The 228,529-nt window shown below is 62.3% G+C and carries 155 protein-coding genes, 32 pseudogenes and 1 CRISPR repeat array; of the genes and pseudogenes, 76 read left to right on the forward strand and 111 right to left on the reverse strand.

Annotation, left to right across the window (positions count from 1 at the left end; all coding sequences use genetic code 11):
• Positions 1 to 133: 133 nt before the first annotated feature.
• Entirely contained in the window at positions 134 to 520 is a 387-nt protein-coding gene (locus tag AC6IY7_RS19385; protein ID WP_497783050.1) for a DUF6880 family protein, read from the reverse strand.
• A 168-nt stretch (positions 521 to 688) separates the two neighbouring features.
• Between AC6IY7_RS19385 and repA the strand changes: the two genes are divergently transcribed.
• The 3 genes from repA (at position 689) to repC (ending at position 4,479) form a co-directional block, all read left to right on the forward strand.
• Complete coding sequence (gene repA, locus AC6IY7_RS19390) at positions 689 to 1,873, forward strand: plasmid partitioning protein RepA (protein ID WP_497783051.1); 1,185 nt, start codon at positions 689 to 691, stop codon at positions 1,871 to 1,873.
• Positions 1,870 to 2,889 (forward strand): plasmid partitioning protein RepB, encoded by a 1,020-nt coding sequence (gene repB / locus AC6IY7_RS19395; protein WP_497783052.1) that lies wholly within the window; start codon positions 1,870 to 1,872, stop codon positions 2,887 to 2,889. Before repA ends, repB begins: the two co-directional genes overlap by 4 nt.
• A 255-nt stretch (positions 2,890 to 3,144) precedes the next feature.
• Complete coding sequence (gene repC, locus AC6IY7_RS19400) at positions 3,145 to 4,479, forward strand: plasmid replication protein RepC (RefSeq protein WP_497783053.1); 1,335 nt, start codon at positions 3,145 to 3,147, stop codon at positions 4,477 to 4,479.
• Positions 4,480 to 4,487: 8 nt separating this feature from the next.
• Here the strand turns inward: repC and AC6IY7_RS19405 are convergent, their stop codons facing one another.
• The 3 genes from AC6IY7_RS19405 to AC6IY7_RS19415 all read right to left on the reverse strand — a co-directional run bounded on the left by AC6IY7_RS19405 (position 4,488) and on the right by AC6IY7_RS19415 (position 6,425).
• Positions 4,488 to 5,591, reverse strand: coding sequence for a site-specific integrase (locus AC6IY7_RS19405; protein ID WP_497783054.1), 1,104 nt, complete (start codon positions 5,589 to 5,591; stop codon positions 4,488 to 4,490).
• Between the two features lie 175 nt (positions 5,592 to 5,766).
• Positions 5,767 to 6,171 (reverse strand): type II toxin-antitoxin system VapC family toxin, encoded by a 405-nt coding sequence (locus AC6IY7_RS19410; RefSeq protein ID WP_497783055.1) that lies wholly within the window; start codon positions 6,169 to 6,171, stop codon positions 5,767 to 5,769.
• Positions 6,171 to 6,425, reverse strand: a complete 255-nt coding sequence (locus AC6IY7_RS19415) for a type II toxin-antitoxin system Phd/YefM family antitoxin (protein WP_497783056.1) — start codon at positions 6,423 to 6,425, stop codon at positions 6,171 to 6,173. Before AC6IY7_RS19415 ends, AC6IY7_RS19410 begins: the two co-directional genes overlap by 1 nt.
• 655 nt (positions 6,426 to 7,080) lie before the next feature.
• Between AC6IY7_RS19415 and AC6IY7_RS19420 the strand changes: the two genes are divergently transcribed.
• The 8 genes from AC6IY7_RS19420 (at position 7,081) to cas2 (ending at position 15,875) form a co-directional block, all read left to right on the forward strand.
• On the forward strand, positions 7,081 to 7,458 hold the full coding sequence (locus AC6IY7_RS19420) for an SMC-Scp complex subunit ScpB (protein WP_497783057.1): 378 nt from the start codon (positions 7,081 to 7,083) through the stop codon (positions 7,456 to 7,458).
• A 176-nt stretch (positions 7,459 to 7,634) separates the two neighbouring features.
• Positions 7,635 to 10,079: a CRISPR-associated helicase Cas3' gene (gene cas3, locus AC6IY7_RS19425; RefSeq protein WP_497783058.1), complete on the forward strand. Its 2,445-nt coding sequence runs from the start codon at positions 7,635 to 7,637 to the stop codon at positions 10,077 to 10,079.
• A gap of 371 nt (positions 10,080 to 10,450) precedes the next feature.
• A complete protein-coding gene (gene cas5c / locus AC6IY7_RS19430; protein ID WP_497783059.1) occupies positions 10,451 to 11,125 on the forward strand; it encodes a type I-C CRISPR-associated protein Cas5c in 675 nt (224 codons plus the stop codon).
• Positions 11,122 to 12,993: a type I-C CRISPR-associated protein Cas8c/Csd1 gene (gene cas8c / locus AC6IY7_RS19435; protein WP_497783060.1), complete on the forward strand. Its 1,872-nt coding sequence runs from the start codon at positions 11,122 to 11,124 to the stop codon at positions 12,991 to 12,993. Before cas5c ends, cas8c begins: the two co-directional genes overlap by 4 nt.
• Positions 12,990 to 13,880 (forward strand): type I-C CRISPR-associated protein Cas7/Csd2, encoded by an 891-nt coding sequence (gene cas7c / locus AC6IY7_RS19440; protein ID WP_497783061.1) that lies wholly within the window; start codon positions 12,990 to 12,992, stop codon positions 13,878 to 13,880. The genes cas8c and cas7c overlap by 4 nt, the downstream gene beginning before the upstream one ends.
• A 16-nt stretch (positions 13,881 to 13,896) precedes the next feature.
• Positions 13,897 to 14,523, forward strand: a complete 627-nt coding sequence (cas4, locus tag AC6IY7_RS19445) for a CRISPR-associated protein Cas4 (RefSeq protein WP_497783062.1) — start codon at positions 13,897 to 13,899, stop codon at positions 14,521 to 14,523.
• A gap of 1 nt (position 14,524) precedes the next feature.
• Positions 14,525 to 15,571, forward strand: a complete 1,047-nt coding sequence (gene cas1c / locus AC6IY7_RS19450; protein ID WP_497783063.1) for a type I-C CRISPR-associated endonuclease Cas1c — start codon at positions 14,525 to 14,527, stop codon at positions 15,569 to 15,571.
• A gap of 13 nt (positions 15,572 to 15,584) precedes the next feature.
• The gene (cas2, locus tag AC6IY7_RS19455) at positions 15,585 to 15,875 is read left to right on the forward strand and encodes a CRISPR-associated endonuclease Cas2 (RefSeq protein WP_497783064.1); all 291 of its coding nucleotides are present in this window, start codon (positions 15,585 to 15,587) and stop codon (positions 15,873 to 15,875) included.
• 17 nt (positions 15,876 to 15,892) lie between these two features.
• Here the strand turns inward: cas2 and AC6IY7_RS19460 are convergent, their stop codons facing one another.
• The 4 genes and pseudogenes from AC6IY7_RS19460 to AC6IY7_RS19475 all read right to left on the reverse strand — a co-directional run.
• Entirely contained in the window at positions 15,893 to 16,096 is a 204-nt protein-coding gene (locus tag AC6IY7_RS19460) for a hypothetical protein (RefSeq protein ID WP_497783065.1), read from the reverse strand.
• Between the two features lie 87 nt (positions 16,097 to 16,183).
• Positions 16,184 to 17,680: a CRISPR direct-repeat array (repeat unit 32 nt; unit sequence GTCGCCTCTCGCGCAGAGGCGTGGATTGGAAC).
• A 200-nt stretch (positions 17,681 to 17,880) separates the two neighbouring features.
• Positions 17,881 to 18,585: pseudogene (locus AC6IY7_RS19465) on the reverse strand (IS6 family transposase).
• A gap of 52 nt (positions 18,586 to 18,637) precedes the next feature.
• Positions 18,638 to 19,646: pseudogene (gene tnpC / locus AC6IY7_RS19470) on the reverse strand (IS66 family transposase); the annotation flags it as partial.
• A 36-nt stretch (positions 19,647 to 19,682) separates the two neighbouring features.
• Positions 19,683 to 20,069, reverse strand: a pseudogene (locus tag AC6IY7_RS19475) (IS21 family transposase); the annotation flags it as partial.
• On the opposite strand from AC6IY7_RS19475, the gene AC6IY7_RS19480 reads away from it, so the two are divergent.
• Both AC6IY7_RS19480 and AC6IY7_RS19485 read left to right on the forward strand, forming a co-directional pair.
• Positions 20,004 to 20,141, forward strand: a complete 138-nt coding sequence (locus AC6IY7_RS19480; RefSeq protein WP_497783145.1) for a hypothetical protein — start codon at positions 20,004 to 20,006, stop codon at positions 20,139 to 20,141. The pseudogene AC6IY7_RS19475 and the gene AC6IY7_RS19480 sit on opposite strands and share 66 nt — an antisense overlap.
• Positions 20,142 to 20,383: 242 nt before the next feature.
• Positions 20,384 to 20,512 (forward strand): annotated as a pseudogene (locus tag AC6IY7_RS19485) (hypothetical protein); the annotation flags it as partial.
• Between the two features lie 43 nt (positions 20,513 to 20,555).
• Here the strand turns inward: AC6IY7_RS19485 and AC6IY7_RS19490 are convergent.
• The 3 genes and pseudogenes from AC6IY7_RS19490 to tnpC (AC6IY7_RS19500) form a co-directional block, all read right to left on the reverse strand.
• Complete coding sequence (locus AC6IY7_RS19490) at positions 20,556 to 20,846, reverse strand: DUF3658 domain-containing protein (protein WP_497783066.1); 291 nt, start codon at positions 20,844 to 20,846, stop codon at positions 20,556 to 20,558.
• Positions 20,804 to 21,328: a DUF1835 domain-containing protein gene (locus AC6IY7_RS19495; protein WP_497783067.1), complete on the reverse strand. Its 525-nt coding sequence runs from the start codon at positions 21,326 to 21,328 to the stop codon at positions 20,804 to 20,806. Before AC6IY7_RS19495 ends, AC6IY7_RS19490 begins: the two co-directional genes overlap by 43 nt.
• A 96-nt stretch (positions 21,329 to 21,424) precedes the next feature.
• A pseudogene (gene tnpC / locus AC6IY7_RS19500) lies at positions 21,425 to 22,477 on the reverse strand (IS66 family transposase); the annotation flags it as partial.
• Positions 22,478 to 22,982: 505 nt separating this feature from the next.
• On the opposite strand from tnpC (AC6IY7_RS19500), the gene AC6IY7_RS19505 reads away from it, so the two are divergent.
• A complete protein-coding gene (locus tag AC6IY7_RS19505; RefSeq protein ID WP_497783068.1) occupies positions 22,983 to 23,390 on the forward strand; it encodes a hypothetical protein in 408 nt (135 codons plus the stop codon).
• Between the two features lie 237 nt (positions 23,391 to 23,627).
• Here AC6IY7_RS19505 and AC6IY7_RS19510 read toward each other — a convergent pair whose 3' ends face one another.
• From AC6IY7_RS19510 to AC6IY7_RS19520, 3 genes are all read right to left on the reverse strand, one after another.
• Positions 23,628 to 24,335 carry an IS6 family transposase gene (locus tag AC6IY7_RS19510; RefSeq protein WP_497783133.1) on the reverse strand — a complete coding sequence of 236 codons (708 nt, stop codon included), beginning with the start codon at positions 24,333 to 24,335 and terminating at the stop codon, positions 23,628 to 23,630.
• A gap of 226 nt (positions 24,336 to 24,561) precedes the next feature.
• Positions 24,562 to 24,984, reverse strand: coding sequence for a type II toxin-antitoxin system VapC family toxin (locus AC6IY7_RS19515; RefSeq protein ID WP_497783069.1), 423 nt, complete (start codon positions 24,982 to 24,984; stop codon positions 24,562 to 24,564).
• Positions 24,981 to 25,235 carry a FitA-like ribbon-helix-helix domain-containing protein gene (locus AC6IY7_RS19520; protein ID WP_497783070.1) on the reverse strand — a complete coding sequence of 85 codons (255 nt, stop codon included), beginning with the start codon at positions 25,233 to 25,235 and terminating at the stop codon, positions 24,981 to 24,983. Before AC6IY7_RS19520 ends, AC6IY7_RS19515 begins: the two co-directional genes overlap by 4 nt.
• 566 nt (positions 25,236 to 25,801) lie before the next feature.
• On the opposite strand from AC6IY7_RS19520, the gene AC6IY7_RS19525 reads away from it, so the two are divergent.
• Positions 25,802 to 25,981 carry a hypothetical protein gene (locus tag AC6IY7_RS19525; protein WP_497783146.1) on the forward strand — a complete coding sequence of 60 codons (180 nt, stop codon included), beginning with the start codon at positions 25,802 to 25,804 and terminating at the stop codon, positions 25,979 to 25,981.
• Between the two features lie 34 nt (positions 25,982 to 26,015).
• Here AC6IY7_RS19525 and AC6IY7_RS19530 read toward each other — a convergent pair whose 3' ends face one another.
• From AC6IY7_RS19530 to AC6IY7_RS19545, 4 genes are all read right to left on the reverse strand, one after another.
• A complete protein-coding gene (locus tag AC6IY7_RS19530; protein ID WP_497783071.1) occupies positions 26,016 to 27,566 on the reverse strand; it encodes a sensor histidine kinase in 1,551 nt (516 codons plus the stop codon).
• 6 nt (positions 27,567 to 27,572) lie between these two features.
• A complete protein-coding gene (locus tag AC6IY7_RS19535) occupies positions 27,573 to 28,187 on the reverse strand; it encodes a response regulator transcription factor (protein WP_497783072.1) in 615 nt (204 codons plus the stop codon).
• A gap of 144 nt (positions 28,188 to 28,331) precedes the next feature.
• Positions 28,332 to 29,591: a tetratricopeptide repeat protein gene (locus AC6IY7_RS19540; protein WP_497783073.1), complete on the reverse strand. Its 1,260-nt coding sequence runs from the start codon at positions 29,589 to 29,591 to the stop codon at positions 28,332 to 28,334.
• Between the two features lie 38 nt (positions 29,592 to 29,629).
• Complete coding sequence (locus tag AC6IY7_RS19545; protein ID WP_497783074.1) at positions 29,630 to 31,246, reverse strand: efflux transporter outer membrane subunit; 1,617 nt, start codon at positions 31,244 to 31,246, stop codon at positions 29,630 to 29,632.
• 254 nt (positions 31,247 to 31,500) lie between these two features.
• Here AC6IY7_RS19545 and AC6IY7_RS19550 point away from each other — a divergent pair, with 254 nt between their 5' ends.
• The 4 genes and pseudogenes from AC6IY7_RS19550 to AC6IY7_RS19565 all read left to right on the forward strand — a co-directional run.
• Complete coding sequence (locus AC6IY7_RS19550) at positions 31,501 to 32,685, forward strand: efflux RND transporter periplasmic adaptor subunit (protein WP_497783075.1); 1,185 nt, start codon at positions 31,501 to 31,503, stop codon at positions 32,683 to 32,685.
• A gap of 28 nt (positions 32,686 to 32,713) precedes the next feature.
• A complete protein-coding gene (locus AC6IY7_RS19555; protein WP_497783076.1) occupies positions 32,714 to 35,962 on the forward strand; it encodes an efflux RND transporter permease subunit in 3,249 nt (1,082 codons plus the stop codon).
• On the forward strand, positions 35,934 to 36,446 hold the full coding sequence (locus tag AC6IY7_RS19560; protein ID WP_497783077.1) for a hypothetical protein: 513 nt from the start codon (positions 35,934 to 35,936) through the stop codon (positions 36,444 to 36,446). Before AC6IY7_RS19555 ends, AC6IY7_RS19560 begins: the two co-directional genes overlap by 29 nt.
• A 372-nt stretch (positions 36,447 to 36,818) precedes the next feature.
• Positions 36,819 to 37,187, forward strand: a pseudogene (locus AC6IY7_RS19565) (transposase); the annotation flags it as partial.
• A 183-nt stretch (positions 37,188 to 37,370) separates the two neighbouring features.
• Here the strand turns inward: AC6IY7_RS19565 and AC6IY7_RS19570 are convergent.
• A pseudogene (locus AC6IY7_RS19570) lies at positions 37,371 to 37,544 on the reverse strand (winged helix-turn-helix domain-containing protein); the annotation flags it as partial.
• Between the two features lie 209 nt (positions 37,545 to 37,753).
• Here AC6IY7_RS19570 and AC6IY7_RS19575 point away from each other — a divergent pair.
• Positions 37,754 to 38,425 carry an IS6 family transposase gene (locus AC6IY7_RS19575; RefSeq protein ID WP_497783078.1) on the forward strand — a complete coding sequence of 224 codons (672 nt, stop codon included), beginning with the start codon at positions 37,754 to 37,756 and terminating at the stop codon, positions 38,423 to 38,425.
• Between the two features lie 130 nt (positions 38,426 to 38,555).
• Here the strand turns inward: AC6IY7_RS19575 and AC6IY7_RS19580 are convergent, their stop codons facing one another.
• The 4 genes from AC6IY7_RS19580 to amoA are packed head-to-tail and all read right to left on the reverse strand — an operon-like array spanning position 38,556 to position 41,919.
• A complete protein-coding gene (locus tag AC6IY7_RS19580) occupies positions 38,556 to 39,050 on the reverse strand; it encodes a tautomerase family protein (RefSeq protein WP_497783079.1) in 495 nt (164 codons plus the stop codon).
• A 38-nt stretch (positions 39,051 to 39,088) separates the two neighbouring features.
• Positions 39,089 to 39,865: a bacterial ammonia monooxygenase, subunit AmoC gene (gene amoC / locus AC6IY7_RS19585; protein ID WP_497783080.1), complete on the reverse strand. Its 777-nt coding sequence runs from the start codon at positions 39,863 to 39,865 to the stop codon at positions 39,089 to 39,091.
• A gap of 44 nt (positions 39,866 to 39,909) precedes the next feature.
• Complete coding sequence (gene amoB, locus AC6IY7_RS19590) at positions 39,910 to 41,154, reverse strand: bacterial ammonia monooxygenase, subunit AmoB (protein ID WP_497783081.1); 1,245 nt, start codon at positions 41,152 to 41,154, stop codon at positions 39,910 to 39,912.
• Between the two features lie 12 nt (positions 41,155 to 41,166).
• Entirely contained in the window at positions 41,167 to 41,919 is a 753-nt protein-coding gene (gene amoA, locus AC6IY7_RS19595) for a bacterial ammonia monooxygenase, subunit AmoA (protein WP_497783082.1), read from the reverse strand.
• Positions 41,920 to 42,130: 211 nt separating this feature from the next.
• On the opposite strand from amoA, the gene AC6IY7_RS19600 reads away from it, so the two are divergent.
• Positions 42,131 to 43,063: a LysR family transcriptional regulator gene (locus AC6IY7_RS19600; protein ID WP_497783083.1), complete on the forward strand. Its 933-nt coding sequence runs from the start codon at positions 42,131 to 42,133 to the stop codon at positions 43,061 to 43,063.
• A 5-nt stretch (positions 43,064 to 43,068) separates the two neighbouring features.
• On the opposite strand, the gene AC6IY7_RS19605 is transcribed toward AC6IY7_RS19600, so the two are convergent.
• The 8 genes and pseudogenes from AC6IY7_RS19605 to AC6IY7_RS19640 form a co-directional block, all read right to left on the reverse strand.
• Positions 43,069 to 44,166: an L-dopachrome tautomerase-related protein gene (locus AC6IY7_RS19605; RefSeq protein WP_497783084.1), complete on the reverse strand. Its 1,098-nt coding sequence runs from the start codon at positions 44,164 to 44,166 to the stop codon at positions 43,069 to 43,071.
• 251 nt (positions 44,167 to 44,417) lie between these two features.
• Positions 44,418 to 44,611, reverse strand: a pseudogene (locus AC6IY7_RS19610) (IS630 family transposase); the annotation flags it as partial.
• Positions 44,612 to 44,714: 103 nt separating this feature from the next.
• A pseudogene (locus AC6IY7_RS19615) lies at positions 44,715 to 45,576 on the reverse strand (alpha/beta fold hydrolase).
• 52 nt (positions 45,577 to 45,628) lie between these two features.
• Positions 45,629 to 46,228: a DUF302 domain-containing protein gene (locus AC6IY7_RS19620; protein WP_497783085.1), complete on the reverse strand. Its 600-nt coding sequence runs from the start codon at positions 46,226 to 46,228 to the stop codon at positions 45,629 to 45,631.
• Positions 46,229 to 46,261: 33 nt separating this feature from the next.
• The gene (gene fahA / locus AC6IY7_RS19625; RefSeq protein ID WP_497783086.1) at positions 46,262 to 47,584 is read right to left on the reverse strand and encodes a fumarylacetoacetase; all 1,323 of its coding nucleotides are present in this window, start codon (positions 47,582 to 47,584) and stop codon (positions 46,262 to 46,264) included.
• Positions 47,585 to 47,591: 7 nt separating this feature from the next.
• The gene (locus AC6IY7_RS19630; RefSeq protein WP_497783087.1) at positions 47,592 to 48,800 is read right to left on the reverse strand and encodes a CaiB/BaiF CoA transferase family protein; all 1,209 of its coding nucleotides are present in this window, start codon (positions 48,798 to 48,800) and stop codon (positions 47,592 to 47,594) included.
• A gap of 1 nt (position 48,801) precedes the next feature.
• On the reverse strand, positions 48,802 to 49,611 hold the full coding sequence (locus tag AC6IY7_RS19635; RefSeq protein ID WP_497783088.1) for an enoyl-CoA hydratase/isomerase family protein: 810 nt from the start codon (positions 49,609 to 49,611) through the stop codon (positions 48,802 to 48,804).
• A gap of 259 nt (positions 49,612 to 49,870) precedes the next feature.
• Positions 49,871 to 50,950 carry an AraC family transcriptional regulator gene (locus AC6IY7_RS19640; RefSeq protein ID WP_497783089.1) on the reverse strand — a complete coding sequence of 360 codons (1,080 nt, stop codon included), beginning with the start codon at positions 50,948 to 50,950 and terminating at the stop codon, positions 49,871 to 49,873.
• 282 nt (positions 50,951 to 51,232) lie between these two features.
• Here AC6IY7_RS19640 and AC6IY7_RS19645 point away from each other — a divergent pair, with 282 nt between their 5' ends.
• Together AC6IY7_RS19645 and AC6IY7_RS19650 are read left to right on the forward strand one after the other, a co-directional pair.
• Positions 51,233 to 52,639 (forward strand): NAD-dependent succinate-semialdehyde dehydrogenase, encoded by a 1,407-nt coding sequence (locus tag AC6IY7_RS19645; RefSeq protein ID WP_497783090.1) that lies wholly within the window; start codon positions 51,233 to 51,235, stop codon positions 52,637 to 52,639.
• 52 nt (positions 52,640 to 52,691) lie between these two features.
• Complete coding sequence (locus AC6IY7_RS19650; protein WP_497783091.1) at positions 52,692 to 53,174, forward strand: tautomerase family protein; 483 nt, start codon at positions 52,692 to 52,694, stop codon at positions 53,172 to 53,174.
• Between the two features lie 389 nt (positions 53,175 to 53,563).
• Here AC6IY7_RS19650 and AC6IY7_RS19655 read toward each other — a convergent pair whose 3' ends face one another.
• The 8 genes and pseudogenes from AC6IY7_RS19655 to AC6IY7_RS19690 all read right to left on the reverse strand — a co-directional run bounded on the left by AC6IY7_RS19655 (position 53,564) and on the right by AC6IY7_RS19690 (position 58,146).
• Entirely contained in the window at positions 53,564 to 54,679 is a 1,116-nt protein-coding gene (locus AC6IY7_RS19655; protein ID WP_497783092.1) for an IS4 family transposase, read from the reverse strand.
• A 105-nt stretch (positions 54,680 to 54,784) separates the two neighbouring features.
• Positions 54,785 to 55,088 (reverse strand): annotated as a pseudogene (locus AC6IY7_RS19660) (IS6 family transposase); the annotation flags it as partial.
• A 50-nt stretch (positions 55,089 to 55,138) separates the two neighbouring features.
• Positions 55,139 to 55,309 carry a hypothetical protein gene (locus tag AC6IY7_RS19665; protein ID WP_497783147.1) on the reverse strand — a complete coding sequence of 57 codons (171 nt, stop codon included), beginning with the start codon at positions 55,307 to 55,309 and terminating at the stop codon, positions 55,139 to 55,141.
• Positions 55,230 to 55,751, reverse strand: a complete 522-nt coding sequence (locus AC6IY7_RS19670; RefSeq protein WP_497783093.1) for a transposase family protein — start codon at positions 55,749 to 55,751, stop codon at positions 55,230 to 55,232. The genes AC6IY7_RS19665 and AC6IY7_RS19670 overlap by 80 nt, the downstream gene beginning before the upstream one ends.
• Positions 55,752 to 56,012: 261 nt before the next feature.
• The gene (locus tag AC6IY7_RS19675; protein WP_497783134.1) at positions 56,013 to 56,906 is read right to left on the reverse strand and encodes an efflux RND transporter periplasmic adaptor subunit; all 894 of its coding nucleotides are present in this window, start codon (positions 56,904 to 56,906) and stop codon (positions 56,013 to 56,015) included.
• Positions 56,903 to 57,163 carry a DUF1656 domain-containing protein gene (locus AC6IY7_RS19680; RefSeq protein WP_497783135.1) on the reverse strand — a complete coding sequence of 87 codons (261 nt, stop codon included), beginning with the start codon at positions 57,161 to 57,163 and terminating at the stop codon, positions 56,903 to 56,905. Before AC6IY7_RS19680 ends, AC6IY7_RS19675 begins: the two co-directional genes overlap by 4 nt.
• Positions 57,120 to 57,563: pseudogene (locus AC6IY7_RS19685) on the reverse strand (ABC transporter transmembrane domain-containing protein); the annotation flags it as partial. The pseudogene AC6IY7_RS19685 and the gene AC6IY7_RS19680, both read right to left, overlap by 44 nt.
• On the reverse strand, positions 57,532 to 58,146 hold the full coding sequence (locus AC6IY7_RS19690) for a sensor histidine kinase (protein ID WP_497783094.1): 615 nt from the start codon (positions 58,144 to 58,146) through the stop codon (positions 57,532 to 57,534). The pseudogene AC6IY7_RS19685 and the gene AC6IY7_RS19690, both read right to left, overlap by 32 nt.
• Positions 58,147 to 58,189: 43 nt before the next feature.
• Here AC6IY7_RS19690 and AC6IY7_RS19695 point away from each other — a divergent pair, with 43 nt between their 5' ends.
• The 4 genes and pseudogenes from AC6IY7_RS19695 to AC6IY7_RS19710 all read left to right on the forward strand — a co-directional run.
• Positions 58,190 to 58,813, forward strand: a complete 624-nt coding sequence (locus AC6IY7_RS19695; RefSeq protein WP_497783095.1) for an efflux RND transporter periplasmic adaptor subunit — start codon at positions 58,190 to 58,192, stop codon at positions 58,811 to 58,813.
• An 8-nt stretch (positions 58,814 to 58,821) separates the two neighbouring features.
• Positions 58,822 to 61,935, forward strand: a complete 3,114-nt coding sequence (locus tag AC6IY7_RS19700; RefSeq protein ID WP_497783136.1) for an efflux RND transporter permease subunit — start codon at positions 58,822 to 58,824, stop codon at positions 61,933 to 61,935.
• Positions 61,936 to 62,184: 249 nt separating this feature from the next.
• A complete protein-coding gene (locus AC6IY7_RS19705; protein ID WP_497783096.1) occupies positions 62,185 to 62,490 on the forward strand; it encodes a hypothetical protein in 306 nt (101 codons plus the stop codon).
• A 169-nt stretch (positions 62,491 to 62,659) separates the two neighbouring features.
• A pseudogene (locus AC6IY7_RS19710) lies at positions 62,660 to 62,836 on the forward strand (IS6 family transposase); the annotation flags it as partial.
• A gap of 83 nt (positions 62,837 to 62,919) precedes the next feature.
• Here AC6IY7_RS19710 and katG read toward each other — a convergent pair.
• Positions 62,920 to 65,100 carry a catalase/peroxidase HPI gene (katG, locus tag AC6IY7_RS19715; protein ID WP_497783137.1) on the reverse strand — a complete coding sequence of 727 codons (2,181 nt, stop codon included), beginning with the start codon at positions 65,098 to 65,100 and terminating at the stop codon, positions 62,920 to 62,922.
• 189 nt (positions 65,101 to 65,289) lie between these two features.
• On the opposite strand from katG, the gene AC6IY7_RS19720 reads away from it, so the two are divergent.
• Complete coding sequence (locus AC6IY7_RS19720) at positions 65,290 to 66,195, forward strand: hydrogen peroxide-inducible genes activator (protein WP_497783097.1); 906 nt, start codon at positions 65,290 to 65,292, stop codon at positions 66,193 to 66,195.
• 77 nt (positions 66,196 to 66,272) lie between these two features.
• Here the strand turns inward: AC6IY7_RS19720 and AC6IY7_RS19725 are convergent.
• Positions 66,273 to 66,368: pseudogene (locus AC6IY7_RS19725) on the reverse strand (IS5/IS1182 family transposase); the annotation flags it as partial.
• On the opposite strand from AC6IY7_RS19725, the pseudogene AC6IY7_RS19730 reads away from it, so the two are divergent.
• Positions 66,367 to 66,522 (forward strand): annotated as a pseudogene (locus tag AC6IY7_RS19730) (CrcB family protein); the annotation flags it as partial. The pseudogenes AC6IY7_RS19725 and AC6IY7_RS19730 sit on opposite strands and share 2 nt — an antisense overlap.
• A 360-nt stretch (positions 66,523 to 66,882) precedes the next feature.
• Here AC6IY7_RS19730 and AC6IY7_RS19735 read toward each other — a convergent pair.
• Positions 66,883 to 67,305, reverse strand: a pseudogene (locus tag AC6IY7_RS19735) (IS6 family transposase); the annotation flags it as partial.
• A gap of 643 nt (positions 67,306 to 67,948) precedes the next feature.
• Here AC6IY7_RS19735 and AC6IY7_RS19740 point away from each other — a divergent pair.
• From AC6IY7_RS19740 to AC6IY7_RS19755, 4 genes and pseudogenes are all read left to right on the forward strand, one after another.
• A pseudogene (locus AC6IY7_RS19740) lies at positions 67,949 to 68,236 on the forward strand (ProQ/FINO family protein); the annotation flags it as partial.
• A gap of 15 nt (positions 68,237 to 68,251) precedes the next feature.
• Positions 68,252 to 68,764, forward strand: coding sequence for a ProQ/FINO family protein (locus tag AC6IY7_RS19745; RefSeq protein WP_497783138.1), 513 nt, complete (start codon positions 68,252 to 68,254; stop codon positions 68,762 to 68,764).
• Between the two features lie 288 nt (positions 68,765 to 69,052).
• Positions 69,053 to 70,096, forward strand: a complete 1,044-nt coding sequence (locus AC6IY7_RS19750) for a tetratricopeptide repeat protein (protein ID WP_497783098.1) — start codon at positions 69,053 to 69,055, stop codon at positions 70,094 to 70,096.
• Positions 70,048 to 70,827, forward strand: coding sequence for a tetratricopeptide repeat protein (locus AC6IY7_RS19755; protein ID WP_497783099.1), 780 nt, complete (start codon positions 70,048 to 70,050; stop codon positions 70,825 to 70,827). The genes AC6IY7_RS19750 and AC6IY7_RS19755 overlap by 49 nt, the downstream gene beginning before the upstream one ends.
• Positions 70,828 to 70,957: 130 nt before the next feature.
• On the opposite strand, the gene AC6IY7_RS19760 is transcribed toward AC6IY7_RS19755, so the two are convergent.
• The 4 genes and pseudogenes from AC6IY7_RS19760 to AC6IY7_RS19775 form a co-directional block, all read right to left on the reverse strand.
• Positions 70,958 to 71,344 carry a hypothetical protein gene (locus AC6IY7_RS19760; protein ID WP_497783100.1) on the reverse strand — a complete coding sequence of 129 codons (387 nt, stop codon included), beginning with the start codon at positions 71,342 to 71,344 and terminating at the stop codon, positions 70,958 to 70,960.
• An 825-nt stretch (positions 71,345 to 72,169) separates the two neighbouring features.
• Positions 72,170 to 72,886, reverse strand: coding sequence for a L,D-transpeptidase (locus AC6IY7_RS19765; RefSeq protein WP_497783139.1), 717 nt, complete (start codon positions 72,884 to 72,886; stop codon positions 72,170 to 72,172).
• Positions 72,887 to 73,264: 378 nt separating this feature from the next.
• Positions 73,265 to 73,462 (reverse strand): annotated as a pseudogene (locus AC6IY7_RS19770) (TonB family protein); the annotation flags it as partial.
• 287 nt (positions 73,463 to 73,749) lie between these two features.
• Positions 73,750 to 74,655 carry a LysR family transcriptional regulator gene (locus AC6IY7_RS19775; protein ID WP_497783101.1) on the reverse strand — a complete coding sequence of 302 codons (906 nt, stop codon included), beginning with the start codon at positions 74,653 to 74,655 and terminating at the stop codon, positions 73,750 to 73,752.
• 472 nt (positions 74,656 to 75,127) lie between these two features.
• On the opposite strand from AC6IY7_RS19775, the gene AC6IY7_RS19780 reads away from it, so the two are divergent.
• From AC6IY7_RS19780 to AC6IY7_RS19800, 5 genes are all read left to right on the forward strand, one after another.
• Entirely contained in the window at positions 75,128 to 76,117 is a 990-nt protein-coding gene (locus tag AC6IY7_RS19780) for an aldo/keto reductase (protein WP_497783102.1), read from the forward strand.
• A 10-nt stretch (positions 76,118 to 76,127) separates the two neighbouring features.
• On the forward strand, positions 76,128 to 76,907 hold the full coding sequence (locus tag AC6IY7_RS19785) for a carboxymuconolactone decarboxylase family protein (RefSeq protein WP_497783103.1): 780 nt from the start codon (positions 76,128 to 76,130) through the stop codon (positions 76,905 to 76,907).
• Positions 76,900 to 77,697 (forward strand): SDR family oxidoreductase, encoded by a 798-nt coding sequence (locus AC6IY7_RS19790; RefSeq protein ID WP_497783104.1) that lies wholly within the window; start codon positions 76,900 to 76,902, stop codon positions 77,695 to 77,697. The genes AC6IY7_RS19785 and AC6IY7_RS19790 overlap by 8 nt, the downstream gene beginning before the upstream one ends.
• Positions 77,698 to 77,754: 57 nt before the next feature.
• Entirely contained in the window at positions 77,755 to 78,222 is a 468-nt protein-coding gene (locus tag AC6IY7_RS19795; RefSeq protein WP_497783105.1) for a DUF2938 family protein, read from the forward strand.
• Between the two features lie 112 nt (positions 78,223 to 78,334).
• Complete coding sequence (locus AC6IY7_RS19800) at positions 78,335 to 79,351, forward strand: zinc-dependent alcohol dehydrogenase family protein (RefSeq protein WP_497783106.1); 1,017 nt, start codon at positions 78,335 to 78,337, stop codon at positions 79,349 to 79,351.
• On the opposite strand, the gene AC6IY7_RS19805 is transcribed toward AC6IY7_RS19800, so the two are convergent.
• Complete coding sequence (locus AC6IY7_RS19805; RefSeq protein ID WP_497783107.1) at positions 79,329 to 79,499, reverse strand: glycosyltransferase; 171 nt, start codon at positions 79,497 to 79,499, stop codon at positions 79,329 to 79,331. The two genes, AC6IY7_RS19800 and AC6IY7_RS19805, sit on opposite strands and share 23 nt — an antisense overlap.
• A 389-nt stretch (positions 79,500 to 79,888) precedes the next feature.
• Here AC6IY7_RS19805 and AC6IY7_RS19810 point away from each other — a divergent pair, with 389 nt between their 5' ends.
• Entirely contained in the window at positions 79,889 to 80,254 is a 366-nt protein-coding gene (locus AC6IY7_RS19810; RefSeq protein ID WP_497783108.1) for a VOC family protein, read from the forward strand.
• A gap of 217 nt (positions 80,255 to 80,471) precedes the next feature.
• Here the strand turns inward: AC6IY7_RS19810 and AC6IY7_RS19815 are convergent, their stop codons facing one another.
• From AC6IY7_RS19815 to AC6IY7_RS19840, 6 genes are all read right to left on the reverse strand, one after another.
• On the reverse strand, positions 80,472 to 81,728 hold the full coding sequence (locus tag AC6IY7_RS19815) for an RNA polymerase sigma factor (RefSeq protein WP_497783109.1): 1,257 nt from the start codon (positions 81,726 to 81,728) through the stop codon (positions 80,472 to 80,474).
• Between the two features lie 54 nt (positions 81,729 to 81,782).
• The gene (locus AC6IY7_RS19820; protein ID WP_497783110.1) at positions 81,783 to 82,205 is read right to left on the reverse strand and encodes a YciI family protein; all 423 of its coding nucleotides are present in this window, start codon (positions 82,203 to 82,205) and stop codon (positions 81,783 to 81,785) included.
• A 770-nt stretch (positions 82,206 to 82,975) separates the two neighbouring features.
• Positions 82,976 to 83,812 carry a TauD/TfdA dioxygenase family protein gene (locus tag AC6IY7_RS19825; protein WP_497783111.1) on the reverse strand — a complete coding sequence of 279 codons (837 nt, stop codon included), beginning with the start codon at positions 83,810 to 83,812 and terminating at the stop codon, positions 82,976 to 82,978.
• Positions 83,813 to 83,890: 78 nt separating this feature from the next.
• On the reverse strand, positions 83,891 to 84,568 hold the full coding sequence (locus tag AC6IY7_RS19830) for a DUF3313 domain-containing protein (protein WP_497783112.1): 678 nt from the start codon (positions 84,566 to 84,568) through the stop codon (positions 83,891 to 83,893).
• 63 nt (positions 84,569 to 84,631) lie between these two features.
• Positions 84,632 to 84,898 carry a hypothetical protein gene (locus AC6IY7_RS19835; protein ID WP_497783113.1) on the reverse strand — a complete coding sequence of 89 codons (267 nt, stop codon included), beginning with the start codon at positions 84,896 to 84,898 and terminating at the stop codon, positions 84,632 to 84,634.
• A 33-nt stretch (positions 84,899 to 84,931) separates the two neighbouring features.
• Complete coding sequence (locus AC6IY7_RS19840) at positions 84,932 to 85,603, reverse strand: outer membrane protein (protein WP_497783114.1); 672 nt, start codon at positions 85,601 to 85,603, stop codon at positions 84,932 to 84,934.
• A gap of 170 nt (positions 85,604 to 85,773) precedes the next feature.
• Here AC6IY7_RS19840 and AC6IY7_RS19845 point away from each other — a divergent pair, with 170 nt between their 5' ends.
• The 3 genes from AC6IY7_RS19845 (at position 85,774) to AC6IY7_RS19855 (ending at position 89,651) form a co-directional block, all read left to right on the forward strand.
• A complete protein-coding gene (locus AC6IY7_RS19845; protein WP_497783115.1) occupies positions 85,774 to 86,460 on the forward strand; it encodes a TetR/AcrR family transcriptional regulator in 687 nt (228 codons plus the stop codon).
• Positions 86,461 to 86,872: 412 nt separating this feature from the next.
• Complete coding sequence (locus AC6IY7_RS19850; protein ID WP_497783116.1) at positions 86,873 to 88,666, forward strand: PQQ-dependent dehydrogenase, methanol/ethanol family; 1,794 nt, start codon at positions 86,873 to 86,875, stop codon at positions 88,664 to 88,666.
• Positions 88,667 to 89,315: 649 nt separating this feature from the next.
• Positions 89,316 to 89,651 carry a hypothetical protein gene (locus AC6IY7_RS19855; RefSeq protein ID WP_497783117.1) on the forward strand — a complete coding sequence of 112 codons (336 nt, stop codon included), beginning with the start codon at positions 89,316 to 89,318 and terminating at the stop codon, positions 89,649 to 89,651.
• 203 nt (positions 89,652 to 89,854) lie between these two features.
• On the opposite strand, the gene AC6IY7_RS19860 is transcribed toward AC6IY7_RS19855, so the two are convergent.
• The 3 genes from AC6IY7_RS19860 to AC6IY7_RS19870 form a co-directional block, all read right to left on the reverse strand.
• Entirely contained in the window at positions 89,855 to 90,742 is an 888-nt protein-coding gene (locus AC6IY7_RS19860; protein WP_497783118.1) for a DUF1259 domain-containing protein, read from the reverse strand.
• Positions 90,743 to 91,325: 583 nt separating this feature from the next.
• Positions 91,326 to 92,702: a multicopper oxidase family protein gene (locus AC6IY7_RS19865; RefSeq protein ID WP_497783119.1), complete on the reverse strand. Its 1,377-nt coding sequence runs from the start codon at positions 92,700 to 92,702 to the stop codon at positions 91,326 to 91,328.
• A 20-nt stretch (positions 92,703 to 92,722) separates the two neighbouring features.
• Positions 92,723 to 94,084 carry a TolC family protein gene (locus AC6IY7_RS19870; protein WP_497783120.1) on the reverse strand — a complete coding sequence of 454 codons (1,362 nt, stop codon included), beginning with the start codon at positions 94,082 to 94,084 and terminating at the stop codon, positions 92,723 to 92,725.
• Between the two features lie 384 nt (positions 94,085 to 94,468).
• On the opposite strand from AC6IY7_RS19870, the gene AC6IY7_RS19875 reads away from it, so the two are divergent.
• Together AC6IY7_RS19875 and AC6IY7_RS19880 are read left to right on the forward strand one after the other, a co-directional pair.
• Complete coding sequence (locus tag AC6IY7_RS19875) at positions 94,469 to 94,951, forward strand: DUF2905 domain-containing protein (RefSeq protein WP_497783121.1); 483 nt, start codon at positions 94,469 to 94,471, stop codon at positions 94,949 to 94,951.
• Between the two features lie 45 nt (positions 94,952 to 94,996).
• Positions 94,997 to 95,500: pseudogene (locus tag AC6IY7_RS19880) on the forward strand (heavy metal-binding domain-containing protein); the annotation flags it as partial.
• 13 nt (positions 95,501 to 95,513) lie between these two features.
• On the opposite strand, the pseudogene AC6IY7_RS19885 reads toward AC6IY7_RS19880, so the two are convergent.
• Positions 95,514 to 96,376, reverse strand: a pseudogene (locus AC6IY7_RS19885) (IS630 family transposase); the annotation flags it as partial.
• Positions 96,377 to 96,533: 157 nt separating this feature from the next.
• Here AC6IY7_RS19885 and AC6IY7_RS19890 point away from each other — a divergent pair.
• Entirely contained in the window at positions 96,534 to 98,177 is a 1,644-nt protein-coding gene (locus tag AC6IY7_RS19890) for a DUF4158 domain-containing protein (protein ID WP_497783122.1), read from the forward strand.
• A 313-nt stretch (positions 98,178 to 98,490) separates the two neighbouring features.
• Here AC6IY7_RS19890 and AC6IY7_RS19895 read toward each other — a convergent pair whose 3' ends face one another.
• The 3 genes from AC6IY7_RS19895 to AC6IY7_RS19905 form a co-directional block, all read right to left on the reverse strand.
• Positions 98,491 to 99,360: a substrate-binding domain-containing protein gene (locus tag AC6IY7_RS19895; protein WP_497783123.1), complete on the reverse strand. Its 870-nt coding sequence runs from the start codon at positions 99,358 to 99,360 to the stop codon at positions 98,491 to 98,493.
• 2 nt (positions 99,361 to 99,362) lie between these two features.
• Entirely contained in the window at positions 99,363 to 101,711 is a 2,349-nt protein-coding gene (locus tag AC6IY7_RS19900) for a TonB-dependent receptor (protein ID WP_497783124.1), read from the reverse strand.
• A gap of 155 nt (positions 101,712 to 101,866) precedes the next feature.
• The gene (locus tag AC6IY7_RS19905) at positions 101,867 to 102,802 is read right to left on the reverse strand and encodes a LysR family transcriptional regulator (protein ID WP_497783125.1); all 936 of its coding nucleotides are present in this window, start codon (positions 102,800 to 102,802) and stop codon (positions 101,867 to 101,869) included.
• 91 nt (positions 102,803 to 102,893) lie between these two features.
• Here AC6IY7_RS19905 and AC6IY7_RS19910 point away from each other — a divergent pair, with 91 nt between their 5' ends.
• Both AC6IY7_RS19910 and AC6IY7_RS19915 read left to right on the forward strand, forming a co-directional pair.
• Positions 102,894 to 103,583 (forward strand): FMN-dependent NADH-azoreductase, encoded by a 690-nt coding sequence (locus tag AC6IY7_RS19910; RefSeq protein ID WP_497783126.1) that lies wholly within the window; start codon positions 102,894 to 102,896, stop codon positions 103,581 to 103,583.
• Positions 103,584 to 103,635: 52 nt separating this feature from the next.
• Positions 103,636 to 104,046, forward strand: a complete 411-nt coding sequence (locus AC6IY7_RS19915; protein WP_497783127.1) for a DoxX family protein — start codon at positions 103,636 to 103,638, stop codon at positions 104,044 to 104,046.
• A 329-nt stretch (positions 104,047 to 104,375) separates the two neighbouring features.
• Here the strand turns inward: AC6IY7_RS19915 and AC6IY7_RS19920 are convergent, their stop codons facing one another.
• Genes AC6IY7_RS19920 through AC6IY7_RS19935 form a run of 4 tightly spaced genes read right to left on the reverse strand, consistent with a single transcriptional unit; the run spans position 104,376 to position 113,219 of the window.
• Entirely contained in the window at positions 104,376 to 105,755 is a 1,380-nt protein-coding gene (locus AC6IY7_RS19920) for an efflux transporter outer membrane subunit (RefSeq protein ID WP_497783128.1), read from the reverse strand.
• Positions 105,756 to 105,766: 11 nt separating this feature from the next.
• Positions 105,767 to 109,039 (reverse strand): efflux RND transporter permease subunit, encoded by a 3,273-nt coding sequence (locus AC6IY7_RS19925; RefSeq protein ID WP_497783129.1) that lies wholly within the window; start codon positions 109,037 to 109,039, stop codon positions 105,767 to 105,769.
• Positions 109,036 to 112,134: an efflux RND transporter permease subunit gene (locus tag AC6IY7_RS19930; RefSeq protein WP_497783130.1), complete on the reverse strand. Its 3,099-nt coding sequence runs from the start codon at positions 112,132 to 112,134 to the stop codon at positions 109,036 to 109,038. The genes AC6IY7_RS19925 and AC6IY7_RS19930 overlap by 4 nt, the downstream gene beginning before the upstream one ends.
• Positions 112,131 to 113,219, reverse strand: a complete 1,089-nt coding sequence (locus tag AC6IY7_RS19935) for an MdtA/MuxA family multidrug efflux RND transporter periplasmic adaptor subunit (RefSeq protein ID WP_497783131.1) — start codon at positions 113,217 to 113,219, stop codon at positions 112,131 to 112,133. Before AC6IY7_RS19935 ends, AC6IY7_RS19930 begins: the two co-directional genes overlap by 4 nt.
• A gap of 201 nt (positions 113,220 to 113,420) precedes the next feature.
• Here AC6IY7_RS19935 and AC6IY7_RS19940 point away from each other — a divergent pair, with 201 nt between their 5' ends.
• The 3 genes and pseudogenes from AC6IY7_RS19940 to AC6IY7_RS19950 all read left to right on the forward strand — a co-directional run bounded on the left by AC6IY7_RS19940 (position 113,421) and on the right by AC6IY7_RS19950 (position 116,415).
• Positions 113,421 to 114,299: a response regulator gene (locus AC6IY7_RS19940; RefSeq protein WP_497783132.1), complete on the forward strand. Its 879-nt coding sequence runs from the start codon at positions 113,421 to 113,423 to the stop codon at positions 114,297 to 114,299.
• Positions 114,296 to 115,609, forward strand: coding sequence for an ATP-binding protein (locus tag AC6IY7_RS19945; protein WP_497782994.1), 1,314 nt, complete (start codon positions 114,296 to 114,298; stop codon positions 115,607 to 115,609). The genes AC6IY7_RS19940 and AC6IY7_RS19945 overlap by 4 nt, the downstream gene beginning before the upstream one ends.
• Positions 115,610 to 115,664: 55 nt before the next feature.
• Positions 115,665 to 116,415: pseudogene (locus tag AC6IY7_RS19950) on the forward strand (IS5 family transposase).
• Between the two features lie 119 nt (positions 116,416 to 116,534).
• Here the strand turns inward: AC6IY7_RS19950 and AC6IY7_RS19955 are convergent.
• From AC6IY7_RS19955 to AC6IY7_RS19965, 3 genes are read right to left on the reverse strand one after another with little or no spacing between them, the layout of a single operon-like run.
• Complete coding sequence (locus AC6IY7_RS19955; protein ID WP_497782995.1) at positions 116,535 to 117,641, reverse strand: GHMP family kinase ATP-binding protein; 1,107 nt, start codon at positions 117,639 to 117,641, stop codon at positions 116,535 to 116,537.
• On the reverse strand, positions 117,629 to 118,894 hold the full coding sequence (locus AC6IY7_RS19960; RefSeq protein ID WP_497782996.1) for a glycosyltransferase family 4 protein: 1,266 nt from the start codon (positions 118,892 to 118,894) through the stop codon (positions 117,629 to 117,631). Before AC6IY7_RS19960 ends, AC6IY7_RS19955 begins: the two co-directional genes overlap by 13 nt.
• Entirely contained in the window at positions 118,891 to 120,168 is a 1,278-nt protein-coding gene (locus AC6IY7_RS19965; protein ID WP_497783140.1) for a glycosyltransferase, read from the reverse strand. Before AC6IY7_RS19965 ends, AC6IY7_RS19960 begins: the two co-directional genes overlap by 4 nt.
• A 328-nt stretch (positions 120,169 to 120,496) precedes the next feature.
• On the opposite strand from AC6IY7_RS19965, the gene AC6IY7_RS19970 reads away from it, so the two are divergent.
• The 3 genes from AC6IY7_RS19970 (at position 120,497) to AC6IY7_RS19980 (ending at position 123,910) form a co-directional block, all read left to right on the forward strand.
• Entirely contained in the window at positions 120,497 to 121,369 is an 873-nt protein-coding gene (locus tag AC6IY7_RS19970) for a hypothetical protein (protein ID WP_497783141.1), read from the forward strand.
• A gap of 38 nt (positions 121,370 to 121,407) precedes the next feature.
• Positions 121,408 to 122,643 (forward strand): HAD-IIIA family hydrolase, encoded by a 1,236-nt coding sequence (locus AC6IY7_RS19975; RefSeq protein ID WP_497782997.1) that lies wholly within the window; start codon positions 121,408 to 121,410, stop codon positions 122,641 to 122,643.
• A 121-nt stretch (positions 122,644 to 122,764) separates the two neighbouring features.
• Positions 122,765 to 123,910: an AGE family epimerase/isomerase gene (locus AC6IY7_RS19980; RefSeq protein WP_497782998.1), complete on the forward strand. Its 1,146-nt coding sequence runs from the start codon at positions 122,765 to 122,767 to the stop codon at positions 123,908 to 123,910.
• Between the two features lie 64 nt (positions 123,911 to 123,974).
• Here the strand turns inward: AC6IY7_RS19980 and AC6IY7_RS19985 are convergent.
• Positions 123,975 to 124,539, reverse strand: a pseudogene (locus tag AC6IY7_RS19985) (IS6 family transposase); the annotation flags it as partial.
• Positions 124,540 to 124,601: 62 nt separating this feature from the next.
• On the opposite strand from AC6IY7_RS19985, the pseudogene AC6IY7_RS19990 reads away from it, so the two are divergent.
• Together AC6IY7_RS19990 and AC6IY7_RS19995 are read left to right on the forward strand one after the other, a co-directional pair.
• A pseudogene (locus tag AC6IY7_RS19990) lies at positions 124,602 to 124,988 on the forward strand (aldo/keto reductase); the annotation flags it as partial.
• Positions 124,989 to 124,998: 10 nt separating this feature from the next.
• Positions 124,999 to 125,709, forward strand: a complete 711-nt coding sequence (locus tag AC6IY7_RS19995; protein ID WP_497782999.1) for a class I SAM-dependent methyltransferase — start codon at positions 124,999 to 125,001, stop codon at positions 125,707 to 125,709.
• A 395-nt stretch (positions 125,710 to 126,104) separates the two neighbouring features.
• On the opposite strand, the gene AC6IY7_RS20000 is transcribed toward AC6IY7_RS19995, so the two are convergent.
• From AC6IY7_RS20000 to AC6IY7_RS20025, 6 genes and pseudogenes are all read right to left on the reverse strand, one after another.
• Complete coding sequence (locus AC6IY7_RS20000; protein WP_497783000.1) at positions 126,105 to 128,543, reverse strand: TonB-dependent receptor; 2,439 nt, start codon at positions 128,541 to 128,543, stop codon at positions 126,105 to 126,107.
• Between the two features lie 512 nt (positions 128,544 to 129,055).
• Entirely contained in the window at positions 129,056 to 129,280 is a 225-nt protein-coding gene (locus tag AC6IY7_RS20005; protein WP_497783001.1) for a hypothetical protein, read from the reverse strand.
• Positions 129,281 to 129,595: 315 nt separating this feature from the next.
• Positions 129,596 to 131,737, reverse strand: coding sequence for a DUF6165 family protein (locus tag AC6IY7_RS20010; RefSeq protein WP_497783002.1), 2,142 nt, complete (start codon positions 131,735 to 131,737; stop codon positions 129,596 to 129,598).
• A gap of 174 nt (positions 131,738 to 131,911) precedes the next feature.
• Positions 131,912 to 132,085: pseudogene (locus tag AC6IY7_RS20015) on the reverse strand (IS110 family transposase); the annotation flags it as partial.
• Positions 132,086 to 132,129: 44 nt separating this feature from the next.
• A pseudogene (gene istA / locus AC6IY7_RS20020) lies at positions 132,130 to 132,834 on the reverse strand (IS21 family transposase); the annotation flags it as partial.
• Between the two features lie 269 nt (positions 132,835 to 133,103).
• Positions 133,104 to 134,132, reverse strand: coding sequence for an IS110 family RNA-guided transposase (locus AC6IY7_RS20025; RefSeq protein ID WP_497782570.1), 1,029 nt, complete (start codon positions 134,130 to 134,132; stop codon positions 133,104 to 133,106).
• Between the two features lie 288 nt (positions 134,133 to 134,420).
• On the opposite strand from AC6IY7_RS20025, the pseudogene AC6IY7_RS20030 reads away from it, so the two are divergent.
• Positions 134,421 to 135,164, forward strand: a pseudogene (locus AC6IY7_RS20030) (IS256 family transposase); the annotation flags it as partial.
• Positions 135,165 to 135,242: 78 nt separating this feature from the next.
• Positions 135,243 to 135,914: an IS6 family transposase gene (locus AC6IY7_RS20035; RefSeq protein WP_497783142.1), complete on the forward strand. Its 672-nt coding sequence runs from the start codon at positions 135,243 to 135,245 to the stop codon at positions 135,912 to 135,914.
• A 285-nt stretch (positions 135,915 to 136,199) separates the two neighbouring features.
• On the opposite strand, the gene AC6IY7_RS20040 is transcribed toward AC6IY7_RS20035, so the two are convergent.
• Positions 136,200 to 137,420, reverse strand: a complete 1,221-nt coding sequence (locus AC6IY7_RS20040; RefSeq protein WP_497783003.1) for a DUF1501 domain-containing protein — start codon at positions 137,418 to 137,420, stop codon at positions 136,200 to 136,202.
• A 2-nt stretch (positions 137,421 to 137,422) separates the two neighbouring features.
• Complete coding sequence (locus AC6IY7_RS20045) at positions 137,423 to 138,883, reverse strand: DUF1800 domain-containing protein (RefSeq protein WP_497783004.1); 1,461 nt, start codon at positions 138,881 to 138,883, stop codon at positions 137,423 to 137,425.
• Positions 138,884 to 139,142: 259 nt separating this feature from the next.
• On the opposite strand from AC6IY7_RS20045, the gene AC6IY7_RS20050 reads away from it, so the two are divergent.
• A complete protein-coding gene (locus AC6IY7_RS20050) occupies positions 139,143 to 142,442 on the forward strand; it encodes an autotransporter outer membrane beta-barrel domain-containing protein (RefSeq protein WP_497783005.1) in 3,300 nt (1,099 codons plus the stop codon).
• Between the two features lie 135 nt (positions 142,443 to 142,577).
• Positions 142,578 to 143,285, forward strand: a complete 708-nt coding sequence (locus AC6IY7_RS20055) for an IS6 family transposase (RefSeq protein WP_497783006.1) — start codon at positions 142,578 to 142,580, stop codon at positions 143,283 to 143,285.
• A 101-nt stretch (positions 143,286 to 143,386) separates the two neighbouring features.
• Here the strand turns inward: AC6IY7_RS20055 and AC6IY7_RS20060 are convergent.
• Positions 143,387 to 143,863, reverse strand: a pseudogene (locus tag AC6IY7_RS20060) (IS6 family transposase); the annotation flags it as partial.
• A gap of 100 nt (positions 143,864 to 143,963) precedes the next feature.
• Between AC6IY7_RS20060 and AC6IY7_RS20065 the strand changes: the two are divergent.
• Positions 143,964 to 144,440: pseudogene (locus AC6IY7_RS20065) on the forward strand (transposase); the annotation flags it as partial.
• On the opposite strand, the gene AC6IY7_RS20070 reads toward AC6IY7_RS20065, so the two are convergent.
• On the reverse strand, positions 144,440 to 145,300 hold the full coding sequence (locus AC6IY7_RS20070) for a DUF4153 domain-containing protein (protein WP_497783007.1): 861 nt from the start codon (positions 145,298 to 145,300) through the stop codon (positions 144,440 to 144,442). The pseudogene AC6IY7_RS20065 and the gene AC6IY7_RS20070 sit on opposite strands and share 1 nt — an antisense overlap.
• Before the next feature lie 429 nt (positions 145,301 to 145,729).
• Here AC6IY7_RS20070 and AC6IY7_RS20075 point away from each other — a divergent pair, with 429 nt between their 5' ends.
• Positions 145,730 to 145,885, forward strand: coding sequence for a hypothetical protein (locus AC6IY7_RS20075; RefSeq protein WP_497783008.1), 156 nt, complete (start codon positions 145,730 to 145,732; stop codon positions 145,883 to 145,885).
• A gap of 55 nt (positions 145,886 to 145,940) precedes the next feature.
• Here AC6IY7_RS20075 and AC6IY7_RS20080 read toward each other — a convergent pair whose 3' ends face one another.
• Both AC6IY7_RS20080 and AC6IY7_RS20085 read right to left on the reverse strand, forming a co-directional pair.
• A complete protein-coding gene (locus AC6IY7_RS20080) occupies positions 145,941 to 147,284 on the reverse strand; it encodes a sigma-54-dependent transcriptional regulator (protein ID WP_497783009.1) in 1,344 nt (447 codons plus the stop codon).
• Positions 147,281 to 149,005, reverse strand: a complete 1,725-nt coding sequence (locus tag AC6IY7_RS20085; RefSeq protein WP_497783010.1) for a sensor histidine kinase — start codon at positions 149,003 to 149,005, stop codon at positions 147,281 to 147,283. The genes AC6IY7_RS20080 and AC6IY7_RS20085 overlap by 4 nt, the downstream gene beginning before the upstream one ends.
• Positions 149,006 to 149,175: 170 nt before the next feature.
• Here AC6IY7_RS20085 and AC6IY7_RS20090 point away from each other — a divergent pair, with 170 nt between their 5' ends.
• The 5 genes from AC6IY7_RS20090 (at position 149,176) to AC6IY7_RS20110 (ending at position 153,814) form a co-directional block, all read left to right on the forward strand.
• On the forward strand, positions 149,176 to 150,426 hold the full coding sequence (locus tag AC6IY7_RS20090; protein WP_497783011.1) for an NAD(P)H-binding protein: 1,251 nt from the start codon (positions 149,176 to 149,178) through the stop codon (positions 150,424 to 150,426).
• Between the two features lie 3 nt (positions 150,427 to 150,429).
• Entirely contained in the window at positions 150,430 to 150,900 is a 471-nt protein-coding gene (locus AC6IY7_RS20095; protein WP_497783012.1) for a DUF2269 family protein, read from the forward strand.
• A 14-nt stretch (positions 150,901 to 150,914) separates the two neighbouring features.
• Complete coding sequence (locus AC6IY7_RS20100; RefSeq protein ID WP_497783013.1) at positions 150,915 to 151,871, forward strand: DCC1-like thiol-disulfide oxidoreductase family protein; 957 nt, start codon at positions 150,915 to 150,917, stop codon at positions 151,869 to 151,871.
• Between the two features lie 324 nt (positions 151,872 to 152,195).
• Complete coding sequence (gene tnpA, locus AC6IY7_RS20105; RefSeq protein WP_497783014.1) at positions 152,196 to 152,567, forward strand: IS200/IS605 family transposase; 372 nt, start codon at positions 152,196 to 152,198, stop codon at positions 152,565 to 152,567.
• 61 nt (positions 152,568 to 152,628) lie between these two features.
• A protein-coding gene (locus tag AC6IY7_RS20110) for an IS3 family transposase (protein ID WP_497783015.1) occupies positions 152,629 to 153,814 on the forward strand; the annotation gives its coding sequence in 2 pieces (ribosomal slippage) (positions 152,629 to 152,894 and positions 152,893 to 153,814; 1,188 coding nt in all).
• 88 nt (positions 153,815 to 153,902) lie between these two features.
• Here AC6IY7_RS20110 and AC6IY7_RS20115 read toward each other — a convergent pair.
• The 8 genes from AC6IY7_RS20115 to AC6IY7_RS20150 all read right to left on the reverse strand — a co-directional run bounded on the left by AC6IY7_RS20115 (position 153,903) and on the right by AC6IY7_RS20150 (position 163,567).
• Positions 153,903 to 155,465, reverse strand: coding sequence for an efflux transporter outer membrane subunit (locus AC6IY7_RS20115; RefSeq protein WP_497783016.1), 1,563 nt, complete (start codon positions 155,463 to 155,465; stop codon positions 153,903 to 153,905).
• 60 nt (positions 155,466 to 155,525) lie between these two features.
• Complete coding sequence (locus tag AC6IY7_RS20120) at positions 155,526 to 156,974, reverse strand: HlyD family type I secretion periplasmic adaptor subunit (RefSeq protein ID WP_497783017.1); 1,449 nt, start codon at positions 156,972 to 156,974, stop codon at positions 155,526 to 155,528.
• A gap of 15 nt (positions 156,975 to 156,989) precedes the next feature.
• On the reverse strand, positions 156,990 to 159,158 hold the full coding sequence (locus AC6IY7_RS20125) for a type I secretion system permease/ATPase (RefSeq protein WP_497783018.1): 2,169 nt from the start codon (positions 159,156 to 159,158) through the stop codon (positions 156,990 to 156,992).
• Between the two features lie 119 nt (positions 159,159 to 159,277).
• The gene (cysC, locus tag AC6IY7_RS20130) at positions 159,278 to 159,898 is read right to left on the reverse strand and encodes an adenylyl-sulfate kinase (RefSeq protein WP_497783019.1); all 621 of its coding nucleotides are present in this window, start codon (positions 159,896 to 159,898) and stop codon (positions 159,278 to 159,280) included.
• Positions 159,898 to 160,824: a sulfotransferase family protein gene (locus tag AC6IY7_RS20135; protein WP_497783020.1), complete on the reverse strand. Its 927-nt coding sequence runs from the start codon at positions 160,822 to 160,824 to the stop codon at positions 159,898 to 159,900. The genes cysC and AC6IY7_RS20135 overlap by 1 nt, the downstream gene beginning before the upstream one ends.
• Before the next feature lie 159 nt (positions 160,825 to 160,983).
• The gene (locus AC6IY7_RS20140) at positions 160,984 to 162,048 is read right to left on the reverse strand and encodes a radical SAM protein (RefSeq protein WP_497783021.1); all 1,065 of its coding nucleotides are present in this window, start codon (positions 162,046 to 162,048) and stop codon (positions 160,984 to 160,986) included.
• A 119-nt stretch (positions 162,049 to 162,167) separates the two neighbouring features.
• The gene (locus tag AC6IY7_RS20145; RefSeq protein WP_497783022.1) at positions 162,168 to 163,043 is read right to left on the reverse strand and encodes a hypothetical protein; all 876 of its coding nucleotides are present in this window, start codon (positions 163,041 to 163,043) and stop codon (positions 162,168 to 162,170) included.
• A gap of 14 nt (positions 163,044 to 163,057) precedes the next feature.
• Positions 163,058 to 163,567, reverse strand: coding sequence for a hypothetical protein (locus AC6IY7_RS20150; protein ID WP_497783023.1), 510 nt, complete (start codon positions 163,565 to 163,567; stop codon positions 163,058 to 163,060).
• 259 nt (positions 163,568 to 163,826) lie between these two features.
• Between AC6IY7_RS20150 and AC6IY7_RS20155 the strand changes: the two genes are divergently transcribed.
• Entirely contained in the window at positions 163,827 to 164,981 is a 1,155-nt protein-coding gene (locus AC6IY7_RS20155) for a GSCFA domain-containing protein (RefSeq protein WP_497783024.1), read from the forward strand.
• A gap of 195 nt (positions 164,982 to 165,176) precedes the next feature.
• On the opposite strand, the pseudogene AC6IY7_RS20160 reads toward AC6IY7_RS20155, so the two are convergent.
• The 9 genes and pseudogenes from AC6IY7_RS20160 to AC6IY7_RS20200 all read right to left on the reverse strand — a co-directional run.
• Positions 165,177 to 165,476, reverse strand: a pseudogene (locus tag AC6IY7_RS20160) (transposase); the annotation flags it as partial.
• 94 nt (positions 165,477 to 165,570) lie between these two features.
• Positions 165,571 to 166,134, reverse strand: a pseudogene (locus AC6IY7_RS20165) (transposase domain-containing protein); the annotation flags it as partial.
• 17 nt (positions 166,135 to 166,151) lie between these two features.
• Entirely contained in the window at positions 166,152 to 166,508 is a 357-nt protein-coding gene (tnpB, locus tag AC6IY7_RS20170; RefSeq protein ID WP_497783143.1) for an IS66 family insertion sequence element accessory protein TnpB, read from the reverse strand.
• On the reverse strand, positions 166,502 to 166,903 hold the full coding sequence (gene tnpA, locus AC6IY7_RS20175; RefSeq protein WP_497783025.1) for an IS66-like element accessory protein TnpA: 402 nt from the start codon (positions 166,901 to 166,903) through the stop codon (positions 166,502 to 166,504). Before tnpA (AC6IY7_RS20175) ends, tnpB begins: the two co-directional genes overlap by 7 nt.
• 529 nt (positions 166,904 to 167,432) lie before the next feature.
• Positions 167,433 to 168,743 (reverse strand): group II intron reverse transcriptase/maturase, encoded by a 1,311-nt coding sequence (gene ltrA, locus AC6IY7_RS20180; protein ID WP_497783144.1) that lies wholly within the window; start codon positions 168,741 to 168,743, stop codon positions 167,433 to 167,435.
• 502 nt (positions 168,744 to 169,245) lie between these two features.
• Positions 169,246 to 169,497, reverse strand: coding sequence for a hypothetical protein (locus tag AC6IY7_RS20185; RefSeq protein ID WP_497783026.1), 252 nt, complete (start codon positions 169,495 to 169,497; stop codon positions 169,246 to 169,248).
• A gap of 27 nt (positions 169,498 to 169,524) precedes the next feature.
• Complete coding sequence (locus tag AC6IY7_RS20190; protein WP_497783027.1) at positions 169,525 to 173,607, reverse strand: RHS repeat-associated core domain-containing protein; 4,083 nt, start codon at positions 173,605 to 173,607, stop codon at positions 169,525 to 169,527.
• Positions 173,608 to 174,801: 1,194 nt separating this feature from the next.
• Positions 174,802 to 175,086 (reverse strand): annotated as a pseudogene (locus tag AC6IY7_RS20195) (YrrC family ATP-dependent DNA helicase); the annotation flags it as partial.
• The gene (locus AC6IY7_RS20200; protein WP_497783028.1) at positions 175,076 to 175,462 is read right to left on the reverse strand and encodes a WGR domain-containing protein; all 387 of its coding nucleotides are present in this window, start codon (positions 175,460 to 175,462) and stop codon (positions 175,076 to 175,078) included. The pseudogene AC6IY7_RS20195 and the gene AC6IY7_RS20200, both read right to left, overlap by 11 nt.
• Between AC6IY7_RS20200 and AC6IY7_RS20205 the strand changes: the two genes are divergently transcribed.
• The 3 genes from AC6IY7_RS20205 to AC6IY7_RS20215 are packed head-to-tail and all read left to right on the forward strand — an operon-like array spanning position 175,370 to position 178,426.
• A complete protein-coding gene (locus AC6IY7_RS20205) occupies positions 175,370 to 176,632 on the forward strand; it encodes a DUF3991 domain-containing protein (RefSeq protein WP_497783029.1) in 1,263 nt (420 codons plus the stop codon). The two genes, AC6IY7_RS20200 and AC6IY7_RS20205, sit on opposite strands and share 93 nt — an antisense overlap.
• Positions 176,629 to 177,558 (forward strand): hypothetical protein, encoded by a 930-nt coding sequence (locus tag AC6IY7_RS20210; protein ID WP_497783030.1) that lies wholly within the window; start codon positions 176,629 to 176,631, stop codon positions 177,556 to 177,558. Before AC6IY7_RS20205 ends, AC6IY7_RS20210 begins: the two co-directional genes overlap by 4 nt.
• Positions 177,542 to 178,426: a UvrD-helicase domain-containing protein gene (locus AC6IY7_RS20215; RefSeq protein ID WP_497783031.1), complete on the forward strand. Its 885-nt coding sequence runs from the start codon at positions 177,542 to 177,544 to the stop codon at positions 178,424 to 178,426. Before AC6IY7_RS20210 ends, AC6IY7_RS20215 begins: the two co-directional genes overlap by 17 nt.
• Here AC6IY7_RS20215 and AC6IY7_RS20220 read toward each other — a convergent pair.
• Positions 178,351 to 179,058: an IS6 family transposase gene (locus AC6IY7_RS20220; protein ID WP_497783032.1), complete on the reverse strand. Its 708-nt coding sequence runs from the start codon at positions 179,056 to 179,058 to the stop codon at positions 178,351 to 178,353. The genes AC6IY7_RS20215 and AC6IY7_RS20220 overlap by 76 nt on opposite strands.
• 81 nt (positions 179,059 to 179,139) lie before the next feature.
• Between AC6IY7_RS20220 and AC6IY7_RS20225 the strand changes: the two are divergent.
• Together AC6IY7_RS20225 and AC6IY7_RS20230 are read left to right on the forward strand one after the other, a co-directional pair.
• Positions 179,140 to 179,262 (forward strand): annotated as a pseudogene (locus AC6IY7_RS20225) (HvfC/BufC family peptide modification chaperone); the annotation flags it as partial.
• Positions 179,263 to 179,271: 9 nt separating this feature from the next.
• Entirely contained in the window at positions 179,272 to 179,610 is a 339-nt protein-coding gene (locus AC6IY7_RS20230; protein ID WP_497783033.1) for a hypothetical protein, read from the forward strand.
• A gap of 199 nt (positions 179,611 to 179,809) precedes the next feature.
• Here the strand turns inward: AC6IY7_RS20230 and AC6IY7_RS20235 are convergent, their stop codons facing one another.
• From AC6IY7_RS20235 to AC6IY7_RS20245, 3 genes are all read right to left on the reverse strand, one after another.
• Positions 179,810 to 180,457 (reverse strand): outer membrane protein, encoded by a 648-nt coding sequence (locus tag AC6IY7_RS20235; RefSeq protein ID WP_497783034.1) that lies wholly within the window; start codon positions 180,455 to 180,457, stop codon positions 179,810 to 179,812.
• A 146-nt stretch (positions 180,458 to 180,603) separates the two neighbouring features.
• On the reverse strand, positions 180,604 to 181,380 hold the full coding sequence (locus tag AC6IY7_RS20240; protein WP_497783035.1) for an SDR family oxidoreductase: 777 nt from the start codon (positions 181,378 to 181,380) through the stop codon (positions 180,604 to 180,606).
• 81 nt (positions 181,381 to 181,461) lie between these two features.
• Positions 181,462 to 182,289: an alpha/beta fold hydrolase gene (locus AC6IY7_RS20245; RefSeq protein ID WP_497783036.1), complete on the reverse strand. Its 828-nt coding sequence runs from the start codon at positions 182,287 to 182,289 to the stop codon at positions 181,462 to 181,464.
• A 251-nt stretch (positions 182,290 to 182,540) separates the two neighbouring features.
• Between AC6IY7_RS20245 and AC6IY7_RS20250 the strand changes: the two genes are divergently transcribed.
• Entirely contained in the window at positions 182,541 to 183,125 is a 585-nt protein-coding gene (locus AC6IY7_RS20250; RefSeq protein ID WP_497783037.1) for a CGNR zinc finger domain-containing protein, read from the forward strand.
• Positions 183,126 to 183,221: 96 nt separating this feature from the next.
• Here the strand turns inward: AC6IY7_RS20250 and AC6IY7_RS20255 are convergent.
• A pseudogene (locus tag AC6IY7_RS20255) lies at positions 183,222 to 183,352 on the reverse strand (IS6 family transposase); the annotation flags it as partial.
• A 21-nt stretch (positions 183,353 to 183,373) separates the two neighbouring features.
• Between AC6IY7_RS20255 and AC6IY7_RS20260 the strand changes: the two are divergent.
• Complete coding sequence (locus AC6IY7_RS20260; protein ID WP_497783038.1) at positions 183,374 to 184,294, forward strand: DUF3991 domain-containing protein; 921 nt, start codon at positions 183,374 to 183,376, stop codon at positions 184,292 to 184,294.
• A 354-nt stretch (positions 184,295 to 184,648) separates the two neighbouring features.
• On the opposite strand, the gene AC6IY7_RS20265 is transcribed toward AC6IY7_RS20260, so the two are convergent.
• Positions 184,649 to 185,677 carry an acyl-CoA desaturase gene (locus tag AC6IY7_RS20265; RefSeq protein WP_497783039.1) on the reverse strand — a complete coding sequence of 343 codons (1,029 nt, stop codon included), beginning with the start codon at positions 185,675 to 185,677 and terminating at the stop codon, positions 184,649 to 184,651.
• A 1,209-nt stretch (positions 185,678 to 186,886) separates the two neighbouring features.
• Here AC6IY7_RS20265 and AC6IY7_RS20270 point away from each other — a divergent pair.
• Both AC6IY7_RS20270 and AC6IY7_RS20275 read left to right on the forward strand, forming a co-directional pair.
• A complete protein-coding gene (locus tag AC6IY7_RS20270) occupies positions 186,887 to 188,485 on the forward strand; it encodes a hypothetical protein (protein ID WP_497783040.1) in 1,599 nt (532 codons plus the stop codon).
• Positions 188,486 to 188,571: 86 nt separating this feature from the next.
• Positions 188,572 to 192,129 carry a hypothetical protein gene (locus AC6IY7_RS20275; RefSeq protein ID WP_497783041.1) on the forward strand — a complete coding sequence of 1,186 codons (3,558 nt, stop codon included), beginning with the start codon at positions 188,572 to 188,574 and terminating at the stop codon, positions 192,127 to 192,129.
• Here the strand turns inward: AC6IY7_RS20275 and AC6IY7_RS20280 are convergent.
• The 8 genes from AC6IY7_RS20280 to AC6IY7_RS20315 form a co-directional block, all read right to left on the reverse strand.
• Positions 192,101 to 192,940, reverse strand: a complete 840-nt coding sequence (locus AC6IY7_RS20280) for a S8 family serine peptidase (RefSeq protein ID WP_497783042.1) — start codon at positions 192,938 to 192,940, stop codon at positions 192,101 to 192,103. The two genes, AC6IY7_RS20275 and AC6IY7_RS20280, sit on opposite strands and share 29 nt — an antisense overlap.
• A 206-nt stretch (positions 192,941 to 193,146) precedes the next feature.
• Positions 193,147 to 194,490: a TolC family outer membrane protein gene (locus tag AC6IY7_RS20285; RefSeq protein ID WP_497783043.1), complete on the reverse strand. Its 1,344-nt coding sequence runs from the start codon at positions 194,488 to 194,490 to the stop codon at positions 193,147 to 193,149.
• 127 nt (positions 194,491 to 194,617) lie between these two features.
• Positions 194,618 to 195,547, reverse strand: coding sequence for an efflux RND transporter periplasmic adaptor subunit (locus AC6IY7_RS20290; RefSeq protein ID WP_497783044.1), 930 nt, complete (start codon positions 195,545 to 195,547; stop codon positions 194,618 to 194,620).
• Positions 195,468 to 197,465, reverse strand: coding sequence for a preprotein translocase subunit SecA (locus AC6IY7_RS20295; RefSeq protein WP_497783045.1), 1,998 nt, complete (start codon positions 197,463 to 197,465; stop codon positions 195,468 to 195,470). Before AC6IY7_RS20295 ends, AC6IY7_RS20290 begins: the two co-directional genes overlap by 80 nt.
• Entirely contained in the window at positions 197,458 to 199,605 is a 2,148-nt protein-coding gene (locus AC6IY7_RS20300) for a PqqD family peptide modification chaperone (RefSeq protein ID WP_497783046.1), read from the reverse strand. Before AC6IY7_RS20300 ends, AC6IY7_RS20295 begins: the two co-directional genes overlap by 8 nt.
• A gap of 9 nt (positions 199,606 to 199,614) precedes the next feature.
• Complete coding sequence (locus AC6IY7_RS20305) at positions 199,615 to 201,552, reverse strand: GAF domain-containing protein (RefSeq protein ID WP_497783047.1); 1,938 nt, start codon at positions 201,550 to 201,552, stop codon at positions 199,615 to 199,617.
• Positions 201,553 to 201,584: 32 nt separating this feature from the next.
• Entirely contained in the window at positions 201,585 to 201,905 is a 321-nt protein-coding gene (locus AC6IY7_RS20310) for a DUF3467 domain-containing protein (RefSeq protein ID WP_497783048.1), read from the reverse strand.
• A 136-nt stretch (positions 201,906 to 202,041) separates the two neighbouring features.
• Entirely contained in the window at positions 202,042 to 228,483 is a 26,442-nt protein-coding gene (locus AC6IY7_RS20315; RefSeq protein WP_497783049.1) for a LamG-like jellyroll fold domain-containing protein, read from the reverse strand.
• Positions 228,484 to 228,529: the final 46 nt, after the last annotated feature.

Below are 228,529 nucleotides of genomic sequence, written 5' to 3' on the forward strand. Positions count from 1 at the left end.
TTCTTGAGTTGCGCTTTTCTGTCCGCGAATGCTTGCGGCCGGAAGAACCGAAGAAAAGGCATACGTCGCCCGCGATCAAAAATCGTTTCCGCCACAGACATCAGCCGACCCCATAAAAATATCGGGGATCAGCTTAGCTTTGCTTTGCGTCATTCATATTGCATCTGTTTAGCGGCCCGTGGCGTTCGTTCGGACTGTCGGATTCGACAATTCGCAAGGCGTCCCTGGTCGGCCGACCGTCGAAATCGGAGCGGCGCTTTTCCGCTTCCAAATCGTCGTCGACCGCCAGTCGCAGGGCGCCGTCGAGATCGTCTTCGGCCCGTGCGCCGAGCGGCCCCCTCCTCCAGCTGTCGAATATCCGGAAGGTCGCGCAGGCGACGGGAAGGCGGCGGAAGATTTCCGCCGCGATCTTAGGAGCCTGCTTCGTCCGAGCGTCATATCGAGCGATAAAGGCGGCGACATCGCCTTGCGCGTCGGCGATCTGTTTGGCGCGTTCAGCGGCGTATCGGCGAGGGGCCATGCCCTGCGGTTGCCAACTGGCAACTTTCTCGCGAGGGCGGAATGATTAAGCCCCGTTAACCCTATTGTTGTTGCGCGAAAGAGAGAATCAGGTTCTGATTGTTACGGATCAGAGGCGCGATTTGCGATTTCTGCGTAGCTTTATTCTAAAGCGGAGAAACGGTCGACCATGGACGCCGCCAAGCCAAATATGACTTCGGTCATTGCGGGGGACGGGAGCGCATTGTCGCGGGAGCTCAACCAACTCCGCAAGACCTTGTTTCCTCCTGAATCAAAAAAGGCGCTGAGGAGCTTTTCATCCGGGGAGGCCGCGAAGCTGATCGGGGTCGCGGACGGCTATTTGCGTCAGCTGTCATTGGCGGGGAAAGGCCCGCAGCCGGAGATCGGCGTCGGGGGACGTCGTTCATACACTCTCGATCAAATCAACGAATTGCGTAAGCTTCTGGAAGAGGGCGGGAAAGGAAAGCGCTATCTGCCGCAGCGGGCCGGGGGTGAGCAATGCCAGGTCCTGTCGGTCGTGAACTTCAAAGGCGGGTCGGGCAAGACGACCACCGCCGCGCATCTCGCGCAATATTTGGCGCTCCAGGGGTATCGGGTTCTCGCTGTCGATCTCGATCCGCAGGCGTCGTTGACGGCGCTGCACGGCTATCAGCCGGAGTTCGACATCGGACCGAATGAGACGCTTTATGGCGCAATTCGCTACGATCAGGAGCGGCGATCGCTCGAACAGATCGTCAGATCGACCTACTTTTCCGGTCTGGACCTCGTGCCTGCGAATTTGGAGCTCATGGAATTCGAGCACGACACGCCCAAAGCGCTCGTCGAAGGAGAGACCGAAGCATTCTTTGGTCGAATTGCGACCGCCCTGGGGGAGGTCGATCATCGCTACGATGCGATGATCCTCGATTGCCCGCCGCAATTGGGTTTCTTGACGCTCGGGGCGCTATGCGCAGCCACCTCGATCCTCATCACGGTTCATCCGCAAATGCTCGACGTGATGTCGATGTGTCAGTTTCTGCTGATGGCGTCGGATCTGTTGTCGGTGGTTCAAGAGGCCGGGGCGGATATCGATTATGATTTCATTCGTTACGTCATCACACGATATGAACCTTCCGACGGTCCGCAGACTCAGATGGTCGCATTCATGCGGTCGCTTTTCCGCGAACGGGTTCTGACAAACGCGATGTTGAAATCGACGGCGATTTCCGACGCCGGCCTATCCAAGCAAACGCTCTACGAGGTCGGGCGCGAGAATTTCACGCGCGCCACCTATGACCGGGCGCTGGAGTCCTTGGACGCCGTCAATACCGAAATCGAAGCGCTGATGCTGCAAGCATGGAGACGCGCGCCATGAGCCGCAAGGATACACTTCGGGCGCTTTTGACAGCGAAGGAGCGGCGGTTGCCAGATGGCAACTTCGTCGACGCCGATCTGGTCGAAGCGACGAGCTCCGCCGATGCGCCCAAGCAATTGGTTCGCTCCGGCGCGGTCGGCGCCATGGGCCGGTCCCTGGGAAAACTCGCGCATGCCGCCGAGGAGGCGCGGGCGCTGATCGCCGCCGGCGATACGATCGTGGAAATCGCCCCCGGTCTGATCGAATCATCCTTCATCACCGACAGGCTCGGAGAGCCCTCCGAAGAACACGCCGCCTTGGTGGCCTCGATTCGAGACCATGGGCAGCAAGTCCCGATTTTGGTTCGTCCGCACCCGGAGAAGCCCGGCCGCTACCAAGTCGCGTATGGTCATCGGCGTCTGCGCGCGGCGATCGAGATCGGACGCCCTGTACGCGCGGTCGTTCGCGAGCTTTCCGATCCGGAGCTGGTCGTCGCGCAAGGTCAGGAGAACTCCGCCCGTCTCGAGCTCAGCTACATAGAGCGCGCGATGTTCGCTGTGAGCATCGAAGACCGCGGCTTCGAGCGCGACGTGATAATGGCTGCGCTCAGCGTAGAAAAAACGCAACTGTCGCGCCTGATATCTATTGGACGGGCTATTCCTCTCAAACTTGTTCGATTGATCGGGCCGGCTCCCAAGACCGGGCGCCCGCGCTGGTCATTCTTGGCCGAACAGCTGGCCTCACAAGATATCGATCCGATCATTTCGAGGCTCGCCGACGATCGAGCCTTCGTCTCTGCCGACAGCGACGCCCGCTTCGCGTTCTTTTTGGCGGCTCTGGCGGAAAAGCCTCGAAATAATGCCGAGAAAGAAAGTTGGAGCAATGATGAAGGTCGACAGATCGCCACCGTCCAGCGTGGGACCGGGCGTACGACTTTCATCGTGGACGAAAAAGCCGCCCCCGACTTCGGCGCGTTTCTGCTGCAGCACCTGCCGAGGCTTTACAGAGATTATCGGGAGGGCCGCGAATCCGTCTGAAGCGACGGTCGAACGGGCAAACATCCCCGAACCTATGGCCTGTTCAATTTGAGCGCGCGTCTCGATCGAAAGTCGGGAGCGCGTTAATCCGAATATTCACGAGGTGAAACCGCAAAAGAAAAGGCCCCCGAAACGTTCCCGCCCGGAAGCCTCTCCAAAGTTCGCACCTTAAGAGAATCACTTCCGCGAATCACTGTCAAGAGTCGGCGCCGTTTTGGTGAGCGGATTTCTTTTGCCTGAACGAGGCAAAGGATCATGCAGACACGTCCAACGACGCCCTTCGGGCGGCGGCCGCTGTCGCTCGCCATGGTGGCGAGCCAGACCGCGACCGAGAGTTTCGCCGCCAAACCGGGCGCATCCGAGACCGTCGTCCATAAATGGCGATTGTTTCGGGCGCTCACCGAAGCCAAAGAGCCCCTCGGCGTCACCGAGCGCGCGCTATCCGTTTTGCACGCGCTGCTGAGCTTCCATCAGGAGACAGCGCTCACTTTGCCCGAGAGCGATTTGAACTCTGCCGAAGCGGGCTCCGCCAGCGGCGGCATCGTCGTGTTTCCCTCGAACAAGGAGCTGTCGATCCGCGCCCATGGCATGGCGCCGGCTACTTTACGCCGACATATCGCTTGCCTCGTCGACGCTGGCTTGATCATCCGCCGCGATTCTCCGAACGGCAAACGCTTCGCCCGGAAAGGGCAGGGGGGAGCCATAGAGGAGGCTTTCGGCTTCGATCTCGCGCCGCTCGTGGCGCGCGCCAGCGAAATCGAGAATCTCGCCGAGGAGGTGCGGGCCGAGAACCGCGCGATCGCTCTGCTGCGCGAGAAGATCACGCTCACCCGCCGCGACATCGTCAAGATGATCGAGACTGGTGTGGAAGAGGCCGTTTCCGGCGACTGGGAGAGCTTTCACCTGCGCTACGCGGAACTCTCCGACCGCTACGCGCGCCGACTTTCCCGCCGTGATCTGGAGGCTTTGGCCGGCGAGTTGGCCGCGCTGGCGGCCGAAATTCACAAGCTGTTGCAGGCGCACATAAAAGCTCGAAATATGAGCGGCAATGAGTCTCAAGCTGAGCGTCACATACAGAATCAAACCACAAATATTTCTGATCTTGAACCTGACCTTCAAGAAGGCCGGGGCGATCCGTCCGAGCCAAATCTCGAAGCGACGAGTTCTCCGATCGAAAGGAGCGCCGAACCAACGCTGCGGAATTCTCGCAGCGTCGATCCTAAACCTCTGGTGCGCGCCTATCCGCTCGGCATGGTGCTGGAGGCCTGTCCCGACATCATCGATTACGGTAGGGGCGGCGAAATTTCCTCCTGGCGTGATCTGGCGACGGCTGCTGGAACTGTGCGTTCGGCGCTGGGCGTGTCTCCGGACGCCTGGGCTCAGGCCCTGGACGTTTTGGGCGAGCATGACGCCGCGATCGTCATCGCGGCCATCCTGCAACGCGGCGAGGAAATCAAGAGCGCCGGGGGCTATCTCCGCGTCTTGACCGAAAAGGCAAGGGCAGGGGAGTTCTCGCTGGGGCCGGTGCTGATGGCGCTGCTGCGCGGCAAGGCCGCAAAGGCGGCGCGTGCGCGAAAAGCCGTCGGGTGAGGTCGCGACTATAATCCAGCGGCTTTGGTGAGATTGACCCTGAAACGGTCCCGTTTGCGCTGATAGCGGCGGGTCATTTCGGCGCTGGCATGGCCGAGGTGGCGCTGGACATGGGCTTCCTCGATCTGGGCGGAGGAGGCGAGACCGGCGCGCAGCGAGTGGCCGGAAAAAGCGAGCTTGCGGTCGCCCTCTGGAAGATCGCCGCGAACGCCGGCGGCGAGCGCGGTTTTCTGGACGAGCCGCGCGACATGCTTGTCGGTCAGGCGCTCGGCGCCGACGCCGCCGTTCTTGCGCGCGATAGGGCGGAACAATGGGCCATGGGCGATGCGGCCGAGCCGCATCCAGGTCTCCAACATGGCGATGGGGCAGGTGGCCGGCGAGGAGCCGCGGCCGATCTCCACCTCACGCCAGCCGGTCTTGCCGTTGATGGTCAGCAGCAGGCCGCCGTCATTGGTCGCGGCGGATGGCTCCCCGTCGCCATTCGTCTCGGTTCGACCGAAGATTTCGATCCAGCCGCTTCCGTCCTCGCTCTGGCTCGGGCCGCAGTCGAGGCCGACGATCTCCGAGCGGCGCAGGCCGCCGGCGAAGCCGATCGCGAGTATGGCCTTGTCGCGCAGGCCGCGCAGGCCATTGTCGAGCCTCGCCAGCATGGCCAGGAGATCGTCGGCGAAAATCGCCTCCTTCTGCACGGGCGGCCGCCCATGGGCGCGGCGGATGCCGGCCAGCACGGTCGAGATGTGACGATCGCCCGTGTCCAACGGCTCGCCGAGCTGGCGGTAGCGCCAGCAAATTCCGGAGAGCCGGCGCTCCAGCGTCGCGACGGAAACCGGCTCCTGTCCGCGCCCAACCTCCATGCAGGCGGCCAGATACAGGCCGACGGTCTGCGGGTTCGGGGGCAGGGGATCGAACCCCTGACGGCGCAGCCAGCGGGAGTAATGGCGCCAATCGGCGTCGTAAGCGCGCTGGGTGTTCTCCGAACGGGCGTTGCGGGCGTAATCGCGCGCTTTTTCGCCGAGCGCCACGAGATGTGGATCGCGATGCGGATCGACGCTGCGCGCGTCGACGGCGGGCGGCGCGTCGCTCGCCGTGGAAAGAGCTTCGGCGTCGGTCATGCCACTGTCTCCGGCGGCGGAAAATCGTCGCGCATTGAAGTCGTCTCTGTGCCGATGATTCGGGTCGTCGACTGCGAGCATGAAGCCGGATTTCCGGTCTGTCCACGAATCGCGCGCGCCGTGTCGGCAGAGGCGCGCCGGGAGACGCTCGATGCGCGAGCGTCGGGCCGGCCGATCATGCGAGGTCCCAGGGGTCGATGACCGACGCCCCGGTGTCGTCGAAGTCGGCGACATTCCTCGTGACGACGATGAGATCGTGAACGAGCGCCGTCGCCGCGATCAGCCCGTCCACATCGCCGCGCGGCCGAATTGCGGCGATCCGGCCCCACTCGACGGCGATCTGGTCGGTGATCGGCAGGATGCGATCGGCATGGTCGTTTCGCAGCTTGCGGAGCCATTCGGCGAGATGCCCGGCGGCTTTGGGGTCGGACTTCTGCTTCAGCGCGATCCCGCGCATGATCTCGCCCAACGTCAGGACGCTCAGATGAACGCCGAGCGGATCGACGGAGCGTAGCCATGCGATCGCTTGTGGGGAGCCGCGCCGGGCCTCGGAGACGACATTGGTGTCGACCAGATACATCAGAAGGCCGGACCGCGGCTCGGCGTCTTGGCGCGCCGCGAGACCGTCTCGGCGAGCGCGTCGTCCCAGCTCGGGCCAGCGAGCAGATCGTCGACCAGGGACGGCCGGCCGGCGCGCAACAGGTCATAGTCGCGCGCCGACAGCACGACGGCCGCGCGTTCGCCGCGCAAAGTGACGGTCTGCGGGCCATCCTCACGCGCCTTCTGCACCACCTTGGAGAACTGGTTCTTGGCGTCCTGCAGCGACCATTCCATGCGTCCGCGCTCCTAGCTAGACAGCCTAGCTATATATCCAGGGAGTTCGAGAAGTCAACGCGCCTCCGGGAGTCGCCGTTGGTTCCGGGGACGATTTCGAGAAAGCAGCGCGGAGATCGTGGGACCGCCTCGACGAGCGGTCCGGGCCCTGCATCGATGAATGAACTGCAAAGCTCACCCACTGACGAACCGCGACAATCCGACGCCTGGAACGGCGGTCGGCGTTCTATCCGGCGATGGCGCGCGAACGACCGCGCGGTTTTCCGGCCCTTTTTACATCATGTCCGATAAGCGCACATTATCGGACATGTAAAATGCCGGACTGCCGCGGCGGATATCTCGTGAAATAATATGCCAAAGCGCCGTTATCGCCCAGCATTCCGCGATGCGCCGATTCGATTCCGACACCGACATCGCTGCCGATCTAGCCGCCGTCGTCGCCCAAAAGCCAGAGCGTCGAGCGAGGTTCTGCGGCTCTCCCCCGGTCCCGATGGACGCGCACAACATTTTGTCAGATCAGATGTTTTCGGCTTGGCGCCGTCGATCCGGCGCCGCGACGCGGCGCGTAGGGACGGCGGCCGGGCGATGCCGATTGGGGGGAGGCGTTCGCCGGCTCCGAGGCGCTCGGGCGCCGCGCCGATTCGCACCGCGAACCATGGCGAAACGCGCGCTGCCCGGCGCGCCGGAGTTGACGCCGACCCAAATGGCGCCGTTCGCCGCGATCACCTATCTGCAGCCGGCGACGCGCGCGGAGATTTTGCGCCTCGCCGGCGAGGAGGTGAGCCGCGACGTTGTCAGGCGGCTGAAACGGCTCAGCCTCGTCGACGGCGCCCTGCGAGCGCCCGAGCCCGGCGCGCCTTTCGCTTATGTGATGACGCGGAAATTTCTCGAGGCCTTCGGCCTCGCCAACCTGCACGAGCTCCCCGATCTCGAACGGCTCGAGGAGGAGGGACTGTTGCTGCCGGCGGTGGCCGAGGGGGACCTCGAAGTCGCGCTCGGAATTGGTGGTGATCTGGACGATCCTGATAAATAGCCTGAATGAACAATCTTCGCAATTCGGCGTATCGGCGCCAGCTTTCAGCGCGGCGAAACTTCTCCACCCCCCTCGAGGCGCTCTGTCATAAAGTCGGGACTTCGAGGCAAAGTCAGAAAAATCGTGGTCGGTAAGATTGGTGACGTTCGAGCCAAGATTTTCGCATTCTCCGAAATTTGCGACGGAACTGCTGTAGGCCTACCGGCGCTTTTATCTTGATAAAACACCAATGCTTCCGAAAAAACATCGCTAAAGTCGGGCTTGCTCGACATCGAACAAAGGAGACGATCAGGATGCCGATCTATGCCCATTCGAGCGATAGCGAGGACGAGTCGACCTGGGAGCCTCTTCGAGATCACTTGAAACAGGTCGAGAAGTTGGCGGGAGCCACGGCAGGCAAGTTCGGCGCGGAGGACTATGGCCTAAGGGCTGGCTGGCTTCACGACTTCGGTAAGATCGATCCGAGATTCCAGGCGCGATTGAGAGGGGCCAAGGCGCCCTTTGATCATGCCGGGCCGGGCGCGGCTTTGGCGCAGGAGCTTTATGGCGCTTTCGCCGGCATCCTCGCTCCCATCATCGCCGGGCACCACACCGGCTTGATGGACGGAACGCGGGACGGCGAGGCGGCCGTCGACATCACGTCGCTCGACGAGCGGCTGCAAAGCGGCATGGGCGATCTGGAACGGCAGAAAGCCCTTTGGTCTGCCGAAGGGTTGACATACCCGGCGCGGCCGGGCGCGCTGCCCGTCAGACCGCGTAAGGAGGTCTGCGACGACGATGAGAAGGCGAGCGCCGCTTTTTGCCTCGCGTTCTTCACCCGCATGACCTTCTCGGCGCTGGTCGATGCGGATTTCATCGCTACCGAGGAGTTCGTCGCGGGGTATGAACGCCGGATCGTCGCACGCGGCTTCGCCGACTTTACGCTCTCCGATTTGAAGCGAAAGCTCGACGACTTTCTTGCGGCGAAAAGCGAAAGGGCGCGTCGTGAGCAGCCCGGGCCCTTGAACGACGCCCGCGCCGCGATCCTCGCCTCGGCCCGCGCCAGCGCGCAAACCGGTCAGGGCATTTTCACTCTCGCCGTGCCGACCGGAGGCGGCAAGACGCTGGCCTCGCTCGCCTTCGCGCTCGATCATGCGATTGCGAAGGAGCTCGACCGGGTCATCGTGGTGATACCGTTCACCTCGGTGGTGGAGCAGACGGCCGGTGTCTATCGTGAAGCGCTCGGCGATCTGCAAGGCGCTGTGCTGGAGCATCACGGCGCCTTCGACGACACCAAAATCCGGCGCGAGGGCGACGCGCCGGAAATGCGCGACAAGCTGAAATTGGCGCAGGAGAATTGGGATGCGCCGATCGTGGTGACGACGGCGGCGCAATTCTTCGAGAGCCTCTTCCACAATAAGAATTCGCGCTGCCGCAAGCTGCATAATATCGCGCGATCGGTGGTCATCCTGGACGAGGCGCAGACGATGCCGCTGCCTGTGCTCAGGCCCATCGTGCTGGCGCTCGACGAGCTGGCGCGCAATTACCGAACCACCATCGTGCTGTCGACCGCCACTCAGCCGGCCTTGCTGGAACATCTCGGCGAACCCGAAAAATCCTTCGAAGGCGGTCTGCGCGACGTTCGGCCGATCATCGCCGACGAGAAACCGCTGTTTCAGATTCTGAAACGTGTGGAGATCGTATCGATCGGCAAGCAGGACGAGGCGGCGCTGGCCGAGCTGATCTTGCGACAGGATCAGGCGCTGACCATCGTCAACACACGCAAGCACGCCCGCGAATTATTCGCTCTGATCCGCCGCGAGGACGGCGCGCGGCATCTGTCCACCATGATGTGCGCCGCGCACCGCTCCGAGGCGCTCGACGCGATCCGGCGGGATTTGGCGAACCGTCGGCCGGCGCGGGTGATCTCGACCTCGCTGATCGAGGCGGGCGTCGATATTTCCTTCCCTCTCGTGCTGCGCGCCGAGGCCGGGCTCGACCAGATCGCGCAAGCGGCCGGACGCTGCAATCGCGAGGGCCGGCGAGCGGCGTCGGAGAGCCGTGTTCTGGTGTTCGAAACGGAAGAGGAGAACGGTCATCCCGAAATGCAAAAGCGGTGGTCGGCGACCAAGGAGGTCTGGCGTAAGCTGGAACGCGGCGAACTCGAAGGTTCGTTGCTCGATCCGCCGGCGATCGAGGCCTATTTCAAGGTGCTGTTCTGGCTGAAGGGAGACGCCGCGCTCGACGAATATGAAATTCTGAAGCTGCTGCGGGCCTATGCGCCGAAACAGGGAAAGGCGTTGCAATTGCCGATGGAATCCATCGCGCGGCGTTTCAAGATGATCGACGACGCCATGGCACCCTTGCTGATCGGCTGGGACGAGAAGGCGCGAAAGGAGATCGACGCGCTCCGCTATGCGGAGAGGGTCGGCGGCGTCGCGCGCAGGCTGCAACGCTATCTGGTCAATGTGCCGCCTCGGGACCGCGCCAGGCTGATCCAGCGCGGCGCGGCCGAAGTGATCCGGCCCGACCGCTTCGGCGAGCAGTTCGTCGCGCTGACGGATATGAGCCTCTACCGCGCCGACGTCGGGCTGGACGTTTCGGACCCGGCGTTCGAGGAGGCGAAGTGGTTGGTCGTTTGATCTATTATAGGCATGAACTTGACACGAAAAGATCGATGGCTCTAGAACGATCTCCGTCGACAAAGGAGATTCGGCCATGGAGCGGCTCTGGTTCTGGACGCAACTTTCTAAAGTGCTGGAGTTTCGACTTCTTTTTAGGGGCGAGGTGGAAATCTCCATAGGGAAGTTACCTGCACCGCCCCCGAACGAACCTCCTTCTCGTCGTGGATTGGAACATGCCAATAATCGATCTTGTGAGGAGAAAGAGGGACGGAACACACGTGTGTTCCGTCCCGATTTCAGCCGATCGAATAAACTGTTGATTGAAAGAAGGCGCCATTGCACGGCGCGGCCCCACGGCCGAGCATGAGCTCGATTTTGGGGAGGCTGCATTGACCGATCCGACTGGGGATTTTGGCCTGAAATTGCATGTCTGGGGCGAGCGCGCCTGTTTTACTAGGCCTGAGATGAAAGTGGAGCGCGTCTCCTATGACGTGATGACGCCCTCGGCGGCGCGCGGCATTGTCGAGGCGATCCATTGGAAGCCGGCGATCCGCTGGATCGTCGATCGCATCCATGTCCTGAAGCCCATCCGCTTCGAGAGCATTCGCCGCAACGAGGTGGGCTCCAAGATTTCGGAATCGAGCGTGCGGTCGGCGATGCGCTCGGGACACCTCGGCGATCTCGTCATGGTGGTGGACGAGGATCGCCAGCAGCGTGCCGCCACCGTGCTGCGCGACGTGGCCTATGTCATCGAGGCGCATTTCGAGCGCACGAGCAAATGGGGGCCGGAGGACAGCGACGCCAAGCACATCGACATGGCCCGCCGCCGCGCCCGCTCCGGCCAATGCTTTCAGCGGCCCTGTCTCGGCACGCGGGAGTTCGCCGCGGATTTCGCGTTGATCGAAGGCGAATTGCCGCCGGCTGTTTCCGAAAGCCGCGACCTCGGCTTCATGCTGCTCGACATCGATTTTTCCGACGGCGCCCGCCCGGTGTTCTTTCGCGCCGAGATGATCGACGGCGTCATCGAGACGCCGCGCCTGGAAGATGCGAGGGCGAAACGATGAGCATGCTCGTGGCCCTCGTTCGGCGTTACGAGCGCATGGCGGCGAAGGGCGAGGCGCCCGTGCCGGGGTATTCGAAAAAAGAAATCATGTTTGGGATTACGATCAGCCAGAGTGGCGAGGTCATCGACGTAACCCCGCGAGGGGAAGCCTTAAAAGGTAAGCTGAAGCCGCAATCAATGATTGTTCCACAACTCGATCGCACGTCAGGGGTGGCACCGGGATTTTTGTGGGACAAGACATCCTATGTTTTTGGCGCCACCACACCAGAGACCGGCTCCAAGCGTGTCATTGACGAACACGAGGCCTTCAAACAGTGTCAAATCGATATAATTGGCGACTCCGATGATCCGGGATTGAGGGCGTTCTTGAATTTTCTCGATAAGTGGTTGCCAGAACATTATCCATCACTGCCTTTTTCACAGGAAATGCTCGACAAGAATGTCGTGTTCCGCGTCGATGGGCTGGGAGCGTCTTGGCTGCACGAACGCCCAGAAGCCAAGGCTCTAGCAAGAGGTTGCTTTACTTCGCCAGATGCGCCAATTGGCTTGTGTCTGGTGACCGGGAAAGTCGAGCCTATCGCAGTCACTCATGAGCCGAAAATTCAAGGCGTGCGAAATGCCCAGTCCTCGGGCGCGCTCCTCGTTTCTTTTAATAAGACCGCCTTCACCTCCTACGGCAAGGAGCAGGGCGAGAACGCCCCCGTCTCCGAATACGCCGCCTTCGCCTACACCACCGCGCTCAACGCGCTTCTGGCCGAGCGCCGGAACCGAGTGCAGATCGGCGACGCCACGGTGGTGTTTTGGGCCGAGCCCGAAGGCGAGGAGGAGCCCTATGACGCGGAAAACGTCTTCGCCGAATTTTTTGGCGGCGGCGCCGAAACGGGCCCGCCGGAAGCCGGGCCCGCCCCGGACGCAGAGACGCAGGAGCGGGACCTCCTCCAAAAGCTGGCGACGATCGCCGAGGGCCGGGCGATCCCCGGTCTCTCCATCGATCCGGCGACGAAATTCTACGTTCTCGGCCTCTCGCCCAACGCCGCGCGCATCTCGGTGCGCTTCTGGCTGGAGACGACGATCCGGCAATTGGCGGAAAGACTGACGCGGCATTTCGAGGATCTGCGGCTGGAGCCGCCCGCGTGGCGCGCGGGGAAGGCTCCGAGCATCCGCAGCCTCATCGGGCATCTTGCGCCGATGCGGATCGACCGGGATGGACGGCTCAAGATCATTTTCGACGCTGCGCCGGATCATCTGACCGGGGAATTCGTCAGGGCGGTCCTTTCAGGCGGCGACTATCCCTATGCGGTGTTGCCAACGGTCCTGCAGCGGCTCAAGGGCGACCACGTCGTCACCGGCCTCCGGGTCGCATTGATCAAAGCAGTTCTTGTTCGCCGCGCGCGCAGACAACGAACGCAACTCGGTTCGGAGGAAGCCGGCATGACATCAGATCCACTCGCCGAAACCGTTGGGCGAAAACTCGGTCGTCTTTTCGCGCTCTACGAGCGCGCCCAAGCCGGCTGCTTCGAGGAATTGAACTCGAGCCTCGTCGATAAGTTCTATGCGTCGGCCATGGCGACGCCGCTTTATGTTTTCCCGTCCCTCGACGCCAATTTTCAGCACCATCTCTCCAAGATTCGAAAAGGAAGAGACCTGGCCAAATGGGTGAAAAACCCAGGGGCTCTTGCCGGCGGCCTGCAGAAGTCGGTCGGAGAGCTGTCGAGCGGCATCGGCTTCTATCCAAAGCAGATGACTCTGGAAGAGCAGGGACAATTCGTCATTGGATATTACCAGCAAAAATTCGGCCGCGATCCGCGAGGCGTGAACGTGCAGACCGACGCCGCGCGCGATCAACAAAGCGAAGAGGAACAGTCATGAGCGCCATCACGCACCGTTACGATTTCGTCTACCTCTTCGACGTCGTGAACGGTAATCCCAATGGCGATCCCGACGCCGGCAACAGGCCTCGCGTCGACCCCGACACCAGTCGCGGCTTGGTCACCGATGTGTGCCTGAAGCGAAAAGTTCGTAACTTTGTGGCGCTTGCAAAGGGGGATATTCCGGGCTTTGCGATCTACATGGCCGAGAAGGCGATCCTCAACAACTCCAACCTCGAGGCATGGACAAAGCAAGGCATCGAACCCGACAAGAAGGGCGATTATTCCCGGCTGCCGAAGGACGAGGAAAACGCGAGACGCATCACCCGATGGATGTGCGACAATTTTTACGACATCCGCGCTTTTGGAGCGGTGATGTCGACCGACAAGAACGCCGGCCAAGTCAGGGGGCCGATCCAGATTACTTTTGCCGAATCCCTGGACCCGGTTTCGCCGCTCGAGATTTCCATTACGCGCTCGTCCGTCACCAATGAAAGGGATGCGGATAAGGAAAGGACGATGGGGAATAAGCACATCGTCCCCTACGGCCTCTACCGCGCCCATGGCTTCATCTCCGCCCGGCTGGCCAATGACGCGAAGAAGGGCACCGGCTTTTCCGAGGACGACCTGGCCCAGTTCTGGCGCGCGCTCACGGAGATGTTCGACCACGACCGCTCGGCGGCGCGGGGCGAGATGACCGCTCGCCGGCTCGTCGTCTTCGAGCATGAGAGCGATCTCGGCAACGCCCCGGCCGCCAAGCTGTTCGAGCGCGTGAAGGTTTCCCGTGCCCCCGGCTCGGACGGTCCGCCGCGTAGCTTTTCCGATTATGTCGTGACCTTGGACGACGCGCCGCTGCCAGCCGGCGTCAAAGCGCTGGATCTCATCTGAAAAAAGGAGGGGGATCATGGACGAAGACGATCTGATCCCCCTCTCCGCGCTCCAACACATGCTTTATTGTCCGCGCCAATGCGCGCTGATTCATGTCGAACAGGCCTGGAGCGAGAACCGCTTCACTGCCGAAGGGCGCATCCTGCATGACAAGGCCGATCAACCGGGCTCGTCGCGCCGGCGTGGAGTGCGCACCGCCACCGCCATGCCGATCCGCTCGACTGCCCTCGGCGTTTCCGGCGTCGCCGATGTGGTGGAACTGCATGAGCGGGAAGGACGCATCCATCCCTTCCCGGTCGAATACAAGCGCGGATCGCCCAAGGCGCATCGGGCGGACGAGGCGCAGCTTTGCGCGCAAGGCATTGCGCTGGAGGAAATGTTCGGCGTCGAGGTTCCCGAAGGCGCGCTCTTCTATGGCGAGACACGGCGTCGCGTCGTGGTCGCCTTCGACGCAGACTTGCGCCGCTTGACCGAACAAATCGCCACCTCCGCCCGCGCTATGATCCTCGCCGCCGAGGTCCCTCACGCAACCTACGAAGCCAAGCGCTGCCGGGCCTGCTCGCTGCTGGAGATTTGCGCGCCGCGAGAGACCGCCGAAGGCGGCAAGGTGGCGCGTTGGCTCGAACGCATGATCGGGGAGTGAGATGGTCGACCGGCGCCACCTCAACACGCTCTATGTCTCCACCGAGGGCGCTTATGTACGCAAGGACGGAGAGAACGCCGTAGTCGAAGTGGACGGCGGGGAACGGCTGCGCGTGCCGCTGCACAAGCTCGGCTCCATCGCGCCGTTCGGTCGCGTGACCATCTCTACTGGCCTGATGGCGGCGGCAGTGGAGTTGGGAATTGCTATCACTCATTTCTCCGACAATGGCCGCTTTCTCGCTCGCGTCGAGGGACCGGTCTCGGGCAATGTGCTGTTGCGTCGCGATCAGTTCCGTGTCCATGAGAGCGAGGCGGCGAGCGCGAACTTTGCCGCTGTGATCGTTATCGCCAAAGCCTCCAACCAGCGTGCAGTATTGCAAAGGGCGTTGCGCGATCACGGCGACGGATTGGATCAGACCGCCAGAGACGCTCTGCATTCTTCAGTAGAACATCTGGCAGACGCGGCTCGCCGCTGTCTGAAGCCTCGCGCGCTCGACGAGGTGCGCGGCGTGGAAGGCGAGGCCGCGCGCGCCTATTTCGGGGTTTTCGATCATCTGATCCGCGTGAAGGAACCGGGTCTACGCTTTGGCGCGCGCTCACGCCGTCCGCCGCTTGATGCGGTCAATGCGCTCTTGTCGTTCCTCTATACCTTGCTGGCTCACGATTGCCGGTCGGCGCTCGAAGGCGTCGGGCTCGATCCGGCAGTGGGATTTCTGCATCGCCTGCGTCCCGGACGCCCGAGTCTCGCGCTGGATCTGATGGAGGAGTTGCGCCCCCATCTGGCCGATCGGCTGGCGCTGACGCTGATCAATCGCGGCGAAATCGGCATGAGCGATTTTCGCCTGTTCGAGAATGGCGCTGTGCTTCTCAACGATGATGCGCGTAAGCAGGTGCTTGTCGCGTTTCAGGAACGCAAGCGCGAGGAAATCGAGCACCCTTTCCTGAAGGAAAAACTGGCCATCGGCCTGCTGCCCCACATTCAGGCGCGACTGCTGGCCAAGGCGGTGCGCGGCGATCTCGACGGCTATCCGCCGATGATCTGGAAATAGGAGCCGGACGAAGATGATGGTGCTCGTCAGCTATGACGTGGAAACATTGACGGCGGCCGGCCGCAGGCGACTGAGACGAATCGCCAAGGCCTGCCGCGATGTCGGGCAACGCGTGCAGTTTTCTGTTTTCGAATGCGAGGTCGATCCGGCGCAATGGGCGACGCTGCGAGCCCGACTGATCGGCGAAATCGATCCGAACAAGGACAGCCTCCGGTTCTATTTTCTCGGCAGCAACTGGCGCCGCCGCGTGGAGCATGTGGGCGCCAAGCCGGCCGTGGACTTGGATGCACCGATGATCGTGTGAGCAGACCACGGTTTAGCTCATTCGGCGTCTTCATTTTTCACTCGATTGAAGTCGGCCATTTTCGAGATTTCCGGCGATTTCGCTTTCGATCCGCGTTCGCGTTCACCGGAAGCGACGGCATGACATTTTACGAGCGCGAACCCGGAGCGACCGGCGGGAAGCCGGCAGGTTCGCGGAGTTAAATATCCCTTGCTATCAAGAATCTGAAGCTTCCCTTTCAATGTGCGCTCCTTTTAGGGCGTTCGATCGCAACGGTTCGCGCGCAAACCTCTATTTTGTTCGTCCGATCAATGTTCTATCCTGCTGCGGTCGCCTCTCGCGCAGAGGCGTGGATTGGAACGCATCGACGTGATCTTCACCGATCGCGAGCGGCAGGTCGCCTCTCGCGCAGAGGCGTGGATTGGAACTCGCCATTGACCACCTTGCGATAGGGCAAAGCAATAGTCGCCTCTCGCGCAGAGGCGTGGATTGGAACATTCTCCGGATTGAAAGGTTGAGGAAGGCAGAAGGTCGCCTCTCGCGCAGAGGCGTGGATTGGAACTTGATCTCGACGCCGAGCTTCTCGCGCGCGTCGAGTCGCCTCTCGCGCAGAGGCGTGGATTGGAACTTCGCGGCCTCATAGGGCGAGAGGCCGAGCAATTGTCGCCTCTCGCGCAGAGGCGTGGATTGGAACATGTCAAGGACCGCGTGCTGTTCGGCTCGGTGACGTCGCCTCTCGCGCAGAGGCGTGGATTGGAACCCGTTTGAATCAGCATTCTTTGTGCCATGGCCAGGTCGCCTCTCGCGCAGAGGCGTGGATTGGAACTCGAGAATGATCACGCGCGGCCGCACCTGCCGCGTCGCCTCTCGCGCAGAGGCGTGGATTGGAACTTCCGAACACAGCGCGCCATCCCATCCAAGCGCGTGTCGCCTCTCGCGCAGAGGCGTGGATTGGAACTACACGCCGGCGCGAACAGTGGAGCTCCGCGCCCAGTCGCCTCTCGCGCAGAGGCGTGGATTGGAACTCGACGAAGATCAAGTTCGCTGTGACGGCCGATGAGTCGCCTCTCGCGCAGAGGCGTGGATTGGAACCGGTTCGAAAAGCGCGCCGAGATCGTCGCCGAACGTCGCCTCTCGCGCAGAGGCGTGGATTGGAACGATGCTTCGCAACGGCGCGCATCATGCCGCGCGCGTGTCGCCTCTCGCGCAGAGGCGTGGATTGGAACCGTTTACGGGCAATAGCCTTGTTGGCACGGCGAAGGTCGCCTCTCGCGCAGAGGCGTGGATTGGAACAGCTCCGTGCGCGAGCAGTCGTCGAGGGTGAGCAGTCGCCTCTCGCGCAGAGGCGTGGATTGGAACTCGACGAAGATCAAGTTCGCTGTGACGGCCGATGAGTCGCCTCTCGCGCAGAGGCGTGGATTGGAACCGGTTCGAAAAGCGCGTCGAGATCGTCGCCGAACGTCGCCTCTCGCGCAGAGGCGTGGATTGGAACGATGCTTCGCAACGGCGCGCATCATGCCGCGCGCGTGTCGCCTCTCGCGCAGAGGCGTGGATTGGAACTCGCGCAGCAATGCGGCGTCGGTAGTGGCGGCGGGTCGCCTCTCGCGCAGAGGCGTGGATTGGAACCGTTTACGGGCAATAGCCTTGTTGGCACGGCGAAGGTCGCCTCTCGCGCAGAGGCGTGGATTGGAACAGCTCCGTGCGCGAGCAGTCGTCGAGGGTGAGCAGTCGCCTCTCGCGCAGAGGCGTGGATTGGAACGTCGCATCGTCGTCGACTTTCCGCGGCTCGCGCTGGTCGCCTCTCGCGCAGAGGCGTGGATTGGAACTCGTCCGCCTCGATCGCCTCGAACATGGCTTGCGCGTCGCCTCTCGCGCAGAGGGCGTGGATTGGAACCTGGATGAAGTGGCCGCCGGCGCCGCGTAGGAAGGTCGCCTCTCGCGCAGAGGCGTGGATTGGAACATGATAGTTCTCCGGGCGATGTCACGTAAACTCGATTCTGGCGCGTTGACGCCACACGGGCTGATTTCAAGGGGCTGTGGTCACGGACTTCCACTCTGCCATCGCCCTGAGGCGATGCAGACGAATGGCAGTGGCGGAACGCGTAGAAGGTCTGGATGGAACGAAAAGATTGCGGACCGCCGAGAAAACGTCGACAAAATGTTGCAGCCCTCGCCATGATCGGAACCCCTGCATCACTCACTCGCGCTTTCGTAATGGGACGTGGGAGTTTTCTGCGCGATTGTTCAAACCCTTGTGCCATCGATGCTCGATCTCCGGCAAGACCTTCCGAAGTGCCACCGCATAGGAGCCGAGCTTGTCGGTGATCATGCGCCGTGGGCGGCAGCCCTGCTTGTGAAGAAGTCGTTTCAGCAGTCGCTGAGCCGCTTTGGCGTTACGACGAACCTGGACGATTTCGTCGAGGACGTATCCGTCTTGGTCGACCGCGCGCCAGAGATAGCGCTTTTCGCCGTTGATCGAGATGACGACTTCGTCGAGATGCCAAACATCACGACGTCCAGGTTTTTTGCGCTTTAACCGACCGACGTAATCGGGTCCGAATTTCTTGGCCCAACGACGGACGGTTTCGTAGGAGAGGTCGATCCCGCGTTCGAGGAGCATTTCCTCGACGAGGCGCAGGCTGAGTGGAAATCGGAAATAGAGCCAGACGGCATGGGCGATGATCTGCGGAGGAAAGCGATGGCGCTTGTAGCTCACGGGCGACTGTCTCATGGCGGGAAGATCCCCCGTGTTCACTTACCCACCCGTTAATGTGACAACGCCGTTCGTCGAGTTTGCTGGCGAGATGGCCGTCGACGATCTTCGTGAGAACGTCAGCCATGTATGCCTGCGGATCGACGCCATTGAGCTTGCATGTCTCGATGAGCGAGGCGATGATCGCCCAGTTCTCGGCCCCGCTATCGGAACTCGCGAAGAGAGCGTTTTTTCGATTGAGCGCAATGGGGCGGATCGCGCGCTCGACGATATTGGAGTCGATCTCGATACGTCCGTCGTCGACGAAGCGCGTCAAGCCGTCCCAACGCGAGAGCGCGTAGCGGATCGCTTCGGCCAGCTTGGTCTTCTGGCTGATCAGCGCGAGCTTTTCTCGCCGCCAGGGCTCGAGCGCGTCGAGGATGTGGCGAGATTTTTCCTGTCGCACATCACGACGCCGGTCTGGGCTTCGCCCGCGGATTTCGCTCTCGATCCTGTAAAGCGCGCCGATACGTTCGAGCGCCTCGCTGGCGATTGGCGCTGGGCCGGCGGCGGCGAGTTCGTAAAAGCGCCTGCGGACATGAGCCCAACGGAAGGCGAGCGCCACGCTGTTCTTCTGCGCCAGCGCCCGATAACCGGCGTAGCCGTCGACCTGCACGACGCCGGTGAAGCCGGCAAGATGCGCGAGCGGCTGCTCGGATTTGCGGTTTTGCGCATAGACGTAGACGGCGATCGGCGGGTCGGAGCCGCACCATGGCCGATCGTCTTTCGCATAAGCCCAAAGCTGACCGTTCTTGGTGCGTCGTCGATATCGACGACGATCTCGATGCGCGGCAGATGTGCTGGCAAGGCGCCGCGGTTCGTGCGGCGCTTTCTGGCCGCCCTCTCACGCTCCGGCGCAGAGCCGGCTTCCGTTTCCGCCGCCGCGCCAGCCCCTCTGCCTGCTCGACCTCTTCGAGCGCGAGCAGCATCTGGTCTTCGGGAAGTGTCTCGGCGCTCCGCCCGAAGCGGTGTCGTTGCATCTCCTTGATGATCTGAACGAGGCGCTCGTTGCGCGCGCGTTCGGCGAAGCCCTTCACCAGAACGTCGCGGAAGCCATAGGCGGTCGGAACCGAATAGTCATTCGTGCGATAGCGCACGAGCGCTAGGGAGGAGGCCTTTGTCGCTTGCTTGTGGCAGGCTTCGAAGGGCTCCGCGGGAAGTTCGCGTAAGGCAGCCGTGTCGGCGACGAGACGTTCGCCGTTCGTCTGCTCGTTGCGGCCGGCGCGCTCCTTCTGACGGGCGCGGCAGAGGTCCGCGAGCCGTGCGTTCAGCGCGTCGAGCGTCGGCGCATGCGGAACTGGCGTCAGGAAGTTGGCCCGTGAGAACTTCACTAGACCCTCGACCTTGCCCTTGTCGTTCCCCTTGCCGGGACGGCCGAAACGGTCGGAAAACAGAAAATGGCTGACGAACTCGGTGAAGGCCTGAGTGCGCCTGCGCTGGCCGTCGCCCAGGATCTTCGCCACGGCGACCTTCGTGTTGTCATACAATATCGACAGGGGCACGCCGCCGAAGAAGGCGACACCATCATCCCTTGATGGATGAAATCGCGGCCATTTTCCTCGGTCCAGCGAGCTGACCCAGTTCAGCGGCGCTGTGGAGGATGCTCTGGTGATCGTCGCGAATGGAGGCGAATAGGGTAACCGGTGTTCTGCTCCCACATTGTCCGTTGTCGGCTGATCTGTGATCGACATTACATGGATGAGCGGCGAGGAGTTTCTCCATGGAGACTATGTTGGAGGTTCTCATGAAGTGACAGAGCCGACGGAAGGCTAACCGCCAGTGGCCGGACGAGATCAAGGCGCGGATCGTGTCGGAGAGTTTGCGTCCGGGCGTGACAGTGAACGAAGTGGCGGGTAAGCGCTGGCTCATTCGCACGTTGACCCTGAAATTGGGTTTCAGCTTGTAAGGTTTGCGACTAAACGGCATCATTTGCTGATTGCCTTGATAGCTTAGCTTGGCAGGCGGACTCGGCCAATCCTCATTTGCGAGGGATCGCCATCTGCAATAAGCGCACCCTCCTTAACCAAGGCAATAACGCGCTCATGCAATGCCATGTCGCCGACCTGCAAATATGGGTCGCGGCTCAGGCCGAGAGCGTTACCGACTATAAAGGCAACCTTTTTCCATTCCGAAGTGGCTTGCGCCAGTAGCAACGCATCAAAGTAATCGATAGGTGCGGACGCGAGACCATCTGCTGTTACGCACGAAATGGTGCATTGTCGGCCATAAGCTCTTCCCATTTCCGCTGTTTCAGAATGTCTTCATCAGCGGAAATGTTCCTTTCGCGACCGAAAAGCGTTGCCAGCCCGTTGCCGGGTATGATCGAAACGGCTTGAGCTGACTGGATCACTCCGTCAGTGTCATTGCCCCATCTGACAGGCACACGAAGGCCTGTAACATCGATGACATGGTAGGGACGACCCGCCATTCGCCATGCCCACGCTAGGCGAAAGGCCATTTCGCTGGCTGAATGTTGCCCAAACCAGACGACCAACCGGTCCGCCTTGCTCGCGTTCGACCAAAAGGCGTGGAGGCTGTTCTCAATGTCCCACCCCTCCATCTGCCACCAAGCTGCTCGTGCAGATGGGTCCATGTCTACGATGGGGCCGCAACTCAGATCATCCTGAAACACCAGCAAATCGTCATCACGACCTGCAATACGAAGAGCCTCTCGCAACGATCCTGCGGCTGAATCGCCTGGAATGATATGTGTTGTCTTCATTGGAAGCTCCACGCAGACGCATGAAATTTGAGAATGAAAGCAATACCAGTAAACTCGAAGCATATGAACTGCTCGGTTCTGGCGGACTGCGGGCCTTTAGTGGATATCCGAACGCGCGACCAAGACATTCCATGGCAGCAACTCATTGACCCGGCTCTGCGTGTGGCCGTTCACGATGGCAGTCAGCGTTGCGGTCAGGTAGGCAAGCGGATCGACGCCGTTGAGCTTGCATGTCTCGATAAGCGAAGCGATGGTTACCCAGTTCTCGGCTCCTGCGTCGTGCCCGGCGAAGAGAGCATTTTTGCGGTTGAGGGCTATCGGCCTGATGGTCCGCTCGACGGTGTTATTGTCGATCTCGATGCGACCGTCCGAGAGGAAGCTGCAGAGGCCGTCCCAGTATTTTGCGATGTAGGCGAGCGCTTCGCCGAGCGGAGACTTACCAGCGACGTGGGCGCGATGATGCGTCAGCCAAGCCTTCATGTCGGCGATTAACGGCGTTGATCGTTCCAGTCGCCCGGCGAGGCGAGCTTCTGCGGAAAGGCCGCGCAGCTCCGCTTCGATCCGATAGAGTTCGCCGATCCGCCGCACACCCTCCTCGGCAATCGGCGCTGATCCGGTACGCGTGATCTCGACCAGCTTGCGCCTTGCATGTGCCCAACAATAGGCAAGCCGGATGTCCGGACCAACCCGGTCGGGTGCGATCAGCCGATTATATCCGGCATATCCATCGACCTGAAGGATGCCTGTGAACCCTCGCAATATCCGCTCGGCATGTAGTCCACCACGACCGGGAGCATAGGTGAAGGCCACGCCTGGCGGCGCACCTCCGCCCCACGGTCGGTCATCGCGGGCCAGCGCCCAGAAGTACCCGGTTTTGGTTTTGCGAGAGCGAGGATCGAGGACCGGCGCACGGGTCTCGTCCATGAACAGCTTGGTCGACCGCTTCAGGTCGGCGATCAGCGCGTTGAAGAGCGGACGCAGTTCGAATGCTGCCCGACCGACACAATCGGCGAGCGTGGAACGGTCGAGATCGATACCCTGTCTGCTCATAATCTGGGCTTGGCGGTAAAGCGGCAGATTATCGGCGTACTTCGACACCAGCACATGCGAGATCGTCGCCTCGGTCGGCAATCCGGCGTGGATTAGTCGGACAGACTGTAACTCGAAGAATGGCTTTCGACCACAATAGTATCGATTCGCCATCGTTCCCGTTAGCCGCCCCGAATGGGGAGGTGAGCCAGGAGCGGACGTTCTACATTGGCTCTCGTACGTTGGCTTTCTCGAACCGGGAGGCCGCGCAATGAGTCGGCGCGAACGCGCCACACAGCCATCAGCGGGGAATTCCATCGGCGGGCCTTCTGCGCTGTCTCTCGGTTCCCCGTGTCGCATTCTCACGATTGACGGATAGCGTGTCGCGGACCGTCGTTTCCAGGTCCAATTCGCGAACGAAGGGCGTGTGCGCCTGACTTTTTTGGGGCCGCGCAGCCAAAAATATGGCGCCCGGAGAGTCAAAAAGCTGACAAAACATTAACTGAAATGGCAGGCAAAGAAAGCCCCAACAATGCGATCCTTAATAACTCGTCAATTAAAAGCCATCTATATGGTTTCAAAGGAAGGTCGCGTGCTCCTTTCCGTACAATAGAAGGGCAGATCTATGAAATGGACACAAGCGATTGCCGTCGGGTTGATCGTAACGATGGCCTCTACTCTGACACGCGCCCAAGAGGAAGAGGAGGGCCGCCGAACCGACTACATGCACCGCCTTCACGAAGATTGCGAGCGTGGAGACGAAGAAGCTTGCGCCCATCTCGAGGAAATGCGGGAAGAATGGCGCGAGCGGCACCGCCGGCGCGAATATGAAGAATGGCGCCGAAGGCAAGAAGGGCCGCATGATTACGATGAAGACCAAAATAGGCGCCGCTTCGTCCCGCAGGCCGATCCCAAAGTCGCATTGTGCCTGGCGATCGAAACGAATTACAATAATTGCATGAGGCAGCACGGCGGACGCCAGAACGAGTGCGCCGCTTGGGTCTACGAGCTGAAGGCGAACAAATGCTTCTGAGCGCAATTATGCCGGCAGAGTGCTGCTCGTCATAGCGATCGTCGGCACCACCATTGCGCCCTGGCAGCTCTTCTTCCAGCAGAGCTATGTCACGCGCTCGCGGCGGCTTCGAAGAGCCTTGCGATAGTGACGCAGTCCGACCTCGGAAGCCGAGAAATGCAACACGGGACTTGCCTGGATGGTTGCGGTACAATTTTTGCCGGTAGCTACGCGATGGGGTCCGGCAGTTCGTTCGGATCAGGCAGCGAGCACCGCACTCCAGATTTCGGGCGCAGTTGTCCCGGCGGCTCTAAATCGGCTCAGCGCGAATTGACCCTTTCTGATGCGATGCATGAGTTCGACGCCGGCGATCGTGATCGCCGCATGTCGGAATCGCTTGAACCCGAGCATCGGCCCCAAACGAAGCTTGATGGATCGGTGATCCTGTTCAATCGGATTATTCAGGTATTTCGAAGACCGAATGCAAGTCCGTGCGCCGCCTCGATGCTGTGCGAGAAGCTCGCGCGCCGCCCGATGTGACGCCTGATATCCGTCGAGCGTGATTTTGCCCGGCGGCCGTCCGTGGCTCGCGAACGCACGACGGAAAAACGCTTTGGCCGCGGCGACATCTCGCTTGGCGAGCAGCAAAAAATCCACTGTTTTTCCTACCTTGTCAACGGCGCGGTAGAGATAGACCCCGCGGCCCTTGATCTTGACGTAGGTCTCATCGACGCGCCACGATCCGCCGACTTGGCGCGAGAATCGGTTCCACTGCTTTTCGAACTCCGGAACGTAGCGCTGAACCCAACGCATGATGGTCGTGTGAGCCAAAGATAAGCCGCGTTCGGCCATCATTTCCACGAGATCGCGAAAGCTGAGCTTGTATCGCAGATACCAGCGCACGCAGAGAACGATGATCTCGCGGTCGAAATGGCGGCCTTTGAAAAGTTTGTCCGCGCTCAGCAGCACCCATTACCCCAGTGTCGGGTTCCGCCCTCACGGATTATGTCCCGCTCACGCCATTTGCACCAGAACCGCTGAAATTCGGTGACGTAGCCGACGCGCAACAGACTATTATCGGCTCCGTTTCACTCTCGGCGCAAATTGATCCTTCGTTGCGCGCTCGCAAGAATTGAGGCATCAGAGCGTGCTCACCCTCCGCCGCGTTCGCTCGGCTTTGCACGTCGGCGGTTCAGGCGCCGGTAGTCCATGGGTCGATCACGGAGAGGCCGGCGGCCGTGAATGCGCTGGCGTCGCGGGAGGCGACAACGAAATCATGCGATGCGGCAATAGCAGCGATGTAGCCGTCCGGTGTGGGGAAGCCCTGTCCGGTAGCGCGCGCCTTCACCGCCAAATCGGAATAGCGGCGCGCCGCGTTCACATCGAACGACAGCACGCGGGTGGCAAACAGCTCCAGCACGCCTTCTAGCGCGGCGGACAGCTTTTCCTTGCGCTTGCCCTTGGGGAGTGCGCCGACGCCGAACATCAGCTCGGCGACCGTGACGCTTGAGAGATAGAGCGTCTCTGCAGCCTGTTCATCGAGCCATCGGCGCACCGCCGAATCCGGGTCAGGCTTCATCGCCTCGGAGACGACATTGGTGTCGAGCAAGATCATTCGAAGCGCAGCGGCTCTGCGGGCTTATCGTCGCGGACCCGTTCGAGGGCTTCGACGTCGGCGTTTGTCAGGCCGATCTTCCGGCTCATTTCCGCCAGAGCGCTGCCGAGGCGGAGGCGATCGGGGGGGCGCACAGCGGCTTCCAGGATGTCTCGCATTTCCGCTTCCGTGCTGCGGCCGTGTTGCGCCGCCCGGACTTTCAGGGCGCGATGCGTCTCTTCTGATAGGTTGCGGATTGTGACAGCGGGCATGAGTGCATCTTTGCGTCGAGTGACAGCGTGGCTATCAATGTAGCGCCTCCGATAGCATCGGGCAATGGGGCTCGGGGGCGGCGGTCTTTCACGGTCGAAGCGCCCCGCAACTTGTTGCCGAGATGCGACCATCGGTCGGCGATGGGAGGGTGCGTCGGAAATGGCCAAATCGCTGTTCTCCTTCCCGAGGCCGGCCTCAAGTGGGCGGTCGGCGCCCTAAAATCCGACGCCTGGGAACGCTGTTCGGCGGCGAAATAGGCGCGGAGGGCCGGTGTCACTCGCGCTTCGTGAGTGGACTGGATTTCCCCGGATTTCAGGGTTTTGGGTTCGCGGTTCATTGCTGGACTCGCGCTTCATCGTCGGACTTATTCGCGCTCCATGAGTGGACGAACGTTAGGGCCCGGCGGCACAGCTCTCGAGGGTTCAGCTCGTCGATTTTCCCGGGCTTCGTCGGCTCCAGTCCAGTAATGAATCGCGAAAAAAGGCATCGCCTCGCCGGGTCTGTCGGTCGCTTTGCACCCGGCCTTTTTCGCCTATGCGGCGGAGTGGGCAGGCCTGACTGGTGCTTGATACTGGTGGTCATCGCAAGCGCACCCGGAGGATACACGAAGGAGACGCCCGATCCGCCGGGCGGGGAGATCGTTCGCGACGCTGCCGGCAATCCGACGGGCCTGCTGCTCGCCCAGCCCAACGCCACGATCCTCTATTCGACGCTCGCAAATACCATCGCACGCACAGAACGATGATCTTACGGTCGAAATGCCGGCCTTTGAAGATTCATCACGCTCGACCAGTAGCTTTCAAAGGCAGTGAAACAAAAAAGATCGAGCCTCTTCCCTCATGGCTTTTCACTTTAATGACACCGCCGTGCAATTCGACAATGATCTTCGCCAGGTAGAGGCCAACTCCCGTGCCCGTGATGCCGGAAACATTGCTTGCCCGATAGTATCTAGAGAAGATTCTATCGACGTCTCGGCGCGGAATCCCAATTCCGCTATCCGTGACAAAAACCTGCAAGGCAGTCCGCCTGCCCCGGACCACAACTCGCACCGTGCCTCCAAGAGAGGAATATTTGATCGCGTTCCCGATTAAGTTGCTGAACACCTGACCGATAAGATTCTTGTCCCCATAAAATGGCAATTCTTCAGCGCTGTACTTTTCGATCACTGTGGCATTGGACGAAATTTCGCGGTGCAGATCGCAAACTTCCTTTAGCACAACGGACATGTCGAGATCGGTCGGATGGAAGTAGAGGCTCGGACTCTCGATCACACGACTGGTTTGCAGCAGTCCTTCGATCATGATGCTCATCCGCCTCACGGCGGCGCGGATCTTGTTCGCTCGCTCGATAATCACGTCGTCCCGAGGCATCGGACGAGCATTCAACAAACGCTGCGCATGCCCATCGATGATCGTCATTGGCGTTCGAAACTCGTGCGACACCATCGAGATGAAATTCCGCTGATTTTCGCCCAAACGCCGTTCATGCTCCAATTTTTCCTCGAGCATCGAGGCTTCAGTCGCAAGGGCCTGCTGATTGACCTGAAGTTCGATCGCATTGTCGCGAAAGACCACGACGGAGCGCGCCATTTCCCCGAGTTCATCGGGTCGTTCAGTACTTCGGATTTGAATATCCGTTTCGTTCCTCGACAGACGCCGCATACTGGCGGCAAGCTCCAATAAAGGGTCCGTTATCTGTCGAGTTACGTAAAGCATGATCCCGAGGGCCATAGACACGCCGAGAATGGCGGCGGCGATGATCAACGCGCGAGCTTCTCGAATGGCGCGGTCGGAGCGCTCGCTCGCCAGGCGCGCTTGCGTGTTGGTTCGGTCCGATATCCTCCCCAGGGCGTCGCTCGTCGAAGCAAATGCATCCCTGGAAGCCGACATGAAGAGATATCCCGCTGCCGCCTTGTCTCCCTTCGTCATGACCTCGAGCGTGTGTTTCGCTTCAGCATGATATGATTTCCAATTCATCTCGAAGAGCCGGTAATCTGCTGATTCGATCTCGTCATGAAGGATGCTTTCATATCCTCTCTGCGCTCTTGAAATCGCCTCGTCGAGGGACTCCATCTCTCGCTCTATGGCGCTGGCGTCGACGTCTCTCACCGCTATGAGAAAAGCGCCCTCCGCTGCACGGAAATCCGATGTGAAATTGTCGAGGTCGCCGATATATCGCGTGCCCTTCAACCAATGTTCACGGATGTCGGACGATTCGCGATTGACTTCTTCGAGGCGGCCCAACCCGAAGATACCGATGCCCGCGATCGTAGCGAACAAGAGCCACAAGGATGCGACCATACGGAATTTTATCGATTGCGTCAGCTTCATCTTGTTTTAAGGCTCGATCAATCCGACTAGCGCAGCTTTGACCGCTGCCTCGATCCGGGTCGCAACGCCGAGCTTGTTTCGTGCGTTGTCCAGATGATAATCGACGGTTCGCTTCGTGATGCTCATGATCGACGCGATCTCGTCGGATGTCTTGCCGCGCGCCGCCCACAGCAAAGTCTCGATTTCTCTTTCGTTGAGTCCGAGCTGTGGAGTTTCTGATACGCCAAATCGCGCGCCGCCTCTCAGTCTGGCGTCGATGATCGCATGCAGCAGATCGAAGTCGATCGGCTTGGAGACATAATCATCGGCGCCGAGTCTTCTTCCCTTGAGTTCGGTTTCGCGGTCGCTCAAGGCAGTCAAGAACACGAAAGGAGTTCTCGCGACAGGGAGGGCAAATCGCGAGAAATTTTCCAGCACGTCGAACCCGGACATCGACGGCATACTGATATCCGAAAGAACGAGATCCGGTCGAAGGTCCGGCAGAAGCGCCAATGCCTGTTTGCCGCTGCTTGCGAGAACGACTTTGAAGCCGCGGTCCTCGAGCTCTTCGGCGATCAAAGAAGAGGTCTCGAAATCGTCGTCGATGCAGAGGATCGTCGCCCGGCCGTCGGTCGCAGACATCTTATTGGTCTCCGAATTCTCGCTCTTGCTGAGAGGTCGTATTATAGGCCAGGACATAACGCCGTTCCACCGAAGTTCGACAATGGGTGCGGACACAACCATTTGTAAATACGGCAAAAACATGGAGGCCGCTGTAGCCGGCCTCTATCTCGGTTTCCCTAAAGCCAACAACGCTCGATCGAGATTCCGCCTGACGATCTCGTTTTCGTGGAAGGCGTGTTCAGGTGTCCACTCTTCGAGCGCCGCTTGGAAAGCCGACACCGATGCTCTCAATTTCGCCGCATTCCCCTCCTTTCGGCCGAGGACGGCCAAGGCGCTGCCCAGATTGTTTTGAGTGCTCGCCCACAAGCCCGGTGAATCCTGTCGCTTCAGCACCTGTAAGGCTTCACCGTAAACACGGATAGCCTCATCCAGCCTTATAGGATCGTTTTGGCTTTCTCCGATACGCTCGAGAGCATTGCCGAGGGCGATTTGCGTTCGGGCCCATTGCTGGGGCGCTTCTTCTCGGGGAAATACCTCTAAGGCGTTGCGATAAGCGTCGACGGCTCTCAATAGGCACGGAATCCCGCTCTCGCGCGCTCCGATGGCTTGGAAAACATTCCCGAGATTCGATTGAATAATCGCCCAGTCCCGAGGCGCCCTCTCCCGAGAGAATTCCTTCACCGCTTCCTCATAGGCGACGATAGCCATCGAAAATTTGTCCATATCCGATCCGAGTTCACCCGAGCGAGCAAGGGCATTGCCCAAATACATCTGGGTCGTCGCCCATTCCGCCGGCGAACTCTCGTGCTCGAGCTCCTTCAGCGCTTCGTCGAAGGCCGACACGGCCTCAGTCAGGATGGAAAGATCGCTTTTTCTTTGGCCGAGCTCCAGCAGGGCAATTCCCAAGTTCTTCTGCGTGGCTGCCCAATCGGCGGGGCTCCGCGAACGCGTCCTTTCTTCGAGCGTCTGCCGGAAAATGGTCACCGCTTCGGAGATTTTTTCCACTCCATTTGTGCGTTCACCGATCGTGAATGTCGCGATACCGATATTGTTAGACACGGCCGCCCATTGGAGAGGAAAGTGTGATCGAGGTATTTCTGTCAGCGCCGCGCGATACGCGTCGATCGCGTCGGCCAGTTTCGCCGCCGTGCGGTCGTGTTGCCCGATATTGAGAAGCGCATTTCCGAGATCATATTGCGCCTGCGCCCATTTTTGCGGCGCCCGCGTATGACCAATTCCCTGCAACGCCCGTCGATATCGATCTGCGATATCTTCCGCGACCGCGGCTCTCGCTAACGTGGCATGACCGCAGACGACAATCGAAATCGACAAAATGCCAGCCACGTACGCGACAGAACAACGTTCGAGACAAACACGGATGGCGAGCGCCAACGCGTTGAGAGCGGCCGAATTACACGACATCGAAGTGCGCTCCTTGTCGATGAGCGTTACCTCATTACTCAATCGAACGTCGGCATCAGGCTGGCGTTCGCCGGCGTGCTCAACTTGTTGATCTGCTCATTGGTCTGGCCGTCGGCTCCGTTCGGTGGGAGGTCCCGCAGATTTTCGTCTTTCCAACCGCCGCCCAGCGCCATGAACAGCCCAGCTATGTCCGAAAGACGGTTCCCCTCCGCGACGACGCGTGCGACCGAGGCGACCAGATAGGTGTTCTCGGCGTTCAATACGGAGAGCACATTGACCGCCCCGAGACGGAGTTCGGCGCGCACGATGTCGAGGCTCTTCTTCGCCGTCGCTTCGCCGTAGGCAGCGGCTTTCACTGCTTTGGCGTCCGCCTCGAGCGCGCGCAATGCATCGGTGACATTCTGGAATGCGACAATGACGGTCGAATGATATTGAGCGTCCGCCTGGAGGACGCTCGCCTCCGCCGCCCTCTGCTTGTTGAGAAGCGAAAAGCCGTCGAAGATCGTATGTGTGACAGCCGCCGACGCGGTATAGAGCTCCGTGCCGGGCGTGAAAAGTTGTGCGAGCCGATAGGCGCTGTATCCGCCATTCGCGCTCAACGTCACATTCGGAAGCCTTGCCGCAATGGCGACGCCGACTTGCGCGGTAGCCTCGTGCACATTGGCTTCGGCCGCCCGAATGTCGGGCCGCTGCCGGACGAGTTTCGATGGCAGGCTGAGCGGCAGTTCGTGCGGCAACGAAAGAGAACCGAGATGAAAGGTCTCGGCGATCTCGTCTGGAGTATATCGGCCGGCGAGCGCCGTGAGCAGATCGCGCTGCTGCGACAATTGCTTTTCGAGCGGCGGCAATAGCTGCAGGGCCTGCGCGAGGGCCGCTTCCTGGGTGAGCACGTCGGCCTGCGCCACGTAGCCGGCCTCGAATTGCTTGTGCAGCAGCCCCAGCATCTCCCTTCCTATCGCGATCGATCTGCGGACTGCCTCGATCTGCCCCCGTAGCGCGGCTTCCTGGATCGCCGCCGTCACCACATTACCGGTCAAGGCCAGGTAGGCGGCCTCCAGCTGGTAGCGCTGCTGATCCGTCTGCGCCTCCGCCGCCTCGAGGCTTCTGAGATTCTGCCCCCAGATATCGAGCGTGTAGGCGACGGTGAGCTGCTTCAACAGCAAGCCATAGGGCGAATTCGGAGGACCGATGTTGGTGGTCGGCGAATGCAAGGCCTGGCTGAAGAGGCTCTGATTGATCGTTTCGAGCGAACGATTATTGGACTGGAGATTGAGACTGTCGGTGGAGTTGAAAATGGCGGTCGGGAGAAACGCGCCCTTTTGCGCCTCTGCGTTGTGATAGGCGATCCTTATCGCGGCTTCCGCCGCTTGCAAGGTCGGATTGCTCTCGATCGAGGCTTCGATCAGCCGATCGAGGCCGCGGTTGCGGAAGACCTGCCACCAGCGCTTCGGGATTTCTGTGCCCGGCACGAATCTTGGTCCTCCGGCGAGAGCCGGAGCCTTATTCGACGTAAATTTTTCTATCGGCGGCGGGGAAGGCGATACGAAGTCCGGCCCGACCGCGCAACTGGCCAGCGCGGAAAACATCGGCAAGAGCGTGAGGAAAATCCGGCGCCCGTAGTGAGTTTTCGAAGTGGACGAGCCGAAGACTTGCATCTCTATCCGAGTTTCTCTTCCGCGAGCATGCTCTAATCGATCATCTTCGTTCGCTCCTGTCGCTCCGTGATAATGGGAAGACAGGAGCACTCGGACCGCGTGACTTCATAGTTAGGTAGTTCTCCTGCCGCCCAGGGTCTACTGTTATAAATCACAGTAGACCGATCGACTGCCGAGCCCCATAGAAAGTCTGGGATGATTGGAATCGAGACATGCGCTCTCGGTCCCGAGAGACCGTTTCACAAGGCCGTCAAATGCGTCTGGGCAAAAAACACATCGAGGCGAGCGCCTTCGCTGCGGCGGTCCTCGTCGCCGTCGCCCTCTCGAATTGGGCGTTCCGTCAACAAGACGACGTAGATCCTCGTCCGAAGGTAAAAGCTTCAACCGAAACGGAAATCGGACTGAACGACAAACAGGCGGGCGCGCTCGAGATCGGCAAGGTGGATGAGCGAATTTTTGGCGAAGAACGACGAGCCGTCGGGAGCATCGACTTCAACCAGAATCGCCTCGTTCAGGTCTTCACGCCCTATCAGGGACGGATCATCGACGCCTATTTCAATATCGGAGACCGTGTCGAAAGGGATCAAATCCTCTTCACCATCGATAGCCCCGACCTATTGCAGGCGGAGTCCAATCTGATCGCCGTATCCGGCGTGCTCACTCTCCAGACGCGCTCTCTCAACCGCGTCAAGTCCCTGGTCAAGATCGGTGGCGTTTCGCAGCAAGCTGTCGACCAGACGATCTCCGATCAGCAGACGGCCGAGGGGGCTCTAAAGTCGGCGCGGGACGCGGTTCGCATCTTCGGCAAGACCGAGGAAGAGATCGACAAGATCATCGCGGAGCGGCGCGCGGACCCGCGCCTCATCGTGAAGAACCCGATCGCTGGCTATGTTACGGCTCGGGCCGCGGCGCCAGGCCTTTTCGTCCAACCCGGCGTCGTCCCGGCGCCCTATGCGGTCGCCGATACCGCGACCATGTGGATGCTGGCGAATGTCGTGGAGAGCGACGCCCCCCTGCTGCGTGTCGGACAGGACGTTCATGTTCGCGTGGCCGCTTATCCGGATCGAGAGTTCCACGGAGCCATCACCGTGCTCGGGCCCTCTGTCGATCCGACGACCCGGCGCATTTTCGTGCGCTCGGAGATCAAGGACTCAGATCATCTGCTTCGCGCCGGAATGTTCGCCGATTTCGTCATTCGCGTTGGCGCGCCGTTTCGCGCCCCGGCGATTCCGGAGAACGCGGTCGTCCGCAAGAGCGACGGAACCATGACGGCTTGGATCACGCAGGATCATCGACGCTTCAAGCAGAGGACGATCAAGATCGGCCTGCGCCAGAACGGCTTCGACCAGATAGAAGAAGGCCTCTCCGTCGGCGAACTCGTCGTCTCGAAGGGCGCGGTCCTTCTCGACAACCTCGCCGCGATCGGCGCGGCTGAATAGCGCGCCGCTGATCGAACGAGGTTGCCCCGTGCTGAAATCCATTCTTGAATTCGGGCTGACGCGGCGCGCGGTCGTCGTTCTCGCGGTCGGCGTGTTCATCGTCGCCGGCGTGACAGCCTTCACGCGGTTGAATATCGAAGCCTACCCCAATCCCGCGCCTGTCATTCTGGAAATCACCGCCCAGGCGCCGGGCCTCTCCGCCGAGGAGATGGAAAAATACTACACCATCCCGATGGAGATCGCGCTCTACCCGACGCCGCGCGTGACGAACATTCGTTCGACCTCCTTCTACGGCCTGAGCTTTGTTCGCGTCACTTTCGAATATGGGACGGATTATCATTTCGCCTATGCGCAGGCGGCGATCGCCCTGCAACAAGGCGCATCGCTTCCGAACAATGTCTCGCCCGTCATTCAACAGTCGAGCCTCGTCGGCGAAATTTTCCGCTATCAGGTGGTCGGGCCGCCGCATTTCACCCTGACCGATCTTCGGACTGTTCAGGACTGGATCGCCACGCGGCGGCTGCTCACCATCCCTGGCATCGTCCAGATCAATTCCTGGGGCGGAACAACGAAGCAATTCAGCGTCGAGGTCGATCTCGGCAAGCTCGAGGCCTACAATGTCACTATTCCACAGGTCATCGCGGCTCTCGGCAACGCAAATGTCAATGTCGGCGGCCGGGAGATAGAGCTTGGCCAGCAATCGGTGAACATTCGCGGCGTCGGCCTCATCGACGACGGCGGTAACGACGATCTGACGAAAGGCTACCGAACGGAAGACATCGAAAATGTCGTTCTCACCCAATCGAACGGCGTGCCGGTTCAAATCAAGAATGTCGCAAAGGTCACTGTGGGGCATGTTCCGCGTCTCGGCATACTCGGACGCGACCACGACGACGACGTCGCTGCGGCGATCGTCGTCATGGGCCGCACGCAGCACACCAACGAGATTCTGCCGAAGGTCGAGGCCGAGGTCGAAAAAATCAACTCCGACGGGTCTCTTCCGCCCGGCGTGAAGCTCGTTCCTTTCTACGATCGCGGCTCGCTCGTCGCCGTCACCACGCATACGGTCCTTCACAATCTCCTGTTCGGCTGCCTGCTCGTCTTCTTCATTCAATGGATTTTTCTCGGCGATCTGCGCAGCGCGGTCATCGTCGGCGTCAATATTCCCTTCGCCCTGTTCTTCGCGATCATTCTGCTCGTGGCGCAGGGAGAGGACGCCAACCTCCTGTCGCTCGGGGCGGTCGATTTCGGAATCATCGTCGATTCCGCCGTCATCCTCGTCGAGAACATCTTCCGTAACTTTCAAGCGGATCGACCGGCGCGCAATCGTCTCCTGCAACATCTCACCGAAGGCTTTTGGGGCCCCGATCCCACCGCGCCGACTGGCAGCCACGGCAGCGTGCGCCGCTGGACCAATCGGCTCCGGCTCATCTTCGTCAGCGCGCTACAGGTCGACAGAGCCGTGTTCTTCACGGCGGCGATCACGGTCACCGCTTTTCTGCCATTATTCACCATGACGGGCGTCGAAGGGCAGATCTTCGGACCGATGGCGCGAACCTACGCCTATGCGCTGGCCGGCGCGCTACTCGCGACCTTCACTGTGACTCCCGTGCTCGCGTCGATCGTCCTTCCCGCACGCGTCTCCGAGACAGAGACAATCATCGTTCGGCGGCTGCGCGGAGCCTATACCCCGATGCTGCGATGGGCGCTCGACAATGTCCGGCTCGCAATCGGCGCCGGCGTACTGTTCCTCGCGCTCGGCCTGCTTTTGGCGACACGTCTCGGTAGCGAATTCCTACCCGCGCTCGAGGAAGGCAATTACTGGATCCGCGCCTCTCTTCCTTCGACCATGTCGCTCGAATCCGGCGTCGAATCGACCGGCAAGATGCGCGAAATTCTTATGCGGCATCCCGAGATCATCACAGTCGTGACGCAACATGGGCGTCCCGACAATGGCAGCGACGCGTCGGCATTCTCGGACGTGCAGATTTTCGCGCCGTTGAAACCGTTCGACGAATGGCCGCGCGGTTTCACGAAAGACAAGCTCACGGCGGAGCTCCAGAAGGAGTTCGAAGAAGAGCTGCCGGGCGTCGTCTTCGGCTTTTCGCAGTATATTCAGGATAATGTCGACGAAGCCCTGTCGGGCGTGAAGGGCGCCAATTCGGTGAAGGTCGTCGGCTCGGATCTCGCGACCCTCGAAAAGCTGGCCGAGCAGATGCGCGAGCAGATCCGAACCGTCGCGGGCGTCGAGGATCTCGAGCTTCTCCACACGCTCGGGCAGCCCAATCTCAATATCAAAGTCGACCGTCGGCGCGCCGCGCGCTACGGGCTCAACTCTGGCGACGTCAATACGATCGTCCAGGCGGCGATGGGCGGAACGAATGCGACCACCGTGCTCGAGGGCGATAGGCAGTTCGCGGTGGTCGTGCGCCTCGCGCCACAATATCGGACGACGCTCGCCGCGATCGGAGACATCAAGGTCGGCTATACGCCGCCGGGAAGCGCGACGAACGCCTATGTTCCGCTGCGCGAGCTCGCGGCCATCTCCCTCGATACCGGCGCATCCTTCATCTATCGCGAACGCAGCCGCCGCTACGTCCCGCTGAAATTCAACATCCGCGGCCGCGATCTCGCCTCGACTGTGGCGGAGGCGCAGGCGAAGGTCGCGAAAGCGGTCACGCTTCCGCCAGGCTATCAAATTCTCTGGGCCGGCGAATTCGGCAATCTGCAACAGGCCAAGACGCGCCTCGCCATCGTCGTGCCCTTGTCCTTCCTGCTCATCTTCTCGCTTCTCTACAGCCTGTTTAATTCGCTTCGCGATAGCTTGCTGGCGCTCGCGGGCATTCCCTTCGCGATCGTCGGCGGCGTGATCGCCCTCTATGTCTCCGGCGAGAACTTCAGCGTCTCCGCGGCGATCGGTTTCATTTCCCTGTTTGGGGTCGCCGTGATGGATGGGATATTGAACATCACTTACTTCCGAGAACTCGCGATCCAGGGAATGGAATTCCGAGATGCGATTTTTCATGGCGCGGAACAACGCATGAGGCCGCTGCTGATGACGGCGTTGTCGGCGGGCGTCGGCCTCTTTCCCGCCGCTGTTTCGAACGGCATCGGCTCACAGGTGCAGCGGCCATTGGCGACCGTCGTCGTAGGCGGCATGCTGCTCGGACCGATCATGCTGCTCGTTGTCGCGCCGGCGCTCCGTCAGAAGTTCTTGAGGACTTATCGTCCAGCGAAGGAGTCTGGAAATGTCGACCAAGCGCATCTCGACGCTTAGCAGGCGAAATTCCACGGCGATCATCTCTGTCATGATCCACTGCCTCTCGTCCGGATTGTCTCTAGCCGAAGACGGTCGTCCGGCTCCGAGTTCCAATATCGGCTCGCATCGTGCGCAGACGAAACAAGAAAGCGCGCAGCGCGATCGCAGGAAAACGGCACTTGGCGAACGCCCTTGCCCACGCGCTATGTGGAAGGATGATCCGGTCTGCTTCGACGCCCCGGATGAGCACACTCTGCCGACGCCCTCTTCCACTGGGCCGACAGCAGCGCGCAAAGGCTCATCGAACCATGCGACGACGCCGGTCGCCGAAAGTGTCGAGGTGGGCGTCAAATGGGGAGCGAGCAACAATCCATCGCAACATGGCTACGACAGCATTCCCATGATCAGTTCGGCGAGACGCGGCGTCTATGGAAGCGACGACAACTGGGGCGGCGGCGGCCCTGATACGCACGTCGGGGCGGGAGTGAATTTGAAATTCTGACAAGGAGGGCAGCGCGTTTTCTCGAGGTGATCGCCTTGTGTCCGCCTTTATTCCGACCAGGGGCTGCGGTTCTGCTTCGTCGTCCCCGCAGGCCTCGTCTTGCTGCGCTTAGTCAGCCTCGGCCTCGCGCACTGAGATTTCCCGCCGATCATCAAACCGACGTGCGGCCGCTTATAGCAGCGGGGGGTGATGCGATGCTCTACCTTGCTGGATTCGAGAGTATCGCGGGTTCTGTCGCAAAATTGATTTATACTTTAATATACTAACAACGCTCTGATATCCGACTCCTGTCGAATCAATCGGTTAAGTCCGCGAATAATGTGCGAATCGGCCTTGGAAAAAGCATTTACTTGAAATTTGCGACAGAACCCCATTGCGCGCCTGATGACGACTGGCCGGGACGCGCTGTCGAAGACGGAGACTCTGACGATCGCAGCGATCGAGGATGGCGTCCCGGCGCTCGTTGAAGCACGCGCCGCTGTCGCCGCGTTCCAGGCCATGATCCGCAAGAAGGCCGGGGATGAACTCGACGGCTGGATCGACCTCGCAAAAGCCGGCCTTCTGGCTTCCTTTGCGAGCGGCGTCATAAAGGACCGCTCCGCCGTCGCGGCGGCGATCAGGAACGCTTGGTCGAATGGCCAGACCGAGGGCCAGATCACCAGGTTGAAACTGATCAAGCGGCAGATGTATGGGCGCGCAAAACTCGACCTCCTTGAGGCCCGCCTTATCGGAGCTGACTGACGGAAAACGACACCAAAATTGCGTCAGAGCCAATTTTGAACGCCGATCGGGGGTCAATTTTCGATGCCGATTGACAACGGGTTTCAGACCGAGCCGGTGTTCGTCGCTGGTGAAGACCTCGACCGGCCGCTCCGGATGTTTCGTGGCTTCTTCCGTGACGGCGTCTTCGAGGTTTTTTTTGAACGCCGCCGCCTCTTGCGGCGAGGCGGACTTCGGATTTTTGGGGCGCGGAGCCTGGATCGACATGCCGCAGGCTTTCAGCGCCTCCCAGCCGCGTTGAACCGCGACCTTCTCCAACCCCAATTCGCGCGCGAGAAAGGCCGCGACTTTCGCGCTCGTCCACAAGCCGCCATCCATGGGCGGCTCCTTCAGCCGAACGCGTAGCTTGTCGAGCAGCTCGGGCTTCAACACCGTCGCCGACGCGCCGACGCGCCGACGCGCCGACGCAAGTCGCCGAGAGACGCTGGACCTTCTGCGTTGTAGCGCGCCGCGAGCTCTGTCGCGAATTTTTCTCGCGGGTCGGTTGAGGCTATGATCACCAGGCGTGGGGCAAGCGGAATAGTGCGATGATCGATTTCAAGGGCAGCCATTTTGAACGCGACGTGATCCTGTGGGGTGTCCGCAGGTATGTTGCGTATCCGATTAGCTATCGTCAACTCGAGGAAATGATGGACGAGCGCGGCGTCGAAGTCGACCATTCCACGCTCAACCGCTGGGTCGTCAAGTATGCGCCTTTGCTGGAGAAACAGTTCCGCGCTGGCAAGCGCGCTGTCGGTTCGAGCTGGCGTCTCGATGAGACCTACGTGAAAGTCAAAGGCTGCTGGAAATATCTGTATCGGGCGGTCGACAAAGCAGGCGCGACGGTGGATTTCCTCCTGACGGCAAAGAGGGACTGCAAAGCCGCGTTGCGCTTCTTTCGCAAGTCGATTGGTCAGCATGGTGCGCCGGAGAAGATCACGATCGACAAGAGCGCCGCCAACACGGCGGCGATCGAAAGCTACAATGCGGAGCATAAAGCGGACATCGAAATCCGCCGTATCAAATATCTCAACAATATCGTCGAACAGGACCATCGAGCGGTGAAGCGAGTGACGCGACCGATGCTGGGGTTCAAATCATTTGGATCAGCTGCAGCGACGCTTTCTGGTATCGAACTGATGCACATGATCCGAAAGGGGCAGCTGCGAACGACGGGCGAATTGCGTCCAGCGCAGAAATTCTATTCCCTCGCCGCGTGAGCGGCGTCATTTTTACTCACCCGTCGCGCCCGTAGATAAAATTTGCGACACAACCGCTCATGTATCGACCCGCATTATTTTTGGTTTGAATTCGAAGGCTGCTCGATGCTTGTGCTCAAGACGACTCGGATCACTTTGGTGCGTATTGCATGATGCCGTTTCCGAACGACCAATCTTCACGTCCATTGTCCAAAAGCACGATAACAATATCCTCTTTTCTGACATTTTGTTTCCTGTGGATGTCGTCGACGATACGCGCATAAAATTTCTGTTTTGTGTCAACGGACCGGCCTCCCAGCCAGATGATCTCGATGAACATAATATTGGTTGAGTAATTGGCTCCGAGATACCCCTCGGTAGGAAAAATGATTTCGTCGGCGTCGTGCCGCGTGACGATCTGGAATTTGTCATGCATAGGAACCTTGGCGACTTCGACCATTGCATCGCACACGGCGTCGCTGACTGCTCGGATCAAATCGCTCGAGGCGTTCTTGTTTACGTCGATGCGAACTAGTGGCATTTCAGATTCACTTTCCTGTTTAGGGCGAAAGATTCCGCAGGACGATCTCGCGCGCGACAGAGAGATATTTGCTTGGCATGCCGAGGGAGCATGCGTCCGATGCAAGTCTCCCTCGCTGCTCATCTATCGAGAGGAACTAGGTCTCACGGCGCGTCTTCGATCTGATCCAGCAATTCCGTTATCCTCGTCACCTGCTGGAGGAGAATTCCACCGACTCCATGGGCGAACCAAACGCCGGTGACAAAGCCCCAGTGGATCGGAACAGCGAAGAATTCCTCGCGGAACCAGAAGGTATGACCCCATTCGTTGAATCCGACGCTCACGAAGATCATGAACGGACCGACGACCGCCAGCGTGAGTGGCACAGAGATTCCCTTTGCGAACAAGGGGAGTCTCGTTCGTGCGTAAATCCAAGCGGAACCGCCCATCAGGATGTAGAATGGAAAGTTGAAGTAGAATTCGATGATATGGTTGGCCGTGAACGGCGTGTCACGAACCGATACCTGATGCCAGGAGTTGTCCTGTTCCGCGAAATAGCTGCCCGCCCAATAGACAGCGAACGTATAGATGCTGATCCACATCGTGAGCGTGAAGTATCGTGTGATCTCCTCTTTGGGAGCGATCGCCTCAAGGTCGCGATCTCGGGTAACCCAGAGATATCCCCACAAGGTCGGAAAAACCACGGCGAGAAAAGCGCCTTCGAGGTAGAGAAGCCGCATCCAATGCTCTTCGAATGCGGGCTCGCTCGAATCGAGCCCGGTCGATATGCCGTATGCGCCCTGGTAGAGTCGGAAGCCGACATAGATGGCACTCATGACTGCGAATGTCGCGAGGTATTTGAGAATATCTCGAAGATACCACGGCAGGCCGGCTGTCTCACGGATCGGCGTGGACGACGCCGCTCGAGGTACGAAAGTCATGTCAAGTCTCCCTGGTCGAATTACACGTCGTGGCTCGCCGCGTGTCAGTTGAATTTTGGGATCACCGGAGAAGAGACGCTGGCGATGTGTCTCGCACCGGTTCCGTCTTCGAAAAAGAGAAGTCCGCCGATACGGCTGTCGGCGTCCCGCACGAGACCGTCGAGCCTTTCGGTCTGCCACAGCGCGTCGGTCGCGGTCATACGAATCATTCGCGATTCACCCGGCGCGAGAGGTTCGTCCGAATCGAGCGTCAGACCGCCCTTGGCGATATCGGCGTCGCTGCGGCCTGCGAGCTCCTTCATGACGCCATCTTTCCTCGGCGAGAGAAAGCGCAGATTGGCGGTCGCGAATTCCGTGACGCTGACCGGTTGGTCAGATCTGTTGTGAACGAGAGCGAACAGTGTGACTGCCCGGCCCGGAACATTGAATTCCGTCCGTTGGACCCGTACGCTTACGGGGCCGCCATTTACGACTTTGGGCAGAGGTTCGATTTGATCCAATGCGGCTTGCAACGGGATGGCGCTTGAGTATCGGCGGTCCGTGATCAGGTTGGCCGCGAGGACGATCGCCGGTACGCCGATGAGAATCCCGAAGGCGATCTTCGTATCCAGCGCGGAAATCAGTTCGGAGGCGCGTCCGTCTCGAACCATTCTGAAGCGCGGCAAGAACAAAGGTCGTCTCACCCACCAGACGAGCCATGCGGACCCTATGACGATCCAGAGAACGTGCCAGGCAACGCCGTTGGCGAGCCCATAAGTCTCCATATCGATCACCGAACCGTCGAGGGCCTTCACTTCGTTGACGAAGGCCGACGGCACCCCTGAAATTTCGATCCACTCTCCCGGCCCCATGACTGGGCCCGCATCATGCAGGTTGAAAAACGGATGGATATGGAAGCGTCCCGGCACACGACCTTTGAGGACGACCTTGAACTCGTAGTCCCCGCCCAGTTTCAACGTGAATGAGCTTACCGACGGTTGTCCGTTTATGTAGCGTTCCGTGCGAACCATCACGGGGCCAGGCGCCGACACATTGAGATATGTCACGTCTGGTTTCGCCACGCCGCGCGGCCAGTCCTCGGCGACGTGGAATTTGCCCGTCATCACAATCTCTTCGTTGACGGCAAGCTTGGTCTTCGACAACTCCACGTCATAGAATTGCACGGTCCGCATTCGAACGAAAGGCTCCAGCGCCTTTTCGCCGTGGGCGAGCGCCCCATTCGGCCATAGAACGGAGGTGATCAAAGTCAGGCCGGCGCCAGCCAGGAGATATTTCAGCATGTTTCTCATGGACGAGGCTCCTCAGATATTTTTGACGTATTTCGTCGTCGCGAAGGCCTTACCGAGCCACCACCACAATGGGTACATCAGCGTGCAGAGAAGAGCGGAGCAGAATGCCGACAAGGGCGTCGCATACTGACCGTAGGTGCGCAACGTGCCCCTTTCGATCAGGCGAAGATACTCGGGCGTGCCCGCGCGGATGTATTCGAAGCCGAACAGGTCGGCCACGGTGAGCTGCGCTCCACCGTACTCGACAGGAATATGAAACATCGCGAAGATCGGCCAATTGCTCGGATAAAAAAGCAACGCGAACGCCATGCCGCCGAAAATGCTGGTGACTGTCAGGCTGTTTGTCAACATGAGCACCGCATCGAGCACGAGGGCGCTCGGCAGCATCGTCGCCGGAAGAACCTCGTTGATCGGAAAAAAATTCCACAAATGATAGGCGAAAAATCGAGCGATCCATGTGCCGATCAACAGACAGGAGATGCAGAGAGTGGCGCCGAGAGGCAAGCGGAAGTTGGGCCACAGAACCGCTTGCACCGCGGCCGGGAACGTGATCATCATCAAAGGAGTGATAAGGGGCCACCATTGGCGATCTTTCCAGTCGATCCAAAAGTCCCAGTCGCCGACCGTGAGGGCGACATGAAGGTGAAAGGCGCCGATGAAAAGAAAGAGCGCCAACACTAGGACCAGGTAGTCATAAGCCCGACTCAGCCGCGCCTTTTCACCCGTGTATGGTGTAGCTGGCGCTTTGAGGGTGGTAACAGTCATCTCGCTCTCCTGCCCAGACCATCGAGGCCATTTTGTCTTTGTGTGTCCGCGTTCGAAGGCGAACGTCTCGCGAACACTATTCAGAGTCCTCCCGGACGAAAAATGATCAAATTCGATGAGGGCATAAGCGAAATTCACTTGGCGGTCGGGGGCCTTGCACCCAGTCTCGTCATGCGATCGAAGCATCCCTCGGAATGCAGCGAAGGACACGATGTCGGAACTCAGAAACTTCGATCTCAATCTGCTGATCACTTTCGACGTCTTGATGGACGAGCTGAGCGTCTCCCGCGCCGCCGAGAGAATGTATGTGACGCAGTCGGCGATGAGCCATGCGCTTCAACGGCTTCGACAGCAATTCGACGACCCCCTTCTCGTGAGAGCCTCAGGCGGCATGAGGCCGACCGAGCGTGCGCTTTCATTGGCTGGTCCAGTCAAGGCTCTGTTGCGCGACGCGAATAGCTTGATTCAAGAGCCGGAGAATTTCGACGCGTCGGAAAGCCGGCAACGCTTCAATATCGCCGCGACGGATTACATGGATTTATTAGTTGCGCCTCTGCTTATGGAACAGATCGATTCGACGGCCCCCGGCGTCGACATTCATATCAAGCGCACGCAACAGCCGTTTCCGGAGCATGATCTCGAATATGGCGAGCTCGATGTCGTTCTCGGTTTCGACGCTGTTTTGAAGCCGCCGACCCATCTGGTTCGTGAAAAGCTATTCGAGGATCGCATGGTGTCGGTCGTCAGACGAGGGCACCCGAAGTCGGGCGTGAAAGACCTCACTCTCGACGACTATCTCGCGATGAAGCACATGTTGATATCGCGTACCGGAACCCGATTCGGCGTCATAGACGATTGGCTCGCCGAACGTGGCTTGTCGCGCCGGGTCGCGTTGACCGTCCCACACTTTTTGTCGGCGCCCTTGATAGTGGCCCAGACTGATATGGAATTGTCTTTGCCTGAACGAATCGCCAATTGCTTCATGTCGCAGGCTCCGTTGACGATTTTATCGCTTCCAATCGAGTTGCCGCGCTATGATCTCGTCATGGTCTGGCATCCTTTGCGCGAGCGTGACCCCGCGCATAGATGGCTGAGGGAGCAAATCGCGTCGGTCTGCCGAGTGCTCGAATCATCGAAGATCTAGCCTTCTCATCGCCCAGGCATCCCCTCGGCAAGCGCTTTGACGTCGATCAGAAGGTAAGGAGGCTTGGATCGATCGGCCCCTCCGCTCAAAGCTGCGGATCTGTGGAGCTGATTCACGACGGCGTACAATTTTCCCGTAGGGCCGAAAGCCAATGAATCCACCCATGCGAGTTCGGGACCTTGCACCAGTCGGAAATAGCTGCGGTCGGTCTTGATCACGCCTATGGCGTTGTCCGCGAGGTCCCCGAGATAGATGTTGCCATCCTTGTCGATAGTTATGCCGTCACAAATGGGCTTGGCGCTGTACCGCTCCACCTTTGCGGCCAATGCGCTTTGCTCGAGGTTTTCGTCCGCGAGGTCTGCGGCTTTGATACGATAGAGGCTCGTCCCATGCATTGGGCCGAAATAGACCCATTCGTTCGCGAGATCCTCGGTGATCGGATTCACGCCGATTCGCGGTCGCGAGAGGCGTCCGGATGCGTCTTTGGTCTCGATTGGTCGTCCATCGATCACGAGATCGCGACTTTCGGGGATGACGCTTGCATGTCCCTCCAATACGCGGCGGGACGCTCCGGTCGCCAGATCGACGACGATTATGGCTGCGTTTGCGCCTCCGGCGGGATCCGCGATGAATATCCTATTGTGCCGACGATCCACAGCGAAGTCGTTCACGAAGGCGTTTTTCGGAGCGATAGGTTCGGGGAGATAAATGACGCTGTGGAGCTTGTTCTGGCGTGTATCCCATCCGACGAGCTTTGGCGTGACGCTGCTTCGCATTCCATTGTCCAGCATCCACACGACGCCATCTACGTCGGTGCGAATGCCGAGAACCGAGTCCAAGGAGAGTCCCGAGCGCCGGCTCCTATCGTTCAGAGCTTCGCTCGGGAACGGCGTGATCGAGCCGTCGGCGCGCCACTCCACCACCGAAGCGCTGGGCTCGTAGAATTGATGCTGGCTCATTACAATCTTGCCGGCGGGCGTAGCTGTGACGTTTCCCGGGGCCTGTTGGAGCAAGCCGATTACGGAAACTCTATCCGGCGCTTCCGCGAGCGCGCCAGAGACGCCGAACCAACCGATGACGGCGAGCGTCAGCAATTTCTTCAATGCCTTCTCCATCCTGTATGAGTGGTGGATATCGTAGTTAGATGAGCGGCAGAACCGGAAATGAATTCTTTTGATCGCGGGGTGAAGGCTATTCATTTCCGGGTCGGTTGTCGGTCGATGAAGATTGCCTCGGCTGATCAATCGTCGTCGTCCGACCTCTACAAGATGGACGCTGAGTGCGTCTGGCGGAACCCGCATCGGGATAGAGGGGAGAAGTTTCGAGATGATCTGGGGACATCTCCGTGCAGGCGATCGAGAGTGGAGAGGATCGCATTTTCCTCTATCTGCGTGAGAATGAAGTCGGCATGGGTCTCGATCCTCTGCGAGCGACGGTCGCAGGCCATATTCGCCGTGCCGACCTCGCCAGTGATCACGACGCGCTTGGTCTAACGCACGGCGGTCGGCCCACCTATATCGAACCGCGCGCGGCCTGACGGCGCAACATCCCGCCCCTGATCGCCTCCCGGGCCCTTCGCGCCGGCAATGCCCATCGGCGCTTCGCTTACGATCCGTGCCGCGTTATCGAATCGGCATGCTCGGATGATGCGCTAGGCGTCCAGAAAGGCTCGCGCTTGGCTCACGAAAAGTGAGTGGTGCTGGAAGAGGGCGCCGTGGCCGGAGTCGGGATACAGAATGAGCTGTGCATTGCTCATCGCCTTGAACATCGCATAAGCGTTGCTCGCTGGCAGCATGGTGTCGTGGCTGCCGCTCACCACCAAGGCTGGGCTGCTCGATCGCGCTCAGGATCGCGTGCTCAGGGTCGGGCGTTGCGCACCAGGTGATCAGCGCCTTCGCCTGCGGATCGGTTACGGCGCTGCCGTTGTCGGTGTCCCGATCGTCCTTCCGGGCGTAAACTCGATCGAGAAACGCCCTGCCAGCGGCTTGGCTCGTCGCCGATCGGGTGAAGAACAGCGGCAGCCGCGGATCCGGCGCTTCGGTGTGGGAGAACGCCTCTTCGAGAACCGCCAGCAAATGCTCTTCGCCGCCCTGTGGCGCTGTGCCGACGAGGATCAGCTTCTGGACGAGGGAGCCGTGTTCGGCCGCGATCTGCTGAGCGACGCAGCCGCCGAGCGAGTATCCCAGCAGATCGACTTTCGAGAAGCCGAGAAGGTCGAGAAATGTCATGGCGTCGCGGGCCATGGCCGCAACACTGTCCGGCGTCTCGCCCGTGGAACGGCCGACGCCGGCGTTGTCGAACGCGATCACCGGACGATCCAACGCCAGGGCGTTCACGACGGCGGGATCCCATGCGTCGATGTTGCCCGAGAAATGCTGCAACAAGACCAGTGGCGTTCCGGTCGAAGGGCCGAGCCGGCGATAGGCGAAGCGGATGCCGCCGCCTTCGACGTAACGTGTGGGCGCGGTTTCCAGCGTCGCGCGCTCGGATGTCGCTGCATCGAGATCGGTCATGTCATCCTCCGGTTGGTCAGGGAAACATAAGCGGACTGCGTCCGTGTCGATTTCACGCGACAGCGCCTCTTGCGCGCTCCGCCAAAGCGCGGAGCTTGGCGTCGAGCTCGAGAGCCGCAGCGGATACGTCTTCGTTGTGGAGCCGGCTCATCAGAGATGACAGCAGATCATAGGCTAGGCGAACTTCGCCCGTCGACGTTCGGAAGATCACGACTCTGATCGGGACGTTGAGGCCGACGCCGGAGTCGTGCGTGATCATGGTCTGCGCGATCAGCGGGTTGCCGATGACATACGAACGAATTTTAGCGTCCGTGCCCATCCTCCCCATCCAGGCGCCGTGATCGTTGGTCAAGAAGCGCATGAAGCCGCTTCGACCCTCGTAGCGCCTGATGCGCGTCTCGAAGTCGGTGCGACTCGTCGCCGCGGCCACCTCCCTTGGAATCGCGCCGTCCTCGACACTGCCGAGCTCGGCCTCGAAGGCGGCGACGACATCCTCGAAGGAGCGATGGCTGACATGCTCATAATGCTCGACGGTGAAGCTATCGATCATGGCCGCCTCATGGTGGTTATCGAGACCATTCGCGTATCTCCCTTGCCGACGCCGCCAGACGAGCGTGATGCGCCCTTGTGCCACGATCATCGCAATGCCCACGCGACCGCGTGGCGCCGCCGTCGCGGGCGGCTTCTACAATGTGGGCGCTGGCTGCACCTCGCCGACGCAGTCGCCAAAGCCGATCCGAGCGAAACCATCCTTCGCGCAATAGCCGGACAAGGTGACTGTGTCGCCGTCTTCGAGGAAGGCGCGCTCCTCGCCGGCGCCTAGTGGCACGGGAGCGTTTCCGGCCTTGCCGAGCTCGCTCAGCGCCCCTGCCTCCCCTTCGCCGGGGCCGGAAACCGTGCCGCTGCCGATCACATCGCCGATCTGCAAATTGCAGCCGTTCACCGTATGGTGGGCGATCATCTGCGCCACCGTCCAATATTGGTGACGAAAGCTGGTGACCGACACGCGCCGAGGCAACCGGCCGGCCTCTCGCTGACGCGCCGTGCCCAAGCGGACTTCCATTACGATGTCGAAGCCGCCGGACATTCGGTTCCGATCGCTGTCGAGATAGGGCAGTGGCGCGGGATCGCCCTCCGGGCGTGGCGCCGCCGCGCGAAACGGCGCCAGCGCCTCCAGGGTGACAATCCACGGCGACACGCTGGTCGCGAAGTTCTTCGCCAGGAACGGTCCGAGCGGCGCCTGCTCCCAGACCTGGATGTCGCGGGCCGACCAATCATTGAGCAGGCCGATGCCGAACACCTTGTCCTCGGCCTCGTCGATCGGAACCCGTTCGCCGGCCGCATTGCCCTGGCCGATGTAGATCGCCAGCTCCGCCTCGTAGTCCAGCCTTTGACATGCCCGCAGCTGCGGGACGACCGCGCCAGGAGGCTTTGCCTGCCCCAGGGGTCGGCAGACCGGACGCCCGTTGACGCCGATGCTGGAGGCCCGGCCGTGGTAGGCGAGCGGCATCCAGCGAAAATTCGGCGTGACCAGATCGAGGCCCATCGCCCTGCCGATATTGTCCGCGTGAAACAGCGAGGTATAGAAATCAGTGTAGTCGCCGATGTCGGTCGCGACCTTGAAAATCGCCTCCTCCCGCGGAACCAGACACGCGGCCACGGCGTCGCGCCCCGCCGGCGGAGCGCCTTCCTTCAAGAGATCGAACAGGCCGTGGCGCAGCGCTCGCCAGGCGATGGGCCCGAGCCGGAAGAGAGCGTTCAGGGACGGCGAGACGCAGGCTTGCGCGGCCGCGGCGGCGGCGCCCTCGAGCAAGGCGGCGTCTCCGAGCGCATGCAGGTCGACGATGTGATCGCCGATTGCGACGCCGCCCCGCCAATGATGCTGCTCGCCTGCGCGTCGAAACACCGCGAAAGGGAGATTCTGAATCGGAAAGTCGCCGTCGGGCCGGTCGGCGCCGGCCACCCAGCTGCGTGCGGCCGGGTCGTGTGTGTGGTTGATCGCGATCATGGTGACCTCAATCGAAATCGCCCGTGACGCTGCGGCGGCTCAGAAGGATGCGTCGGTCCTTCAAGCTTTGGATGGCTTCGGGCGCCACATTAGCTTCCGCGCAGATCTCGGCATTGTGCTCGCCCTGAAAGGCCGGAGCGCCCGGCGCCGGCAGCTCGGCGCCGCTGAAGATCCATGGAGCGCCCGGCATCGGCGTCGTGCCGCCGTTGCGGTCGTCGACCGCGACGATGGCGTTCCATTCCCTGGCCCAGTCCGTCTTCGCGAACTCGGTGATCGAACGGACTTCGCCCACTTGGGTCTGCAGCTGCGCCAGATCCTCGAAGGTCAGGATCCAGGCCCGCACCTCGGCGAGGAGGGCTTCGAGGTTGGTCCTCCGGAGCCGCGCCGTGGCGAACCGCGGGTCGACCAGCAGATCCGTCCGCCGCATCATTCCGCAATAGCTCACGAACATTGGCGTGTAGATCGGGCTGGCGGCGATCGTCAGCCGTTTGCCTCCGGGCAGCTCGTAGATGTGGGATTCATTGGCCGAAAGAGCGATCGGCTCGCCCTCTGTGTCGATCTCCGACAGCAGGGCGCCGGCGCGCTCGTTGACCGAGAGCATAGTGGCGGCCATCGAGACGTCGACGTGCTGGCCTTTCCCGGTCTTGTGCCGGTGCTCGAGGGCGGCGAGCACCGCGATCACCCCCTGCAGCCCGGTATAGACATCGGCGTGACTCGCGGCGTCGTTCATCGGCGCGCCGAGAGCGGCGCCGTAATGGGCGTGGACAATCGAAGTATGGCCCGTCTCGCATTGCACCGTGGGAGCGAAGGCGGGCCGGCCGCGCCAGGACGTGGATTGGCCGTAACCGCTGATCGACACATAGACGATACGGGGATTGTAGGCGCTCACCTCTGCGTAAGAGAGGCCGAAGCGCGCGAGCGTGCCCGGGCGGAAATTTTCCACGATGATGTCGGCGTGGCGGCAGAGCTCCGTGACGATCTCCCGCGCCTCTTTCCAATTGAGGTCGAGGCTGAGGTTGCGTTTGCCGGCGTTCTGCTGGACGAAATAGAGGCCCATGTCGCCAATGTGCGGCAGGCCCTTGCGACCGATGTCGCCCGACGGGGGCTCGATCTTGATGACGTCGGCGCCGAGGTCGCGTAGCGCCTTGGTGCAATGGGGACCCGCGAGAACGCGGGTGAAGTCGATAACGCGCAGGCCTTGGAGGGGCGCGGACATCTCAGTTTCCCTGGTAGACGGCCGTGCCCGGCCCGGTCTTCAGGAACGCCTCGATCCCGCGTTTCCGATCCTCGGTCGCCCAGGTCATCTCGTTGATCTCGACTTGGCGCCGGTCGGCTGCGGCAACGCCCGCGCGCGCCGATTCATTGGCCAGCATCTTTATGCCGCCGAGAATCCGCGTCGGGCCCGCGGCGAGCTGTCGGGCCCAGGTCAGTGAGACGGCGCCGAGCTCGTCTTCGGGAACGACCAGATTGATGACGCCCCACCGCTCGAAAGCCTGCGGCGAGTGGCGGCGGCCGAGCATCGCGATCTCCTTGGCGCGCGCGACGCCCGCGCGCTGCACCAGGCGCTGAGTGCCGCCGAGCATCGGGTGAAGGCCGACCGCGACCTCGACTTGGCCCATGAAGGCGGAGTCCGCGGCCAGGATCATGTCGCAGGTCAGCGCGATCTCCAGGCCGCCTCCCAACACGCCGCCGTTCAGAGCGGCGATGGTCGGGACCGGGACGTTCTCCAGACCCTCCATAAGGGCGGCGAATTTGACGGGATCTGTGTGTATGACCGTCGTGACGCCGAAGGTCTCGACCTCCGCGCCCGCGCAGAAATGGCGCAGGGCGCTGCGCAGCAGAATGGCGCGCGCGCCGGCCTCGACCGCCGCCCGATAGGCGGCGACGAGAGCTTCGAGCATGGCGTCGTCGAGAAGGTTGTGCGGCGGCTTGGTCATCGTCACCACGGCGACTGCGCCGTCGAGCGTCCATTGGACGGGCGCGTCGGCCGCCGGCGTTCGGGAGTCCTGGACGGCGGTCGACGTCATTCCCTGTCTCCCTGTGCTCCACAGTCGCGTTGCCGCCGACTGGAACGCTGGCGCTTCGCCTCGCTGCGTCGCTGGGAGGGAGAGTGCCGGCGAACCGGCGAACCGGCCATGTCCGACTCTGCCAATATTCGTATTCGAAACTGCCAGTCAGACCGAGCGTCGCGTTTTCATATTCGCTGCTCGTCATGCCCTCGCGACCATCGTTCGCGCAGGGGAGCATAACGGGTCAGATCACGCCGAGCGTAAGGCTTCCTGGCCTCTATTCGGCGTTGGAGAGGGTCCCGTCGGGCCCCGCCTGCAGGCCGCCGCGATAGACGCTCGGCGCATGTCCCGTCCACTTCTTGAAGGCCTTGCGGAAGCTCGTCGCATCCGCGAAGCCGACGCGTTCGGCGACCTCTTCGATCTGCAGCCTCGTGTTCTCCAGATATTCGATGGCGATCGATCGGCGCAGGTCGTCGATGATTCCTTGATACGACACGCCGCTCTCCGAGAGCCGCCGATGCAGTGTGCGCAAAGAAAGGCCCAACTTGTCCGCGATGTCCCGGGCGGGCGGAAATTGCTGCGAGCTGTTTAGGCAGACCACGCGGATCTGTCGCGCCAGATCGGCGCCGCCGGTCGTCTCGGCCAACACCCGATCGCAGAATTGCTGGCACACCTGGGCGGTGATCGGGTTGGCGTTCGGGCAGGCTCGATCGAGGACGGCGGGGTCGAAACGCCACTCCATGGTCTCGCCGCCGAACTCGATCGGGCAATTGAACATCCGCTCGTAGAGCCGCCAATATTGCGGGCGCGGGAAGGTGAAAATCATGCGCTCGGTCGGAAAGGGCGCTCCCAGGACGTGGCTGAACAGCGACGTCATCGAGCTGCGCCAGAACTCGGCGGCGAAGGGCAGCAAGTCGCCCAGCGCCTCCACGCCATGGCTCCGCAGAATGGCGGTGTTGTTTTCGATGCTGAAGCTGATCTGCCTCACCGCCGGCCCCGCCATGGTCACATGTTCGACGGAGAGCAGCAGCGCCTGGCCGAAAGTCGCGCTACTGACCATGGCGTAACCGTAGATGCCGTAGTCGCTCAGCCGCTGCCGCGCGCCGGCGAGCAGGCCGATCTCCGGTCGCGTCGCCAGTCGGCGGGCATTGGCGTAAATGGACAGCCGCTGGCGGTGGGACATGCGCGCTTTTGGGTCCTCCAACTGGCGAGGCTGGATGCCCGTCCGCGCGAAAAGCTCTTCGACGGAGACGCCCTGCGCGCCTAATTCCGCGGCGAGCGCGCTCAACCCGAGCAGGCTTTGCGTCGGAGCGTCGTGGTCGTCCGGCAGTGGATGCACGATCTTGATCGCTTTCAACGATCCCTCCTCCTCGTTCGGACATTGGCGCGAATTGACCACCTCTTCTGCCGCCGCGCAACGGGCGTCCCGTCGTCGGCAGGCCGATCAGAGGCTCGACGGGACACGCCAAATCGACCGACGCCGCCGAGTTCCCCGGCGCGGCCCGTGGCACGTTCGAACGCCTAGATTGGCACAGTTCGACGTTATTGACGACGACGCGAACGCCTAAGCTCCGCGACGAGACAGACAAACAAGCGCTGCAAGAACCATCGTGGCTCGATCACAATGACGGAGGAACGCATGGCCTACGAGACTGTGAACCCGGCGTCGGGAGCGCGCTTGAAGTCCTTCGCCGATATCTCCGAAGCGGCGCTCGAATCGGCCGCCGCCGCCGCTCAACGGGCCTACCAGACGGACTGGCGCGATCGCCCGGTAGCGGAGCGAGCTCGGATCCTTTCGAAAGCGGCGGCGCTGCTGCGGGAGCGAGCGGATGAATATGCCGGCTACGTCACTCTCGAGATGGGCAAGCTTTCGGGAGCGGCCATGGCGGAGGTCCAGCTTTCCGCCGCGATCCTCGACTATTACGCCAGCCACGCCGAGGAATTCTCGAGGCCGAAGACCTTCTCCGGCTTCCCCGACAGCGTGCTCGAGACCCGCCCGATCGGAGTGATCCTGGCGATCGAGCCGTGGAATTTCCCCTACTATCAGGTGGCTCGCGTCGTCGGCCCGCAACTCGCCGCGGGCAATGTCGTGCTGCTCAAGCACGCCGAAAGCGTGCCGCAATGCGCGCTGGCGTTCGAGCGGCTGATGCGCGACGCCGGAGCGCCTGGGGGCGTTTTCACCAATCTCTTCGCCAGCATCGAGCAGGTCGGGCGCCTGATCGACGACCCCCGCATCGTCGGGGTGACCATCACCGGCAGCGAGCGCGCCGGCTCCGCCGTGGCGGAACGGGCTGGACGCAATCTGAAAAAGGTTGTCGCCGAGCTGGGCGGCAGCGACCCGTTCATCGTCCTCGAGGATGCGCCGCTCGAGTCCACGGTCGAGAGCGCCATCTTCGGCCGGATGTTCAACACGGGCCAGAGCTGCGTGTCGTCCAAGCGCATCATCGTGGTCGGCCAGGCGCGAGGACAGGCGTTCCAAGACGCCTTTGTCGGCGGCATGGCGAGACTGAAAGTCGGCGAGCCGACCGCGGAAGACACAGGGCTCGGGCCGGTGTCCTCGGAACGCGCATTGAACCTTCTGCTCGACCAGATCAGCGCCGCCAAGAAAGGCGGCGCCAAAGTCGTGATCGGCGGCGAACGCATCGCCCGGCCGGGCTTCTATCTGCAGGCGACGGTCCTGACGGACATCACCTCTGAAAACCCGGTTTGCTCGCAGGAGCTGTTCGGTCCCGTAGCGTCCCTTTTCGTCGTCGACACCGAGGAGGAGGCGATCGCCCTCGCCAACGCCAGCCCATTCGGTCTCGGCGGCTCGGTCTTCGCCGACGATACAGCGCGCGGCCGCGCGGTCGCCGATCGGATCGAGAGCGGAATGGTCTTCGTGAACCAGCCGGCCTGGACGACCCCCGAGCTGCCGTTCGGCGGCGTCAAGCGCTCGGGCTATGGCCGCGAGCTGTCGGAATTGGGCTTCGGTGAATTCGTCAATCGCAAGCTGGTCACCGTCGTTCCGGCTGGCTCCCCGCCCTGGGGACCGGTCCAATCCGGCTGACGCCTGCCTGGAAGGCGCAGAGCGCAGCCATAACATCGAGGGAGGAAGCGCAATGCCGCTATGGAAGGTCTACACTCCGGTCGGCGCCTATTCGGACGCCGACAAGGCGGAGTTCGTGGCGAAGATCACCGAAGCGTACGGCACGGTTCCCATTCCAGCGTTTTACGTCGTGGTCATCTTCGAAGAGGTGGCGGCGAATAATATTTTCGTCGGCGGCAGGCCGCACCCGAAGTTCGTGCGGTTCAAAATCGATCAGATGGCCCGAACGGCGAACGGCGCTGTGGTGAGAAGCTGGTGGGTTCACACCATCGATAGTTTTATCGCCCCTTGGGTCAAGGACCGCGGATTCGACTGGGAGGTCACTGTGGATGAGCTTCCCGCCGACCTCTGGTCGATTCAAGGCCAGATTCCGCCCCCCTTCGAGTCCGTTGCGGAGAAGCGCTGGATCGCGGAAAACAAGGTCAGCCCATACTCCTGTCACGAGACGATTCCGGCCAGCGGGAAGATTTGGAATGCCGGCGTCTCCGGCTCCTGAATGGCCGGCTCCGAGCCGATGTGAGATGCGCGGGTCGGCCGCTTCCCCTGCGGCCGACCTTCGTTTCCGCTTCAGAAACCGCGCCTGTCCCCTGCGGAGCTCGCTCGGCGCCGAGCTCGCCCCTCGAAGTCGAGATCGTCGGCGTCCTCATAAGTGCAGCAGATCGCAAGGTTACGGTCGCGGAAATTATCGATGAACGTATGGGTGACCGAGGGAGCCGACAAGGGCGATACGACGACGCTCGGCAAAACGCTGAGGACGGCGAAGGACAATCTTTCGGCTGTCGGCCTCGCGCCAGCTCTGCTTCACTCTCGGTGCAAATTAGAATCCTGCAAAGGCAGCATCTGCGCACAAAGGAGAAGTCCACCGTCTTTCCACGGCTGTCCGGTTCAAGCTGAGCACAGCAACAGCTCGTATTGGCGTGGATCTAGATCGCTTTTCGGCTGCGGCGCGCGCATGTCTCCGATGTTCTTGCGATGCATGAGATTGGCCTTCACGAGTCTTGCGAGATCGAGAAAGCCGCGGCTATTCTTTTCGATGCTTTGCGCGAGGCGCAGCAGCAAATGCGCGATGAGCGCGGCCGCAAGCTGAATGCGCACCGCATTTTGCGAGCGGCCCATCAGCCGCTTGATACGAAGCGTCTGTTTCATCAAGCGAAAGAACAGCTCTATGAGCCATCGGCGCTTGTAGAGGTCGGCGATCTCGTCCGCCGGCGCGTCGAGATCATTGCTGAGCAGCCGCAGCGTTTTGCCGCTGTCCGTCACGACCACGATCTCGCGCACCGCGTCGGCCATCGGGTTCTTGCGCGCCTTCGCCTGACGAGCGGGCAGAAAGCCGATCCGGTCGCTCATGACCCGAGCGCCCGGCGCCAGCGGCAAAGCCTTCGCCTCGCAAAGCGGCGTGTTGGTCTTGAAGCGCGTGACGATGCGGCAGCCGGCCGCGTCCAGCCGCGCCCACCATTCATAATCGTAATAGCCGAGATCGAACACATAGGTGGCGCCGGCCTCGATCGGTATCTCCTTCGCCGCCGTGATGTCGTTGACCCTCGCGGCGGTGAGCGAATGATAGACCGGGCGCCCGAGATCGGGATCGAAGATCACATGCGCCTTGGCGCCGCAGACATCGGCGGAGAACCGCGCCCATTCGCAGCCGACGCCGGAAAGATGCAGGCTGGTCGAATCGATGAGGCGCACGACGTCCGTGATCTCGCGCCGCGTCTTGCGATCGGTCTGCGCCACACGGCGGTTGGCGTCGGCGAAGGTCGAGCGAGCGGGAGCCCTGCCGCCGAGATGATAGAGCCGCGCCTGATGGCTGGACATCGCCGTCTCGATGGCGCGCAGCGACTCGGCGCCGGAAAACTGCGCATAGAGCAGCGCGATGAGCTGATGGCGTGTCGTGAAGCTGCGAACGAGGTCGTCGGCGCGATGCTGCGCGACGAGCGCGTCGAAGGTTTTCCACGGAAGCAGTTTGAGCAGCTCGTGAAAGACTGTATTTTTATGCCGCATGACGTTGATCTCCAATCCATGTCCCGACGAGTCGCCAAACTCAGGACTGGATTAGAATCAATGTCATGTGCTGGTACAACCAATTTTTGTGCCGGACAGCCGTGCCGTCTTTCCCGCCTTGTCGACGGCGCGATAGAGATAGACCCCGCGGCCCTTGATCTTGACGTAAGTCTCGTCGACGCGCCACGATCCGCCGACCTGGCGCGAAGCGGTTCCACCGCTTTTCGAACTCGGGAACGTAGCGCTGAACCCAGCGCATGATGGTCGTGTGGGCCAAAGACAAGCCGCGTTCGGCCATCATTTCCACGAAATCTCGAAAGCTGAGCTTGTATCGCAGATACCAGCGCACGCAGAGAACGATGATCTCGCGGTCGAAATGGCGGCCTTTGAAAAGATTGTCCGCACTCAGCATCACCCATACCCCAGCGTCTGGTTCCGCCCTCACGGATTATGTCCCGCTCACGCTGTTTGCATCAGCCCCCTGAGCCACGCGGCGGTCGACGCCACGGGGTGATCAGGAAGAACGTCGATGACTTGTCGCCGCTCGAGATCAACCATCACCGTTCCGTAGTTGATACCCTTCTTCCATGCCCAATCGTCGACGCCGACTACTTTGACATCGGCAGGCACAGCGCCCGCGCGCGCTTCGCTTAATCTCTCTCAAAATCGTGGTGTGACCGACCCGCATGCCAAGGCGACTTATCAGCCGTTCGGATGGCCGTCCGCCTACGCTATGCCCGAATAGGCGAACAACTCCCGCAAGGCGCGTCGTTTGTCGCGCGAACGGCGCTGCGCGCCCAGGAATGCGTTCGACGAAGATGCGCCGCTCGCAATTTTGATTGCCGCATCGCCAGCGTGTCAAGCGAACCCGAACGTCGACTGGCGTCCCCTGCGCGGGAAGATCTCGGAGTTTTCGATGATAGGAACTATGCCGCGAATTCGACTGCAGCCCGCATGCTGGACATATTGCATGCGGGTCGGCGCTCAGCGAGACCGCCCATTCCGCCTCCGGGCGCTCGACCGTTAGAATCTGCAAATTTGGCGCAGGGGCCCAGCAAATTGATGTTTTCATTCCGAAAGATGCGACATCTCGAGCCAAACCGCAACGATCAACCAATTTGCACCGAGAGTGAAGCGGAGCTAATTAGGAGTGAGCAGGACGCTTTGAAGCAACGCATCAGGCTCACGGTCACACGAATGCTCCATTTGACGCGGCGAAGCTAGAGCATTGTCCGAGCAGCGGATTCATTATAATTCGGGATCCTGAAGGCTAGCATCGAAAGACGAGCCTCGAACGACCTCGGCGCTCGCTCTGTTTCGTCGACCGGCGGCGTCATGGCGCCGGCCGACTCTTCGCGCCGATAACGACAGTCGCCGTGCGTCCCGCGATCATGGCCACGTCGCCGGTCGCCGGATCGAGCGCGATGCGCACCGGTATGCGCTGCGCGAGCCGCACCCAGCTGAATGTCGGATTGACATTCGGCAGCATCGTCGTCCCGGCGCTGCGCTCACGATCTTCTATGCCACCCGCTATTCCTTCGACACGCCCGAAAATCGTCTTTGTCTCGCCCATCAGATGGATCTCGGCGCGGTCGCCGACATGAATCATCGGCAGCTTCGTCTCCTCGAAATAGCCGTCGACATGCAGGCTCTCGGCGTCGATCAGCGCCGCGACGCCCTTGCCGGCCGTCACATAGACTCCGGGCCTCAGGTCGAAATTCGTCAATGGCCCACTGACGGAAGCGCGCACCTCCGATCGATCGAGGTTCAATCGGGCGAGATCGCGGTCGGCCGCCGCCTGCCGCAACGCCGCTTGGGCCTGGGCCTGCGCGGAGACCGCCGCGTCGAGCTGCTGCTTGGAAACCGCGATCGTCTTCGTCGCCTCGAGAGCTCGATAGCGCGCGAGATCCTTCGTCGCGGCGTCGAGCGCGGCCGCGCGTCCTTCGAGAATCGCCTCGGCCTGCCGCAAGGCGAGCACGAAGCGCTCCCGATCGATGCGGAACAGCGCCTCGCCCTTGCGTACGAATTGATCGTCGTGAACGAGCACCTCACTGACGAGCCCAGACACATCGGCGGCGACGGCGACGACATCGGCGCGCACGCGCCCGTCCCTGGTCCAGGGCTCCGCTTCGTAATGTTCCCAAAGGCGCCAGACGATGAAGGCCGCCGCGATGGCGAGCACCGACGTCGTCGCGATGCGAAGGAGGGTGAGCAGCTTCGTTTTCACAGCCGTTCCGTGGACAAGAGAAGCACGCAAGCGCCGAGCAGACAGAGGAACATGGCGAAATTGAACAATGCCGGGTGCCAGACGAAGCGGTAGAAGCCGATGGTTTCGAGCGCTCGCTTGGTCACGATCTCCAGAACGAAAGCGACGAGCGCGTACGAGAGATTGCAGTCCGGAAATATCGCTGGCGATGCGCGATTGAATCTCCCCCGCGCGTGTCGCCGTGAAGAAGCCGAGAGACAATGATTGAAGGTGCGAATAGACCCTCACCCGCAGATCGTGCATGATCGCCTGCCCGATCCTGACGGACAGAATCACCTGCGCAGTGGTCAGACAGGTCGATAGGACCGCGATGAGCAGCAGGGCGACAACCAGCGTGACGAGCTGATGCAGATCGGAACGGGGCAGAGCCTCGTCGATGATCGAGCGGAGGAGAAAAGGGGACGACATGCCCGCGCCCGCGCCGAGGAGCATCAAAAGAACGACAATGGCGATCTTGGCGCGGTAAGGCGTGAACAGTCCCAGAACGCGACGCAGAGACACATGCGTTGCAGCGACTTTCTCGTAGACGAGAGACTCGTTCTCAGGCCTGTCCGTTGCAGGTGAAGCGGTCATTCTATCGTCCTGTTTATTCGATCGGCGTCGTGGCGGCGCCTTCATGCGGCAGGCGCGTCGCCGCCGATACGATCGCGCGCTCGGGGAGCGGTAGAGCGATCTCGAAGATCGCGCCGCCGGCCGAGGATGCTCTGTATTCCGCGCGGCCGTGATGTGCCTCCGCTATGGCGCGCACCACGGAGAGGCCGAGGCCCGCGCCGCCGTGGCGCCGCGAGCGCGAGGCTTCCGCCCGGCTGAATGTGTCAAACGCATAAGGCGCGAAGTCGGGACTGAGGCCCGGCCCTTGGTCCTCGACGGCGATCACGAGCCTCTCCTGCTCTGCTCTCGTCGAAACGCGCAAAAGCCCCGGCGTCGCGTAGCGTTTTGCATTCTCGAGAAGGGCGAGCAGCGCCTGCCGCAATCGTACCCCGTCGCAGGCCAGGACGATTCGGCGGGTGTCGAGCTCGATCGCGAAGCCGGCGTCGACGAGAGCGGGCCGCATGGCGTCGACGGCCTGCCCAATCTCCTGCTCGAGATCGGTCGGCTCGAAGCGCATCTCCAGCCGGCGACTCTCCGACAAGGTGACGATGCGTAAATCGTCGACGAGGCGCGACAAGCCTTCCACTTGCGACAGGAGATTCCGAAACAATTCGTCGCTCGGCTCGAACACGCCGTCGGCGCAAGGCGCGCTGGTGACGGCCGGTCAGGCCGACACACTCACCACGATCCGCACGCTCGATCCGATCTATGTCGACCTCACCCGATCGAGCGTCGCCTTGCTCGATCTGCGACGGGCCATCGACGAGGGCCGCGTCAAATTGTCGGGGCGCGTAGTCGAGGTGAGGCTGAGGCTCGAGAATGGCTGGGTCTATCCGATGACGGGTCGGCTCGAATTCACAGAGGCCAAGGTCAGTCAGACGACCGGAACCGTGACAATGCGCGCGACCTTCCGCAATCCGTCGCGCCTGCTGTTGCCGGGAATGTATGTCCGCGCGATCGTCGAGGAAGGCGTCGCGCCCGGCGGCTTCCTCCTCCCTCAGCGCGCCGTCGCCCGCAACGTCAAGGGCGAGGCGACCGCGCTGGCGCTCGACAAGGACGACAAGATCGAGGAGCGCGTGCTCACGATCGGCAAGGCCCTAGGTAATAATTGGCTGGTCACCGCGGGAGTCGGCGATGGCGACCGTGTGATCGTCGAAGGCCGACAGCTCGTGCGCGCCGGGCAGCAGGCCAGAGGCGTCGAGGTCGTGATCGACGACGCCACCGGCGAGCTGCGCGAGCGCGAGCCGACGACGGCCAAAGTCCAGGCGAAAGGCTGACGCGCGTGATTTCGGCATTTTTCATCGACCGTCCGATCTTCGCCTCGGTGATTGCCATCGTCGTCATGCTCGGCGGCCTGCTGGCGCTGGCCGGCCTGCCGGTTTCGCAATATCCGGAGATCGCGCCGCCGACGATCCAGATCACCGCCAACTATCCTGGAGCCGATGCGCGGACGGTCGAGAATTCGGTCACCAAGATCATCGAGCAAGGCATGACCGGCCTCGACCATCTCGACTATATGACCTCGACGTCGACATCGACCGGTCAGGCCGACATCACCCTCACCTTCACCAACGCCGCCAATCCGGACGTGGCGCAGATGCAGGTGCAGAACAAGCTGCAGCTCGTCACTGCGCTGCTGCCGACCATGGTCCAGTCCAATGGGCTTGCGGTCACCAAATCGTCGAGCGCCTTTTTGATGGTCGTCGGCTTCGTCTCGACCGACGGCAAGATGACCGACACCGATCTGTCGGATTACGTCAAGAGCGCGCTCAACGACACGCTGAAGCGGGTCGAAGGCGTCGGCGCCACGCAGCTCTTCGGCTCCGGCTATGCGATGCGCATATGGCTCGATCCGGACAAGCTCGCCGAATATGCGCTGATCCCGAGCGACGTCGCGAGCGCGATTCAAGCGCAGAACGCGCAAGTGTCGGCAGGACAGCTCGGCGGTCTGCCGGCGCGCAGAGGGCAGCAGCTCAACGCCACCGTCACGGCGCAGAGCCGCCTGCAGACGCCGAAGCAATTCCGCGAGGTCATTCTCAAGAGCGCGGCCGACGGCTCGCTGGTTCGCATCGGCGATATCGCGACCGTCGAGCTTGGCGCCGAGGACTACGTCAGCGCATCGACCTACAATGGCGCGCCGGCGACCGGCCTCGCCGTCAATCTGGCGACGGGCGCGAATGCGGTCCGCACGGCCACGACGGTCAAGGCGGCGATCGATCGGCTCGCGCCGACGTTTCCGGAAGGAATGAAAGTCGTCTATCCTTACGATACGACGCCTTTCGTCAAAATCTCGATCGAGCAGGTGACCCACACGCTGATCGAAGCGATCGTCCTCGTCTTTCTCGTCATGCTGGCCTTTCTGCACAATATCCGCGCCACGCTCATTCCGACGCTCGCCGTGCCGGTGGTGCTGCTCGGAACCTTCGGCGTCCTGGCGGTCGCCGGATATTCGATCAACACGCTCACCATGTTCGCCATGGTGCTGGCGATCGGACTTTTGGTCGACGACGCCATCGTCGTGGTCGAGAATGTCGAGCGCATCATGCGCGAGGAAGGGCTGTCGCCACGCGAGGCCACTGTCAAATCCATGACGGAGATCACCGGCGCGCTCATCGGCATCACGACGGTCTTGTCCGCGGTCTTCGTGCCGATGGCGTTCTTCGGCGGTTCGGTCGGCGTCATCTACCGTCAGTTCTCGGTCACCATCGTTTCGGCCATGGCGCTGTCGGTCGGCGTCGCGCTGATCCTGACGCCAGCGCTCTGCGCGACGCTTCTGCGTCCGCCGCAGCCGGGCGCGGAAAAGGCCGGCTTGTTCCGCTGGTTCGATCGCGAGATGGAACGCGGCGCCGACGCTTATCGAAATGGCGCGCACGCCGTTCTGCGGCGCCCGAGGCGCGGCTTCGCGGCTCTGGCCGTGATGACGATCGCGGCCGCAGCGCTGTTCACGCGCCTGCCGAGCTCGTTTCTGCCACAGGAGGATCAGGGCTATCTGATGGTCAGCGTGCAGCTGCCCGTCGGCGCGACCAGCGACCGCACGGAACGCGCCCTCGATCAGGTGACGCGCTATTTCCTCGACCGAGAGAGCGAGGCCGTCGACGGCGTCATGACGGTGAGAGGCTTCGCCTTCAGCGGCCTCGGTCAGAATGTCGGCATGGCCTTCGTCGGCCTGCGCGACTTCGCGGAGCGCAGGGCGTCCGATCTGTCCGCGGCCGCGGTGACGGCGCGAGCGACGGCGGCGCTCGCCGGCATTCGCGACGCGCAGGTCTTCGTGCTGGCGCCGCCCGCGATCGAGGGATTGGGCACGAGCAGCGGCTTCGATTTCTATCTCGAGGATCTGACCGGCGCCGGCCACGAGAAGCTCTTGGCCGCGCGCGACCATTTGCTCGCCGCCGCAGCGCGAAGCAGGCTCTTGAACGGCATGCGCCCGAACGGCCAGGACGACACGCCGCAATTTGCGGTCGACGTCGACCAGGAAAAAGCGAGCGCCCTCGGGATCGGTCTTTCCGACGTCAACGCCACGCTGTCCACAGCCTGGGGCGGCGCCTATGTGAACGACTTCATCGATCGTGGCCGCGTAAAGAAAGTCTATCTGCAATCGGCGGCCGATTTCCGAATGCAGCCGGACGATCTCGACCGCTGGCATGTCCGTGGCGCTTCGGGCGAGATGGCGCCCTTCTCCGCCTTTGCGTCCGGCCGCTGGGCGTTCGGCTCGCCGCGCCTCGAACGTTACAACGGATCGCCTGCCGTCCAGATCCAGGGCGAGGCCGCAATCGGCGCCAGCTCCGGCGACGCCATGACGGAGATCGACCGTCTCGTCGCCGGCCTGCCGCCCGGATTCGCCCATGAGTGGGCCAGTCTGTCGCGGCAGGAGCGGCTTTCGGGCAATCAGGCCACGGCGCTCTATGCGATCTCCGTCCTCGTCGTCTTCCTGTGCCTCGCCGCGCTCTACGAAAGTTGGACGGTCCCACTCGCCGTCATGCTGTGCGTGCCGATCGGCGTGCTCGGCGCGCTCGTCGCGGCGCTGTCGTTCGGCGAGGCCAATGACGTCTATTTCAAGGTCGGCCTGCTGACGACGATCGGACTCGTCGCCAAGAACGCCATTTTGATCGTCGAATTCGCTATCGACCATCAAAGGGCGGGCATGGCGTTGATCGAGGCGACGTTGCTCGCGGCGCGCCAGCGGCTGCGCCCGATCGTCATGACGTCCTTCGCCTTCATCCTCGGCGTCGCGCCGCTCGCTTTCGCCGGCGGCGCCGGATCGGCCGCGCAAAACTCGATCGGCGTCGGCGTCATGGGCGGCATGATCGCCGCGACGGCGCTCGCCATCGTCTTCGTTCCTCTGCTGTTCGTCACCGTGCGCCAGATCTTCGAGGGCGGGCCCGGGCAAACGCGCCGATGAATGCGATGGAAACGAGCGAGAGAGGGCCGGGTGGACCGGTAGCCTCGTCGAAGAGGACGAGACCATGGCCTGGACAAATTTCGAACGGCGTAGCGTGCCATCGTGTTCGGTTGCGATCACGAGATGATCGTGCGGTTGCGGTGCGCGCAAATGTCCAGCGCGGGCCGGCGCAACGCCATCGCCTAATCGAGTCCCGATGTTCGGTGGAAGCGGAAGAAGATCGCCAGGGCTGCGTGCGAGGTGGGCCAGATGTCGATGGTGGCGGTCAGACTGGTTGCCGTTGATCTCATTTCAAAGATTTTTTCGGGAGCAATTATCGTGGAAAGGCGAATAACTCTCGCTGACATAGACCGCCCTGGAGAGGCGCTCGAAGTCGATATCATCACTGCTGACGAGACGTCATTGACGCTGGCTGTGCCGAACACGTCCGTGCAATTTCGATTATTCCGCCATAGCCGCGAAGCTCCCTATCGAGGATCATTGGGCGGGCGAAGCTTTTGCTATGTTCCGCTGGCGGTCGAGGCCGGAAAGAGCCTCGCAAAACGGAGAAAATAGAGCGTCAGGCGCCTGGAAACGTCAGGCGAAATTCGAATCTCCGGATCCTTATGGCAAGGCCAAACTTGATTGCATATAATCATTGCGTATTTTGCGGCTCTGTTGCGAATTTTTATCGCGGGTCGGTTAGGGCTATGATCGCCGGGAGTGGAGCAGGCGGAATAGTGCGATGATCGATTTCAAGGGCAGCCATTTTGAACGGGAAGTGATCCTGTGGGGCGTCCGCTGGTATGTGGCGTATCCGATGAGCTATCGTCAACTCGAGGAAATGATGGAAGAGCGAGGCGTCGAAGTCGACCATTCGACGCTCAACCGCTGGGTCGCCAAGTATGCGCCTTTGCTGGAGGCCGGAGCCGACGGGTTCTGATATAACAACAAAAAGGCCGTGGATGCGACCCACGGCCTCGATTAAATTAACGATCGCGCTCGTTACAAATCGAAGCGGTCGAGATTCATCACCTTGACCCATGCGGCGATGAAGTCCCGCACGAACTTCTCCTTTGCGTCGTCCGAGGCGTAGACTTCCGCGACCGCCCGCAGCTCGGAATTGGAGCCGAAGATCAGATCGACGGCGCTCGCCGTCCATTTGAGCTCGCCGCTCTTGCGGTCGCGTCCCTCATAGACGCCTTCCGTCTCGGCCGACTTTTTCCATTGCGTGGACATGTCGAGCAGATTGACGAAGAAATCGTTGCTCAGCACGCCCGGCCGCGAGGTGAAGACGCCGAGCCGCGAATTCCCCTCATTTGCGCCGAGGGCCCGCATTCCGCCGACGAGAACGGTCATCTCGGGGACGGTGAGGTCCAGCAGGCTCGCGCGATCGACCAATGCCTCGGGCGGCGATTTCTCGGCGCCTTTGTCGCCGCCCTTGGCGAAGTAATTGCGAAAGCCGTCGGCCTTCGGCTCGAGAACCGCGAAGGATCCGACATCCGTCTGCGCCTGTGTCGCGTCGGTTCGCCCCGGCGAGACGGGAACCTCGACCGCGACGCCCGCCTTTTTGGCGGCGTCCTCGATCGCGGCGGAGCCACCGAGCACGATGAGATCGGCGATCGACACGCGCTTGCCGTCGGCGCGGCCCTTGTCGAAGCCGGCCTTCACCTCCTCCAGCGCCTTCAAGACCTTCGCTACCTCGGCGGGGTCATTGACCGCCCAATCCTTTTCTGGCGCGAGGCGAATGCGCGCGCCATTGGCGCCGCCGCGCTTATCTGTGCCGCGAAAGGACGATGCCGAGGCCCATGCCGTGCGGATGAGTTCGGCGTCGGTGAGGCCCGAGGCGAGGATTTTCGACTTCAATCCGGCGATGTCCGTGGCCTCGATCGGCCTGTAATCCGCTTGCGGAACCGGATCCTGCCAGATCAAATCTTCCTTCGGAACCTGCGAGCCGAGATAGCGCGAGCGCGGCCCCATGTCGCGATGGGTGAGCTTGAACCAGGCCTTTGCGAACGCGAGCTTGAACGCATTCGGATCGTCATGGAAGCGCTTGGCGATCCTGCTGTATTCGGAGTCGAATTTCAGCGCGAGATCGGTGGTGAACATCATCAAGGGATGCGCCTTGCCGGACTCATATGCATCGGGGACGATGTCCTCCGCGTCCTTTGGCTTCCACTGCATCGCGCCGGCCGGGCTCTTGGTCTTGACCCACTCATGGCCGAAGAGATTGTCCAAATATTGCGTGGTGAAGGAGACCGGATCGACCGACCATGCGCCTTCCAGCCCGCTGGTGATCGTGTCCGCGCCCTTGCCGGAGCCGCAGCGATTGGCCCAGCCGAGGCCCTGCGTCTCGATTTTCTCCCCCGCCGGCGCCGGGCCGACGCATTTGGCCGGCGATTTCGCGCCATGCGCCTTGCCGAAAGTGTGCCCGCCAGCGATCAGCGCGACCGTCTCCTCGTCGTTCATCGCCATGCGGCCGAAGGCTTCTCTTATATCCTTGGCCGCGGCGAGCGGGTCCGGCACGCCATTGGGCCCCTCGGGATTGACATAGATCAGGCCCATCTGGACAGCGCCCAAGGGCTTTTCGAGCGCGCCGCTCTTGTCGCGATTATTGCCCATGAATTTGGGGGCGCCCCAATAGACGAGATCGGGCTCCCAATCGTCGCTGCGACCACCGCCGAAGCCGAAGGTCGCAAAGCCCATCTTCTCCATGGCGACATTGCCGGTCAGCACCATGAGGTCGCCCCAGGAGAGCTTCTGGCCGTATTTCTTCTTCACCGGCCACAGCAGCCGACGAGCCTTGTCGAGATTGGCATTGTCCGGCCAGCTGTTGAGCGGCTCGAAGCGCTGCTGCGCGCCGCTCGCGCCGCCGCGGCCGTCTTGAATGCGATAGGTTCCGGCGCCATGCCAGGCCATGCGGATGAAGAAGGGGCCGTAATTGCCGTAGTCGGCTGGCCACCAATCCTGCGAGGTCGTCAATACGGCCGCGATGTCCTTTTTGACGGCGGCGAGATCGAGCGTCTGAAACGCCTTCGCATAGTCGAAATCCTTGCCGAGCGGGTTCGATTCCGCCGTATTGCGGCGCAGCGGCGAGAGATCGAGCTGGTCCGGCCACCAGAATTGATTGGGATGCGGCGCGCCCTCGGCCGATGCGGCGAGCGTCGCGCCGACAACGATCGCCATCGCCGCGGCGCTGGTCCGCAGAAAGCGCCGCAAGCCCGCTCGCGAGCGTGGCTTCATAGCGCTCGCCATCTTTTTTTCTGTTGTATTCGGCATTGCATTCCTCCTCGTCGCGCCCCCGCCAAGCTTGCTATAAGGCACGAAATCGATTAGGTGAAATTCGAATTTATTCGTTATCGATCAGGAAAACTGATGATCACGACCAAGCAGCTCCGTTACTTCGACGCCCTCGCCCGCACCGAGCATTTCGGCAAGGCGGCCGATCTCTGCGCCGTGACGCAGCCGGCGCTCTCAATGCAGATCAAGGAGCTGGAGGCCGAACTCGGCACGCAACTGGTCGAGCGGTGCGGGAAATTGTTCATTTTGACCGCCGCCGGCTGCGAGATCGCCAAGGTCGCCCGCCGCATCCTCGCGGATATTTCGGAGCTGGAGACGATGGCGGATCAGAATTTCTGTCCGCTTCGCCTCGGGGTCATCCCGACCGTCGCGCCCTATATTCTGCCGACCTTGTTCGACGCGATCGGCGGCGGCGGCGCGGCCGCTCTGCGGCCCCTGCACCTTCGCGAGGCGCAGACGGCGACATTGACGAAAGAGCTGGAGGATGGGCTTCTCGATCTTGTCATGTTGGCGACGCCCGTCGATCCGGAGCTCGAATCGATGCCGCTCTTCGAGGACCGATTCTGTCTCGCCGCTCCACCCGGCGGATTGCCGGAGGACGCCGGCGCCGTCAGCGCGGAGACGCTGAAGGCGCAGCGATTGCTGCTCCTCGAGGACGGCCATTGCCTGCGCGAACAGGCGCTCAGTTATTGCGAGAGCCGCAATGTGCTGAACATCGACACTTTCGGTATGACCAATCTGACGACGCTCGTTCAGATGGTCTCGGCGGGCATGGGTTGCACGCTGCTCCCCGAGATGAGTCTGTCGATCGAGACGGCGCGGGGCGGCGTCCGCGTGCTGCGCATCGAGCCGCCGGAGCCGCGCCGGACCATCGGCCTCGTCTGGCGCAAATCATCGCGCCGCGGCGACGAGTTTCGCGCCTTCGGCCGGCTGATCGTGGCGTCGCGACAAAAATCCGCGAGCGCCTCCGTCCTGACATAGGCCGCGAACGAAGAGAGATCACGATGGCTGGTTGCGGTGCAAATTGAGGAATGAGCACGCGATCAGGTTCGGCATTTTGCCGGGGATCGTTCCGCCTCGCGACACCTCACATAGAGAGCATGATGGATGCGATCGAGCGTTCCGTCGTATGTCCAAAGATCGAAATAGCCATTTTCCTCCTTCAGCCTGCAAACACTCAATCTCGTGCGGAGTGGAGAAGCAATGGGCGCGTTGGCGAATGTTGGTCTTTCTGTCGTGCTGTGCCTTCTCGCTGTGTGGTTCGGGCATGTTGCAGCCGCTTTTCTCAACGAGTTGAAAGGAGCGTGATAGATGAAGATTCCACGCGACGCCGTGCTCCTCAGGATATTCGTTGGCGAGGACGCCAAATTCGATCATCGTCCGCTTTATGAAGCAATGTGTCGATTTCCGTCGAGGCCGATCGCCAGAAGCTCGCCGAATTCCTCGCCGCGCCGCGCGTCGACGACTATGTGATCTGGCGCGCTTTCGAGCTTACGAGCGGCGAAGACTTGATCCGACGAGTCCAAACCGCTTTCGCCGGCATCGAACTCGAGCACAGCATCAGGAAGGCCGATTTGCTCTCAGCGAATTTCGAGCGGCAGGGACAAACTGGGCTGTGTCGCAAATTTTGTCTACGGAGGCGACGCGGGCGTGTGAGAGTGATGCGGCTCACGCCGCGAGGGCATAGAACTGCTGCGCTGGACACAATTTGCCACCGGTCTGCACCTGGTCCTTTCGTATTATATGCATGAGCTCGATCCCCGAGAGTGTCGCAGTAGCCGAGCGAAATGATTTGAACCCCAACATCGGCCGCGTCACTCGCTTCACCGCTCGACGGTCCTGTTCGACAATATTATTGAGATATTTGATGCGGCGGATTTCGATCTCCACGTCATGCTCCGCATTGTAGCTTTCGATCGCTGCAGTGTTGGCGCCGCTTTTGTCGATCGTGATCTTCTCCGGTGCGCCATGCCGTCCGATCGCCTTGCGCAAAAAGCGCAGCGCGGCTTTGCAATCCCGCTTTGCGGTCAGCAAGAAATCCACCGTCACGCCTGCCGGTTCTGTCGCAAATTTCAAGTAAATGCTTTTTCCAAGGCCGATTCGCACATTATTGGCGGACTTAACCGATTGATTCGACAGGAGTCGGATATCAGAGCGTTGTTAGTATATTAAAGTATAAATCAATTTTGCGACAGAACCCAGGCAGGTCCATCCCCGCGTAGGCGGGGGAGCCTGTTTGCGGGAGACCTCTCTCGGTAACCGGAACAGGATCGCCGGCGAAGGCGGGGACAGCGAACGCCAGCAAGAGAGCGACGGCGAGCCTCGTCACGTTTCGACGTGGCGTGTCACCGCGATAGGTCGGATGAAATATGACTGTAGACATGGGACCTCCTCGTGTCGGAAGACGTCCCGAACCGAACATGGAGGTGCGCGTATCTCTATCGAAACTTCCCGATCACGGGGCGGTCTTGCAATGCACAGGGAATTCGGGCGAAATTCTCCGGCGACCGGTGGCGCGTGACGATCGTAGCGCCGCGCGATTGCAGACGGGGCCGGCGCGCCCCGCGCAGAGGCCCGCGGTTGAACGAACGCGCCGGCGGTTTCCGAGTGTTTTTCGTCATTTTCGAAAACGGGATTTTCATGACCGACGCGACAGAGCGCCAAGCAGCCGACCAACCGCGACCCACGATCGACGGGGAGGCGCAAAAGCGCTCTCACGCCCGAGGTTCGCGCTCTCCTCGATGAATTGATCTACGCCTTCCCGGCGTGCTTCAAGCCGCATGGCGCGAAAGACCAGCCGCCCCTCGCCATCGGCGTGGAAGCGGACATTCTCCTCTGCCGGCCTCACCTCGATCCCGACCGGCTGAGCCGGGCGTTGCAGGTCTACACCACGGGTCCGGAGTATTTTCGTAGCGTGATTGCCGGATTGCCGCGCGTCGATCTCGACGGCGTCGTGCGAGCCGCGATCACATCCGACGAGCTCCAGAGGGCCGAGCGGCTCCTTCTCGAGTTCGAGAGCAGAGCGCGATCCCGCAAAATCCCGGCGAGCGAAGGTCATGCCGCGCTCGCCGAGCTGGTGATGAGCTTTCCCGCCTGCTTCAAGCCGCGCGACGTCCGTGGCCGGCCGGCGGTCGCGATTGGCATTCACGGCGATATCCTCGAGCGCCGCCCCGACCTCGATCTGGCGAGGGTGCGAAAGGCTCTTTGGGTCTACGTGACGGGCCTCGATTATCTGCGCGGGATGATTCCTGGAGCTCCACGCTTCGATCTGGACGGCTCGGTGACGCAATTCGTCACCGAGCAGGAAGCAACGAACGCCAAGCGTCGCCTCCCTTTTCTGCGTGACCGGATCAAGGCTGCACGGGTTGCTGCGGAGGAAAAGGCGCAACGCGAGAATGTCGGTTCGCTCCCTGCGACGCCTGCGAAACCGAAACCGGCCGTCATCGGCCTTGCCGCTCGACCGAAGTCCGCGTCGGACCCCGCCTCGGTGTCTGGCGCTGACCATTCTCGTCCCATGCCAATTCGAAGGGGCGGCTCGGGACCCCGTTAGGAGAATAGTCAGTGGGGAAGGGCCGAACCGGAGGGAACACAGGGATAGGAGCGCCGTGGTTGGGGACGATGCGATCACGTACCCCCCCCGCTCCTGGGAGGTTCGCATAAGCGCAAAGCCGGATCTGACGTCGGAGCTCGAGCAAGCCGCCTGCGTAGTCGCTGGGGAGATCATGCCTACGGGCCACCGGAGCCTCGGGCGACATCCGATCTCTTTCCGCTCGATCCGGTCAAATCGTCGGCAATCCGAGACGGACATCTCGACCTGCTCTCGCCAGGGTTCGGATCGATGGACTCGACTCGGAACGAGCGCGGTTCTATCAATGCGATTATCGAAATTGGCGGAAATCGTCGCAACCGAACGGTCATAATACTTCATCCCGAGACGTATCTCTCGTGGTCGTCGACGATCGCCATTTCGGTCGAAGGAATCGCGGATGAAAAGATTGCGGTGGCCGAGATGAGCACTCCGATTCCTCGTCTGTCCGATAAGGCGACCGAGCAGGCTGTCGCGGCCCTCGACAGGGGGGACGCACGCGATGCGCTCGACAAGCTCACAAAGGCGATCACGTTCGACGCCTGCAACGCTTACGCATACGCGACGCGCGGCTTCCTCCACTTCGACCTCGGCGATCGTGATCGCGCGATCGCCGATCTGACCAGCGCCATCGAGGCGGCGCCCGAAAACGCTGCTTGGTATGCCCGTCGAGCCACTCTCTATCGGCGCATGAATGATCTGCCTCGCGCCATAGCCGACCTCGACAAGGTGTTGGAAATCGACCCCGACGACAAGGCGGCGGTTCTCGAACGCGGGACGTTGCTGCGCTGGCTGAACAAGCGCGACGCCGCCATCGCCGATTTCACGAGGGCGCTCACGCTCGACCCCGGTTCCGACGAAGCCTATTATCTGCGTGGGCGCATCTGGCTCCAAAAGGCGCGATATGCCAACGCCATAGCCGATTTCACCGAGTGTCTTCGAATCGCCCCGACGCGTGTCGACGCTTATGTCGCGCGCGGCGAGACCTTTGTGAGCCATGCGGATCGACCGAACAACAAGCCGGCGAAAACGCTCCTTTATTCGAACAGCGCCATTGTCGACCTCGATCGCGCCATCTCGCTCGCCCCGAAGAATTCCGACGCCTACAGGTGGCGCGCCTGCGCTCATCGCTCAGTCGGACGCTTCGACGTATCCATCGCCGATTTTACCAAGTCGCTGAGTCTATGCTCCGAAGCGGAGAGCCCTTTCTCTACGTCGATCGCGCCGAGACCTATTACGCCAGATGGATGCAATCGCGAAGAGATGAGGACTTCGACCTCGCCATCGCCGATTTGAGCGTCGCAGTCGCGCGCGATCACGATTGCGGTTATTGGCACGATCTGCTCGTCGGATATCATCTGGATCGGGGATGCGTGCGTTACGCAGTCTCGCAATATCAGGCAGCGATCGCCGATTTCAGCAAAGCGATCGAGCTCGGCGGGAAAGCCGATCCCCATTTGGTGGCCCAAAGCTTCTTGCGGCGGGGCGGCGCTCATTTATTGGCGGGTCTCCTTGACCTTGCCATTGCCGACTTCACGGACGCACTCGCGCGCGAACCCGGCGAAGTGGAGGCCAGTCGCCACCGCGGCCGGGCATGGCGCGCCAAAGGCGATCACATCAGAGCCATTGCCGATTTCACGGCGGTCATCGAGCAGCGTCCTGCCGATCTCGACGCCTATCGTTTGCGGGCTCTGGCCTGGTGGGCGATCGGAGAGCGCGCCGCGGCCGCCCTAGACCTGGCCGAAGGCATCAATGTTGCGGATCGAGCACCTTTCGAGACGGATCGAAAGAGACGCGACATCGCCCAGGCCCATGTGCTCATGTTTGCGGGGAGGACGGACGAGGCGCGGCAACTCTATTTGAAGTGCCGCGGCAAACTGGGCAGCGAGGATATCGGAAGTCTCGTCTTCTTGGCGCCGACGTGGGAGCAGACAATTCGCGAGGAGTTCAATGAATTCTGTGAGGTGGGGATCCATCATCCTTTGATGGATGAAATCGCCGCCATTTTCCTCGATCCAGCGAGCTGACCCAGTTCAGGGACGCAGAGGAGGATGCTCTGGTGATCGTCGCGAACGGAGGCAAATGGACGAGGGAGGCCTCGCATTGCGCCAATCGCTCGCGCTCTGCCGCGCGTCCTCGTCGTCTGGGCTCTTCGGCTCAGGAAGTTCCGAGCTGTTTTGCGGTCAACAGGTCTTTCATTAACTCGAACCGAGCCTCCCATCGCTCATTCTCGCGGGCGTCCTCGAAAAACTCGCAATCTTCGCCTTCAATTTCGATCACAGCGCGCTCTGCGTGCTCACGCTCGATGCGCGTCAAATGGTCGTGCAACACACGCGGATCGAAGGTTCGTCTCACCTCTGAGACGAAAAGAGGAAGCGCTCTCGCGAAATCTGGATAGCGCACAGCGGCCTCCATGAAGGCCATGAGCTTTTCTCCGACAAGATAGTCGAAGGATGCTTTCAATCCGAACTTCGTAGAGATACCGCGAGCAGCTTCACACTGCTCGATCCAAATGTCTTGGGGGCGATGGTTCGACGAGTGCATTGCGCGTTCCTTTTGAACGAGGAGAACACTCGCTCAACGCAGATTGTTAGGCGAAATCAGTTCGAGTGCAAGACAGCCTCGGACACGACGTCATTTTCTAATCTTTGACGGACTATGGCGTCGAACGCGTCGATCGTATGCTGTGAGCCCGCGCGCACAACGCGCGCCGCGACGGAACAATCGAGTCGTCGGCGTCTCAGTCGAGGGCCATGCGGCGAGTGCTATTCGGCGCGCAATTTTGGAAGCAGATTGAAAGCCGACGGCGACTTGGCTGGCGTACTTTCGATTGGACCAGCATTCGCTTCGGAACCGTTCCGCGATGGCCCTGCGACGCCTGAGACGCATTCGGCCCAATCGGCGACGGCTTCGACTCCATGTTCGGCGCGAATAGGGGCGAACTCCTGCGCGGCGGGAAGGTAACCGCCATCGCAGAGCTCGCCAAGAGTGCGCGTAGCGCTTCGGAAATTATAGCTGGAGAGCTTCAGCGCTAGACCAAGGACCAGGCGCCAGTTCCGTTCGCCATGATCAGGCAAACGGTCTGCCAGAACCTGTGACCGTTCAATATGGCCTTATGCTCGCATGGATCGAACGGCCGCCGTCGAGGGCGCCGTCGGCCCATTGCTCAGCGGAGTGCTTCACGAGACAAGGCACCGCTGACCGACGCCGATCGGCCGCCAGGGTCCTCATCCCAGCTTAATCTGAGCCATGACAACGGCAATGAAGCGGTTCACGAACGGCGAGGTCGCGCCACAATCGGAATTCACGCGGCTCTGTTCGTTACGCTGCCAGAGCCGGCGGCGCCTCGACCGGGGGCGACGCCGTCGGCTATGCCGGCAGGATCACCACTTTCGTCTTGATCGGCGTTCGTGAATAGAGGTCGATCATGTCCTGACTGAGGAGGCCGGTGCAGCCGCTCGTAACGCCGGTCCCGATCGTCTCGGGGTCGCTGGTGCTGTAGATCGTGTAGACCGTGTAGATGCCGTTCTTATAGAGATAGAGCGCGCGGGCGCCGAGCGGATTGTCCAGACCTCCCGGCATACCGCCGGCATATTTGCGCGCCTCTGGCTGGCGCAGGATCATCTCCTTGGGCGGCGTCCAGATAGGCCATTCGGCCTTTCGCCCAACATAGGTTTCTCCGCTCCACAGGAAGCCGGCGCGGCCGACATTGGCGCCATAGCGGGTGGCGTTTCCGTCGCCTTCGATTCGGTAGACAAAATAGTTGCCGGGATCGACGATAATCGTGCCGGGCGCTTCCTTGGTGTCGTAGCGCACCGTCTGGCGATAATATTTCGAATCGACCTTGCGGAGATCGACTGCCTGGATCGGGAACTTCTCATTGGACAGCGGCCCGTACATTTTCGCTATCTCGGCGGGGATCACGCGGTCGGAGGTCGCGCAACCGGCGAGCCCCAGCGCGCCGAGACCGGCGGCGGAGCCGAACAGAAACGACCGGCGGTCGAGGCGTCCCGACCCGAGCCCGAGCCCGAGCCGAGCTCCCTCATTTCTTTCGCCGGCGTCGGCAATCCCATCATCCATGATCATGATTTCGGATTTTCCCATGTCCTGTCATCGGCCAGAGAATACTCCGGCGTAAACCGCTGAACCTCTTCGCTGAGCTGAAATTGCCGTCACACGGCTCGATTGGCAAGCTAGGGCTTCACTACGGTGCTCGCCTTACGCCAAAGTCGGCAACGTCCACGCGGTCTCGTAGTCAGCAGACGTTCGGCGAGGTGGAGATGGGTCATAGTTTCCGGTTCGCCTTCCCGAACGGGGAGGTTGCGCCATAATCGGCCATTCGGCGCGGACGACAGGAGGGTCCGCTTCCCCTGGATTTCTCGGACGTTCGCGCCGTCGGCAGGCCGCAAAAGCCGAGCGGCAGGCAGGCGATAGAAGGCCATGTCGCGACGATGCTGAACACGATCACCTCGAGAGATCGAATGAAATGGTCACGCTGCCGCTAAAATGTCCGCCGGGCAGCGGCGGCGGATGCGAGGCGGCCAGCATCTGATGCACGGCGGCGTCGATCGCGCCATTGCCGGAAGAGCGCGTGATGGCGTGGCCGGCGACGGCGCCCGACAGCCCGATCGAGAAGACGACGGCGACCGAGCCGGTCGCGCCTTTCGAAAAGTCGGGCGGTCTGCGATCTCATTCAGAGTGTAGCTCGGGTACGATCTGATGCGCGGCCACGACGGAAACCTTTTCCAGGACACCGCCGAGCGCGGGATTTCGAAGAGCGGAAAAAACCTCCTCGCGAAGGTTTCGATGCGAATTGAAGCCCTCGACGACAGAGATCCATCATTGTCCGGTCGGCTTCTCCCGCCTCGTCTTTTGAGTTCGCTCGAGGACCGGCGCGGGCACAACGGCCGGAATCCGGCGGCCAGTAGGAGGGAGTAAATGGCGGACCGTCATTTCTGAATAGGATCACGATAGCGGAGAGCCTCGGTCAAGATTCTGAAGGCCGGCGAGACTTGACGGCGGCTTGGATAGTAGAGGTGATAGCCGGGAAAGGGTGGACACCAGTCTTCGAGCACGCGCAGGAGCCGACCCTCGGCGATCAGCGAGCCGAATTGATCGTCGGGCAGGCAGACGAGCCCCAAGCCATTCACGGCGGCTTCCAGGAGAATGGGAACGTCATTGCCGGTGAACTGGCCGGCGACGCGCACATTGAGCGGCCGTCCGTCCTTTTCGAACTCCCAGGCGTAGAGTCCGCCGAGCGTTGGAAGCCGCAAATTGATACAAATATGTTGCGTCAGATCGTGAGGGGTTAGCGGCGCCGACCGCGTTCTGAAATATTCGGGAGAACCAGCGACGACCATGCGCAAATCCGGACCGATACGGACCGCGATCATATCCTTCTCGACCTGCTCTCCGAGTCGGACGCCCGCGTCGAATCGTTCGGCGACGATATCGGTGAATTTCTGCTCGACCGAAATCTCGATATTGACGTCGGGATATTCGCTCATCAGCCGCATCGCGGCCGGCAGGAGAATGCCGACCGCCGGCTGACGGCTGGACGTCAGCCGGATCGTGCCGATTGGCTTTTGGCCCAGAGCGCTGACGGCGTTGATCCTCGTCTCGATATCGTCGAAGGCGGGGCGCAGGGTTTCGATCAGCTGCTCGCCGGCTTCGGTCGGCGCGACTCTGCGGGTGGTGCGCGTCAGCAATCGCACCCCCATTCGCTCCTCCATGCGGCGGACAGTATGGCTGAGCGAGGATTGCGATGTGCCCATCCGGGCGGCCGCGCGCGTGAAGCTCTGCTCTTCCGCGACAGCCAAAAACGCCAAGAGATCGCCGAGCTCATCCCGCTTCATTCATGGATTCCTGGTTATCGGCGTTAGATGCATTTCGCTCGCTGTTTTCCGCGATCAGATGTGCCGAGGACATGAGGGTTCTGCTCCGACGCGATTTCGTTTCGCGGGTAGTCGGCATTGGCTGCTCCCCCACTACGGCCTCCCCGCGAAACTTATATATGAATTCAAAATATAAGTGTATGCGGATTTCTCCGTCTAATGCCCGGCGCGGACCAATGGTACCAATATCTCGAGACGTGGCGCCCCGCCGCAAGTCGGCAAGGAGGCCGCCAAAACGACGCTGCGGAAAGGGACTTGTCATGAAGATCGCCGCAGCGGGATCCGTCCCTTCGACGGCCATGAGACATATCGCCATCACGGAAACGCTCGACGGCAGAGCGGTCGAATGGATGGAGCATGTCGTCGATCCGGGCTGACCGCGTTCGGCGGCGGTCTCCACAGCGACGGTGAAACAGCGGAAAGGAGCTTTGTGATGCAAAAGCGCATTTTGGGAAAAAACGGCCTCGAGGTTTCCGCGCTCGGCTTCGGCTGCATGGGGCTGGATTTCAGCTATTCGCACAAGCTCACAAGAGAAGAGGGCGTCGGTCTGATCCGCAAGGCCGTCGATCTCGGCGTGACCCTTTTCGATACGGCCGAGATCTACGGCCCTTTCACCAACGAGGAGATGGTCGGCGAAGCGCTCCGGCCGGTGCGCGACAAAGTCGTGATCGCCTCCAAATTCGGCTTCGATATCGTCGACGGCAAAATGGCCGGGACGAACAGCCGTCCGGAGCACATCAAGGAAGTCGCCGATGCGTCGCTGAAGCGTCTCGGCGTCGACGTCATCGATCTCTTCTATCAGCATCGCGTCGATCCGAAAGTGCCGATAGAGGATGTGGCCGGCGCGGTGAAGGAGCTCATCGCCGCGGGCAAGGTGAAGCATTTCGGCCTGTCGGAGCCGGGCGCGAATACGGTGCGGCGCGCACATGCGGTCCAGCCGGTGACGACTTTGCAGAATGAATATTCGCTCTGGACGCGCGGCCCGGAGACCAATGGCATATTGGAGGTCTGCGAGGAGCTCGGCATAGGTCTCGTGCCCTATAGCCCGCTCGGCAAGGGCTTTCTGACCGGCGCGATGAGCAAGGACACGAAGATCGGCGAGGATGATTTCCGCAAGATCCTGCCCCGCTTCACGCCGGAGGCGATGGAGAAGAACCAGGCGCTCATCGATCTGCTGAAGCGCATCGCGACAGCGAAGAAGGCGACGTCGGCGCAGATCGCGCTCGCCTGGCTGCTGGCGCAGAAGCCGTGGATCGTGCCGATCCCCGGAACCACCAAGCTGCATCGGCTCGAGGAAAATCTCGGAGCCGTGAATGTCGAATTGACGAGCGCCGATCTCGCCGAGATCCGGCAGGCGCTGGCCGAGATCGACATAGAGGGCGAGCGCTATCCTGCTCCGCTGTTGGCGACGACCGGCCTCTAGGAGCAGACCAATGGCGCCGAACGAAAGAGCCCGCGAGAATCACGACGAACTCTTCCCCGGCCTTGTCTCGACGCTCGCCGTGACCGATCCGGAATTGATCGAGACCTTCGATAATTTCGCCTTCGACGAAGTTCTCTCGCATGGCCGTCTCGATGCACGCACACGGCTGATCCTTCAGCTCGGCGCGTTGATCGGCTGCCAGGGGCTCGGCGAGTTTCGCGTCATGCTGGGAGCCGCGCTGAACATAGGCGTGACTCCGGTCGAGGCGAAGGAGGTCGTCTATCACGCCGTGCCCTATGTGGGCATGGGCAAGGCCTTCGATTTCATCCACGCCGTCAATGATGTGTTCGCCGCGCGCGGCGTCGCACTGCCGCTGCCGGGACAGTCGACCACCACGCCGCAGAACCGGATGGAGAAGGGCTATGAGGCGCAGGCCCGCATCATCGGCGAGGAGACCATAAGGCGCATGTATGAGAGCGCCCCGGCCGATCTCATGCACATCCAGCGCTTTCTCTCGGGGAATTGCTTCGGCGACACTTACACGCGCAATGGGCTCGACATTGCGCTGCGCGAGCTTTTGACCTTCAGCATTCTGGCCGCGCAAGGCGGCTGCGATCCGCAGCTGCGGGCGCATGTGGGCGCAAATCGGAATGTGGGCAATGGCCGCGCATTGCTGATCGATGTGGCGACGCAGCTGCTGCCCTTCATCGGCTATCCGCGGACGCTCAATGCGATCGCGGCGATCAACGAGGCGGCTCCGCCAGCGACGGAGCAAAAGGACAATGACTGACGGCTCGCTCGCCATTCTGTGCGTCGGCGCCACGGGCAGCATCGGGAGCCATGTGCTCGCCGTGGCCCTCGAGCAAGGACACAGGGTCCGCGCTCTGGTGCGCGACGCGAGCCGCGCGCGTCTTCCCGCCGGCGTCGAGATCGCGGTAGGCGATCTGACGCGGCCGGAAACGCTCGGGCCGGCGCTCGAGGGCATAGACGCCGTGGTCTTCACACATGGCTCGAATGGCGACCGCGTGGCGAATGAGCGTGTGGACTATGGCGGGGTGCGCAATATTCTCGCTGCGCTCGGCTCGCGGCGGGCTCGCATCGCATTGATGACGTCGATCGGTGTGACCAACCGCGCCGGCTCCTATAATCGCTCGACCGAAGCCCATGATTGGAAGCGTCGGTCGGAGCGTCTGCTGCGCGCCAGCGGCCATCCTTATACGATCGTTCGGGCCGGCTGGTTCGACTACAATGACGCAGACCAGCATCGCCTCGTGCTGCTGCAGGGCGATAGGCGGCAGTCCGGCACGCCAGGCGACAGCGTGGTGTCGCGGCGCCAGATCGCCGAGGTCCTGGTCCACGCGCTGACATCGCCGCAGGCGCTGCGGAAGACCTTCGAGCTCATCGCCGAAAAGGGACCGGCGTCCGCCGATTTCGATGCGCTCTTCGCGCCGCTCGCCGCGGATGCGACCGGCGCGGTCGATGCGGCGCGTGACGCCGGCAATATGCCATTCGCCGCCGAGCCCGATCGGGTGAAGGTGGATTTCGAAGCAATGAGGGCAAGCGCTTCAGCCGCGTCCTGAATCAGGCGCCGCGGCGCGGCGAATGCGTCCCTGCCGTTTAGCGAAGTGAGAGAACCGATGAATCTTATCGATGTCGCGCTGGTCGGAGTCGTCGAAACTTTGGCGGCCGATCTCTGGCAGTATCTGCAAAGCGCCGTGACCGGCATAGCGCCCGCCAATTGGGCGGTGACGGGACGCTGGGTGCAGGGATTTCGCCACGGACGTATTTTCGACCCGGAGGTCGGCAAGCGGCCGGCTATCGCCGGCGAGACCGCGACCGGATGGATCTTCCATTATGTGATCGGCCTCGCCTATGGGCTGCTCTATCTCGGCTATCATCAGCTGACAGGGGCCGCGCCGACGCTGACGAGCAGCCTCGCCTTCGGCATTGTGACGATGGCGGCTCCCTTCTTGTTCATGAAGCCGGCCATGGGCGGCGGGTTCTTCGGCCTGAAGGCGGCAGATCCGCGCCCGGGGCTGTTTTTGACGATCACGACTCATCTCGTGTTCGGGGCCGGGCTCTATGGCGGCGCGCTGCTCACATAGGCTTGCTTCGGCATCTCTCGAGATCGCGGCTGTCGTCCCGCGGCAGTCGCGACATCGCAATTTGCGCAGACCGGCTTTCGCCGGAGCGCGATAATCGAGAAGGAGCTATTCCATGTTGGGCGCCGTTCTCTACTCCCCCCGAGACATACGCTGCGAGGAAGTGTCCGAGCCGAAGATCATCCATCCCACGGATGCGATCATCCGGCTTTCGGCCAGCTGCATTTGCGGCTCGGATTTGTGGCCGTATCGCGGGCTCAACGAAATCGCCGCGCCCATGCATATGGGTCACGAATATTGCGGCGTCGTCATCGAGGTCGGCGGCGCCGTTAAAACGGTGAAGCCCGGGCAGTTCGTGGTCGGCTCCTTCTGCATCTCCGACAACACTTGCCCACACTGCCGGTTCGGATTCCAATCGTCCTGCGAGCAGCGCGAGTTCATGACCGGCGCGCAGGCCTCGCTGGCGCGCGTGCCGCTCGCCGATGGGACGCTGGTCGCGACCGAGGAACTGCCGGCGGAAGATCTGATCCCGAGCCTGCTGGCCGCCTCCGACGTGCTCGGCACGGGCTGGTACGCGGCGGACGCCGCACGGGTTCAGTCCGGCTCGACCGTCGTCGTCGTGGGCGACGGAGCGGTCGGGCTCATGGGCGTGCTGGCGGCCAAGCAGAAGGGCGCGGCGCGGATCATCGCCATGAGCCGCCACAAGAAAAGGCAGGACCTCGCGCTCGAATATGGCGCGACGGACATTGTCGCGGAGCGCGACGACGCCGGCGTCGCGCGCATCAAGGAGCTCACCAACAAGATCGGCGCGGATGCGGTGCTGGAGTGCGTCGGCACCAAGGAATCCATGGCTCAGGCGCTGCAATGCGCGCGCCCCGGCTCAATGATCGGCTATGTCGGCGTGCCCCACGGCGTCGAATTCGACGGCCAGCAGCTGTTCTTCTCTCAGGTCGGAATGCTGGGTGGCCCCGCGCCGGTGCGGCGCTTCCTGCCGAATTTGATAGAACTCGTGCTTTCCCGCAAGATCAACCCGGGCAAGGTGTTCGATCTCGAATTGCCGCTTGCCGACGTCGCCGAGGGCTATAAGGCAATGGACGAAAGGCGCGCGATCAAAACGCTGCTGCGCGTGTGAGGTCATGCGTGACGGTGTCGCGATGGTTGGCCGAGGTCGCGATGACGACACGAAAGCCCTCCTTTTGCAGCGCCTGCCCTAACGCAATGAAGGGATGCAGGTCGCCGAGTGAGCCGGAGATGGCGATGAGAATTTTCCGTGCAGGCATGAATGGACCGTCAATGCGACCTACTGAAACGCGAGCTTGATGCGCTTGCGCGAACTGAAGCAGTACGCTGGGACGAAAGAAATTTCAAAAGCGACCGCACGGGATCAGGGCTTAATAATCATCAGGGGACGAGCTTGGCCAGCGGTTGCGCCGTCACATAGTTCCGACTTGACGTGTCGGGAGCCGAATGTGATTCTGGCCATATCGAGAAAGAGCGTGCCGGTGGGGTAAGCCCGGCGCTTTCCGTTCGGGAAGTCTCTGTGCTCTGCTCTGCAGAGACCCACGATAAGCGTGCCGCAGTCGCGGCGGGCTTGCTGGGTCGTTGTCCGCGGAGCATCGGACTGATGGTTCCAGCAAGTCGCAATCACTATTGCTGGGGAATTTCCATCATGAACCTGAACCATATCGACGTCCCAACAACAGATGTTGTCGCTGCGCGGGCCTTCTTCGAGCGACATTTCGGACTTCGTTGCGCATTCAGCAGAGAAGATGGTCTGTCCGTCCTGCTCGACAAAGACAACTTCGCTCTAACACTCAGCCCACTGCCGGAAGGCGAGAAGCTCTGCTTTCCGACCGGGTTTCATATCGGGTTCAATCTCTATAACGAGCACGAATTTTACGAGACGTATCGAGTGATTGCCGCCGCAGGAGTTCCCATAGCGCTCCAGCCGACGGTGCTTGGAGGCGCGCTGACGTTCCACTGCCATGCGCCGGGACCGATCCTCGTCGAGGTCGCCTATCGTCAGCCCGACTAAAGCTCATGGGAAATTGAGCACACACAGTTCGAGTCGAAATCGAGGAGGCCACGTAGCGCGACCGCGCCAAGGGAATGGCAGAGATGGGTCAGAGTCTCGCGCTTTCGAACGGCGAGGTCGCGCCGATTGCAGGAGCCGCTACGTTAACACTTGGGCCGGGAGCGACGGGCGGGCTCGGTCACGACCGAGCGGCGCTACTAAGCAGAGAGCGATGCGGTCAGTCGCAAGCGTCTGCGCGGGCCAGGAGGAAGGCCCTTTCCCGCGCGTTGCGGGTGAGCCCGGCCGCGGCCTCGAATTCGCAGCGGGCCTCGGACAGTCGACCAGCCCGAAACAGAAAGTCGCCCTTCGCCGCCGGCAGGGGCGCATAATTGCGCAGGACGGCGGCCGCGGCGATCTCCTCTATCAGTTGCAGGCCGGCTTCGGGCCCGAAGGCCATGCTGTGGGCGACCGCTCGATTGAGATCGACGACCGGCGAGGGCATCACCGCTCGCAGGCGGTCGTAGAGCGCCGCAATACGGAGCCAGTCGGTGTCGGCTAGACTGAGCGCTCGCGCATGGCACGCTGCGAGCGCGGCTTGCAACGCATAGGGGCCATCGCCCCCCAGAGATTCGGCGCGAGCCAGCGCGTCCAGGCCTCGCCGGATGAGCAGCCGGTCCCAGCGTGCGCGATTCTGCTCGGTGAGGGTCAAGAGGGCGCCGTCCGGCCCGATGCGCGACCGCAGGCGGGACGCCTGGAGCTCCATCAGGGCCAACAGGCCGAACACTTCCGCGTCCTCGGGCATCAGCCCGGCTAGCATGCGGCCCAGCCTTTGCGCCTCGAGGCACAGACCCGGCCGCACCAGGTCATCGCCCGCCGTGGCAGCGTAGCCTTCATTGAAGATGAGGTAGATGACCTCCAGCACCGAAGGGAGCCGCGCCGCACGTTCAGCCCCTCGCGGCGCCTCGAAGCTCAGACCGGCCTTTCCGATGGTCTTCTTCGCGCGGACGATGCGTTGGGCGATCGTCGCCTCGTTCGACAGAAACGCGCGGGCGATCTCGTCCGTCGTCAAACCGCCGATGACACGCAGCGTCAGCGCCGCACGGGCGTCGGCCGAAAGTATGGGGTGGCAGGCTGTGAAGATGAGGCCCAGCAGCTCGTCGCCGAGATCGTCGTTCATGGCCGCCTCGCTTCCGTCGGCCGCGCCGTCGAAGGCGCCGTTGAGCTCCCGAGTGATCTCCTCATGCTTGCGCTCACGCATCTTGTCACGACGGATCGCGTCGATGGCGCGGCGTTTGGCGGCAGTCATCAGCCAAGCGCCGGGATTGGCCGGAACGCCGGTTCTGGGCCATTCGGTCAGGGCAATGACCAGAGCGTCCTGCGCCAGCTCCTCTGCAAGATCGACATTGCGCAAGAGGCGGGCCAGAACTGCGATGAGCCTGGCCCGCTCAATGCGGAAAATCGCTTCGATCGTCCTGTGCGTCTCGCCTGCGGTCATACCGTCTTGTCGGCCGAAGCCGCGAGGGAGGCAAGCAGGCGGCGGCCGACAATCTCAATCGCCGCGGAGCTTTTCCCGCGTCCGGTCATGGATCTCTGCGACTTCCGGCGTCAAAACCTCTTCGAAATCAGCCATCTCGTATAGCGGCCGGATTTCGATCTCGCTCGGTCCCGGCATGGGATTGGGGCAGCGCTTCACCCAAGCCACCGCCTCGTCGAAGTCCTTGACGTCCCAGAGCCAGAAGCCGGCGACCAGCTCGCGGGTCTCGGCGAAAGGCCCGTCAATGACCCTGCGGCCGGGGCCATCGAACGCTACACGCTTGCCCTTCGAGGAGGGTTTGAGGCCCTCGCCGGCGAGCATGATGCCCGCCTTGACAAGCTCTTCATTGAATTTGCCCATCGCCTCGAGCAGCTCGGTCGTGGGGAGAATACCCTTTTCGCTGTCCTCGGTCGCCTTCACGAACACCATCACTCGCATGGCCCGTCTCCTTGTTTGAGCCGGCTTAACCGGCCTAGCGTGACAACGACGATTGGGGTTTTCGGAAATCGACATCATGCAGCATTTTTTTAACGGCCGACGCGCAGGGGGCGAGTTGCCGCTCCCACGTCAGGTTCGCGATCGCGCGATAACCGAGACGGACGCGCGACGGACCTCGCGGCGCGCGCCCCACAATGCCGCTTTTCCACTCGTATGATCCATTGCGGTCGAGGCAGTCGAATCGCCGAGGTGGGTCTCGCCTTCCCCGAACGGAAAGGTCGCGCCGATACTGTTGAAAAAGTCTTTTGGGAGGCCGGTCGAAATTTCTAGACGCCGGTGATGCGCTAATCGGAAAACGAGCCGGGCGTCTACCTACCAAAGCGTCAACTGAATGCCGGGCTTCGGCTGATCCTGCACGATGGCATGCACTGACGAAGCTCGCCTGAAACGTGCTTTGCACCGGATTTGACGAGTGCCGTTTTTCCGAGTTTTTCAACAAATTCCGACAGGAGCCGTCACTCGCCGGGTGCGGCCGTAGCGTCCGCTTCCTCGAGCTTTGCGGACGCTCAGACCGGAGGCGAAGGATTGCAGCTTTTTAGAGCCACGCGCGGCGGCGCGGCACATAGAAAATGCAGCCAAAGGGATTGGGCGCGGCGACCAGCCACGGCCGACGCGCGCCGTTAGCTCAGCTCGACTGGCTGCATTCCAAAGCGGAGCAGGTTCGATGACGTCGAGCCCACATCCCCGACGCACCCGGATCGACGCGCTCGTCAGGTCAAAGGCTCCTCTCCTGCGATGGTCGTTCGCGTCATCAGCCGGCCGCTCTCGGCGTCATAGGGCGTGACGCGATGCAGGGTTCCGGCGTTGTCCCAGATCAGGAGATCGCCGACGCTCCATTCGTGCCGATAGACGAATCTCGGCGATGTAGCCCATTCCGTGAGCTCGGCGAGAAGCGCGCTTCCTACATCCGGCGTCAGGCCTTCGATATGCGACGCCGTGCATCCGAGCGCGAGCGATTTGCGTCCTGATTTATGAGTCCACACAAGCGGATGCGTCTTCGGCTCGTGACCTCGCCATCGGCGCAACTCGTCTTCCGTGGGCGTGGGGTTAACGAGTCGCTGGGCCGCTTCGACGCTATGGACGACGCGGAGCCGTCCTATGGAGGACTTGACCGAGACCGGCAGCTCCTCCCATGCGGCGTAGCAATTGCTGAATTCGGTCTGGCCGCCGGCGGGCGACAATCGCTTCGCATTCAAAATCGCCGCGCGCGCGGGAATGTCGTTGCTTGCGCCGTCGAAATGCCAAAAGAACGATCCTTTCAAATATTCGGCCGCGAATGCGTCGACTTTTCTGTCGAGCGTGATCGGCAGAAGCCCGTCGCCGCGCAAGGGGACGATCTCGCCGAGCGTCCGGGACAGCGCGAGGTGCTGTGCATCGTCGAGGTGGCGTCGCGGAAAGACGATCACGCCGCGTCTTTCCAGAAGGTCGCGAATCTCGGCGGCGTATTCGCCACCCGTCAGCGCCGCGACATCCATCTCGATCGCCGATCCGATGCGCGGCGCCAAATCGAAGACTTCGAACCCACGCCGAATGGTGATGGAACTCATGTTCGCCTGGTCCTTTACTTGTCGAGCCCCGCCCGCGCCATGGAAAGAAAGAGCGTCCTGCGCGCCGCGCGAACGGCGTCAGGACTTCGCCGGGCGCGAAAGTTGCTCCACCAGTTCTTCCGCGCCTTTTTCTATCCCCGTGCGCGCCGCCGATAGCGCGCCGACGCTCGCCGGAATATTCAATGGGCTGGGATACTGCTTGGCCACGAAAGCCGTGAGCAGTCGATTGTCGGAGGTGTCGCGTATCTCCACGGCATAGATCACCGAGCCAGTCATCAGACCTTCGCCGCCGCGCACCGTTTGCACGCCATTGTAGAGTCCGCCCGCGAGATCGAAGCGGGAGAGCGTGCCGAGGACGGGCGTGCTCGTCACAGCGCCAGTCAAAGTCAGTTTCAACCGCAGCGTATTCGGGGCCGGCCTGTCCGCGATGGAGAAGCGGCTCTTCAGCTTTTCGGCGAATTCGCTCTGCATGTGCTCGGCGAGCGAGGCCTTGTCGGTCTCCGCCATGTCGGCGAATTGATGATCGGCGCCGCGATAGATCGCCACCGGATCGATGATGATCCGATTATAGGCTCGCCAATCTGTCGTCGCGGCGTAGCGAAACGGAATGCGCTTGGCGTCCTCTTGCCGATTGGGCTGCAAATGCGCCGAAGATGGAAGCCCGGAATAGGCGATGGGCTCCACGCTCGAACAGGCGCTCGCGCCGAGGCAGAGCAGCGCGACGATCAGTCGACGCGCTTTATCCTGTGCCGCCATACCATGCTCCTTTGCGCTCGACGCCGCATGATTGCGTCGCCGCGTCATCTTCCGGGATTGAATCTAGAGTGTGTGGGAATGCGCCCGTGTCGACGTCTTCTGTCGCTTCGAGGCGCTCTGCGAATTCGCCCGCGCCGCAGGAACATAAGAGAAGCTGCGGCCGCCGAGCCATCCGTGATAGGGACCGCGATCGTCTCGGCGTATCAGATCGAAGCTCACGATCGTGCCAGGCACTGCGACCGTCAGCACGACGTCGTCGCGGGCGAGGACCTCGACTTCGAGCGTATCGCCCGGTCGATCCGGGTCGAGAAGAAGGATGCGTCGCGTCATCTTCTTCCCCATCTCATCCCCGCCCTCCCGTCGTCACGGCTGCGTCGGTGGAGAGAAGAGATCGAAGTGATAGTTCACGCCGACGCGGATCGTATGGAATCGCGCATGCCGATCCGAGACATGGTTCCTGATGTCGCGAAAGATGTCGGTATAGAGATATTCGATCTTCGCCGACCATTTCGGCGCAAAGGCCCATTCGACGCCGCCACCCGCGGTCCAACCGACGCGGAGCTTACCGTCGCCGGCGATCTTCGGCTCGCCGAAGGCCATGCCGCCCGTTCCATAGATCAACAAGCGCGGCTCGGTGAGCGCGACGCCTACGCGCCCGCGCGCCGTTCCGAACCACGGCAGCGTCGCGTCGCGATGATAGGGGCCGTCGTCTCGCGCCTTCAGGCTCGAGGCCTGAACATCATTTTCCGCGCCGATGACGAAGCGCGGCGTCAATTGATAATTGAAGCCGATCTGGCCTCCGCCGACGACGCCGCTCGGCGAATTGTCGCCATATGCGCCAGCGCCGAAGCCCGCGCCCAATGCGCCACCGGCGTTCAGGCCGCCATATAGGCCCGTCCAGCTGAAGGCCGGCGGCGGTGGCTCGAAAGCGATCGCCGGCTTCGTATAGGGCAAATCGGCCGCCCGCGCCGCGCTCGCGCTCACTGTCAGCGCGAACAGCGCCCGCGCCAAATGTGTCGAATATTTCTCGATCATGTTTTCGATCCCCTGCGTTCGGGCGTCGTCCGAACGGTCGAGGAGAAAATACGCGAGACCGGATCGATGTCAACACTGTTGAGACAACATTGTTGACATCCATGTCTTCCGGCCCCATTTGACCAGCGTCGCGAGCCGAATAAGGTGCTCGAAAAAGGAGGCGGATCGAGATGGCGACACTGACGGAGCTTCAGGAGAAGCGCGGCGGAGAAATCACGCGGCGGCGCATACTCGAAGCGGCGCGCGCGCGTTTCTCGACGGCCTCCTATGAGGATGTGAAGCTGCGCGACATCGCCGCCGAGGTGGGAGTGGATGTCGCTCTCGTCCACCGCGCGTTCGGCTCGAAGGAGCAGCTGTTTTCGGCTGTTCTCTCGACCTCCAAGGAGGCCTCGTCGCAGGCGACCATAGACGCCAGCCGGCTGAGCGCCGATTTCGCGGACGGCTTTTTCGCCGCGAGTCAGAATGAGACGCTTCAGATCGTCGTGCGCTCGCTGACCAATCCGCAAGCCCGTGAAGTGCTGCGCGCGCGCAGCACCACCGAATTCATCGGCCCCGTCGCCGCCGCTCTCGAGGGACCGTCGACGCTCGAACGCGCGACTTTGTTCAACGCCTGCCTCGTCGGAATGGCGATCTTTCGCGAAGTTCTCGGAGCGCCGGCGTTGCAGGACGCCAATAGCGCCGAGACGCGGCCCTTGATCGAGAGAATTCTCGCCGCCTGCCTCGCCGAGGGCGGCGCCGAGGCGCCGAAAGAGGATGGTCCAACAAAGGCGTCTCGTCGAACGACGCGGACAAAAAAGGAGCCGGCGACATCGAAGCCGTCGAAACGACGCGCGCCGACGAAAGCGCGCAAAGCCTGAGTTCAGCTAGGGCCGACGTGCATTTCCGCGTCGAGACGGTCCTCCGACGTATCGATATCGAGCAGCCGATCAGCGGCCATGGAGGGGCGTCACGGGCTCGGGTCTCCGGGACGAAAGCGACAGGAATTCCGACGCGTAGCCTCGTTCCCCAGGTCCAAGCAATGTCATCCTTTCCGCCGACGGCCTGATCGCACGTGATTTCGCCCAGGCACGGGAATATCGGCTTTTGGCGATATCGGACGTTGGCCGTGCGGACTGGAGGCGGCAGCAATGGGTCACAGTTCCTCCTTCGCCGTCGGGAAGGGGGAACTCGCGCCAAAAGTGGCCATTCGCAGGGAAAGCCCGTAAAATGCTTGGGTTGTATGTGACATTTAGCGATCATTGAGCGGCTATGGGGAAGGTCAGTTTCAAGATGCGACAGGTTTTCGCGCTCGCTGCGCTCGCAATTCTCCTTCTCCCCGCCCGCGCCGAGGAGCCGGCGACCTTCCGGCAGGACCCTAAGGAATGGCGCGCGCAGGGCGGCAACGACGCCAATTGGCGATATTCGCCGCTCACGCAAATCACGCCGGAGAACGCCGGAAAACTGCAAGTGGCGACGATTGTTTCGACGGGAGCGCTGCGCGGCCACGAAGGCGCGCCGCTGGTCGTGGATGGCGTCGCTTATTTCACGACGCCTTTTCCGAACGAGGTGTTTGCCCGCCGTCTCGCGGATAACGCCGACAAAATCCTATGGCGCTACTACCCTCGGCAAGATCCGTCGATCATGGAGAAAATCGGGGGCGACGCCGTCAATCGCGGTCTCGCTTATGGCGATGGTAAAGTCTTTTTATCCCAGCTCGACACGAATCTCGTCGCAATGGATGTGAAAACCGGCAGGGCGATATGGTCTCGCACCAACGGCAATCCGCAAATCGGCGAAACCTCCACCGGCGCGCCTGCGATTTTCAAGGACAAAGTGCTCGTCGGCATTTCGGGCGGCGATTTCGGCGTACGTGGCCATGTCACCGCCTATGACGCAAAGACCGGTCAGCGCCTTTGGCGCGGCTATTCGACCGGTCCAGACGCCGATACGCTGATCGACCCTGACAAGACAACGCATCTCGGCAAACCGGTCGGCAAGGAGGCCTCGCTTGCGAGCTGGGAGGGCGAACAGTGGAAGATCGGCGGCGGCGCGCCCTGGGGCGCCTTTTCCTACGACGCCGATCTGAACCTCGTCTACTATGGCACCGGCAATCCGGCGCCCAGAAACGCCAAACAGCGTCCCGGCGACAACAGATGGACTGCGACCATTTTCGCCCGCGACCTCGACACCGGCGTGGTGCGCTGGGTCTATCAGGTCACGCCGCATGATCAGTGGGATTACGACGCGACGGGCGAGATGATTCTCGTCGATCTCGAAGTTGACGGCGCGACGCGCAAGGCGCTCGCGCATTTCGACAAGAACGGCTTCGCCTATTTTCTCGATCGCGCCACGGGCGAGCTCTTGTCGGCAGACATCTTCGGCGCCCATGTCAATTGGGCGAGCAAGGTCGAGCTCGACAAGAACTCGCCTTTTTATGGCCGGCCGCTGCTCGTGGATGAATATACGCCGGAGATCTGCGGCGAAGACGTCAACACGAAGAATATCTGTCCGTCCTTCTTGGGAGCGAAAGGACCGCCGCCCGCAGCTTATTCGCCAAGCGAAAAATTGTTCTATTTGCCGCTCACGACCAAATGCATGGACAACGAGCCGTTCGCCTCCGAATATAAAATCGGCAAGCCTTACCTTGGCGTGACAACGGAAGATTACCAAGAAGGGTATGTGACGAAGACTCATAACTACCGGGGAGGCACCCTCGTCGCGTTCGATCCGATATCGAAAACCATTCGCTGGTCGATTCCTGAACAGTACCCCATTCGTTCAGGCGCGCTCGTCACTGCGACAGGCGTTGTCTTCTACGGCACGATGGAAGGCTATTTGAAAGCGGTCGACGGGAAAACCGGCAAGGAACTCTGGCGTTTCCACACGGGCTCGGGAATCGTAGGTGACGTCGTCTCTTACGAGCACAGCGGCAAGCAATTCGTCGCCGTGCTGTCAGGCGTCGGCGGGCTCGTTGGGCTGGAGTTGATCGATCTCAAGCGAGACGTCATGGACGGCCCGATCCGCAGTTTGCCCGACTACACCACTCTCGGCGGGATGCTGACCATATTTGCGCTGCCGAATTGAGGAACCTCGCGGCCGCATCCAGGGCGAAGTGGAGTTGGCCACTGAATTGACCGCTTGGGGTCACAGTTCCTCCTCCGCCGTCGGAAGAGGGAACTCGCGCCATGGGCCGCCACCGCGTTGCACTAATCAAGACTTTTTCACGGCGCGTATGGTCCGTGTTTTAGCTGCAATCTTATCGCCGCGCTGTTCAGTGCTGAACCATTTGAGGCGAGCTGGCGGAGGCTCAGGAATGATGGTTACAGTAAGGCCAGCCTATCGAAGGCGAGTCCGAAAGCGTCCGCCATTTCGTGAACCCCAGACGCCGAGGTACGCGGTTCCAGTCTCGTCATTATGAAAATAGGCTGAACCGCCGAACACGGCTTCAAGGCCTGCGGCTCCCTTTAGCCCGCCTCCTCCATAAACAGAGACAACAGTTTCAAGGGGCGCGGCGCTCACGATCGTTTCGCTCCGGGCGAATGGTCTGCCTCTGAAAACGAAGACATGAACAGGCTCGGTCATCACAGAACATTGCCTCGCCGCTCTTGGCTCCGCAACTGCTAGAACTTCAAGGGAGCGGTTCGACCTACTATTCTTTCGGCGACAACGCCCACGAGCTGCCGCTACAGTCTTCAGACGCATCCATGCAATCGGGAACGACGGCGGCGACGAGATGGCGCAGCTTGAAAAGCTCCAGGCCAGCGTTGAGCTGGCGCGTGACGAGATACCGTTTCTAGTCCGCTTTCACGACCCTGCCGATCCACTTACCGTAGAAGAAGTCGATAGAGGCAATTTTGCCGCGAGCTTTGGGTCTGGCGTGAGCCTCCTTCGAGCAACGATCGAAATGACGAAGGCTCCCGTGACGACGGGTCTAGAGAATTATCTGCCATGGCTTGTCAAGGGATACCCCGAAAAGCTTCTTCACGAGGTTGGCCAGGGAAAACCGATTAGAGAAGTGCTCCCGGTTTACCTTCTCACCCAGGATTGTTTTTGGAGACATCAACAATGAGCATCTCCTGAATCTCATGCTCGCATTCTTTCGCTGGAGGGCGCCGCGTATCGGTCAGGTAGAGGAGCTGATGTGTTTGTCATGGCTCAGCGTCGTCTGCCCAGATCGAAACGTTTATCGAGAACGGCAACGGGAAAGCCTCTCGAGGGGAAGCACCCCGTTGCGACGTGTTCGAAGGTGGCGTCGTTGCGCTTCTCTTTCCCTCAGCTTTTCGTTCGCGCCGTCTTGTCGAGGGCCGCTCGAAGTCCTCTGGCGAGTTTCAAAGCGTCGCCATCGGCCCAGAAGTGGAGGAAGAACAGGCGGGGTTGCTCGGTCAGCATATGACTGTGCACAGCGGTGACTTCGACCCCGTGTGCCTGTAATTCCTGAATGACAGGGTTCACTTCGCCGGCTGTGAGCACGAAGTCGCCGGTAATTGCCGCCTTTCCGCCGCCGGTCGGCTGAAAGTTGATTGCCGTGGCGACGCCCAGAGGCCCCTCGGGGCTCAGATGAATCCCGCCCTCCGCAACCTGGTCCTGGCGTGGAACGCCGAACTGGTACACGCCTCCGACGGCGCGACCCTTGGCGCCGATAATCTGCTCGATTTGCGCCGTATCGAGGTCGACCGTTGGCGCCGGCGCTGCCGCCGGCTGGGTCAATGGCGTATTACTCGCCGCCAAGGCGTCGCGGATCGCGACGGCCAATTTGTTCGGCTCGCCATGCCCGGCGACATGCACATAAAGGAGTGCCGGGCTGACGCGTAGTAGATGATTATGGATGGCCGTAATCTCGAACCCACTTTCTTGCAGCTTGGCGACGACAGGATTGACCTCGCTTTCGAGCATGACGAGATCGCCCATCGCCATGGTTTCTCCATGCGCGGGCTTGAAGGCGATCCATCCGCCGAGCGCGAGCGCCGGCTTGATCGTGACCCCGTCGAGCGTCACTTTCAGATCGCTCCGCGGGAATCCGTAGCGGTGAACGTCGCCGGACACCATTGGCTGGCGGCCCAGCGTTTCATCGACCTTTTTCCAGTCGAATGGTTCGCTGTCCGCAGCTGTGGCCGCGCTCAGAATAGCCCCGCCGACCAGATAGGAAAGGAACGCACGCATGTATGATCTCCTCTTCGAGTGATTCGATCCCAGCCAATCTGCTGGCCAGTGCGGCAGAGACGCATTCCCTGTCGTTCGCTTCGACCAAGGCATGCAGGCGGTCGAGCTGAACCGAGAAATGACGACGTGACACGCACAAGCGCAGGCCCGCCCGTCTCGGGGACGAGGGCCATGTGTGTGCGGAGCGGCCGGTGATCGGGGTTTCGTTCTTCCATCCATGCGCAATCTCCCCGACGAATCGGGAGCTGCGCAGAGCTTGGACGGGAACCGTCTGATGGGGAGCCTGCGTTTCCCCACGTTCAATTCTAATGGTTCGCGTCGCCGTGACAAGTGGGTGAGGAGAAAAACCTGCGAGCCGTCGCGTCGGCTTCCGTGTCCGACGATGATAGCTTTTTTTCACATGCTCGAATTCGAGCTTTCGTGTCTGCGCCAGCTCAAAAGGACCAAGCCCAGCTTCTCCTTTGTCCATTCGATCTGCGGACGAAAACGTGTCTTTGCGCTGGCTCCGATCGGCGAGGTTCGTCGCCGCTGTTTTCCTCGCTACGTCTCCAGCGGCGCTCTCAGTCCAACAATTTTTCTCTGTTCAATGATGCGCGTGATGGTCGTCGCCGGAAGGCCTCGCCTCAGGGCTTTTCGTGCTCTTCATTCCTTCATGCCGCGACGCCTCTGCCGGTCGACCCTCGACGTCGTGAGCCACGGTTCCTTCCGGAAACTTGTACGGACCCGGGTCCTTATAGTCGTTGCGCGCCAGCCCCTCTCGGATTTTCATGAGCGTGAACATGCCGCCCATTTCGATGGGTCCGAATTGGCCCGTTCCGGTCATCATGGGAAGCGCATTATCCGGCCCCGGCATGTGCATCGACGCCATGGCGCCCATGCCGGACGAGCCCATGGGCATATAATCCGGAACCAGTTTGGTAATCGCTTTGACAACTCTGGGGCTCTGTTTCGCTCCGATGAAAGTTCTCAAATCATGTCCCATCGCATTCATCGTGTGATGGGACTTGTGACAATGCAAGGCCCAGTCGCCCGGATTGTCTGCGACGAGCTCAACGGCGCGAATCGTTCCGACGGGGACGTCGACGGTCGCTTCGGGCATTTGCGCAGATCGAGGAATCCAGCCCCCATCCGTGCCGGTGACGTAAAAATGATGGCCATGCAAGTGAATGGGATGATTCGTCATGCTGAGATTGCCCATCCGCACACGCACCCGATCGTTCAAGCGCACGACGAGCGGATCGATGCCGGGAAAGACGCGATTGTTGAATGTCCACATATTGAAGTTCGTCATCTCCACGACCTTCGGCACATAGGTCCCGGGATCGACGTCATAGGCGCCGAGCATGAAGACGAAATCGCGATCGACTCTATGAGTCTCGGCATCGCGCGGATGCACGACGATCATTCCCATCAAGCCCATCGCCATCTGCACCATTTCGTCCGAATGCGTGTGGTACATGAAGGTTCCGCTCGTCTTCAGCTCGAATTCGTAGACGAAGGTCTTGCCCGGTGGAATGTGAGGCTGCGTGACGCCGGCCACGCCGTCCATGCCATTCGGCAACAAAATTCCATGCCAATGGACCGAGGTCGGTTCCGGCAGCTTGTTAGTCACGAAAATGCGGACCTTGTCGCCTTCGACCGCCTCTATGGTCGGACCCGGCGATTGGCCGTTATAGCCCCAAAGATGCACTTTCATCCCGTGCGCGAACTCGCGCACGACCGCTTCCGTGACGAGATGGAACTCTTTGACGTCCTCCTTCATGCGCCATGGCAAGCTCCACCCGTTCAACGTCACGACGGGTTGGTATTCGGGACCATTCGAGGGGAACAGCGGAGGCTGTGTCTCCGCACTCGTCGAATAATGCGCCTCCGGAATGCTCGCCGCCTGCGCGCGGCCGCTCAGAGCGGCGACGCTCACAAATCCAGCCGCGGCGCCGATGAAGTTCCTTCGAGACATCATTGTTTGTCTCCCCTCATGCGTCACTGGCCGATCGCATCCATCCGCGATACGGGCGCCTCTTCGACTCGCGTTTCGACTCCGCCGATGACCGCGGCCCGAAGATCGGCATTGGCGAGCCAGAAATCGCGTTTGGCCTCGATCGCCGCGACGTTCGCCATTATCCCCTGCCGCACCTCAGCGAGCAGCGGGAAGACGTCGATCAGCATCGCATCGTAGCGCCGAAGGCTCTCATCCGTGATGATCTTGCGCAGCGGCAAAATCTCGCGTTGATAATGAGTCGCCACGTCCCATGCGGAGCGATAGGTTTGATACGCTAGGCGCGCTTCCGAGCGAACGTCGACGGCTTTCGCCGCGAGGCGGTTGAACGCCTGCAAAAAGTTCTGCTCCGCCTCGCGCGTGCGCGCCTCGCCAAAGTCGAAAATCGGAATTTCGATCGTGGCGCCTGGGCCAAAAACCCTAAATCGAACTCTCTCGGTGTCGATCGTTCCGTCGCTCGAAACTCTGGTGACGATTTCCCGAGTGTCCTTGTAGATGCCGGACAATTGGAAGACATTGACGAAGCGGGTCGCGTCGACGAGCCCGTAAGACTTTGCGAGCGCGTCGAGTTCTATGCCTGCCACGAAAAGATCGGGGCGACGGGCCACCGCCTCCTGCTCGATCATGGGCATGCTCTTTGGACGAGAGGGCGGCGCCGGCAAGGTGCCGGGAAGCTTGAATTCGAGATCAGCGCCCCACTGGCCCAGCGACCGGATTAGCTGCTCACGCTCCGCGATCACTCGCTGGCGAGCCTTCGCGAGCCGAGCAGTAAGATCGGCGTAGAACACTTGCTCGCGCGCCTGATCGAGCTTGTTCATCGCACCGGTTTCGCCCAACGCTCTGGCGAGCTGCGCGGCCGTTTCGGCCGTCGAATTCGCTTTGGCGAGAAAAGCGACGAGCTCCTGCGCCGCGACGGCGCGATAATAGTCTTTGCGCGCTCGGGTCGCGAGCCGGAGCGTTTCCTCGGCGGCGCGCAGCTGCGCCTGATGAAATCGATCTGCAGCGATTTCCGCCCGCGCCGGCAAAGTCGCCAATGCGAGAATATCGGCGGCGATAATCGCCTCGAGCTCCAATTTCAACGGTCCGGCGATCCGCGAGATAGAAAAGCTCGGGTTTGGCGGAAGGACCGCTTTCACCATCGCCGCTTCCGCGGAGCCCAATGCGTTATACTCCGCCTGAAGGCCGCGATTGTCGAGCAGGGCGATTTGCACCGCGGAGTCGGCCGTCAGCGCTCGTGAGAGGAGATGTTCGACACGAGCTCGAGCGGATACGGCATCCTCCGGCGTGCCGATCGCCAGCACGTCCTTCTCGAGCTGGCTACCGGCGACGTCCGCGACAATGCTCATGCCGCCGTCGTCTGAAAAGCCGACACAAGCGGAAAGCGTCATGGCGGAGAGCAGCGCTGCGCCGGCTCGAAGTCTCTGGGCGATCCGCCGCTGTCGCAGCGTCGATGGAAAGCATGGGAGCCGCTTCAATGCTCATGCTCCGAGCCGCCGTGACGCCCTTGCTCCGATGATCGGGCCAGTTGCGCATTTTGGTCTTTCCAGGAGCTCGGCTGGATCGGCCGTTGGCTGACGTACGAACCGATCGTAGATCGATAATGTGTAGCGGGCGCAGGCGCCGCGGCGTCGAACGGTTCGGGGGCGACAAATGGCGGCGGAATTGGCGTGCAGCCATGCACTGCTCCAACGATCAATGAAGCAGGGCCGAGTTTCTCGAGGATGTAGATAATGAATAAATTTTGTCGCTTCGGCTTAGCGGCGGAAGTTTGTGCACGCCACGACATTGAGAGGCCTCGGTCGCAGGGGATTTTTACGCCAGCCACCGAATCACTACGAAAAACGCTAACTCGTTCATGCAGGGAAAAGCTATTGGTTGCTTCACGAACCCCTCGGGCGGTGCGTCGGCAGGCGCGCGCTGAAGAACAGGGTCATGCAGGGCATGGCGATCGGCTCGTTGGTCGAGATCTTCTTTTTCGATACGCCGCTTCCGCTCATCACTGTCACGTCGAGATGCCGAAGCTTCTGATCGGCGCCGGAATCGTTTCGATCCTCGTCGGGCTGGTGCGGCTCGTCGGTAAGTGGTTCGGCCTCGGCCGCCTACCCGGCGACATAACTGTCGAATGCGGCGATTTCCGCCCCTATATTCCCATCACGACGTCGCTGATCGTCAGCGTCGCGCTCAGCGTTATATTCTGGTTTTTCAGTCGGTGAAGTCTGCGCATCCTAAGTCGTAGCGGCAATTTACGGGGTTCTCCCATGGCCCATGAACATGCCCATGAGCACGCCAACCGATACTCTCACGAGGAGCATCCGCGTTCTCCGGCGGGGGCGGCGCCTAGCGAACAGGGCGGCCGAGGCACGCATCCTGAGGTGATCTACACCTGCCCGATGCATCCGCAAATCCGCCAGCCGAAGCCGGGCAATTGCCCGATCTGCGGAATGACGCTCGAGCCTGTCGTCGCGAGCGCCGAGACCGGGCCGAGCCCGGAGCTCGTCGACATGACGCAGCGCATCTGGATCGGCCTCGCCCTCGCCGTTCCTGTCCTCGCTCTGGAGATGGGCGGACATTTTCTCGGCCTGCATCGATTGCTTTCGCCGCAGCTCTCCAATTGGATTCAATTCGTTCTCGCGACACCCGTCGTTCTGTGAGCCGGGTGGCCGTTCTTCGAGCGGGTGGCGCGGTCCCTCGTGACGAGCAATCTCAATATGTTCACGCTCATCGCAATGGGCACGGGCGTCGCCTGGGCCTATAGTGTGCTAGAGCGGATTCGCCTTAAACCGGCTCGTATCCTGCGGCGGCGAAGAAATTTGCGCATTCGGTGGAAGAGAACTCCTTCAGCAATGCGCCGATCTTGTTCCATAGGGCGTCGACGGTCCGCTCGGCGGCTTTGCGGAGCAGCGCTTTGAGCTTGGAGAAGGCCTTCTCGATCGGATTGAAGTCCGGGCTGTAGGGCGGAAGATAGAGCAGCGTCGCGCCGACCGCTTCGATGGCCTTGCGCGCGCCTGCGCCCTTGTGGCTCCCCAGATTGTCCATCACGACAATGTCGCCCGGCGAGAGCGTCGGAACGAGGACCTGATCGACATAGGCCTGGAACCATTGGCCGTTGATCGGCCCGTCGAGAACCATCGGCGCCGTCATTCCGGTCAGGCGCAGGCCGGCGACGAATGTCGTCGTCTTCCAATGCCCATGCGGAACGCCGGCGCGCAGTCGTTCGCCTTTCGGCGCGCGCTCGTTCTTGCGCGCCATATTGGTCGTGGTCCAGGTCTCGTCGATGAAGACGAGCTTTTCGGGATCGAGATCGAGCTGGCTGTCGAACCAGGCTTCGCGCCGCTCTTTCACGTCCTCGCGGTCCTGCTCGCTCGCATGGGCGGTCTTTTTTTGTAGGTCAGACCGCAGCGGTCGAGAAAGCCCCACAGCGTCGCTCGGCTGGCCTTTATCCCGCGTTCGGCGAGCAGGCGCTCCAACAGCTCGCTGATGGTCAGGTCCGGCGTCGCCTCGATCAGCGCCAGCAGGAAATCTCGGTGCGCATCGAGCTTGCAGCGTTTCGGCTGTCCCTGCTTGCGCGCGCCGCGCTCACCGGTCTGACGCGCGCGGCGAACCCAGACGATCGCTGTCGCATCGCCGACCCCGAAACGGGGTCATCGCAGAATCTTCCCAAAATCCTACGCTAAGGCGCTGACGGAGGTTTACTGGTATCTTGCTGATGGAGTTGCGCAGATATTAAGGCATTGAGATATAAGGAAAAGCTGGACTGCTGCGCGAACGGCCGATTGCGCACCAGGGAAGCCGGTGATGAAGAAGCATGAAATCCTTTCGCCGCAGGCCCGTGCAGAGCTGTTCGATCCGCCCAACGATCCCGCGACAATTATCCGGCACTATACGCTTTCGCCCGACGATCTGGCGCTGATCCGTCGACGGCGGCGTGACGCCAATCGGCTTGGCTTTGCGGTGCATCTCGCCTACCAGCGCTTTCCTGGTCGCGTGCTCGGCATCGATGAAATTCCGCCCGCGGCTATCCTGTCATTTATTGCCGGTCAACTCAGCATCGCGCGTGGCGCCTTTAACGAGTATGCCCGTCGAGAGGAAACGCGCTGGGAGCATCTCGGCGAAATACAATCGTATTTGCGTGTTCGCCCCTTCAACCGCGACGATTATCGGTATGTCGCTAAAATTGCGACAGGGGAGGCGATGGGCACGGATCGCGGCGACGCGATCATTGCAGCGATGATCGAAGCTTTGAGAACCCGGGGCATTTTGTTGCCGGCGCCGACAATTTTGGAACGCATCGGTCTGGCGGCTCGCGCGCGCGCTCGAAAGCAGACCCACAAGAATCTCGTCGAGGGAATTGAGCAGCGGACGATCTCCGAATTGGAGGCATTGATCGCTGTCAGCGACGGCAGAGATCGCACGCCACTCGCTTGGTTGCGTGATTGGCCTGAAGCGCCGGCCCAAAAGAACCTCGTTGGAATCGTCGAGCGCCTGCAATTTGTTCGAAGCCTGGGCGTCGGGCCAGATCGTGAGCAACGGATTCATCGCGCGCGTTATAGGTCCATCGCCAAGGAAACGGCTATTCTCAGCGCCCAGCACCTTTCGCGGTTCGATACGCTCCGCCGACTGGCGACTCTGGTCGTGTTCGCCCGGGAGATGGAAGCGATCCTCACGGACGCCGCACTCGTCATGTTCGATAAGATGCTCGGCGGCGTGTTCCGCCGCGCGGATCGCGTCTACAAAGAAAATCTCGTACATCGAGCGAAAGCTCTCGATGCGTCGGCCCGCGCGCTTCTCGACATGGCGAAAGCCATGTTGGCGGCGAAAGCATCTGGAGAGGATCAAGTCGTGGCCGTGGAACGTTCGCTCGGCTGGGAGCGATTGAAAGCGCTTGTCGCGGAGACCGAAGGCGTCGTTGCCAACACGCGCGATGACAATCTGATCGAGATAGTCGAAAGATACCCAGCGGTGCGCCGGATGATTCCGGTCCTGCTCAACACATTTGTATATCGCTCATGGAAGCCAAGCGACTCGCTGCTCGACGCGCTCGATTCTTTGCGCGGACTGTATGCGGCGCCGCCGACGCGACTCCCTCAACGCCCGCCGACGGCGTTTCTGAAATCGACATGGCGCAAGCTCGTTGGAAAGGGCTCGACCTTCGACCGCCGAGCTTACGAGGTCGCGGTGATGATGTCACTACGCGACAGTTTGCGGTCTGGAGATATCTGGGTCGAAGGGAGCCGCGCATTCCGCGCCTTCGGCGATTTCCTTTTGCCGGCGGAGAACGGGTCCGCGACGACTTGCTCGCTCATATCGCGCCGCTCGGCTGGGAGCACATCACCTTCAACGGGGACTATGTTTGGCCGACCGAGCCGCTACAGAATGCTTTCCGACCCCTCCGATACCCACGGTCCAAGCTACTCGACGCGGCTTAGCGTAGGATTTTAGGAAGATTCTGCGATGACCCCACCCCGGCCGCTATCGTCGTTCCGCCGGCGGAGCTTTTTACTTCCCGAGCGCCTCAGCCATGGCTGCATTGGCGACTGACGAACCTCCGACCGTCGAGGCGCAAAAATGCGCCACTCCGCCCGAGCTCGCAAGTGTCGCTACAGCCGATCGAAATGATGCCCGAGCTCGGACCTTGGTCGGACAAGCTCGATGAGATTCTGGCGGAGAACGAGAAGAAGGCGCGACGGCACCCTGCCTGCGATCATAGCCTATACCGACCCGCGAGAAAAATTCGCGACATAGCCCGTCAATCTCAAGGCTCCGAGGGCGCGGCGACGGGGATGAAATTGTAATCGGCGAAGATCGCCTGCGCGCGCGGCGTCATCAGATACAGAGCAAAACGGGCCGCCGCGGCCTGCTGCTCGGGCGCTTTGTCGCGCAACAGCGCCAAGGCGTAATCGGCGCGCACGGCGAGCGCATCTGGCGCCGGCACGCTGACGAGATCTGGATCGGGATGCGTCTCCCGCCGGCTGCAATAGCCGATGAAGAGATCGACTGTTCCATCGAGCAGAAACTTCTTTGTCGGCGCGGGGGCGCTTTGTCCGGCTCGCGCATTCGGCTGCATGGCCGATGGCTCCGGCGGGGCTCCGCCCACGAGGGCTCGCGCTTTCGCTCGCAGGATTTGCTCGGCGCCCTTATGCGCTTTCTCGGCCCTGGCGAACAGAGCCATGGCGTAGTCGCCGCCGGGATCGGCTTTGGGAGTCGATGTGCCGATCTTTGTCGCTGGATCGAGCATGTGGTCGAGAAGCCCGTCCGTCGTCAGGGCATGATCGGCGCGCGCCGTGGCGCAGAGCGTGTTGCGGACGAAAATGACCGGCGGCGCAGCCTTTCCCTCGGCGGCGAGCCGCTCCGGATGCTGCCGATCTGCGGAGAGAAAGAGATCGGCCTCATTCCCCTTTTCTATGCCCTCGCGCAGCAGGCCCGAAGGGCCGAAAACCATGGTGATCGTCTGGCCCGTCTCCTGTTGGTAGCGCGCGACGATTGCGCGCAGGGCACCGCCGAGGCTGCCCGCCGCATGAATGTGAAGCGGAGGCCCGCCAGGAGCCTCCTCCGCCACGCATGGCAGGAGCGGCGAAAGAAAAAGTGACAATGCGACGATGCGCCGGACTCGTGAGATGGACATGATCAGAGCTCCATCTGCATGGAAAGACGCAGCGTGCGTGGCGCGCCGAGTGTGCCCGAGCCGAAGTCCGTGCTGTTGTAGCCGTTCTGGCCGGTCGGCGTGACATTGGCCCAATAATGCGCATTGGCGACATTGTAGACGTTGAGGCGCCATGTCACCGCGTGATCCAGCAGACGCGTGCTGTAACGTAGACCGAGATCGGCGACGGTGTAGCCGTCGACGAAGGTCGTGTTCGCGTAATTGCCGGGCCTGCTGCTGGCGAAATTGATATTGGCGTTCGCGGCGAGGCCGGGCGCGAACGGGATCTGATAATCCATGAGAATGTTGAATACGACATGGGACAGGCCGAGGATCTGCTTGTCGTTCGTCAGCGCCGAGCCGGTGTCGTAGAGCCTCGGATCGAGCAGGGAGAGACCGGCGAAGACGGTGATGTCGTCGGTCGCCTTTCCCGAGGCGTTCAGCTCGACGCCGCGATTGATCTGCTTGCCGTTGACGCCATAGACATTGTTGACCGTATAAGCATAGGGTCGCTCGATCTGGAACAGAGCCGCTCGAAGATCGATACGGTCGAGATCGATCTTATAGCCGAGCTCCCATTGCTTAGCGCGGACGGGGGCGAGAACGGCCCCGGCGTTGGCGACGCCGTTCGGCGCCGTGTCTCCCTGCTGCAGGTTTTCCGAATAGGTCAGATAGGCGGTCTGATTGCGCATCGGCTTGAACAACAGGCTCGCCGTCGGACTCACGCCGCTCGTGTCATAAGCGCTGGTCGTCACGCCGGCGCTGTTCAGGTTCCGCGCATTGATCCAGCTCTGTGAAAGTGCGAATTGCGCGCCCCAATGTTCGCCGAAGCCGATGACGTCGCCGACAGTGAGCGATTGCTGAAAGGTTTCGACCGAAAGAAAGCGATTCTTGAAATCGGGAAAAGAACGGGCGGCAAGCAGCGCCGGATTGGCGAGATTGGCGTTGCCGAGCGTGACGGCGCCCAGCACATAGGGGCGATAGCGGTCCCAGAGGAAGCCATTATTGGCGAAGACGATATCATGAGAGACGGGTCCAGTGAAGAAGCGCCCGTTCAGGGCGGCCTGATTGCTGAGCACCGTGTCCAAGGAGAATGTGGTCGTCGCGGCGGTCGTCGTATAGCTTCCAAAATTGTCCGTCAACGTATTGGTCGGAACAGTCGAGGCGCGATCATTGGATTGACGCAAGAGGCCCAATGTCAGACGCCAGTCCTGATCTAAATCATGACGCAACCTGCCGCTGAAGATCGCCGTCTGATTGTCGTCACCCCCGAAGGTTTGTCCGTAGCCCTGCCGGGAAGGATCGGGCGCCGCAGGAAAAATCGCGGCGTTGCGGCCGAGCGCAAATGTGCCGGGCAGATTTTTCGTCGCGAAATTGTAGAAGCTCGCATTGGTTTCGAGCACAGTGCTCGGCGACGCATGAATGTCGAAGGCGAGACTCGCCAGTTGTCGCTTCGACTGGCTGCCGTCGACATAGGTCTCGCCATTCTGCTCGAGCAGATTCAGTCTGTAGCCGAAACGGCGTTCGGGGTCGAGAAAGCCGCCGAGGTCGGCGTGACCGAGCCAGGCGCTTTTCGACAGATAGGAAAAAGTAAACTCGCGCAACGGCGCGTCTGTCGGCCGCTTGAGAATGTAGTTGAATGTGCCTGCCGGATTAGCCGGGCCATAGATTGCACTCGACAGGCCGTTCAGCACTTCGATGCGCTCGAATTGCTCCAGTGGATAATCGGTCGTCGCCGCGATATTCAGCCCGTCGATGCGCGTGTTCTGTACCACTCCCGCCTGCATGCCGCGCGTCTGCGGACGAATATTTTCGCCCTGCACCGAGGGAATGAGCCGAAAGGCTTCACGCAGGCTGAGCAATTGCTGGTTCTTCACGAGATCGAGCGGAACGACATCGATCGAAAGCGGTGTATCGACGAGGGCCCTGTCGCCGAATGGTCCGACATAGGCGTTTTTGACTCGATAGCCGCCTTCGACGGTCGCGGCGCTGGTCGGCGCGCCTGCCGCGGCGACATCGACGGTCGGGAGCTCGGTTGGTGCGTCCTGCGCTCGAGCCGCCGAGATCGAAAGCGCCGCGAAACTCACGCCGAGCGCGGAAATGCCGAGCGCGCCGAACAGTCTCTGTCTCTGCACAAGGAGCATAGGCGTCACGCGTCGATCGCGTCTGCGGGGGCCTTCGATAGAAATGCCGGCTCTTCGGCCCATTGCGTTCGCTCCAAATCGTCGCCGATCCGGTGGCGGGGAATATCGACCGGCGTCCGGCGCATCTGAAGTCGAGACATTATGTAATTCAATTATATAAATAATGCACTCCGCCGAAATATTGAGCATCGGCTCTTGTGAGCCGAGGCGGCCCGGCTCCGCCTTTTCCGCGCGGGACCGGCTGGCTACGGCGCGAGCGGGAAGACAATTCACCGCGGGCGCATCCCCGCTCTCGCGCCGCCGCGTCCGGGGGGCCTCCTTCCCGGTTGAGCGAGCGTGTTTGCTCAATGGCACGCGGGTTCGATCGCGTCCTTGCCGCCCATCCGCGCCGGACAGGCAGCGAGACGTTCGATCATCCAGCGGCCCGCCGGTCCCGGCGGATCGGACGCCCGATAGACGACGGACATCGGCAAAGCGAGCCCGCCGGAAGGTATGTCCTCGATCGCAAGCTCGACCAGCCGGCCGGCGTCGAGATCGGATTGGACGGTATGACGAGGCATCCCGCCCCAGCCCAGTCCGTTCAATAGAAACGCGTGCTTGGCGAAGAGATCGGCGAGGCGCCAAATGGTCGGCGCCATGACTCCGAACTCACGCCCGGCCGTCAAGGCGGACCGATCGGTCAGGACCAGCTGGACGTGCCGGGCCAGCTCCTCCTTCGGAATGACGCCCTTCCAAGCGGCCAACGGGTGGTTCGCTGCGGCGACCATCATCAAGCGCACGAGGGTCAGGCGCTCGGCGACGAGCCCGCCGGGCAGCATCGGCAAGGGTCCGGCAATGCCGAAGCTCGCGCGTCCGTCGATCACCGGCTCCACCGACGCGCCGAGCGCCTCGACATAGAGCCGCAGCGGCGTGCGGGGAAACTGCTCGCGGAATTGGGTCGCGGCCCCGGCTAGAGCCTCGATCGGAAAAAAGACATCGACCGCGATCGCCAGCTCGGCCTCGATCCCGGCGGCCATGCCTTTGGCGCGGGCCTTCAGGCCATCGACGCCGGAGAGGACCAAGCGCGCATCGGCGACGAGGACAGCGCCTTCGCTCGTCAGCCGGGGATAACGGCCGCTGCGATCGAACAAGGAGACCCCCAGATGCGTCTCCAAGCTGCCGATCGCTTCGCTGATGGCCGATTGGGTGCGCGACAGCCGCCGCCCCGCGGCGGAAAAGCTGCCCTCGTCCACAGCGGCGAGGAAAGCGCGCAATTGATCCAGAGAGAGCCCGTCCAGCATAGCGCGCCTCCAATCCATCGGATTATCCGATGGTAAGTATAAATATATGCCGGCTTCTCCTGTTCATGCAACTATGCGACTTACACACTCGATGTTTCGCGCTCTGAAAAACCTCTTCGCTCGCAAAGCTATGACGCCTCACGCAGGCGGCCCGGAGGAGTTCCCAATGACGACGATCCTGCACATCGATTCCAGCATCCTCGGCGGATATTCCGTCAGCCGCGCGCTCACGGCGGAGGTCGTGGCGAAAGAGCTGGCCCTTCATCCGGGCGCGCGAGTGATCCGCCGCGACCTCGTCGCCGAGCCGGCGCTCCATCTCTCGGATGCGCATATTGCGGTCTTCCAGGGTGGCGAAGTGACGAGCGCGGCCCTCGGCCAGGATCTCGCGCTCGGCGGCGCCTATATCGACGATCTCTTCGCCGCTGACATCATCGTGATCGGCGCGCCCATGTATAATTTCTCGGTCCCCTCGCAGCTCAAGGGCTGGATCGACCGTGTCTGCGTCGCCGGCCGCACCTTCCAATACGGCGCCGATGGTCCGCAAGGATTGCTGCCGAAGAGCAAGAAGGTCTTCATCGCCTCGACGCGGGGCGGCGTCTACACCGGCGACAGCCCGGCCGCCGCGCTCGAACATCACGAAAGCTATCTGCGCGGCGTTCTCGGCTTCATCGGCCTGACCGATGTCACCATCATCCGCGCCGAAGGTCTCAATCTCGGCGAAGAGCCGAAAGCGGCCGCCATCGCCGGGGCGAAAGCCCAAATCGCTTCGCTCGCGGCCTGATCCCGCGGCGACGCCCCTTCCCCTCTCGCCGAACCTCTGGAGCTCTATCGACATGAATCAAACTAACGCCTCCGATCCAACCAACTCCTTCGCCCTTGTCGGCCGTCTGCTGATCGCCGCGCTCTTCATCCTCGGTGGTCTCGGCAAGCTCGCTTCCCCCGAGGCCACGCAAGGCTATATCGCCTCGGTCGGATTGCCCGCCCCGCTTCTCGGTCTGGCATTCGCGGTCATCGTCGAAGCCGGCGGCGGCCTCCTTCTGCTCGTCGGATACAGAGCGCGACTCGTCAGCCTGGTTCTGGCGGCCTTCACGCTCATTTTGGCTGTGCTCTTCCATAAGAATTTCGCCGATCAAAACCAGATGATCCACTTTCTGAAAAACATCGCCATCGTCGGCGGCCTTCTTCAGATCGCCGCCTTCGGCGCCGGCTCGTTCAGCCTGGACGGCCGCCGCCTCCGAGCCTGATCATGCGCTCGGCGTCGAGAAGGCTTCTCTCCTACTCGACGCCGTCGACGGCCTTTTGTCGAAGGGCGCCGCGAGCACGTGGCGCGTACTCCCGTCTGATTCTCTAGAGCGGTTTCCTGTCTGACTGAATCGGAGAGGATTCTCGAATCGGGCGTATTCTGATTCAACATGAGCGTTGGCGAAGGAGGCCTACGCACATGGCCGCCCACCACGCGCGCTGGTTTCGAGGCGATGTGCTCGCGCCATGGCGTCCCACTATCGAGATCATCAGCCGCGATCGCGCCGGGCTCTATGCAAAGGCGCGCCTCTCCCAGTCTCCAAAGTTTTGCTTAACGCTCCGAGAGCGCGGCGTTCCAGCCACCTCCGAGCGCTTTCATCAGATTCGCGCTCGCTGCGAGCCGGCTCTGCCGAATTTGCAACGCGGTCTCTTGATTGGCGAGCGCGGCGGCTTGCGCCGTGACAACTGCCGTATAGGCCGAGGCGCCCGCTTTATATTGATTGAGCGAGATCTCCACCGCGCGCCGCGCGACTCGAACCGCTTCCGCCTGCGCCGCGGCTTGTCGCGCGAGGATGCGAAGATTTGACAGTTGATCCTCCACCGCCTGAAAGGCCGCGAGCACGGTCTGACGATAATTGGCGACGCTCTGCTCATGTGCCGCTCGGGCGGCGTCGACCGTCGCCTCGCGCGCGCCGCCGTCGATCAGCAGCCGACTGCCGCTCGCCGCCAGCGACCAGGCGGCGTTGCTGGCCGAGACGAGCGGCGGAGCGCCGGCATAGCCGGCGGCGGCGGTGAGGTCGATTGTGGGGAAATACGCTGCGATTGCGACGCCGATCAACGCATTCTGTTGCTGCATCTTGCGTTCCGCCTCGGCGATATCCGGCCGACGCTCGAGCAGCGACGACGGAAGCGCGGCAGGAGGCGTCGGGACGGCGAGCGGCAGCTCCCCGCGCGGAATCGACAGGGCGGAAGGAGGCTTGCCGATCAGCAGGGCGATCGCATGCTCATATTGGGCGCGCAAGACTTCCGCGCCGATCGCCGAGGCGCGCGTCGTCTCGAGCTGGGTCTGCGCGGTGATCACATCCGACTGCGAGGCGACGCCAGCTGCATATTGGTTCTGCGTGATCGTCAGGCTCCGCTCATAGGCCTTCACCGTGTCGTTCAGCAGCCGCGCCAGCGAGTCCTGGTAGCGCAGCGCGAAGTAATCGGTGACGAGCGTCGCTTGCGCGGAAAGCGTCAGATCGGCGAGTTCCGCGGCGCTCGCTCCCGCGCCCGCTTCGGCGCTCTCGATCTGCTGGCGGATCTTTCCCCAGAGATCGATCTCCCAGCTCGCCGTGGCTTGCGCATTCTGTGTCTTGGCGATCGATCCGGAACTGCGCGCGCGCGTCGAAGACACGCTGGTCGACACACTCGGGAATAGGCTCGACCGATCCTCCCGCGCCACGGCGAGGGCTTGGCGATAGGCCGCCTCATAGGCCTTCAAATTCTGATTGTCGATCGCGACCTGTGGAACGAGCGCCTCAAGGATCGGGTCCTCGAACACGCGCCACCAAGAGCCGCGATCGGCGCCGTCGGCCGGCTCGGCGAATTTCCAGCCTTTCGGCGCCTCTTTGAATGCGCCTGGCGTGACGACCTCTGGCCGCACATAATCGGGACCGATCATCAAACAGCCCTGAAGCGACATGACGGCGCCGCAGAGCCCGAAAAACATAGATGGGCTCCTCATTCCGCGAGCTCCGCGACGCTCGATCCCGGAAAGGCGCGACGCCAGAGCCGGCGCGACCACAGCGAAAGCCGATCGAGATAGAGATAGACGACGGGAGTCGTATAGAGCGTCAGAAATTGGCTGACGATCAGCCCACCGATGATCGAGACGCCGAGCGGACGCCGCAGCTCCGCCCCGACGCCGTGATCGAGCACGAGCGGCACTGCGCCGAGCAGAGCGGCGAAAGTCGTCATCATGATGGGACGGAAGCGCGCGAGGCAGGCGCGATGAACCGCTTCGGCCGGCGACAGCCCATCCTCGCGCTCGGCTTGCAGAGCGAAATCGACGATCATTATCGCGTTCTTCTTGACGATGCCGATCAGCAGGAACACGCCGATGAGCGCGATGACGCTGAAATCCGCGCCGGCGAGGATCAATGCGAGCACGGCGCCGACGCCCGCGGAGGGAAGCGTCGAAAGGATCGTCAGCGGATGCACATAGCTCTCGTAGAGAATTCCGAGCACGGCATAAACGGCGAGGAGCGCCGATCCGATCAATAGAGGCATGGTTCCGATGAGCGATTGGGACGCGCCGGCAGAGCCGCCGAAGGCGCCGTGGATCGCGTTCGGCAGATGAATGTCGCCGACCGCCTTGTCGACTGCCGCGGTCGCGTCGGCGAGCGTCGCGCCCGGCGCGAGATTGAATGAGATCGTCGCTGCGGCGGCCTGGCCCTGGTGGTTGATCTGGACAGGCGTCGTCGACGGCTCGAGACGCGCGAAGGCGGTGATCGGAATCATGGCTGCGCGGCTGGAGCTGACGGCGGCGGCGCTCGACGCACGGCCGCCGCTGCTCGTAGCGATCGAATTCGTCGCCTTGTTGCGCGCCGAGGCGATCGCGGAGGTCGGCTGCGAGGAAGCGACGGAGACGGTTCCGTAGGTGGCGTTGGTGGAGGTGGTTCCGCTCGCGGTCGCTCCCGAGGTGCTGACATAGATTTGCTCGAGCGAGGAAGGGTCCTGCAGATATCGCGGCGCGATTCCCATGACGACGTGATATTGATTTTGTTCCTGGTAGATGGTCGATACCTGCCGCTGTCCGAAGGCGTCGTAGAGCGTCGCGTCGATGATGTCTGGCGTCACGCCATAGCGCGCCGCTGTCGCGCGATCGATCACCACCTTGGTTTCGAGGCCGCCGATCTGTTGATCGGATGTGACGTCGACGAGCGCTGGTTGCTGCTTCATCGCCGCATAGAGCTTCGGCGCCCAGCTCCGAAGGACGACGGCGTCGTCGGAGAGCAGCGTGTATTGGAATTGCGCGAAGCTCATGCGGCCGCCGAGAAACAGCTCCTGCCGTGGAAACATCATCACATCGGCGCCGGGAATAGCCGCGAGCTTGGGGCGCAATCGCGCCATGACCGCGAAGGCCGAGTCCAGCCGCTCTTCGAGCGGCTTGAGCGTGGTGAACATTCGCGCTTGATTGACGGCGCCGTCGCCGATGGAGGCAGTCACCGTCTCGACGGCGGGATCGGCCCGCATGATCGCGAGCGTCTGCTCGACCTCGAGACGCATCGCCTCGAAGGAGATGCTCTGATCGGCGCGGACCCCGCCCATCATCAATCCGCCGTCCTCGAGCGGAAAGAGGCTCTTCGGCGCCACGGCGAAAAGGAAAATGTTGAAGCCCGCAGTGAGAAACAAAGAGAAGAGGACGAGGCGCGGATGGGCGAGCGCGCCGCGCAGAGAAAGGTCATAACTGCGACGCAGGCCGTCGAGCGGGGCTCCGGTCGCACGCGCGAGACGGCCTGCGGGGCGGTCTTCCTTTCCCGCGAGGAAGAGCGCGCATAGCATCGGCGTCGTCGTGAGCGCGAGCAGCAGGGACACGCCGATCGCGATCGACAGCACGATGGCGAATTCCCGGAACAATCGACCGACGAGGCCGCCCATGAGAAGGATCGGCAGAAACACGGCGACGAGAGAGACGCTCATCGAGACCACGGTGAAGCTCACTTCGCCGGCCCCGCGAATGGCGGCCTCTATGCGCGAGGCGCCGGCCTCCCTGTGCCACGCGATATTCTCGAGGACGACGATCGAATCGTCGACGACGAAGCCGGTGGCGATCGTCAGCGCCATCAACGAGAGATCGTCGAGACTGTAATCACAAAATTTCATCACGGCGAAGGACCCGAGGATCGACACGGGCACGGTCACGGCGGGGATGAGTGTCGCCTGCGCGCTGCGCAGAAAGACGAAGACGACGAGCACGACGAGCGCCACTGCGATAATGAGCGATTGTTCGGCATGAGCGAGCGACGAGCGTATGGTGACGCTGCGGTCGCCGGAGAGGCTCAGCTCTATATCGCCGGGCAAAGCGGCGCGCAGCTGCGGCAGCAAGCTCTTCACGTGATCGACGATCTCGACGATATTGCCGCCCGGCTGCTTGAACAGGATCAGCACGACTGCCGATTTGTCGTTGACATAGCTGATATTGCGCACATTCTCGACAGAGTCTTCGACTTTTGCGATATCGTGCAGAAGCACGGGCCGGCCGTCGCGATAGGCGACGACGAGATCGGCATAGTCGCGAGCGTGTGTGGCCTGATCATTCGCATAGAGCTGGAAACGGCGCTCGCCCTCGTCGATCGCGCCTTTGGCGCTATTGGCGTTCGCGGCCGAGAGCGCAGCCCGGATTTCCTCCATGGCGATCCCGTAATCGAACAGAGCGCGGGGATCGAGATCGACGCGCACGGCCGGGAGGGAGCTACCTCCGACATCGATATTGCCGATACCGTCGACCTGGAGAAGACGCTGCTGAAGAACAGTCGCCGCGCTGTCGTAGAGCTGACCGGGCATGAGCGTCTTGGAGGTGAGCGCCAGGATCAGGATCGGCGCCTCGGCAGGATTGAATCGGCGATAGGTCGGCTTGGCGCGCAGCGCTGTCGGAAGATCGACGCGCGCGGCGTTGATCGCGGCCTCGACATCGCGCGCCGCGCCATTGATGTCGCGATCGAGACCGAACTGAAGAATGACTCGCGTCGAGCCGACGGCGTTCTCGGACGTCATTTCGGCGACGTCGGCGATCTGGCCGAGTCGCCGTTCGAGCGGCGCCGCCACAGTGGCCGCCATCGTCTCCGGGCTCGCGCCCGGCATTTGCGCCTGCACCATTATGGTCGGGAAGTCGACCTTGGGAAGCGGCGCGACGGCCAGAGTGCCGAAGGCGAGCAGCCCGGAGACGGCGATCGCGAGCGTGAGCAGCGTCGTCGCGACGGGACGGCCGACGAAGAGGGCCGCCATGCTCATGTGAGGCTCTCCCGCCGCTCGGCGCCGAAACGTCCTCGCAATCGCACGGCCAATCGATCGAAGGCGAGATAGACGGCGGGCGTCGTGAAGAGGGTCAGCAATTGACTGACGGCGAGGCCGCCGATCATGGCGACGCCGAGCGGCTGGCGCAGCTCCGAGCCATTGCCAGAGCCGAGCGCCATAGGCGCGGCGGAGATCAGCGCAACCATCGTCGTCATCAGGATCGGCCGGAAGCGCAGAAGGCAGGCGCGGCGGATGGCCTCGCGCGGCGGCAGGCCCTCGTCGCGCTCGGCGACGAGGGCGAAATCGATCATCATGATCGCATTCTTTTTGACGATGCCGATCAGGAGAATGATGGCGATGACGTCGAGATCGGAGCCGGTGATCGCCATGGCCAGCAGCGCGCCGAGGGCGGCGGAAGGGAGAGTGGAAAGGATCGTCAGAGGATGGACGAAGCTCTCATAGAGCACGCCGAGCACGACATACATGACCAGAACGGCGGCGAGCACCAGATAGAATTCATTGGTCAAGGAAGATCGGAAGGCGGCGGTCGCGCCTTGAAAATACGTCCCGAAGCTCGTCGGCAAGCCGATCGCGCGCTCGGCGTTCTCGACCGCCGTGATCGCCTCGCCCAACGACGCACCGCTCGCGAGATTGAAGGAGATCGTCGTCGCCGGAAATTGCGAAAAATGTCCGATCAGGACCGGCTTGCGGCCGACGACGACGTGCGCGATGGCGGAGAGCGGCGCCTGTTCGCTGGTCGCCGTCGCCGTCGCCGAGGGCAGATAGATGGAATCGAAAGTGTCGAGTCCGCGACGAAGGTCGGGATCGGCCTCGAGAATGACGCGCATCTGGTTAGCTTGCGTGAAGATCGTGCTGACGATGCGCTGGCCGAAACTGTCGTAGAGCGCGTTGTCGATCGTCGCCAGAGTGATGCCGAAGCGCGCCGCCGTCGCGCGATCGACCTCGATCATCGCAGCGAGGCCGTCGTCCTGGAGGTCGCTGGTGACGTCCACCAGCCCGGAGGCCTTGCGAAGCTCGGTGACGAGCTTCGGCGTCCAGGCGCCGAGCTCGGTCGACGAGGGGTTGTCGAGAATGAATTGATATTGCGTCGCGCTGACCTCGGTCTCCACGGTGAGGTCCTGCGCCGGTTGCATGTAGAGGGCGACGCCGGCGACCTTGGCGACATGCGCTTGAATGCGGTGGATGATCTGGCGCGCCGAGAGGCGCCGCTCGGACTTGGGACGCAGAATGATCTGCATGCGGCCCCTGTTGAGCGTCGTGTTGTCGCCGTCGATCCCGATGAAGGAGGATAGGCCGGCGACATCCTCGTCTTCAAGGACCGCCTTGGCGAGATCCGTCTGCAGCTCGCTCATGCGTGCGAAGGAGATGGACTGCGCCGCCTCGGTGACGCCTTGGATGACGCCCGTGTCCTGTACCGGAAAGAACCCCTTCGGCACCACGAGAGCGAGCGCGGCCGTCAGGGCGAGAGTGGCGACCGCAACGGCGAGCGTCGCATTCTGATGATCGAGGGAGACAGCGAGCGCTCGGTCGTAACCGGCGAGCAGAGAATCGAACCATCCACGGCCGCCGGCGCGCGCTTCTGACTGCATGGGCCGCTCGCGCAAGAGCCGCGCGCACATCATCGGGACGAAAGTCAAGGACACGACGGCCGAAATGACGATCGCCGAGGCGAGCGTCACCGAGAGCTCATAGAACAAACGGCCGATCATGTCGCTCATGAAGAAAAGTGGGATCAGCACGGCGAGTAACGAGACGGTCAAGGAGACGATGGTAAAGGCGATCTCTCGCGAGCCTTTCAGCGCCGCGTCGAAGGGGCGCATGCCGGCTTCTATGTGACGGCTGATGTTCTCGATGACGACGATCGCATCGTCGACGACAAAGCCCGTCGCTATGGTCAGCGCCATCAAGGAGAGATTGTCGAGGCTGAATCGCCACAGATACATTGCGGCGAATCCTCCGACGAGCGAAAGCGGAACCGAAAGGCTCGGAATGAGGGTCGCGCGCAGATTGCGCAAGAATAGGAAGATCACCATCACGACGAGGGCGATCGCAAGGGCGAGCTCGAATTCGACGTCAGCGATCGAGGCGCGTATCGTGGTGGTGCGATCGATCAGAACCTCCGCTCGGATCGAGGAAGGGAGACCGGCCGTCAGCCGCGGCAGCAACGCTTTGACTGCGTCGACGACATCGATGACATTGGCGCCGGGCTGGCGTTGGACGTTGAGCAGAATCGCCGGCGTCGTATTCGCCCAGGCGCGCAGCTGCGTGTTCTCGGCGTCCCGCTCGACCTTCGCGACATCTGCGAGCCTGACCGGACGGCCGTTCTTATAGGCGATCACCGAATCGAGATAATCGCGCGGATCCTGAATCTGATCGTTGGCGTCGATCGTATAGGAGCGATGCGGTCCGTCGAGCGTGCCCTTCGGCGTGTTGACATTGATATTGCCGAGCGTCGTGCGTAGATCGTCGATGTTGAGCCCAAGCGCCGACAAGGCGCGAATATTAGCGCGCACGCGGACTGCCGGCTTGTGGCCGCCCGCGAGCGTCACCAGGCCGACGCCGGTGAGCTGCGAGATTTTTTGCGCGAGCCGCGTGTCTGCGAGAGTCTGGAGCTCGATCAGCGGCGTCGTCGGCGAGGTCACGGCGATGACGAGAATCGGAGCGTCGGCCGGATTGATCTTGGCGTAGACAGGCGGCGTGGGGAGATCGCTCGGCAACAAATTCGTCGCAGCGTTGATCGCCGCCTGCACCTCCTGCTCGGCGATATCGAGCGACAGCGACAGATCGAATTGCAGCGTGATGACGGAGGCGCCGGCCGAGGACTTCGAGGACATCTGCCGCAGACTCGCCATCTGCCCCAGCTGCTTCTCGAGCGGCGCCGTGACGGCGGAGGTCATGACCTCCGGACTGGCACCCGGATAGAAGGTCTGAACCTGGATCGTCGGATATTCGACGGTCGGAAGCGCAGAGAGGGGAAGATAGCGCCAGGCGACGACGCCGACGAAGAGCAAGGCCATCATGAGGAGTGTCGTCGCCACCGGCCGCAGAATGAACAAGCGCGACGGATTCATGGGAGCGCCTGACCCAAGCGCGCCGACTGCGCGCCGGGGATGCGAATTTTCGCGCCCTCGCTCAGGCGATCGGCGCCTTCCACGACCACGCGATCGCCCGGCGCTAGACCGGACAGGATCACGATGCTTCCGCCGGCGGTCGCACCGGTCGATATCTTGCGCACGGAAACCGTGTCGTCGGGGTTGACGAGATAGACGAAGGTCCTCGGCGCGCCGGCGCGCACGGCGACCGCGGGCGCGACGATCACGTCGCGCTGAGTGTCGAGCAGCAGCTCGACATTGACGAATTGATTGGGAAACAGCGAGCCGTCGGCGTTTTCGAACAAGGCGCGGAGCTTGACGGTTCCAGTGCTCGTGTCGATCTGATTGTCCACCGCGTCGAGAACGCCGACGGCGAGCTTTTCCGCAAAGGCGCGGTCATAGGCCGTCACTGCCGGGCGCGCGCCTTCGCGCAAACGCTTCATGAGCTTGCGCAAGCTTTCCTCCGGCAAGGTGAAGACGACCGAGATCGGATCGATCTGAGTGACGACCACCAAGCCGTTCGTATCCGCGGGCGTGACATAGTTGCCGAGGTCGGTCTGGCGCAGTCCCACGCGGCCTCGGACCGGCGAAACGATACGACAATAGGCGAGGTTCAGCTTTTGCGCGTCGACCAGCCCCTGGTCGCTGCGCACGATCCCCTCATATTGGCGGACCGTGGCCGCTGCGGTGTCGACCGTCTGCTTGGATGTCGAATCCTGTTTTATCAGACGTTGATAGCGTTGCAGATCGAGACGCGCATTGTCGAGCAGCGCCTGATCCTTCTCGAGCTGCCCTTGGTATTGGGCAAGCGTCGCTTCATAGGGGCGCGGATCGATCTGGACGAGCAGCTCGCCCTTCTCCACCATCTGCCCCTCGTGGAAGTGGATTTCGGTGAGATAGCCGCTGATCTGCGATTTGACAGTCGCCGTCGCGATCGAGGTCAATGTGCCGAGCGATGTGAGAATGATCGGCACATCGCCTTTCGTCACGGTCGCGACCGTGACCGATTGGGCGGATGCGAGGCCCGGGGACCCTACGGGCGGGAGGCCGCCGGGGGCGCCCATGCCGGGGCTTTTCCATGGCGCTCGCAAAAGCACAATCCCCGCGATGACGGCAAACGCCACGACCGGGCTCAGCCACCGGCGAACAGTCTCTCCGATCGCGCGCGCCGGGCGATCGGAAGTTCTGTAGAATGAGAGGCGCTTTTCCATGAGAACAGGCGAAACCCAAGGCCGAGGCGACGCTGCCCGGTCATCGGCGCACATATGAAACCAAGCCTCGGCAGTTCTCAACTAAATGCTTGTTTATTTGATATTTTCACGCAATGTGTCAGTATCGACACAGGTCGAATATTGCCGATCGGCGCTAACGCGCCTATCCATGTGTGTCGCCTCGGCGACCTCGCCGCGCGGTCTCGGGAGTCCGAAGTAGCGTTGAACAAGACCCACAACATCCTCATTGTCGAGGACGATCTCGAGATACGCGATCTTCTCGCCGGCTTTCTGCGAGCCAAGGGCTTCGTCGCCATGGCTTGCGGCAGCTCCGAGGAAGCCGGGCCGATCCTGGCGCGGGAGGAAATCGATCTCGTTCTCCTCGACGTCATGCTGCCGGGCGCGGATGGATTCGAGTTCTGCCGCAGCCTGCGTTCGTCTGGCGGCCCGCGCATCATCATGCTGACGGCGCTTAGCGAGCCGGTCGACAAAGTCGTCGGGTTGGAGCTCGGCGCCGACGATTATGTCGGCAAGCCTTTCGATCTTCGCGAGCTGCTGGCGCGTATTCGCGCCGTGCTTCGCCGTCCTCCGGTCGGCGAACGTTTCGACGCCGAGCTGGTCTTGCGCTTTTCCGGCTATGCCTTCCACCCGCAGCGCCGTTTCCTGCGCTCACCGACCGGCTTGCGCGTGCCACTCACCGGCGCGGAGACGGATCTGCTGCTGGTGTTCTGCCGGAACACGCGCCGAATTCTCTCACGAGAAGAGCTGATAAATCTCTCGCGTGGCGAAGGTTTCGCCATTGCGCCGCGATCTGTCGATCTCCTCGTCAGCCGTCTTCGCCGCAAGCTTTCTGACGACGATCCGTTCACCGACGTCATCCATACGGTGCGCGCGGATGGATACGCCTTCCAGCCGGAAGTCTCGATCGAATGATTCAGCGCTTCTTCGCGACGACGCTCGGTCAGATCATTGCGATCATCGCCGTGTCTTCCGCGACGACCTTCTTTCTCTTCCTCGCCATTCTGTCGACCATCAACACCAATCTCCCTCCGCCGCCGCCATGGCCTTGGCCGAGCGCCTATCGAATCGCGTTCGTCTTCGAGAGCGTCCTCGGAGCGCCGGAGGATGCGCGTTCGGCTATCGTCGCCCGCGCACGCCGAAGTGATTTCGTCGTCCAATTGACGTCCGCGCCCGTCACTTGCGACGGAAACGACAAAGACGCTCAGAATCTCCAATCGGCGCTGCGATCGAAATTCGACCATGCTCTTTCCGAGCCGACTGTCCGCTCTTGCGGCTCCGGCGACCCGGCGACCGATCTTCAAGCGCTGCTACCATTGAATGGACAAACGCTGGAGATCCGAACCGCCAACCCGGGAGTAGACCATTTTCCGTGGCTCACCTTTCCGCTCGTGGGAGCCCTGCTGTTTCTCTGCGTGGCGCTCGCCGCATTGTCCGCTTGGGCCGTTTGGCGCGTCACCGGACCGTTGCGTCGTCTCGCCGACAAGGCCGACGCATTCGGACGCGAGATCACGCTGGAGCCCATCCAGGAAGAGGGGCCGCTCGAAATACGACGCGCGGCGAGAGCCTTCAATCTGATGCAGGAACGCGTCATGCGGTCTATGAGCGATCGCACGCGCATGCTCGCGGCTGTCGGGCATGACCTCAGGACGCCTCTCACGCGCATGCGTCTACAGCTGCAAGCCGGAAAAATGGAAAGTCTCAGAAGCAAGCTTCTGCGCGATGTCGATCTGATGCATTCGATGGTCGCCTCGACACTCTCCTTTCTCAACGGCGCCTTCGACGAAGAAGAGAAGGAATGGCTCGATCTCGGCGCTCTTTTGTCGACCTTGTGTGACGAATTCGAAGAAACGGGAGCCCGGATCGCTTATGAAGGCGGCGCGGACATTCGCTTTTTCTGTCGACCCAACGCGATCAATCGCGCCCTGACCAATCTGATCGAAAATGCCATTCATTTCGGCAATCGCGTCGACGTTTCCGCTTCGACGGACGGAACTCGCATCGTGCTAGACGTGGCCGATGACGGTCCCGGCGTTCCCGCCGGACGCATCGAGGAAATTCTCGAACCTTTCGTTCGCCTCGACCCTTCGCGCTCCGCGCGGCCCGGAAGCGTCGGCCTCGGACTTTCTATCGTCAAAGAAATCGTCGAAGCGCATCGGGGCCGGCTCGACCTCCGCCACCGCGACCCGCACGGCCTCATCGCCAGAATTGTATTTCCGATCTAGGGTCTGTTGGGATTCAGGAATTCCCATTTTTAGCTCGGCGTGATGCAAGCTTTGGATGGATCGATTCGCATTGACGGACGCCCAATGGGCGAAGATGGAGCCGCTTTGCCTCGGCAAGGCCAGCGATCCCGGCCGCAGCGGGAGGGACAACCGACTTTTTGTGGAGGCGGTGTTGTGGATCGCTCGCACAGGAAGCCCCTGGCGCGATCTGCCAGCGCTTTTCGGTAACTGGAGCACCGCATCACGCGTTTTCGTGACTGGGTGAAGGCTGATGTCTGGCAGCGAATGTTCGACGCTGTCTCCGATGAGCCCGACATGGAATACGTTATGGTCGATGCGACGATCGTGAAGGTCCACCGCCATGGCCAGGGCGCAAAAGGGGGACTTCGAGCCAGGCCATAGACAAATCCAAAGGCGGCATGACCACGAAAATTCTGGCGCTCACCGATGCGCTCGGCAATCTCGTGCGCTTTCGTCTGATGCCGGGGCAGCGTTTCGACGCTGTCGATGTGCCGCCGTTGATCGAAGGATTGTCTTTCGCGGCGCTGATCGCCGACAAGGCCTTCGACAGCAACGCCATCATCGCCGACCTCGACGAGCGCGGCGCCAAGGTCGTGATTTCACAACACTCGCGCCGCAGTCAGCCGCGCAAAATCGATCTGGAAATATATAAATGGCGGCATCTGATCGAAAATTTCTTCGGCAAGCTCAAAGAGTTCAAACGCATCGCGATGCGAGCCGACAAGACAGATCAGAGCTTCGGCGCCATGATCCATCTCGCCGCCGCCGTGATAAGCTCACGCTGAATCCCAACAGGCCCTAGTGGGTGCGAGCGCCGCGCGACAGAATTACTTCGCAAAAAGCCATGGCCGCATCGCCCGAGCCGCGACGCCGCCAGGCGCGAAGACCGACAGAAGTCACTATCTCACGGCTGCGTCCAAGCCTCCACGCCATCTTCGGTCAAACGCACCGGAGTCGCTTCCCCTCCGGCGACGTTGAGCGCACAGATCAGCTCCGACTTGCGCTCGGGCGGCGTCATGAACAAGAGGAAGCCTCCTCCACCGGCTCCCGACACCTTACAGGCATAGGCGCCGGTGTCATGCCCGATCTTCAACAGTCGCTCGATGCGATCGTTCGAAATCGTCGCAGCGGTGCTTTTCTTCGACAGCCAAGACCGATTCAACATGTCTCCGAAAGCACATAAATCACCTGCGAGCAATGCGCGCTTCATCGCGAACGCCGCCTCCTTGAGCGACAGCATTGCTTCGACGACGCCAGCGTCCTTCGACACGATTCTGCTGATCTGGGCGTCGATGATCGCGTCGGAATCTCGGGACAGCCCGGTAAAGCAAATCACCAGCGACGCTTCGAGCTCCAGCGAGATATTCCTATGCACGCGCAGCGGATTCACGATCACGCGATCCTGGTCGAAGAATTCGATGAAATTGACCCCTCCGAAGGCGGCGGAATATTGATCCTGCTTGCCGCCTGCGAGCCGAAGCTCTCGACGCTCGATTTCGAACGCCAAATGCGCCAGCTCGTAACGTCCGAGCGGCGCCCCCGCATATTCCCGCATTGCCTCGCACATGGCGACGACCAGCGCGGACGAAGTCCCGAGCCCAGAACCTGCGAGCGCATCCGCCGTCGTCACCATGGTGACGCCTGTAGATCGCGATAGGACGCCATCCTCGAGAAATCGATTGAATACCCCTCTATGGAGCCGCAGACCAAACGAGCTGTCGATCGGCGCGCCGAATGCATGGCTTTCGGTCACCCCCTTGTCGCGCGCGTCGAAGATCACCTTCATATCGTTCCGCGGAGTGACATAGCAATATGCGTAGCGATCTATCGTGCAGTTCAACACCGCGCCGCCATGCAAATCGCAAAATGGCGAAAGATCCGTGCCGCCGCCTCCGAACCCCAGGCGCAATGGCGCGCGCGAACGAATGGTCGACGCTGCCGTCGGCTGGACGCTGCGTATTCCAGGCCGCAGGAGCTCTGAGCCGATAGCGAGAGATTTCATGGCTGACATCCGCTCCCCAGGGTCGATGCCACCAGAGCCTCGAGATTTCGTTCATAGACGGACAAGGAGAAATTCGCCTCGTAATAGGCTCTCACTCCGCTTATCCGTCGCTGGGCTTCCGACGGACTCCGTTCTCGCGCCTTTTCCCGCAGCGCATGGGCGAATGCGTCCGGGTCGTCGGCGACTGTCACCTCTCCGAGAGCCGCGGCGTCATCCTGCATTCCACGTAGAGCGGCGGAGGTCGCGATCATTGGCAATCCGCTCGCCATCGCTTCCAGCGTTTTAATCGACAGGCCGAAGCCCTGGACCATCGGTAGAAGAACGAGGCGAGCCGTTCCATAGACACTTCGGACATCCTCCACGCGTCCGACGAACCAATCGCGATAGCGTGCGAACTCGTCGGGCGCTTCCGATCGCACGCCGCTATCGACATTGCCGACGATTTTGACGTTGATCCCAGCGATCTTTGGCGCAACCTGCCGCAGAAACCAGACGACGCTTTCGACATTGGCGGTATTGTTGCTCGCTACGATGACAATGTCATCGCCGCCCGGGCCAACCGGCGCCTCTGGACCTGCCGGATAGAGGAGAGCATGGCGCTTCTCCGGAAGCAGTTGCGCGAAAGCTTCGTGCTCTTCCACATTCACATGCAAGAGCAGATCGGCGCACCGCATGCTCTCGAGCTCGACTACGAGCATCGAGTCGTAGCTCGCATGTGGACGCAGCCACCCGATCTTCGTATTCATCAGCATGAATTGACGCGCTTGCAAATCGTGACTGTCGAGAAGGATCGGCGAGCGTCCCCGGGAGAGTCGCACGGCGACAGGCATCAAAAAAAAGTGATTGCAGTGCACGAGATCGAACGATCGTCTCTCGAGATCTTTGGAGAACAGTGCTCGTTCCGCAAGAGCCGTGCGGATGATTGCCTGATTGCCATGCGCATAGGGCCAAACGGCGTCGCGAAGGAATTTGGGGTGCAAAACCGTGCGGAGGGGGGCGCCGCCGATGAAGCGCGCCTCGCTTTCGAGCTCCGACGTCGACTCGAGGTAGGACCGCCATATCCAGGAGCGGCCGGGAACGAAACCGGGATCGGTGCTGACCGCGATAGTCGAAACATGTGCGCCCATTGCACGATACGCGGCGATTTGACCGAGGATCGACTGGTAGCTTCCGCAGGAATGCCACGCCGGATGCACCACGGCCACTTCCTTGTCGACGAGTGACGCCGAGTGCGCCGGACGGAAGAAGAAGGACTGGTTCATGCGACTAACATCTCCGCAGCCATTCCCGAGATCGCCTCGACATAAGCATCGAAACCGAACACTCGATCGAAAAAGCGGCGGGTGTCGCTCGTGCAATTCGGCGTGACGCCATCCCCGCTGCTAGCGCGAGCATGAGCGTTCCGAAGCGCAGCGGCGAAGCTCGGCGCATCCGTGGCGACGGTGACGTTGCGAATCTCTTGCAAATCGACATTCAGGCCACGAAATGCAAGCGGCGTCGCAATCAGGGGCGCACCGCTGGAAAGAGCTTCCACCGTCCTGATCGACAGTCCGAACCCTCCCAGTGTGGGCAGCAAAACGCAGGCTGCGCGTTCATAGACCCACTCGATCTCCGGCACGCGTCCCAAAAACAGGTGTCGATATGCGTCGTACAGTCGCTTATCGCGGGCTTTGATCACTTGATCGATATCGCCGACGATGTCGACCGAAACCTCCGGCGCCAGAGGCAGAACTTCCTCCAACAACCATTTGATTCCAAGATAGTTCGGATAGTGCCCGCTCGCGACGGCTATGATCCTCTCGCCCCTTCGCGATTGCGCCGCCGGCGGAACCGCAGGGTAGACGAGCGCATGACGCATTTGCGGCAGCAAGCGCTCGAACAGCTCGCACTCTTCGTAATTGAGATGCACGCAAATGTCCGCTGTTCTCATCCACTCGAGCTCGATAGCGAGAAGCGCGTCGAATCCAATTTGCGGGGAAATAAAGAACCCATCTCGGTTACGCAGCAGGAATTGAGATGCTTGAATGTCATGCGTCTCGAGAGCCACGGGCGCTCGACGTTTTCCTACCAATCGCCGCACGAACGGCAATGTGAAGAAGTGATTGGCGTGAACGAAGTCGATCGTTTCGTCGTCGAGGCCGTTGGGCAATGGCGTCCGCTCGACGAGCTCGATCAGCCAGGACGCTTGGTCCCCGTGGATGAGAGGCCACCATCCGTTTTTGAGCAACGAGAGGCTCGCCAAGCTTCGAGTGGACGGACCGGAACAATAGCGCTCGTCGACCGGCAGATCGTGAGTTTCGCTCAAATACTTCCGCCACCGCTTCCCGCGTGGCGCCTGGGCCGTCGGCGCATCCATCAGAGCGATCGACAGGACGCGCGCGCCAAGCGCGCGATAGGCCAGGGCTTGGGCGCAAATGACGCGATAGGTTCCGCATGACGACCAAGCTGGATGGACGATGGCGACCGTTTTCCCATCGAGCTCCCGGCCGAATGACCGGGTGGGGCTCGGATTGTTCGTTCTCTCGAAGCGCGGCATGTCGTTCAAGAAACCTTCTTTGGAACTGCCACCCGCGCCCCTTTTGCGCTTTTTGCCGGGGAACCGTGTTTCCAAATGATTTCGCATTCGAGTTAAAAGCGACATCTTGTAGAGAGTCGGAAAAGCGCGACATTGTTTCGGGATGCGATCTTAATTTCGCCATATGCAGGACTTTCTGCTTCTACTGACATTGGTGTGACGGATGCATCGCGCGGCGCACCCTCTGCTCGAATGTCCGGGCTACGGTCGGGGCGCAGCAGCAATTTCGAGCCGCGATTCCCGGCGTCGGTCAAATGGGACATTCGTCCGCATGGATATGGAACTACAGATGAACGAGACCGAGTTCGATCAATTGCCAGCCTCCGACCGACGATATGGAGTCTCGATTGTCGCCAATGACAAAATGATCGATTGGTTGCTACCGTTCTTGGAGAGCTATAGCGTCACGAATTCCTCGCTTCCGCTCTATCTCATCCCCTACGATGACAACATGTCTCTAACCAAATGTGCAGCAGAACTATATGGCGCGACGATTGTAGAAAGCGAGCCCGTTGAAATCGATCGATTGTCCTATCAACTCTATCCCGGGATCTTTAACACGCATCGACGCCGGCTTCGTAAGCTGCAGGCGCTCGTACTGCCTCTCGACGAGGTCGCCTACGTGGACGTCGATGTGATCCTTTTTCGGGATCTGAGGCCGGTTTTCGGTCGCCTCGAAAGGGGGAAGGTCGAGTTCATCGTCGCATCGCCGAGCTTCGACTATGTCTACAACGAGAATCGGAAAAGACACGCCTTCTTGGACGACGCTCTCTTATTCAACGACGGATTTTGGGTGACGTCGAGCCGCTTCCTCACGCTTTCCGATGTTCTCGCAACGATCGACAGCGACGTCGAGATGTTTCACGACATTCGCAAGCGAGGTCAGCTGTTCGCGCAGCCTCTGATGAATTTTGTCGTGCATCGGCGTGGGCTGAAGACCGCGCTCTTGCCGCATTGCGTCGACAATGCTTCGCATGAGAATTTCTACAAGGCGCCCGGAATCACTTTCCGAGATGGCAAGCCGCTCGATCCCGATGGCAAAGAGATTTATCTGGCGCATTGGGCGGGAGCGCTCTCGCTTCCGTCACACGATATATTCGCGAGCGCCTGGAAAGAGCTTTCGAAAGCGGCCTGGTCCAAATTTCAGAAGCGAACGACCTGACCTTCGATGGAATGCCCAGACGAGAGGTTCGCGGCGCGATGGTGACGAAACAGGCAGCAATATTGGTCGGCGGCAAGGGAACTCGTCTCGGCGCCTTAGCGGCCGCAACTCCGAAGCCGCTCATGGCCATCGACGAAGATACGGTGTTTCTCGACCTTCTGCTGTTCGAAATCGCTCGCCACGGGTTCCAGGATATTCTATTGCTCGCGGGACATTTGGCCGACAAAATAGCGCAGCGCTACGATGGCCGCTCCATTCACGGCGCGGCTGTCCGTGTGATCGTTGAGAGCGTTCCCGCGGGAACAGCGGGCGCATTGAAGAATGCGGAGCCATTGCTCGACCCGTTTTTTTTGCTGGTGAATGGCGATACGCTGTTCGACGTCAATTTGCGGCGGCTCACGGCGTTGCTAGAGAGCGAGCCAAAGGTCATGGGCGCGCTCGCGCTCCGTCGGACATCGAATGCGAGCCGTTACGGCAGCGTGGTAACGGAGAATGGATATGTCGTCGCCTTTCGCGAAAAGCAGTGTGGCGCCGGAGAGGCGTTGATCAATGGCGGCGTCGGCGTGTTTCGACGGGAGATTTTGGGCTGCGTCGGAGAGGGGCCGTGTTCGATGGAGTTGAACGTCTATCCTCGACTTGCGAAAGCGCGCATGCTGGCCGGGGCAGAGTTCGAAGGTTATTTCATTGATATCGGAACGCCGGACTCTCTCTTCGAAGCGCGTCGTGACCTTTCCGCGCGACGCCGTCCTGCCGTGTTCTTTGACCGCGACGGGGTGCTCAACCGCGATTTTGGCTATAGCCATCGTGCGGAGGAGCTCGATTGGATTCCAGGCGCCATTGAAGCCATTCGTTACGTCAATGACTCGGCGGGCTTGGTCATCGTGGTCACCAATCAATCGGGCGTTGGGCGCGGGCTCTTTCGTATTGAGGATGTTCATCGATTTCATACGGCCATGTCCGAGCGGCTCGCTGCCGCGGGCGCGCACATCGATGCATTTTATTTCTGCCCCTACCACCCCGAAGCCGTCGATATCGAATGGCGGCACCCGGATCATCCAGATCGTAAGCCCAACCCGGGCATGATCCTGCAGGCGTTGGAAGACTGGCCGATCGACGTCGCTATGAGTTTTCTCGTTGGCGACAAAGAAAGTGATGTAGAGGCGGCGCGGCGTGCAGGGATCCGAGGACTAGTGTTCCCGGGGGGCGATCTCTATGAGTCTATACGACCGGAGATCGAGCGTGTTGCTAAGCATCATGCTCGCACGAAATCGTAGGGGCGCCGATCGGCGTGGAGACGTGCTCGCCCGGCGGCTCAGAGACTCTAGCGTCGACATCCGATGATCGCGCGCAATTCTATTCGCCTACGCCGAACGTCACGAGCCCGAGAGGAATGATATGACGAGAGTGGTGGCGCCGTGCTCCGTCGGCGCCTGGTTGAAGGAGGAAGCTCTTCCCTTATGGTCGTCGGTTGGATGGGACCAGGATACGGATTCGTTCGTCGAAAGCCTCTCCTTTCGAGGAGAGCCTCTGCTCGACACGCCGAGACGGGTTATGGTGCAAGCTCGGCAGATTTACGCTTTTGGGGCTGCACATAGAAACGGCTGGCTTTCGGACGGAGAGGACTTGGTTTCGCGGGCGGCCGATTCGATGGTCAGGCGATATTACGGCGTCGATGGCGCGCGTGGCTGGGCGTTTTCTGTCGCGCGTGACGGCGCAGTCGTCGATAATCGTCGTGATCTCTATACGCATGCGTTCGTCCTGCTAGGTCTGGCGACGGCCTATGAGACGACACAGGATCGCGCCTATATTGCGCTAGCGGATAAGACACTGGATTTCCTGGACGGATACATGGCCTCGGCGCATGGTGGATATATCGAGACGCTCCCGGACTCCCGCGGCCACCGTCGTCAAAATCCGCACATGCATTTGCTGGAAGCGCTACTTGCGCTTTTCGATGCCACAAAAAGATCGAGCTATTTGGAACGTGCGACGGCAGTGCGCGACTTGTTCTTTGCGCGCTTTCTTCAAAGTGAAGGCTCGGTCGTCGTCGAGTTTTTCGACAATGAATGGCGTCCCCTCGACGGCCCTCACTTTCCTTTCGAGCCGGGCCATCACTTCGAGTGGATCTGGCTATTGGATCGCTACGAAAAATTGCGACGGTTCGATCTGGCGAACGCTTTGGATGGGCTCTGGAACACGGCGTTGCACGTTGGCGTCGGCTCCAACTGCGAAATCTTCGCACGCGGGACGATCGGCGGAGCCGTGGATCGTTCGACGCGCCTCTGGTTTTACACGGAGGCGGCGAAGGCCGCCTTGGTGATGAGTGCGCGACAGGATCGTTTCTGCGGCCCGACGGCGAAGGACTTCCTAGATGCGATGCACGAACGGTTTCTCAAGCCAGCTCTCTCGGGCAGTTGGATCGATGAATTCGACGCCCACGGATGCATGAGGAGCGATTTTGTTCCTGCGAGTTCGCTCTATCATATCTGTTGCGCGGTTGACGCTGCGGAAAGCGCCGACGCACCACCTTGGCGGCGGTGACCAAAACGGTTGCGGTGCAATTTGTGCCGATAGCTACGCGATGGGGTGCGGCAGTTCGTTAGGATCAGGCAGCGAGCGCCGCACCCCAGATTTCGGGCGCAGTCGTCCCGGCGGCTCTAAATCTGCTCAGTGCGAATTGACCCTTTCTGATGCGATGCATGAGTTCGACGCCGGCGATCGTGATCGCCGCATGTCGGAATCGCTGGAACCCGAGCATCGGTCCCAAACGAAGCTTGATAGATCGGCGATCCTGTTCAATCAGATTATTCAGGTATTTCGAAGATCGAATTCGAGTCCGTGCGCCGCCTCGATGCTGTGCGAGAAGCTCGCGCGCCGCCCGATGTGACGCCTGATATCCGTCGAGCGTGATTTTGCCCGGCGGCCGTCCGTGGCTCGCGAACGCACGACGGAAAAACGCTTTGGCCGCGGCGACATCTCGCTTGGCGAGCAGCAAAAAATCCACGGTTTTTTCCGCCTTGTCGACGGCGCGGTAGAGATAGGCCCAGCGCCCCTTGATTTTGGCGTAGGTCTCATCGACGCGCCACGATCCGCCGACCTGGCGCGAAACGGTTCCACCGATTTTCGAACTCCAGAACGTAGCGCTGAACCCAGCGCATGATGGTCGTGTGAGGGGTCATCGCAGAATCTTCCCAAAATCCTACGCTAAGCCGCGTCGAGTAGCTTGGACCGTGGGTATCCGCGGCATGTCGCGCATCAGGTCTATTATTCCCTCCTCAATCGCGACTATGAATGGGACTTGCTGGATCTCGGTCGCGACCAGGGCGTCGGGGCCGTCGTCTGGAGCCCGCTCGGATGGGGAAAGCTGACGGGCAAGATCCGCCGCGGTCAGCCCGCCAAGCCCGGCACACGCGCCCACGACATAGCCGGCATCGGTCCTCATTTCGATGAGGAACGCCTGTTTCAGGTTGTCGACGCATTGGAGCAGATTTCGCAGGAGACCGGCAAGACGATCCCGCAGATCGCCTTGAACTGGCTGCTCCAGCGCGACACGGTCGCCAATGTCATCATCGGCGCGCGCAACGAGGAGCAGCTTCTCGAAAACGTTGGCGCGGTGGGCTGACCTCGGCTTGAGGGGCCGCGAAAGGCTCCTCGATCTCGGCGCGGGGCCATGCCTGCTGGCCATAGGCTTCGCCCGCTACGTGGGCGAGGTCGTTGGCGTCGATCCCGAGTCCGCGATGATCGAGGCCGCGCGCCGAGGGGCGGAGCGCACGGGCACGGCATTGCGCCTGATCGAGAGCCGGGCGGAAGCCCTGCCGTCCGACATAGGGACCTTCGATATCGTGACCATCGGACGCGCGCTCCATTGGATGGAGCCCCAACCCACGCGCGCAGCGTTGGATCGCGTCGTCGGACCTCGCGGATGTATTCTCGTTTGCCGCGCCGCCAGCGTCGCCGGCGGTCGCAATCCTTGGCTCAGCGCCTATGATGAGGCGCGAAGGGGCTGGACCGAAACAGCAGGCCCAGACCGCTATGTCGGGAAGCCGGACGTCTTCTTTGCCGGGACGCGCTTCCGGCGCGCCGAAGCTATAAGCGTGGAGACAGCACACACGATTCCAGTCGAGCATTTGGTGGAGCGCGTGCTTTCGAAATCATCCTCGTCGCCTCAACGGCTCGGGAGCTGCGTCGAGAAGATGCGACAGGCCGTTCTCGAGGCCTTGTCTCCTTTCGCATCGGGCGGCCAAATAACGGAGGTCGTCGAAGCCCGTGCCGAAGTGTTCAGGCCGACTCGACGGCCGAGTCACAACGGGCGGCCGGTCGCTGGGGCTCCAATCGAGTGAGTTCGATGTGACGCAATGGCGCGCGCGGTATCTGCTGCGCCTCGAGCGCGGAAAGCGCCGCTCTCCAGCACGACGGATCGGCAAGAGCAACAAAACGCAGCCGTGAATAGTGTGTCGCCGCCCCGTGGAATGCGAGCTATTTTTCATTGGGTTCATGCATGTGGTCAGGCGTTTTCGTGTGTCCGGCCTCATAATGCGGCCGATCACTCGCCACGGGCCTGTACGGACTGCGCGGGCCGGGTCCAAATCGGCGAGGCGCGTTCGAGACGCTCCGATTCACGCCGAAACTCGTCGAAAGCATCGAATTCCGCGACAGAATAGAGATCGCCCGCGAAACCAGAACCGCCGCTTGATCCATCCCGAACCCGGTGCAGCTCGAATTCCGACCACAGCCCTCACAATAGCTTGACGCGAAGCGTGCCGCCGAAGACGCGCGGCTGACTCGGCAGGCCGATCGTCGCCGGATTGCTCGCGTCGCCGGGCGACCAGGAATAGAGCGGCCGCTCGTCGAAGAGATTCTTGGCCCACACCGAAAGGCTGTAACGCTCGTCGTCGGTGCGCAGGCCGATGCCCGCATTCACTATGGCGTAGGCCGGCTGCCAGAATTGCAACACCGAATGAGGATCGGTGAGCTGCGTCTTGTCCTGCCAGGCGACATTGACATAGCCGAAGCCGGTGATCGGGCTGTTCCATTCCGGTCCGAGGTCGCGGAACAGCGGACCGAGCGGATGATCGTAAGTGGCGCCGACATTGAACGCCCAGATCGGCAGATTCTCCCAACGCGTGTTGGAGCGCGACAGGGTCAAAGGCGCGGTGAGCGAGCCCGCTGTCGTCGGCCAGATCCAGTCGGTCGGCGGCGTGGCATTGGCGTAGTCGATCCAGCGCGCTTCGGTATAAGCGCCGTTGAAGGAGAGCCACAGGCGCTCCAGCGGGCTCCATCTGCCGACGAATTCGAACCCGCGCAGTCGTAGATGACCGACATTGCCGAGATAGGATGTGCGGATCGGCTGCCCCGTGCTGTCCGTATAGGAGGCGTCGGTGAGGCTCGTCTGGAAATTATAGATGTCACTCCAGTAGAAATTGAAATTGGCGATGAGGCGATTGTCCAGCCAATTGGTGTTGACGCCGATCTCGTAGTCCCAGGAGGTTTCGGGCTTGGTGACGAGCGGCTGCCAGCCTTTGAAGTTGAGGGAGCTGTCCAGGATCGGCTGGGCCGAATTGTTGATCGCGCCCGACTTCTCGCCGCGCGCGGCGAGAGCGTGGAAGAGGAGATTATCGTTGAGCTTGTATTGCGGGTTGAAGATTCCGGTGAGGGAATTGAAGGTCTTGCTCTGTCCGCCAGTGTCGAAGAGCGCTTGGCCGCCGCCGGCGCGAATGGCCGCCTCTTGCTGGGCGAATGTGTATTGATTGGCGTAGATCTGATCCCAGCTGAATACGGAGCCTTCCTTGATCTCATAGCTGTCTCGCAGGCCGAAGGTGAGAGCGAAGGCGTCGTCTAGGTGATAGGTTCCCTGCCCATAGCCGGCGACGCTGAATGTTCGCGACTTGCTGTCCCGATTGTTCCGCAGGCCCGCCGCCAGCGCCGGGCGGCTATACCAGGCGGCCGCGTCGCTGCCGAAGCGCGTATAGGTGCGACTCCAGGCGTTCTCATAGAGAGAATAGAGTCCCGCGGTCCATTCGAGACGCTCCTCTTTGGGCGAAGAGAGGCGAAATTCTTGCGAGAACTGATCGACATAGGGCGAGAAGACGCCGACGCTGTTCTCCAGTTCCTGATTGCCGAACGGATTATTGCCGATCACCCGCGAGTTGCCATAGGCGGTGATCGAAGAGAGCGTGTTGCGGCCCAAGGTCCAGTTCGCTTCGTTCGAGACCATGAGATGGCGCTCGCCGAAGCCTCCGGCGTTGGTGTCATAGGGCCGATACGGATCGTAGGTCAGAATGGGCTTTCCGAGCCGCAGCGCGACATTCTGCGCATAAGTGCGCGACGGCAATGTTCCATTCGCATAGACGAGAACGGAATCGCCCACGGGACCTGTCGTATAGGCGCCGATCGCGGTATATTCGTGCTGCGCGCCATAGGTGAAGATGAGGCGGTCGGTCACCTCGTCGCCGACATAGAGAAGCTGTCCGCGCACGCCCCAGCGGTCATTGTTCAGATAGCTTGCGCCGGTGACCTGATCCCTGATCCAGCCGTCGCCCTTGTCGAAATAGGCGGTCACCCGGTAGGCTAGCCGGTCGTCGATGATCGGTCCGGTGACGTTCAGCTTTTCGATGATGTGGCTGTAATTGGCGAATGTCGTCTCGATCGTCGCCTTCCGCTCGAAGGACGGCAATTGTGTCGCGACGACCACATTGCCAACCGTCGTATTCTTGCCGCCGGCGGTTCCCTGCGGCCCGAGCGCGAGCTCGAAAGACGAGATGTCGACAAGGTCGCCGGCCTGAAAGCCCGCATATTTCCAAAAAACATTATCGAGGATGTAGCCAGTGTCGAATTCGGCGCCCACCGGATTGATGTTGCCGCGGTTGAGCTGCCCTACCGTACTGCTGACGCCGCGGATGGCGGGACGGGACGCGATGGGATTTGATTCGTTGGGCCGATAATTCGGAGCGAGCTGAGAGAAATCGGACAGGCGCTCGAGATGCTGCTCCTCTGCCTTTTTCCCATTGACGAAGCCCACCGAACGGGTGGCGCTGCGCAACGTATTTTCCTCCCTTCGGGTCGCGCCCTCGGCTCCGACACGAACGTCTTCGACCTGCGCCTCCTGCGCATAAGAGGTCCGGAACGCGGCGACGGCCGCGAGCGCATAGACGAAGAACGCGCTGCCGGACGACATTCTCCGTCGGTGAATGGAAAGGGTCGACCGCATCTGGCCTCCTATAAATATATATTCATACTATGTTTATATGTTATAAATCTGCGACCCGTCCAGCGCCGTGTTTGCCCAAAAAGAAAAAGCCGAAAACCCGGGCCGTTCAGCTTCGAGGAGGACGTCGAGGCCGTGCCGCAGGAGGCGTCAGAGGCAGGTCGTCCATCTGTCGCTTTGCCTTGTCACTCGGCGCGGAGCGTTCCCCCAATCGGCGGGGCACAATAATATACTTGAATAATCAATGGCTTGAATCTATGTTCCCATGCCGTTTAGGGGTCAAAGCGTCGAGCCGATTCACACCGTGATGCCCTTGAGGCCGAATTCGGCCGTCTGGGTCTTGCCCAATATGACGGCGCCCGATTCGCGGAGGCGTGCGGCAGGGGGAATCGACCTGTTGCACTGCGCCCGACGTTGCGAGGCTTCCCTTGCGCGACGGAAAGCCCCTCACATTGAGCAGATTCCTTGAAGCCGACGGGAACTCAATCGAGCAGCCCGAGCGGCGCGCCTTTCGCCCAGCGCGCCTCAGAGGCTTTGGCTTGCGCTAGCGTCCCCTCTGCGTCGACCGCGCGATAGGCGTTGAAATGCGGTTGCAGCTCGGCGATCCGCGTCAACGTCGCCGTTGCGACTTCGACGGGCGAGAGGGCCGTCGAACGATGAGCGGCGATTAGCTCGCTCGCCGAAACCTGCGTCAGATCTTGTGGCACGGCGTCCTCGAATCCATCAATTTAATCTTTGTTTGTATTTAATCAGGTCAATCCGAGCGTTTCGCATCACTCGCACAGTCCGCGCCCGCGAGCCGTGTCGCGATTCCCGCGCTCTCCATCCTGGACAAGAGCCCGAACACTCGTCGGCCTCGCCAAAAAGGCCATTCCGTTCGTCGTTCAAACGGGCGTCGCGATCGGCGTCGTCGTCATGCCCGAATTCGACGGCGCGCCGGTTATGATCGCTGTCGTCGCCTTGCCAGAGCCAGACTGATCAAAAGCCGACTTCGTCACCGGGCTGGTAGGACTGACGCCGAGTTAATGTGACACCGCCGTAATGCTTGCGACGAATCTTTTCTCCTCGACGATTTCCGACTTGAGAACGTCATTGATTCGTCGTTTGAGGAGCGCGCGTTCATCGTTGAATTTGTAGACTGATCGAGCGAGTTCGATGAACTCGGTGTCGAATTCTCGTCTGCCCTCTTTTTCGCGGATCGCGTCTTCGATCTTCCACAATGTGCTGTTGACCGTTTTCAGGTCGTCTTTAAGATTCGAAATCTCGTCGCAACCTCCATACATATCTACGATTTCCTGCAACAGCAGCAGTTCCTTCAGCACGTTGGCGCGCGCCGCTGGCTTCAATATCTCGATGCTCTTGATTTCGAGAATCGTGATTTTGTCGATCAACTCGCCCCATGAAACCGGAGCTCGTGGTGTCGCGAGTTCGCGTTTCTTCGCTCGCTGACGCTCTTTGTCTGTCAGCTCACGCAATGCGCCCTCAATGTCCGAGAAGACGCTACGCCAATCGTCCCTTGTCTGTTGACGGAAAAGACGCATCGTCGGATACCAGGGACTCTCCAATCGGTCCAACATCCAGCGCCAGTCCGGAACGTATTTGACCGCCAACCAGACCGGCCGCGCCATTGCGCCCGCAAGATGCGCGATTGCTGTGTCACAGCTGATGACGAGGTCCAAGCTTTCCATGACCGCCACCGTATCAGCAAACGCGTCATCGCCTGCGTCATAGTCGTCACCGAGCGTCTCGACCGTCATGCCTTCGGGCAATTCGCGTAGCTGTTCGACGCCCTCATTTATTTGCAACGAAATCAGCCGCACGTTCGGCAGCCGCGATATCGCCAGAAACTCCGTGAGCGCAAACGATCGGCCGATGTCGATCTTCCCCGCCTTGCTACCCTGCCAAGCAATCCCGATCTTGAAACCTTGGTCTCCGAGCCTCGCTTTCCATTTCCGTACGCGTTCCGCATCCGCGCGCAGATAAGGCGTTTCCCCAGGCGGATGCTTTAGACGGCTTTCAAAGGCGAACGGAAGGCTCATCAAAGCACATTGATAGTCGAAGGTCTCGCCTTCAGGAAGGCTGGGCACGAACCGGACGCCTACGATAGAGTAGCGCATCAGACCAAGTAGGCTATAGCGCACAATGAATGTCACATCCGCTCCATATGCGGTGAGATGTAGGAAATATCTACAAAATTGAATTACATCTCCTAGGCCTTGCTCATCGTACACGATTATTCTCTTGCCGGCGACGTCCTCGCCGATCCATGTCGGACACGAAATCGATAGGCTTCTCCTTGGCGCTTCTTTGCGATCCCATCGGCTTTCATACCCAGACCATCCTGCGATAAAGTCGCCTCTGAGCAGCGCGAGCAATCCGCGATTGTAGAGGGCGTCGGCATAGTCGGGCTGGATCGACAGCGCCTTGTCGTAGGAGGCCGACGCTTCATCGAGGCGCTTGAGCTCTAGGAGCGCGTTACCGCGATTATAATGAGCCTCCGTGAAGTCGGGTTTGATCGACAGCGCATGGTCGTAAGACGCCAACGCTTCGGCGAACCGTTTCAGCTCTTGGAGCGCGCCGCCGCGATTGATGAGGGCGGCAGCATAGCCGGGCTTTATCGACAGCGCTTTGTCATAGGCCGCCAACGCCTCGTCGAGCCGGTGGAGCTCCTGGAGAGCATTGCCGTGATTGATGACCGCGTCGACATAGTCGGGCTTTATCGACAGCGCTCTGCCGTAGGACATCACTGCCTCGTCGAGCCGCTTGAGCATCTGGAGCGTGTTGGCGCGATTGAAGTGCGCGTCGACGTAGTCGGGAGCAATGGCGATGGCCATGTCGTAGGACGCCAACGCCTCGTCGAAGCGCTTCAGCATCTGGAGCGCATTGCCGCGGATGTAGAGCACGTCGGGGTCATCGGGCTTGATCGACAGCGCCTTATCGATCAACTCCATGCCGCGTTCCGGACGATCTGTTTGGATCATGATGACGCCGAGCAGATGCAATGCGGTGACTTGAATCGGATCTTCGGCAAGAATCAAAAGGTATATTTTCTCCGCATGAGATAGATGGCCATTTTGATGAAAGTCGATAGCTCGGAACAGGCGTCCCGATATCGACGCCGAGATTTGTGTCGAAGGAGAAGGTTTGTTCGTGTAACTCGACATCTCGATAGCTCCAAAGCCAACCCGCCTTGCTGGTAGATGTGGCTCGATTCACTGAATTGGGGAAGGATTTTGTTGTCGAAGGCGATCCGCGCCAATTCAGGGGAACCACACCCGCATGATTATCCTATGCTGCCGATGGCTATCCTGTCACCTGCCTGTGGGAAGGGCGATTAACGACCCTCCGCAAGCCTCCGTGGCCACGACGCAGGGTGATTGGGCCCCAAAGAATTCCAGCACCTGCGCTCGCCGCAGTTTCTTGCGGAAAATGACGGCCCCCGACGAATCCGCGCCATGAGCTTGAAAAACATTCTTCGCCAGATCCAATCCGATAGTGCTAACTTTTTTCAAGGACGCCTCCCTCGAGTGAGATTCAACACCTCCACTCTGGCACATCGAGGCCGTCGGGGGGCGTCCATCCCATCAGAACCATTGATCTCGGGGTCGTAGAACGAGGCCTTGTTGACGCCGTTCTTCAGATTATCGGGAACAAGCAGCCGTGGCGTTCCGCCGAAAAAGCGAAACATGCGCACATGCGCGCCGGTCCAATCCGCCAGCTTCTGCGTCCAAATCGCCTCGGCGTAGGTGAGATTGGAGGCGGCGAGCACGGCGACGAAAATCTCCGCCTCGCGGATCTCGCCGGTCGCCGGGTTCACGATCCCGATCCGCTTGCCGGAATAATCGACGAAGGCCTTGTCGCCGGCGACGTGATGCTGCCGCATCACCGGCGTCAGCCGCCGCTCGAAGCCACGAAAAAGATCGCAGAACCGGCTGTAGCCATAGCCCTCGGGATAAGCCTCCCGATATTCCTCCCACAGGATCATCAGATTGACCCCGGGGCGCTTCATCTCCCGCGCGAGCTCCGCCCAGTCCGGCTCGACCCGGCGCCGCTGGCCCGTCTCGACGCCCACGCGCGCGAACAGCCGCTTCTCCAAAGCGTCGTCGCTCGTTTCCTCCGGCAGCGGCCAGATGAGCCCCGCCGCCGTCGTTCGCTTCAAATAATCCTGCACCGTGCTGCACGCCACGCCGAGCCGCTGCCCGATCTCCCGCGCGCTCACCCCCTCATGGGCGAGCCGCAGCATCTGGCGAAGTTGTCGCATCGTCATGTATGGATGCCCCCGTTCGCGCAAGTGGTCTTTGATCGGCGCCGGCGTGCGATCGGGTGCGGTCATGTATCAGGCCTTTGCTTGCGGCCGGATGCGGACCGCTGGCCGGTATGGAGATGCGCGGACCTAGTGCAGATCAGTTCTGCGAGCTTTGAAGCTCGATGACTCGCATGCTTTTCCAGGCCCGCCCTGACCGATCGCTTTGCCCTTACCGTTCACTGACCTCCTCGCACGCCGACGCGCCCGGACCGGATCGTTGCCGATCAGGCCGGAACGGGGTCTGCTTGTCTGTAATCCTCATTCCTGGTCAGCATGGCCCAGACCGCCCGCGCCATCTTGTTGGCCAACGCGATCGCCACCAGTTTGCGTGGCTTGCGCGCCAGCATGCGGGCCAGCCAGCTTCCCTCGGCGCCCCCCTTGCGGCAGGCCCAACGCACCACGGCCATGGCGCCGGTGATCAGAAGCCGCCTTATGTCGCGCTGGCCCATTTTGGAGATGCCGCCGAGAACCGGCTTGCCGCCGCTGGAGTGCTGCCTCGGCACGAGGCCCACCCAGGCGGCAAAGTCCCTTCCTCTCTTAAAGGCCGTCATCGCCGGAGCGAAGGTTTCGATCGCCATCGCAGACACCGGCCCGATCCCAGGCATGGTCATCAGCCGCGATGTCGTGGCTGCATGAGCGGCTTCGCTTTTCAACGTCTTTTCCAGGGTCCCGATCCTGGCCGACAGGAGATCTATCTGTTCGAGGTAAAGCCGCGCCGTCTCGACCACCACAACATCGAGACCGTTCGCCTCGTCTTCGACGACGTCGGCAAGCGCCGTGACGTTGGCGACGCCCTGCGCCGCGATAACGCCATGCTCGGCCAGATGAGCCCGTAGGGCGTTGATCAGCTGCGTACGCTGACGCACGAACAGGTCGCGCGTTCGAAAGACCATCGCTCCGGCCTGCTGCCGGATGGTCTTGGCGGCGACGAACCGCATGGTCGGTCGCACCGCCGCCTCCGCGATCGCCTCCGCGTCGGCAGCGTCGTTCTTCTGGCGCTTGACGAACGGCTTGACGTAGATCGGAGGAATCAGTCGAACCGAGTGCCCCAGCGCATCGATCTCGCGCGCCCAATAGTGCGCCGTCGCACAGGCTTCCATCGCCACGATACAACGCGGCACAGTGCCCAGAAATGCCAGAAGCTGGCCTCGCGTCACCTTCCTCCGAAAGCCGATACTGCCGTCGGCCCGCGCTCCGTGGAGCTGGAAAACCCGCTTTGCCAGATCAAGTCCGATGATGCTAATCTCAGTCATGGATGCAATCTCCTTACTGTGACGTTTGAACAAACATCACATTGGCACATCACAATGCCGTCGGAGGGGGCATCCACTCCATCAGTTCTCTCTTCGCCGGCATCCCGTTCTCCTCGTCGATCTCGACGAGCGGAATGCCGCGGTTGCTGACCTGCGGGCAGCAGACGAAAAGAGGACCGGAAGGGCCTCCCGGTGGCCGCCTTCAGTTCGGAATGGTGGCCGACTTCAAATCGGAACGCCGGCCGGGATCAAATCGGAATCCCCGGCCGGATTGCGTCGGAATTCGCACTGGAAACGGTCGCCGAATGGCAAAATCCGCCGCAGGAGGCGATGTATCCCCTGGTCTTCTTCGACGCGCTGCGCGTGAAAATCCGCGATGAGGGCCTAGTTCGCAACAAGGCCGTCTATGTCGCGCTCGGCGTCACGCCGGACGGAACGAAGGACATTCTGGGCCTTTGGATCGAAACCTCGGAGGGCGCCAAATTCTGGCTTCGAGTGAAGAATGAACTGAAGAACCGCGGCGTCGGCGACATGCTGATCGCCGTGGTCGATGGCTCGAGGACTTTCCGGAGGCGATCAATGCGGTGTTTCTGCAGACGGCCGTGCAGACCTGCATCGCGCATCTCATTCGAACTCGATGGAATTCGCCTTATACAAGGAGCGCAAGGCGATCGCCGGCGCGCTGAAGACGATCTATCGCGCCCCGACCGCCGAGGCGGCCCGCGAAGCTCTGGAGGCCTTCGACGGCGGCCATTGGGGCGAGAAATATCCGTCGATCGCGCAGGGCTGGCGGCGCAATTGGGAGCAGGTCATCCCGTTTTTCGCCTTTCCAATAGCGGTGCGGCGGATCATATAAACTACGAACGCCATAGAATCGTTGAACGCGAAGCTGCGGCGCGCCGTGCGGACCCGAGGACATTTTCCGACTGACGATGCGGCGATGATGCTCGTCTATCTCGTCTTGCGCCAAGTCGCGGGAGAGTGGAGCCACGTGAATGGTGCGAGGCGAAAAATCAATTCGCCATCATGTTCGACGGCTTTGTCGCAATTTTTTTGACGCGGGTCGATATGGGCTACGATCGCAGGCAGCTGAGCAGGCGGAATAGCGCGATGATTGATTTCAAGGGCAGCCATTTTGAACGCGACGTGATCCTGTGGGGCGTCCGCTGGTATGTGGCGTATCCGATGAGCTATCGTCAACTCGAGGAAATGATGGAAGAGCGAGGCGTCGACGTCGACCATTCCACGCTCAACCGCTGGGTCGTCAAGTATGCGCCTTTGCTGGAGAAACAGTTCCGTGCTCGCAAGCGCGCGATCGGATCCAGCTGGCGTCTCGATGAGACCTATGTGAAAGTCAAAGGCTGCTGGAAATATCTGTATCGGGCGGTCGACAAGGCAGGCGCGACGGTGGATTTCCTGCTAACGGGCAAGAGAGACTGCCAAGCCGCGCTTCGCTTTTTGCGCAAGGTGATCGGCCAGCATGGCGCGCCGGAGAAGATCACGATCGACAAGAGCGGCGCCAACACGGCGGCGATCGAAAGCTACAATGCGGAGCATGAAGCGGACATCGAAATCCGCCGCATCAAATATCTCAATAATATTGTCGAACAGGACCATCGAGCGGTGAAGCGAGTGACGCGGCCGATGTTGGGTTTCAAATCATTTCGATCGGCCGCTGCGACACTCTCGGGGATCGAGCTCATGCATATGATCAGAAAGGACCAGTTGCAGACCAGGGGCAAATTGCGTCCAGCGCAGCAGTTCTATGCCCTCGCCGCGTGAGCCACGTCATTCTCACACGCTCATCGCGTCCATAAACAAAATTTGCGACAAAGCCCGATGGGGGCGGTCGGGTTCATGGGCTCGCTCGAGCCCTGCTCGTGCTCGAAAATCTCGCGCCGCCGCCGAGTTCGCTGGCCGGCTACGCTTATCCGCGGCGCGATGGCTGCGATCGCGACATGGGTCTTCTTCCCCTCGCTCGTCCTGACACTGATCCCGGGCCTCCTGGCCATCGCCGTGGCCCCCGCCTTTCACAATGCCGGCAGGGCTTGGGTCGGCCTCCAGTATTCATCCAGCGATGAGCCCTCGCAAGGGTGGAACGGCGGCGGAGTCGGGAAAGGCCTTTTCCGCGAGCGTCTGCGCCGAGAGGCCGAACTGGTCGGCGATGAGGCCTTTCAGCACAGCGCGCAGATCCTGCGTCGGGGCGAGGTCGCGTCCCTGATAGAGCTGGTTCGTCTTCAATCCCGGCCATTCGGCGACGACCCGCGCGCCCTTCACCGCCCCGCCGGCCAAAAATGCAACACTCGCCGTCCCATGATCGGACCCGCCGGTGCCATTGACGCGCGCCGTTCGGCCGAATTCGGTGACGGCGACGACGGCGGTGTCCTTCCAGACTTCGCCGAGGCCTTTCTCGAATTCCTCGAGGGCGCCGTCGAGGCCCGAGAGGCGCGTCGCCAAAAGGCCGTTCTCATTGGCGTGGGTGTCCCAGCCGTCGAAGGCGAGCGCTGCGACGCGCGGGCCGTCCGGCGTCGCCAGCAGCCGCGCCGCGCCCATCGCCGCCTGACGCATCCCATTGGGCTGGTCCATGCCGCCGCGCGCCTTGGCGATGTCGCCGGTGAGCCCGCCCGAGGTCGCGATTCTGTCGGCGTCGAGCCCCGCGCGCAGCGCCGCGCCGAGGGCCGGATCGCTATGCGTGTAGAGATCGAGCACGCGCTGGGCGAGATCCTCGCCCGCCGGCGGCAGCACCTGCGGCGCCCAGCCGAGCGCCGGCGCCGGCCCGCGCATGACGAGCGGCGTCACCGCGCCGACGCCGAGCCCGCGGCGCCGCGCTGTCTCCGAGGATTGCAGCGCGAAGACGGCGCGATTGAGCCAGCCCGACTCCGTGTGGCCCGGCCCGGCGTAGCCGCTCTCCAGCACATCTTGGCCGTCGAAATGCGAGCGCTCGCGATAGCTCGTCGCGACCGCATGAACGACGCTCGCGCAGCCTTCCTTATAGAGCCGCGCGAAGACCGGCATGGCGGGATGCAGCGCGAAAAATCCGTCGAGCGGCAGGGCGGGCTTCTCGCCGACGGGCGAAAGGGCAAGCGACCCGCGCAGCGCGGCGTAATCTGGATCGCCGATCGGCGCGACGGCCGATAGTCCGTCCAGCGCGCCGCGCAGCACAATGACGACGAGGCGCGGATCGCGCGCCGCCGCAGCGCTCGCCGCGCGTGGAAAATGCGCCAGCGCCAGAGACACGCCACTGACCGCGAGCAAACGACGGCGGGAAAGGGAAGACGAGACGGTCATCGTCACCTCCGTTGAAATTCGGGGGACATCAGAAGAATGGCGAGCGCCTGCGGACGCGATTCCGCGCGCGACACCGCCTCCCGCGTCTCGCGCGAGGCGGCGAGGCCGGCGGCAGTGTCGAGCACGCTGAGCGGATGGCCAATATCCTTCAGCCTTTGCGCGATTTGCCAGGCGACGTCGAGGCGCAGCTTCATCGCCTCGGGCGAGGCCAGGGCGTCGAGACTGTCCGGATAGCCATTGGGGCCGGGCGGCTGCCACAGCGGCATTCCCATCGCATTCAGCATATTGAGATATTGGCCCGGATCATTGGGAAGGACGCTGGTCGCCCGCGCCGTCGCCACGAGAAATTCATCCGGCGAGCGGATTTTCGAGAGCGGCTCGCTCCAGGCGAGATCGCTCTCGATCAGCTTTTCCGCGACGGCGGAGAGATCGCCGTCCGTATCGTGAAATGTTTTGGCGAGCGCCTCGACGATCGGCTTCGGCGGCGCGTCGGCGATGAAATGCCGCGCGAGCTTGGTCGCTATATGCGTCGCCGTCGCCGGGTGGCGGGCGATATCGGCGAGTGCCGCCGCGCCTTGGTCGCGGCCCGTTTGTGGATAGCTCTTGTCGAGCAGAATCGGCGCGCCCGGCTCGTGCCAATTGGCTTTGAACACGAAGCCGCCCGGCTCGCCGATCTCGCTCTCCGCCTCCGCGAAGCTCCAACCCGTGATGATGCGTGCGAGCGCCGTCACATCCTGTTGCGAATAGCCGCCGCCGACGCCGAGCGTATGCAGCTCGAGAATCTCGCGTGCGAGATTTTCATTGAGGCCCTTGCCGGCGAAGCGCCCGGCCGCCGAGCCCGGCCCGATGGAGCGCTGATTGTCGAGATAGAAGAGCATGGCCGGATGGCTCTCGACCGCCGCCAGCATATCGGCGAAGCGGCCGAGCGCATGCGGCCGGATCGCCTCGCGCTCGAAAGGCCCGGCGGCGACGCGCACGAATTGCCCTTTGGCGACCGAAATGGCGAAATGATTGGACCAGAAGGCGACGAGACGCTCGACGAAGCCGGACTGAGCGCTCGCCTGCTTCTCGAAGCGCGCCATCGCCTCGGCGCGAAACAATTTCTGCTCGATCGGCGGCTCTTGCGGCTTGGGCTTGCCGTCGGCGCCGGGCGGCGGCGCAGCGGGGCCGGGCGCGGCCATCGCCGCCCCGGGGCCGGCCATGGAGACGCGCGTCGCCTCCGCGGCCATATTGCGCTCGCGCTCCATGCGTTTTTCCTGCTGATCGGCGAAAAGCGCTTGCAGGGCGACATTGGACGGCGCGAGCGAAGCGTTTTCGAGCCGGCCGACATTCGGCCGCCGCAACTCTTCCAAGATAAAACCACGCGGATCGGCGGCGGCTGCGGCGAGATCGCCGGGCTTGGCGCCGAGGCCGAATCTGTCGAGAGCGATCAGAGCGCCGCGAGGATCGGGGCCGATGGCCATGTTCCTCCCCTCTTCGATGGAAAGCGCCGCGAAATAGCGGAACCGCGTCATTTGTAGCGAGAAGACCTGACTGGCGAATGAACGAAGCACATTCGGCGCTTTCCTGCGCAGGCCGCGGCCTCCTCTAGCGACAACCTGAAACTCTGCTTATAATCGCTCGGCCGGCCGCAGGGCGAACGACAACGCTCGCCCACGAGGCGCCGGCCTGATTTGCAGTTTCACAGCGAAATTGTTTTCTGAAAAAATGGCAGGTGGGGTTGTGGCGCATGTTTCGTTTTCCGGCCCCGCGACGCGAGGGCTCGTCGCCGGGCTCGCCTTCATTCCCGCCGCATCGGCGCAATCGGTCGATATTCCGCTCCAATTGGCGCAAGCGAAAACCGGCGTCATATTGACGATCGATGTCGGAATCGGCGGCCAGGCGCCACGGCCATATCTCTTCGACACCGGATCGTCGTTGTTCAATGCGGCCTATTCGGCCGACGCCTTCGGCTCGGTTCCGTCGAGCATGGCCTCGACGCTGCCGACCGGCGTCTCCTACAGCTATACGAGCGGCAACACTTTCACCGGCAATCTCGTCAGCGCGCCCTCCCTGGTTTTCTATCCCGCCGGGGTCACACAGTCAGGCGCGGGCGTGACGCTGAATGCGACGACGCCGAGCGGCGCGCGATCGGGCTTCGTCATCAATGCGATCTATTCGCGCAACGGCGTCGCGATCAACGATCTCGTTCCGTTGCAGGGGCTCGGCGCGTTTCAGGGATATTACGGCATCTTCGGCGCTGGAGACTTCGCGCAATTCAGAACCGGGACCGGCGCCAATTCGAGCACCACGGTCGTCGGCAGCGTGCTCGGCCAGGCCGTTGTGCCCGGAACCACGGCAGGATATATCGTCGCGGCGAATGGTCAGGCGCTCTCCTCGCTGAACGCCGCAATCCCCGGGGCGTCCGTGAACGGACCGCAGGTCGGGCAGAGCGTGACCGCCTGTAGCCCTTGCGTGATGCTGGGCCTGACGCCGGCGCTACTCGCGCAATTCAGGCCCGTGAATACGCTCGCCTGGACTTCGCCTCCCGGCAACACGCCGAGGAACTTCCCGAACTCGAACGCTCCGAGCTCCTGGGAATATGGCGTCAACATGAATTACACCTTCGTGAACGCCGGCGTCACGACGTCGCTGCAGAATGTGCCGACGCTTCTCGACACCGGGACGCTCATCGTCCAGCTCAACAGCAAGAGCCTCGGCGGCGCGCAGAATCTGCCCACGGGGTCGACGCTGACGAGCGTGGGCGGCGCAAACGGCGCAACGCCGACGACGGACCAGCTCTTCTCCGCCGGCCCCTACAGGGTCGCTCTGAATAATGCGAGCAACCTCACGATCAACGGCGTCGGATTTTTCCTGCAGAATTCGGTGCTGTACGATCTCGCCGGCCAGGCGGTCGGCTACACGCCGAATTTCGTCACGGATCAGACTATTTCGACGACCGCATCCGCGCCGCTCGTCATCGGCTCGGACTCCGTGCCTCTCGGGCTCGCCGGCGTCATCTCCGGACCGGGTGGCGTCACTGTGACCGCCGGCGGCTCCGCCACTCTGAGCGGCGCGAACACCTATACGGGCGCGACGACGATCACCGGCGGCGCGCTCGCCCTCGTCGGTCCCGGCTCCATATCGACGTCGAGTGGCGTCGCCGTGTCGGCCGGCGGCCTCTTCGATATTTCGGGAGCGACCTCCGCCGCGAAAATCGCGGCGCTCTCGGGCGATGCCGCCAGCGCTATCGTGCTCGGCGCAAATACGCTCACTCTCGCCAATGCGAACGGTTCCTACGCCGGCGTGATCGTCGGCTTGGGGGGAGTGTCGCTGCAGGCGGGCGCCGAGACGCTCTCCGGAACGAACCGCTATTTGGGCTCCACTTCCGTCGACGGCGGAACGCTGATCGTCGACGGCTCAATCGCCTCGTCGTCGCTCACGACGGTGCGGGCCGGAGCCACGCTGTCCGGCGTCGGAACCGTCGGCGCATTGAACGTCGATCGCGGCGGCGTTTTCGCGCCGGGATCGGGTGCGGCGGCGAGCGCTACGACCGTCGCCGGCGATCTCGCCTTCTCCGCGGGCTCGACTTATCTCGTGCAGATCGATCCGACGACGGCCTCGCGCGCCGCAGTCGCCGGCAAGGCGTCGCTGACCGGCGGCGCTGTCGTGGCTTTCTATGCGCGGGGAAGCTATCTCGCGAGAAGCTATACGATTCTGAAGGCGGCGAACGGGCTCGGGGGAACCAGCTTCACGGGCCTCGCCTCCCCCAATCTGCCGCCCGGCCTGACACAGAGCCTGAGCTATTCGACGAATGAGGTCTATCTGAGCCTCAATGCGAACCTCGCCAGCGCAGCCCTGCTGCCGAGCGATCAGCATAGCGTCGCCAGCGGTCTCGACCGCTATTTCAACGCAGGCGGCCTGCTGCCGCCGAATTTCGTCAAAGTGTTCGGGCTGGGCGGCGCGGCGCTCGCCCCGCTCTCCGGTGAGGCCGCGACAGGCGCGCAGCAGACGATCTTCCAATCGGGGGCACGCTTCCTCGACACGATGCTCGAACCCTCCGTTCCTGGTCGCGACGGCGGCGACGTCGGCGGGGTCGGCTCGCTCGCGCCGGCGCTCGCCTATGCGGAGAGCGAGCCGCGCATCGCGAATGAGATTTTACACATCGCCGGCGCCGCGACGCGAGCCGCGCCCGACGCCGCGCGACGGTGGAGCATATGGGCCAAATCCTTCGGCGGCCGTGGCCATCTCGCCGGCGATGCGGATAGGACCGGCAGCCATGACGTCTCCGCGAATCTGTTCGGCGTCGCGGCGGGTCTCGATTATCGCGTCGACCCGCAGACGACGTTCGGCGTCGCCATGGCCGGCGGCGGCGAGAATTGGGATTTGTCGGAAGGGCTGGGCGGCGGACATGGAGACGTCCTTCAGGCCGGCGTCTATGGATCGACGCGCTTCGACGCGCTGCATGTCTCGGCCGCCTTCGCCTTCTCCGAACATTGGCTCTCGACGCAACGCCAATCGGCTTTCGGCGATATGCTTGCCGGCGCCTCGAATGCGCAGAGCTATGGCGGACGCGTCGAGAGCGGCTATCGTCTCGCGAGTTCACTCGGCGGCGTGACGCCTTATGTCGGCGCGCAGGTGCAGGGCCTCTCGACGCCGGGCTATACGGAAAACGACGCCACTGGCGGCGGCTTCGCTCTGACCTATCGGGGACGGACGTCGTCCGATACGCGCGGTGAAGCGGGCGCGCGTTTCGTTCGGATCATAGCGGCCCCCGGCGACGCCGTTCTGCTGCTGCGGGCGCGTGGCGCCTATGCGCATGACTGGGTCGGCAATCCGATCCTCGCCGCGTCCTTCGCGTTGCTTCCCGGCTCGAGCTTTTCGGTCGAAGGCGCGAGGCCGATCAAGAATTCGTGCCTGCTGACGACAGGATTGGAGCTGCGCCTCCCACATGGCGCTGCGCTCTTCGCCAAATTTGACGGAGAATTCGCGAGGCGCTCGCAGAATTATGTCGGTAGCGCGGGTCTCCGCTACAATTGGTGAAGCGCGATCCGATCGCCCCCGTTCGTCCGTGTGCGCAAGGCCTTCAGCTTCAGTTCTCGTTAGGGTTCTGGTGCAAACGGCGTGAGCGGGACATAATCCTTCCGCGGGCGCAACCGGACGCTGGGGTTATGGGCGATGCTGAGCGTGGACGATCTCTTCAAAGGACGCCATTACGACCGCGAAATCATCGTTCTCTGCGTGCGCTGGTATCTGCGATACAAGCTCAGCTTCCGAGATCTCGTGGAAATGATGGCGGAGCGCGGCTTGTCGTTGGCCCATACGACCATCATGCGCTGGGTTCAGCGCTACGTTCCGGAGTTCGAAAAGCGGTGGAACCGTTTCGCGCGCCGGGCTGGCGGATCGTGGCGCGTCGATGAGACCTACGTCAAAATCAAGGGGCGGTGGGTCTATCTCTACCGCGCCGTCGACAAGGCGGGAAAAACAGTGGATTTTTTGCTGCGCGCGAAGCGAGATGTCGCTGCCGCCAAAGCGTTTTTCCGTCGTGCGTTCGCGAGCCACGGACGGCCGCCGCGCAAAATCACGCTCGACGGATATCAGGCGTCACATCGGGCGGCGCGCGAGCTTCTCGCACAGCATCGAGGCGGCGAACGGACTCGAATTCGATCTTCGAAATACCTGAATAATCTGATTGAACAGGATCACCGATCCATCAAGCTTCATTTGGGGCCGATGCTCGGGTTCAAGCGACTTCGACATGCGGCGATCACGATCGCCGGCGTCGAACTCATGCATCGCATCAGGAAGGGTCAATTCTCGCTGAGCAGATTTAGAGCCGCCGGGACAACTGCGCCCGAAATCTGGAGTGCGGTGCTCGCTGCCTGATCCTAACGAACTGCCGGACCCCATCGCGTAGCTATCCGCAAAAATTGGCTTTGTCGCAAATTTTGTTTATGGACGCGATGAGCGTGTGAGAATGACGTGGCTCACGCGGCGAGGGCATAGAACTGCTGCGCTGGACGCAATTTGCCCCTGGTCTGCAACTGGTCCTTTCTGATCATATGCATGAGCTCGATCCCCGAGAGTGTCGCAGCGGCCGATCGAAATGATTTGAAACCCAACATCGGCCGCGTCACTCGCTTCACCGCTCGATGGTCCTGTTCGACAATATTATTGAGATATTTGATGCGGCGGATTTCGATGTCCGCTTCATGCTCCGCATTGTAGCTTTCGATCGCCGCCGTGTTGGCGCCGCTCTTGTCGATCGTGATCTTCTCCGGCGCGCCATGCTGGCCGATCGCCTTGCGCAAAAAGCGAAGCGCGGCTTGGCAGTCTCTCTTGCCCGTTAGCAGGAAATCCACCGTCGCGCCTGCCTTGTCGACCGCCCCATACAGATATTTCCAGCAGCCTTTGACTTTCACGTAGGTCTCATCGAGACGCCAGCTGGATCCGATCGCGCGCTTGCGCGAGCTATGGCGGAAAGTGGGTGATGACGGCGTGAGGAGAGCGGCGTAACGGGGTTGGTGTGCAGCCGACCCGAACCTCCAAGAGGAGCGTTACGCCATGAATGAGAATAGAGTTGTCGCCCTCCGGCAGGAAGGCGCAATCGACGATCCGCTCACCGAAATCCTGCGGGTGGGGGCGAAGCGGCTCATCGCGCAAGCCGTCGAAGCGGAGTTCGCTACGTTTCTCGACGCCCACGCCGATCTCGCGCTGCCGGACGGGCGGCGACGGGTCGTTCGCCACGGGCGCGAGCCGGCGCGCATGATCCAGACCGGGATCGGCCCCGTCGAGGTGGAAAAACCGAAAGCGCGCGACCGCGGAGCGCCGAAAGCCGAGACGCGCATCCGCTACGCCTCATCGATCCTGCCGCAATGGGCTCGGCGGACGAAGAGCGTGGACGCGCTGCTGCCGGCTCTCTATCTCGCCGGCGTCTCCACCGGCGATTTTCAGGATGTGCTGACGGCCTTGCTCGGCAAGGACGCGCCCAATCTCTCGCCGGCGGTGATCTTGCGGCTGAAAGGCGAGTGGGAGGAGGACTAGGCGCCGCGATGCGCATATTCCGCATAGGTGAGGCCGGCCGGCAGCGCCAGCCCGCCCCAAAGATAGGCCGCGTCCAGCGACGTCTGCAGGGCGAACAAGACGTTGCACGCGACCAGCGATCGCAGCACCGCGTCTTTGCCGAGCAGCGCGTCGTCGCCGGCCCTCTGGCCCGTCGATGCGGGCGTCGACCGCTGCGGCACGCGCCGGCTGCGGAAGTGGACGAACGGCCAGGCCAGGCACGCGATCGCCAGCCAGAACGCCGCTCGCCACGGCGAGACCAGATCGAGAATGCGCCTCGGATCCATGACCCGCACCCATTCGTCGATGAGCGGATTGGCCGTCGCAAACAACGAGAGAAAGAGGAGAAACAGGCCGATCGGCGTGATCCAGGCGACGAGCGCGGCCGCGCGCCAGTGAGTCTCGCGCCTCATCCGCGACAGCTTTCGCGCACGAAGAACGTCGGCGAACAGCAAGAACGGTCCGACGAAGGGCTGGCGCAACGCATGGCGCAATTGCAGGGGCCAGACGCCGACGGCGCCCGAGGTCATGACCTGTGCGAATAGCAGCGTCCCGCCCGCGGCGACGAGAAACGACAGCCAGGAGGCGTCCTCGACGATAGCCAGAAGCGCGAGAACGAAGCCGGCGGCGGCGGCGATTCTCAGGCGCATGTCCGCGCGGACCGGATTGGCGACGATCGCCAGCAGACCGTAGCCGCTCAGAAAAAGGGCGAGCGAGAGACCGACGCCGCGACGATCGAAGAATAGCCAGTCGGCCAATGCCGCGGCGGCCGCGGCGAACATGAACCGGCGGGCGAGCCATTGCATGGGAGAGCGAGAGGACAAAGAGAGGTCGATCATCGCGGGCTTTCCTTTGGAGATCGGCGATCGGGAAATGAAATGATGTTGCAGGACCGCCGTTCACGGACGGCTACGGGCGGGCGGCGGTGGGCCGGTCAGGTGGGCGAGCGAGCCACCAACCGTCGTTCACGAGCCGGCGGGGCAGGCCGGTGGGTAATGGAATGGAGATGACGTCGGCCATGCTCGGAACATGCGCCGAGGCTTTGCAGTGCAGTCACGGGCTGCTCTCAGATCTCGAGGATTATTTTGCAGCTTTCGTGCAGCCGGCGAGGTGGGCCGTGACGGGCGTCGATGTCGGAGAAGAAGCCGTAACGGCCCCGTCCAGAACTGATGGCGAAGGACAGCGGCTTGTCTCCCGAGCGATGATGAAACGGGGCTTTGCCCGAGGTTGGCCCCTAGGGATGCGGGTCAGGGATGAGGTATGGGATTATGTCGGAACTGACCTGTCTTGCCGCCGCATCCCATCGCCTCGCCGAGGATCGGTGGCTGATCGCGATGGGAAGCGGCTATCGCGGAACGCTCGCGCAATTGGACGCGCTGACCTTCGAACGCGTTCACGAGAAAAACCTCGCGCGTCTGACGTAGTGCGACGCGATCACCGCGAATGTCGTCTATAGCGTGGCGGCGAAATGACGCAGAGCTATCGCAACCCCAGCCTCGCCATCATCTTCAACAGCCCGACGCGGGAGACGCCGAGGCGGCGGGCGGCTGCGCTGTGATTGTGCTCGGTGGCGGCGAGTGCGGCGCCGATCATGCGGCGCTCCAATTTCTCCTGCGCCTCGGGAAGCGTTTCCGAGACAGCTTCCGCCGCAAGCGGAACTCCGCCGCCGCGCGCGAAATTCAAATCCTCGGCGGAAATGGTCGATGATTGCGGATCGGCGAGCGCAGCGGCGCATTCGATCGTCGCTTTCAGCTCGCGAACATTGCCGGGCCAGGACTGCGCGGCGAGCCAAGCGAAAGCGTCCTGGGAAAAACGCAATTTGCGCTTCTTCGCCGCCTGGCCGAGAAAATGCGCGGCGAGAAGGCCCAAATCTTCGCGCCGCTCGTCCAGCGCCGGCGTGCGAATGACGACGCCGCGCAGGCGGTAATAGAGATCTTCGCGAAAGCCGCCGGAAGCGATCATCGCCTCCAGATCGCGATGCGTCGCGCTGATGATGCGCACGTCGGCGCGCCGCGCCGCGCGTCCGCCGACAGGCGTATAGGTTCCCTCTTGCAGGAAGCGCAGCAGCTTCACTTGGCAGGGAAGCGGCGTCTCGCCGATCTCGTCCAAAAACAGCGTGCCGCCGCGCGCTGTCGCGACGAGGCCGGGGCGATCGGCGTGGGCGCCGGTGAAAGCGCCTTTGAGATGGCCGAACAATTCGCTCTCGATCAGCTCGGCTGGGATCGCGCCGCAATGAATGGAAACGAAAGGCCCGCGACGCGCGCTTGCTCTATGCAGCGCATGGGCCACCAGCTCCTTGCCGGAGCCGGTGGGACCGAGGATCATCACGGGGAGCTCGGCCGGGCCGATGCGGCGGATCATGTCCGTCACACGCGCCATGGAAGGACCATTGCCGATCAGACCATCGTCGGCGCTCCCCTTCTCCGCGCGCAGCCGCGCGAGCTCGCGCCCCAGCGCCGCTTTGGCGAGCGCGCGCTCGACGCAAAAGCGCAACAGCTCCGGCTCCACGGGCTTGGCGAGAAAATCCCAGGCGCCGAGCGCGACGGCGCGCAGCGCCAGCGCATGCTCGCTATGCGCCGTCAGCACGACGGTGACGGCGCTCGTGAAATCCGGCAGCAGCGATAGGCCCGCCTCGGGCGTGCGCTCCGGCGGCATGACGAGATCGAGAAGCACGAGATCTGGCCGCGCCTGCGCGAAGGTCTCGCGCGAGGAAGCCGCGTCCTTCGCCGTCACGACATGATAGCCTTCGCGCGTCAGAAAGGCGCCGGCGACGCGCACGAAAGCGGGCTCGTCATCGACGATCAGGATCGTCTCGCCGCTCATCTCGGGAACCTCAGAGTGACGCAGGTGGAAAAGCCCTCGCGCGCGCCGAGCGCGACGGAACCGCCATGCGCCGCCATGATCTTGGCGACAATGGCGAGGCCGAGCCCCGTGCCTTCGCAGGAACGCGAAACAAAGGGCTGAAACAGACGGTCCTTGATTTCCTCTGGCACGCCAGGGCCGTCATCACAGACATTGACGAAAATCGCCTCGGGCGTCGCCTCGACGAAGACGGCGACGCGGCGGCCGGCGGCGCGCGCATTGGCGATGAGATTATCCATCGCTTGGGCGAAGCGGAATGGATCGGCGCGCAAATGCGCGTCACTCGCGATGTGAGTCTCAATGTCGCCGAAAGCGTAGGCGAGGTCGATATCGGCCGGCTCGATCTTCCAGGGCTTGGCGTAGTCGAGCAATTCGGCGACGAGACGATTCATGCGCCGCGTCTGCTTTATGATCTCGGCGCGCGTCTCCGCCGGCGCGGCGGCGGCCGCCATATTCACGATGTTGAGCGGATTGCGCAGATCATGCGCGATCGTCGATGCGAGCATTCCGAGCTCTGCGAGCCGCTCGCTCTCGGCGCGGCTTCTTCGGCGGTCGATGTCGTCGAGGCTCTGCGTCAGAACATCGGCGTAGACAATGGCAAGGCGGCGCGCGCCCGGCGGCGAATCCTCGAAGCCTGTGAGCGGCGCCTCCCACTTGCCGCCGTCATTGGCGCAGCGAAGCGCCGGCGCCGGCCCTTCGCCGGAAAGAGTCACATCGACGAAGGGGCGCATCGCCGCGCGCAAATGCGTGCGCGCGATTTCCATCGCCTCGGACGGCCTATCCGCGCCGGCGAGTTCGCCACGCCATAACGCGATCATCTCGGCGGAAATTTCCGGGCCGGCGTAGACGAGCCGATCCGCCGCGCGGCGAATGGGCTCGCCGAAAGCAAAGGCCAGCGCCATGGCCGTGGCGACGACGAGCCACAGGGAAGCGAAATCCATCGACGGCGCGAAAAAGCTCAAAGGCGCCGCGGCGAGCAATCCGGCGACGGCGGCGGCGAGCAGCAGCACGAGCGCATAGGCGGCGGCGCGTCGCGCCCAGACATTGGCGGCCATCAGCTCGTAGCGCAATATTCCGTAGACGAGCAGCGCCGGATAGATCGGCAGAGCGAGAATGGACCAGGGCGCGACCGCCACGCCGAACAGTGGCGGCGCGAAAGAGACGACCGTCGACAGGCCGACGAGCGAGGAGACCAGAACGATCGCAATCTCGCGTCGGCGCTTGCCCTCGGCGCGGCGCAGAGCGAAGGCCATCAGCCCATTGCCGTAGGCGGCGAGGCCGATCGCCACGGCGACGCCGAAGAGGCCGACGCCCTCATAGCGAAAACCGCGCAGGCCTGCATGTGTTTCGAAAAAGGCGCCGGCGCCGAAGACGAAAAGCAATACAGTCGCGCCGGCGCCGAGCGCATGGACGATCGGAAGCGTGCGCGCGCCCTGCCCCGTCAGCCGGATCGCAAAATCGACGGCCATCGCCGAGCCGAGCGGCGCCAGCGCCATCGATGCCGCTCCGATGCGCTCGGGCTGGATCAAGCCGAGGGCGAAAAGCCCGACGATCATGACGAACGCCGCGAGCTGCTTCGCGCCCGGCGCCGCGCCCGCCCGAGCCAGGAGAAACGCCGAAAGCGTGACGCTCGACAGGAAGGTCGTCGAGATGGAGAGGGTGAACAGCGGGCTCGGCGTCATCGCCCGACCGTATCCTCAGTTTATAGGCAGTTCAATGAAGTCTGTCTCTAATGTTTATAGAAAACCCATTCATATGACATAAAAACAGATAGTTATCCAGTGGCGCCGCCATTGCCCATAGGTCTCCCGAAGGCGAAGCTCTTTCGCCCCCATTGCCGAGGAGACCGATCTTGGCCCGCATTCTCATCATCGGCGGCAGCGGATTCATCGGACGGCATATCGCCGGCCGGCTTCGCGACCGCGGCCATAAAGTCGTCGCGGCCTCGCGCCGTGAGGTCGATCTCGCGCGGGACGGCGAAGCACGGCTTCGCGATAAGGTCGCGAGCTTCGAGATCGTCGTCAATTGCGCCGGGCTCGTTCGCGACGACGGCGCCAATAGCATGGCGGCCGTCCATGCGGAGGGCGCGTGCAATCTGTTTCGCGCCTGCCTCGCGGCTGGCGTCGCGCGGATCATTCACATCTCGGCGCTCGGCGTCGAGAGCGACGGCGAGACGCTCTATCAGCGCAGCAAGGCAATCGCGGAGGAGACGCTCGCGGCGCTCGATCCCACCGGCGCGCGTCTCGATTGGCGCATATTGCGCCCCTCGCTCGTCGTCGGCCGCGGCGGCGCCAGCACGCGCTGGCTGCTCGCCGCCGCCGTCCTGCCCTGGCTGCCGAGCTTCGGCGATGGCGCCTGGCGCTTTCAGCCCGTGCATGTCGGCGATCTCGCCGACGTCGCGGCGCGTCTCGCGGAGGGAGCGCCTTCACCAGGTCGCCTCGATGCCGTCGGCCCGGAGCCGATGACGACGGATGCGCTGCTCGCGCTATTGCGCGAATGGCTCGGCCTGAAGCCGACGCGCTTCTTTCACGTGCCCTATCGGCTCTTTCTGCTCGCCGCGTCGATCGGCGGGCGCGTCTCGACCGGCCCGCTCAATCGCGAGGTGATAAAGCTTCTCTCGCGCGGCAATGTCGCCGATTGCGCGCCGATGACTGCGGCGCTCGGCCGGCCGCCACGCGCTATTCGCGACGCTCTGGCGCTGGAGCCGGCCTGCGAGTCGGACAGGCGGGCCGCGCGACTGTTTCTCCTGCCTCCCGTGCTGCGCTGGAGCCTCGGCCTGTTGTGGGTCGCGACAGGCCTTCTCTCCTTCGGACTCTATCCGCAGGAGAAAAGCTATGCGCTGCTCGCCGAGATCGGCGTTCACGGCGCGCTCGCCGACTTTGCGCTCTATGGCGGCGCGGCGGTCGATCTCCTGCTCGGCGCTCTGTTGCTGCTGCGCTGGCGCCCTGCCCTCACCGGCGCCGCGCAGCTCGCGACAATGCTCGCCTTCACCATCATCGCGACCCGCCTGCCACCCGATTATTGGCTGCATCCTTTCGCGCCGCTCCTCAAGAATTTGCCCATCGCCGCGGCGATCCTCGTCATGATCGCATTGGAGTCCTGACCTATGCTCGATCCCGTCACTCTGAAGACAGTGCATATTATCTCCTCGACGATCTTGTTCGGTACGGGTCTCGGCACGGCCTTTCACGGCCTCGCCAGCAATCTGCGCGGCGATCTGCACGCCATCGTTGTCGGCAACAGAAATGTCGTGCTCGCCGATTGGCTGTTCACGACGCCCGCCATCATCGTGCAGCCTGTCACCGGCGTGCTGCTCGCATTGGATCAGGGTTGGCCGCTCGATACGCCCTGGCTGCTCGCGGCCATCGCGCTCTATCTCTTCGTCGGCGCCTGCTGGCTGCCGGTCGTGTGGCTGCAAATCCGCATGGCGCGCATCGCCGAGCAATGTCTTGAGAAAGACGCGCCGCTGCCGCCGATCTATGGAAACTATTTCCTCTGGTGGTTCGCGCTGGGCTGGCCGGCCTTTATCGCCATGATCGCGATCTTCTGGCTGATGGTCGCCAAGCCGCAATTTTGAAGATGGAGATAGACATGACCACTCTTTTCCAAGACCTACTCGCCGAGCGCTTCGATCTCCTGCCCGCGCCCGTCCGTCGCTTCCACACGCTCGAGCGCGAGATCTTCACCGGCGGCCGCGCGAAAGTTTCCGCGCAGGGCCGAGGCCTCGGGGCCGCTTTGCTCGCCTTTGTCGCCGGTCTTCCGGCGCCGGGCGAAAGCGTCGAGACCCATGTTCGCTTCACGCCGCTGTCCGGAAAGAGGGAGTTTTGGCGGCGCGATTTCGCCGGGCGGCGCTATGAAAGCGTCATGGACGCCGCGCCGGACGGGCGCTTGATCGAGCATTTCGGTCCCTTCGATCTCTATTTCGACCTTGCCGTCGCGCCCTCGGGCCTGCGCTGGTCGCTTGCCGAATGGCGCCTGCTGAAAATCCCACTCGCGAGCATGACCCGGCCGCGGATCGAATGTTTCGAGAACGCCGAGGGCGAGCGCTTCGCCTTTGATATCGACGTCGCTTTTCCGATCGTCGGCCATATCGTGCATTACAGCGGCTCGCTGGCGGAGACGCCGGAGAATGCGCCGATGTTCGTCTATGACGGCGTCTGCGCCCTCTGCGACTGGACCGTTCGCTATGTCCTCGCGCATGAGATCACGCCGTCGATCCGCTTCGTCGCGATACAATCCGAGGAAGGACGCGCTTTGGCGCGACAGGCGGATATCGACCCCGACGCGCCCGAGAGCTTTCTCTTCGTCGAGAACGGCCGGCTCTTAAAGGAAACCGAGGCGCTGCTCGCGCTCGCCCGGCACTTGCGCGGACCGGCGCGCGCCGCCCCTCTCGTCCACCTGCTGCCACGCTTCGTCGCCGATGCGCTCTATCGCCTCGTCGCGCGCAACCGCTATCGCTGGTTCGGTCGAAAATCCGCTTGCGCTCTCCCCGAGGCCTCGCGAGCGCCCGATGACTGCGCATTTCCGACCGAGGATCGAGCCGACTAATAGACCACCTTCGGGAACCGTGACGGATCACGGATCGCGTCGCCGATCTCGTCCAGCTCGAGCAGATCGCCGCTTCCTATCCCTCGCCCGAGCGCTTCCTCATCGAGCTGACGCTCGATCCTCCGGACGCGACGAGACCGGTCGCGCCTCTGCGCGACGAGGATATCTCATCCTCTCGACGATCCATTCCGCCAAGAGGGCGCTAAACCGTAAGGGAGTTCCCCCGGCTTTGGCGGGGTGGCAGTAGGAGTTTGACGTTTTCAGCAGTCCACCGTCGAAATTTCCAGTCGTGAGCCGCCAAGCACACGATGAGGAAATCCGACGATGGACGAGTATGAAAGCTTAAGTCACACGCGGTGGGACTGCAAATATTACGTTGTGTTCATTCCCAAATGCCGCAGGAAGGCGCTGTATGGCGAACTGCGGCGTCACCTCGGGGAAGTGTTCAAGAAACTGGCCGCGCAGAAGGAGAGCCGGATCGAGGAGGGGCATTTGATGCCCGACCACGTGCACATGATGATCGCGATCCCGCCGAAATACGCGGTGTCCCAGGTGGTGGGATACATCAAAGGCAAGAGCGCGATCCATCTGGCGCGGGTTTACGCGGAGCGGAAGCGCAATTTCGTGGGGCAGCATTTTTGGGCGCGCGGATATTTCGTCTCGACCGTAGGTCGGGACGAACAGGTGATCCGGTGACGTGCCCCTGAAAAATCCCACCAGCATCGATTAGAGTCCGACCGATTGCAGGACGGACGCGATGAAGAAGAAACGGTTCACGGAAGAGCAGATCATCGGGATTTTGCGGGAGCAGGAAGCCGGCGCGAAGGCGGCGGACCTCGCTCGCAAATACGCGGTTTCGGAGACGACGCTCTACAATTGGAAGGCCAAATTCGGCGGGATGGACGTTTCCGAGGCCAAGCGGCTGAAGGCGCTGGAGGAGGAAAATGCCCGTCTGAAGAAACTCTTGGCCGATCAGATGCTCGACGCGGCGGCACTTCGGGAGCTCTTGTCAAAAAAATGGTAGGGCCCGGCTCGAGCGCGAAGCCGTCGCGCACCTTCGGGCCGTCATGGGCCTGTCGGAACGTCGGGCCTGCCGGATTGTCGCCATCGATCGCAAGACGGCGCGCTACACGTCGACGCGCCCGGCCGACGCCGAGCTTCGAGCCGAGCTGCGCGATCTCGCCAACGCGCGTCGGCGCTTCGGCTACCGGCGACTGTTCGTCTTGCTCCGGCAGCAGGGCGAGCGTTCGGGCAAGAACCGCATCTATCGGCTCTACCGCGAGGAAGGGCTGACGGTGAGGAAGCGCCGCGCGCGCCGCCGCGCCGTGGGAACACGGGCGCCGATTCTCGTCGAGGCGAAGCCGAATGCCCGATGGTCTCTCGACTTCGTGCACGACCAGCTCGCCAGCGGCCGACGATTCCGCATCCTCAACATCGTCGACGACGTAACGCGCGAATGCCTGGCGGCGATCCCGGACACGTCGATCTCCGGCAAGCGGGTGGCGCGTGAGCTGTCCGCGCTGATCGAAAGGCGCGGCAAGCCCGGCATGATCGTTTCCGACAATGGGACGGAGTTCACCTCGAACGCCGTCCTGTCCTGGTCGGAGGAGAACAAGGTGGAGTGGCATTTCATCATGCCGGGTAAACCGATGCAGAACGGCTTCTGTGAGAGCTTCAACGGCCGCATGCGGGACGAGCTGCTCAACGAGACGCTGTTCTTCGGCCTCGACCACGCGAGAGAGAAGATCCGCTCTTGGATTCACGATTATAACCACCGGCGCCCGCACTCTTCCCTCGGCTATGCGACACCGGCGGACTATGCGGCCGCGCTCACCGCAACAGGCGATCGGCTGCGCAACCCGGACCAGCTCCGCCGATCGCCTGTTGCTCACCCCACGCCCGCGGGCGTATCAACCGCCGGGACTCAACTCGCCGCTGGATGAAACTTCGGGGGCAGGTCACCCTCGCGACGACAATCATATATAAGGATATTATCATATATAAGACCGCCCGCGTCCAATCGCCCGGTTCTCATGGCCAAGGTCCCTTGTCCGCGCCGAAAGCTTCTTCGGCACGCCCGATCTCCTCGTCCCTCGTCGTCGGCGACCAGCCTCCCCCCAAGGCTTGATACAGAGTCACGGCGGACTGAAAATATTGGAGCCTCGCCTGCTCAAATGCGTCCTCGCTCTGAAAATAGGCGCTCTCCGTCGTCGCGAGCGCGGTCACGTCGATCGTCCCTTCACGCAAACGGCCCTCCGCCGCGAGATAGCCCCGGCGAGAAATCTCAACGGCTTTGCCCTGGAGCTTCAACAGCTCCTTCGACTCCTCGATAGCGATCAACGCGTTCTCCGTGTCGGAAAGCGCCGTCAAAGCTTGCTTGCGATAAGCGGCCAGCAATTCTTCATAGGTGGTCTTTTGCAGCGCATACTGTCCCTGAAGGTTATATCCGTCGAACAGCGGCTGCGCTGCGCTCGCCAACACCCCCCAGGCGATCGCCTCTGGACGCGCCAGATTCCTCCACACGATACTCTGAACGCCATACTGACCGGTCAGCGTAATCGAAGGGAAAAAGGCCGCGCGCGCCTGCAATACGGAAAATTCTTGAGATGCCAGCCTTGCCTCAGCTTCCGCGACGTCGGGACGGCGCAACAGCACTTCTGAGGGCAGGCCCGGCGCAATCCTAGGGAAACGCAGCTTCACAAGCGACGCCCCTTTCACCTCGAAGCCCTCCGGCGCACGCCCCACCAGCACAGCGAGCATATTCTTTTGCTGTCGAAGCGTTTGCCTCAGCGAGGGGATAGCGGCGCGCTGTTGGGCAAGAACCGTCTCCGGCTGCGCCGCGTCGAGCACCGTGACGAGGCCTGTCTGAAGCCGTCCTTCCATGGTCTTGACGACCGCTTCGCCGACCTTGACGTTCTGTTCCGCGATGCGCAGGCGATCCTGCGCATTCAACACCTGAAAGTAAGCGTTCATCACGGACGCGATCGTCGCAATCTCCACGACCTTCCGATCGAAACGGCTCGCGTTGGCGAGCAGCTGCGCGGCCTTTGACGCGTCCTCATTCTTTCCCCAGAAGTCGATCTCATAACTGGCGTTCAGCCCCAGAATGAAGGGATTTCTGCGCGATGAGCTGAATACCGCCTGATTTTGCGCAGCGGCCGCCTGCTGCGGATAGCCCGCGTTAGAAAGCAAGCTCGCCGCGGGGTTATAATTCGGGGTTGCGCTCGAAGCTGTCCCCGGAGTTCGAGTTCTTTGGGCGGAATCGCTCATCGTAACCGAAGGCCAAAGCGCCGCGCTCGCCGTTCGCGCGCGTGCGTCGGCCTCCCCAATCCGCGCAACGGCGGCTGCGATGTCGTAGTTATGTTCGATTGCCTCGTCGACGAACGAGGTCAATTCTTCTGAGCCGAACTTCTCGGCAAAGCTTGACGACGACCCGAACGAGGAAGTCGATGCCGGCAGGGCCTCATTGAAACGCGGCGGGATCGGCGCCGAGACATCCGGCTTTTCCCACTCGATGTCGCAGCCGCCAAGGAAGAGCACACCGCAAGCGACGCTCAAGAAATAGACTTTCCGATACAACGACAACGCTTTCACTCGTCCGCTTTCCCGATTAGGCGCGCGCCGGTGAACTCCGTCGAGCGCCGAGCCACTTCGTCATCGTTCCCGCATCGCGGTACTGCCGACGTCGATCAATGGCGAAAGAATGTAATCAATCACACGGCGCCGCTCGGTTTTGATTTCAACAGTCACCGTCATCCCAGAGGTCAGCGGAATTATCTTTCCCTCCACCAACATAGACATCGCCGCGGGCGTGACGATGACGGGGTAAACTAGATCTTGAGTCCGTTGCGCCGCACTAGTCTGCGTGAGGTTGCCGCTCGGCGGCTGCGCGGGGTCCTGCAAATTCTGCTGCGCTTCCGCTGCTGGCATGGCGTCTTCGGCGACGCGCGTGACCGTACCGGTGATGGTGCCGTAGCGCGTGAAGGGAAAGGCATCGACCTTGATGATCGCCTCTTGACCTGCAATCACGAAGCCAGCGTCGCGATTGAGGACGTAGGCATCGATCTCCAAGGGAGCGCCATCCGGCACGATGTGCATGAGCTCCTGGCCCGCGGCCACGACCTGGCCGATGGTGGTGACCGTAGACGCCTGAATTGTGCCGGCGACGGGCGCCGTAAGGGTCGTTTGCTCGAGCTTCGATTGAGCCTTGGCGAGGTCCTGCACCAGGCCGGCCACTTTGGTCTCCGCATCCGCGACCTTCTGAGCATTGTCCGCCAAAAAAATCTTCTTGGTCTTCTCGATGTCAGCTTCGATCACTTCCAGATTGGCGATGCTCTCCTTTAAGGAGCCTTCGAGACCAACCAGTTGGCTTTGCTCTTTGAGCAGGTCCTGTCGGGCCGTCAGCACCTCGAGCCGACTGCCGAAATTCAAGCGGAAAACTCGCTCGAACATCTTGAGGCGCTCCTTGGCGGCCTCGATCAGATTGCGCTCGACAACTATGCTGGCTAGCGTCTTTTCTCGCTCAGCCTGCTTCTGCGCCTTTTGAGCCTTCAGACTCGCAACCGAGGCGTCGAGCTGCGCCAGATCCGCCGCAAGCACGGTTTCTTCGCGTAGGCGGATCTCGGGCGGAATCTCTTCGGTCCAAACGATCGTGGCGCGCGCGTCGACGCCAGCAGACCGCAAGGCGACTCGGCGTCGCAAACTCTCCGCTTGAAGCGCCTTCAGATTGTCTTCCGCCGCCTTGTGGGTTGCGAGCTCCTCCGTCCGGTCGAGTTCGACCAGCACATCGTTCTCCTGCACACGGTCACCGTTCTTGATCTTGATCGCGACGATGGTCCCGGTGTCTCCGGGTTGAATGACTTTCGCTCGTCCGGCAGGCTGAATCTTGCCGGAAGCGACGGCGTGAACATCGAGATGGCCGAAATAAGACCAGGCCAGCACGACGACGACGAGCGCAACTACAGCATAGATCAAACTCACTTTGATCGGCGATGGCGGAGAGTCGACGATCGCCAGCGCGGCCGGCAGGAACTCATGGTCGGAAAAGCTCCCAGCGCGCTTTTGAGTCAACTTGCGCCAGCTGATCGCCAGGTAGACTTTCATCCAACCAAACATTTGTCACACAGCCGCCTGGTCGGATTGCAAAGCCCACAAATGCGCATAGAGCCCTCCTGGCTTCCGCAAAAGCTCGCTGTGGGAACCGATCTCGACGATCCGGCCGCCGGCCATGCCAACGATACGATCGCATTCCCTCACGGCGGCGAGGCGATGAGCGATGATGATCACCGTGCGTCCGCGAACGATTTCCCGCATATTCCGCTGGATGATTCTTTCGCTTTCATAGTCCAGGGCGCTAGTCGCCTCGTCGAGGATCAGAATCCGCGGATTGGTCGCCAGCGCCCGGGCAATGGCGATGCGTTGGCGCTGCCCGCCGGAAAGATTGGCGCCTCTTTCCTCAATGACAGTGTCGTAGCCGAGCGGAAGTCTGGAAATGAACTCCTCCGCGCCGGCGAGTTGGGCGACGCGCCTGACTTCCGCGCGGCGCATTTGTGGGCGAGCGAGTGCGATATTGTCGTGAACGGTTCGATTGAACAGCAGATTTTCTTGTAAGACGACGCCAAGCTGCGTTCGCAGCCAAGCGGGGTCGAGACGCGCGATATCGTTTCCGTCAATCAGGATTTGCCCGGTTTCCGGTGAATAGAACCGCTGAAGCAATTTGGTCAGCGTCGACTTTCCAGAGCCAGAGGTGCCCACGATCCCAAGGGTTTCTCCCGCGGCGATCTCCAATCGAATCTCTTGAACCGCGTTGGGGAGTTCGGGTCGGTAGCGGAAGCTGACTCCTCGAAACTCGATGGCTCCGTTCATCGGCGGGAGCGAAAACGGCGACGCGGGACGCGGCTCTTCGGGCGAATTCATGATGTCGCCGAGCCGCTCGACGGAAACCTGGACCTGCTGAAAATCTTGCCACAGCTGTGAAATGCGCATGATCGGCTGGATTGTCTGATTGGAAATCATGTTGAAGGCGATTAGGCCGCCGACCGTCAGCGTGCCGTTAATGACCTCTTCGGACCCAAAATAAAGGATGAGCGCTACTGAGAGTTTCGTGACGAACTCAATGGCCGTCTGTCCCACGACGCCAGTCATCCCCACGTTGAAACCGGATTCGGCGTAGGCGGCGAGACGATCGCACCATTGGCGATGGATGACCGGCTCGACCGCGGCCGCCTTCAGCGTCTGCGCGCCGATCACGCTCTCGATGAGGAATTGCTGGCTGTAGGACCAGCGACTGAACTTCTGCTTGATGCGACGCTGCATGATCGGCCGGATCACCGCGGCGATTCCCGCATAGACCGGTATCGATATGACGACGATCAGCGTCAGCTTCCAGGAGTAGAGAAACAGCACGGCGATGAAGACAACGATGAACAAAGCGTCGATGAGCGAAAGAAGAGCTTGACCTGTTAGGAAATTGCGGACCGTCTCCAGTTCGCGGATGCGCGATAGGGTCAAACCTGCCGGCCGCTCCTCAAAATAGGCGACGGGAAGATTGAACAAATGCGCGCAAAGCTCGGAGCCGAGCTCGACGTCGATGCGGTTGCAGGTGTGGTTGAGTGCATAGGCACGCAAATATTTCATCACGCCATCGAAGACGGCGAGCGCGACCATCGCGACCACGAGCACCATCAGCGTCGAATAGCTCTTGAAGACGAGCACCTTGTCCACCACCATCTGAAAGATCAGCGGAGACACGAGGGCAAAGATCTGGATGAACAGCGATGCGACGAGCACATGGACGATCGCGCTGCGGTAGCGAGAAACAACACCGAAAAACCACTGCAGCCCGAATTTTTCCGCCTCTCGTTCGGCGTCGGCCTTCTTCGTGACGAGGATCACTTCGGCGCCGAGACGGCCATACGCCTTGGTGATGTCGACCTGAGCGACAGACCGTTCAAGCGGATCGAAGAGGCCAAAGCGCCCCGGCGACACCTCGCTCGTAAGCACGGCCCAGTTGCCATTGGCGCGCGTCACCAGGGCCGGCGTTGGGATGGACAAAAGGCGCTCCAGGCTCGGCTGCCTGATCGCTTTGGCTTTCATTCCAAGAAAGCGCGCCGCTCGGATGATGTCGTTCGTATCGATGTTTAGGGTGTCCAGTGCAAGCTCGTGCGCCAAGCTCTGCGGACTTGAATGAATTTCGAAACTGGCGGCGATTACGCATAAGGCAGCGAGCGCCCCCGTATGACGAGGGCTTTGGTCGTCGCTTCCTCCTCGCGCGGCGACTTCGTCCACTTGGGCTGCTCTAGCGCTCTGCAAAGTCATCCATTTCTACTGTTGCGGAGTCAGTCGCAAGCCCTTCCGGTCCGCTATGAACGTCCTCCGTGCGCCGGATATTGGCGCAGATGGGCAGGTTACTGCCTGGATAAGAATGGCTCCAGTGCCTCTACCACCTTGCGAGCCAAATCTTCAGGGGACCGGTTTACGGTGTGCAAAGTTAGCTCCGGAGCGTCCGGCGGCTCATAAGGTTGGTGAATACCGGTAAAATTCTCGATTTCTCCGCCTAATGCGGCGCGATACAGACCTTTAGGATCTCGTTCGATGCAGACCTCGATCGGCGTATCGACATACGCTTCGATGAACTCGTGTTTCTCAACCAGCGACCGCGCGAGACTTCGTTCCGCCCTTTGGGGTGAAATTAGCGCGCAGAGGACGATGAGTCCGGCTTCGGTCAACAGCTTCGAGACCTCAGCGGCACGCCGGATATTTTCCCTGCGGTCAGCGAGTGTGAAACCCAGATCCTTGTTGAGACCGCGTCTCAGGTTATCGCCATCCAACAAGAAACTGTGAGCGCCGCGTTCAAGCAGCATCATTTCGACAGCCCTTGCAATGGTCGTCTTCCCGGCTCCGGACAGGCCGGTGAACCAGACGATCCCTGGCCTCTGACGATTGATTGCATGGCGCGTCGCCTTGTACGGGTTCATGCTCCACGGTCTGCTAGAACCAACGCCAAAGGCTTTCGTATCGTGCAACATCACGGCGCCGCCATTTCTTCTTCCAGACCGCTCGGACGGGAAACTTCGACCGCGACGTCTCGTGACTTCATCACTGCATTCGACCCCTTCGTGGACTTGTCCCACAAATAGCCGCTCGTCGGAAGAACAACCTCGATTTCCCTTGTGGCCGACGCCTCCAGCGTCCACAAGCATTTGTTGGCAAACTTTTTGAGGATGTCCGGCGGAAGAATGGTCTGTCGCGGCTTGAATTCGACCTTCCGTGCGATCTCATGCAGGCCAGGTGCTCCGATCCGCATATCGAACTCGCCGCCTTCGTCGTAGACGACGTTGTCGAAATCATGCTGGTAGAAGGGAAGCTTGAGAAAATCATAAAGCCGGCGCATGGTGCGTTCCGGCTCCTTGGTCAGCGCCTCGTAGTCGACAAAGATGAGGTGGCGACCATATTCGCCGTAAAACGCCTCGTGAATCGCGCTCCAAGCGAGTCCAATCGTGCCGTTGTTGGATGTCAAATACTCCGTACGGGAGTAGACCGTCGCCGCAGCTTCGGCAGGAAACATTTTAGAAAAGATCAGTGCATTCTTGCGGTGCAGGCGCTCAAAGGAGTCGACGATCCACGCCAAGTCCCTGACGCAGACGACGACCTTAAAGTCCTCAAACAGCTGCGCCAGCAGGCTCAAGCGCGCACACCATATGCGGTTCGTATCAAAAACATATCGATGGGGGTTGTTCCGATAATAGGCGAAAATGATCGACCGCAATATCTCTTCGCGCTGATTGTCGTCGATGAAGCTCGCATATTCCGTTTGCGCGCCCATAGCGACGATCATCTGCCGAATGAGGGCAGCTACAGGACTCGACATGCCGGCGTGAACATCCGGATTTTGTCGGAAAATCCCGGCAAGCAACGTCGAACCAGAGCGCGGAAGACCCGAGATGAAAAACATGGGTCTATCGCAGGTCATGAGTCATTTCCCCACATCCCAGTGAATCATCCCGAAGTATTGGAAAGGGTCTCAAGGCTCCGCGCGATGGTGCGGAGCACGTCGACACGATGCGCCGGGCGGCGCTTTCGATTGGGTGACGGTGAACCGCCTTCGCATCCATCATCTTTGCCCGGCCTCGCTGGAAGTCGTATTCTGGGACCCGTAACGCGCGGCGTTTTGTTGCAATCGCCGCTCGATGAACGGCCAGAGCTGCGTTCCATGGCGCTTCAGCGCCTCAAGATAAAGCGGATGGGTTGTCACATCCTGACAGATTTCGCAGATCCCCGCGTAGTCGTTCCGTGCGGGCAAGCCCGCAACAGCCTCGAGCCATTTGACAAGGAACCCCGGTCCATAGAGCCCGATGGCGAGCGCGACCGGATTTCTCGCGCCTCGCGCATAAAGCTCCGATGCCGGCGCCTCGGCGAGCGCGCCGAAGTCTAAGAATGGATTGCCGTCGAGCTCGGCGCCGGCGCAGGCCCAGAGTCGGTTGGTCGCGCTGATCGTCGGCTCCGCCAGCATCGATGGACACCGCAGTTTGATCACCTCGCGGCCGTCGGTGTAAGGCTGCGCTTCTTCCGCCGAGACGAAGAGCGCGCCTCGGCCGATCCGCTGTGTCGCGACCTGCGAAATGCCATAGAAACATTGGCCTGGTTCGCGCGCTTTCCAACTCGTTGCGTCGAACTCGGGAATGTCCTCGCCGAGCCGTTGACGCACCCAATCGGGATCGATCACGGCCTTAGGGCTTCTGGCCATCAGCAGCACGACCGATTTGAACGGAATTTTCCTCGCCGCACGCCAGGTGGAAACGATGCGGTCGAAGGGTACGAAGGGCGCGTGATAATCATCGAAGGAGAGGCGCAGATGCGCGAGCCCCGCGGCGTGCAGCTCCGCGAGCAGATCATGGGCTTTCGCGTCGTTGACGGCGAAGGAGCCGTTGGTGACGATCTGCCCGTCGATGTTGCGGTGCTTCGCCCAGCTCAATAGGCGCAACAAAGATTTTTTGGCGAGTGTCGGCTCGCCGCCGACGAGATGCAGGGAGGTGATCGGTTGGGCCGCGGCGAGACCGTCGAGCGCGCCGACGACGAGATCTGCGTCCGCCGCCTCCGCGCGCCCCGGCCCAGAGGAGACGCAGCAATGCGCGCATTCCGCCGTGCATTTTTGGGTGAGGAAGACGGTGACGCGCAACACCCAACTCCCTTATTGATTTGTTCTATAGATCACGATGCGCCTCGCTCAACTCAGTCCGCAGTTTCGCCGATTGGTGCATCGGCACCGGAGTCGGAACAGTCCACAATCGTCTATTATTACGGTTTATAATTTTCGGGGCCGGAATCGTCGCTGACGTCTCGCGCCTTGACCTTGACCCAGATACCATTTTCCAAATGGAAGTTTGAGACGTCTACTGAAAAACGACAGTTGCCGGAGACTGCGTTAGCCTCCCACGTGTTCTCGTCGATCTTCCGGGTGTTGAAAGAATATCCAAAAAGGTGCATCACCAAATCCCTGTCGAACAAATTTACGTGTCCAATGGCGATCTTGCATTTTTGATCACTTTCTTTGAAAGCAAATCGCACATATGGATCGCTGCTCGGGACGAACGCACCGTCTGAAACATTATCACCTGACAGCGTTGCATCAATTGGAATGTCGAGCCATGCACCACCATCTGAGTGTTGCATCGCAAATATAAGTTCATACTGCCAGTCTGGCCAAAGCAGTCTCAAGCTCCATTTTTTCGTAGAATCCATAAACGAGTTAAAAACTATGGTTGGCTTTTCTACAACGCCACCAGCCTCTTTGCCCAACTCTTCAACGCTATCAAAGTGCCCACTCGAACGCCTCTTGACTTCTTCTTCATTCAAGATCAAGACAGATGGAGCACGTATATCCAGGAACCGATCCTTTATAGCTAAAACTAGTGCCGGCCGATTCTGATAGCGCCGATACAATGTCTGACCTCGATCAAATCCCGCTACAAATCCGCTGAATGCTCCATCCTTTCCGCTTCTAGAGGCGATGAACGCGCGAACCTCTTCCCCATACGCGCGGATTTGCGCGCTTGAAGACTCGCTCGCCGTTCGATTTGCCGCCTGAGACGAGTCTTCTGGTAGAAGAACTAGCAAATAGCACATAAATATCAACGTAATATTCTTATGGATCCGCCGCGCTCGGCTTTTCATTTGCTTCTCCATAGCTACGGTTTCGGGACAAGCTGCTCTAGAATTTGATTATTCTCGATCGTTGCAAGAATCAAATAGCCTGGCGGAGCTATCACATCCTTTATGATTGCAAAATTATTTGCCACTAGGAGGTCACTTGTTACTATCGTCTTGTTGGTTTCTAATACTTTTGTGTCATCCGAAATTCCGATGGCTCCCACAGCAGCATTACCTATCTGCTTGTCTACAGGATAAGCTGCAAAAAGATCTTGCGCCTGATAGCGAATCCCCGTGACGACTGTGGTCCCTGGCGGATCCCCTGGCGTCGCCGATCCATCGCCGGCCTCCAACCCGAAGCTGTCCAATCCCAGGCTGTCTAAGAGCGACGTAAACGCATCCGACAAACCGTCGACAACCGCGCTTGCGATGTCGTTAACTAGCGAACTAATGTATGCGGCAGGGGCATAAGTGTATCCGCCGCCGCCCCACCAGCCGTAGACCCCCCAGGAGCCGCCACCCATACCATCGCCGTAATAGTAGCCCATGACACCCTCCTGAGGAGTGCGCTTAAAAGACATTACTTATCGGTTTAATAGAATTATAAAATGCGTCGTTTGTCAACCTGGACGTGTTTTGGCTGCTTCCTGCCCCTAAACCGCTGCGCGCAGGCACGAAAATATATGCTATAGGGTGTGGAGTCGTTCCGTCGGCCGATTGCCCGGAAAAGTCGGCATCGCGGACAGTCACGAAGTTTTCAGCCGGTTGGCCGAAGGTGTCGCGGCGTTGGCGAGCGGAGTCAAGAGCATGGCAGTATTTGAATTTTCGGGAGTCGAAGCTTGGCGGACAGCTGCACGAAGCAACAATTCTCGATGGTTCGACGATACGGAAAGATTCGGCCGACCACTCGCGGTCGCCAGCCACGAGCCGAAGTTTACCTTGGCACAGGCGGAAAGGTATTTCTGTATAGGATCGTGTTTTGCGAGGAATATTGAGGAACATTTAATATATAGCCATAATGATGTCTTGAGCAAAAGAATAATTTCTCCATCTCACGAATGGCCTTTTCGCATAAATGGAATAATTAACAAATTTACTACGCATTCGATATTGCATGAGATTAAATGTCTAGCCGACAGGCCGGTGATTAACGAAGATATTTTTGAACAAACCGGAGCTGGGTGGTTTGATTTACAGTTATGCCCCGGTGCGCCCGCGGTCAGCCTGCAGAGAGCTGTCGAGAGAAGAGCCTATCTTATTGACGATTATTTCTCAAGAATATTAGACGCTACAGTTGTTATTCTGACCCTTGGTCTGACAGAAACTTGGTATGATAAGAAATCAGACCGATACCTGAATGCTGCTCCGAGCATATACTCAGTTGATAGGGCGCCATCTAGGTATTCGTTAATAATTACTGATGTAACTACAAATTATATGGCGCTTGAAGAAATATATTATCTCATAAGAAAGAAAAATACGACTATAAAGTTTGTAGTGACTGTTTCACCAGTCCCAATGTCCGCGACATTTTCTGGCAAAGATGTCCTTGTTGCGAATATTATTTCTAAGTCCACGCTGCGGGTGGCCGCTGACGAATTCTCGAGAGCGCACGCCGACGTGGACTATTTCCCGAGCTTCGATATGGCGGTCATGTCCCCGCGCGATGAGCTCTATGGACCCGACTGTATGCATGTCTCCGACGACGCTGTTGGAAATATCGTGCGTCAATTCATTTCCACATATACTGGAGAGACCGTTTCCGCGAACCCGTTTAACGAGCTGGCTTATCTCGCGGCAAATCCAGACGTAGAAACGCAGGCGCGGCAGGGGCTGTTCGCCTCGGGTTACGAGCACTGGCTCGTACACGGGCGGGCGCAAGGGCGCCCCCTTGCGCCGCGAGAAGGCCCAACCCCTTTCATGTCCGCGGCCGGCGTGAATGGGGCGGCTCGCGAGAACTGAAGCAAGACGGGCTCCTGGATGGATTGGTGCCCAGCCACTTGCAGGATAGGCGACCCTGCGAGGCGCGGCAGATCGCTCTACAACGTCTGCGACTTCGAGCAGATCGCCGACGCCCCTCCACAATCGTACCATCGACGAGCTGATGCCATGGGCCTTCAAATCCTCGACGCCGGCGCCGGCCGCCTAGAGTATCCGTTATGGACAAGGGGCTTTTTCAGCCCAAGTGCGATCATCGCGCAACAAGGCGTTGGCGAGGACGATCATTCTGCGCATGACGGCGGTGATGGCGACCTTTGCGGGCTTCCCAGCTTCCACGAGCCTGACATAACTTGCCTTCATCTGCGGATTGAAGCGGCAGGCGACGAGCGCCGGCATATAGAGGGCTTGGCGGAGAAAGGCTCTGCCGCCACGAATGAAGGCGTGGCCCTTCCACGAGCCGGACTGTCGTTGGACGGGCGCGAGGCCGGCGAGACTCGCCGTCTGTGCGCCTTCGAGTCAGCCGAGCTCCGCCCTCCCTTCGTCACGCCGACACCCCCGCGATTCTCATCCAGATTGACGCTGGACTCTCACCTTGTTTGGCGCGCGGCAAGCGATCGAGATCGACGCCCTGTCGCGCGTAAATCTGCGCCTGCAGATAAAGCGGCAGATGATCGGCATATTTGGAGATGACGACATGCGCGACGAGCGCCTCGATCGGAACGCCGCCCTCGATCAACCGCTCTTGCGCCGGCGCCTGCGCGACCTCGCCCTCGCAGCTCCGGCAGGCGTATTTGGGACGGCGTGTGACGATGACCTTGAAGCGCGCCGGCGTCACGTCGAGCCGCTCGGACACATCCTCGCCGATCACATGCCGCAATTTTTTGCAGCAGGGACAGCTCTTGTCGCCGATGTCGACGACGATCTCTTCACGGGGCAGATGGGCGGGAAGCGCGCCACGATTGACGCGGCGCTTGCGTCGCGCGTCCTTCTGCTCGCTGGTCTGCTTCTTCTCGGATTCCGCGGTCGCCGCCGCCAACGTCTGCTCTGCGTCCTCGAGCATCAAGCCGAGCTGATCGGCGTCGATCTTCTCCGAGCGGGCGCCGACGCGATGGCGCTGCAGCTCCTTGATATTTGCAAAAGCTTGTCGCGCGCGATCATTCGACATGCCGCGCATGAGTCGTTTTGTCGCGTTCACAGCACGGCTTTCGGAGCCGCCACGCGAACGGCGCGCACGCGCGTCCAATCGAGACCTTCGAGCAACGTGGAGAGCTGCCCCGGCGACAAACGCATCACGGCGTCCGAAATCGTGGGCCATCGAAAGGAGCAATGCTCCAAGCGCTTCGTGACAAGCACGAGACCCGTGCCGTCCCAATATAGCAGCTTCAATCTGTCGGCCCGCTTCGAGCGAAACACATAGATGACGCCACCATGGGGATCGTGCGAAAGCGTTTCCTTCACGATCGCCGAAAGTCCATCCATCCCTTTGCGGAAATCGACGGGCTTCGTCGCGATCAAGACTTTCACATTGCTCGCCGGGACGATCATGATACCGCCTTCAAGATGCGCAAGGCCATCTTCAAGGTCGCGGCGTCCGCATTCGGCGGAACGCGAACCAGCGCCGCGCCTATGACGATCTCGATCATCGCATGTTCCGTCGCTATGGCGCTCCCGCTCGCCGCATCGACGACCACGCGCGCGAACGAGTGACCATTAGGCTCATCGGCGCCTGCCTGCCGCCGCGCCTCCCGCCGCCAGCCGAATAGCTGCTGCGGCGTCACTCCATGACGGCGGGCGATCTGCGAAACGATCGCGTCCGGCGCCAGCGTCTCTTCGACAATACGCGCCTTCTCCTCGCTCGACCAGGCTCGCCGCCGCCCGGTCCCCGTGATCAACTCGAGCCGCCGGACCGCTTTCGGTTCGAGCTTATCATCATGCGTATGCACAAGCCGATCTCCTTATCAGAGATCAAAGCCTCGCAAATCACGCGAAAAATCGGAATGTGGGATCAAAGCTACGCTTACCCAATATCCGCGTCCGGTCTTCGTTTCTCCATCGGCGCCGCCGTTCGCCGCCTGTGATCAATGTCATCCGACCCATGCTGTGCAGCTTGCCTCGCTCATAAAGCCGACTTAGCTGCGTAGCTTCGCTCTATTCCCTCGATTTTGAAAAGGCGGCCCACGGCGTAGGGATACCACCTTCACGTGGCGCGAGCACACGCACACGGAGCTGAACGCCCCGTTTGCCCGTCCGCTCACTCCAACGCGTTTCACAGGCTCCGGCCCGTCCGCTGCCAAATAGCAGGGATGGATGCCGCGCGCTTGCAATCTATCCCACGCCAAATGCCGCAGCCTCAGTAGAGTCGAGGAAGGGCGCGGCGACGCATCGAGACGCGCTCCGTTTCCCCTCCCCGCTCATCAAACCGGACGTGCGGGTTTCCCGCATCCGGCTTTCCGACCGGCTTCGCTGCATGGCTCACAGCGGCGGCGCAAGGTGCACGCGTCGAAAACGGAGCACGCCCAATTCACCGTAAACAGCGTCACGAGAAAATCGGCGCGTGCCGCGTCCTTGCACCTTGTGTCGTTTTACGAGGAAGTTGCGCACGCGTTCATAGACATGATGATCGACGGCTCTATACGCCTGCAACCGAGTGCCGTAACCGAAGTAGGCGGACCAGCCGACCAGAAGCCGGTTCAGCTTGTCGCGCACGATAGGCCACGCGCCCTTGTTGCCCGGCGCAAGGAGATCGCCAACCTTCCTCCGGATGCGCATCACGCTCTTCTTCGAGGGGCTTGTGCCCAAATACCAATGGCCGTCTTTCCGATAGCGTTGCGGTCCGATCGTATAGCCAAGGAAGTCGAAGCTCTCCTTGCGGGCGTTCTTCAAAGAGGTTTTCGCCTCATTGAGCGTCAGCCCGAGCTTCGTCATCACCGCCGTCGTCCACGCCAAAGCCTCCTCCGCATGTCCGCGGCTGAGAATGACGAAGTCGTCGGCGTAATTGACGATATGTGCATGGAAGGCTCCGCCACATCCGCTGTGACGCCAATGCTTCAGAAACCGGTTCATGTAGATCACGGAGAGCATCGGGCTCACGACCCCGCCCTGAGGCGTGCCACACCTGCTGCTCTTGCCGCCGCTCATGCGCTGGTTCCCGTTACCATCCCGCTCCTCGACCGGCGCTTTCAGCCGCAGCTTTATCAGCCGCCGCACGTGTCGGTCGACGACTCGTCGGGCCACCGATTTAAGGAGGTCAGAATGCGGGATCGTGTCGAAGTATTTCGACAAATCGGCGTCGACGACGTCGGTGTAGCCCCGGCAAACCAGCCGGTGCGTTTCCTTGACCGCATCGACCGCGCTGCGTCGCGGACGATAGCCATAGGCGCTGTCCTCGAAGTCCGCCTCGAAGATCGGCTCGAGCACGATCTTGGCGGCGGTCTGAACGACCCGATCCCTTATTGTCGGGATGCCGAGAGGGCGCTCTCCGCCCCCTGGCTTCGGGATCGTCACCCGCCGCACCGGATCAGGCCGATACGTCTTCGACACGAGTTCCTCGCGCAGGCCCGCGAGCCACGCTTCCACGCCCGACGCCTCGATCTCTTTGAAGGTCACCCCGTCCACACCCGGCGCGCCCGCATTGTCGCGGGCGCGTTCATAGGCGTGAAGAAGAATGTCCTCGCGGCAAATCTTGTCGTAGAGCAGATAGAAGCGGAAGGCGGGCTCCGCCTTCGCCTTGCAGTAGAGCTTTCTCTGAAGGATCCTGATCTTGTCGGGCGTTTCAAGGCTCATCGCCAATCACCCTCTCCTCGCCATCTTCGAAAGCATGCCAGAAGTCAGGGCCCTTCCCTCCACCGGAGTTACCCGGCCTCAACGGTATTATGACCCTGTCCGACTCCCGCCCGGTCCATCGACGCAATCGATGTCGAAGCCACGACCTCCGACCATGACGGGTCTCCCCCGATTACCTGCATCACCCTTCCGACGTGCCGTGCCCATTACCCCGATGAATCGGACGGGCGCTCTTGTCGATTGCTTCCCCGTCCGCGCGGCCTTCCCCGTTATTCAGGCGGGTCGGCATCCATGACTTCACTTTCGAGGCCTGCTCAGACTTCACTCGCGTTACGGCCCGCCGGATCGCTCAACCGCCCAAGGCGGCCTTTGTCACGAGGCTCCGGCCCAAGCGATTGCCCGCCCAAGCCGCTCGTCAGCTACCAGATCAATCGACAACTCTCTGGGTGGAACCTACCTCCACTGGTGATGCACGCCTTCGGGGCGCACTGAATAGGATGGGTTAGCCCTTTTTTACTATCGTTTCCCAGTTGGGAACTGCCACCCAGGTGTCGCGGCCCAGAACGTCGACCCATCTAAAATCGAGGGTCGCCGTGACTTCAAAATCATCATCGTCTTGATACAGTATAATCTTATCGCCTCCTTTAAGGTTAAACTTATCGACCTGATCCGCCAGATCTATTTCGTTATACACCAAGTTCCAGCAAACACCGTCTTGTGTACGAGCGTTGAAATCTGTGAATACCTTCAGCATGGTCGCATCCTTCACGTTTGCTCTCTCCTACCTCGGCGCGGGAAATGGATTTGTCTGTTGAACAAATGCGCCGCTGATCAAGTCGAAGAAGCCGGGAGGAGGAGGATTGGGAACGTTCACAGTCCCGTGATAGTCGCCCGCGCCAGGAGTTGGGAATGCGACGGACACCCCCGGAATTGCTCGCAGTCGCTGGATAGTGCTCACGCTGATTTGAGCATTTGGAAAATTACCGCCTCTTGCCAATTCCGAAACCGGGACGCCTGGCGCAGTCTGCACCGAGAAGCCAAAGCCATTGCTGCTGAGTCTTGTGCCCCTTTCAAAGCTGCGTGCTGCACCTTGTCCTGCCCGAACGACATATTGAACCTCGTCCAAGTTTCGATCTGCCGTCGATGTCGATGTAACGGAAAGAATTCCCGCTGCCAAAGCTGACGGCAGCGCAGCCGCCGCCATCCCGCCTCTTATCGCATTGGAAACAATGAAGCTTTCAACTTCTATTGCTGGCAATGCAATCACAGATGCCGATATCGCCTTTCTCTTATCATCTTTGGTCAACCCGAAAGAGTCAGCATTATTGACCGGGCTATTCGCGACATATGCATAAGTGTTGATACCGCCTCCGAGCCCGATCGGGTCGCTCTCGACATAGCGCCCGGCCGCCGGCAGATAATCCCGGAAGCCGTTGTTGTGCAGCCCGGTCTCGACGTCGAACACCTGCCCCGGAAAGCGCAGGTCATGCGCAAACCCGGCCGACGCCACCGGGACACCCTGGCCGAACGGATCATGGTCCCAGAACCAGACCTGGGTATTCGAGGAATTCACGATCTGATGCGGGGCGTCGAGATGGTCCGGCGCGATGTAGAAAGCCGCGCCGCTCTGGAGCGTCGCAATCGGCAGATCGCCGAGCCAGACGATTTCCTCCCGCGTCACGCCGGCGAGGCCATAGATTCCGAGCACACGACCCGAGAGGTCGTAGACATATTCGACCGGCCCGGTCGGCACTCCGACCTTCGATACGCGCTGGCCGAGCCCGTTGACGCCGTAGCCAGTGACGAGCGCGCCAACTTTCGCCTGAGTCAGGCGGTCGCGCCCGTCATAGGTCATGGTAAACACGCCGGCCTTGCTCGTCAGATCGCCCGCTGCGTCGTAGGTATGCGCGACCGCGGGAGACAAAGGCCCGGCGATGCTTGTCAGACGATTGCTGCTCGGATCGATCGTGTAGGACAAAACGCCGTCGGAAAGGCGGTTGCCCGAGGCGTCGTAGGCGTAGAGGAGCGAGACCGCGCCATAAACATAGCCCGTCAGGCGATCCCTTTTGTCGTAGGCGAAGGTCTTTGTCGAACGCCCGCTCTCCGCGATAGAGGTGATCCGGCTGCCGGCGTCATAAGCATAGGAGAGCGTGTTACCGGTCGAGGAGACGATGCTGGCAACGCGCCCATCCTGGTCGAAGCCGCGGAAATAGGAGCCGCCGGAAGCGGTCTGTCGCCAGGAGGCAACGGCTCCGAAAGGACTGTAGGCGATCTGGTCGACGAGCGTCGTCGGCCCCTGTCCCGGCCGCTGCAGCCCGATAGCGTTCACGCGCGCATCGGCGTCATAGGCGTAGAGGATCGTGACGCCGGACGGATAGCTCACATTCGTGAGCCGACCGGTCCCGGCGTCGTAGCTCCATCGCGTGGTGAGCGTGATCAAGCCGGTCTTCTGCGTTTTTTGCACGACATGGCCGTAGAGGTCATAGGCCCAGCTCGTCGTTCCGGTCCCGTCGCTCATCGAGGTGAGACGCCCGATCCCGTTGGCTCCCTGATCATAGCCATAGGTGACGACCAAGCCGCCGGCGTAGCTCGCCCTCACGAGCCGATTCAGCCCATCATAGGTGTAGCTCGTCGTCTGGCCTCGGGCGTCGGTCGACGTCGACACATTGCCGGCCGCGTCGAAAGTCCTGGTGGTGACGCCCGTGTCCGGACTGGAAATTGTCGTCGGCTGATCCAACGCGTTGTTCGTGTAGCTCGTCACCAGACCACGTGGATCCGTAACGCTGGCGAGGCGCCCGTTGGCGTCGAAAGTGTAACGGGTGTAGACGATGACGTTCGGATCCGGGCTATGGATATTGACGCTTTCTGCCTTGGCGAAGGCCCGATTGAGCGCGTCATAGCCGAAAGTGGTCCCGTTGCCGTTCGGGTCCTCGACGGCGACGATATTGTCGTTGGAATCATAATAGACAGTCGACGTCTGGCCAGCCGCGCCGACCTCTTGATTGAGGCGGTTGAGACCGTCATAGGCGCGGCTGTGCGTGCGTGCGAGCACACCGCTCGGATCGAACGCCTCTTCCTTGGTCCGATTCCCGGCTCCGTCGAGCGTGTAGGCGAGGCGATTGCCGAGCGCATCGCTGACGCCGATGAGACGATGCGCCCCGTCATAGCTGAAATACTGGACGGCCCCGGACGGCGCTTGCAGCTGCGTGAGCTGGCCCGCCGCGTCGTAGCTGTATATGGTCGTCTGCCCCTGTGTGATGCTCGATGTGACTTGGCCACGGAAGTTGTAGCTCAGATTCGTGACGACGCCGTTCGCATCTTGGGCCGCTAGCGGTCGGCCATTGGCGTCGTAGCTCGTGAAGGCGACGGTCTGCCCGAGCGTATTGGTCACGCTCGCGAGGTTGCCGGCGGCGCCGTAGGCGTATGTCGTCACATGGCCGAGCGGGTCCGTCGCCGTCAAAACCTGGCCGGCGTTATTATAGGTGTAGGAGCTCGTGCTCGTCGACGTCGGAGAGGAAACCGTCGAGGTCAGCAGATTACCGGCGGCGTCATAGGAGAAGGCGAAGCTACGCTCGCCGTCTCCGATCGCAGTCGGCAGGCGGAACTGTGGATGCCAGCTCGTGGTGATCGTGCGGGCAACAGGCGTGCCGGAAGCCGAAGTCTGCGACGTCGGCAGATTGCGCGCCGTGTCATAGGCCACAACGGTCTGATTGCCGTTGAAGTCCGAATGGCTCGTCAAATTACCCTGACCATCATACGCATTTGACTCGCTCTGGCCCCATATACTATTGGGGCTGCAGAAGAAGCAGCTGGTCCATTTATTGATTAGCTTCGCGAATCCGTTGACGCTGATGATCGTATATCTTTCCGTACCTCCGACCGGCGTCGACACCTGGACTGTGCCCCCGCCGATCGAGTCGTAGTTGACGGAGTAGCTTTCCGCTCCTCCGGCGCGCTGCGTGGAGATGGCGCGCCCGTAGTAATCATAGCCATAGGTCGTGAAGAGAGAGCCGTTCTCGTCAACGACGCCCGTCACGGCATTCGGATGATAGAAGTCATCGTAACGAAATTGGTGCTGCGCCCCATTGGGATAGGTGACGGAGGTCAAACGATTGGAGCCATCGTAGCCATAGACATAGACGGTTCCGTCTGGGGCCTGCGCCTGCGAAACAAAAGAGTTCGAATTATAGGAGAAAGTTAGCGTGCGGCCGAAGGGGTCCGTGACCGTCGACAGACGGTTCTGCCCGTCATAGGCGGCGGTTATCGTAAGTCCCGCGCGATTTGCGTAGGAGAGCAACTTCCCTGCGGAGCTGTAGGTCTCTGTTTCGTCCTGATCCGTTATCAGCGTAAAGCCGCCGCCACTCTGGAACAGACGGTAATTCGAACCGGTCGGCGGCGACCATGTGGCGCCCGATTGAGTGAACGGCAGCTCTTGTCCGTCGTCGCGCGTGACATTGGCAGTGGTCGCGGACCCATTGATGGAGACGGAAATGGAACGGCTGTAAGCAAGCCGCCAATTGTTGCCGAGTTCGTGCAGACCGCCTGCGTCCAGGCTGTTGTAGTAGCGCGCGAGCACGAGCGGGACGCTTCCAACCGTCGTATAATCCGTCTCGCTCTGATAGGCGTTGCCGGTGGCATAATTGATGGGATCGCCGACATAAGTGCTTCCCGAGCCGCCACGGTTCTTCGATTGAGTGACATTAGCTGCAACGGCTGGACCGCCTGCGCCTCCTGAATTGCCTGCGCCACCGCCACCGCCACCCATCCCCGGCTGAGGCGCGCTGACGTAAATCGGAGATAACAGCTGAGGTTCACCCAGGGCCGATGGCACATACACATCCGGAATGGTCGGCCCGCCCATCATTTCTTGTGCTTGTGCGGAAGACGTTAGCCCCACTGGCCAGAAGCCGAGCGCGCTCTTCGGAGCCGGCGCCCCGAGCCCAGAAATTAGCAAAGCGATGAATGTTGTCGTAGAAACCCGAAAACTAGAAATATAATTCCTCATACCGAGCCCCTACGTAGAAAATATTTTGCTGCGAAACGCAGGCTGCGGCGTAATCGTGCCACATATTCCTGATTACGATCAGCTTAGTTTGAGCTATTAGCAAACAAATAATTACTTGTCCAGGCTCACAATCTGGGCAGGTAATCGACACTCTGCCTGCCGTAGGCCGAGGGAGCGCCGCTGGTGGTTGCACCTGTTGTCAAAATGACCGGCAACACTCACAAGCTAATTCGCTTGTTAGAAGTTATATTTCCATTTAATAATGGCTATAGATAGTCGAATTGCGGAGCATCGCCCTTCAAAAGAAAAGACGTGCTCAGTTTGACGGGTCCGGCGAAATGTTTTTAGGGAGCAATCCCTTTCGGAGTGATGATGGCTTCCGGCAATAAGCTTCGCATGCTCGCCGCGCTTGTAGCTTCCACGCGGATATCGCCTCTCATGACGATGATCCTGCTTTGCGAGACGGTGTTGGTCGTTGTCGCGGCGGCTTTTGCAGTATCCGCTTTTTTCTGGGAGGCGGCGGCGCCGACCGGCCCGAATTTCGAATGGAAACCTCCGACATTGGTTCATATTGCTCCGACCGATGCGCGGTACAACAAGGTTGATTTGCACACTTTGTCTCGACCGATCTTTTCTCGGACTAGACGCCCTGAGAACGGGGCAAGTGCAAGTGCTCGGACGTCCGAACCGGTTGCTCTGCCGCCTCCTCCGGGAGTCTCGCTGAAGGGGATCGTGAGGTACAGGTCCATGGCGCGGGCTTTTCTGACCTCGATGAACAGCCCACAGGGCGAGTGGAAAACAATCGGCGACAAGCTCGGATCCTGGACTGTCGATCGAATCGAGCACGATCATTTAGCGTTGAAAAATGGGACCCGGTCTCTCAAATACAGCCTCTATCCGGAACTCGATCCGGATGCCGTACGATGATCTGAGCGCTACATTAAATCGGATCGTGGGTCGACGCCTTCTCGACCGGCGCCGTTCAGCAACAGCGCTGCGAATGATATCGACGAGAGAATCGCTCACGATATCGGCTTCCACGTCTCGCCTCATTTTTTCGATGCCTTTGGCCGTCGTCGGGGGCGTCGTCTTCAGAAAATCAGCTTTGAATTGAAGACCGTGAGTGCGATCGGTGATCCAGACGCCAACAGCGTGAATATATTCGCCGGCCGAGATCGAAGCGGCATGGCCGACGACCGGCACGAGGGCGCGCTTGCCGCGCGCTTTGACCTTCAGGACGGCGAACCCATTCTCCTCATTGTAAAAAGTCACGCGTTCGACCGAGCCGACCAGCGTTTCCCGCGACGCGGCGGCATCCGATGGCCGTTCAGGCTTCAAGGCGAGGCCCCGCCGCTTCGAATTTCATCGGGGCGCTCGATATTCTGAGCGTCGCCAGAAGAGGCAGCGCCGCCGGCGACGCGTCGATGACGCGATATTCGACCCCGCAGCGTCGAATGGCGCCTTTCCGCCGGCGTAGGCCGTCGCGCACGTAAGCGCGCGCCTCGTCCTCCGACGCGAATTCGCGCGCGAATGTCCGCCCCCGGCAGCCGATCCGGCCGAAGGATACGCGCACCATCCATTTTCCGAACAGATCGCGCCCGGCTTCGACGCGCCAAGCCTGATGGCGGTTCGCCTCCGCATTGCGGCCCTGCAACAGGATCGCGATCTCGTCCATCGCCGCCATGCCGGCACTCCACGCCCGCCCGCTTCGCATTCGCGCACAAGTGAATCACGAATGGGAATCCGGAGCAAAGGAAGAGGGAACATGGCTACCGCTAGCGCCGGCCACGCCGACAAGGGTTCGTCGCCGAGCTCCCGCGCGTTCCGCGCGCCCTTGCGGCGCGGCCGCCTCGCGGTCTGCCGACGGCGTTTTGGGAAAGGAAAAGGAGGATTCGAGGCCTCTGGCCCTTCCCGTGAAACCCGAAGGGAGCGCCGAGAGACCATGAGACACGACGAGGAGATCGAAATCTTGCGCGCGCGCACGAATTGCGCCGCGTTGCTGGAGCGATCGACGCCGCCGTGGCGGCTCGATCGCCGAGAGAGCACGAAGCATTGCCTCAAATATCGACGCGGGCGGGGAGAAATCCTGATCGTCAACCACGGGGGCCGCGGCTGGTGGGATCCGCAGAGCGACGCGAAGGGCGACGTCTTCGATCTCGTGCAGCATCTCGATCCCGGCCTGAATTTCGGCGAGGTCCGCAAGGTGCTCCGCCGATTCACCGGGATACAGCCGACTTTTCCGGCCGCCGACATCCGAAGGGGCCGATCCCCCGATCTCCCACTCCCGATCAGATGGGCGCGCCGCCCCTGGCTTCGACGCGGCTCGCCGGTCTGGCGATATCTCTCCGACGAGCGTTGCCTTCCCCCGAACGTCCTGGAAGCCGCTCGCGCCGCCGACGTGGTGAGAGAAGGGCCGTACGGAAGCGCCTGGTTCGCCCATCACGACGACCGGGGAGCCGTCACCCATATCGAAATCCGCGGACCGGACTTCAAAGGATCGGTGCGAGGCGGCGACAAGATCCTGTTCCGCTTGCCCGGCGGTTCGGAGCCGCCGCCGCGCCTCATCCTCGCCGAGGCGCCGATCGACGCGCTCAGCCTCGCCGCGTTGGAGAACATTCGCACCGACACGCTGTATGCGGCGACCGGCGGGGGCATGGGTCCGAAAACGATCTCTGAGATCGAGGCGATCGTCGCGCGCCTCGCGCCCATCCTGGGATCGCGCTTCTGCAGCGCGGCCGACGCCAATCTCGCCGGCGACCGCTACGCGGCCCGCCACCAGCTGATCGCCGCGGCCGCCGGCGTCGCCTTCGAGCGACTACGGCCGCCCGTCGAGGACAGCGACTGGAACGACATGCTCGACCAACGAGAAAGGACGGAACCATGACATCACATCGCGCCTGGATGTTGCTCAAATCGGGCGGTCGGCTCGACCTTCTCGATCCCAAGCCGGACGCCTGGACCGACGAGGATCTGGCGATCGGCCTGTCGCGCGCCTATCGCTGGGGCGGATATTCGGCATGGGACCTGCCGCTCAGCGTCGCCCAGCACAGCCTCGCCGTTCTGGCCTTGCGCGAACGCGAGGGAAAGCTCGCGCCCCGTGAGGCTCTGCGCGAGCTATTGCACGATGCGACCGAGGCGTTGGTCGGCGGCTTCGACCCGATCATGCCTTTGAAGCCGCATCTCGGCGAGGGCTTCGCACGGCTCGATCGGCGGCTGCAGCGGGCGGTCGATCGACGCTACCGCCTGCCGCCGTGGACCGACGAGAGCTACGCCCTCCATAAGCGCGCCGATCGTCAGGCGGCGGCGAATGAAGCCTATCATGTCGTGGGCTGGAGCCGTGACGACATAAGATCGAGCCTGCAGATCACGCTCGATCCGCTCGACGAGGATCCCTTGCCCCTGCCGCCCGGCATGTCGCCCTGGGAGCCGTGGCCGCCGAAGCTCGCCAGCGCACTCTTCCTTCTACGGCTCGATGAGCTCGGCGACGCGATCGACCTCACCGACACCGTCGACGAACTCGCGATGGACGACACGCTCGCGCAACTGGCCGAAGCCTTCTCCCAACTGCCCGAGGCGATGCGTCGTCGTTGCCGACACATCCCGACCGGCAGACGGGACCTGGACACGCTCGTTCAGGTCGAAGCCGACGACGGCTCGCAAATCGTCGAGGGCGTCGTCGTCGACGGCGAGCGCAACGACACGGGCGCCTTCTACTTCGACGATCACTTCGTCGTCTTCACCACCGTCGACACAGAACGCGGGGAACTCATCCGCTGCAATGGAGCGAACTGCCATGTCGAGATCCTCTGACATCGACCCGCTCGCCGGCATGGAGGAGTGGGACCGCTTCGAGCCCTGCTTCGACGAACCGCCGGCGGAGCATAGCCCATCCGCCGATGCTTTCGACAGGATGGCCGCGACCCTCACGCCCGCCCAAGCGCAGGCCGCCGCGCATTTCGGACCGATCCTCGTCCTCGCGGGAGCCGGCACCGGCAAGACGTCGACGCTCACCGCCGCCGTCGTGCATCGCATTGCCGTCGACCGCATTCCGGCTTCGCGCATCCTCGCCGTCACCTTCACCAACAAGGCAGCCGCCGAAATGGCGTCGCGCATCCGCGCCGCGCTCGACGGCCTGGCGGCGCCCTCCTGGCTCGGCACCTATCACGGGCTCGCCGCCCGTCAGCTCCGTGACGCGCCGGAGATCGCGGAACTTCGGCCGAATTTCGACATTGTCGACGCCGACGACAGCCGCCGCTTCGTCAAGCGCGTCATGAAGGCGCAAGGCCTCGATGGCGAGGAGAGCGGCGACGCCAATGCGCGCGATCCGCTGAAGATCATGTGCAATCGCATCGCAAAGTTCAAAGACAATCTGATCACGCCGGCCGGCGCCGCCGCCTGGGTCGAATCCAAGATCGCCAAAAGCGATCATTCCCGCGACCCGATCGATCCCCATGCGCTGCGCGCCGCCGCGCGCGTCTACGTCGATTATCAGCGCGCCTTGCGGGAGGCGAACGCCGCGGATTTCGGCGACTTGCTACTGTGGCCGGTTGCGGTGCAAATTTTGCGGATGGCCGCGCGAAGGGGGCTGGCATTTCATGAGGGTCAGGCAGCCAGCACCGCGCTCCAGATTTCGGGCGCAGTTCTGCCTGCGGCTCTAAATCTGCTCAGTGCGAATTGACCCTTTCTGATGCGATGCATGAGTTCGACGCCGGCGATCGTGATCGCCGCATGTCGGAATCGCTTGAACCCGAGCATAGGACCCAAACGAAGCTTGATAGATCGGTGATCCTGTTCAATCAGATTATTCAGGTATTTCGAAGATCGAATTCGAGTCCGTTCGCCGCCTCGATGCTGTGCGAGAAGCTCGCGCGCCGCCCGATGTGACGCCTGATATCCGTCGAGCGTGATTTTGCGCGGCGGCCGTCCGTGGCTCGCGAACGCACGACGGAAAAACGCTTTGGCGGCGGCGACATCTCGCTTCGCGCGCAGCAAAAAATCCACTGTTTTTCCTGCCTTATCGACGGCGCGGTAGAGATAGACCCAGCGCCCCTTGATTTTGACGTAGGTCTCATCGACGCGCCACGATCCGCCGACTCGGCGCGCGAAACGGTTCCACCGCTTTTCGACCTCCGGAACGTAGCGCTGAACCCAGCGCATGATGGTCGTATGGGCCAACGACAAGCCGCGCTCCGCCATCATTTCCACGAGATCTCGGAAGCTGAGCTTGTATCGCAGATACCAGCGCACGCAGAGAACGATGATTTCGCGGTCGTAATGGCGTCCTTTGAAGAGATCGTCCACGCTCAGCATCGCCCATAACCCCAGCGTCCGGTTGCGCCCACGGAAGGATTATGTCCCGCTCACGCCGTTCGCACCAGAACCTCGGCTGTCGCCTCGGACTATCCGGCGCTGCGCAACTCGATGGAAGAGAGCGAATTCGAAGAGCTCGTCCTCGCTTATATCGAGTCGACGCGATCGACGACGCCAAATCTGCGCTGGTATTCGGGAGGACTCCCCGAATTCATGATGGAAAGCGCGCGTTGGCGCCACCTCACCCGTGAAACCTCGCTCGCCTGTCTCGAGCGCGGGCTTGACGACGCGTTCGACGCCGCCGACGCGGCAATCGGCTCGGCGGACGAGCTGTCCGCGCTCGGACCGCAAGACATGTTTCGTCTGCGCTTCGAGTTCCAACCGAGCCTTCGTCTGCTGACGCTCGAGAGCGGAACCTGCGGCCGCTATGAAGCTCTGTCGGGCGGCGAAGAGCCCGCCCGGTGCGGGGAGGACCGTGAATCTGTCTTGATATGGCGAAGGAGCGTGACTGCTTCTATCGACTGCTCGAAGAGGACGAGAGCTTCGCGCTGACATTGGCGCGCGAGGGAAAGTCCTTTGGCGACCTCTGCGAATTGTTCGCCTTTCGTGAGAATGGAGAGGGCGTCGACCGGCGGTCTGCGGTTTTCTTGTCGCGATGGCTCGCGGATGAGTTGGTCTCGGCGATCACTCTCACGGATTGAAATGCTTCCCCCTATCGGGACCCGGCTGTGGAAGCCTGGTCCCCGCCGTTTTAAAATTTTGCAACGACTGGCGTCTGCGCGAACAGGTCGAAATGGTAGTTGAGGCCGGCGCGCAGCGTGTGGAACTGGTTTCGCCGAGCGTCCGCCCACCAGCCGCCTGCTTCATCCGAAAGGTCGGTGTAGAGATATTCGATTTTCGCCGACAGATCGGGACGGAACGCCCATTCGACTCCGCCGCCAGCGGTCCATCCGGTTCGCACCCCATCGCCTCCGAAGCTCGGTTGCGCGCGGCCATAGGCGAATCCGCCCGTTCCATAGAAGAGCGCGGGAACGGCGAAAGGCGTGACGCCGATCCGGCCGCGAGCCGTGCCGAACCATTCGATGCGCCGACGCCTCGAGAATGGACTGCCGCTCCGCTCCGAAATGTCGGTTCCCTGGAAGTCGGTCTCCAATCCGAGCACGAACAAGGGCGTCGCTTGCACATTATAGCCGAGCTGTCCGCCGCCGAGCACGCCGTCGAAGCCGGAGCGGTCGGCGAATCCATAGCCGACGTTCACGCCGGCATAGGGGCCGGTCCAAAGAAAAGCCAAAGCGGGGGGCACAAAATCCGGCGAGGCCTTTCGGGAAGGCAGATCGGCTGCATTTGCAATGGTCGACGACAGCAGCATGCCGATGCTGACCGTAAATTTGTGTTTCATTCGGTGGCTCCACGATGAGTTGGCGCAGATGCTGGCGCTCAGCGTCCCGAGGATTGTTCGTCGAATGCGCGGCAATCGTTACACGAGCTTCGCCGCGCTCGAAGCGCAAGTGCAGGAGCTGCGCGCGAGCGCAGGCCACGGCGCCGTCATAGCGATTTGATCTCGCCGCCATCCATCCGCAGCGTCACGCCCGTCATCCAACGCGCAACCGGCGACACGGCGAAGGCGATCAGCTCGGCGATGTCCTCTGGCGTTCCGTAGCGCGCGATCCTGGTCTCCGCAGCGAAGGCGTCGATCGCAGCGTCGAGCGATAGGCCTTTCGCCTCGCCGTAGCGCGCGAGCATAGCGCGACGGCGGTCGGTCATCACCGGGCCGGGCAGCACGGCGTTCACCTGCACGCCATCCCCGACGCCGCGCTCGGCGAAGGCTTTCGCGAGCGCCGAAATGGCGGCGTTGATCGTTCCGACTGCGGCGAGCGACGCTTTGGGCGTCAACGCCGAGGTCCCCGACATGAAAATCACCGAGCCGCTGGTTCGCGCGAGCGTTTCCCATGCGGCGAGCGTCAGACGACGCGCGGCGTGAAATTTGAGCGAGAGGCTTTCCGTCCATTCCTCCTCGCTCATGGCGAACAGATCGGTTTGCGGAACCGCGCCGGCGATATTGACGAGCGTATCTATGCGTCCGAAGCGATCGCGCGTCGTCTCGATCGCCTCCCGCGCCGCATCTGCTACGCGCAGATCGCGCGTGAGCGTGAGGCTCGCGGCGCCGGCTGCATTCACCGCGTCGGCCGCGCTCGCGAGGGAGACAGAGTCGCGCGCGACGAGGACGACGGCGGCGAAATCTCTGGCGAGACGGACGGCGGTCGCGCGGCCGATCCCGCGGCTGGCTCCCGTCACGATCGCGATACGCTCTTTGTTCTGCATGGCAAATTCCTTCGAATCGCAAAGAGAGTCGGGGCCGACCCGAGAGGCGGACGGATCGGCCCCATTCGCCGGAGGAGGGGGCTATTTTCCGGCGAACATCGCTTTGATCTCGGAGGCGACGAGCGGGACATTCTCTTCCAGCGCGAAATGTCCGCCGTCGAGCCAGACGAGCTTGGCGTCCGGCAAGTCTTTTTTGAACGCCTCGGCGCCGGCCGGAATGAAGATCGGATCGTTCTTGCCCCAAACAATCAAGGTCTTCGGGCGATGCGCGCGGAAGGACGCGTGCCAGGCGTCATAGGAGGCGACATTGGTCTTGTAGTTCTCGAGCAGATCGATCTGATAGGCGGCGACGCCGGGCCGGTCGAGCAAGGCTTGATCGACCGTCCAATTGTCGGGATCGATCGCCTCGGGATTTCTCGCGCCATACACATATTGGAATTTGGTCATATCCGGCTGCAGCAAGCTTCGCGCGCCGGCTTCGCTCTTCTCGTCGCGCTTTTCCCACAGAGGCAGAAATACCTGTCGCGGCGCCTCGCCCACGCCTTCGATATAGGCGTTGGCGTTCTGCACCACCAATCCGGCGACTTGATGAGGACGCGCGGCCTGGATGCGGAATCCAACCGGGCCGCCATAGTCTTGCATGTAGAGCACATAGGAGCGCAGGCCGAGCTGATCGATCAGCCCGGTCACATGCGCGGTGGGCGTTTCGAATGTGTAGGGGAATTGATCCGCCGCGGGCGCGTCCGAATAGCCGAAGCCGACATAATCTGGCGCGACGACGTGAAACTTGTCGGCGAGCGCCGGGATCAGCCCGCGATACATGCGCGACGAGGTCGGAAAGCCGTGAAGGAGAACGATCGCCGGCGCTTTCGGATCGCCGGCCTCGCGAAAGAAGATCGAGCGTCCCATGACGTCGAGATGGCGATGTCGGACTTCTGGATGCTCGACGTGCGGTCGGCTGGACGGGAGGGGCATGGCGGTCGCGATAGTCGCGGCCGACACGGCCGCGAGTGTGAGGAGGGGATTGGAGGCGAGGAACATGGGATCTCCTGTAACCGATGTAATACGAACATAGTGGTGACACTTGCGGCGACGCCTGTCAAGGTGCAATTAACCGGTTACGCAGACTTGCCGGTTGCGCATGGGGAGAGGGCGAGGCGATGACGATCGAGGCGAGCGAGTGGCGAGACGGCATGCCCTTCTTCGGAGGCGCGCTGTGGATCGACTTTCTCAACACGACGCCGGTGATGAACGGCGAGGCGATCGATTTTCTCTCTAACGCCGAGGGGCTGGCGAAATGGGCGCGCGCGGCGGGGATCGATTGCGCAGGAAGGCCCTCGAAGGCGGAGCTGAAGTCGGCGTGGGAGACGCGCACGGCGCTCCGCGAGCTCTTCGACAAGATCTCCGCAGGAGAGGCGATCTCCGCCCGGCGCCTCGAGTCGATCGATCGTCTGCTCGGCTCGGTCGAGATTCGCGAGCGATTGATTCTACGCGACGGTCATGTGGCGCTCGCTGAGGAAGCGCGCATCGAGAAGGATGTGGTGGCGACGACCGTCGCACGCGATTTCGCGAAATTCGTTTGCGAGGCGGAGCCGGGTCGCATGAAGCGCTGCGCAAATTCCGACTGCTCGATGGTGTTCTATGATCGGGGGCGCAACAATATCCGGCGCTGGTGCACGATGTCGATCTGCGGCAATCGTGATAAGGTCGCGCATTATCGGGCGCGCAAAGCGCGAGAGAAATGAGCGGGGCTAATTACTGCTTCTCGAGAGTGCGAATTGCGCGGGTTGTGTCGCAAATTTTGTCTACGGAGGCACGCGGGCCTGTGAGAGTGACGCGGCTCACGCCGCGAGGGCATAGAACTGCTGGGCTGGACGCAATTCGCCCCTGGTCTGCAACTGGTCTTTTCGGATCATATGCATGAGCTCGATCCCAGAGAGTGTCGCGGAGCCGATCGAAATGATTTGAAGCCCGAAGGGAGCGCCGAGAGACCATGAGACATGACGAGGAGATCGAAATCTTGCGCGCGCGCACGAATTGCGCCGCGCTGCTGGAGCGCTCGACGCCGCCATGGCGGCTCGATCGCCCAGAGAGTACGAAGCATTGCCTCAAATATCGACGCGGGCGGGGAGAAATCCTGATCGTCAACCACGAGGGCCGCGGCTGGTGGGATCCGCAGAGCGACGCGAAGGGCGACGTCTTCGATCTCGTGCAGCATCTCGAACCCGGCCTGAATTTCGGCGAGGTCCGCAAGGTCCTGCGCCGATTCACCAGGATACAGCCGACTTTTCCGGCCGCCGACATCCAAGGTGGCCGATCCCCCGATCTCCCACTCCCGATCAGATGGGCGCGCCGCCCCTGGCTTCGACGCGGCTCGCCGGTCTGGCGATATCTCTCCGAGGAGCGTCGCCTTCCCCCGAGCGTCCTGGAAGCCGCTCGCGCCGCCGACGTGGTGAGAGAAGGGCCGTACGGAAGCGCCTGGTTCGCCCATCACGACGACCGGGGAACCGTCACCCATATCGAAATCCGCGGACCGGACTTCAAAGGATCGGTGCGAGGCGGCGACAAGATCCTGTTCCGCTTGCCCGGCGGTTCGGAGCCCGCGACGCGCTTCGCCCTCGCCGAGGCGCCGATCGACGCGCTCAGCCTCGCCGCCTTGGAGAACATTCGCGCCGACACGCTGTATGCGGCGACCGGCGGCGGCATGGGTCTGAAAACGATCTCTGAGATCGAGGCGATCGTCGCGCGCCTCGCGCCCATCCCGGGCTCGCGATTTTGCAGCGCGGCCGACGCCAATCCCGCCGGCGACCGCTACGCGGCCCGCCACCAGCTGATCGCCGCGGCCGCCGGCGTCGCCTTCGAGCGATTACGGGCTCTGCTTCACTCTCGGTGCAAAGCGATGGTCGCCATATGACATAAATGTTTGAGATTATTGGATAAACTGCTCCGATGCGGCAGCGCAGCTTACCGTCCCGACCGTCGCGACCGAGAATGTCTGAATAGCAAGCAATTGCAGTATGTTCTCGTCACCGTCGCCCTCCTACTGCACCGAGAGTGAAGCAGAGCCAAACAAGGTGACAAACCGCCGCTATCGGTTACGATTCCCCCCCCATGCGCCGATTCGACCCAGAAGGCCCGCTCGCCGCCGACCGCCCGTCGGCGCGCGGCTGAAGCGCCGCTGCCGCCGATCCCCGACCCCGCGGTCTACGCTTCGCGCCAGAGCTGCCCTCTGTCCGAAATCATAACCAGCAGCTGCGACGGCGGCGCCTCACGCCCACGCTGCGTCGCCGAGAGTGGAGAGCACGGCGCGCATCGCCTCGCGGTTGCTGAGCGTCACATAAGCGTAGCCGCATTCCTCCAACGCCGCTTTCGTCGCTTCACGCATTTTCGCCAAGCGTCGACGGGGCAGGCTCGGGAACATATGGTGCTCGATCTGACTGTTGAGGCCGCCCGTCAACCAATCGAAAAATGGCGAGGTCGGGGTGTTGCGCGTTGCGCGCGCCTGCCGGTCATAGAATCCCTTCGCCTCCGTCGCGTCATAGACTTCCATGCCCGTGTGGTTGAGCACGAAGACGAAGGCGAGGATGAAGCCGCCGAGGAGCTGTGCGGCGAGGAACCAGAGCCAGCCGGTCCAGGCCGCTCCCGGTGTGAGAACGCCGGCGAGCGTGAAGCCGGAAACCCAATGGGCGGCGCAGAGCGTCGCTTCCGCCCATTGCTTGTTCTTGACTGCGACCTGGACGCTCTGCCAGCTCCAATTGAAACGAGCGACGGAAAGTATCGGAAAGAACAAAGGGACCTGATAGCGCGGCAACAGGAAGGACAGCGCGCGACCGAGCCCTGCGCGACGCGCCTTGGCGTTGTATTGCGCCAATGATTTGTCCCAGACGAGCCAAGGGGGGGAGTCGATGTCGCCGTCGATCGGCGTGCGGGTTCCGTCTTCTTCCACACGGCAGGCGTTCGGGAAAGCGTGGTGCAGCTCGTGCTTTTCGACCCACCATGTCGAGCCGAAGCCCTGGGCGAGCGCGATGAGCCGCAATTTGACGCGCGCCTTCATCCCGCTGCGGGGACCCCACTGGCTATGCGCGACATCATGCCCGAGATAGGCCGTCCGCGGATAATGCAGGCCGAGAACGAGCACGCCGAGCGCGGCGGCGACGCCACCCTCCGCGAGGAGGGCGAAAGCGAGCGCGGGCGCGGCCACGAGCTCCAGGCAGCGCAACGCCTGCTCCCAGAAGGGGACGCTGTAATAGCCCTTCTCGCGGGCCCAAATCCTCAGCTCAGCGATCCGCTGGGCCAAACCTTTCGCATCCGGGGCGTTGTCCGCACTCATATGTTGTTGGTTCACTGGAATACCCACATAGCCCGTTTGGCTACAGTCTGAGGCCGCAGACTGCCTATCGGGCGAAGGCGGGGCTGTTGTCAAATTTCCGTCGTCGGGCGCTGGGACCGACCGTCTTCGCCCCGGGGTTTTGTCACGAAATTTCTTTTTGGGCGAGTTAAACCCGGGATGACGAACCAATTTGCTCCGCGCGCGCATAAAGTCTTTCCGTGTTTCATTGAAACACGGAAAGACTCTATGCTTTTGTTTTGACGCGTTTCCAACGCCGAACCGGTGTCCACTTCGGCTGGAAACGCTCGAGAACTGCCGGGCAGGACGCTATTTGTTCCTCGTCCGCCGCCGGCGCGCGCGGCTCATATGCATGAGCTCGAGCCCGGCGAGGGTCGCCGGTGGTCTTGCCGGCCGATGTCGTCGGCAGATTTCGACGCCCGCCTCACGGCCGTAGTTCAGCTCTCGCGCTCGGGCGCGTTCACCCCATCGGAGTTCGGCGTTATCCCACACGCGGCGCGCCGAGAGCCTCGGAGCCGCGCGACCGAGGAAGGCGCGGGTCGAAAGTCGCGCCGCCCGCCCGGCGCTTCTCTCCGCGCGCCTTCGTCGGCTCGGTGAATTTCCAGTTCTGACGTGTCGCCGGCGCGAGGAAATACCGGAAAAGCGCGGAGGCGCCGGGGCGCAGAAATAAACGTGGGCGTGCGTCGCTCGCCCGGCCGTCGAACCTATCTCCTACCGCGCCGTCGACAAGGCGGCAGTTGCGAGGACGCCGCTCTCGCGCATCGGCTCCGCTCACATGCTGCTGACGTATCGGAGCAGAGCACAATCCAGTGCTCGCCTACGAGGTCGGCGACGCATCATGGAGCCGTTCCCCAGGGCGGCGCGTGGCGAAATCGAGAATTTCGTTCTTGCGATGGAAGGCTCGGATTCGTGCTTTTCAACATCAAGGACGGAAACATGAAACGACTCTGCTTTTGCTTCGATGCGTTTCCAACGAAATCTCATCCCTGGAAATTCGCATTCGTCGCGACCGCCGCTCGTTGCGAGGCATGACCACGTAGTGTGGCGCGGTTTGTGAGAAATGCCACCGCCGAAACCGCTCGGCTGCTTCATTCAAATAGCCACTGAGCGCCGGACGGCCTCAGAGGCAAGCACACATCAGATATTTGGAGAAAATCAATGTCATTGCAAACTCTCGACAAACAGGCGAGCGGGACCGCCGTTCTGACGAAAGCGTCGGCGCCGCATTCGAACGCTCTGACCGATTTCGACATGTGCGTCGCGCTCGCCGAAAGGGCGATCGACAGCCAGCTCTATTACGCCTGGATGGCGTGGAAGCGCCGCAAGAGCTTCGGCGAGACGATCACCATCAAGAAGGTGAAGAGGGACGGAAAGCTCGTCGACTCGAAATATGGTCTGAGCGACGTCGTTCTGGCGCCGCTGACAATAAGCCTGAATGTTCCGGGCGGGCGGCTCGGCCAGGTGAGAGTGACGCTCGGACTCGTCTCGGGAACCGTCGATTATTACGACGAAGTCTCCGACTGCCCTGCGTCCTTCGCCTTCGCGAAGCAGGATGATTGGAGCGTCTCGTTCATCGTCGATCTCGGCAAGGACCCGATCGATCTCGATGCGCTCGCGGCGATCGATCCCGACACGCATCAAACCGCGAAGGATGTCATCACATCGAGCGGTCTTCCCGACGCGGTGTTCTCGATCGAATATTTGTTCATGGATTTGACCAAGGTGGATCTGCTGCTCGAAGGCGACAAGGACGTTCACATTCCCGACGCCGTGCCGGATTCGGCTCGGACGAAGGCCTTGAGCTGCCTGAATCTGATGCTGCAGGGAGATCTCGGCAAGTTCATGCTCGGCACGGTCGTCCGTCGCAACAATCAGCAAGCGGTTCCGACTTTCGCGCTCACGGACTTCATCTTCGACGTTCACGCAAATCCCGAAGCGCCCTACGCCAGCACGCTGAGCTATCTCTGCATGCTCGCGCATCACGCGCTGCCCGATAATATCGACGCGGCGCGATTGAAGCTGCAAGGCGATTGGGTCGATCCCGCAAAGCTCGACGGCAAGGATGGCCTCGTCGCCGGCGTCATGGCGATCGGCAAGAGCGTGTTTCTGGACAAATATCTGATCGCCTGGTTCAGCAGGCTGATCGGGAGAGAGCCGAACGCCGGCGATTTGGCCTGGACCTACGGTGGCGGCGGCGTCGACCGTTGGAACTCGAGCGACATCATCGACCGCGAGTGGGAGAAGGCCGTCGACTGGACGATCACGCTCGCCGCGCAACCGGGAACCAACCAGATCGCGATCGGCGGCCGTGTCTCGAGCCACGCCTATATGGACGGCTACACACTCGGCGCTCATTGGCACACCGAAGACATTCACATCGAGGGCTATCAGGATATTGCCGGCGTGATCGAGCTGCAGGCTCAGGGCATCGGCGTCGACTTCCAGGTGGTCCCGAAGCTGAGCTATCACTTCGGCGCGCCACAGGTCACGCAGGATTCGATCGATGGGGGCGCGAAAGTTCTGACCGCCTTCGAGAAGGCCTTCACCGGCGATAGCACAGCGGACAAGCTGCTCAACCTTCAGGCCGAGACGATCCAGAGGATTTCCGTTTCGATCGACGAAGTGTTCAAGAGCTTCTCGGTCACGATGGCGCAGCACGCTTTCATCCCGCCCGGAGGCGGCGCCTTCACTTTCCAGAATCCGAGATTCTCAGCCGCCGGCGATCTGACCTTCGACGTCATCTACAAGGCGCCCTGATACGACCCGCGCGGGCGCGGACGTCCGCGCGCTCATCCCATCATTCCACCAATCGATCCATCACATTTATTCATCAGGAGAGTCACATGAATACCCCGCATGTCGTCGGATTCGACGCCAAGGACAATCAGGGCCAGGCGATCCGGCTCACCGTCTCGACGGACATCGTCGATTATTTCGAAGCCACCCGCGTCTTCGGCCGCGAGGATCTCGCCGATCCGAACGCCCATGGGCGCTTCCAGCCGCGCCTCATCGCGCTGCCCGATCGTCGTTCCACGGTTTCGAGCCCGATGGTCTTCTCCATCGGCAACCAGAACGATTTGTTCCTGGTGCGCCGCGACGCCGCACATGAAGGCGGCTGGACCGTCATCGATCTCGACGAGGAGATGGCCACGCCTCTCGGCGGAGCGGCGCGCGTGCGCGCGCTCGGCGCTGCGGCCACCGACGACGATCGCATCACCGTTGCGGTCGCGGTGGACGATGGGCCGCACAGCCGCGTGTTCGTCGCCTATGATCTCAGCAGCAAGACCACTGAATGGAACAAGGTTGCGTGGATCGACTGCGGCGTCCGCGACAACGTGCGCGTCGAAGGCGTCCGCGTGCTCGACAATGGCGACAAGAGCTGGACGGTCGTGCTCGCCGGCCAGAACGGTCCGAATGAAGCGGTTTATCTTCTCCAGAGCAGCGGCGCCCACAGCTTCGCCACTGCGCTCGTGTTCAACCCCGCCGTCACGCTCGAGGAGATCCTCGACTTCGAGGCGGGCGTTCATCCGACCTATGGCTCGGGGCTGCATGTCCTCGGCGTCGGCGGCGGCAAACGCACGCTCTCCTTCCGCCCGTTTCCGGTCTATGACGCGTCCGGACGTCCGACGACGATTCCGCCTGTCGTCGAGCTGCCCTGCCCCGAGGGCGCCAATGTGCTCGACACGGGGCCGACCGGCCCCGACGGCGCCGATCTCTATATCGGCGGCCAGGGCGCGGCCCTCATCGTCGCCGCAGAGCTCGACAATGAGCGGAACGCGAAAGTGACGCAGGCCATCAGCGCCGCGGTCTCCGCGAATGTGCAGAAGCTCGTCGCCGCGGTCGCGCCGGACGGAAGCGTCGCGCTCTGGGCGCTGGAGCTCGACGGCGATCTCTCGGTCGTTCGCAAGCCGGCGTCGGGCGAGTTCGGACAATCGCTGAAGATGAGGAGCAATGTGCAGGAGATCGCCGCCGTTGCGGGCGACCATCACGTCACCACCTCGCTGCTCGTCGTCTATGGCGACTCACAGGCGACGTTCCTATGGCAGGACGCGGCGCACAAGATCTGGCAGGAGAGCTCGCTCGCCGTCGCCGATCCGGCGCGCGCGGCGAAGGTGACCTGCTACGGCGCCTCGGTCCAGCTGCTCGATGGCGGCAGCGTCGGGCGGCCGGGCGTGCCGGTCAAGATCTCGGCGTCGACGCTCGCGAGCGTCGTTCTCAACGGCAGCGTCGAATTCATCGGGCCCAATATCACGGTCGAGACCAAGACCGACACCCACGGACGGGTCAATCTCTACGATCGCGTCCGCTCCTTGACTCCGGCGATCTATCGCGTGGAGATCGACGGCGTCGGACTCTATGACATTAATCCGGCGGGCGGCGCTCACCAGCGCTTCCAATCCATCTCGCCGGACGAGCTGCGCGGCGCCACCGTGCCGGTCTCCGGCGGTTCGGAGCCGCTGCTGCCGGCGGAGTTCCGAACCGGCGATAAGCGCGGTCAAGTCGATGTGGTCGCGGGCTCGCTCAACCATGTGGCCGCGCTCGCCGTCGGAACCAGCGGAATCAAGCCCGGCGTGGTTCAGGCGTCGGTCGGCGCCGCATTCAGCTCGACCCTGCGCCCCGCAGCTCTTCCGAGCGGTTATCAATGGGGCATTCACGCCGATGCGACGGGCGTGACCGCCGCCAGCGGCGACGTGATCGGCAAGCTCATCGGCGCCGCCGAGAAGGTCGAGACGTTCTTCATCGGCCTCGGCGAGTCGATCGCCGATTTCTTCGAAGGCGTCGGTCATGCGATCGAGCAGGGCTGGACTTTCGTCATTCACAAGGCCGAGGATGCGGTGCGCTTCATCTGCGCCATCGGCGACGAGGTCAAGCATTTCGTGTTGAACACTCTGGAGGAGGTCGGCAGCTTCTTCGAATGGCTCTGGCGACAGGTGAAGACCGGCCTCGAGAAGCTGTGGGAGTTCCTCAAATTCCTGTTCGACTGGGACGACGTTCTGCGTGTCCGCGATGTGATGCTCGATATGATCGATCAGACCTTGGATCATGTCGAACAGTCGATCGGCGATTTGAAGGCGCCCGTCGCAAAGGGAATCGACGATGTGATCGCGACGATCGAATCCTGGCGCAAGAGCGCCGGAGCGCCGCCGGCCGTGCTCGCCCCGCCGACCAAGGGGACGAGCCTGTTGGAGGGAATCGAAACGGCGACCAAGCCGATTCAGGAGATGATGGATCTGGTGACGGGCAATAGCGCCACCGCCTGGGTGACCCAGCGTCTGGAGAGCGTCCTCGACGAGATCGTCAGATTCGACGGCCCCAACCCATTCGCGGAGGCGTCCGAGGCCGCCGTGAAATTCATCGAAGGGGTCCTGAGCGACGAGGCTTCCGAGCTGCTACAGACCCTGGACAACATCTGGGCCGATCTGGACCGGCTGTTCGGCGGCAAAATTCCGTCCCCGCGGGATCTCAGCCCCGAGATATTGCGCTCGGCGCTCATCGCGGTCAGCGTGGATGCGCTGGAGGGCATGCTCCGCGGCATACGCGACCTCGTGTTGCGGCTGCTCGATCTCGCTCGCGACATGCTCAAAGCCATTCGCGATCTTCTGCTGGTCAAGATCAGACTGCCCTTCATCGAGGATCTGGTGAAGCTGGTGACGGGCGGCGGCGTCTCGGTCGACACCTCCTTCAGTCTCGCCGGCGCCATGCTGCTGCTCGGAGCAATTCCGGCGACGCTCACCCATAAGCTCGCGACAGGCAAGGCTCCTTTCGCGAAGGGAGAGTCGATCAGCCTGCCCTATGGCCTGGTCACGGTGCAGTCGGGCGCGGAGGGGGCGGCGCTCGCCTCGGCGATCCTCGACATGATCGTGACCAGCGCCAAGGTCGGGATCAACAGCATCCAGAGCGTAAAGGCGCTGCAGCAAAGCAAGATCGGCGTGGTTCCGGGTCTCGCGCTCGCAGGGATAATGCAGTCTCTGAGCGCGATCAACGAGACGGTCGCCCTGTCCTTGCGGCTGTCGCAGAGTCCGGAGGAAGTCGGCGCCGGCTGGACGGGCGCCAGTCTGATGTGGGCGGCGGCGATCAAGACGACCGTCGTCGGCTGCATCGCCTTCAAGAAGAATGAAAGCGCGGACGGCCTCGACGACTTCAGCCGCGCATGGGACATCACGACCTTCGCCGCTCACTTCGTCTGCAAGACGGTCGACGCCGCCACGCACCAGGATGTGTTCGGCGGCATAGAGGAGCCGGAGGACAAGATCGCCTTGACGGGCATCGTGTCCGCGAAATGGGTGGACGACGAAAGAGTCAAAGCCGTCGTGCTGGGCGTCTCTATGGTCTCCCGGGTCACGGCTCTGGTCACGTCCATCGTTCGCCTGGTCAAGGTGTCGAACCCGGCTCTGGCCTGAGCCGCAACGCCGCCGGCGTCGAGCCGGCGGCGACATCCTCCGCCAAGATTGCTGGCCAGGCGCCCCCCTCCTCGTCCAGGGCTACTCGGCGGATGCGAAGCAGAGCAGTCAATGCCGCCTCGGCGCCGCCGGGCCGGTCGGCCGCCGCGAGCCTCGCGAGCATTCCCGCAATCGCCGCCGCGGCGCCGCTCGTCTCCCCGGGCGGCGCCGCTTCCGTGAAGATCGTGGTCGCGCAAAAGCCCTCGGGCGTGGCGCGAAGGCGCTGGCTGGCGGGGCTCAAGCGAAGACCCTCCGGACCCCGCCGCGCTTCGCCGACGCTCACCGCCTCACGCAGGATTCCCGGCCAGACCATGCCCTCCCCGCGGCCCTGATGAAGGCGACGCCAGTTCCCGGCCGGCGCGACGGTCAGAACGCCGGCCGCGCGCAAGGCGGCGATCCGCCATTGGAGCGCGCTTCCCCGCAATTCCGCATCGCTGGCGAGATTGCTCTGATCGCCGAGCGCGATCGACACCACACCGATGGCGAGCCGCGCGTGATGATCGAGAATCCACTCGAGCGCCGTCGTCAGAACATCGCGATCGCGCAAGACCCCGCGCCGGTCGGTCACTTTGACGGGCACGATCGCGACGGCGGGAGCAATGCCGAGGATCGTCGACGCGACGGCGCCGCCATGGCCGCACCGGTCGCTCACATCGTCGATGGCGCCCTCGTTGGAAAGGTTGATCCCGGGCAGGACGGGAAAATCCCCGCTCGCGCCGGAATCGACTACCGCCACGGAGAACGCCGGAGCCTTGTCGGATTTCGTCGTCATCCGATCATCGTAGCGCAAGATCGCCCGGTCGAGCCATTAGAGCGTTTCCAGCCGAAGTGGACGCCGGTTCGGCGTTGGAAACGCGTTAAAACAATAGCCTAGAGTCTTTCTGTGTTTCAAGGAAACACAGAAAGACTCTAGGGCGGTCGCGATCGCAGGGTTCTGGAGAGTCACGCGCGTCGTCATGTGTCCCGCCGCCGGACCCCTTATCGGTCGTCCGGCGTGTCCAGACCGATCCACAGATTGCGCACTTTCTCCAGATTTTTCGTCGGATCGTAACGTTCCACGTCGAGATTCAGACCATCGGCCGACAAGCCGCCGATCGACGCGAGCGCGGAACAAGAGGCGACGACGCGATCATGTTGCGCCGAGACCATTTTGACGCGGGCGTCGAACAGCGCCTGTTGCGCATTCAGCACGTCGAGAAGCGCCCTTTGGCCGAACTCCGCCTCATTGCGGATTTGCATGAGCGCCGTCTCCGAGGATCGAACCAATATTCCGCCGAAATGCAGCGCCGCCGTGGCGGCCGCGAGATGGCCGTAGCTCGCGGCGAGCTTGGCGCGCACCGCGCTACGCTGAGCCGTGACATGAATCTGCGCCTGTCCGAGCTGCTGCTTGGCCTGCCTGACCGCGGAATATTCGGCGCCGCCGTCATAGAGAGGCACATTCAACGTTCCCGTCACCTGCGCCGAAAACTGCCTGGTGCCGGGATAGCCGAGATAAGAATCGTATTGCTGAAAGACTTGGCCGCCCACGGAAAAGGACGGCATGAGCGCGCCTTCGGCGACTTTCACCGCCATCGTCGCCATGTCCACCTGATGCAGAGAGGAGATCACCTGCGGATGCGCGACAATGGCGCGCTCGACCGCGCGTTCGATCGTCGCCGGCAATTCGCGCTCGCAGCCCTTCGCGGGCTCGAGCCGGTTCGGCGCCTGCCCGATCACCTCGCGATATTCGGCCACGCTCGCCCGCAACGTCTCGCGCGCCGCGGCATGGTCGGATTCGGCTTGCGCGAGCGCCGCCTCCGCCTGCGCGACATCGGCCACCGTCGCCATTCCCGTCGCGGCGCGATCGCGCGCGACGCGCAGCTGCTCGATGAGAACGGCGCGATTATGCTTGCGCAGGCCGAGCACGGCGGTGTCGCGCAGCACATCCATATAGACGGTGACGCCGCGCAGCAGCACTTCCTGCTCGGCGGCGAGCAGCGTCGCGCGCGCCGCGAGCACGCCCGACTCCGCCTGACGCATGGAATTGTCCGAACGCCATCCGTCGAAGACCGTCAGCGAGAGATTCAATGTGCCGCTGCGCGGATGGCCGAAATTCTCATCGTTCGTATAGAGGCGATTGCGTAGCTGATCGCGTCCGCCGGGCTGACGGACGCTGGATTTTTGCGGTCCCGCGCTGATCGAGACGCCCGCCTTCGGCCGATGCCCCGCCGCTGCCTTGGACACGTCTTCATCGCGTATTCGCGCGATGGCGCGCTGCTCCTCGAGGTCCGGATTATTGGCGTAAGCCGAGGCCAGCGCGCCCTTCAAGGTCTCCGCGCGCATGCCTTGCGCTCCGAGCGCGACAAAGCAGAGCAATGAAGCGCAAAAGCGCCGCGTTCCGCGTCGAGCGACGCGCCTTTCCGCGTGACGCTTCGTCATGACGCCGCCATGAGACACGCGTTCGCCGCCGTCATTTGGAGTCCCTCTCGCGCGCCGCATCGTCGAAATCGAGCTTGCAGCGCTGGCCGCCGGGCAGCCGATTGTCCGGATTGGGCAGTATGAGCCGAACGCCGAATGTCGCGCTCGCCGGATCGAACACGCGATCGACGACCGAAACGGTCGCCCTATGGCTTCCGCCGATCGGATCGTCGGGCGAGACCATGGCGGTCGCGCCGACTTTCACACGAGGATACATTGCGACAGGCAGAAACGCCTCGACGTGCAAGGGATCGAGATGCACGACGCTCATGATGAAATTGTCCTGATGGACGAATTCGCCCGGCGACAGCTTTCGCTCGCCGACCACGCCCGCGACCGGGCTGCGGATCGTCCTCTGCTCGAGCACGGCGCGGGACCGCACGACTTCGAGCTCGGCGAGGCGCAGCTCGACTTTCTCGCGCGCGAGGTCTTCTTCGGCGACGCGCATATCCGCTTTTTGCTCGTCCAATTTGTCGCGCGTGAAGCTGTTGCGCTCGAACAGCTCTCGCGCGCGCCCCATGCGCGCCTTGCTGAGCGTCAGCCGCGCCGCCTGAGCCTCGACGCGCGCCGCGCTGGCCGCGCGGGCCCGGTTCAATTCCAGCGTCGCGGCCTCGACGCTCGACTCGAGCCGCGCCACCGCCTGGCCCTCGGCGACGATATCGCCGCGATCGACGAGCACTTCTGCGATCAATCCCGCGGTCGGACTGCCGAGCTTGACCGCCATCGACGGATCGATGACGCAATCGAAATGTCGGTTCTCGGCGTGAGCCGGTTCCGCCGATGCGCATCCGCAAATCGCGATGACCATCGCAACGGCGATCCCAGCGCTCGAAGCGCGTCGGCTATTCGGCGTTTCCAGTGAAGGCGAGCGCATGGTCGAGAGTCTCGTCTCTATCCAATAATTCGCGACGCATATGAGCATGGAGCCGCTCCGCGTGTCGTTGCGCGGCGCGAAGAGCGAAGCGCGCGGGCCATGACCAGCCCGCTCGAATCATTACGTGAACTAAGTACCGCTCAAAGCGTAAAGCGTTTGTGTCCGTGACGCCGTCATCGAGCGAAAGGATCGACTGGAAAGAGCCGCGCTGCCCTTGTCGAGCGCAGCGTCCGGCGAGCTGACGATCGATCCTGCGGGCGTCGTGACGTTCCGACATTATGACATGCAGGCCGCCCAATTCGATCACATCGGCGTCGAGCTTTATGTCCGTGCCGCGGCCCGCCATATTGGTCGCCACCGTGATGCGCCCGCGCCGGCCGGCGGCGGCGACGATCTCCGCCTCCGCGGCGTCCTGCGCGGCGTTGAGGACGACATGCGGCAGGCCCGCCGCCGTCAGCGCTTCGCTCGCCCTGCGCGACGACGCCACCGATCTCGTGCCGAGCAGCACCGGCGCTCCGCGGCGATGATGCTCGGCGATCGTCGCCGCGATGACGCGCCATTTCTCGGTCTCGGTCGCGACGATGCGATCTCGAAGCAGCGCGCGTTGCGAGGGCCGGTTGGTCGGCACGCGCGCGACAGCGAGCCGATAGACCCTCCACAGCTCGCCGGAGACCTCGGCGGCCGTTCCCGTCATGCCTGCGAGGCGCTGATAGCGTCGGAAAAATCGCTGATAGGTCATTCTCGCGATGGTGGCCCGGACGCCGGAGAGCGCGCAGCCCTCCTTGATCTCGATCATTTGATGCAGCCCATCGCTCCAGAAGCGATCGGCCATGACGCGCCCGGTATATTCGTCGACGATCTCGACCTTGCCGCCGCGCACGATGTAATGCTCGTCGCGGTGGAAGAGGCGCATGGCGGTGATCGCCTGAAGCGCCCATTCCTCGCGTTGCGAGGCGACCTGCCAGCGGCTTCCGAGCGGTTGCGCCAGCTCGGCGGCGAGCGCCCTGCCGGACGCGGTGAGATCGGCCCGTCTCTCGTCGAGACGGATCAGATAGTCCCGCCCCTCGCTCATGCGTCCGGCGAGCTCGAGCGCCTGACCGAATATGTCTCGGTCGGAGGCGGACGTCAGCTCGCGCGAGAGAATGAGCGGCGTGCGCGCCTCGTCGATGAGAATGCTGTCCGCTTCATCGACGATCGCAAAATGCAGGCCGCGCAGCAGCAGCTCGCGCGTCCGCCCCGCCGGCGCGGCGAGCGATTCGAATTTATGTCGCAGATTGCCGCTGCGCCGGCCGAGCGTCAGCCGATCGCGCAGATAATCGAAGGCCAGAGTCTTGTTCGTGCAATAGGCGATCTCGCAGGCATAGCCCGCCTTTTTTTCCGCGGGCGCCATCTCCTGCGTCACCACGCCGACGCGCAGCCCCAGAAACTCATACAGCGGCCGCATCTGCTCGGCGTCGCGGCGCGCGAGATAATCATTGGCGGTGACGACATGGGTCGGAACGCCGGCCAGCGCCGCGGTCGCCGCCGCCAGAGTCGCAGTGAGCGTCTTGCCTTCGCCCGTGTCCATCTCGGCGATCATCCCGCCGAGCAGAATATTGCCGCCGATCAGCTGCACGTCGAAATGCCGCATGCCCAGCACGCGGCCAGACGCCTCGCGGATGACGGCGAAAGCCTCTGCGATCGCGTGTCGGTCGCGCGCGCGACAATGATGCAGCTTTTCGCGCAGCCCCCGCCCCCGCGCGCGCAGCTCGGCGTCGGACATTGCGCGCAGCTCCGCCTCATGCGTCGCGACGCGCGCGACGATGGAAGCGGCGGCGCGTTCCTCGAGCCGCCCGAGCTGCGGAGCAAAGCGGGCCGCGAGCGCCTCGGCCGCGCGGTCCCACGGCCCGGAGCGGGGCCAGCGGCGCTCCGCATAGAGCAGCGGACGCGGCAGTGGGCGGCGCGCCGGCGCCGACGCGTCAGACACCGAGCTGCCTCAGCAGCAATTGGCGCGATGCGCGCCACAGGCGCAAAGCGATCGGCTCGCCGCCGTGATCGAAGCGCACGAAGACCCGTTCGCCGATGTTCATCCGCTCCTCCTGCGGCGCGACGCGCAGATCGATGTGGAATTGGGATTCGAGCGCGCGCGGCGCGTCTGTCTTCGTCGGATCGAGCGCAATGTCGCCGCCCCCGCGCTTGCTGAGCGCGAGACTCGGCAATTCGTCCAGGGCCGCCGGCGCTTCGCGCGCGACGACGGCGGGAACGACACGGTCGATGCGGCCGACGTAACGGATCTCGACCTTGGTCGTGCGGCTGCGGACGAGATCTATATCCGACTGCGGAATGACCACTCGCACCACGGGATCGCCGCGCGCGACGACATAGCCGAGAAGATCGCCCTTCTTGACGAATTTTCCGGGAAGGTCCGCCGCGCGCGGCAGGATGAGACGACCGGAGCTCTCCGCGACGATTTCGAGATCCGCCATACGCTGCCGGTTCAGCGCCAATGCGCCTTCGAGGCGACGCAGCTCCTCGCGAAATATATTGGCCTGCACGAGGTCGGAATTGGTGACGGCCTCGAGCCGAAGGCGATAGGCCTCCGTCTGCGCCTCGAGCACCGCCGTCTCGCCGGCGAGGGTCGGGTCCGCCAGCCGCGCCACGCGCGTTCCCGCCTCGATGAGACGATCCTCGGCCAAAAGCGCGTCGATCACCTCGCCGTCCGTGCGCACGCGAAGCGTCGACTTTTCCGGAACGGCGACGACGCCCTGCGCCAGGGTCGCATAGGGCGCGGGGACGATCATCATCAGGAAGAGAAGGACTGCGACGGAAAGACTCGAGACCAGGATCGCCCTGCCCCGCACCCGCTGCAGCTGCGGATCGAAGAGAATGCGATGGACGCCTTTTGCGAGCGGCAGCGCGAGACCGGCGACGAGTCCCCAGAGAGCGAGCAGGATTCCGATGACGAAGAGCCGCGAGCCGATGAACAGAGCGATGCCGAATGTCACCGACATGCGGTAGAAGAATGAAGCTGTCGCATAGGCGACGAACCATGTCGCTTCGCCCGGCGCGGTCGCCGGCGAGACGAGATGCTCGACGCCGAAGGCGTAGCGCTGCAGCAGATACAGAACATAGGCGTTGGCGCGGGCGCCGAGATTGGGGATCTCGATCAAATCGGCGAGAACATAATAGCCGTCGAAGCGCAGCAGCGGATTGCCGTTGACGAGCAATGTCGAGGCGCTGCCGATCAGCATCACGTCGAAGGCCGCGGCGCGCACAAATCCTTTCTCGACGAGAACCCAGACGATCATCGCCGCCGCGGCGAGAAACATCTCGACCATGATTCCCGCCGCGCCGACGATGATGCGGCGCCGCTTTTCCTGAAAAGCGGCGGAGGCGGAGGCGTCGACATAAGGAACCGGCATCAGCACGAGCAGCATGACGCCCATCTCATGCACCTCGCCGCCCCATCGCGCCGTCGCCATGCCATGGCCGATTTCGTGGAGCGCTTTGACGAGAGGATAGACGAGCAGCAGAAGGACGATATTTTCCGAGGACAGAACCCGATCGGCCACATTATGCGTCAGCGCGCTCCAATGCATTCCCGCGAGCGCCGATCCGACGACGATCGTCGCCAGCCAGAAGGCGAAGCCCCACCAGCCGAACAAGACTCTCGCCAGAGGCGCGGTCGCGGCGAGAAAGCGCTCCGGATCGACCAAGGGAATGCGGATCGCGAGCGGATTGCGGACATTCTGGACGAAATTGCGCCGATTGTGCCTGTCCGCCCGATGCGCCAATTCGCCCATGTCCGGCGGAACGTCGCCGATCAAGAGATCGGCCGCGTGAACCTGGGCGAGAAGACGGATGGTTTCATCCTGAGTGGGCTGGTCGGCGCCGTAACGCTCGCCCATCATCTCCCAGATCTCGTCGACGGTGCGGCGACCGTCCATGAGACAAACGATATGATGCGCCAGCGGCGAGAGACGATGAAACTGGCCGTTCTGCCGATCCTGCAGAACATACCAGAGCTGGCCTCTATGGCGCTGCCGATGAATACGGGCGTGGGCGCGCAATCTCGGCTTGAGAGCGGCGACGCGATACCAGGACGCGCTGCGCAGCGGCGACGCCATGCCCTGCTCCTAATCCAGCCAGCGCCACGACCAGACCTTGAACCAATCGATCAATGATCGGGTCCAGATCCAGGCGATGCGTCGCCGGCCCGCTTCCACCTTGCCGACGCCCTTCATGCCGGGCCGCAGCTTGGGCGAATTTCCGCGCAGCGCGGCTTCGATGCGGAATGTGTTCACGCCTTCGTCGGCTTTCGCCACGGGCGTGATCTTCTCGACGATGAGCGGAAACGTCTCATTGGGGAGCGCGGCGATCAGCAGCTCGCCGCCCGCGCCGATCGTGATCTCATTCACTTGGGCCTCATCGACGTCGAGGACGATCCGCCAATCGTCGAGCGGGGCGATCTCGAACAGCGTCTGTCCGCGCTGGACCGCGGCGCCGATGGATTGGCTGAGATCGCCGGAGACGACGAGGCCGTCGAAGGGCGCTTGCAGCTTCGTTCGCGCGAGCTGCTCGTCGGCCAGCCTTATCTGCGCCTCCGATTCCTGCATCTCGGCGCCGAGGATGCGCGTGTCGGCCCGATTGCGCGCGCCGCCGGCGCGTTCGAACTCATATTGCTTCTTCTGTCGCTCGGTGACCCAGCGCAGCCGCTCGAGCGCGAATTCGCGATCGTCGAGCGTCGCCAGCACGTCCCCATTGCGGACCTGGTCGCCGGCCCGCGCATGCGCGTCCTTGATGAAGCCGTTGAATGGCGCAACGATCGCGCGTTGCACCTTGCCCTCGATCACGGCGTTGGCGGTCACGCGATAGACATCCGTCACGACATAGAGCGCCAGCGTCGACGCGACCAGCGCGAGAGCGACGAGCTTGCGGCCGGCATGTCCCGGCCCGAGCAGCTCATGCGCTCGGTCGCGAAGCTGCTCCCATAGCTTCACGATCAGCCAGCGATCGTCGCGGCGGCGAATGTCGAGGACCGGCCCGAGGGCCGCGGCGAGACATTCGAGGAACTCGATCTCCTCCTGCTCGAACGGTCTGTCCTTGCCTCGCTCGAATGTCATGGCGCCGATGAATTGGTCCTTGGCGAACATCGGCGTCGTCAGAATGGCGCCGCAGCCATGCGCCTCTGCCAATTCGCCATGAGCGCGCGTGATATGCGACTGCTCCGCGCATGTATGCGACTCGTCCGCGCGCGTATGCGAGTCTTCCGCGCGAGGCGGATAGAGGATGACGGCGTGCTGATCGACAGCCTCATTCATGGCGCCGTTGAGCAGGCGGACGAGATTGAGGTCCTTCCCGAAATGCGCGCTGTGAGAGATGGCGGCGACACGCACGCCCGACTCCTGCGCGAATCCGATGCTCACACGCTCGCAGCGCTGCAGCGACGCGAGCTCGGTGACGCAGGCGCGGCAGGCGGGCGCGAACCCCTCCTCCTCGAGCGCGATGGCGAGCATGTCGAGAACGCCGGTGATCCGGCGGAGCCTATGTGTCGCATCCTCGGCCGCGTCCCTGCGCAGACGTTCGCGGATCCAGGCGACGCCCCATTGCAATTGGCGTGCGGCGAGCCGCAATTGCGCAGCGCCGTCGCCTTGGATCTCGACAGCCGCGGCGCCGAGAATCTTCTCGTCGACGATGATCGGATAGGCGATCTGCGCCGGCGCCGATGGCGCTCCGGCCTCGGCGGAGGGCTTTTGCACCACGCCGCGGCGCTGGGCGACCGTAAGGTCGATGGTCGCATGAAGGCGCGCGAGCGCGTCGACGCCGTCGGGCCATGACACGCCGCGGCGACTGCCGCTATTGTCCCGCAGCGCGACCGCGCCGCAGCTCGCGAAGGAGATCATCCCGCATTGCAGCGCGAGCCAAGCGGCGAGGAGCGCCTGCATGTCATCGGCGTCGTCCAGGCGCTTCCACAGCGCCTGCTCGAGGACCGCGACGCGCTCCTCGTCGAGGAGCCTGGTCCTTTCGGGGGGCCGCAGAGCGCTCGCCCCCTCCGTGCTCGCGAGTATTGTCAAGGCGTCACCGCCGCGCCAAACGTGCGGCGCGATCAGCGCCCGTCGATCTTCAAGGCGCCGTGGCGGGCTTCATATTCCCTGAGCACGCCGGCAAGAGCCACGCTCAAGCGCTTGGCCGCATGCGGGCTGAGGATGACGCGATCGGTCAATTCGACATGCACCTGACGTTCGTTGCCGATGTTCCAGGTCTTATTGGTGCCGAAGAACAGATCCACTTGCTCGAGCGTGCTCTGAATATTCACGACATTGGCGAAATGCGTGACCATGTTGCTATCGTCCCAGACCACTGCGGACTGGCGAACGCCCTCGGCAATATCGGACGCAGGCTGCACATTCGACTCGACGAGATCCATTGCGACGACTCCATCCTGAAACGAAAATGTTTTCCCGAAACCGAAAATGTTTCGACTTCGTGTTTTTTGAAGCGCCGCACAGGCTTCGCATCATTCCATGACGAACTTATTACAGCCGTGGCGCCGCTGCCGAGGGCTACCAATCGAAGCGCCAGCCGTCTCCCTGCCGCCAATGGCCGCCGTGATCGGCGTGGTTGCGCTTGTGCTCGGCCTCGACCCACAGCCAATCGTCGAGACCGGAGCAATGCGGAGCGGGCGGCGGCGGAGGAACCACGTTGACCGGGACATCCGTGCTCGCCACTCCGAAGGCCCCAGCGACGGCGGCCTGCTGGATCTGATTGGCGGTGAGCGCCTGGCCGAAGAAGGCGACCTCGTCGATATGGCCGTCGAAGGATTTGGTGATCTTGAGCTTCGAGAGATCGGTCGTCGCGCCGATCGTGGTTTCGTCGGAGCCGCCGATCACAATGGCCGATTGGTTCGCGGCGAGTCCGCCGGCAAAGGCGTTGGTTCCGACGAGCGCGCCATCGAGATAGAGCTTCATGCCGCCGGCGCCGAAGGTGAAAGCGAGATTGTGCCAGGAGCCCGCCGCGACGGTCGTCGACGAGCGGATCGTATAGACGCCACTCGGCCCTTCCATCTGCACGACGAAATGATTGCCGTCGAGGCCGATCGTCAGGCCGTTATTGAGCCCGGCGCCGTCCTTGGCGAACAGCGTCTGCTGTCCGAAGGTCGAGCGCGCATCGAACCAGAGCGTGATCGCGCCATTGGCGACGGCGAAGGCCTGATCATTGGCGACCGCCACATATTCCCGGCTCGAGTCGTGGAAGTCTGCCGAGGCGCCCGCGCCGAAGGGCGCGATCGCCGTCGACGGACCGGCGTCGTCGCGATCCGGTTGGCCATTCGCGTAGAACACCCCGTTCTGCGCCGCGCCGGCGCTGTCCGCGACAGTCGAGCCCGCGTCGTCGAAGGTCCAATAAGCGATCGGCGTCAGCAATTGCTGATCGACCGTCACCTGCACGCCGGACTGCACGAGAAGCTGCGCGCTGCTGTTGTGGTAGACGTCGTAGAGAACATTGCCGATCGTGCGCTGGCCGATATCGCCCCAGGCGCCGGAAAGATGCAGCGTCTGGCCGCCGTCGCCGAGCACGACCAGCTGGCCATTGCCGGCGAGAGACCGCACATCGGCGGCGCTCAATGTGGAGGGGGCGGCGCCGCCGAGCACATAGGCGGATGTTCCATCGGCGAAGACCAGCCGCTCGACGCCTTCCAGCTGATCGGTTCCGTCTATGGTCGGGCCGGCCGCGCCTTCGGCGGTCAGCTGCCGCGCGCCTTCCTTCATCAGCCGGCGCACAAAGGCTTGATCGACAGAGCCGCCGAAGATCGCCACCTCGTCGATGAGCCCGCCGAAGGCGTTGGTGACGCGAAGCTTGGTCAGATCGCCCGAGGCGTCGGAATTATTCGCATTCGAGCCGCCGATCACGATCGCCTCGCGATTGCCGGCGATCCCGCCCGTATAGGAGTCTTCGCCGACGAGTACGCCATTGACATAGAGCTTCATCCCGCCTTGGCCGAAGGTGAAGGCGAGATGGCTCCATGCGCCCGCTGAGACGATGTTGAGCGTGTCGATGACATGCGCGCCATCGGCGCCGTCGAGTCTCACCTCGAGATGCTGGCCGACGAGGCTGATGGTGAGTCCGTCCTGCGCATGGGCGCCGTCCTTGGAGAACAAGGTCTGCGTTCCCGACGCGCCGCTCGCGTCGAACCAGAGCTGGATCGCTCCGTCGTCGAGCGCGAAATCATCGGAATTGGCGACGGCGATATAGCCGCGCGGATCCTTGTGGAACGCCGCCGATGTCCCCGCGCCGAAGGGCGCCGCGGTCGCGGAAGGCCCGGCGTTGCCGAGGTCCGAAGCGAGCTTCGTCACGAAAGTGGCGTTCTGCGGCGCGCCGGCGCGATCCGCCAGCGTGGAAGAGCCGCGCGCTTCATCGAGCGACCAATAGGCGACGCCTTGCGGCAGCGCGGGACGCGTATCGGCTACTTGGAGCGCGCCGCCGACGAAGGACAGCTGATAGTCCGAAAGCGCGCCGCTGAGGCCGGGGCCGGCGCTCGCCAGCCGCGGGCCGGACACCACGAGACGGCGGATCTGATCGCCGTTCAGCGCCTGGCCGAACACCGCGACCTCGTCGATGGAGCCGCGGAACGCCTTGGTGATGCTCAGCTTGGAGAGATCGCCGGACTGGTTCCGGTTCGCTTCGTCCGAGGCGCCGATCACGATCGCCTGGCGATTATTGGCGAGGCCGCCGCTGTAGGAATTGGCGTCGACGAGCGCGCCGTCGATGTAGAGCTTCATGCCGTCGGCGCCGAAGCTGAAGGCGAGCTGACGCCAGCCGCAGCCGATATCGTCGCAGCTGGCGACGGTATAGGAGGTCGTCCCCGTCTCGAGCCGCGCATAGACCTTGCCGTCGGCGATGCCGATGGTGAGATCGCCCTCATTATTGCCATAGCCGTTCTTGGCGAACAGCACCTGATCGCCCCGCGCGTCGCCGGCCTCGAACAGGAAAGCGATCGTCCCATCCGCCGAATGCAACGCCGCATCGTCGGCGACCGCCACATATTGGCGCGCATCGCCCGCGAAGCTCGCATTGGCCCCGGCGTCATAGGAGACATTGTCGGCTGTCGCGGCGCCGTCGTCCGATCCGTGCAGGGACGCGCCGTAGAAGGTCCCGTTCTGCGGCGTTCCGACCGAGTCGGCGACGACGCCATTCGTAACCTTGTCGAAGGACCAATAAGCGGTCGGCTGCACGATCGGCATGGAGACAGTGTCGATTCCGTCGCCGCCGTCTATGAGATCATTGCCGCCGCCGCCGACGAGATAATCAGCGCCGTCGCCGCCCAGAATGACGTCGCTGGCGACGCCGCCGATCAGCGTGTCGTCGCCGAGGCCGCCGAGCAGCACCGACGCGCCCGAGCCTGCCCGAACCGTGTCGTTTCCGTCGCCGGCCTTCACCGTCAGCGGCGCATCGACGCTCGCATCGACAGTCACCGTGTCGTTTCCGCCGCCGGTGGCGATGAGGATGGATTTCACATCGGCCGCAGCGAAGGTCTTGATCACATTCTGCCCGATGATCGGCAGGAAGCTCGCATAGACCTCGATGGTCGCGCCATTGGGATCATTGGCGCCGCGCGCGCCCTTCTGCATCACATCCTGAACCTGCTGATCGGTCAGCTGGCGGCCATAGACGGAGACCTCGTCTATGTGACCGGAGAAGGGATCGCTGATGGTCAGCTTGGAGAGATTGCCGGACGTGCTGCGATTGTCGGCGGTGGATGCGCCGATGACGATCGCCTCGTGATTGCCCTGCAATCCGCCCGTATAGGCGTTCTCGCCGACGAGCGCGCCATCGAGATAGAGCTTCATGCCGGCTTCGCCGAAAGTAAAGGCGACATTGTGCCAATCGCCGCAAGTGACGTCGTCGCAGCCCTCGACGCGGAAGACGTCGAGCCGCCCGGCCGCATCTGCGCCCTCGAGCTCGGCGAACAGCGTCCCATGATCGACGCCGATCGTCAGCTGGCCAGCGCCGAGGCCGCTCTTGCTCTTCGAGAACAAGACTTGCGTGTCGCCCCAGCCATGGCCCGTGTCATTGGGGTCGAACCAGAGCTGCACCGCGCCGCTCGCGAGATTGAAGACCGGATCGTCGGCGACGGCGACATATTCTTTCTTGTCGTCGTGGAACTCGATCGAATTGGCCGCGCCGAAGGGCGCGAAAGCGGCCGACGGCCCCGGATCGGCGCGATCGGGCGCGCGATCCGTATAGAGCGTTCCATTTTGCGGCGTGCCGGCGCTGTCGGCGACGGCGGTTCCGCTCGTCTCATTGAAATTCCAATAGGCGACCGGCTCGAGCGGCTTGCGCACGATCACCGTGTCGTCCTGTGGCGTGCCGGCGATGCGCAGCACGCCGTCGAGCAGAGCGACGCCGGTGAGCCGCGCCTCGGTGGTCGCGGTCGCGACGCCGAGATCATCATCGGAAAGACGCGCCGAGATCGTCCAGAAGCCCGGATCGCGATAATTATGCGTCAGCTGGAAGTCGCGCGTTCCGGCGGCATAGGCGAGAGTCTCGGCGGCCGTCCCGTCGCCCCAATCGACGATGAGCGTATAGGAGTCCTGCGTGCCCGGATCGGCAAAGACGCCCGTGAGCACCACCGGCTCGCCCGGCAGCACATTGCCGACCTCCGCCGCATTATTGGTGAAGGTGGTGAAGACCGGAGCGACATTCGCCACAGTGACCGCGGCGCTGATCGTCGCCGAGCCGCCATCCTTGTCGGAGAGCGTCAGATCGATGCGATAATCATCGGCCGCGGTTCCCGTCGGATTGTCGTCGAGATAGCGATGCGTCGCCGTGAATGTATGGCTCGCCTCGTCGATCGTCAGCGCAGAGGCGCCGCCATCGCCCCAGACCACAGCGCCCGAATGCGTGTCGAGGGCGCCGGCGTCGGCGAAGCGACCCAGCAAGGTCACGGTCCCATTCTCGTCTATGGTGAGGCTGGAAGCGAGCGCGCCGCCGATCGTCTGCTTTTGCGCGGCGACGCCGTTCAGCGTGAGATCGGCGATGATCGGCGCGGCATTCGTCACGACGACAGCGGCGGTCGAGACATTGCTCTTGGCCCCGGCGTCGTCGGTCACGATCGCGGAGATCGTGTAGGCGGCGCCCGCGGCCGGATTGTCGAGATAGACATGGGTCGCGGTAAAGGCGCGATTGACCGCATCGACGATGATCGTCGCGCCCGCGCTCGCGGAGCTCAAGCCGTCGCCCCAATCGATCGCGATCGTATGGAGATCGAGCGGCCCCGCATCCGTGTAGACGCCGGAGACGGTGACGGAGGAACCCTCTTGCGACGTGCTCGGAACGACGCTCAATGCGCCGGCGACAGGCGCGACATTATCGACCTTCAGGCTCACGACCGTCGGCGCGCTGGCGCCTTGGTCCTTGTCGACGATATTGGTCGTGATCGTGTAGACGCCGTCCTGAACATAGCGATGGGCGACGTCGAAATTGAGCGCGCCGGCGGCGAGATCGACGATCTCGCTCTGCCCGTCGCCCCAGGCGACGTTCAGCCGGAAGCTGTCGAGCGTTCCCGGATCGACGATGCGGCCGCTGAGGCGCGCGAACGCGTTCTCGGCGATCTCGGCCGACCCCGGCCCCGCGGCTGGCGCGACGGCGACATTTTGCAGCGTCGGCGCCACATTGAGAACGGTGACGTTTCTGTCGGCGGCGACATAGGCGCCGTCATTGTCGGTCGCTCCGGTCTTTATCGTATAGGCGCCATTATCCGCATAGGAATGCGTCGCGACGACATTGCCATTGGCGGCGGCCGCGTCGATCAGAATGTGATCCTGCGCGCCGTCGCCCCAATTCACATCCCACCATTTGATCTTATCGGCGCCCGGATCGGTCGCGGCCAGCGACAGGCTGTAGACCGCGCCCTCATTCGTCGTCGCGGCGCCCGCGACGGTCAGCGTCGGCGGGACCTCATTGATCGTGATCGTCGTATAGGCGTCGGCGACGCCGCCATCCTTGTCGACGATCTGGCCGTGAACCAGCAGCGCGCCGCTCTGCCGCAAATATTGGCCGGGAACGGTGGCGGAGCCGGCGCCCTGCACGAGATCGAAGGTTCCATTATTGTCGAAGTCGTAGCGATAAGACAGCGACGCGGCGTCGACAATCGACGGATCGGTCACGCCGGAGAATGTCACCGTCGTGGAGGCCGCGCCTTCGCTCACCGGGCCGCTATTGACGAAGGTGGCGAAGCTCGGCGGCGCATTGTCCACCGTCACGCCGACCGCCTTGGAGATCGTCGTCGGAGTCGCCGAGCCGATCGTCGCATAGCCGACGATCACATGCGGCGTGGAATAGACGCCGCTGTCATTGACGCCGAGCGCCGTCAGCTCGCTCCAGGAGAAGCTCGCCGTCGCGCCGCTCTTGTCGATCGTCCCATCATTGTTGATGTCCCAACCATAGGAGAGCGGCGCGCCGGTCGCTTGCGCGGTCAGCGTGAGCGACTGGCCCTCCGCGATGCGATAGGGGCCGCCCGTATCGATATTATTCGCCGAGAGACCCACTGTCACCGCATAGGCGGCGGAGGTCGCTCCGGTCGGAGTCGTGTCCTTGTCCACCGCCGTGGCGCGGATCGCGACATTGCCGGGCGCGGCATAGACATGGCTCGCCTGCGTGGCGTCGGCGCCGAAAGTCTCGACAGCCGCGCCGTCTCCCCAATCGACGCGCCATTCGAGAACGCGGTCGATCGGCGAAGCATCGGTCGCCGTGAAGCCGATGATGAAGGGCGTTCCGACCGTCGCCGAATGCGCTCCGGAAACGACGACCGCCGGCGGCGTGTCGGCGATCTGGATTTTCGACACGGCCGTGGTCGAGAGACCGTCGGAATTGGTCGCGCGCACCGCGATCGTATAGAGGCCATTGTCGGCGAGGCCGAGATCGACGAGGCGATCCCAGGGAAGCGTCACGCGATAGACGCCGCCGCCGAGAGCGGTTCCGATCACTTCGCCGAACTGGCCGTCGCCGTCTATGTCGAAGACGACCGGACCGGACAGCGAATTGGTCGAGCCTAGCGCCTGCACATTGGCGGTGAGCGTTACGCTGGAGCCTTCCGAGGTCGCGTAGCTCGGCGCGGAGAAGGACACGATCGGCGACGACAGAACCGTCAGCCTCTCGAATGTGTCATAGGCGACCGCGCCCTTGCCGGCGAGGCTGATCGAGCCATTGGTCTGCGGGATCGGCAGGCCGGCGACGCCGCCGACGAGGATAGAGGCGTTCGGATCCTGAGGATCGACGATCAGCGTGTCGCCGGGCAGCGCGCTGGGCGCGTCGCCATGCAGCGTCGTCACCGCATCGGAGGGGAGATTGGGAAGCGAGATGCGCACAATGTCCGGGTCGGCGTCGCCGGAGACAATCGTATGCGCCGCGGCGCCCGCCTTCTCGATTGTGATCACATCGGAGCCGGCGTCGCCGTCGATCGTCGTCGTCGCGCCTGCGCCGGTGTTCTGCACATCGATCGAATCGGCGCCCGCGCCGCCATGAATGGCTAGCGTGTCGGCCGCCGTCTTGGCGTTGACGACGCGCAGATCGAGGCTATCCGCGCCGGCGCCGAGATCGACGCTGGTCGCGCCGCGATAATCGGCGACGACGACATGGTCGGAGCCTTCGCCCGTGCTCACCTTGGTCGCGCCGACGATCGCCGGCGGCGCGGAGACGAGCGACACAGTGTCGTCGCCGACGCCCGTCGTGACGCCGATCGATTCTATATCCGTGTGCTCCGTCGTGAAGGCGATCGGCGGCGCCTTGGGCGAGAGATCGACATTGAATGTCGCGAGGCCGCCCTGCTGCGTCGTGGAGCCGAAGCTGCCGACATAGGCGGTGAGCGTGGAGCCGTTCTGCGGTCCCAGGATCAGAGAGGTGGGGGTCAGCAGGCCGCGCACGCCGCCGACCGCGTCGCGCACGACTTGGACGAAGCCGAGCGCGCCCGTCTGCTGGTCGCGCTGGAACACGGAGATGTCATTGGCTCCGCGCGCCGTCACCAGCACATATTGGCCATCGGCGGTGACGGCGACATCGGTCGGCGCGTCGAGCCCGCGCACGCCATTGGCGCCATTGCGCAGAGTCTCGACGAAGACGAGCGGCTGCGTCGTGGAGCTCGTGACCTGGAAGACGGAGAGCGTGGCGCCGCTCTGGCTCGTCACATAGACGAAGCCCCCATCCGGGCTCACGGCCACATCGGAAGCGCCGACGAGTCCATTGGTCGCGCCTGCGAGAGTCTGCGAAGCGCCGGTCGTCACATTCGCTGCAGTGAGGCTGCCGGTCGAAGCGTTCACCGAATAGACGAAGCCGTTCTGCGCGACCGTTTCCGTCGCGGCGCCGCTCGCGCCGGACTGTGTCGAGATCAAAGTGAGCGCGCCGGTCGTCGTGTTCAGCGAATAGCTGCGCAGGCCGGCCGAGCCCGTCGTCGTCAGCACATGAGTGGCGGCGTCATAGCGCATCGAATCGTAATAGGAGCCGCCATCCGATTGCGATTGCGCGAAGGAAAGATCGCCGGTCGCCGAGGCGAGCTTGAATGTCGCGAGCCTGCCGGTCGTCGCGCTCTCGGTGACGACGAAACCGTCGACCCCGGTGACGAGCACATTGGAGACGCTCGAGAGGCCGGAGACGCCGTTCTGCGCCTCCTTGAACAATTGGCGCTGCGATCCATCGTCCGCATTGACGACGACGAGAGAGTTCGTCGCGGTGGAAACGCCGAAGACATGATTGGCGCCTGGATCGGCCGCTATGGCGTCGAAGCCGGTGAGCTGCGCGACCGTTGGCGCGGAGGGGCGCGCGATGGAGAGATATTGGACATTGCCGCCGAGCGACAGCGTATTGCCGGTGAGCGTCGTCGCGCCGGAGGCGTTCACGCCGATCGACGCCGTGAATGTGTGATTATGTGCGCTGCCTTCTGGAACCAGCGTCGCCCACACCTGCCCCGGAGCGAGGCTCGTCAGCGCCTGATCGGCGCCGACGCCATTGGTCTTCAGCGCTTGCGCCGTGGCGCCGTCGACGCTGAGCATCGGATTGGCGACATTGATCGTCGAGACATTGGCGACGATCAGCAGATCATAGCCCGTATAATCCTGGTTCAGCGCGCCGACGCCCTTGTCGAGCAGCATGACCGCGAGCAGCGCGTCCGCAGGCGCGTGATCGAGCTGCGGCGTCGTGGTGTTGAAGTCGATCGAGGCGGCGTCGAGCCCGGAGACGACGCCGTATATGTCCGCGCCGCCCGCGAGGCCGACGATGGTCGGGGTCTGCGGCGCGCCCGCGATATAGGAGTTCGACTGACGCGGGCCGGTGAAATGCTCGACCTTGGGATCGGTTGCCGCAAAGGCCGTCTGGCCGCCATTGCCAGAAACGACAGAGCCGCTCTGGAAAGTGAGAGAGGTGTTGCTCGCGACAATGAAGCGCCCCTCGCCGCCCTTGTCGGCGCTTCCGCCGCCGGCGCCGCCCGAGGTCGTGACGGAGGTCTTCAGCGTCGCGCCGCCCGAGGTGAGATCGCTGGCGTAGAGCTTGATCGTGCCGCCGGAGCCGCCGGCGCCGTCGCCGCCGTCGCCGCCCGGGCCGCCCGCGCCGCCGGAGCCGCCATTGCCGCCGTGATGGGCGTCGGAATCGTCGCCGCCCCCTCCGCCGCTCGACGTCGGTCCGTAATTCGGATCGGGGCTCTGGCCGGCGCCGCCGGTCGCGCCCGCGCCGCCGATCGCGGCGAAGGCGTCGCTATTGCCGACGCGGATCTGACCTTGCGCGACCAGCTGGAAGGCGCCGCCGCCCGCGCCGCCCATGCCGCCCGCGGCGCCGTAGCCGCCGACTCCGCCGCCGCCGCCGCCATCGCCGCCGCCGCCGCCGATGTAATTATCGGTGAGGCCGAGGAAGCCGCTCGTCCAATGGCGGCCATTGCCGCCGCCGCCGCCGCCACCGCCGCCGCCCGAACCGCCGCCGCCGCCGCCGCCGCCGCCACCGCCGCCCATGCCGCCGGAAATGGCGACGCCAGTCGCGGAATTCGCTCCCGCGAGACCGTCGCCGCCGGTTCCGCCGGTTCCACCGGTGCCGCCGCCGCCGCCGTCATAACCGTCGCCGTCGCGCAGGCGTTGGCCATTGACGATGTCATAGGCGCCATAGGCGCCGCCGCCGCCATAGCCGCCGTAGCCGGCATAGCCCTCGGCGCCGCCACCTCCGGCCGAACCATTATATTGATTGCCGACGCCGAGCCCGCCCGCGTCGCCGGGAGCGCCCCAATTGCCGTAATAGCCCCAGCCGCCGTCGCCGCCTATGCCGCCGCCGCGGCCGAAATCCTGATAGGCTCCGCCGCCGCCGCCACCGCCGCCACCGCCGCCGTAATAGCTCGGGGAGCCATAGCCGCCGCTGCCGCCGTGGTTGTCGCCCGTGCCATAGGGACCGCCGACGCCCTGTCCCGCGGAATTCGTGCCCTGGAAGGTGAAATCGGACGGAAGGCTGCCGTTGGAGCCGCCGCCGCCGCCATAGCCGCCGACCGCGCGCGCTCCCGCCGCGCCGGCGCCACCCGCCGCGCCGCCGCCGGCGCCCGCGGTCTGATCATGAGCGGAGAGATCGAAGGTCACATTGTCGGCGAGCTGCACATTGTTCGCGACATCGAACGACAGCGCATTGGCGCCCGCCGCGGATACTTTCAGCCCGGCGGGCAGGTTGAGATCGCCGGCGAAATTCACCGAGACCATGCCATTGTTCGCGCTCGTGGCGCTCGCGTCGGCGGTGATCGAGAAGCCGGACTGGCTATAGCCCAGATACCACCAGCCGCCATTGGTGAAATCGAGCGTGTCGTCGACCGCTGCTCCGCCATTATTGTAGTTGACCTGAATCTTACCCGAGTTGATCCAGACCCACTGGCCCTCGTAATAAACCGTCGTGTCGATCGAGAAATCATTCGAGATCGTATAGGTCGACACGGTCGCTGGCGCGACGGTCGCGGCCGCATTGGGCAGATCGTCCACCGCGACGATATTGTCGACGAGGATCGAGCCGAATGGCGTCGACGCATTCTTCGCGGTCAGCGTCACTCTGTCGAGCCCATAGAAGCTCGCGAGCGAAGTGTCGAAGCGCTGGAAGCCGGCGCCGGCGACGAGGCTCAGCTCGGCGCTCACCGTCTGTCCGCCGAGCGTATGGCCCGTCAATACGACGGCCGCCGTTCCGCTCGCCGCCGTATTGGCGAGCTCCAGCGAATAGAGCGTGAAGCCGTCGCCATTCGGCGTTCCATCGGCGCGCGCCGCCTGCAGCGTCAGCACATCGCCATTTGCGCGCGCCTGCGCCGCCGGGCTGATGGCGTCGGACCGAATGAGGCCGAGCGCGTTGGAGGTCGACAGTCGGAAGCCATTCGACGCATAGGCGATGTCGCCCTGGTTCAGCCCGTCGAAATTCAGCACCTTGTCGTAATTGCGATAGGTGTCGAAATCATTGGCGGGATCGGGCTGGGTCACGACGACGAGGCCCGATTGCAGCGTGATGCGATTATTGTCGATCGTCACATTCACATTGGCGGTGCTGGTGGACACGACATCGAGCGTGTCCGTTCCCATCTTGCCGCCGAGAATGCGCGTCAAATCCGCGCCGGCCGTCGAGATCACCGAGACTGGCGACCCGGAAGGAAGCGCCATGGCCTGAAGGTCGGTGTCGAGCAGAGTCCAGGCGATCGCGACCGTCGAATTGGCCGAATTATCGACGATGAGCTGCTCCACCGTCTTGTCGATGGAGGTGAATTGATTGGCGATCGGTTGCGCCGCGATCTCGACCTGCAGCGTATCCTTGCCCGACTGGCCATCGACGATGGTGCGCGCCGCGCCGACGCTGCGCGCCTCGATCAGATCATCGCCGCCGCCGCCGAACACGCCGACGATGGTCGCCGGAAGAGTCGCCGCATGGGCGTCGAGCGTGAATGTGTCATTGCCGTCGCCGAGCTTCACATCGACCTCGGCCAGAGAGCGAAACGCGACATCGCCGGCGGTGAGACCGGAGACGATTCCCTCGCCGACGGCGGCGCCGTCATGGATCACGCCTGTTGTCGTGGCCGCCGGCGTTCCGGAGAGATCGACAGTGAGCTTGTCGGCGTCGCCGGCGCCGGTGACCAGCAGCGGCGCGCTCGTTCCATAGACGATCGCCTCATCGTCGCCCGCGCCGAGATTGATCGTCGTGGCCTTGCCCGCGCCGTGAATGAAAATTCGGTCCACCGCGCCATTGGAGTCGACGATGATCGGCGTCGCCGAACCATTGATCGTGACAGTGTTCGTCGTCGCGCCGCTGAGCGCGATAGTGGTCGCCGCGACGCCTTCGAACTCGACCGATTGCGCCATGCCGACCGCGGTGATGCGGCCGCGCGTCGCCGAGGCGGCGTCGAGCGTCAGATTGGAGTCGACCGTCGGGCTCACCGAGAAAGCGTCGCCCGCATCGCCGCCGCCGCGCGCGAGAACATGGCCACGAATATTGGCGAGGTTCGGTCCCAGCGTGATGGCGTCGGCGCCGGCGCCCGCATCGACGATCGTATCCGTCGAGCTGGCCGCGATCGCGATGGCGTCGGCGCCGGAGCCGGCCTTCACCGTCACTTTGGCGAAATTGCCATAGGTGACGCCAATGTTCGGATCGACCACCGACTGATCGGTTCCGCCCATGCCGAAGCCGAAGATCTGATTGCCATTGGCGCCGCCGATGACGCCCGCGTTGGCCACCGTGTCGCCGCTATCGTCGACGAGCAGCGTATTGGCGCCGGCGCCGCCGTCGAGAATGAGCGTTCCCGCGAGGCTGTTCACCGTCGCATCGGCGCCCGAGACGATGACGGAGTCGGCGCCATCGCCGAGGAACAGCGAGGTGATGGTCGCCGCCGCCGTCGAGCGCACCGTCGCCGTGTCGGCGCCGGCGCCGAGATGCAGCGCGAGCGAGCGAAGATCGCTGTAGACGACCTTGCCGGTCATTCCGAAGCCGGCGACCTCGCTGTCGGAGACGGTTCCGGTCACGCCCTGCGCGAAGCCGGAATTGTCGAGATCCAGCGACGCCAGCTTGTCATTCGCGCCCGTCACGGTCAGCGTTCCGGCGATGGTCGTGAGATTGCCGCCGACGTTGCTCGTTGCCGTCAGCTCGCCGCTCGCATTGGTCGTCGCGCTCGCGCGGCTGCCGATGAGGATGACATCCTCGGCGCCGCCGGTCGTCACTGTCGTGGGCGCATTGGCGGACACGCCGCGAATGACGATGGTGTCGCGATCCGCGCCGCCGACGACCGACACGGCCGCAGCGGTGATCGCGCCCTCTAGATCGATCAGCGCGCCCACGCCCGAATCCGCATCGCCGACGTCGCCGGTCAATGTCGCGGTCTTGGCGGCGTTCAGCGTCGCTCCGACGGCCATGACGATATTGTCGCCGGCGGCGAGCGACGCCGCGCCCAATGTCGCGCTCATGAAGGAGGTCGCGCCGAAGAGGATGTCCTCGCCGACCGCATTGCTGTCGCGCGTCGCGATGACGATGTCGCCCGTCGTCGAGGCGACGGTCCCGATTCCGACGCCGCCCGCGACATCCGTCGCGACCACATCGCCCTTGGCCGAGGCGATGAAGGAGCCGGCTGCGTGAGCCGCGTCGATGCGCAGCGCATCGGCCTTTGCGCCGATCGATCCGCCGCCGGCGTTGAGGATGAGATTGGGCGCGCTCACATTGACCGCGACGCCGGCGTCGGCGTCGAGAATGGAGCCGGTCGCCGAAAGGCTCACAGTCCCGCCCGTCGACCTCGCCGAGCCGACCTCGAGATCGCCCGTCTCGCTGATGAAGATTCCATCGCGCGCCAGCGCGTCGAGGCGCGTCGAAGCGGTGCGGATCGGCGAAGCCGAAGCGCCGACCGCGCCCTTCGGCGCCGAGAGCGACAGAGTGGTCGCCTCTATGCGGCCATTCGCATTCGCGACGATATCGCCATTCGCGGTCGTGATCGACACCGGACCGAGCGCGTCGAGAATGGCGTCGCTCAGTGTCACCTTGGTGCGCGCGGCGGTCGAGGTGTTGGCGATGGTGACGGCGGTGTGGCCCGGATCGGCGCTCGTGACCGGCAGGAAATCCTTCTTATAGGTCACGTCGACGACGACGTTCTGCGCGAAATTGGGCGTCGCGGCCAGCGGATTGATGAGCCCGATCCGCACATCGAAATTCGACGCATTCTGAATGAGGACATGATCGAAAGCGGTGAGGAAGGTGATCTTGGGCGAGCCCTTGATCGAATCCTCGCCCGGCGTCGTGCCATAGCCCGCGGGCGTCGGATCTTGCCCCCAGCTCGGAATGGAGAATGTCGCCGTGCCGGCGGCGGTCGAAGTGTTGACGATATCCGGCACGATGAAGACGCCGTTCTGAAATGTGACCGTCCCTATGCCCTGCTGCTTGACGATATTTCCCGCCGCGTCGATGACGAGCTCGGGCGCAGGCGGCCCGGACAAGAACACATCGGCGTTGAAATCGATGGCGCGCTGATAGACGATTGTCTGCGACGGATGCTCGGCGCCCGTGTCGATGGCCGCGCCATGGGAGCTCGCGTCGACGAAGCCGGACACATTGGGCGAGCCATAGGCTTCGACCGTCAGCGCGCGCGTATGGACGGCGCTGCCGCTCTCGGCCACGACGCGCGTCGTCACATCGAAATCATTCTTCGCATAGCTGTTGGTCGAGGCGCCGAGACCATTGGTCGTGGCGTCGGCGCTCGCGAGGCTGGTGACGGATTCCTGGCGCGCCTTCACATTGACGGAGCCGCCGCCATTCAGCGTGGCGCCGCTATGCAGATCGACCAGCGCATCGGAAGTTGGGCTGGAGGAGCCCGGAGCGGACTCTGGACGGCTCAATGTCGCATGCGCTTCGGAATTGGCGCCGAGCGCGCTCGATTTGGCGACAGCGTCGATCTTCAGATCGAGCGTGGTGACGCGCGCGAGAACGTCGAGCTTTCCGCCCGCCGTCAGCGTCGAGGCGCCGACATCTGTCTTGGTCGCGCCGCCATAGGTGAGATTTCCAGTGACGCGCGTATCGGCGCCGAGACCGCCGGCGGACGCATGCGGCGCGGATTTGGCGGTGCTGGACGTGCGCGATTCGACCGAGAGATCGCCGCCCGCGGAGAGCTGCGCGCCGCCGCCGATCGTTGTCGTCGTCGCATCGGAAGCGTTCACCGTCGAGGTCGCGCCGATGATGGAGACCACCGCGCCCGCGCCGCCGTCGCCATCGGCCTTCGCATTATTGGTGGTGTCGGCGAGCACCGTAAGACCCGTTCCCGCCGCTATATGCGCGCCGGTTCCGACGCTCAGGCTGTTGGCGTTCTTCAGCGTGCTCGTGCTTCCGCCCTCGATGACGGTGACGCCGCCATAATTGCCGGCGTCGCCGGTCGCGAAGGAGGTCGTCGTCGTCACCGACTGCACCGAGGCCGATTGCGTGGCGGCGATATCGGCGCCGTCGTCGATGGTCGTCGTCGTCGTCGGATCGATCTCGAGCTCTATGTCGAGCCCCTGCCCGCTCGCCAGTCCGCCGCCGGCGGCATAGCCGAGCAGCTTGACGGACGTCGTCTGCGAGGCTTTGACATCCGTCGTACGGCTGCGGATGAAGGCGCGCTTGCCGACGCCGACCGCCATGACGGGCGCGAATTTCGCCTGCGCGATCACCGCGCCGACCGCAATGCCGCCTATGGCGCCGCCGTCGATCTCGAGATTGTTCGCGGTCGTCGTGCTGGTTCCGTGAACATCGACCTCGCCGCCGGCGTAGACCGCCGCATCATCGCCGATGCGCGCGGCGACGGCGCCATCGACGGTGATGAGCGTCACGCCCGCGGCCGCGCCGACAATAGCGCCGCCGCCTATGGCGATGCCCATGGGCTGATTGGCGTCGAAGGGATTGACGGTGACCGTGCGCTGCGCGTCGATCTTCACATCGCCGGCGATCTGCGCCGCAGCGGAGCCGATCTGCGTGAACTTGCCGACGATCGCCTGCGATGTTCCCGTGATGGTGAGCTTGCTCACCGCCGCGCCGAGACCGGCGACGCCGGACACCGACCAGGCGCCGTCGGCGAGATAATGATTGACATTGGCGACGGATTTGACGCTGACTTCGTGGAAGCCCGTGACGATCGTCGCATCCGAGAGCGCGGAGGCCTCGATGGTCGAGGAATCGTCATGCGACGCGCCGGGCGTCGCGCCGAGCAAGGCGCGCGCGGAGCTCGTGTCGTCGATGAGCGACACCGCGCCGCCGAGCGACACGAAGCCGCTGATGGCTCCGGCGAAACCGAGCACATGCGCATTGGAGTCGAGATTGGCGGAGACGGTGAGCTCGCCGGCGCTGGGATTCAGCCCAGTGATCGTCGTCTGCGGCGCGACGAAGGCGGTCGAGTCCGCGTCTATGCTCACAATGGCGAGACCGACGCCGAGCGCCGCCGCGCCGCCCGCCACGCCGCCGGCGCGCGCCGTGAGATCGAGCGCCTCGCGCGAGATCACATCGAGATTGCCGGTTGCGATGTCCGCATATTGCAATATGCCGGCGGTCGTGCCGCTGGTGACGCCGCTCGTCGCCTTGGTCGCCGAATTCACCCTGCCCGCCGGCGTGTTCGCCGTCGAAGCGCTCCGCGCCATATTGGCGATCTGCGCATTGCCGGCGGCGAGACGATGCTGCGAGCCACTGGCGCCGGCCGCATCTATGTCGATCGCATGGCCTTGCTGCGCGTCCTCATAAGAGGCGGCGAGCTTCACCAGCTGCGGATGCGCGCTGTCGACGATGACGAAATAGACCTCGCCGTCCTTCAGCCCTTTGATCGCATTGCCGCCGCCCGCGTCATAGACGACGGCGTCGCCGGTCTTCAGCCCGCGATCGGCGCCGAGATCGATCGTCTCGGCGGCGCCGTTCACCTTCTGCGCCGGATCGAAGGCGGGCGACGAGGCGTCGCTCGTCTGCATGCGGCCGGACAATGTGCCGACCGTGCTCTCGACGAAAGTCAGCACGGTGGATTTGTCGCTGCTGAGGGCCGAGGAGGAGCCGTCCGAGGTGGAATAGCTGTCGGTGAAATTGCCGCCGATCGAATAGACGATGATGCCGCCGCCGAGGCCGACGAGGCCGGCGCCGGCGCTGATCGCGTTGGCGTTCACGGTCCAGCGCGACAGCGCGAACACATCCGTGTCGCCCTTGGCGCGCACGCTCGCGCCGCCGATCAGCGCCTGCGTGTCGTTGCGCAGCACGCCGACATCCACAGAGGCGCCGACGCCGGCGCCGAGGCTCGCGCCCAGGCCGCCGGCGAAAGTGAGCAGATCGAGCTTGTTGGTCGCAGCGACGATGACGCTCTGCGAATTGGCGGCCGTAGCCGCGGTGTTCTGATTGATCTGCGCGCCGTCGCCGATCGTCGCCAGTGTGTCGGAGTCGACGAGCTCCACCGTCACCGCGCCCGCTATGCCGGCATAGGCGCCGGCGCCGAGGCTCGCGCCGACCGACACGATCTTTTCTGACGTCGCCGCGAGGACGGCGACGCCGCGCGCGGTCTTTTGTGCGAAGCCGCCATTATTCGAATAGGTCCCGTCCGGCGCGTCGGAAATGAATGCGGCGCTATTGGCGTAGGCGTCGACGATCGCATAATCGCCTATGGTCGCCAGCGTTGTCTTCTTGATCGAGGTGACGTCGACGGCGCCCGCGCCGCCCCCGGAGCCTATGCCGACGCCGACGGCGCCGCCGATCGCATAAGTCGTGGTGTCATCTTTGGCGGAAACCAGAACATCGCCCGTCGCCGACACGCGCACACGGCCGGAGATGGAGGCGATCGTCGATGTGTCGATGACGATCACCGCCGCGGAGCCGGCGAGGCCGACTTCTCCCGAAGCGGCAATGCCCGCGGCGATGCTCAGAATATCCGTCACCGCGTGCGAGACGACGGCGACGTCGCCCGCGGCGTCGACGATCGTGTCGTAACTATTGCCGCTCGTCGCGCCCTGGATGAAGGCTTCCGTCGCGCCTTTCAGCACCGGCGCCGCGAAGGCCGGCGTCACCGAGAAGCTGCCCGAGCCGGCGAGGCCGCCGCCGATCGCGAGACCATTATAGGTGCGGCCCGCGGCGACGAGCACATTTTGTCCGGCGCCCGCGCCCGTATCCTCATCCGCATTGATGCGCGCGCCCTGGTCGATATGGGCGAGCGTGTCGATCTGATGCACGCTCACCGAGCCCGCGAGCGCGCCCGATCCCTCGCCGGCGATGGCGACGCCGACGCCGGCGCTGGTCAGATCATTGACGCTGACCGCGACGATGATCACGCCCGATTGCGTCGCGACGAGCGGCTTGCGATCGCGATTATTCGCCAGTGACGGATCGTTGAAATCCTTATTGCTGATCGACGGCACGCCGGTGCTGTTCAGCGTCTGCACCACATGGCGGGCTGTCGATGCGACGCCCGTGTCGAGGAGATCGATCTTCTGGCCGTTCAGCGCGGCGCTCTTATCGGCCGCTAGCGCGAAATGATTGTCGTCGATGCGAATGACGAAATAATGCCCGCCGGTCTGCAGCCCGCCGAGCGCCAGCGACTGACCTGTGTAGATCACTTCCTGGCCGGTGCTGAAGCCGTGCCCCGCGACATTCATCGTATCCGCGGCGTAATCGACGGCCGAAGTGGCGAAATCCTTGGAGACGCCCTGCTGCTGCGCATTGGCCGTCGCGGGCGGCGCGCCGAATTCGCCGGTATTGGCGACTATGCCGCTCTTGCCGGATTTGGCCAGCGCCGTCACCGAGGCGCCTGCGGCGATATAGGCCTCGGTCGTCTTCTTCACAGTGCCGACGCCTGCGGCGATGCCGCCGGCGCCCGTCCCTGCGGCGGCGACATTGCCGGAAACTTGGTCGAGCGTGGTGTCGTCCTCGGCCGAAACCAGAACATTGCCGTCCGAGCGCACGACGGCGCCGGCGTCTATATGCGCCTTGGCGGTGAGATCGAGCACGGAGACGCCGATGGTCAGGCCGCCCGCTCCCTCGCTGGCGCCCGCGACGGCCGCCGAAACCGAGGTGATCGTCACATCGCCTTGCGCGTCGACGATCACATTATCGCCGCCCTTGGCGCTCGCGCCGGCGCCGATATAGGCCTCGAGGCGGCGCTTCACATAGCCGGCGTCTGCGCCCGCGCCTATGCCGACCTCGCTGCCAGCGATGGCGCCGGCGACGCCGACCAGCGACAAATGTCCGTGCGCGACGATGTCGATGTCGTGATCGGAATGCAGTCCCGCGCCCGCCGCCGGCGTCGCGCTCGGCGCATCCTCATAAGCGAGCGCGCTCACATCGATATAAGTGAGGGTGAGCGCGCCGGCCCCCGCGCCGTCTCCGGCGAAGGCTCCGCCGACGCCGACGATGACGACGGATTCTCCAGCGTTCGCTTCTATCGAGAGGCCGTGCCGCGACTGGCCGAGCGTATCGGTGAAGGCGTTGCCGGCGCCGCCGGCCGACAGCGTCGCGGCGCCGTCGACATAGGCCTTGGTCGTATCGAGAATGGTGACATTGGTCGCCGCGAGGCCGACGCCCGCGTCGCCGCCGGCGGCGAGTCCGCCGGCGATGGCGACGATATTGGCCGTGTCATCGGCGGTCACGCGCAGATTATTGCGCGCCGAAAGATTGGACGCCGCGCCGACCACGGCCGCCGTCACAGTGTCGTCGATGACATTGATCGACAGCGAGCCGGCGAAGGAGACATTGTCGCCGCCGCCGCCGCCGAGGGTGAGCGAATGTATCGCCGCCGTCTCCTCGGCCTCGATGATGGCGTCGCCATTCGAGTCGATCGTGGAGCCGTCCACCTTCGCCGTCACCTGATTGGCGATGTAATTGGCGCCGATCGCCGCGCCGACGGCGCTTCCCGAGCTGGAAATGGCGACGCCGCCGGTCAGAGCATTGATCGTCGATTCGTCGCTCGCGCGCAGATTCACCGAGCCGCCCGAGCCCGTCGTCGTGCGCAGCGTCGAGCCATTGGAGACGATCGCCTCGATCGTATTATAAACGCCATTGACCGAAAGGCTCGCGCCGACTGTCGCGCCATTGCCTTTCGAGCCGCCCACGGCGACGGCGGCGATCTTGCCGGCGACGGAGATCGGCCCGTCCTGCGTCGAATGCGCGGTCATGCTGACGCCGCCCGCTCCCGCGGTGATGGAGGAATCATCGACCGTGGCGCGCACTTGCAATGCGATCTGATTCCAGCCGAGGCCGACGCCATAGGCCTGGCCCTGCGATCCGACGCCGAGCGCGCCGGCGACCGCATAAATGACCGAATTGTCCTTGGCTTCGAGAGAGACGCCCGAGGCGATCACATCGGCGTTCTGGATCGTCGCGAGAATCTGCGAGGAATTGTCGCGGCTGAAGATTTTCTGATCGGTCGAAATGACATTTATGCCGAGCGTGAAAGCCACCGCCTTGCTGTCGACGCCGCCGCCGGTCGCAATGCCGAGCGACACGGCGAAAGCCCATAATTTCTGATCGTCGACAGCGAGAATCGAAAGATCATCGCCGAGCGTCAGCGAGCTGCGACGCTTTTCGCCGAGCACGCCGGCGACCGTGCTGGCGCTGAGCTGATTGAAGCCGAGCGAAGCGCCGACGCCCTTGGCGCCCGCCGTATAGCTGGCGCCGCCGCCGATGGCGACGAGCTGCGCCTCGTCGCGCGCGGTGAGCGCCGCATCGCCATTGGCGCCGACCTTTGCGCCGTCGATCGTCGCCTTTGTGGTGTCGACGATGCGATTGACCGAGACCGAGCCGGCGAAAGCGTCGCCCTGCTCATTGGTATTGGCCGAGACGGCGGCCGAGAAGCTGGCCAGCGTGCCGCCGCGCGTCGCCTTCAGCGAGATTTCATCGCGCGTCGAGAGCGCCGCCGCATGGCTCGCGATGACGAGCCCATTGGCGTCCGGCGAGCCGGAGACGGCGAGCCGATCGGCGATGAAGGCTTCCGTATCCGCCGTGAGCTGATTGAGCGCGAAGGCTCCGCCGATCGTCGTTCCGCCGCCGAGCCCCGTGCCGGCGTTGACCGATACCGCGACGCCGCCGACGATGGCGACGATCGTCTGCGTATCATCGGCGGTGAGCGACAAAGTTCCGACCGACATGGCGCCGCGCGCATTGATGTAGGCGAGATCGGTGTCGCGAATGAAATTGATTCCGGCGCTGCCGGCGACGCCATAGCCGCTCTTGGGCTTGGGCGCCTCCTCGAACAGCGTGGGAAGCGAAATGCCGTCGAGCGGATCATTCGCCGAGGCGCCGAGGTTCTGCGGCGCGCCTTGTGGTCCGGTCAGCACCGTCGCCGTGCCCACGACTCCGACGACGACGCCTGTCGTCGTGGCCGACAGAGACGTGTCGCCGACATTCATCGACACGGCGCCGGCCGGCGTCGCATTCGGATCGCCGCCCTTGCTCGGATCGGCGCCGATGAAACTATAGACTTTGCGCTCCACGTCATTGACGAGCGCCGACATGCCGAGCCCGTTCGAGCCCTTGCCGGCGACAATGATCGCGCCGGCGATCTCCACCTCGGTTCCGCCCGTCGTCGCTTCTATGTCCACGGCGCCGCCGCCGGTGACTGTCGGCCCGAAGCTCGCCGTCGCGACGAGCCCGGCCTCGACATCGCTGCGCTGGCGCAAAGCGAGCCCGCTGCCGGCGAAAGCGAATTGGCCGCCGTCATCGGTCTTGCCGCCCGACTGCGCTATGGCGAGGCGGAAAATATCTTCGGTCGCATGAATGGTCAGCGCGCCGCTCGCGCCGATGCCGACCTTGGCGTCGCCTTCGATGCGCGCATAGACGGTGTTCTCTATGTCGTCGACGAGGATGGAGCCGCCGATCGCCTTGGAGCCGGAGCGGCCGAAGACATCGACCACATCGCCGCCGCGCAGCAGCTCGCCGGCTTTCTTTTTCTCATATTTCGCCTTGCCGAACGGACTCTCGCTCAGCGACCATTTGCCGATGCCCGCCATTTCGGCGAATTGCATCATCACATCGGCCGTGACAGTGACCGATTGCGTCGCGGATGGGTTGAATGTCGCGGAAGGCGGCGCCTGATTGATGCGGGCGCCCGACTGAATGACCGCCGTGCTGTGATCGATATAGGCGTTGACGGCGATCGAGCCGGAGACGGAGGTCGCCTGCGTGTCCTGGGCCTTGGCGCGCGCCATCACCCAAGTGTTCATGAATTTCGAGCTGACGCCGAACGTGCCGTCCAGAAGATCGGTCAATCCGCTGACGCCGCGCGTGACGATGTCCTGCGGAACGCCGAGAACGAGATCCAGCGGATTGATGAGGAAAGGATAGGAGAGCGAGGATGCGACCGTCACCGTCTCGCCGGCGTCGACGATCGTGTTTCCGGCGATCGTCGCATTGGCGTCATTGAGATAGACGCCGACCGCGAAGGAGAGATCGACCGCCTTGGCGGTCGCAGATTTCGTCTTCGATTTCGAGACGTCGGATTGCGAGATCAGCTGCGTGCGCTGCGTGCTCGTCGCCAGCACATCGACATTGTGATCGGTCTGCAGCGTCGTCGGCTTGGCGGCGGTCGCATTCTTGCCGATCGTCGCCTCGATATCATTGATCACCACATTGACCGCGATGGCGCCGCCGGCGCTCAGCCCGTCATTGGTGATGTCCTTGGTGACGTCCTTTCCCGTGGACGGATCGGTGACCGTCTGCTTGCCGCTCGTCGCCGACGCCTGGCCGAATATGGTCGCGAGCGCTATGTCGGGCTTGGTGAAGATGTCTTTATATTTCGTCGGATTGAATTTGCTGCCGACTTCCGGCTTGGCCTTGCTGCGCGTCTGCGAATCGAGGATCGCCTGAACGCCTATGCCATCCGTATTCGTGCTCGCAGCGAGCGTGTGATTGGCGCCCTTGCCGTCGCTGGTGAGATTGATCGCCTTGACCGCGGAGACCTCGCTCGGATCTTCGACCAGACGAATGTGATTGTCGTCGACCTTGACGACATAATATTGCTCGCCCGCGGCGAGGCCGCGGATTTCGCGGTCGCCGGCGGTGAGATCATGCACATTGCCGCGAGAGGCCTGATAGACGCGATTATCGGCGATGACATGCATGGAGGCCGCGCCGGGATCGGACAGCGTGACCAGCGCCTCGGTCGTCGCGTCGCGCAGCTCGAAGGAATTGGCGTCGACGGTGACGAGCTTATACTGATGATCGCTCTGCAATCCGCCGATGGCGGAGGCGCCGAGCGTCTCGAGCGAGGCGTAATCGACGAGCAGCGGAGCGGCCGCCGTCGCGGTGAATCCATGGTTCTGAAGGTAGATGCGATTGGTCGCCGTGTCGATGCGCGCCAACGTCACGCTGCCCGTCGTCTGCGTCGCGGCGTTGGAGAAGCTGTGCGTCCCGAGCGCGCTTCCCTGCGCCACCGAGACGACGACGCCGTTCGAGTCTTTGAGCTGGAACAGATCGTTGCTGATCTTCTGCACCGTATAGACGGCGCCGCTCGTGAGATTCGCGATCGGCGTGTTTCCGCCGGCGTCATAAGTGACCTGATCGCCGGTCGCGAAGCCGTGTCCCGCAATATGAATCGTCTTCGCCGTCGCATCGATCGCATCGAGCTCGAAGGCGCGCGACAGCGTCGTCGATTTGGTCGGATCGACGGCATAGATGACGGCGTCGCCGTCCTTCAAGCCGTGATTGGCGATTGTGATCGTGTCGCGCGCGCCGTCGACCGCCGTGGCGGGATCGAAGCTCGCGACGGAACCGATATAGGCGAGCGCATGAGTGGCCGCCGAGCCGGGATCGGTCAGCGTGATACGCGCATTGGTCTGCGCGTCGCGCAGCTCGAATGTGTCGGCGTCGGTGGCGACCAATTTATACGGATGCGCCGCCTGCACGCCGCCGAGCGTCACATCATTCTCGGAGAGCGAATCATAGGTCACATCGATCGACGTCCCGATCGCGAAGCCGTGATTTTTGACGTGAATGCGGCCATTGGCGTCCACGCTGGCGAGATCGACCTCGGCCTTCTTATTGTCCGATGTGCGCGTGAAGGTCTGCGCGCCCAGCGCCGCGCCCTGCGCGATCGGAATGACAGCGCCGGAGCCGTCCTTCAGGCGGAAGGTCGCGTCATCGATTCTGTCGACCGTGTAGATGGCTTTGTCGGTGAGATTGGCGATCGCCGTATTGCCGCCGGCGTCATAGGCGACCAGATCGCCGGTCTCGAATCCATGGGCGGCGATATGGATCGTATTCGCGCTCGCATCGATCGCATCTATGTCGAACAATTTGGATTTGACGACATTGAGCGTCTGCGTCGCGGTCGGATCGACGCCCGACGGATCGAGATCGATCGACGGCTCCTTGGCGAGCTGAATATGATCCTGATCGAGGACGATGACGTAATAGGTCTTGCCCTTGTCGAGCCCGCCGACCGAATCGCTCTGCTGCCCCTGCACCGCGAGCACGGTGGAGCCGGCGACGGATGTGTTGACGAGATAGGGCGTGTAGACGACGGCCTGGCCATTGGTGAAGCCGTGATTGGGCAGGGTGATGATGTCGGTGGTGGGATCGACGCCGCCGATCGGATCGAATGTCTTGGTGTCCGCGCTATCGCCGGCAACCGTGCCAGCGGCCTTGATCGTTCCGTCGAGCGACGCCTTCACCGTGCCGAACTCGAAGGCGAGCGCCACGCCGACGCCAGCGCGGCCGTCGATGGGGCTGATGGTGCTGGCGTCCGGCGTCGTCTTGGTCGCGCCATTGGCGATGACATTGACATTGCCGCCGCGCGAGGTGATCGACGCATCGAGGCCGACCGTCGCCAGAGCGGTGAGATCCGTATGCGCGATGGCGATGGCGATGGAGGAGGCGGTGGGATTGACCGTGCTGTCGAGATTGGAGGAGGCGCGCGACACCGTCTTGGCGGAGGTCGAGCCCTTGGCCGAGATGGTGACGCTGCCGCTGGCGTCGATGACCGTCGAGCCGCCGATATTCGCCTCGACGTCGCTCTGCGCGAGGCCGTAGCCGCCGGCGAATTCGAGGCCCGTATATTTCGCGAGGCCGCCGCTGCCGAGCGCCGAGGCGATCGAGAACACTTGCGTGTCGACTTTGGTTTCCGCCTTTATGTCGACGGTTCCTTCGGCCTCGATCGTCGCATCGTCGACATTGATCTTGGCGTCGGCGCCGCGCAGGATCACCGAGAGATCGACGCCCGTCGCAGCGCTGAGCAGAACGCCGGGAATCTGCCCCAGCAGATTCGTCAGCGTGCCGGTGAAGCCGGCGGCGGCGGCCGGCGCGTCGCTGTTGAGATTGATGTCCTTGGCGGTCGCGTTCACCTTGATCGCGCCGCCGCGTATGATCGCGCCCCGAATGTCGATGGCGGCGTCCTTGGCCGTAAAATCGCCCGGCCAGCTGACGAGGCGCGTGGCGACATCGGAGGTCGCGAGCGAGATTTTGCCGGCCTTGTGGCCGTTCGCCGTATCGGCCCCTGCGAGCAATTGCGCATTGGCGCCGAGCGCGATGCGCGCGCCGCCGGCGAGGCTCGTCGTGCCATCCGCATTGGTCTTCTGCTTGCCGAACAAGATCTCGCCGGCGTTGCCGCCCGCGAGCTCCGTCGAGACGATCGCGGAATTGGCGACATTGCGCAGCGTCATCGTCACCGAGCCGCCGCCGCTCGGCGCGAAGGTGAGCGCGTCGCCGACGCTATAGCCCGTTCCGGCGGCGCTGAGCCGCGCCGTCGCCACGCCATCCGCATCGACGACGATGGTCGCCTCGGCGCCCGTTCCGGCGCCTCCGGTCGCGGCCACATGCGTATAGGTCTCGCCGGCGGTCCAGGAGCCGCTGGAGCCGGTCTGGTCGGCGACCGTGCCGACATAGATGGTGTCGGCCTCGAGAGTGAGCGCGCCGCCATGGAGCGAAATATCGCCGGAGACGCTGACGACGCTCTTATGCGTCAGATGATTGTCGCCGGGCAGCAGGCCGCCCTCGTCGAACGGATCATAGCCCGAGAGCAGCGTGCTCACCTTCAACGCCGCATGGAAGGTGCTGTCGAGCGAGACGATGTCGACGCTGTCCGTTCCCGAGCCGCCGCTCACAGTGAGCGAATGCGTCGGCGCGCTGAACGTCTGACTCTCGAACTTGCCGTTGAGGCTTTGGAGAGTCATGACGCCGTCGGTCGTGGTTCCCGCATCCGTCAGCCGCGCCTGCACGCCGCTCGAATTGCCCGAGAGCGTTCCGAGATCGAAGGTGACATCGGCCACCACGCCATTGATCGTGACCGGCTCGAGGCCGTGATAGGTCACGAGTCCGCCGTCATAGGCGATGGCGCCGCTGTCCGGGCCCGTCGCTGTCGACACGAGGCTCTGCGCGACGCCGACGTCGAGGACCAGAGTGTCGAAGCCGCCGGCTCCGCCATCCACCACGCCGGCGAGACGGCCGCTCGTCGAGAAGGAGAAAGTGTCGTTATTATCGGCGGCGCCGGTGAGATTGGCGAAGCCGCTGAAGACGAAAGCCCCGACAGAGCCCGCGCCCGCGCCCTCGACGCGCCAGTCGGTGTCCGTCACGGCGCCGATCAGCGTGTCCGCGCCGCCGCCGACGAGATTTTGGACATCCGCGAAGCTCACATTGGCGGGGCCGCTGATCGCGCCCGAGCCGTCCTCGTGAAGCGTCCAGGTCGCTGCGTCGCTGGAGTCCCAGATCAGCGTATCGGCGCCATCGCCGCCGGCGAAGGCGAAATTCGGCAATTGGCGGCCGGCGAATGACGCCGCGTCTATGGTGAGCGTGTCCGCGCCCGCGCCGCCGACGATGGAAACCTGCTCGAGGCCTGCGAGATCGGCGCTCGCGAGAATTGTCGAATTGCTGCGGTCGACGATTTCGACCCTGGGACCCGCTGCGGAACCTGCCGTCGATGGGGATTGCGTCGCCGCGCCGGTCTGCGCGGTCCCGGCGGGATCGACGAGCTGCACGACGACGTCATGCGCCTGCTGCTGTGGGGCGGTGGCCGCCAGACTCACCGCGAGCACGTCCGCATTCAGCAGAACGCGTTGCTCGAGCGTGTCGAACACGACCTTCGGCCGTTGGCTCGACGGCGGGGGAGCGAGAGCTGTCGAA

The organism is Methylosinus sp. is20ea (genome assembly GCF_059718135.1).

Bases quoted from the DNA above. Each gene is read 5' to 3' on its own strand.
- AC6IY7_RS20275 (WP_497783041.1), top strand. From the start codon at position 188,572: ATGAATACCCCGCATGTCGTCGGATTCGACGCCAAGGACAATCAGGGC.
- AC6IY7_RS20185 (WP_497783026.1), bottom strand. From the start codon at position 169,497: ATGCTGAAGGTATTCACAGATTTCAACGCTCGTACACAAGACGGTGTT.
- AC6IY7_RS20300 (WP_497783046.1), bottom strand. From the start codon at position 199,605: ATGGCGTCGCCGCTGCGCAGCGCGTCCTGGTATCGCGTCGCCGCTCTC.
- AC6IY7_RS19830 (WP_497783112.1), bottom strand. From the start codon at position 84,568: ATGGCGGCACAGGATAAAGCGCGTCGACTGATCGTCGCGCTGCTCTGC.
- AC6IY7_RS20010 (WP_497783002.1), bottom strand. From the start codon at position 131,737: ATGTCGAGTTACACGAACAAACCTTCTCCTTCGACACAAATCTCGGCG.
- AC6IY7_RS19945 (WP_497782994.1), top strand. From the start codon at position 114,296: ATGATTCAGCGCTTCTTCGCGACGACGCTCGGTCAGATCATTGCGATC.
- AC6IY7_RS19970 (WP_497783141.1), top strand. From the start codon at position 120,497: ATGAACGAGACCGAGTTCGATCAATTGCCAGCCTCCGACCGACGATAT.
- repC (WP_497783053.1), top strand. From the start codon at position 3,145: ATGCAGACACGTCCAACGACGCCCTTCGGGCGGCGGCCGCTGTCGCTC.
- AC6IY7_RS19865 (WP_497783119.1), bottom strand. From the start codon at position 92,702: ATGATGTCTCGAAGGAACTTCATCGGCGCCGCGGCTGGATTTGTGAGC.
- AC6IY7_RS19820 (WP_497783110.1), bottom strand. From the start codon at position 82,205: ATGCGAGTGATGGTGTTCGTGAAGGCGACCGAGGACAGCGAAAAGGGT.
- AC6IY7_RS20290 (WP_497783044.1), bottom strand. From the start codon at position 195,547: ATGCTCATATGCGTCGCGAATTATTGGATAGAGACGAGACTCTCGACC.
- AC6IY7_RS20270 (WP_497783040.1), top strand. From the start codon at position 186,887: ATGTCATTGCAAACTCTCGACAAACAGGCGAGCGGGACCGCCGTTCTG.
- AC6IY7_RS19835 (WP_497783113.1), bottom strand. From the start codon at position 84,898: ATGACGCGACGCATCCTTCTTCTCGACCCGGATCGACCGGGCGATACG.
- AC6IY7_RS19860 (WP_497783118.1), bottom strand. From the start codon at position 90,742: ATGCGTGCGTTCCTTTCCTATCTGGTCGGCGGGGCTATTCTGAGCGCG.
- AC6IY7_RS20245 (WP_497783036.1), bottom strand. From the start codon at position 182,289: ATGGGACGCTCGATCTTCTTTCGCGAGGCCGGCGATCCGAAAGCGCCG.
- AC6IY7_RS19535 (WP_497783072.1), bottom strand. From the start codon at position 28,187: ATGTCTGCGACCGACGGCCGGGCGACGATCCTCTGCATCGACGACGAT.
- AC6IY7_RS19805 (WP_497783107.1), bottom strand. From the start codon at position 79,499: ATGCCTGCACGGAAAATTCTCATCGCCATCTCCGGCTCACTCGGCGAC.
- AC6IY7_RS19910 (WP_497783126.1), top strand. From the start codon at position 102,894: ATGTTTCGCGCTCTGAAAAACCTCTTCGCTCGCAAAGCTATGACGCCT.
- AC6IY7_RS19895 (WP_497783123.1), bottom strand. From the start codon at position 99,360: ATGTCCATCTCACGAGTCCGGCGCATCGTCGCATTGTCACTTTTTCTT.
- AC6IY7_RS20260 (WP_497783038.1), top strand. From the start codon at position 183,374: ATGAGACATGACGAGGAGATCGAAATCTTGCGCGCGCGCACGAATTGC.
- AC6IY7_RS20150 (WP_497783023.1), bottom strand. From the start codon at position 163,567: ATGGGCTACTATTACGGCGATGGTATGGGTGGCGGCTCCTGGGGGGTC.
- AC6IY7_RS19545 (WP_497783074.1), bottom strand. From the start codon at position 31,246: ATGCAAGTCTTCGGCTCGTCCACTTCGAAAACTCACTACGGGCGCCGG.
- AC6IY7_RS20120 (WP_497783017.1), bottom strand. From the start codon at position 156,974: ATGAAAGTCTACCTGGCGATCAGCTGGCGCAAGTTGACTCAAAAGCGC.
- AC6IY7_RS20045 (WP_497783004.1), bottom strand. From the start codon at position 138,883: ATGGCCATCGGCCCCGATCCTCGCGGCGCTCTGATCGCTCTCGACAGA.
- AC6IY7_RS19635 (WP_497783088.1), bottom strand. From the start codon at position 49,611: ATGACGTCGACCGCCGTCCAGGACTCCCGAACGCCGGCGGCCGACGCG.
- AC6IY7_RS19670 (WP_497783093.1), bottom strand. From the start codon at position 55,751: ATGAAAACATCAATTTGCTGGGCCCCTGCGCCAAATTTGCAGATTCTA.
- AC6IY7_RS19540 (WP_497783073.1), bottom strand. From the start codon at position 29,591: ATGTCGTGTAATTCGGCCGCTCTCAACGCGTTGGCGCTCGCCATCCGT.
- AC6IY7_RS20210 (WP_497783030.1), top strand. From the start codon at position 176,629: ATGACATCACATCGCGCCTGGATGTTGCTCAAATCGGGCGGTCGGCTC.
- AC6IY7_RS19905 (WP_497783125.1), bottom strand. From the start codon at position 102,802: ATGCTGGACGGGCTCTCTCTGGATCAATTGCGCGCTTTCCTCGCCGCT.
- AC6IY7_RS20100 (WP_497783013.1), top strand. From the start codon at position 150,915: ATGACCACTCTTTTCCAAGACCTACTCGCCGAGCGCTTCGATCTCCTG.
- AC6IY7_RS19780 (WP_497783102.1), top strand. From the start codon at position 75,128: ATGCAAAAGCGCATTTTGGGAAAAAACGGCCTCGAGGTTTCCGCGCTC.
- AC6IY7_RS19405 (WP_497783054.1), bottom strand. From the start codon at position 5,591: ATGACCGACGCCGAAGCTCTTTCCACGGCGAGCGACGCGCCGCCCGCC.
- AC6IY7_RS19775 (WP_497783101.1), bottom strand. From the start codon at position 74,655: ATGAAGCGGGATGAGCTCGGCGATCTCTTGGCGTTTTTGGCTGTCGCG.
- AC6IY7_RS19630 (WP_497783087.1), bottom strand. From the start codon at position 48,800: ATGTCCGCGCCCCTCCAAGGCCTGCGCGTTATCGACTTCACCCGCGTT.
- AC6IY7_RS19785 (WP_497783103.1), top strand. From the start codon at position 76,128: ATGGCGCCGAACGAAAGAGCCCGCGAGAATCACGACGAACTCTTCCCC.
- AC6IY7_RS20145 (WP_497783022.1), bottom strand. From the start codon at position 163,043: ATGAAAAGCCGAGCGCGGCGGATCCATAAGAATATTACGTTGATATTT.
- cas7c (WP_497783061.1), top strand. From the start codon at position 12,990: ATGAGCGCCATCACGCACCGTTACGATTTCGTCTACCTCTTCGACGTC.
- AC6IY7_RS19845 (WP_497783115.1), top strand. From the start codon at position 85,774: ATGGCGACACTGACGGAGCTTCAGGAGAAGCGCGGCGGAGAAATCACG.
- AC6IY7_RS19915 (WP_497783127.1), top strand. From the start codon at position 103,636: ATGAATCAAACTAACGCCTCCGATCCAACCAACTCCTTCGCCCTTGTC.
- AC6IY7_RS19955 (WP_497782995.1), bottom strand. From the start codon at position 117,641: ATGTCAGCCATGAAATCTCTCGCTATCGGCTCAGAGCTCCTGCGGCCT.
- AC6IY7_RS20040 (WP_497783003.1), bottom strand. From the start codon at position 137,420: ATGACCGTCTCGTCTTCCCTTTCCCGCCGTCGTTTGCTCGCGGTCAGT.
- AC6IY7_RS20035 (WP_497783142.1), top strand. From the start codon at position 135,243: ATGATTGATTTCAAGGGCAGCCATTTTGAACGCGACGTGATCCTGTGG.
- AC6IY7_RS20215 (WP_497783031.1), top strand. From the start codon at position 177,542: ATGTCGAGATCCTCTGACATCGACCCGCTCGCCGGCATGGAGGAGTGG.
- AC6IY7_RS19825 (WP_497783111.1), bottom strand. From the start codon at position 83,812: ATGAGTTCCATCACCATTCGGCGTGGGTTCGAAGTCTTCGATTTGGCG.
- amoB (WP_497783081.1), bottom strand. From the start codon at position 41,154: ATGAGAAACATGCTGAAATATCTCCTGGCTGGCGCCGGCCTGACTTTG.
- AC6IY7_RS19815 (WP_497783109.1), bottom strand. From the start codon at position 81,728: ATGACCGCAGGCGAGACGCACAGGACGATCGAAGCGATTTTCCGCATT.
- AC6IY7_RS20285 (WP_497783043.1), bottom strand. From the start codon at position 194,490: ATGCGCGCGGAGACCTTGAAGGGCGCGCTGGCCTCGGCTTACGCCAAT.
- AC6IY7_RS19870 (WP_497783120.1), bottom strand. From the start codon at position 94,084: ATGAGCATTGTCGCGGACGTCGCCGGTAGCCAGCTCGAGAAGGACGTG.
- tnpA (WP_497783014.1), top strand. From the start codon at position 152,196: ATGGACGAGTATGAAAGCTTAAGTCACACGCGGTGGGACTGCAAATAT.
- AC6IY7_RS19765 (WP_497783139.1), bottom strand. From the start codon at position 72,886: ATGATCATGGATGATGGGATTGCCGACGCCGGCGAAAGAAATGAGGGA.
- AC6IY7_RS19925 (WP_497783129.1), bottom strand. From the start codon at position 109,039: ATGAGCATGGCGGCCCTCTTCGTCGGCCGTCCCGTCGCGACGACGCTG.
- AC6IY7_RS20055 (WP_497783006.1), top strand. From the start codon at position 142,578: ATGCTGAGCGTGGACGATCTCTTCAAAGGACGCCATTACGACCGCGAA.
- AC6IY7_RS19975 (WP_497782997.1), top strand. From the start codon at position 121,408: ATGGTGACGAAACAGGCAGCAATATTGGTCGGCGGCAAGGGAACTCGT.
- AC6IY7_RS19385 (WP_497783050.1), bottom strand. From the start codon at position 520: ATGGCCCCTCGCCGATACGCCGCTGAACGCGCCAAACAGATCGCCGAC.
- AC6IY7_RS19875 (WP_497783121.1), top strand. From the start codon at position 94,469: ATGAATAAATTTTGTCGCTTCGGCTTAGCGGCGGAAGTTTGTGCACGC.
- AC6IY7_RS19515 (WP_497783069.1), bottom strand. From the start codon at position 24,984: ATGATCTTGCTCGACACCAATGTCGTCTCCGAGGCGATGAAGCCTGAC.
- AC6IY7_RS19760 (WP_497783100.1), bottom strand. From the start codon at position 71,344: ATGCACTCGTCGAACCATCGCCCCCAAGACATTTGGATCGAGCAGTGT.
- cysC (WP_497783019.1), bottom strand. From the start codon at position 159,898: ATGTTGCACGATACGAAAGCCTTTGGCGTTGGTTCTAGCAGACCGTGG.
- AC6IY7_RS19795 (WP_497783105.1), top strand. From the start codon at position 77,755: ATGAATCTTATCGATGTCGCGCTGGTCGGAGTCGTCGAAACTTTGGCG.
- AC6IY7_RS19505 (WP_497783068.1), top strand. From the start codon at position 22,983: ATGAAATGGACACAAGCGATTGCCGTCGGGTTGATCGTAACGATGGCC.
- AC6IY7_RS20070 (WP_497783007.1), bottom strand. From the start codon at position 145,300: ATGATCGACCTCTCTTTGTCCTCTCGCTCTCCCATGCAATGGCTCGCC.
- AC6IY7_RS20080 (WP_497783009.1), bottom strand. From the start codon at position 147,284: ATGAGCGGCGAGACGATCCTGATCGTCGATGACGAGCCCGCTTTCGTG.
- AC6IY7_RS20075 (WP_497783008.1), top strand. From the start codon at position 145,730: ATGTCGGAACTGACCTGTCTTGCCGCCGCATCCCATCGCCTCGCCGAG.
- AC6IY7_RS20190 (WP_497783027.1), bottom strand. From the start codon at position 173,607: ATGATGGGCGGGCCGACCATTCCGGATGTGTATGTGCCATCGGCCCTG.
- AC6IY7_RS19600 (WP_497783083.1), top strand. From the start codon at position 42,131: ATGTCGGAACTCAGAAACTTCGATCTCAATCTGCTGATCACTTTCGAC.
- AC6IY7_RS20095 (WP_497783012.1), top strand. From the start codon at position 150,430: ATGCTCGATCCCGTCACTCTGAAGACAGTGCATATTATCTCCTCGACG.
- katG (WP_497783137.1), bottom strand. From the start codon at position 65,100: ATGGCGATCGTTGTCGGCGCGACGCTCGCCGCATCGGCCGAGGGCGCG.
- AC6IY7_RS19560 (WP_497783077.1), top strand. From the start codon at position 35,934: ATGTCGACCAAGCGCATCTCGACGCTTAGCAGGCGAAATTCCACGGCG.
- AC6IY7_RS19530 (WP_497783071.1), bottom strand. From the start codon at position 27,566: ATGAAGCTGACGCAATCGATAAAATTCCGTATGGTCGCATCCTTGTGG.
- AC6IY7_RS19890 (WP_497783122.1), top strand. From the start codon at position 96,534: ATGAAGAAGCATGAAATCCTTTCGCCGCAGGCCCGTGCAGAGCTGTTC.
- AC6IY7_RS20085 (WP_497783010.1), bottom strand. From the start codon at position 149,005: ATGACGCCGAGCCCGCTGTTCACCCTCTCCATCTCGACGACCTTCCTG.
- fahA (WP_497783086.1), bottom strand. From the start codon at position 47,584: ATGATCGCGATCAACCACACACACGACCCGGCCGCACGCAGCTGGGTG.
- repA (WP_497783051.1), top strand. From the start codon at position 689: ATGGACGCCGCCAAGCCAAATATGACTTCGGTCATTGCGGGGGACGGG.
- AC6IY7_RS19575 (WP_497783078.1), top strand. From the start codon at position 37,754: ATGATCGATTTCAAGGGCAGCCATTTTGAACGCGACGTGATCCTGTGG.
- AC6IY7_RS19800 (WP_497783106.1), top strand. From the start codon at position 78,335: ATGTTGGGCGCCGTTCTCTACTCCCCCCGAGACATACGCTGCGAGGAA.
- AC6IY7_RS19935 (WP_497783131.1), bottom strand. From the start codon at position 113,219: ATGGGCGCCCCCGGCGGCCTCCCGCCCGTAGGGTCCCCGGGCCTCGCA.
- AC6IY7_RS20000 (WP_497783000.1), bottom strand. From the start codon at position 128,543: ATGTCGTCCGGCAGCGCGTTCTTCGTCTATGCGCTCGCGGCCGTCGCC.
- cas1c (WP_497783063.1), top strand. From the start codon at position 14,525: ATGGTCGACCGGCGCCACCTCAACACGCTCTATGTCTCCACCGAGGGC.
- AC6IY7_RS19650 (WP_497783091.1), top strand. From the start codon at position 52,692: ATGCCGCTATGGAAGGTCTACACTCCGGTCGGCGCCTATTCGGACGCC.
- AC6IY7_RS19415 (WP_497783056.1), bottom strand. From the start codon at position 6,425: ATGGAATGGTCGCTGCAGGACGCCAAGAACCAGTTCTCCAAGGTGGTG.
- AC6IY7_RS19930 (WP_497783130.1), bottom strand. From the start codon at position 112,134: ATGAATCCGTCGCGCTTGTTCATTCTGCGGCCGGTGGCGACGACACTC.
- AC6IY7_RS19705 (WP_497783096.1), top strand. From the start codon at position 62,185: ATGTCGATGGTGGCGGTCAGACTGGTTGCCGTTGATCTCATTTCAAAG.
- AC6IY7_RS20220 (WP_497783032.1), bottom strand. From the start codon at position 179,058: ATGCTGAGCGTGGACGATCTCTTCAAAGGACGCCATTACGACCGCGAA.
- AC6IY7_RS19655 (WP_497783092.1), bottom strand. From the start codon at position 54,679: ATGCGGCATAAAAATACAGTCTTTCACGAGCTGCTCAAACTGCTTCCG.
- AC6IY7_RS20025 (WP_497782570.1), bottom strand. From the start codon at position 134,132: ATGACTGAGATTAGCATCATCGGACTTGATCTGGCAAAGCGGGTTTTC.
- AC6IY7_RS19550 (WP_497783075.1), top strand. From the start codon at position 31,501: ATGCGTCTGGGCAAAAAACACATCGAGGCGAGCGCCTTCGCTGCGGCG.
- AC6IY7_RS19480 (WP_497783145.1), top strand. From the start codon at position 20,004: ATGGCTGACGAACTCGGTGAAGGCCTGAGTGCGCCTGCGCTGGCCGTC.
- AC6IY7_RS19960 (WP_497782996.1), bottom strand. From the start codon at position 118,894: ATGAACCAGTCCTTCTTCTTCCGTCCGGCGCACTCGGCGTCACTCGTC.
- AC6IY7_RS19420 (WP_497783057.1), top strand. From the start codon at position 7,081: ATGGCGAAACGCGCGCTGCCCGGCGCGCCGGAGTTGACGCCGACCCAA.
- cas8c (WP_497783060.1), top strand. From the start codon at position 11,122: ATGAGCATGCTCGTGGCCCTCGTTCGGCGTTACGAGCGCATGGCGGCG.
- AC6IY7_RS20200 (WP_497783028.1), bottom strand. From the start codon at position 175,462: ATGCGAAGCGGGCGGGCGTGGAGTGCCGGCATGGCGGCGATGGACGAG.
- AC6IY7_RS20235 (WP_497783034.1), bottom strand. From the start codon at position 180,457: ATGAAACACAAATTTACGGTCAGCATCGGCATGCTGCTGTCGTCGACC.
- amoC (WP_497783080.1), bottom strand. From the start codon at position 39,865: ATGACTTTCGTACCTCGAGCGGCGTCGTCCACGCCGATCCGTGAGACA.
- ltrA (WP_497783144.1), bottom strand. From the start codon at position 168,743: ATGAGCCTTGAAACGCCCGACAAGATCAGGATCCTTCAGAGAAAGCTC.
- AC6IY7_RS19750 (WP_497783098.1), top strand. From the start codon at position 69,053: ATGGACTCGACTCGGAACGAGCGCGGTTCTATCAATGCGATTATCGAA.
- AC6IY7_RS19790 (WP_497783104.1), top strand. From the start codon at position 76,900: ATGACTGACGGCTCGCTCGCCATTCTGTGCGTCGGCGCCACGGGCAGC.
- AC6IY7_RS19755 (WP_497783099.1), top strand. From the start codon at position 70,048: ATGCAATCGCGAAGAGATGAGGACTTCGACCTCGCCATCGCCGATTTG.
- AC6IY7_RS20280 (WP_497783042.1), bottom strand. From the start codon at position 192,940: ATGACGACGAAATCCGACAAGGCTCCGGCGTTCTCCGTGGCGGTAGTC.
- AC6IY7_RS19850 (WP_497783116.1), top strand. From the start codon at position 86,873: ATGCGACAGGTTTTCGCGCTCGCTGCGCTCGCAATTCTCCTTCTCCCC.
- AC6IY7_RS19965 (WP_497783140.1), bottom strand. From the start codon at position 120,168: ATGCCGCGCTTCGAGAGAACGAACAATCCGAGCCCCACCCGGTCATTC.
- cas4 (WP_497783062.1), top strand. From the start codon at position 13,897: ATGGACGAAGACGATCTGATCCCCCTCTCCGCGCTCCAACACATGCTT.
- AC6IY7_RS19940 (WP_497783132.1), top strand. From the start codon at position 113,421: ATGAAACCAAGCCTCGGCAGTTCTCAACTAAATGCTTGTTTATTTGAT.
- AC6IY7_RS19495 (WP_497783067.1), bottom strand. From the start codon at position 21,328: ATGAAGACAACACATATCATTCCAGGCGATTCAGCCGCAGGATCGTTG.
- AC6IY7_RS20250 (WP_497783037.1), top strand. From the start codon at position 182,541: ATGACGATCGAGGCGAGCGAGTGGCGAGACGGCATGCCCTTCTTCGGA.
- AC6IY7_RS20155 (WP_497783024.1), top strand. From the start codon at position 163,827: ATGGCAGTATTTGAATTTTCGGGAGTCGAAGCTTGGCGGACAGCTGCA.
- AC6IY7_RS19520 (WP_497783070.1), bottom strand. From the start codon at position 25,235: ATGCCCGCTGTCACAATCCGCAACCTATCAGAAGAGACGCATCGCGCC.
- amoA (WP_497783082.1), bottom strand. From the start codon at position 41,919: ATGACTGTTACCACCCTCAAAGCGCCAGCTACACCATACACGGGTGAA.
- AC6IY7_RS19920 (WP_497783128.1), bottom strand. From the start codon at position 105,755: ATGTTTTTCGGGCTCTGCGGCGCCGTCATGTCGCTTCAGGGCTGTTTG.
- repB (WP_497783052.1), top strand. From the start codon at position 1,870: ATGAGCCGCAAGGATACACTTCGGGCGCTTTTGACAGCGAAGGAGCGG.
- AC6IY7_RS19855 (WP_497783117.1), top strand. From the start codon at position 89,316: ATGGCGCAGCTTGAAAAGCTCCAGGCCAGCGTTGAGCTGGCGCGTGAC.
- AC6IY7_RS20310 (WP_497783048.1), bottom strand. From the start codon at position 201,905: ATGGATCTCGTCGAGTCGAATGTGCAGCCTGCGTCCGATATTGCCGAG.
- AC6IY7_RS19720 (WP_497783097.1), top strand. From the start codon at position 65,290: ATGATCACGACCAAGCAGCTCCGTTACTTCGACGCCCTCGCCCGCACC.
- AC6IY7_RS19490 (WP_497783066.1), bottom strand. From the start codon at position 20,846: ATGGGAAGAGCTTATGGCCGACAATGCACCATTTCGTGCGTAACAGCA.
- AC6IY7_RS19810 (WP_497783108.1), top strand. From the start codon at position 79,889: ATGAACCTGAACCATATCGACGTCCCAACAACAGATGTTGTCGCTGCG.
- cas2 (WP_497783064.1), top strand. From the start codon at position 15,585: ATGATGGTGCTCGTCAGCTATGACGTGGAAACATTGACGGCGGCCGGC.
- AC6IY7_RS20240 (WP_497783035.1), bottom strand. From the start codon at position 181,380: ATGCAGAACAAAGAGCGTATCGCGATCGTGACGGGAGCCAGCCGCGGG.
- AC6IY7_RS19900 (WP_497783124.1), bottom strand. From the start codon at position 101,711: ATGCTCAATATTTCGGCGGAGTGCATTATTTATATAATTGAATTACAT.
- AC6IY7_RS19410 (WP_497783055.1), bottom strand. From the start codon at position 6,171: ATGTATCTGGTCGACACCAATGTCGTCTCCGAGGCCCGGCGCGGCTCC.
- AC6IY7_RS20135 (WP_497783020.1), bottom strand. From the start codon at position 160,824: ATGTTTTTCATCTCGGGTCTTCCGCGCTCTGGTTCGACGTTGCTTGCC.
- AC6IY7_RS20230 (WP_497783033.1), top strand. From the start codon at position 179,272: ATGATGGAAAGCGCGCGTTGGCGCCACCTCACCCGTGAAACCTCGCTC.
- AC6IY7_RS20205 (WP_497783029.1), top strand. From the start codon at position 175,370: ATGGCGGTTCGCCTCCGCATTGCGGCCCTGCAACAGGATCGCGATCTC.
- AC6IY7_RS19980 (WP_497782998.1), top strand. From the start codon at position 122,765: ATGACGAGAGTGGTGGCGCCGTGCTCCGTCGGCGCCTGGTTGAAGGAG.
- AC6IY7_RS19645 (WP_497783090.1), top strand. From the start codon at position 51,233: ATGGCCTACGAGACTGTGAACCCGGCGTCGGGAGCGCGCTTGAAGTCC.
- AC6IY7_RS19840 (WP_497783114.1), bottom strand. From the start codon at position 85,603: ATGATCGAGAAATATTCGACACATTTGGCGCGGGCGCTGTTCGCGCTG.